The sequence below is a fragment of the Streptomyces sp. NPDC021020 genome, assembly GCF_044333285.1.
In the GTDB taxonomy this organism is placed as follows: domain Bacteria; phylum Actinomycetota; class Actinomycetes; order Streptomycetales; family Streptomycetaceae; genus Actinacidiphila.
Map to the genome: position 1 here is coordinate 170,567 of NZ_JBIRQQ010000007.1, position 226,553 is coordinate 397,119.

The window sequence follows — 226,553 nt, forward strand, 5'->3', positions numbered from 1 at the left end:
GCTGGACGGCCGCGGTGATCTGGGCGAGGCTGCCGATGTTGTCGCCGAAGAAGATCACGCCGGCCGCCTGGCCCGCGCCGATCTGCGCGAGCAGGCTCTGCGGGACGGTCGTCCCGGAGTAGGAGAAGACGACCCGCTGCCCGGCCTGCTGCTGCGGGGTCGGCGCGGCGGCCCCGGCGGGGCTGGGCCTGCCGCCGAGACCGGCGGTGGCGATTCCCGCACCGGCCGCCAGCACGCTGCGGCGGGAGAAGGGGCGACCGGGGAGGCCGGTTCCTGCCATGTCGTCCTCCGGGTGGGGAGTGTGCGGTGGCCGGGACGGGAGGTGCGGCTGGGGTGCGGCCGGGTGCGGCCCACGCCAAGAGTGAAGGAAATCTTCTTGACGCACAAGATGCTTGAAAGAAAGCGCCATTGCGCCCGCCGGACCGGCCGGTCAGGTCCTGCGCGAGATGACCATGATGTACGCGCAGGGAGCGTCCGTCCGGTTGGCGAAGCCGTGGTCCGCGTCGGCCTGGACGAACAGGGAATCGCCCGCGTCGAGGGTCTCGCTGATCCCGCCGACCGCGACGGTGAGGGTGCCCTCGAGCACCACGAGCTGCTTCTCCGTACCGTGCGGGTACGCGGGCAGCAGTCCGGTGGAGACCTGCGCGGGAAGGTGGTGAACGATCATCTCGGCCCGTCCCGCGCCAGGGGCCGCTGACACGATGTGCCGCTCGAAGCCGGTCTCCGGGTCACGGAAGACGGGGCGGTCGCCCCTGCGCATGACGACGGCGACACCGGACGGGGCGGCAGCCGGCGCACCGATCAGGTCCGAGAGCGACACGCCGAGCGCGTGGGCGATCCTGGACGCGACGCCGATCGTCGGGCTCTTCTCCCCGCGTTCGACCTTGGACAGCATCGCCCGGCTCACGGACGACCGCGCGGACATCTGCTCCAGCGTCAGACCCGCCTCCTCGCGGCGTCGCCGCACGTTGCCGCCGAACGCGCCGGCGAGGTCGTCACCGTGCTGCGGTTCGGCCGCGTTTCCCTCTTGCCCGACCACCGTGCTCCTTGATCGACGAATACCCCGCTGCCCTCACAGTGTAGGGTGTCTTCTAAAGAAGATATGGTCTTCTATTGAAGATGCGGGGCGGGGTTTGCACCCGCCGCGACGGAGGGGTTCCATGCGTGTGATCTCAAGTGGCCGGCACCACGCCACGTTCGAATTCGGCGACCTGCGGGTGGTCTCGTTGCGCGACGGGTACATCGACATGCCGCCGACCCGGCTGCGCGACGAGGACGGGTGCGCGCTCGACAGCCTCCCGGCCGTCGTCCCGCTGGCGGGCGACAACCTGCGGCTGTCGGTCAACGCCTTCTTCGTCACCGACGGCACGCGCTCGGTCCTCATCGACACCGGCGCGTCCAACGCCTGGCACGACCCCACCATGGGATTGATCTACGCCGCGCTCGACGAAGCGGGAATCGACCGCGCGGACATCACCGACGTGGCCATCACCCACCGGCACGAGGACCATGTGAACGGCCTGATAGCGCCCGACGGTTCCGAGGCGTTCGCCGCACTCGAGCGCGTGTGGATCGGCGCGGGCGACACCTCGGTGTTCACGGGGCGGCTGGAGCCGCTCCGCGACCGGGTCGTTCCCGTGTCGGAGAAGGTCGCGATCAACGGCTGGACCACCGCGATCCCGACGCCGGGCCACACCCCCGGTCACACCGTCTACGACGTCAGGAGCGGCGCCGGCCACCTTCTCGCCTGGGGCGACACCGTTCACGTTCCCACGCTCCAGTTCGACCGGCCGGACATCTCCTGGGAGTTCGACGGCGACCAGTCCCAGGCCCGCGCCGCACGCGCGGCCCTCCTCGAACAGCTGACACGTCCGGAGCACTTCGTGGCCGGCGCCCATCTCGACTCGCCCGGCATCGCCCGGGTAACCCCTTCCGGGAACGGCTACGCGCTGGAATACCTCGCACCACCGATCGGCTGACCGAGCCCGCCGGGCCACTTCGCGCGCGGCCGGGTCAGTGGGAGTGCGGAACGATCAGGTAGAGCCCGTAGGCCACGGCCGCGGCGCACACCGCGAAGCACGCTCCCGCCGCCACGGCGCGTGCGGGACCGCCCTGACCGGCCGTCCGGTCCGCCGCACGGCCGGTCAGGGCGCGTACCCCCAGCGCGAACACCAGCACCACGGCGACGGTGGCGCCGAAGCTCACCACCGCGACCTCGGCCAGCGATCCCCATCTCACGTCCATGCGGTGCCTCCTGCTGTGTGGTCGGCGCGGGTCCCGTTCACACCCCGGCCCGCGCGTCGGCCGAGCGGCGGACGGTGGAGCGCGGGGCGCTGTTGACGTTCGCGGCGTGCACCGGGTCCCGGCGCGAGAGCAGGACGATGACGGCGGCGACGACGGCCGTGGCCACCGCGATCAGGACCATGCCCAGCGTGCCGCCGTGCACTACCGCGCCCGCCGCGACCGCGCCGACCGCGGCTGCGGCAGGCAGCGTCACCAGCCAGGCCAGCGCCATCCGCCCCGCCGTGCTCCAGCGCACCTCGGCGAGCCGGCGGCCCGTACCGGCGCCCAGGATGGCGCCGGAGCAGACCTGCGTGGTGGACAGCGCGAACCCGAGGCCGGCGGAGGTGAGGATGACCGTGGCGGACGCCGACTCGGCCGCGAAGCCCTGCGGCGACTCGATCTCCACGAGCCCCCTGCCCATGGTGCGCATGATCCGCCAACCGCCCAGGTACGTACCGCTCGCGATGGCCAGCCCCGAGGTCAGGATCACCCACACCGGTGGGCCCGCGTCCTGGCCGAGCGCCCCGCAGGAGATCAGCGCCAGGGTGATGACGCCCATCGTCTTCTGCGCGTCGTTGGTGCCGTGCGCGAGCGAGACCAGCGAGGCGGAGGCGATCTGACCCGACCTGAAACCCCGTGAGACGCCCTCCTTCGGCGAGCGGGCGGTGACCCGGTACGCCAGGTAGGTGGCCGCGAGGGCGGCCAGGCCCGCCACCACCGGCGAGGCGACGGCGGGAACGACGATCTTCTCCAGCACCTTGTCGAAGTGCACCCCGTGCCGCCCCGCGCCGACCCACACCGCGCCGATCAGGCCGCCGAACAGCGCGTGCGAGGAACTGGACGGCAGCCCGAGCAGCCACGTCGTCAGATTCCACAGGATGGCGCCGACCAGTCCGGCGAAGATCATGCCCGGTGTGACCAGGGCGTCGTCCACGATCCCGCCCGAGATCGTCCTCGCCACCTCCGTGGACAGGAAGGCCCCCGCCAGGTTCAGCACACCGCTGATGCCGACGGCGACCTTGGGGCGCAGCGCACCGGTCGCGACGGACGTCGCCATCGCGTTGGCGGTGTCGTGGAAACCGTTCGTGAAGTCGAAGGCCAGGGCCGCGACGACGACCGTTCCCACGAGGAAGGTGATGTGGTCCATCCGCCCAGGTAAACAGGGCCCGGCGCCCAGCCCGGCGAAGGACACGGGAAGCCGGGCGCCGGAGCGGTGGTGCTCAGGGGCCGAGCAGCGAGGCCAGGTCGCCGGTGGTCAGCGCCTGCATCAGTACGTCGCCGCGGCCGTCGGCGGGGCGGCCCGTCAGGCGCACGACGTGCTGCGGGCCGCCCTCCACCGTGACCTTCGCACCCGTCAGCAGCCGCGACCACGGCTCGTCGGCGGCGCGCGAGCTGCCCGAGGCGAGCTGCGCACGCAGCCGCGCCGCGAGCGCGTCCGCGGCGGACGCGGAGGGGTTCGTCCGGCACAGCTCGTTCGTCAGGCTGGTGGCCGAGGCGCCGCGCGTGCCCACGCCGAGCACCGTGCCGTTCGCTGCCGCCTTGGGGTCGCCGGCGCCGTGGTCGGTCAGCTCGGCGGCCAGCGGGTGGTCGAGGCACGTCGCGACCGCGGTGAAGGCGGCGTCGCCGCCGAGGGTGCGGCCGCCGTCCGCGTCGACGCCGTCGAGCGCGGCCAGCGAGGACGCGTGGACGAGCGAGGAGCCGCCGGTCCGCACGAGGTTGAACTGCCCGACCGACGCGCCGGTGAAGGTGCTCGCGAGCGGGCCCGTCATGGAGATCTTGTGGTCCTCCTGGAGACGCCAGGTCCTGCCCGCCGGGCCGTCCTTCTCCGGCTTGCCGCCGAGCGCCTCGACCTTCGGCGCCACCGCGGACGGGTCGACACCGCCGTCGAGCCGGCCGCCGGTGTCGGGCGCGTTGCCGGCCTCGACGGCCACCTTCGCCTTCCGGCCGTCGAAACCGAAGCTCTCCTGGGTGAGCAGGGCGGAGGGCGCGATCTCGCCCCACCCGTGCTGACCCAGTTGCGAGGCCGCCGGGCCCGTGCCCGTGAGACCGGCCTTGCGCTGCGCGCCGAGGTCACCGAAGTCGACCCAGGCGCGGTGACCCGCCGTGTCCGTGATCCTGCCCAGCTCGACGCGCAGCGTGTCGCCCGCGGCGGCCCGGTCGGTGCTGCCACCGCCGCCGCACCCCGCGACCGCCACCGCGGTGAGCACCACGGCCCCCGCGGTCAACTTCGCCCGTATCGCCATCACGCGCCCCCATCCGTCCGCGTCCCCCTCGCGCCCCCGAAGGCGCGCCGGTCACCCTACTCGCCCTCCGCGCGGCCCCCTCAACGGACCCGGCAGGCCTCGGACGGCTCCCGGGCCCGTGGTCAGCGCAGGTGGACCAGGATCCGCCCGGGGTTGTCCGGGTCGACCTCGACCCGGGCGTAGAGCTTCCTCAGGTGCGCCTGCGCCAGCGTGTTCAGCACCCGCTGCCTGAGCGCGCCCGTCCCCTTCCCCGGGATGACCTGCAGCACGTCGACCCCGGTGGCGGCGGCCCTGAAGAGCGCCTGCCGCAGCGCGACGTCGAGATCGCGGTTGTTGCGGAAGATCGGGTGCAGATCGAGCGTGATCAGGGTGACCGCCTCCCACGGGTCGCGTGACGGTCGCAGCGTACGGCAGGCGCCGCGCACCGGAACCGGCCCCGGCGGGCGGGCGCTCCCGGGTGCTCGACCGGACCACGCCCCGGTCACCGGCCGCACGGGTGTGCGGGCACCCCGCCGTTCCGTTCCGCACCGTTGGCGGGACGCGCCCCTGACTCCCCCTCACCCGCCCGCCGTACCAGCGGTGGCGGCGGTCCCGGCCCCCGCCGAGACTGGGGGCGTGGCCACGCCCGATGAGCGGCACCCGGCGGGGAGCGACCTGCTGCGCGCGGCTGTCGCCTCGGTCGGCACGACCGCGGACGTCCTGCGCACCGCGGACGAGCTGGCCCGCGCGACCGTGCCCGGCCTCGCGGACTTCGCCGCCGTCGACCTGCTCGACGGGGTGGTGGACGGCGACGTGCCGCCTCCCGGCCCGGTCGACGGCGCGGCCGTACGACTGCGGCGCGCGGCCTCCTGCCGCGCGGGCGGCGGGGTGCCCGGCGAGGTGCCCGTGGGCGCGGACGTGGCGTACGCGCAGGGCAGCCCGTACGCGCACTCCCTGACCGGCGGGATGCCGCTGCTGGAGTCGGGCGCGGGGTCCGACACGCCGTGGCTCGTCCCGGACGCGCGGCCCGCGCACGCGCTCGCCGCCCTCCCCCTGACGGCGCACGGGACCGTACTCGGCCTGCTCCACCTCTACCGCGGCCCCGCTGCGCCCCCGTTCGCGCCCGGCGACCTGGAGCTGGCCGCGGCGGTCGCCGCGCACGGCGCGGTCTGCCTGGACAACGCCCGCCGGGAGGCGCGCTCGGCCCGCTCGCGGCAGACCCTTCGGCACGCGCTGCTGCGCGACGTCGTCCCGGCCCACCCGACCGTCGAGCACACCCGCCGCTACCTGCCCGGGCGGCGGTACAAGGGCAAGGGCGGCAGCTGGTGCGACGTCATCGCGCTGTCCAGCGCACGGGTCGCGCTCGTGGCGGGCGACGCCACCGGGCACGGTATCCAGGCGGTCGCGCGCGCCGGGCGGGCGCGTACCGCGGTCCGCGCGCTGCTGAGCATGGACCTGGCGCCCGACGAGCTGCTGACGCACCTGGAGCGCCTGGTGCGGCAGATCCTGGCCACGAACGAGGCGTCGGGCGAGGGCCCGGGGGTCACCACGACCTGCCTGCTGGTCTTCTACGACCCGGTGACCGGGCGCTGCCAGGCCGCGAGCGCCGGGCACCCGCCGCCGCTCGTGGTGCGGCCGGACCGGCCGCCGGAACCGGTCGACATGCCGGTGGGGCCGCCCTTCGGCGAGCACGGCACCTTCGAGTCGGTCGGCCTCGACCTGCCCGAGGACGGCGTCCTCGCCCTCTACACGCGCGGCGTGGTGGGCGGCCTCGACGGCGCCACCACGCCGGACGCGCTGGTGCGGGCCCTGGGACGCCCGGCGGACGACCTGGACACGATGGCCGCGCACGCGGTCGAGGCGGTCAGGCCGGTGCGGTCCGGGGAGGAGGACGGCGTGCTGCTGCTCGCCCGGCCGCGCCCGGTGTCCGGGCGCGACGTGGTGTCGTGGGAGGTGCCGCCGGAGCCCGCGTCGGTCTCGCGGGCCCGCGACCTGACCGCCGAGCAGCTGACGCTGTGGAACGCCGCCGGGGAGGCGCCGACGACCCAGCTCATCGTCAGCGAGCTGGTCACCAACGCGATCCGCTACGGCCGCCCGCCGCTGACGCTGCGGCTCATCCGCACCGACCGGCTGGTCTGCGAGGTCACCGACACCTCCAGCACCTCGCCGCACCTGCGGCACGCGGGCGGCATGGACGAGGGCGGCCGCGGGCTCTTCCTGGTGGCCCAGCTCGCCGACACCTGGGGCACCCGCTACACCACCCACGGCAAGACCATCTGGGCCGAGCAGCCGCTCTCCGGCTGACCGGCGGCGCGTCCGGCCCCGCCGGGACGGTCAGCCGCCGGGGCCGATGCCCGGGCCGGACCCGGGGGGCGGCCGGCCGGACCCGCGGTGCCGCCCGACGCGGTAGACCGCCCAGCTCGCGACGCCCACCAGCGCGCACACGCTCGCGGCGAGCAGCTGCGCCGCCGCCGACAGGGCGAGGGCCGCGAAGAGCAGCACCAGCGCCAGCACGCTCGCCCACGCGGTGACCCGGCCGGACCGCTCGGCACGCGGGGGCTCCACCGGCGCCGGTTCGACCTCCGGCGCGGGAGGTGCCGGCGGGTGCAGGGGCTCCGGGCGGGTGCGCCCGAAGTCCGCGAGGGTCTTGGAGAGCCTGGGATCGTCACGCGTGAGCAGCCGTTCCAGGTCGGCGATCACTCGTCGTTCGTGCAGGGAAAGGACCATCGTGCGCCTCCTCGCCCGAGGGGCCCGGCTACCGTCGCCGGCGTTCACTGACCGTAGCGGCGGCTTCGGCCGCTCATGTCCAGCGACTACCCGGCGACATACCCGGCCAATCGGGTGAATCCCTGCCTTTCACGATGTTTGAGGCAGGCGCGCCGCCGACGTGCCGGACGTGGCCGCCGTGCGGCGGTTCGACGGGGTCCTGCCGGGTACGCGCAGGGCCTACGCACCCGGCGGGAGGTGGGTCGCATGGCCGGCACCGACCGGCAGGACATCACGCACGCGCTCCTGGACGGCTACGGCCGCACGTACGCCGAGCAGGCGGGCATCCGCATGAGGGACACCCCACAGCCCCTCTACCGGCTGCTGGTGCTCGCGGATCTGCTGAGCGCCCGGATCAGGGCCGACATCGCGGTGGCGGCGGCGAAGGAGCTGTCCGCCGCCGGCATGCGCGACCCGCGCGCGATGGCGGACGCCACCTGGCAGCAGCGGGTCGACGCGCTGGGCCGCGGCGGCTACCGGCGCTACGACGAGAGCACCGCCACCCGGCTCGGGGAGGGCGCCGAACTGGCACGGCGGCGCTACGGCGGCGACCTGCGCCGGCTGCGCGACGACGCGGGCGGCGACGTGGCGGAGATCCGCGGGCGGCTGCGCGAATTCCCCGGCATCGGCCCGGCCGGTGTTGACATCTTCCTGCGCGAGGCGCAGGCGGTGTGGCCGCGGATCGCGCCGTACTTCGACGGCAAGGCCGGGCAGGGCGCCCGCGCGCTGGGCCTGCCCAGCGCGCCGGGGAAGCTCGCGGACCTCGCGGAGGGCGCGGACGCGGACCCGGCGGTGCTCGCGGCCGCGCTGGTGCGGGTCTCCCTGGACAAGAAGGCCCCCGCGGCGGTCCGCGAGGCCGCCCGCGGCTGAACCGCCGGGAGGGCGGGCGCCCGCTCCCCGGCGCGGGAGCCTGCGCCGGAGAGCGGGCCGCGCCTCAGTGGACCAGGAGGTAGACGTAACCGCCGGAGCCCTGGCAGAGGAAGTTCGGCCCCCAGAGGTTGTAGCCGGCGACTCCGGCGGCCTGGCACTGGTCGTAGGTGTAGTAGACGCCCTGGGTGCGCCATTCGCCCGCCGCGTGGGCGGAGGTCGCGGCGCCGAGGGGGACGAGGACCGCGGCCGCGGCGGCCGCGGTGACGGCCGTTGCGATACGTCGCTTCACGTGCCAACTCCTTTTGTGTCGAGACGTGCTGACATAACGTCATATCTCATGGGAGGTGGTGCGATGTCGCCTCGCATGCTAGCCGCAGCCGCGCCGAGAGGTCCAGACCAATGGGGGGTCTCGTTCACCCCCTCCCCCGCGTCCGTCCCGCCGTCCCCTCCGGCCCCACGGGCCTGCGCCGCAGCAGGCCGGGGAGGGTCACGAGCGCACCGAGCACCAGGACGGACCCGCCGACGACACGCAGGCCCGCGTCCGCCGCCGTGACGAAGGCGTCGACGACCGCGGCGCGGTGGCCGGGGCCCGCGGCGGCCAGGGCCTGGGCGACGGTGTGCGGGTCGCCGTGGGCGCGGACGCCTTCCGGCAGGGCCGCGGTGAAGCGGGAGGTGAGGACGGTGCCGATGACCGCGACACCCAGCGCGCTGCCGAACTCCCTGGTCGTCGCCTGGAGCCCGGCGCCCACGCCCGCCTGCTCCGGCGGCAGGGCGCCTGCGATGGCCCCGGAGAGCGTGGGCAGCGCGAGGGCCACGCCGACACCGGTGACGACGAGCCACCCGGCGTACACCGCGTACGGTGTGCCGGCGCCGCCGGTGGACAGGCCCAGCAGCCCGCCGCCGGTGCAGGCGAAGGCGAGCGCCATGGTCGCGTCCAGCCCGATCCGCCGGGCGAGGCCGCCGACATGGCGGGCGGCGACGATGATCGGCCCGGTCAGCGGGATGACGCCGAGCCCCGTGCGCAGCACCCCGAAGCCCTTGCCGTACTGGAGGAAGGAGGCGTTGACGTAGAAGAGGGCGAACATCCCGAAGAAGACGGCCGCCATGCCCAGGCACGCGGCGCGCAGCCGCGGCACGCGCAGCAGGCGCGGGTCGAGCAGCGGGTGGGCGACCCGCAGTTCCACCAGCGTCCAGGCGGTGAACAGCAGCGCGGCCCCCGCGAAGCCGCCGATCACGACCGGGCTCCCCCAGCCGGACTCCGGGCCCTGCACGATGCCGGCCAGCAGCGCCACCGACGCGGCGACCAGCAGCGCCGTGCCCAGCGGGTCCAGACGGCGGGCGTGCCGGGCGGAGACCGGGGCCAGGCGCGCGGTGAGCGCGGCCAGCAGCAGGGCGGCGGGCACGCTCGCGGCGAAGAGCCAGCGCCACGACCCGGCGCTCAGCACCGCGCCGCCGCCGACGTTGCCCGCGACCCCGCCGATGCCGGTCATGGCCGCCCAGGTCGCGACGGCGGCGCCCTTGCGCTCCTGCGGCACCGCGTGCAGCAGCACCGCGAGGGTGTTCGGCAGTACGGCCGCCGCCCCGACGCCGGTGACCGCGCGCCCGGCGAGCAGCAGCGGCAGCCCGGGGGCGAGGGCCGACAGCAGGGCGCCGAGCGCGAAGAGCACGAGCCCGGCGAGCAGCACGCCCTTGCGGCCGAACCGGTCCCCGGCCGCGCCGCCCGGGATGACCAGGCACGCGAAGACGACGACGTAGGTGTCGACGATCCACACCAGCGCGGACGCGGAAGGGTGCAGGCCGCTCGCCGCGAGCATCGGCACGGTCAGGTTGACGGCGGCGACCGCGCCGACGACGAGGACGACGCAGGCGCACATCAGGGCGAGCACCACGCCCTGGCGCCGCGCGGGCGGTGCGGCCGGCGCGGGCGCCGGCGGGATGTCGAGTCCGTTGATTCCCATGCCCGCGACGCTAGGAAAACCCGGCACTTTCCTGCCACGCAACTTTGGCAAGGCACGCTTGCTCACGACGCAACCTAGACTCTCCCGTATGACCGTTCCGCCCGCCGAACTCGACCTCAACCTGCTCCGGGTCTTCGACGCCCTGCTCGCCGAGGCCAGCGTGACGGCCGCCGCGGAGCGGCTGCACCTGTCCGTCCCGGCGGCCAGCCGCGCGCTGGCCCGGCTGCGGCGGGCGATGGGCGACCCGGTGCTGGTGCGGGCCGGGCGCGGCATGGCGCCGACGCCGTACGCGCTGCGCATCGCCCCGCGCGTGCGCTCGCTGCTGGAGGAGGCCGCGGCGCTGGTCAGCACGGACCGCGAGGTCAGACCCGCGGACCTGGAGCGTACGTTCACCGTCCGGATCAACGACGGGGTGGCCGCGACGCTCGCGGCGGCGGCCGTGGCGGCGACGTCGGCGGCCGCGCCCGGTGTGGTGCTGCGCTTCGTGGCCGAGGGCAGCGAGAGCCCGGAGGCGCTGCGGGACGGCACGGTCGACCTGGACATCGGCGTCGGCGAGGACGCGGCGCCCGACCTCCGGTCGGCCCGGCTCTACCGCGAGCAGGTCGTCGCGGTGGTGCGCGCGACGAGCCCGCTGGGCCGCGAGCAGCCGCCCACCCTGGCGCAGCTGTGCGGCCACCCGCATGTCTCGGCCTCCCGCCGGGGGCGCAGCCGGGGCCCGCTCGACGACGTCCTGGAGGCGGCGGGGCTGCGCCGCCGGGTCGCCGTCGTGGTGCCGACCTTCGCGGTGGCGGCGCTGCTGGTGGCGTCCAGCCCCTACGTGGCGCTGGTGCCGCGGCGGCTGGCCGAGTCGTACGCGGACGGGCTGGGGCTGCGCTGGTTCCCCGTCCCGGCGCCGCTGCCCGCCATCGACGTGCGCCAGCTGTGGCACGCCCGGCTCGACGCCGATCCCGCCCACCGCTGGCTGCGTACGACCCTGGCCGCCGCCCTGGACTGACGTGCGGTCAGCCCAGCGGGTCGGCCCCCCTTCCCACCGCCGCGCCCCTCACCAGGACGGCGAGGGTACTGCGGGCCGCACCGCGCAGGGCGGGACGGCGGGCGAAGGTCGCGGTGAAGGCGAGGACGGAGACGGTGACGCCGTAGAGCACGGCGGCACATGCGGAGAGCAGCCCGATCACCATCGGGCACGCACCCTTCTTCCCCCACTCGGCCCGCCCGGGAGGAGAGCCGGGGCGGGCGCCGATGCGTCCTGCCCAGGATACCCGCGCCGTCAACTCCTTTGCAGGGTGCGGGAGTAGCCCGCACCCCACGCCGTTTCCCGATGAGCCGCGCAGGCCGGCGCCCGCTATCCCTGGGCCTCCACCACGTCCGCGACCACGCAGCTGACGTTGTCGGGGCCGCCGCGGCCGTTGGCGAGGGCGACCAGTTCGCGGACGGCAGGCTCGGGCTCCGCCGCCGAGGCGAGCACCCGGTGGATCTCCTCGGTCGGCACGGCGGACGGCAGGCCGTCCGAGCACAGCAGGTAGCGGTCGCCGCGCCGGGCGTCCTGGAGCTTGAGGTCGGCGGTGGCGTCGGCGCCGCCGCCGAGCGCCCGTACCAGGAGCGAGCGCTGCGGGTGCGAGGCGGCCTCGTCGGGGCTCAGCCGGCCGTCGTCGACCATCGCCCGGACCACGGTGTGGTCGTGCGTGATGCGGAACAGCTCCCCGTCGCGCAGCAGGTAGACGCGGGAGTCGCCGATGTGGACGAGGGCGAGCTGCGACCCGGTCCAGAGCATCGCGGTGAGGGTGGTCCCGGACTCGGCGGCGTCGGCGGCCGCGGCGGCGCCGTGCACCGCGCGTCCGGCCCGCTCGACGGCGTCCTCCAGGGCGCCCAGCAGCTCACCCGCCGGGAGGGCGGCGGCGTCCAGCTGCTCGAACGCGCCCACGGCGGCGGCGCTCGCGGGGCCGCCCGCGCCGCCGTAGCCGTCGGCGACGGCCAGCAGGTGGGCGTCGGCGTAGGCGGTGTCCTGGTTGCGTTCGCGGACCAGGCCGCGGTCGGAGAGGGCGGCGTAGCGGATGGCGAGCGGTGCGGTGGTGACGGACATGGTCGGGTCCTTCCCCGAGAGGTGGTCGACGAGGAAGGCGGCCAGGTCCCGCCGTGCGGCGGTGTCGGCCTCGGCCCCGGCCCAGAAGGCGCGTACCTCCTGCGCGGCCTGCCCCGTGGGAAGGGCGCAGACGTGCCGGATACGGGCCAGCGGCATGCCCAGCCGCCGCAGCCACGCGACCAGCCGGGCCTGCTCCAGCTGCCCGGGCGCGTAGGAGCGGTAGCCGGTGGCCGGGTCGACGCGCGCGGGGGTCAGCAGACCCAGCTCGTCGTACAGGCGCAGGGCCTTGGGCGAGAGCCGGGAGGCCCGCGCGAACGCGCCGATGCTCAGCAGTTCCATGCCCGCCCTCCTCGTACCGGGCGCTGTCGCCCGGCCCCGCCGATGCTGGGTCCTCCCCCAGGGTGAAGGTCAACAGGCCCGGCGCGGAAGGTCAGCCGGCCGGGAGCGGGGCGGTGCGGAAGCGGTTGATGGCGTCGGCGTGCCGGGCGCGCAGCTCCTCGTCGCGCACCCCGAGGCCCTCGCGCGGCGCCAGGCACAGCACGCCGACCTTGCCGTGGTGCAGGTTGCGGTGCACGTCGTACGCGGCCTGGCCGGTCTGCGCCAGCGGGTAGACGCGGGAGAGGGTGGGGTGGATCCGGCCCTTCACGACGAGCCGGTTGGCCTCCCACGACTCACGGTAGTTGGCGAAGTGGGTGCCGACGATGCGCTTGAGGGACATCCACAGGTAGCGGTTGTCGTATTCGTGGGTGTAGCCGGAGGTGGAGGCGCAGGTGACGACGGTGCCGCCCTTGCGGGTGACGTAGACGCTGGCGCCGAAGGTCTCGCGTCCGGGGTGCTCGAAGACGATGTCGACGTCCTCGCCGCCGGTCAGTTCGCGGATGCGGCCGCCGAAGCGCTTCCACTCCTTCGGGTCCTGGGTGTGCTCGTCGCGCCAGAAGCGGTAGCCCTCGGCGCTGCGGTCGATCACGGCCTCGGCGCCCATCGCCCGGCAGATCGCCGCCTTGTGCGCGCTGGAGACGACGCAGATGGGGGTGCCGCCGCCCGCCAGGACGAGCTGGGTCGCGTAGGAGCCGAGTCCGCCGCTCGCGCCCCAGATCAGGACGTTGTCGCCCTGCTTCATCCCGGCGCCGTTGCGGGAGACCAGCTGCCGGTAGGCGGTGGAGTTGACCAGTCCGGGGGCCGCGGCCTCCTCCCACGTGAGGTGGCCGGGTTTGGGCATCAGCTGGTTGGACTTGACCAGCGCGATCTCCGCCAGGCCGCCGAAGTTCGTCTCGTAACCCCAGATGCGCTGCTCGGGGTCGAGCATGGTGTCGCCGTGCCCGTCGGCCGACTCCAGTTCGACGCTCAGGCAGTGCGCCACCACCTCGTCGCCCGGCTGCCACCTGGTCACGCCGGGGCCGGTGCGCAGGACGACGCCCGCGAGGTCGGAGCCGATGACGTGGTAGGGCAGGTCGTGCCGCTCGGCCAGGTCCCCGCGGCGGCCGTAGCGCTCCAGGAAGGCGAAGGTCGGCACGGGCTCGAAGATCGACGACCACACGGTGTTGTAGTTGACGGAGGAGGCCATGACCGCCACCAGGGCCTCGCCCGGGCCCAGTTCTGGCAGCGGCACCTCGTCCAGGTGGATCGACTTGCGGGGGTCCTTGTCCGCGGTGGCCATGCCCTCGAACATGCCGGCCTCGCTCTTGTGCAGCGTCGCGGCCCGGTAGCTGCCGGGCAGCTCCAGGGCGGCGATCTCCCGGGCGCCGGTGTGCCCGGAGACGACGGCGTCGACGATGTCCTTCACCGCGCGGCCCCCTGCGCGCGCAGGTACTCCGCGAGCGCGGGAACGGTGTCCAGCGCGGTCAGGTCGTCGTCGGTCCCCACCGCGACGCCGTAGCGCAGCTCGACGGCCTGGATCAACCGGACGAAGCCCAGCGAGGTCAGGCCGAGCAGCCCCAGCGACTCGGGCTCCTCCAGCGCCTCGGCCGCGGTGACCATGCCGTCGCTGGCCTCGGCGACAAGGCCGGCCAGCTCGTGGTGGAGTCCGGACTCCGGGGTGGCGGGGGCGGTCATGCGCTCTCCTCCTGCAGCAGTTCGTCGACGGTGGCGACGACCCCCTCGACGGTGGGGGTGTCGAAGAAGGCGTCGAAGGGCATCTCGACGCCGAGCCGGTCGCGGATCCGGGCGATGATCTGCATGATCGTCAGGGAGTGGCCGCCCAGGTCGAACAGCTCGGTGTCCGGGGCGATCGCCTCGACCCGCAGCACCTCGCGCCAGATGTCCGTCACGACCGCGGTCAGGTCCGCGTCGCCCGCGGGGGCCGCCTCGGCGGGCGCGCCGTCCGGTGCCCCGGGGGCGGGCAGGGCGGAACGGTCGAGCTTGCCGTTGAAGGTGAGCGGCAGCGCGTCCAGCGGCACGAGGTCGCGCGGGATCATGTAGCGCGGCAGCCGCTCGGCGGCGTGCGCCCGTACCGCGGTGGGGTCGGCGCCGCCGACGAGGTAGGCGGCCAGCTCCCCGCCGTGGACGGCGACCGCGGCCTGCGCGACACCGGGCGCGTCCCGCAGGACGCGCTCGATCTCGCCGAGTTCGATGCGGTGGCCGCGCAGCTTGATCTGGTCGTCCCAGCGGCCCAGGAACTCCGGCCGCCCGTCGGGCCCGAGCACGGCGCGGTCGCCCGTGCGGTACCAGCGCGCGCCGTCCGGTCCTGTGACGAAGCGCTCGGCGGTGAGGTCGGGCCGGCCGCGGTAGCCGCGGGCGAGCCCCGCGCCGCCGATGCACAACTCGCCGGGGACGCCGGGCGGTACGGGCCGCAGCCGGTCGTCCAGGACGCGCAGGGCGGTGTTGGCGAGCGGACGGCCGAGGGTGATCCGGCCGGGGTCGGCGGGGATGTCGTCGGCCGCGGACCAGACGGTGGTCTCGGTCGGGCCGTAGACGTTGAACAGGCGCGCGGTGAGCGGGCGCAGCCCGCGGGCCAGCGGCAGCGGCAGCGCCTCCCCGCCGCACAGGGCGGTGACCGGGGCGCCCGTCCAGCCGGCGTCCAGCAGCAGCTGCCAGCCGGACGGGGTCGCCTGCACATGGGTGATCCCGGCCTCGGCGATCAGCCGGGCGAGCGCGGCGCCCTCGCGTACGGCGGCGTCGGCGGCGGCCACGACCCGGCCGCCGGCGGTGAGCGGCGCGAACAGCTCCAGGGCGCTGATGTCGAAGGACAGGCTGGTCAGATGCAGCCAGCGGTCGGCCGGGCCGGCGCCGGTCAGCTCGCCGATGGCGGCGACGAGGTTGGCGAGCGCGGCGTGGCCGACCTCGACGCCCTTGGGGCTGCCGGTCGAGCCGGAGGTGTAGATGACGTACGCGAGCCCGTCCGGGTCGGTGGCGGCGGGCGCGGTCTCCGGCTCCCCGGCGAAGGCGGCCAGGCCGTCCAGCGGCAGCGGTTCCGCGGGGCCCGCGGCGACGCCGGGCAGGGCGTCGGCGTGGCCGAGGACGAGCTTGACGCCCGCGTCGGCGGCGATGAAGTCCAGCCGGGCCGGGGGCAGGGCCGGATCCAGCGGCAGGTAGGCGGCGCCCGCGGCGAGGACGCCGAGCAGCCCGGCGACCAGCTCGGTGCCGCGGTGCGCGCACAGCCCGACGACGTCGCCCGCGCCGATGCCGCGGCGGCGCAGCCCGTGGCCCACGCGGTGTGCGGCGGCGACGAGTTCGCGGTACGTCAGGGCGTCGCCGCCGCCGGTCACGGCGATCGCGTCGGGCGCGGCCGTGGCGGCGGCCCGGACCTGGTCCAGGACGGTGGTGGCGGGGCGTGGGCGGGCGGGGCCGTCGAGGCGGGCCAGCAGGGCGATTTCGGCGGGCAGCAGCAGGTCGAGGTCGCCGATCGGGCGGTCGGGGTCGGCGAGGGCCGCGGCGAGCAGGGTGCGGAAGTGGGCGACGGCGCGCTCGCCGTCGGCGGCGGGCAGCAGCCGGGTGGGGATGTGGACGCGCCCGGTGAGGCCGCCGGGGGTGTCGATGAAGTGCAGGTGCATCGCGGCGCGGACGGTCGCCGTGGCGAAGAGCCGGTCCACCGGGGCGGACGCCTGGCCTTCCGACTCCGCGCCGAGCCGGATGTAACTGGTCGACACGGGCGCCATCGCCAGCCGCGGCGGCAGGTGCGGCACCGCCCTGCCGAAGGGCACCTCGCGGTGGCCGTAGACGGCGCGGGCCTCGGCGCGCACCGCGCGGGCCAGCTCGGCGAAGGAGGCCCGCGGGTCGGCGGCGCGTGTGACGGGCAGCTCGCTGACCCACATGCCCAGCTCGCCCGCGGTCTGCGGGGTCCGGGTGGAGACGTCCACCGCGACCGACACCAGAGGGTTGCCGTAGCGGGCGAGCAGCGCGTGGATCCCGGCGAGCAGCACCTCGAAGCGGGTGACACCCAGCGCCTCCTTGCCCGCGGCGAGGGCGGCGTCCAGCTCCGGGGTCCAGCCCAGGTCGAGATGGGTCGCGGGCTCGGCGGCGGTGGGCGTGGCGGCGAGCCCGGGCAGGACGGTGTCGGCGGGCGGTACGGGCCGCCGCGCCCAGAAGTCCCGCGCGGCGGGCAGGGCGTCGGCGACGCGCCCGGTCTGCGCCTGCGCGAGGGCGGCGAAGGTGCCGAGGTCGCCCGCGCCCAGGTCGGTGCCGCCGACCGCGGCGCCGAGGTCGGCGACGAGGATGTCGCGGCCGAGCCCGTCCAGGACGAGGTGGTGGGCGACGGCCATGACGACGGTGCGCCCGTCGTCGACCCGCAGCACCGTGCAGCGGGCGAACGGCCCGGCGCTCCCGCCGGTGTCCGCGAAGTCGAAGCCGGCGGCGAGTTCGGCGGCCAGCTCGCCGGTGAGCCGGTCCGCGGTGACGGCGCGGTGCACGACCGGCGTCGGGGCGCCGGGGTGCAGCAGCGGTTCGCCGTCCGTCTCCGCGACGGTCGCGGCGAGCAGCGGATGCCGCAGGGCCAGCGCGGCCCAGGCCGCGTCCAAGGCGCCGGGCCCGGTACCGTCCGGCGCGGTCACGATCGCCGGGACCAGGTACGCCGCCGACGCCCCGATGGCCCGCTCGGCGAACCACAGCCCCTGCTGGGCGGGGGTCATGGGAATGCCGGTCGCTGCCTCAGCCATGTGTCGCCGCTCCCTCTCCTGTGCTGTTGCCGTCGCCGGCGCTGGTGTCTGTGGTGGCGCCCGCGCCGGGTTCCGCGCCGTTGCCGACGCCCGCGCCGAGGTTGGTGCCCACGCCCGCGCGGGGCTTCGCGCCCGTTCCGGCGCCTGCGCCGGTGTTCGCGCCCGCGCTCCCGCCGGGCCTCGCGCCGTTGGCGGCACCCTCGCCCGCGCCGAGGCCCGCGCCCGCGCCGACGCCGGGCTTCGTGCCCGTTCCGGCACCCGCGCCGGGCTTCGCGCCGTCACCGGCACCCGCACCCGCACCCGTGCCGGGGTTGGTGCCCGCACCCGCGCGGGCCTTCGTGCCCGTTCCGGCGCCTGCGCCGGTGTTCGCGCCCGCGCTCCCGCCGGGCCTCGCACCGTTGGCGGCACCCTCGCCCGCGCCGACGCCGGGCTTCGTGCCCGTTCCGGCACCCGCGCCGGGGTCCGCGCCCCCGCTCCCGCCGGGGTTCGCGCCCGTGCCCGCGCCGGGCGTCGTGTCCGCCCCCGCGACGGGCTCCGCGCTCGTGCGTGCCGCCGCCGGCGCTTGCTCGAAGAGCTCGCGCAGACGGTGCTTGACGACCTTGCCGCCCGCGTTGCGCGGCAGTTCGCCGACGTGGGCGATGCGGCTGGGCTGCTCGTGGGCGGCCAGGCGGGTGGCGAGGAAGCGGCGCACCTCGGCGAGCCGCAGCTCGCGGGTGGCGACGAGCACCGCGGCGGGGGCGCGCCCGAGGACGGGGTCGGGCAGGCCGAGGACGGCCGCCTCGACGATGTCCGGGTGCTCGTGCAGCGCCGCCTCGACGGCGATCGTCGACACCTTGTCCGCGCCGCTCTTGATGACGTCGCTCTCCCGGTCGACGAGGAAGAGGTAGCCGTCGGCGTCGAGGTAGCCGATGTCGCCCATCCGCGTCCAGCCGCCCCGGAAGACCTGCGCGGTGGCGCCGGGGTCGCCGAGGTAGGAGCGGGGCGCGCCGCCCGCGCTGCGCATCCACACCTCGCCGGTCACCCCGGCCGGGCACGCCCGCCCGTCCGCGTCGCACACCCGCAGCGCGCCGCCCGCGGCGGCGAGGCCGATGGCCGCGGGCCGCCGCGGGCTGAAGATCATGCTGGTCTGGGTGGGCGCGGCCTCGGTGGAGGTGTAGTAGTTGACGATCGTCGCGCCGGGCAGCGCTGCGGCGAGCCCGGTCGCGACGCTGGGCGGCAGCGCGGCGGCGGTGGAGCCGAACAGCGCGACGCCGGAGGTGTCGTACCGCTCCAGCGCGCCGGAGGCGAGCAGCTCGATCGCCATCGCCGGGACGACGAAGACGCTGCCCACCCGGTGCTGCTCGATCAGCCGCGCGAAGGGGTCGGGCGCGAAGCGCGCGGTGACCAGCATCCCCGGGTGCGCGGTGAGCGCGTTGAAGAGCATGGTCTGGGCGGCGTTGGTGCCGATGGGGAAGGCGTGCAGGAAGACCCGGGAGTGCGCGAGGGTCCGCAGCGGCGGGTCGAGCCGCATGCCGTACGTGAGGTTGGCGTGCGCCGCGAGCACGCCCTTGGGCCGCCCGGTGGTGCCCGAGGTGTAGAGGATCTGCGCCGGGTCGCCGGGCCGCGGCCCCTCGACCGGCCGGGCCTGCGGCAGTGCGGCGACGTCCTGCGGGCCCCAGCGCAGCCGTACGGGGGTGTCGAAGCGCTCGGCGCCGGGCCCGTGCAGCAGCGCGGTCGCGCCGCTGTGCTCCAGCATGTACGCGGCTTCCGCGGGCGCCGTGCGGGTGGAGATCGGTACGGCGACGGCTCGGGCGGCGAGCACGCCGGTGTAGGAGCAGGCGTACGCGATCCAGTCCCGGGCCCCGTACAGCAGCCCGACCCGCTCGCCCGGCCGTACCCCCGCGGCCCGCAGCCCGGCGGCGACCGCCTGCGTACGGGCCTGCCAGGCGCTCAGGGAGAGCGCGTCGGCGCCCTGCGTCACGGCGACGTGGCCGGGCTGGGCCGCGGCGCGGGCGGCGAGCAGTTGCGGCACGGTGAGGGCGGTACGGGCAGCGGCGGCGGCGCGGACGTCGGCGCCCGGTCGCGGGGTGCTCATCGCGCCTCCCGGGCGGTGGGTGCGGTGCCGGGCCCGGGGGCCGGGACGGTACGGGCGGCGCGGTCCGGCGGCGGGCTCGCGGCGGCGGGGGCCGCGTCGCGGCCCGCCCGGATCGGGGCCGGCCGCGGGCTTCCGGCGCTGCCGGAACGCGGTACGGCCCGTACCGCGGCCGCCGCCGTGGCCGGGGTCGGGCGGCGCCGCACGAGCCGGCGCCACCGGGCGCGGACGGCCCGTGCCGCGACCGCCGCGGGAGCCGGGCCCGCGACCGGCGCGGGAGCCGGGCCCACCGCCGGCAGGACGTACCGGGCGACGGGGGCGGTCACGGTGCCCCCGTTCCGCCGGCGAGCTCCCTCGCCGTCTCCTCGTCCGTCAGGCGCCCGATCTCCGCGACGAGTTCGGCCTCCACCGCCTGGGCGAACGCCTCGACCGTGGGCCGCTCGAACAGCAGGCGGACGGGCAGATCGAGGCCCACGGCGGCGCGCAGGCGGCCGATCGCCCGCACCGCCAGCAGGGAGTGGCCGCCGAGGGCGAAGAAGTCGTCCAGGGCGCCGACGCGTTCGGCCGCCAGCAGGTCCGCGAAGACCTCGGCGACCAGCCGCTCCGCGTCGGTGCGCGGCGGCCGGAAGGTGCCCGGGGCGGCGCCCGCGGCCGGGGCGGGCAGCGCGGCGAGGTCGACCTTGCCGTTGGCGGTGAGCGGCAGCGCGGGCAGGACGACGACGGCGCCGGGCACCAGCAGCGCGGGCAGCCGCCCGGCGGCGTGGGCGCGTACCTCCTCCGGGGTGGCGGAGCCGGTGACGTACGCGACGAGCAGCTGTCCGGCGGCGGTGACGACGACCTGGCCGACGGCCGGGTGGGCGGTCAGCACGGCCTCGACCTCACCGGGTTCGACGCGCACGCCGCGCACCTTGAGCTGGCGGTCGAGGCGGCCGAGGAATTCCAGCACGGGCTCGTCGGTGCGCCAGCGGACGCGGTCGCCGGTGCGGTACATCCGGCCGCCGCCGCGCGGGTCGGGGACGAAGCGCTCGGCGGTGAGGTCGGGGCGGCCGAGGTAGCCGTCGGCGAGCCCGCCGCCGGCCAGGTGCAGCTCGCCCGCCGTGCCGCGCGGCACCAGGCGTCCTGCGGCGTCCAGCACGTACGCGCGCACCCCGCCGAGGGGGCGGCCGATCGGCGGGCGGCGGAGGGTGTCGGCGGCCGTCAGGTCGGTCGCGGTGGCGATGACCGCGGCCTCGGTCGGGCCGTAGGTGTTGACGAGCCGGACGCGGTCGCCGTGCCGCTCGCGCCAGCGGGCGACCGCGGAGGCGTCCACCTGCTCGCCGCCGAGGATCACCAGCCGCAGCGCCTGCGGCCAGGCCGGGCCGAGGTCGAGCAGCGCCTGCCAGTACGCGGTGGGCAGGTCCAGCACGGTGACGTCCGCGTCGGCGGCGAGCACGTCGGGCAGGGTGCGTGTCCCGCCGGGCAGCAGCACCAGCGTGGCGCCGGTGGCCAGCGCGGGCCAGATCTCCTCCGCGTGGGTGTCGAAGCCGAGGTCGGCGAACTGCACGACGCGGTCGGCGGCGGTCAGCCCGTAGGCCCCGGCCATCCACGCGGCGCGTTCGCGCAGCGCGGCGCGCCCGACCAGGACGGGCTTGGGTGTGCCGGTGGAGCCGGAGGTGAACAGGACGTAGCCCGGGTCCGGCACCCGCACGGGGTTCTCCGCGCCGGGTCCGACACCGGCGGCGGTCACGACCGCGGCCACCGGGACCTGCGCGGTCATCGTGTCCCGGCGGATCCAGGGCAGCACGGGATCGAGGGGGAGGTACCCGGCCCCGGCGCGCCAGACCGCGAGCAACGCGGCGATCTGCCCGGGCCCGCGCGGCAGGCTCACCGCGACCAGGTGCCCGGGTTCCACGCCCGCCGCACGCAGGTCCTCGGCGAGCGCCCCGGCGCGTTCCCACAGCTCCCGGTAGCCGACCTCGTCGGCGCCGCTGCGGACGGCGACCGCGTCGGGCGCGGCGGCGACGGCCGCCGCGACGGCGTCGAGCAGTGGCGGGCCGCCGGGGACGGCCGGGCCGGTGCCGAGCGCGATCAGCTCGGCCTCGTCGTCGGCGCCGACCGGCGGCAGGTCGCGTACGGGGGTGTCCAGGCCGGTCAGGACGGCGCGCAGCACGGCGGCGAAGCGGTCGGCGAACCGCTCCGCGGTCTCCGGTGCGAAGACGTCGGCGCTCGCGGTGAGCAGCACGTCCATACGGTCCTGCCCGGCCCGGGCGTTGATCGCGGTCGGGGTGACGAAGACGTCCACGGCGATGTCGGTGAGGGTGTGCCGCGGCCCGTCGCCGTACCCCTCGGCCGTGACGCCGGGGAAGCCCTCGGCCCCGTCGAAGCCGGTCGCCGAGACGTCCATGGTGGAGTGCAGGGTGAAGACGGCCTGGAAGAAGGGGTTGCGGCCGGGGTCGCGGGCGAGCCCGAGGTCGGCGACCAGCTCCTCGAAGGGGACCTCCTGGTGGGTGAAGGCGCCCATGCAGGCGGTGCGGGTGCGGCGGACCAGGTCGCGTACGGCCACCTCCCCCGACAGGTCGGCGCGCAGCACCAGCATCCGTACGAAGTAGCCGAAGACCGACTCGGCGGCCACCTCGTCCCGCCCGGCGACCGGTGTGGCGACGCACAGGTCGTCCTGGCCGGTGAGCCGGCCGAGCATCAGCTGGTAGGCGGTCATCAGCACCATGAAGGGGGTGCAGCGCAGCTCGCGGGCGACGCGCTGCACCTCGTCCCAGGTGCCGTCGTCGAAGGAGCGCAGCACCGCGACGCCGGCCGAGGTGCGGCGGGCCGGGCGGGGGCGGTCCAGCGGGAGTTCCAGCGCGGGGGGCTGCTCCAGGGCCTTGCGCCAGAAGGCGAGCGAGGCCTCGTCCGCGGCCTTCTCGGCGCGGGCGTGGTCGAGGTAGCGCAGGGCCGGTGGCACGGGGGCGCTGCCGCGGTAGGCGTCGGCGGTCTGCCGGTAGAGCAGGTTGAGCGACCAGCCGTCGCCGACGATGTGGTGCGTGACGACGCACAGCACGTGGTCGGCGGGACCCGCCCGCAGCAGCCCGACCCGGACGAGGTGCCCCTCGGCGAGGTCGAACGGCCGCCGGATCAGCTCCTCCACGGCCCCGCGCAGCTCCTCCTCGCTGTGGACGTCGGCGCGGTGCACCGGTGTGGTGCGCGGCGCCAGCACCTCCTGCACGGGCTCGCCGTCGCGGTCGGTGAAGCGGGTGCGCAGGCTCTCGTGCCCGGCGACGACGCAGTCCAGCGCGCGGACGAGCCGGTCGGTGTCGAGGTCGCCGCGCAGCCGTACGGCGGCGGAGATGGTGTACGCGGCGTCGTCCGGGTCGAGTCGGTTCAGGAACCACAGCCGGCGCTGCGCGGCGGTGAGCGGCCCGCGGTCGGCGGCGGGGACCGCCCGGTCCGCGGCCGGGTCGCGGTCAGGCGCGGACATACGCGGCTCGCACGGTTGCGCTGCGGGTGTCGCCGCCGAGCAGGCGGTCGAGCAGGGACGTCAGGTCCGGTTCCGCCCACTCCCCGGCCACCGCCAGGGCTCCCAGCTCGTCGAAGCGCCGCAGGTAGTCGGGGTCGTGGACGGTGGGGACGGCCACGACGGGGCTGCCCGCCGCGCGGGCGGCGGCCGCTCCGGTGGCGGAGTCCTCGAAGACGAGCTGCCGCCCGGCGGGCACGCCCAGCAGCCGGGCGGTCGCCAGATAGACGTCCGGCGCGGGCTTGAGCCGCGGCACGTCCTGCGCGGCGACGACCCGGGCCTCGCCGAACAACTCCAGCAGCCCTGCGCGGCGCAGGACGGTCAGCGCGGTGTCCCGCCCGGTCGCGGTGCCGACGGCCAGCGGCACGCCCCGGTCGCGCAGCCCCTCCAGGACGGTGCGGACCCCGGCGCGCGGCACGATCTCCGGGACGCGGCCCACGAGTTCGTCGAAGGCGGGGTGCTTGGCGGCGAGGATGCCGGCGGCGGGGGCGCCGGACGGGGAGAGGGCCGCGATCTCGGCCGCGACCAGCGGGTCGGGACCGCCGATGAGGTGCGGCAGCCGGTGCTGCGCCTGCTCGCGGGTGAGGGTCACGCCCGCCTGCCGGGCGGCGGCGAGCCACGCGTCGTGGTGGAAGCGCTCCAGGTCGACGAGCGTGCCGTCGAGGTCGAAGGCGACGGCGGCCACCGCGCCCGGCGCCGGGGCGGTCATCGGGCGTCCTCCCGCGGTGCGAGGGCGAGGACGGCGATCTCGTCGTCCTCGTGGTGGATCCCGGCCTCGTAGCGGGGGCCGAGCATCGACACGAGGTAGCCGAGGTCGTCGATCATGCCGATGCCGTCGGCGGGGTCCCGGTGGACGTGCTTGGAGCGGACGAGCAGCGCGGTGCGCGCGATGCGCAAGCTGTCCATGACCAGCGCGGACAGGTCGATGGGGGTGAGCATGCGCCACAGGTCGAGGTGAACGGCGGCGTCGAAGGCGCCGTCCGGGTAGTGGGTGCGCACCCCGAACAGGTGCGGGTTGCCGGGCCCGAAGGGGGCGCCGTGGTCGACGGTGGTGACGCGGCCCGCGGCGGCCGCGGCGGCGAGGTCGAAGCCGATCCACAGGCTGCTCGCGCCGGCCGGCAGGCCGAGCGCCTTGGCGACCCGGTCGGCGGGGAGGCGGCCGGGGTGGTCGCGCAGGAACTCCCGGCAGTCCTCGTAGAAGGGCAGCGTGCGGGCGACCCGGCGGTGGTTGTCCGAGGGGTGGGTGAAGAACTCGATGTCGTAGTGCCGGTACTTGTCGACGAGGAAGGGCAGGACCGGCTTGGTCCGCTCCCATTCCGTCGTCCAGTCCCGGAAGTGCGGGGCGTGGTGGCACACGGCGGCGGGCTCGTAGCGGAAGCGGCTGCTGTCGCGGCCGAAGTGCCGGTAGATGCGGTACGTGAAGTCGGTGTCCTCGTAGCCCCACTGCACGAACGACTCGTCGAACCCGCCGACCGCCTCGTAGAGGTCGCGCGGCAGCGAGAGGTTGTGGGTGAAGCCGAACATCCAGCCCGTGCGCCGGTAGACGTCGAAGGCGGCCGGGTCGGTCTGCGGCAGGTCGCGGTGGTCGCCCTCCATCGGCAGCAGGGTGCCGTCGGCGGGCGGTGTGCCCTCGGCCAGCGCCGCGAAGGTGCCCCAGCTGGGCTCGGTCCGGCGGCCGTAGACCACCTCGGGGCCGGTGTCGCCGGGCCGGCGCAGGTGCCGCTCGACCAGGCCCGGGGAGGCTATGGAGTCGGCGTCCATGAGCAGCAGCCGGTCCCCGCGGGCCACCGCGGCGCCGGTGTTACGCGCCGCCGACCGGCCGCGGTTGACCTGGTGGCGGACGTAGCGCACGTCGAGGGCGGCCTCGTGGCGGCGGACCACCGCGCGGACGTCCTGGACGGAGGCGTCGTCGGCGACGACGACCTCGAAGGCGTCCCGGCCGGCCGTCTGGCGGGTCAGCGCCCCGAGGGTCAGCTCCAGGCAGTCGGCCTGGTTGTAGGTCGGGATGACGACGGTCAGCACGTTCGGGCCCCCGGGGATGCGTCGGTGGTTGGCGGCGGGCCCGCGGCCGCGGGCGGGTCGCCCGGACGGCCGCTGCCCTGGGAGACGACCGGCACGCGCTCCCACGCGGCGCGGGATTCCGGCCGGTCGGGGGCGTCGCGGCACAGCACGTAGTGGTGCGGCGCCATGGTCAGGGCGCCGTCGAGGCGGTCGAGCACGGCGGCGTGCACCTGCTCCGGTGTCGTGGGCCGCTCGGTCACGAGGTAGCCGGTCAGCCGCACGCCGCCGCCCTGCCCGTCCCCCTCCCCGCCCGCCGGTTCGGTGAAGACCCGGGCGGCGGACGTCCCCGGCAGCGCCGTGAGCAGGGCGCCCACCGCCGCCGGGGAGATCCGGCAGTGGTCGGCGGTGACCGCGTCCGCGGGCTGCCCGAGCGGGGTGACGCCGGTCAGCTCCGCGACCCGGTCCAGATCCAGGTCGCCGGTCTCGAACAGCTCGATGAGGACGGTCTCCAGACCGGCCAGCAGCGCCCGCGCGCCCGCCGCGTCCAGATACCGGCTGTCGGTGAACAGCTCGACGACCGCCCGCGAGCGCAGCGCCTTGACGTGGAAGTAGATCTTCAGCTGCTCCTCGTCGCGGCCTTCGAGGTCCACCACCGCGGTCTCCGCGGTCAGCGCGCGCAGCTCGGCGGCGGTACGGGCCGCGGGCGGCAGCGCCGGGCCCGCCTCGGGGGCGATGTTCACCGTGCTCAGCGTCCCGAGCGCGGCCCCGCGCCGGGTCCGCTCGGCGGCCGTGAGCCGCGCGACCTCGCGCGGATCGCTGTTGCCGCGCAGATAGGCCAGCGACGACGCCCGGTGCGCGGCCCGTACGGTGGCGGCCAGCGACCCCGCGTCCACCGGCAGTAGCACCGGCGCGACCTGGTAGTACGTACCCACCGAGGCGGCGTCCGCGGACGTGAGGCGGTTGCCCGTGGCGAGCGCGAGCGGTACGGCGCCGGTGCCCGTGCGAACGCCGAGGATCGCCGCCAGCGCGCCCAGCAGCGCCGCGGACGGGCTGACCCGCAGCTGCCCCGCGACGGCCTGCGCGGCGGCGGCCAGCGCGACCGATCGCAGACCGGTACCGGGGAAGAGCGGGCGCTCCCCCGGCTCGGGCCGGTTGGGGAAGACGGTCTGCGGCGCGGTCTCCAGCGCCCGCCGCCAGTAGGCGAGGGATGCCTCGCCCGCCCGGCGCCCGGGTTCCGAGGCCTCGTACGCGGCCCGGGCCCGGGACTGGACGCCGGGCGGCGGTGCCTGCGCCGCACCTCCGCCGCGCAGCAGCGCGAGGAATTCCGCGCGCAGCGCGGTCAGGCCCCACGCGTCGGCCGCGAGGTGCGACAGGACCAGCACCACCTGGCGCGGCCTGCCGCCCGCGGTGACCACGGCCGCCCGAAGTGGCCACTCCCGCTCGTGCCGGAAGGGCTCGTGCCACAGCCGGTCCTCGTCGCGCTCCGCGGTCCGCCGGACCAGGCCGGGCGTGGTCGCGGCGATCTCGACGGCCAGCGTGCCCTGCCCGTCGCACTCCTGCCGGGGCTCGCCGTCCGGGCCCGCGGGAAAGCGGGTGCGCAGCACCTCGTGGCGGCGGACGAGGGCGTGCAGGGCGCCGAGCACCCGCTCCAGGGTCGCGTCCGGCGGCAGGTGCACGCGCAGCCGCAGGCTGATGAAGTGGTTGTGCGGGGCGAGGGCCGTCAGGATGTCCCAGACGAACCGCTGGCCCCACGTCAGCTCGGCGCCCCCGCCGTCCAGCCCGGCGAATTCCAGCGCGACCCGCTCGCGTACGTCCGCCGCGGCCTCGGCGGCCGCCGTGCCGCCCGTCACGTCGCGTCCTGGGCCGGCGTCGCAGGCTCGCGCCGGAAGAGCATGAACCAGTCGCCGACGCCGACCAGTTCGCGTACGTCGGGGTCGGCGATCGTCTGCTCGCGGGCGGCGAGGACGTAGCCGTGGCGTTCGAGGACCGGGGTGAAGTCGGTGCGCAGGTAGTCGTTCTCCAGGCTGAGCAGCTTGTCGCCCTCGTTGGGCACGATCATCAGGGCGGGCACGTCCAGCCGGGCGAGCAGCCCGATCCACGCCTCGATCGCGGACAGCGGCATCTCGGAGAAGCTGTGGATGTTGACGGCCAGGTCCGGCCGCTCGCCCTCCAGCCGCTCCGCCATCTCGTCCAGCGGGATCACGGCCGCCCGGGACGCCTTGCGGAAGCGCAGGTACTGCTCGCTGAGGAAGGTCGACTCGGGGATCGCGTCGACGCACAGGTAGCGCGTGAGGCCGGGGACGCACTCCGACATCCGGTGCGCGAGGCGGCCGTAGCCCGCGCCGATGTCGAGGACGGTGAAGCCCTCGCGGGACAGCAGGTCCCAGTGCCGGTCGAGGAAGTACATCTCGTTGACGGAGTCGAGCAGGTCGCGGCTCGCGGTCGGCAGCCCCTGGAAGTCGAACGCCCAGCAGCCGAAGGCGCCGTCCTCGGCGGTGCGTTCCAGCAGCTTGTGGGTGTCCTGCCGGCTGATGTACTGGGCGAGCAGGAAGAACTTCAGCCGGGCGTTGTCGCCGACCTGGCGCAGCTGCCAGACGTAGGCGTTGTCGCCGCGGAAGAACGTCAGGTTCAGGTCGCGCAGCCGGCGGCTGCGGCGCCAGAAGCTTCCGGGGCGGTAGGGCGTGTCCAGTCGGCGGTAGCGCGCCCGCAGCTGCTGCAGCTGCGGGTTGCGGTCGTCCAGGACGGCCGCGAGTTCCGCCGGCGGCGGCGTGGAGCCGTCGTGCCGGCCGTGTCCTGCGTGGATGCGGAAGCTGGTCAGCTCGGTCGAGGTACGGGTCAGGGTCAGCCCGAGCAGGCCGACGAGGTAGCGGACGGTCAGGAAGACCCGTGAGGTGAACCGGCTCATCGCCCTCACCCCCCGCCCTCGGCGCCGGCGGCGGCCGGGACGCGGCAGGCCTCGCCGCCGCCCAGGACGCGGACGGCCATGTGGCCGAGGGAGACGTGCAGGTCCTCGGTGAGGCCGTAGTCCGCCTGGCCGAGGACGACGTGCCGGTCGGCGAGCGCCGCGACGTCGCCCGGGGCGCCGAGCGCGGCCAGCACCGTCATGCCCAGCTCGCGGCCGGTCGCGGCGGCCCGCACCAGGTTGGGCGAGCGGCCGCTGACGCTCAGCAGCAGCAGGACGTCGCCGGGGCGGGCCCAGGACGGGAGCTGCCGGGAGAAGATCTCGTCGTAGGAGTAGTCGTTGGCGATCGCGGTGACCCGGGCGATGTTCTCGGTCAGGGCCACGGCCTGCCGCTCCGGGCCGAACGGCTGGGAGGCCGCGGCCAGGTCGGCGGCGATGTGGAGCGCGGCGGTGCTGCTGCCGCCGTTGCCCGCGACCAGCACCCGGCGGCCCTCGCGCAGCGCGTCCACGAGGCAGTCCAGGACGTCGGCCACCGCCGCCACCTCGATCTGCGCGAGCGCCAGCGTGAGGTCGTCGACGTACTGCTTGACCGCCGCAGCGGCCCCCGCGGGAGCGGACGGCGCCCGGCCGTCCGCGCCGGTACCGATCTTCATGGGAGCGCTCCCATCGGCATGTGAAACCCCCGTCACCACATCTCGGACACCGAAGAATCGGGATCTTGTCAGGGGATGTGGCGGGCCGTCAACCTCCTTGACTCCTACGGTTTTCAGACATCCTCGACCACGCGCACGCTGCGTAGCACGCCGCCGCGGCGGCGCCCGCGCACCCGTGCCCCGCACCTTCCGCCGACGGGACGGCGGCCCCGCGCAGAGAGCCGCTTCGGCGGCGCCGAGCAGGGCTTCGCCGTACGCCGCGGTGGTCCGCCCGGGGGCCGGGGCGCCTCGGCGCACCGGGCGGTGGCGGCGAGCGGCCGCCCCGTGGCGCCCGCGTCGTACGCAGCCATCGCGACACCGGTAGCAGGGATTCCGGACAGGTGCCGAACGGCCGCTCCGACCGCCGCGCGGCGGGCCGCCGCGGGGGCCCGGCCAGGAGCGACCCGCGTCACAGGGTTGGGCGCCGTGCAGCGGGTACGCGTACCGGGTGCCGCCGGGCGGCGGCATCGCGGAGCGACGCGGAGGTGACGACGGGAGTGGGCATGGAGGACGCGCTGCGACCGGTTGTGGTGGTGGGTACGGCGGCGGCGGTGACGGTCGCCGTGGGCTACGCCGTCGACAGGGCGCTGCGCGCGGCCGACGCCCGGCACCCCGAGACGCCGCTGTGGCACCTGCTGCGCCGCTGCCGGCTGCCGCTCCAGGTGCTCATCTGCGCGGCGATCCTGCGGGGCGGCTACCGCGCCGCGCACGTGGTGCGCGGGCGGCACCTCACGGCCACCGGCGAGGTGCTCACCCTGACGCTGATCGCCGCCACGGCGTGGCTCACCGTCCGGGGCGTGACCGCCGTCACCGACTCTGCGTACGCGCGCTACGCGGCCGTCTCCCGGGACGTGGCGAAGATCAGCCGGCTGCGCACCCAGTCGACGCTCATCCAGCGGGTGTTCACCGCGGCGGTGGGCGTGATCGCGGCGGCCTCGATGCTGTTCACCTTCCCGGCGATGCGCACGCTGGGGGCCTCGATGCTGGCCTCCGCCGGGATCATCGGCATCGTCGCGGGTGTCGCCGCCCAGTCCACGCTGGGCAACCTCTTCGCGGGGCTGCAGATCGCCTTCGGCGACATGGTGCGGATCGGCGACAACGTCGTGGTGGACGGCGAGTGGGGGACGGTCGAGGAGATCACCTTGACCTACCTCGTCGTCCGGACCTGGGACGAGCGGCGCATCACGATGCCGGTGTCCTACTTCACGGGCCGGCCGTTCGAGAACTGGACGCGCGGCGACCCGCGCATGACCGGGACGGTCCTGCTGCACGTCGACCACGCGACGCCGGTCGACGCCATGCGCAAACGGCTGCACGAGATCCTGGAGCAGGCCCCCGAGTGGGACCACCGGGCGTGGAACCTCGTGGTGATCGACACCACCCCGACGACCCTCCAGCTGCGGGCGCTGCTCACCGCGAAGGACGCGGGCGACCTCTTCGACCTGCGCTGCGTGGTGCGCGAGGGGCTGGTCGCCTGGCTGCGCGACGAGCACCCGTACGCGCTGCCGCGGGTCAGCACCGCGGAGGCGCCGGGCGCGCCGATGACGGGCTGACGGGCGGTCACGCGCCGGGAGGTCTTTTCGGGGCCGGTCCTTCCGGGGACGGCGGGAACGGGGCGGCAGTACGCGGATCCGGGCCGGATTGGTCTAGTCCTTGTGTCGTCCCGCCTCTTGACGCGCCCCCGCGGCCGCCGCTACCCCTTGTCGCAGCCGCCGCGGCGTGGCGCACGGGTACGGGCACGGCCGCGGCCGTATCCCCCCACCGCCCCTGGAGGCACCCGTCATGCCCCTCCCCCCACGCCGCTCCGCCCGCGCCGCCCTGGCCGCGACCGCGGCCGCCCTCGCCACCGCGGCGGCGGCGCTCGCCCTCACGCCCGGCGCCGCGTCCGCGGACGACACCTCCGACCTGCTGGCCAACGGCGGCTTCGAGAGCGGCACCGCCGCCGGGTGGACGTGCTCGGGGCAGTCGGCCGTCACCGCGAGCGCCCCGCACTCGGGGACGTACGCGCTGCTGTCCACCCCGACCGGCTCCGACACCGCGGCCTGCTCGCAGACGGTCGCGGTCCGGCCCGGCGGGCAGTACGCGCTGAGCGTGTGGGTCAAGGGCCCGTACGCGCAGCTCGCCGTGTCCGGCGCCGGGGTCTCCCGCTCCACCTGGACCGCCGCCGCGGACTGGGCGCCGCTCTCGCTGGACGTCACCGCGGCCGCCTCGACCACCTCGCTCACCGTCACCGTCAGCGGCTGGTACGCCTCGGGCGCGGTCTCCGCCGACGACGCCGTGCTCAGCGGCCCGGCCGCCGGGGGCACCACCGCGCCCACGACCACCCCGCCGACGACCGCGACCGCGACCGCCACGGCCACCGCCACCGCGACCCCCACCGGCGCGCCCACCACCGCACCCCCGGCCGGGCAGCTCGTGCAGGTGACGGACAGCAAGTCGCTCAAGGCCGCGCTCACCGCGGCCCGGCCCGGCCAGACCATCTCCCTCGCGGACGGCACCTACACCGGCAACTTCAAGATCACCGCCGCCGGCACCGCGGCCGCGCCCATCGTCCTGACCGGCTCACGCAACGCCGTCCTGACCACCTCCGGCGGCGGCGGCAACGTCGTCCAGCTCACCTCCTCGCCGTACTGGACGATCCGCGGCATCACCCTGACCCATGCCCAGAAGGGCATCATGATCGACTCCTCCGACCACGTCACCGTGGACGGTGTACAGGTGTACGGCACCACGATGGAGGGCGTGCACTTCCGCACCTCCAGCAGCTACGGCGTGGTGCAGAACTCCTTCATCCACGACACCGGCACCTCGGGCAACGGCATGGGCGAGGGCGTCTACGTCGGGACCGCCAACACCCTGACCGACACCAGCGACCACGTGCGGATCAGCGACAACGTCATCGGCCCGAACATCGGCGGCGAGAACGTCGACATCAAGGAGGGCACCACCGGCGGCGTGATCTCCGGCAACACCTTCGACGGCAGCGGCCTGACCGGCGCCAACTACGACGACTCGTGGGTGGACGTCAAGGGCAACGGCTACACCGTCACCGGCAACCGCGGCAGCCGCACCACCAACGACGGCTTCCAGACGCACAGCCAGTTCGACGGCTGGGGCTGCGGCACCGTCTTCCGCGGCAACACCTCGGACCTGACCGGCGCGACCGGCCCGGACCGCTGGGCCATCCACGTCACGAACTACGACGCGGCCGCCTGCCCCGTCACCGTCGCCGCGGACAACACCGTGACCGGCGGCAACGGACTGGTCAACCCCGGCATCCCGATCGGCTGACCGGCGGGAGCGGCAGCTGCCCCCGCGCGCCTGCGGGGGCAGGTGCCGCAGATGTCGTCCGGGTCGACGACGTAGTAGAGGCAGCACCCGGCCCGGGTCCGGGTCAGCCCCTCCCCGTCCGGCAGCCTGCGGAAGTCCGCACCGCCGGGGAAGGGCGCCCGCGGGCCGGGGAGCACCAGGGTGGCGAGCGCGGCGCCGTGCTCCTCGTCCCCCAGGGCCGCGCCGAGATCCCACAGCCCCCCGATCAGGTCGTCGCCCGCCATCCCCCACAACGCCCGCTCCCCGCGCCGGAGATGGGGCCGCAGCGCGGCGAACAGCGGGGCGACGTGGTCGGCCACCGCACGGCGCAGCTCGGCGCGCAGCTCCCGCTCACCGTCCAGCACGGTCGCCTCGGGCCGTCCGGCGGCCGGATCGGCGGGCAGGCAGGCGAAGGGGGCGGGGACGACGTGCAGGGCGCCGCCGGGCCCCAACCGGACGTCCTCGGGCCGCAGCCGCGGCACCCGGCGCTGCAGATACCAGGGGCCGCTGATCAGCAGGCCGACCGACCAGAGGTAGCCGTGCAGCGCCCGGGAGGCCGCGACGTGCCCGGGCAGCCGCTTCCCGCACGCCGCCCCGATGCGGTCGGCCTCGTCGTCCAGCCATGCCCGCAGGGCGGCCGGATCGCGCGCCAGTCGGCCGCCGTCCACCCAGTCCGGCCCGTCCGCGGGGCCGGGCGCGCCGACCGTGAGGTCGAGTTCGCACGCCTCGGCGAGCTGCCGGTAGGCCTCGTCCAGGCTCATGCGTGCTCCCCCGTCACCGTCAAGTCAAGTGAGGCTAACCTAAGCGGGAGTGGCACGGCTCCGTCAACAGGGCGAGCGCGCGGCGGATCCGACCGCGCGACGGCGCCGCCTCCGCGGAGCGGCCGGGCTCCCGCAGCCGCACCACCCGCGAAGTTAAGATAGCCTGCCCTAAGTTTTCCGGGGCTGGAGTCCGGGAGCGCGGTCCGGATGCGGAGGGTGGCCGGTGGGAGCAGCGGAAGTGTCCGGGCGGGACGTCCTGGCGCGCTCGGTCAGGGGGCAGGCACGCGGCTGCGCGCTGGGCGCGGTCCTCGGCGCCGTGCACCAACTGGGGGAAGCCATGGTCCCGGTGCTCGTCGGGATCGTCGTCGACCAGGCGGTGGCCGGACGCGACGGCCGGCGGCTGGTGGTCTGGCTGGCCGTGCTCGCCGTGGTGTACGTGTGCCTGTCGTGGAGCTTCCGGCTGGGCGCGCGGGCCGGTGAGCGGGCGGCCGAGGAGAGCGCGCACACCCTCCGGCTGGCCGTGCTGCGCCGGGTGCTCGACGCCCGCGGCGGCGCCGAGGAGGGGCGGCTGCCCGGCGAGCTGGCCAATGTGGCCACCGAGGACGCCCGGCGCGTCGGCGCGGTCAACATGGCGCTGATGAGCGGCGCCTGGGCCGTCGCGGGCATCGCGGTGAGCGCGGTGGCCCTGCTGGTGATATCCGTGCCGCTGGGGCTGATCGTGCTGCTCGGCACCCCGGTGCTGCTGTGGCTGGGCCACCTGCTCGGCAAGCCCCTGGAGCGGCGCAGCGAGGCCGAGCAGGAGCGGGCCGCGCAGGCCGCGGGAGTGGCCGCCGACCTGGTGTCCGGGCTGCGGGTGCTGAAGGGACTGGGGGCCCAGCGGGCGGCCGTCGCGCGGTACCGCACGGCGAGCCGGACCTCGCTCACCGCCACCTTGCGGGCCGCCCGCGCGGAGGCCTGGCAGACCGGGCTGGTGCTCTCCCTGACCGGCGGCTTCATCGCGCTGATCGCGCTGGTCGGCGGGCGGCTGGCCCTCGACGGCTCGCTCAGCCTCGGGCAGCTGGTGTCGGCGGTGGGCCTCGCGCTCTTCCTGCTGGGGCCGCTGGAGACCTTCGCCTGGGTCAACGCGGAGCTGGCGCAGGGCCGTGCGTCGGCCGCGCGGATCGCCGCGGTGCTCGCCGCGGACCCCGCCGTCACCGGCGGCACGCAGGCCGTGCCGGAGCCGGTGCGCGGCGCGCTGCGGCTGCGCGGTGTGCGGCTCGGCCCGCTGGACGGCGTCGACCTCGACCTGCCGGCCGGGCTGCTGACCGGGGTCGCGGTGACCGACCCGGCGTGCGCCGAGGCGCTGCTGAGCTGCCTGGGCCGGGAACGCGACCCGGACGCGGGCGCCGTGGAGCTGGACGGTGTGCCGCTGACCCGGCTGGACCCGGCGGAGCTGCGGGGGGCGGTGCTGGTGGCCGCGCACGACGCGGCGCTGTTCGAGGGATCGCCGGCCGCCAACGTCGTACCGCCCACCGCGGCGCAGGACGGCGCGGACGCCGGGGAGGCCGGGGAGGCCGGGGACGGCGGGGTCGACGTGCTGACGGCGCGTGCCATGGCCGCCGCGCACGCCGACGAGGTCGCGCGGTCCCTGCCGCGGGGCGCCGGGGTCGGCGAGGGCGGCCGGCAGCTGTCCGGCGGCCAGCGCCAGCGCCTCCTGCTGGCGCGCGCCCTGCGGGCCGGGCCGCCCGTCCTGGTGGTGCACGATCCGACGACCGCCGTCGACGCGGTCACCGAGGCGCGTATCGCCGAGGGCCTGCGCGAGCTGCGGCAGGGGCGCACGACCCTCGTGGTGACCAACAGCCCCGCGCTGCTGGCCGTCACCGACCGGGTCGTCCTCCTCGACGGCGGCCGCGTCGGCGCCGAGGGCACCCACGCGGGCCTGGTCAGGACCGACGCGGCCTACCGGTCGGCGGTGCTCGCGTGACCGCGTACGACACCGCGAGCACGGCGGCCCCTGAGGACGAAGCCGCCTCCACCGCGGCCGCGGGCCGCACGCTGCTGCCCACGGCGTCCCCGGCCCGTACCCGCGCCGTGGTGCGCGCGCTGGTGCGCCCGCACCGGGGCCTGGCCGCCGCGGGGTTCGGCACGATGGTGCTCGCCACGTGTGTCGGGCTCCTCACCCAGCCGCTGCTCGGCCACATCGTGGACGTGGTCACCGAGAAGCGCTCCGCCGACGCCCTGACCGGCCCGGTGGTCGCGCTCGCCGCCGTCGCCGCCGTGCAGGGCCTCATGACCGCCGCGGGGCTGTCGCTGCTGTCCCGGCTCGGCGAGACCGTGCTCGCCCGGCTGCGCGAGGCCTTCGTGGAGCGCGCCCTGGCGCTGCCGCTGGAGCGGGTGGAGCGGGCGGGCTCGGGCGACCTGAGCGCGCGGGTGACGCGGGACGTCTCCCGGGTGGCCGAGGCGGTGCGCGGCGCGCTGCCCGAACTGACCCGGTCGGGGCTGTCGATCGTCCTGACGCTGGGCGCCCTGGCGCTGCTGGACTGGCGCTTCCTGCCCGCCGCGCTCGTCGCCGTCCCCGTGCAGGCGCACACCGCGCGCTGGTACGTCCGCAACGCCGTCCCGCTGTACGCGCGCGAGCGCGTCGCCACCGGTGAGCAGCAGCAGATGCTGCTGGACACCATCGGCGGCGCGCGCACCGTCCGCGCCTACCGGCTCCAGGACGGCCGCACCCGGCGGGTCGCCGAGAGCTCCCGCGCCGCGGTGGAGCTGACGATGCGCGGGGTGGGGCTGGTCCTGCGCTTCTACGCCCGGCTGCACATAGCCGAGTACGCGGGCCTGGCCTCCGTCCTGGTCACCGGCTTCCTGCTGGTGCGCTCCGGGGCCGCGTCGGTCGGCACCGCCACCGCCGCGGCCCTGTACTTCCTCGGCCTGTTCGGCCCGGTCAACACCGCGCTGGTGCTGCTCGACGACGCCCAGTCGGCCACCGCGGGGCTGGCCCGGCTGATCGGCGTGGTCGACGAGCCCGCGCCCCCCGCGGCCGGACCGGCCGCCACCGCGCAGGAGGCGTCCGTGACGCTGTCCGGCGTGTCCCACGCCTACCTCCCCGGGCACCCGGTCCTGCACGGCGTGGACCTGCACGTACGGCCCGGGGAGCGGGTCGCGCTGGTCGGCACGACCGGCGCGGGCAAGACGACGCTGGCCAAGCTCGTGGCCGGGCTGCACCGCCCGGTGGACGGCACGGTCGAGGTCGGCGGAGCCGCGCCCGAGGAGTCCGGGGGCACGGTCGGACTGGTCACCCAGGAGGTCCACGTCTTCGCCGGCCCGCTCGCCGACGACCTGCGGCTGGCCCGCCCGGGGGCGAGCGACGCCGAGCTGCGCGAGGCGCTGGCGGCGGTCGGGGCGCTCGGCTGGGCCGAGGCGCTGCCCGAAGGGCTGGAGACGGTCGTCGGCAACGGCGGACGCAGCCTGACGCCCGACCGCGCCCAGCAACTCGCCCTGGCCCGACTGCTGCTGGCCGACCCGCCCGTCGTCGTCCTCGACGAGGCCACCGCGGAGGCGGGCAGCTCGGGCGCCCGGCTGCTCGACGAGGCCGCGGAGCGCGCGCTGCGCGGCCGTACCGCACTGGTCGTCGCCCACCGGCTCAGCCAGGCCGCCGCCGCGGACCGCGTCGTCGTCCTGAGCGACGGCCGGATCGTGGAAGAGGGCACCCACGAGCAGCTCCTCGCCGCACGGGGCGCCTACGCCGCCCTGTGGGACGCCTGGTCGGGCAGCCGCACCGCGGACCCCGGCCACCGGACCTGACCCGCCCCCACTCCCCCGCACCCGCACCCGCCCACCGCACCCACAGAAAGATCACCCGATGTCCCGCACTCCCGGAGCCTCCCGCCGCCGCCTGTCGCGGCTGGCCGGCGCCCTCCTCTCGGTCCTCCTGCTCACCACGGCGGCCGCCTGCGGCTCCTCCGACGACGGCTCCGGCCCGTCCGCGGGCTCCGGCAAGGACGCGTCGGCGTCCTCCTCCGCGGCCCCCGAGGCGAAGGCCTTCCCCGTCACGATCGCCCACAAGTTCGGCAGCACGACGATCAAGTCCGCGCCGAAGCGGGTCGTGACGGTCGGCCTCACCGACCAGGACGCGGTGCTCGCGCTGGGCACCGTGCCCGTCGGCACCACGGAGTGGCTGGGCGGCTACAAGGGCGCGATCGGCCCGTGGGCGCAGGACAAGCTGGGCGGCGCGCCCGCGCCGACCGTCCTGAAGGACGACGGCACCGGCCCGCAGGTCGAGAAGATCGCGGCGCTGCGCCCCGACCTGATCCTCGCCGTCTACTCGGGCCTGACGAAGTCGCAGTACGACAACCTGTCGAAGTTCGCGCCGGTCGTGGCGCAGCCCAAGGAGTACAACGACTACGGCGTGCCGTGGGAGCAGCAGACCGAGGAGATCGGCAAGGCGCTCGGCAAGCCGGCCGAGGCCCAGCAGCTGGTGGACGGCGTGACGGCGAAGTTCGCCGCCGCCAAGCAGGCGCACCCGGAGTTCGCGAAGGCCACCGCGGTGATGGCGACGCCGTACGAGGGGACGTTCGTCTACGGCACCCAGGACCCGCGCTCGCGGCTGCTGTCGGACCTGGGCCTGTCGCTGCCGAAGGACCTCGACAAGGTGATCGGCGACCAGTTCGGCGCCAACATCAGCAAGGAGCGCATGGACCTGCTGGACCAGGGGGTCGCGGTGTGGATCGTGCCCGACCTCACCTCCGCGGTGACCAAGCTGCACGGTGACAAGATCTACGGGGATCTGAACGTGGTGAAGCAGGGCCGCGAGGTCTTCGTCAAGGAGAGCAGCGACTACGGCAACGCCGTGTCCCTGTCGACCGTGCTGAGCATCCCCTTCGTGCTGGACCGCCTGGTGCCGCAGCTCGCCGCGGCGGTGGACGGCGACCCGGCCACGAAGGTGGACGAGTCGGCGTCCTGACCGGTCGCCGGACGCACGGCGGAGGGGGCGGGCCCGCGGGCCCGCCCCCTCCGCCGTGTCCGGTGCGGCTCAGGCGTCCTCGGCCTCGACCAGGCTCCTGGGCCGCATGTCCTTCCAGTGGGCCTCGATGTGGTCCAGGCAGTCCTGCCGCCCGGCCGGTCCGTGGGCGACCGTCCAGCCGTCCGGTACGGCCGCGAAGTCGGGCCACAGGCTGTGCTGGCCCTCCGCGTTGACGAGTACGCGGTAGACGCCGTCGGGGTTCTCGAACGGGTTGCTCATGTCGGGTCCTTGCCTTCCGTGGTCCGGTGTGGGGTTCTCGGTCTCGTGTACGTCGGGGGTGCCGGCCGTCAGCCGGCGTCCTGCGGGGGCCGTACGGCGGCGGCCCGCCGTACCACCGCCTCCAGGGCGCGGAAGAAGCCGCCCGCCAGGTCCCGTACCTGCGCCTCGGTCAGGAGCCGGGTCGCGTAGGCCCAGTGGGCGGTGAGCTGCGGGCCCTCGGGGCGGTCCTGGGTGAGGGCGTTGAGGGTCAGGGCGTGGGACATCGGCATGCCGGGGTCGGCGTCGAGGTCGGCGGCGTCCTCCTCGGGGGCGTAGGACCAGTCGGCGCTCTCGCCGTGGCCGAAGCGGCCCATGTAGTTGAACTCGATCTGCGGCTCGCCGAGCGCGGCCAGCCGCGGCCCCGCCGCCGGGTTGAGGTGCCGCAGCAGGCCGTGCCCGAGGCCCGCCGCGGGCACGGCGGCGAGGTGGTCGCGGACGCGGGCCAGGGCCCCGTCGAGCGCGGGGCCGCCCGCGAGGGCGTCCGGCCCGGCCGCGCCGGGGTCGAGGCGCACGGGCACCACGCTGGTGAACCAGCCGACCGTACGGGAGAGGTCCGCGTCGCCCGCGACCTGCTCCTCGCGGCCGTGGCCTTCGAGGTCCACCAGGACCGGGCCGCCGGGCTCCCCCGCCCCCAGCGTCCTGGCCCGCCAGTCGGCGACGGCGAGCGCGAAGGCGGTGAGCAGCACGTCGTTGACGCCCGCCCCGAAGGCGGCCGGGGCCGCGCCGAGCAGCGGCCCGGTCACGTCGGCGGGCAGGGTGGCGGAGAGGTAGCCGGTGGTGGCGACCGTGTCGAGCGCGGGGTCGAGGGAGCCGGGCAGCGGCAGGGCGGCCCCCTCGGCGAGGGTCGCGGTCCACCAGGGCAGCTCGTCCTCGGTGGCCGGGTCGGTGGCACGGGCCCCGAGCAGGGCGCTCCAGCGGGCGAACGACATCTCCACGGGCGGCAGTTCGGGGGTGCGCCCGTCCCGTACGGCCGCCCAGGCGGCGGCCAGGTCGGGCAGCAGCACACGCCAGGAGACGCCGTCGACCACCAGGTGGTGGACGAGGATCAGCAGGCGTCCGGGCCGGTCCACTCCGGCGTCGAACCACACCGCGCGGACCATCGCCCCGCCGTCGGGGTCCAGCCCCTCCCGGGCGGTCGCGGCGTGCCGGGCGATCGCGGCCCGCAGCGCGGCGTCGTCGTCCGCGACCGCGGCGACGTCGACGCGCGCGAGCCGGTCCGCGGCGCCGGTGTCGCCCGCGGGCGGCACGTGCAGTGCGGCCTCGGGCTCGCGGACGAGCCGGGCCCGCAGCATGTCGTGCCGTGCGGCGAGCGCCGCCAGCACCGCCCTCGCCCCCGCTTCGGTCAGCCCGGCGGGGGTGCGGACCAGGGCGGCCTGGTGGTAGGCGGCCAGCGGGCCGCCGCGCTCCAGCAGCGCCCGCATGATCGGGGTGAGGGCGACGGTGCCGGTCCCGTCGTCGTGGACCGCCTGCCGTTCGGCCGCGCCGAGCGGCACGGCGACGGTGGCCAGCGCGGCGACCGAGCGGTGCTGGAAGACCTGGCGGGGTGTCACCTTCCAGCCGGTGGCGCGGGCCCGGGCGACGAGCTGCATGGCGACGATGCTGTCGCCGCCGAAGGCGAAGAAGTCGTCGTCCGTGCCCAGCGCCTCGGCGGGCAGGCCGAGCGCGTCGGCGAACAGGTCGCGCAGCGCGCGTTCGGTGGCGTCGGCCGGGGCCCGGCCGCCGCTCGCCGCGGTGAAGTCCGGGGCGGGCAGGGCGGCCCGGTCGAGCTTGCCGTTGGACAGCAGCGGCAGCGCGTCGAGCACGACCACGGCGGCCGGGACCATGTAGTCGGGCAGGACGGCGGCGGCGTGCGCGCGCAGGGCCGCAGGACCGGCCTCCTCGCGGTCGTGCGGGGCGACGACCGCGTAGGCGACGAGCTGCCGCACGCCCGGCCGGTGCTCGCGGGCGACGACCACGCTGCGCGCGACGGCCGGGTGGGTGTCGAGGGCGGCCTCGATCTCGGCGAGTTCGACCCGGTAGCCGCGGATCTTGACCTGGTCGTCGGTCCGCCCGGCGAATTCCAGCAGGCCCTCCTCGGTCCAGCGCGCCAGGTCGCCGGTGCGGTACATGCGCGTGCCCGGGGCGCCGTACGGGTCGGCGGTGAAGCGCTCGGCGGTCAGGGCGGGGCGGCCGAGGTAGCCGCGGGCCAGGCCCTCGCCGGCGAGGTACAGCTCCCCGGTGACGCCGGGCGGGACCGGGCGCAGGGCGGTGTCCAGCACGTACGCGCGCGAGCCGTGGACGGGGCGCCCGACGACCGGGCGGGCGCTGCCGCGCACCCGCCCGACGAGCGCGTCGACGGTCGCCTCGGTCGGGCCGTACAGGTTGAACGCCTCGGTGCGGGGCAGCGCGGCCAGCCGCGCCCACAGGGACTCCGGCACCGCCTCGCCGCCGAACCCCACCACCGCGAGCGGGCAGTCGCCGTCCGGCCCGATCAGGCCGGCGTCGGCCGTCCGGGCCAGCAGCGACGGGGTGAGCTCGACGAAGTCGATGCCGCGGTCCCGGACGAAGGCGGCCAGCAGGTCGGGGTCGCGGCGTGTCTCGTCGTCGGCGATGTGCAGGGCGTGCCCGTCCAGCAGCCACAGCTGGGGCTGCCAGGAGGCGTCGAAGGAGAACGACCAGGCGTGGCCGATCCGCAGGTGCCGCCGCCCGGTCAGCCGCCGGGCCGTCTCGTGCAGGTCGCGGCGGTGGCTGTGGAAGAGGTTGGCCAGGCCCCCCTGGGTGACGACGACGCCCTTGGGGCGGCCGGTGGAGCCCGAGGTGTAGATGACGTACGCCGGGTGCGCGGGGCCGGGGGCGACGGGGTCGGCCTCCGGGAGATCCTCGGCGGGCCGCGCGGGCTCGGCGTCGTCGTCGAGCAGCAGCACCGGGACGCCGGTGCCGGACGGCAGGGCGGCCGCCGTCTGCCGGGTGGCCAGGACGAGCACCGGGCGGGCGTCGGCGAGCATGCCGCGCAGCCGGGCCCGCGGCAGGTCGGGGTCGAGGGGCAGGTAGGCGGCGCCCGCCTTCATCACGGCGAGGATCGCGGCGATGTGGCCCGCGGTGCGGGGCAGCGCGAGGGCGACGATCCGCTCGGGCGCCGCGCCGTGCCCGGCCAGTACGCGGGCCAGCCGGTCGGTGTGCGCGCCGAGTTCGGCGAAGGTCCACGTCGTGCGGCCGTCGGTGACGGCGACCGCGCCGGGCGAGTCGGCCACCCGGTCGGCGAGCAGCGCGGGGACGGTGCGCGCGCCGCCCGGCACGGGCAGGGCGATGCCGTTCCAGGTCTCCAGGACCGTCCCGCGCTCCGCCGGGGCGAGCAGGTCGAGGCGGCCGACCGGGCGGTCGGGGTCGGCGGCCAGCGCGCCGGCCAGGTGCGCCAGGGCTGCGGCGATCCGCCGTACGGTGGCGGCCTCGAACAGGTCGGGGCGGAATTCCGCGGTCAGCCGCAGCTGCTCCCCGGGCTCGACGGCCCAGGCGAGCGGGTAGTGGGTGGAGTCCTGGTGCTCGCGGACGGTGGCGGCGGGGGCGCCGCCGGACGGCTGCCCGGCGTCCTCCGCGACCGGGTAGGACTCGAACACCACGAGGGTGTCGAAGAGTTCGCCGAGCCCGGCGGCCCGCTGGATGTCGGCCAGGCCCAGGTGCTGGTGGGCGATCAGCCGCGACTGCTCGTCCTGGAGCCGCGCCAGCAGGCCGCCCGCGCTCTCGGCGGGGTCGATCCGCACCCGCACCGGCACGGTGTTGATGAACAGGCCGATCATCGTCTCGGCCCCGGCGACCTCGGGCGAGCGGCCCGCCACGGTGGCCCCGAACACGACGTCGTCGCGCCCGGTGAGGCGGCCGAGCAGCACGCCCCAGGCGGCCTGCACGAGCGTGTTGAGGGTGACGCCGCGGCTGCGGGCGAAGGCGTCCAGCTCCGCCGTCGCCGCGGTGTCCAGCTCGACGGTGTGGGTGTGCGGGACCGCGGCGGCCCGGTCGGGGTCGGCGGGGGCGAGCCGCGAGGGCTCGGCGAGGCCCGCGAGGGCCGTCGCCCACGCGGCCGCGGACGCGTCCGGGTCCTGGGCGGCGAGCCACCGCAGGTGGGCGCGGTAGGGGGCGGGCGGCGCCGGGGTACGGCCCTCGTAGCGCGCCCACAGCTCGGCGGTGAGCAGCGGCAGCGACCAGCCGTCCAGCAGCAGGTGCTGGTGGGAGAGCACGAGGCGGTGCCGGTCCGGCCCGACCCGGGCGAGCAGCAGCCGCAGCAGCGGCGGGCGTTCGGGGTCGAAGCGGCGGCGCTCCTGGCGCAGCAGCCGTTCCCACTCCTGCCCCGTGTCGTCCCCCGTGCCGTCCCCGGTGAGGTCGAGGTGCCGCCAGGGCAGCACGGCGGTGCGGGGCACGACCGCGACCGGACGCCCCGAGGACAGGTGCCGGAAGCCGCTGCGCAGGTTCTCGTGGGCGTCCAGCAGCTCCTGCGCGGCGGCCCGCAGCCGCTCGGCGTCGAGCGGGCCCTCGAGGTCGTGGGAGACCTGGACGGTGTAGACGTCCGGCCCGTCGTCGCCGGAGTCCATGGCCGCGTGGAAGAGCAGCCCGGCCTGGAGCGGCGAGACGGGCAGCACCTCGGTGCCGGGCGGCAGCGCGGCGGTCTCGGCCCGCTCGGCGTCGGTGAGGGCGAGCGGGACGGTGTCCTGCGCGGGCCCGTCGCCGGGGACGTGCGCGGCGGCCGCGGTGGCGAGCCCCGCGGCCGACTTGTGCCGGAAGACGTCCCGCGGGCTGAGCGCCAGCCCCGCGGCGCGGGCGCGCGCGACGAGCTGCATCGCGACGATGCTGTCCCCGCCCAGCGCGAAGAAGTCGTCCTCGACGCCGACGCGTTCGAGTCCGAGGACGTCCGCGACGAGGGCGCAGAGGGTCTCCTCCAGCGGGGTGCGCGGCGCGGTGTCCGTGGCCTCGGCGGCGAAGTCGGGCGCGGGCAGGGCGCGCCGGTCCAGCTTGCCGTTGGGGGTGAGCGGGAAGGCCGGCAGGACGAGCACGGCGGCCGGGACCATGTGGCCGGGCAGCGTGGCGGCGCCGTGGGCGCGCAGCGCCGTGGGGTCGGCGGTGGCGCCGGGGGCCGGGACGGCGTACGCCACGAGCCGGTCGTCGCGGACGAGCACGGCCGTCTGCGCGACGGCGGGGTGGGCGGCGAGCACCGCCTCGACCTCGCCCGGCTCGATCCGCAGGCCCCGCAGTTTGACCTGGTCGTCGGTGCGCCCGAGGTACTCCAGCTCCCCGGTGCGCGTCCAGCGGGCCAGGTCGCCGGTGCGGTACATGCGCCCGCCGGGCTCCGGCGCGTACGGGTCGGCCACGAAGCGCTCGGCGGTCAGGGCCGGGCGGCCCAGGTAGCCGCGGGCCAGCTGCACGCCGGACAGGTACAGCTCGCCCGGCACACCGGGCGGGACGGGCCGCAGCGCCGCGTCGAGGACGTAGGCGCGGGTGTTCCACACCGGGCGGCCGATCGGCACGGCCGCCGGTTCGGCGGGCACCTCGTACGCGGTGACGTCGACGGACGCCTCGGTGGGGCCGTACAGGTTGTGCAGGCGGGTGCCGGGCAGGACGCGGTGGAAGCGGGCGGCCAGCGCCGCGGGCAGCGCCTCGCCGCTGCACATCACCTGGCGCAGGCCGCCGCACCCGGCGGCCGCGGGCTCGTCGAGGAAGGCGCGCAGCATCGAGGGAACGAAGTGCGCGGTGGTGATGCCCCGCTCCCGGACGAGCCGGGCCAGGTAGTCCGGGTCCTGGTGGCCGCCGGGGCGGGCGACGACCAGGGTCGCGCCGGTGACGAGCGGCCAGAAGAACTCCCACACCGACACGTCGAAGCCGGCCGGGGTCTTCTGCAGCACCCGGTCGCCCGCACCGAGCCGGTAGGTGTCCTGCATCCACCGCAGGCGGTTGGCGATGCCCTGGTGGGGCACGGTGACGCCCTTGGGCAGGCCGGTGGAGCCCGAGGTGTAGATGACGTACGCCGGGTGCCCGGGGGCGGGGGCGACGGGGGCGGCCTCCGGAAGGCTCTCCGCGGGCGCACCGCAGGCGTCCACGGCGAGCCGGGGCACGGCGGTGTCCGGGAGGGCGACGCCCTCGGTGGTGACCAGGCACACCGGGCGGGCGTCGCCGAGCATGTACGCGAGCCGCTCGGCCGGGTAGCCGGTGTCCAGCGGCAGGTAGGCGGCGCCCGCGCGGTGGACGGCGAGCAGCGCCACGACGAGGGCGAGGGAGCGCGGCAGGGCGACCGCGACGACCGCCTCGGGCCGTGCGCCGCGCGCGGCCAGGACGCGGGCCAGCTGCTCGACCCGCGCGTCGAGTTCCGCGTAGGTGAGCGAGGTGTCCTCGAACTCGACCGCGACCGCCCCGGGTGTGCGGGCGGCCCGGTCGCGGAACATCTCCGGGAGCGTGCCCGCGGGTACGGGGTGGTCGGTGTCGTTCCACCCGGTCAGGACGAGGCCGCGCTCGTCCGGGCGCAGGACGTCGAGGGCGCCGACGCGCCGCCCCGGGGCGGCGGCGACCTGCTCCAGCACGGATTCCGTGCGGCGGGCGAGGAGTTCGGCCGTCCCGGCGTCGAAGAGGTCGGCGCTGTACTCGATCCAGCCCTGGATGCCGCCGCCGTCGCCCTGCTCGACGAAGTCGAAGCTGAGGTCGAACTTGGCGGTGTCCTGGCCGAGGCTCTCGCGGTGGGCGGTGAGGCCGGGCAGCGCCGGGCCCTCGCTCCCGGCGGGGAGGTGGACGACCATCACCTGGAAGAGCGGGTGCCGGGCCGGTGACCGCTCGGGGTTGAGGGCCTCCACCAGCTGCTCGAAGGGCAGGTCCTGGTGCTCGTAGGCGGCCAGGTCGGTCTCCCGGACCCGGGCGAGCAGTTCGGCGAAGGTGGGGTCGCCGGACAGGTCGGTGCGCAGCACCAGGGAGTTGACGAAGAAGCCGACCAGGTCTTCCAGGGCCTCGTCGGTGCGGCCGGACACCGGGGCGCCGAGGGGGATGTCGTCGCCCGCTCCGAGGCGGTGCAGCAGCGCGGCCACGGCCGCCTGGGCGATCATGAACATGCTGACGCCGTGGTCGCGGGCCAGCGCCCGCAGGGCGGTCTCCACGTGCGGCGGGACGGTGAAGGCGACGGTCCCGCCACGGCCGCCGGACTCCGCCGGGCGCGGGCGGTCGACGGGCAGGGCGATCTCGGCGGGGAGCCCGGCGAGGGCGCCGGTCCAGTGGGCGAGCAGGTCCGGCCCGGTGGCGTCCAGCAGCTCGCGCTGCCAGAGCGTGTAGTCGGCGTAGCTCGCGGGCAGCGGTGCCCAGTCGGGGGCGTGGCCGGCGGTCCGGGCCGCGTAGGCGGCGCAGAGGTCGGCGAGGAGCGGCCGGTCCGACCACTCGTCGGTGGCGATGTGGTGCAGGAGCAGCAGCAGGTGGTGCTCCCCGGGCCCGGCGCCGTCCGACGCCAGGACGGCGCGCAGCGGCAGATCCCGGGCGAGGTCGAAGGGCCGGGCCGCCTCGGCGGCGAGCTGCCCGTACGGGAGCCTGGCCAGCCGGACGCGGGCCTGCCCCGCTTCCAGGACGTGCTGGTGGGGGACGCCGTCGACTGCGGGGAAGAGCGTCCGCAGCGGTGCGTGCCGGGCGGTGACGTCGTTCAGGGCGGCTTCCAGGGCGGCCGCGTCCAGCGTCCCGGTCAGCCGCCACAGCGACGGGACGGTGTACGCCGGGCCGGCCCCGTCCACCTGGTGCAGCAGCCACAGCCGCCGCTGGGCGGAGGACAGCGGCAGCCGCTCGGGGCGGGGTCGCGCGGCGGTGAGCGCGGGCCGGGCGGTGGCGGTGCCCGCGTCGAGGCGGGCGGCGAGCCGGGCGGGTGTCGGGGCGTCGAACACGTCGCGCACCGCCACGTCGGGGGCGGGTCCGGGGCTGCGCTCCAGCGCGGTGCGGATCCGGCTGACCAGCCGCATCGCGGCCAGCGAGTGGCCGCCGAGGGCGAAGAAGTCGTCGTCGGGCCCGACCTGCCCGGCCCCGAGCACCGCGGCGAACGCGCCGCACACCATCGCCTCCCGCACGGTCCGCGGCGCCCGCCCGGCGCCCGCGCCGGCCACCGGCTCGGGAGCGGGCAGGGCGGCGGTGTCGAGCTTGCCGTTGACGGTACGCGGCAGCGCGTCCAGCGCGACGAAGGCGGCGGGCACCATGTGCGCGGGCAGCGCGCCCGCGGTGTGCGCGCGCAGCACGGCCGCGAGCGCGGTGGCGGAGCCGGTGCCCCCTCCCACGTGACCGGTGCGGGCCTCGCCGCCCGCGGCCCGCTCGGCGGCGGCACCGTCCCCGGCGCCCGTGCGGCCCGTGGCGTCCGTAGCCTGCGCCCCGGCAGCGCCGGTGCCGCCTCCCACGTGACCGGTGCGGGCCACGCCGCCCGCGGCCCGCTCGGCGGCGGCACCGTCCCCGGCGCCCGTGCGGCCCGTGGCGTCCGTGGCCTCCGCCCCGGCAGCGCCGTCCGCGCGGCCGGCGCGATCCGGGCCCGCCGAACCGTCGGACCGTCCCCCGGCGCCCGTGCGGCGCGCCGGGTCGGTGCCGTCCGGGCCGGAGACGGGGGTACCCGCCCCCGCGGGAGCCGGGCGGGCCTCGCCGCCCGCGGCCCGCTCGGCGGCGGGGGGCGGGGTGCTTCCGGTCGCCGGGACGACGTAGGCGACCAGGCGGTCCTCGCGGACGACGACGGCCGCGGCGGAGACCGCCGGGTGGGCGGTGAGCGCCGCCTCGATCTCGCCCGGCTCGATGCGGAAGCCGCGCAGCTTGACCTGGCCGTCGGCGCGGCCGAGGAAGACCAGGGTGCCGTCGGGGCGGCGGCGCACCAGGTCGCCGGTGCGGTACATGCGCCCGCCGGGCTCCGGCGCGTACGGGTCGGCGGTGAAGCGCTCGGCGGTCAGGGCGGGGCGGCCGAGGTAGCCGCGGGCCAGGCCCTCACCCGCGAGGTACAGCTCGCCGGGGACGCCGACGGGGGCGGGGCGCAGCCGCGCGTCCAGGACGTGGGCGCGGATGTTGTCCAGCGGGGCCGCCCAGTCGGCCGCCCCGTCCGCGGCGACGTGGTGCCAGCCGTACGCGTCCACGGCGCATTCGGTGGGGCCGTACAGGTCGTGGACGGCCGTGCCGGGCAGGGCGGTCAGCCGCTGCCAGAGCGCCGGAGCCGTCGCCTCGCCGCCGACCGCGAGCACCGCGGGGACGTGGCTGCCGGGCGCGAGGAAGCCGTGGTGCAGCAGCTCGCGCAGGTAGGTGGGCGTGAGGTCGACGAAGTCGATGCGCGCGGCGGCGACGCGGCGCAGCAGCGCGGCCGGGTCCAGCATGACCTGCTCGTCGACGACGTGCAGTTCGTGCCCGGCCAGCAGCCACAGCAGCGGCTCCCAGGAGCCGTCGAAGCTGAAGGACGCAGCGTGCAGGGCGCGCAGCACCTCCCGGCCGGTGTCGCGGACGGCCGGTGCGACGAGGTCGCGCAGGTGGGAGCCGTAGAGGTTGCTCAGGCCGCGGTGGGTGCCGATGACGCCCTTGGGGCGGCCGGTGGAGCCGGAGGTGTAGATGGTGTACGCGGCCTGCGCCGGGTGCGGCGGCGCGGCGGCGGCCGGGTCCGGGGCGGCGGGCGGGCGGGGGCCGTCCAACAGCAGGTGGGGCACGCCCGGTACGGCGGGCAGGCGTCCGGCGAGCGCGGTGGTGGTGAGCAGGCACACGGGTGCGGCGTCGCCGAGCATGAACTCCAGCCGCCCGGGCGGCAGCGCGGGGTCCAGCGGCAGGTAGGCCGCGCCGGACTCCAGGACGCCGAGCAGCGCGGGGACCATCGCGTGCCGGGGCAGCGCGAGGCCGACGACGGCGCCGGGCCCGGCGCCGTGGGAGCGCAGCAGCGCCGCCAGCTCGCGGACCTCGGTGTGCAGTGCGGCGAAGGTGGTGCGGCGGGGGGCGTCGTCGGGGCCGGTGACCAGGGCGGTGCGGCCGGGGTGGCGGCGGGCGGTGGCGGCGAGGATCTCGGGGACGGAGCGGGTCTCGACGGGGTGCGCGGTGGCGTTCCAGGCGCCGGTCGCGCGCGCCCGCTCGTCCTCGGTCAGCAGGTCGAGGTCGGCGAGCGGGGCGTCGGGGGTGCGGGCGGCCCGGTCGAGCAGCAGGACCAGGCGCTCGGCGAGCAGCGCGGCGGTCTCCGGGTCGGCGAGGTCGGTGGCGTACTCCAGCAGGAGGGTGACGCCGCCGGTGGTGTCGGAGGCGTCGACGAAGGTGAAGTCGAGGTCGAACTTGGCGGTGCCGGTGTCCATGTCGTACCAGTCGGCGGGCAGGCCCAGCACGGTGCCGGGGTCGCCGCCGGGGCGGTGGTGGTAGCCGAGCATGACCTGGAAGAGCGGGTTGCGCCCGGCCGCGCGGGGCGGGTTGAGGGCTTCGACGACCCGCTCGAAGGGGATGTCCTGGTGCTCGAACGCGGCGAGCGAGAACTCCCGGACGCGGGCGAGCAGCCCGCGGAAGGTCAGTTCGGTCCCGTCGTCCGGGGCGGACAGGTCGGTGCGCAGCACCAGGGTGTTGACGAAGAAGCCGACCAGGTCGTCCAGACCGCTGTCGGTGCGCCCGGCGATGGGGGCGCCGAGCGGGATGTCGTCGCCCGCGCCGAGGCGGTGCAGCAGCGCGGCGGTGGCGGCCTGGAGCAGCATGAACATGCTGGTGCCGGTGGCGGCGGTCAGGTCGCGCAGGGCGCGGCCGGTGCCGGGCGGCACCTCGCGGCGCACGACCGCGCCGCGCCCGGTCGGCTCGGCCGGGCGGGGCCGGTCCAGGGGCAGGGCCAGCTCGTGCGGCGCGCCGCGCAGCGCCCGCGTCCAGTGGTCGAGCTGCCGGTCGCCGGCCTGGGCGAGCAGGGCCTCCTGCCACAGGGTGTAGTCGGCGTACTGCACCGGCAGGGCGGCGAACCGGGGCGCGTGCCCGGCGGCGCGGGCGGCGTAGGCGGTGTCCAGGTCGGCGAGGAAGGGGCGGTCGGACCACTCGTCGGTGGTGATGTGGTGCAGCACCAGGGCGAGGACGTGGTCGTCGGCGGCGACGCGGAAGACGTCGGCGCGCAGCGGCAGTTCAGCGGCGAGGTCGAAGGGCCTGCGCTGCGCGGACGCGACCAGGGCGGGCAGTTCCTGCGGGGTGCAGCCGGTGACCGTGACCGCGGGCCGCGCCCGGTCGGCGGGGAGGATCCGCTGGACGGGGCTGCCGTCGTGCTCGGCGACCAGGGTGCGCAGGGATTCGTGGCGTTCCGTCAGGTCGGCCAGCGCGGCGCGCAGGGCGTCGAGGTCGAGGGCGCCGCGCAGCCGGACGACGAGCGGGAAGTTGTACGCCGCTCCCCCGCCGCCGGGCGCCGCCGAGGATCCGGCGCCGAGGCTCTCCACGAGCCAGAGCCGCTGCTGCGCGGCCGACAGCGGGATCACCGCGGGGCGCTCAGCGGGGGCGAGCCGCGGCCGGGCGGGCGTGTCGCTCCCGGCGCGGAGCGCGAGCAGCGCCGGGGTGGGGGCCTCGAACAGGTCGCGGATGGCGAGTTCGGCGCCCAGGTCGGTGCGGGCGCGGCTGATGAGCCGGGTGGCCAGCAGCGAGTGGCCGCCCAGGTCGAAGAAGTTGTCCTCGGCGCCGGTCTCGGGCAGCCCCAGCACCTCGGCGAAGAGCCGGCACAGGACCTCCTCGCGCGGGGTGCGCGGGCCGCGGCCGCCGCCGAGCGCGACGGCGGGTTCGGCGTCCGGCAGGGCGCGCACGTCGAGCTTGCCGTTGGCGTTCATGGGCAGGCCGTCGACGGTGACGAAGGCGGCCGGGACCATGTAGTCGGGCAGCTCGCGGCCCAGGTCCGCGCGCAGCCGCCGGACCAGGGCGCTCGCCTCGCGGGCCGCGGTGGGGTCGTTGGTGTACGGCGGCGTGCCGCCGCCGGGGCGGAACAGGCCGCCGGTGAGCCGGGGTTCGCCGGATTCGCCGGTGAGGAACACGGCGTCGTACGTGCCGGTGCGGGCCGACCACGTCGTGAGCGTCCGGTAGCCGGCCCCTGCGGCGAGGTCGCGCAGGGCCTCCGGGTCGACGCCGCCCTCCTCCGTACGGCCGTCCGGGACGCCGGTCACGCGCAGCGGCGGCCGCCCGGGCGCGGCGAGCAGCCCCGCCAGGTCCTCCGCGGTGCTCCACGGGATCGACCGTGCTTCGTCCAGCCGCACCTCCGGGTCGCCGGCGTGCAGGACGACGTCGTAGCGGTGCCGGGTCAGCTCGTTGTGGTGGCGGCCGCGCTTGGTGCGCAGGTCCGCGCCGTAGCCGAGGGTGGTGAAGTAGTCGGGGTCGACGAGGAGTTCCTTCTCCAGCCGCAGCCCGCGCTCCACCGCCTGCGGCAGGTCGGCGGCGGCGGCGCCGCGGGCGCGCTGGATCTCGGTGTGGAAGGTCCGGGCGAGCCGCAGGTTGCGCACGTCGCCGACGAACAGCGCGCCGCCGGGCGCGAGCAGCTCCATGGCGCCGTGCAGCACCGCGGTCAGGTAGTCGGCGCTCGGGAAGTACTGGACGACGGAGTTGATCACGATCGTGTCGAAGTACCCGGCGGGCAGGCCGGACAGGTCGTCGGCGGGGCGGCAGCGCAGCTCGACCTTGGCGGCGAGCGCGGGGTCGCGGGCGACCTCCTGGCCGATCTTGCGGATGACGGGCGCGGCGAAGTCGGTGGCCCAGTAGGCCTCGGCGTCCGGGGCGAGGGCGGAGAGCAGCAGGCCGGAGCCGACGCCGATCTCCAGGATGCGGCGCGGGCGCAGCGCGCGGACGCGGGCGAGGGTGGCCTCGCGCCACTCGTGCATCTCGTCGAAGGGGATGGGGCGGCCGTCGTAGGAGCTGTCCCAGCCGTCGTAGCGCTCGGTGGAGACGGCGGTGCCGATCTCCTCGTACTCGTCGGAGTAGATCTCCTGCCACTCGCCCACCTGGGCGGCCTCGGCCGCGGCGCGCTCCGCGGAGCCGCCCGGGGCGGGGACGACGTAGCCGACCAGGCGGTCGTCGCGGACCACGACGGCGGCCTGGGTGACGAGCGGGTGGCGGCTGAGCGCCGTCTCGATCTCGCCGGGTTCGACGCGGTGGCCGCGGATCTTGACCTGGTCGTCGGTGCGGCCGAGGAAGTCGATGGTGCCGTCCGGGGTGCGCCGCACCAGGTCGCCGGTGCGGTAGGCGCGCTCGCCGGGCGCGCCGAAGGGGTCGGCGACGAAGCGTTCGGCGGTCAGGCCCGGCCGGTCCAGGTAGCCGCGGGCCAGGCCGATGCCCGCGATGTACAGCTCGCCGGGCACGCCGTCGGGGACGGGGCGCAGCCAGGGGTCGAGGATGTGCGCGCGGGTGCCGCGGATGGGGCGGCCGACGGTGGGGGTGTCGCTGTCGAGGGTGCCGCCGCCGAGGGTGTTGATGGTGTATTCGGTGGGCCCGTAGAGGTTGTAGCCGTACGTCCCCTCGGTGTCGCGCAGCGCGCTCCACACCGTTTCGGGCACCGCCTCGCCGCCGAGCAGCACCAGCGGCGGCACATGGCCCTCCAGCAGGCCCTGGTCGATCAGCAGCCGGGCGTAGGTGGGGGTGACGTTGACGACGTCGATGAGGTGGCGGTCGCAGTAGGCCACGAGCGCGTCGGCGTCGCGCCGCAGCTCCTCGTCGCACACGTGCACCTCGTGGCCCTCGACGAGCCACAGCAACTCCTCCCACGACATGTCGAAGGCGAAGGACACGGTGTGCGCGATCCGCAGCCGCCGGCCGCCCGCCGCCGCGACGGCGGGCCCGAAGACCTCCTGCCGGTGGTTGAGCTGCATGTTCGTCAGCCCCTTGTAGGGGGTGACGACGCCCTTGGGGCGGCCGGTGGAGCCGGAGGTGTAGATGATGTACGCGGGGTGGTCGAGGCTGAACCGGCGGTTCAGCGCGGTCGCGGGCAGCGCGGCCAGCTCCGCGCGGACGGCGGGGTCGTCGAGCAGCAGCCGGGGGGTTCCCGGCTCCAGGGTCGCGGAGACGGCCGTGGTGGTGAGCAGCAGCAGCGGGCGGGCGTCGGCGAGCATCAGGGACAGCCGCTCGGCCGGGTGGTCCAGCTCCAGCGGCAGGTACGCGGCTCCGGTGCGCAGCACGGCGAAGAGCGCGACGACCGTGTCGAGGGAGCGCGGCAGCCCGAGCGCGACGGTCCGCTCCGGCCCCGCCCCGCGGTCGGCCAGCAGCCGGGCCAGGCGGTCGACGGCCGCGTCGAGTTCGGCGTACGTCATGGTGCGCTCCCCGAAGACCAGCGCGCGCGCCCGCGGGGTGCGGGCTGCCTGGGCGGCCAGCAGGTCCGCGACGGTGTCCCGCGGGTCGGGCACCAGGCTCGATGCCGACCGCTCCCGCAGGGCCGCGTGTTCGGCGGGCAGCAGCGGGTCGAGGGAGCCGACGGGCGCGGTCAGGTCGGCGGTCAGCCGGTCCGCGAGCAGCGCGAAGCGGTCCAGGAGCGCCTGTGCGCGGTCGGCCGGGACGAGGTCGGGCCGGTGGGTGAGGGTGACGGTGATGCGCTCGCCGGGGGTGACGACGAGGTTGACCGGGTAGTGGGTGGCGTCGACGTTGGCGACGGGGGTCGCGCCGTACCGCTCGCCGAGGCGCGCGAGCCGCTCCTCGGTGTCGCTGTTGCGCAGCACGAACAGCGTGTCGAAGAGCCTGCGGTGGCCGCTCTCGGCCTGGAGCACACCGAGCCCGACGTGCTCGTACGGCATGAGGTCAAGCCGGGTGTCCTGGACGCGGCGCAGCAGGCCGAGGACGGGCTCGGCGGGGTCCAGGGCGATCCGGGTGGGCACGGTGTTGAGGAACAGTCCGATGATGTGCTCGACGTCCGGGACGTCGCTGGGCCGGCCGGCCACCGTGGTGCCGAAGACGACGTCGGTGCGCCCGGTGGCGGAGGCGAGGGTGAGGCCCCAGGCCGCGCCGAGCAGGGTGTTGAGGGTGAGGCCGTGGGCGCGGCAGGTCTCCCGCAGCCGGTCGCCGAGCCCGGCCGGGAGCCGGGTGTCGAGCTGGTCGGGGATGACGGGCTCCAGGCCGTCGGCGGTGCCCGGGGCGAGCAGCGTGGGCTCCTCCAGCCCGGCCAGGGCGGTGCGCCAGGCCCGCGTGGCGGCCGTGTCGTCCTGCCGGGCCAGCCAGGTCAGGTAGTCGCGGTAGCTGCCGGGGGCGCGCAGCGCGGACGGGTCGCCGCCCGAGGCGTGGAGCGCGAACAGCTCGTCGAGGAGCAGCCACGCCGACCAGCCGTCCCACAGGATCAGATGGCGGCCGATGATCAGCCGGTCGCCGCGCGCGGCACCGAGCCGCAGCAGGAGCAGCCGGAAGAGCGGGGGCGCGGACAGGTCGAAGCGGCGCTCGCGCTCGGCGCGGGTCAGCTCGCGGACCCGGGCGTCCTGCTCGGCGGCGGGCAGGTGCGCGAGGTCCACCTCCTCCAGCGGGATGCCGGGGTCGTCGACGACGAACTGCACGGGCCGGTCGAGCCCGTCGCTGGTGAAGCCCGCGCGCAGGCCCGGGTTGCGGGCCAGGAGGGTGCGGACGGCGGCGCGCAGCCGCGCCGGGTCCAGGCCCGCGGCGAAGTCGAAGGTCTCGTGGACGGTGTAGACGTCCAGGGCGCCCCGGTCGTAGGCCGAGTGGAAGAACAGGCCTTCCTGGAGCGGGGCCGGCGGCCACACCTCGGTGACCGCCGCGGGGGCGGCGAGCGCGCGGATCCGGGCGTACCCGGCCTCGCTCAGCTCGAAGCCCTCCCCGGTGGCGGGCCCGTCGTCCGGGAGCGGCGCCTCGCCTGCGGCGGCCGCCAGGGCGGCGGGGGTGCGGTGGGTGAAGACCGCGCGCGGGTCGAGGTCGAGCCCGGCCGCGCGGGCCCTTCCCGCGACGCCGATGGAGCTGATGCTGTCGCCGCCGAGCGCGAAGAAGTCGTCGTCGGGGCCCACGTCGCCGGTGCCGAGGACGGCCGCGAAGATCTCGGTGAGCAGCCGCTCCCGCGGGCCTTCCGGCTCCCGGCGCGGGGCGTGCGCGGTCTCGGGGGCGGGCAGCGCGGCGCGGTCCAGCTTGCCGTTGGGGGTGAGCGGGAGGGCGTCCAGGACGACGTACGCCTCGGGCACCAGCGGCGCGGGCAGCACCTCCGCGAGGGCGGCGCGCAGCATCGCCGGGGTGGGGGCGGCGCCGGGCGCCGAAACCGCGTAGCCGACCAGCCGGCCCTCGCGGACGACGACGGCGGCCTGTGCGACGGACGGCAGCCGGGTCAGCGCCGCCTCGGTCTCGCCGGGTTCGATGCGGTTGCCGCGCAGCTTGACCTGGCGGTCGGTGCGGCCGAGGTAGTCCAGGGTGCCGTCGGGGCGGCGGCGCACGAGGTCGCCGGTGCGGTACATCCGGGCGCCGGGCTCCGGCGCGTACGGGTCGGCGGTGAAGCGCTCGGCGGTGAGCGCGGGGCGCCCGTGGTAGCCGCGCGCCAGCTGGACGCCGGTCAGGTACAGCTCGCCGGGCACGCCGTCCGGCACCGGGCGCAGGCAGGCGTCCAGGACGCGCAGGCCGGTGTTCCACACGGGGCGGCCGATCGGGACGGCGGTGGCGCCGTCCCCGGCGTCGCGGGTGTCGTCGTAGGCGTGGAAGGTGACGTCGACGGCGGCCTCGGTGGGGCCGTACAGGTTGTGCAGGGGCACTCCGGTCAGCGCGGTCCAGCCGCGGGCGGCGGCGACGGGCAGCGCCTCGCCGCTGCTGAAGGCCCGGCGCAGGCCGCGGGCCCACGACGGGTCGGCGGTGACGTCGTCGGAGGCGAGGAAGGCCGCCAGCACGGAGGGCACGAAGTGCAGGGTGGTCACGCCCTCGGCCCCGATCAGCCGGGCGAGGTAGGCGGGGTCGCGGTGGCCGTCCGGCGCGGCCAGGACGACGGCCGCGCCCTCGCACAGCGCCCAGAAGAACTCCCACACGCTCACGTCGAATCCGGACGGCGTCTTCTGCAGCACCCGGTCGTCGGGCATGAGCCCGTAGGCGCCCTGCATCCAGGCCAGGCGGTTGACGACGGCGCGGTGGGTGACGACGACGCCCTTGGGGCGGCCGGTGGAGCCGGAGGTGTAGATGAGGTAGGCGGGGTCGTCGGGGCGGGCGGGCTCCCCCGGGTCGCCGGCCGGGACGGCGTCGCCCGTCGCCGGCGCGTCCGCCGTGACGATGTCGAGGCCGGGGACGGACGGCAGCCGCCCGGCGGCGCCGGTCGTGGTCACGACGGTCGTGGCGCCGGAGTCGGCGAGCATGTACGCGAGCCGGTCGGCGGGGTAGTCCAGCTCCAGCGGCAGGTAGCCGGCGCCGGTCCGCAGCACGGCCAGCAGCGCCACCATCAGCTCGGCCGACCGCGGTACGGCGACGGCGACGAAGCTCCCGCGCCGCGCCCCACGGGCCCGCAGGCGTACCGCCAGCTCCTCGGCGCGCGCGTCGAGTTCGGCGTACGTGAGGGTGGTGTCCCCGGCGATCACCGCGGTGGCGCCGGGGGTACGGGCGGCCTGCGCGGCGAGGGCGGCGGCCAGCGTGGGGTGCGGGAGCGGGCGGGACTCGCCCGCCTGGTGGGCGCGGGCCCGCTCGTCCGCGGTGAGCAGCTCCAGGTCGGCCACCCGGGCGCCGGGGCGCTCGGCCAGGGCCTCCAGGACGAGGGTGAGCCGGTCGGCGAGCGCCTGCACGGCCTCGGCGCCGATCCGCCGGGTGTGGTGCTTCAGCCGCAGGTCCAGCCGGCGGCCGGGCTTCACGATGAGCGCCAGCGGGTAGTGGACGGCGTCGTGGAAGGCGTGACCGGTGACGGCGACGGCGCCGGTGGGGTCGGTGACGTCCGTAGGGCCCGAGCCGCCGGGGTAGTTCTCGAACACCACGAGGGTGTCGAAGAGTTCGCCGCTCCCGGCGTGCCCGGCGGTGCGCTGGATCTCGGCGAGGCCGAGGTGCTGGTGGTCCAGCAGCTCGCTCTGCTCCTCCTGGAGCCGGTCCAGGACCGCGCCGAGGCGGTCGCCGGGTGCCCATTGCAGCCGGGTGGGCAGGGTGTTGATGAACAGGCCGATCATCGACTCGATGCCGTCGACGGCGGCGTCCCGCCCGGCGACGGTGGTGCCGAACAGCACGTCCTGGCTGCCCGTCAGCCGGCCGAGCAGCAGCCCCCAGGCGCCCTGCACGACGGTGCCGAGCGTCACCCCGCGCTCCCGGGCGCGGGCGGCGAGCAGCGCGGTCACCCGGGCGGACAGCTCGACGCGGATCTGGGCCGGTTCGACCGGGCCCGCCACCGCCGGGGCCGCCACCAGCCGGGTCGGCCCCTCGACCCCGGCGAGCGCGGTACGCCAGGCGGTGCGGGCGGCCTCCCGGTCGGCGGCGGCGATCCGGCGCAGGTAGGCGCGGTAGGGGGCGACGGGCGGCAGCGGCGCCGGGCTGTCGCCGTACAGGGCGAGCAGCTCGCGGTGCAGCACGGGCAGGGACCAGCCGTCCGCGACGATGTGGTGGAAGGTCAGCACGAGCCGGCTGCGGCCCTCGCCGAGCCGGACGAGCGCGCAGCGCAGCAGCGGCGGGCGGGCGAGGTCGAAGGGGCGGGCCCGCTCGTCGTCGGCGACGGCCCCGGCCAGGGCGCCGCGCACGGCGCCGTTCTGCGCGCTGAGGTCGACCTCCCGCCAGGGCACCTCGAGGCCGGACGCGATCAGCTGCACGGGCATGCCGCCGGGCGGCTGCCGGAAGCAGGCCCGCAGCGGGGCGTGCCGCTCCAGCAGGCGCTGCGCGGCCCGGCGCAGCAGCGTGCCGTCGATGGGCCCGGACAGCTCGACGACCTGCTGCACGACGTACGCGTCGCGCTCGGCCCCGCCGACCTGGGCGAGGAAGAAGAAGCCCTCCTGGAGCGGGCCGAGCGGGAGCACCTCCTCGACGGTGACGGCGGGCCCGGCGGCCGCCAGCGCGGCGGTCTCCTCCGGGGTGGGCGAGGGCCACGGCGTCCCGTCGGCGGCGTCCTCGCCGGCCGCGGTGCGGGCGACCTGCGCGAGTTCGGCGGCCGTGCGGTGCCGGAAGACGTCGCGGGTGGTGAGTTCCAGGCCCGCCCGGCGGGCGAGGACGAGGAAGCGGACGGCGAGGATGCTGTCGCCGCCGAGTGCGAAGAAGTCGTCGTCGGCGCCGGCCGAGGGCACGCCCAGCGCACGGGCGTACAGGTCGCACAGCAGCCGCTCGCGCGCGGTCGCCGGCGGGCGCCCGGTGCTCTGCGCGGCGCGGTCGGGGACGGGCAGCGCGGCGGCGTCCAGCTTGCCGCTGGGGGTGACGGGCAGCCGGTGCAGGGCGGTGAAGGCGGCCGGGACCATGTAGTCGGGCAGGTGGGCGGCGGCGTGCGCGCGCACCGACGCCAGCAGGGCGCCGACGTTGCGGAAGGGCACCGGGCGGTTGGCGGTCGGGCGTCCGCCGCCGGGGCGGTACGGCGCGGGGGCCGGGGCGTCCCCCGCGGGGGCGAACCAGGCGTCCAGGCTGCCGTCGTCGGCCTCGCCGTTCCAGGTGAGCACGGCCCGGCAGCCGTACCGGGCGGCAGCGGCGTGCAGGTCCTCGGGGTCCACCCCGTAGGGCCCGGCGGCGGTGGTGCTGCTGTCGTCGAGGGCGGCGAGCGCGGCCAGGTCCGCGGCGAGCCGGGCGTTGGGTATGCCGGTCACGCGCAGCGGACGCACCCCCGACGCGAGCAGCGCGCCCAGCGCGTCGAGGGAGCCGAGCGCGGCCCACGCCGTCGCGGCCGCGTCGCTCGCGCCGGGCGCCGGGGCGCCGGAGGGGTCGGCGGCGGACGCCCCCGCCCCCGACCGGTCGGCGCCCTCGCGGGGCGCAAGGGGCGTCGCCGCGGCGTCGGGGGCGGGAGCGGGCCGGGTCGGGCGCAGGACGACGTCGTAGCGGTAGCGGGTGAGCTCGTTGTGGTGGGTGCCGCGCTTGACGCGGATGTCGGCGGCGAGGCCGTCGAGGGTGGTGAAGTAGTCGGGGTCGACGAGCAGTTCGCCCTCCCAGGCGACGGCCCGGTCCACGGCGGCGCGCAGCGCGTCCTTGCCGGCCTCCTCCCCCGCGCGGTCCGCCCGGCCCCCTTCGACGGCGGCGGCGAGCGTGCGCAGCAGGCGCAGGTTGCGGACGTCGCCCACGAACAGGGCGCCGCCGGGCGCCAGCAGTGCGGCGGCGGCGCGCAGGACGCCGGTGAGGTAGTCCGCGCCGGGGAAGTACTGGACGACGGAGTTGACGACGACCGTGTCGAAGCGGCCCTCGGGCAGCCCGGCGAGGTCGTGCGCGGGCCGCGCGAGCAGCGTGACCCGGCCGGCGAGCGCGGGGGCGGCGGCGACCTGCGCGGACAGGGCGCGTACGGCCTCCTCCGAGAGGTCGGTGCCCACGTACGCCTCGCAGTCCGGCGCCAGGCGCGAGAGCAGCAGGCCGCTGCCGACGCCGATCTCCAGGACGCGGCGCGGCCGCAGCTCGCGGATGCGGTCGAGGGTGGCCTCGCGCCACTCGCGCATGTCGGCCAGCGGGATGGGCAGCCCGTCGTACATGCTGTTCCAGCCCGCGAGGTTCTCCTCGAAGTCCTCCGCGCCGGCCGCGGCGTACAGCTGGTCGTGCAGGTCCCGCCAGCCTTCGACCCCGGCGTCGGGGGCGGCGTCGCGCCCGCCGTCGAGCGCGGGCACGACGTAGGCGGCGAGCCGCCGCTCGCCGGGCCGGTCCTCGCGGACGGTCACCGCGGCCTGGTCGACGGCCGGGTGGGAGCGCAGCACGGACTCGATCTCGCCGGGCTCGATGCGGAAGCCGCGGATCTTGACCTGGCTGTCGGCCCGGCCGTGGAATTCCAGCCGCCCGTCGGCCTTCCGGCGTACGAGGTCGCCGGTGCGGTAGAGGCGCTCGCCGGGCGCGCCGAAGGGGTCGGCGACGAAGCGCTCGGCGGTGAGGGCGGGGCGGCCGAGGTAGCCGCGGGCCAGGCCCGCGCCGCCGAGGTACAGCTCGCCGACGACTCCCGCGGGCACGGGCCGCAGCCGGTCGTCGAGGACGTACGCGCGGGTGCCGGGGTCGGGCATCCCGATGGGCACGACGCTGCCGGCCGGGGTGTCCGGGTCGCACAGGCCCAGCGTGGAGTTGGTGGTGGCCTCGGTGGGCCCGTAGGCGTTGAACATCATCCGGCCGCGCGCGTACCGCCCCACCAGCTCGGGCGAGACGCGCTCGGTGCCGGCCAGCAGGGTCGCGGTGGGCGGCAGGTGCACGTCCTCGGGCATGGCGGCGAGCAGCGCGGGCGGCAGGATCATGAAGGTGACGCCGTGCGCGTTCGCGTAGTCGGCGAGCGGGGCGTCCGGCACCCGGCGGTCGGCGGGGACGACGACGAGCCGCCCGCCGGACAGCAGCCCGAGGCACAGGTCCCAGAAGGCCACGTCGAAGCTGGGCGACGCGAACTGCAGGATCCTGCTGTGCGGTCCGACGCCGAAGCGCTCGCGCTGGGTCGCGACGAGCCCGGCGACGCCCGCGTGCGAGAGCACCGTGCCCTTGGGGCGGCCGGTGGAGCCGGAGGTGTAGATGACGTACGCGGCGTGCGCGGTCGTGAGCGCGGCGGCGGACGCGGGGGCGTGGCCGGGCAGTGCGGCGATCTCGGCGGCGGTCGCGGGGTCGTCGAGGACCAGCGGGTCGGTCCCCGGGGGCAGGTCGGGGAGGGTTGCGGCGGTGGTGACGAGGCAGACCGGCGCGGCGTCGGCGAGCATGTACGCGATGCGGTCCGGCGGGTAGTCGGTGTCGACGGGCAGGTAGGCCGCGCCCGCCAGCAGGACGGCGACCTCCGCGACGATCATGTCGGCCGAGCGCGGTACGGCGAGCGCGACGACCGTCTCGGGACGGGCGCCCCGGGCGGCGAGGGCGTGGGCCAGCCGGCCGGCGCGCGCGGCGAGTTCGGCGTAGGTGAGCCGGACGTCCTCGTGGACGAGCGCGACCTCGTCGGGGCGGGCGGCGACCTGGTCGGCGAACATCTGCGGCCAGGTGAGCGCGGGGACGTCGTGCGCGGTGTCGTTCCAGCCCTCCAGGATCTGCCGGCGCTCCGCCTCCGCCAGCAGGGCCAGGTCCGCGACGGGCGCGGCGGGGCGGGCGAGGGCGTCGGCGAGCAGGGTGCGGTAGTGGCCGAGGATCCGGTCCGCGGTGCCGGAGGTGAGCAGGTCGGTGCGGTGGTCGGCGCTGACCCGGCCGTCCGCCGTGGACAGGGCGAGGTCGAGCGGGCCGCCGTCCCAGGGGGCGGGGCCGAAGCCGGTGGCGCACAGCAGCCCGCCGCCGCGGGTGGGCTGCGCGGTGAGCAGCCCGAGCAGCTCGGCGGCCGGCAGCCGGTGGGCGGCGGCCTGCTCGCGGGCCTCGGCGACGCGGGCGCGCAGCTCGGCGAACGGGGTCGCGCCGTCGACGGCGACGCGCAGCGGCAGCCCGTCGTGGGCCACCGTCACCTCGGGGGCGGCGCCGTGGCCCGCGTAGCGGTGCAGCAGGGCGACGAAGGCGGCCAGAAGGGTGTCCTCGTCGGCGTCCGCGCCGAGCGGGCCCGTACGGCGGTCGCGCGGCTCCGGGCCGCCGGGACGCGCCGGGTACGGGTGGTCGAGCGGCAGCGGTGTCTCCGGCACCGGTGAGGCGAACCGCCGCTGCCAGAAGTCCGCGGCTCTCGTCTCCGGGGTACCGGACGAGAGGGCCGAAGAGGGTGCAGTAGAACGCGAGTTGCCCGACACAGCTGCCCGTGCCTCCCATAGCGGTGTTGGACGGCTCTGCCGAGCCGCGGGACCGCTCGCATCCTAAAGTAAGGATAGCCTTACTTAACAGGCCCTCCGGATGGGCCGCCTCCGCGGGGACAGGAACTGAGGTTAAGCTCACCTAACCTGCCCCCTCAGGGTTGCGCCCGCAGCCCGCCGTCACAGCGCATGGAGAACGGCAAGTGACTCTCGTGGCTCAAGCAGCCCCCGGCAGAAGGCTCCGCACCACCGTGCTGGTGACGGTGATCGTCGCCCTGCTCCTCCTGCTGTCCCTCCTGTCCGTGGCGCTCGGCGCGCTCAGCATCCCGCTGGACCAGGTCGCGGGCACCCTGTTCGGCCATCCGCCCGGCCGGCTCGTGGACAACGTCATCTGGTCGGTGCGGGTGCCCCGCACGCTGACCGGCCTGTGCACGGGGGCCGCGCTCGGCCTGTCCGGCGCGCTGATGCAGGCACTGACCCGCAACCCCCTCGCCGACCCCGGCATCCTCGGGGTCAGCGCCGGCGCGTCCTTCGCGATCGTCCTGGCGGTCGCGGTGTTCGGGGTCGCCTCGCTGTACGGCTACGTGTGGTTCGCCTTCGGCGGCGCACTGGTCGCGAGCGTCGTGGTCTTCCTGCTCGGCCGGACGGGGCGGTCCGGGGCGACCCCGGTCAAGCTGGCGCTGGCCGGCGTGGGCGTCACCTCGCTGCTGTCGTCGTTCACCAGCGCCGTGGTGCTCACCGACCAGGACGCGCTGGACCGCTACCGCTTCTGGTCGGCCGGCACGCTGGCCGACGTGGACTCCGGCGACCTGCTGCGGATCGCGCCCTTCCTCGCCGTCGGCGCCGTCCTCGCGCTGTCCTGCGCGCCCATGCTCAACTCCCTGGCCCTCGGCGACGACGTGGCCACCTCGCTGGGGCGGCGGCTGGGCCTGATACGGCTGCAGGGCGTCACCGCGGTCATGCTGCTGACCGGCGCGTCGGTCGCGGTCATCGGGCCGGTGGTCTTCCTGGGCCTGGTGGTCCCGCACATCGCCCGGGTCCTCGCCCAGGCCGCCGGGATCGGCCCCGACCACCGCTGGCTGCTGCCGCTGTCGGCCGCTCTGGCGCCCGTCCTGCTGCTGTCCGCCGACATCCTGGGCCGGATGGTGGACCGCCCGACCGAGATCCAGGCGGGCGTCCTGGTCGCCTTCCTCGGCGGCCCGTTCTTCATCGTCCTGGTCCGCCGCCGCAAGCTCGCGGAGGTCTGACCGTGGCCCTGCACCCCTCCCCCGCCGCCCGCCGCGCGGTCCTGCGCGACCGGCCCTTCCGGCTGGCGGTGCCGCCGGTGTCCGGCGTGCTGCGCCCCCGCCTGGTGCTGACCGGCGCGGTCATGGCCGCCGCGGCGTTCCTGCTCTTCTGCTGGGGCCTGGCCGTCGGCGACTACCCGGTGTCCCTGCCGGACGTCGTCAAGGCGCTGTTCGGCGCCGGCGACCCCGGCACCCTGACCGTCGTCCGCGACCTGCGGCTGCCGCGCGCCCTGGTCGGGCTGCTGGTCGGCGTGGCGTTCGGGGTCTCCGGCGCGGTCTTCCAGACGATGACCCGCAACCCGCTGGCCAGCCCCGACATGATCGGCCTCACCGAGGGCGCCGGCACCGCCGTGGTGGCGGCGCTGGTCCTGGGCTGGACCGGGGGCCTCGGCCTGTCGACGCTGGGCCTGCTCGGCGCGCTCGCGACCGCGCTGCTGGTGTACGCGCTGGCGTGGCGCGGCGGGGCCACCGGCTACCGCATCATCCTGGTCGGCATCGGCGTGTCGTGGATCTGCACCAGCGCCACCGACTTCCTGGTGGCGCGCGGCAACCGCTTCGAGGCGCAGGAGGCGACCGGCTGGCTGGTCGGCAACCTCAACGGCCGCACCTGGGGCCAGGTGGACTCGCTGGCCGTCGCGCTCGCCGTGCTGCTGCCCGTCACCTTGGGCATGGGCCGCTGGATGCGCACGCTCCAGCTCGGCGACGACGTCGCCGCCGGGCTCGGCACACCCGTGCAGCGCGTCCGGCTCGCCCTGCTGCTGGCCGCGGTGGGGCTGGTCGCCTTCGGCACGGCGGCGGCGGGACCGGTGGCCTTCGTGGCGCTGGCCTGCCCGCAGATCGCCCAGCGGCTGGCCGGCACCTCGGCGCCGCCCCCGCTCGTCTCCGGTCTCACCGGCGCGTTCGCCGTCCTCGGCTCCGACCTCCTCGCACGCGAGGCGATCCGCGGGACGGAACTGCCAGTCGGGATCGTCACCGGCGCCCTGGGCGCGCCGGTCCTGCTGTGGCTGCTCATCCGCGCCAACCGCGCGGGCTCTGGAGGCTGATCCGATGTCGACCACCGACTCCCGCGTACCGCGCCCGTCCGCCGGTGCCGCCGCTCCCCCGACCGTCGCCGACCCGCCGCCCGGCCCGCGATTGCAGGCCAGGAAGCTGCATCTGGCCTACGACGGCCGCCCGGTGGTGGAGGACCTCGACCTCGACGTGCCCTCCGGGCGGATCACCGCGGTCGTCGGCGCCAACGCGTGCGGCAAGTCGACGCTGCTGCGGGCCCTGGCCCGGCTGCTCGCCCCGCGCGCGGGCGCGGTCGAGCTGGACGGCGCCGCGCTGCGCTCCCTGCCCACCCGCGAGCTGGCCCGCAAGCTCGGCATCCTGCCGCAGACACCCGTGGCCCCCGAGGGGCTGACCGTGGGCGACCTGGTGGGCCGGGGCCGCGCGCCGCACCAGACCTGGTGGCGGCAGTGGTCCGCGGCGGACGAGGAGGCGGTGAACGCGGCGCTCGCGGCGACCGACCTGGCGGACCTGGTGGACCGGCCGGTGGACGAGCTGTCGGGCGGCCAGCGGCAGCGCGCCTGGATGGCCATGGCCGTCGCCCAGGGCACCCCGGTACTGCTGCTGGACGAGCCGACGACGTATCTCGACCTGGCCCACCAGATCGACGTGCTGGACCTGATCACCGACCTCAACCGGCGCGAGGGCCGCACCGTCGTGATGGTGCTGCACGACCTCAACCAGGCCTGCCGCTACGCCGACCACGTGATCGCCATGAAGGCCGGCCGGATCGTCGCGGAGGGCGCGCCGGCCGAGGTGGTCACCGAGGCCACCGTCGAGGACGTCTTCGGGCTGCGCTGCCGCGTCGTCCCCGACCCGGTCAGCGGCACCCCGCTGGTCATCCCGATGGGCCGCCACCACGACGACACGAAGGCCCCCGTGCCGGCCGCCGAGGCGGGCTGACGGGCGGTACGGGCCCGGCCATCGGCCGGGCCCCCCGCCGGGGCCGCTACGGGCGGGACGTCAGATAGCCGCCCATGGTGCGGAAGTAGTCGGCCGCCGCGTGCTCCGTGCCGTCGTCGGTGCGCACCCTGCGCACCAGCAGCCCCCGCTCGCGTCCGCTGTACGCGTCGGCGCCCGCGACGACCACCACGCCGTCGCCCTCCCGGATGAAGATCCGGCCCGGGGTGCCGCCGTAGCGGCCCTCGGAGACGGCCGCGGAGACGATCCTCAGCCGCTCCCCGCGGTGGAAGGCGTACGCGTTGGGGTACGGGTCGGACTGGGCGCGCACCAGCCGCTCCAGGCGCTCGGCGGGCCACGTCCAGTCGATGCGGCTGTCCTCGGCGGCGCGCTTGTGGAAGAAGCTGGCGCGGGCGGGGTCCTGCGGCATCCACTGCCCGGCCGCCTGCCCGGAGGCGATCAGGCCGAGGGACTCCCGCACGATCGGGGCGATCAGGTCCACGGTCCGGTGGAAGAGGTCGGTCGCCGTATCGGCGGGCCCGACCGGCACCGAGCGCTGCACCAGGATGTCGCCCGCGTCGAGCCGCTCGGTCATCCGGTGCGCGGTCACCCCGACGCGGTCCTCGCCGTTGATCAGCGCCCAGATGAGGGGCGAGAAGCCGGCGTAGGCCGGCAGCAGCGAGTCGTGGATGTTGAGGGTGCCGTGCGGCGGCAGGTCGAACAGCTCCGGCGGCAGCCAGGTCCGCCAGTTGTTCGCGACGACGATGTCCGGCCGGGAGTCCCGTACGGCCGCGAGCAGTTCGGCGTCGTCGGGACGGTTGCGCAGCAGGACCGGGACACCGTGCTTGGCGGCGAGTTCCGCCACGTTGTCGTCCCAGATCTTCTCGTAGGCGTGCTCGCTCTTCGGATGGGTGATGACCAGGACCACCTCGTGCTCGGAGTCCAGCAGCGCCTGAAGCGTGCGGTGACCCCAGGTCTGGTAACCGAGCATGACGACCCGCATGACAGTTCTTCCCCTCCGAAGGCTCCATTGCTAGGTAAGGCTTACCTTATCTAGCATGGGCCTGCCTGAGGGAGGCGATACCGAAGTGAAGTCACCGCACATGGGTTCCGACGTCGTCCACGACATCATCGGCGTGGGTTTCGGCCCGTCAAATCTCGCTCTGTCCATCGCGGTCGAGGAGCACAACGCGGGGCTCACAGCAGCAGACCCCCGGCTCGAGGCGCTCTTCCTGGAGCGCCAGCCGCGCTTCGGCTGGCACCGCGGCATGCTCATCGACGACGCAACGATGCAGGTGTCCTTTCTCAAGGACCTCGTCACCCTGCGCAACCCGACCAGCGACTACAGCTTCCTGTGCTTCCTGCACGAGCGGGGCCGGCTGATCGACTTCCTGAACCAGAAGACGCTCTTCCCGCTGCGGGTGGAATTCCACGAGTACTTCGAGTGGGCCGCCGCCCGGGTCGCGCACCTGGTCGCGTACGGCAGCGAGGTGACCGGGGTGGTCCCGGTACGGGACGGCGACGGGCACGTGGCCTGCTTCGACGTCACCAGCCGCGACGCCGCCGGGACCGGACCGTCCGTCACCCGCCGGGCGCGCAACATCAGCGTCGCCGCGGGCCTGGAACCGCACGTGCCGCCGGGCCTGGAGCTGGGCGACCGCGTCTGGCACAACAGCCGGCTGATACCGCGGGCCGCCGAACTGGCCGCCGCGGGCGAGCCCGTCCGGCGCATCGTGGTGCTCGGCGCGGGCCAGAGCGCCGCCGAGGCGGTGGACTACCTGCACCGCACCTTCCCCGACGCCGAGGTGTGCTCGGTCTTCACCAAGTACGGCTACACCCCGGCCGACGACAGCCCGTTCGCCAACCGGATCTTCGACCCCGAAGCGGTCGACGTCTACTTCTCGGCGCCGTCCGAGGTCAAGCAGTCGCTGCTGGACTACCACCGCTCCACCAACTACTCGGTGGTGGACATGGAGCTGATCGAGTCGCTGTACGCCACCGCCTACCGGCAGAAGGTGGCCGGCCGCGAACGGCTGCGCTTCCTCAACATCTCCCGCATCCGCGATGTCGAGCCGGGCGCCGGCGGCCTCGACGTCACGGTGGAGTACCTGCCGACCGGTGAGCGGCAGGTGCTGGAGGCCGACGTGCTGGTGCTCGCCACCGGCTACCGCCCGCGCGACCTGACGGCGCTGCTCGGCGAGGCCGCCAAGCTCTGCCTGCGCACCGACGGGGACGCCGTCCGGGTCGGCAGGGACCACCGGGTCGAGACGGTGCCGGAGGTCAGCGCCGGCATCTACCTCCAGGGCGCCACCGAGCACAGCCACGGGCTGACCAGCACGCTGCTGTCGACCGTGGCGGTGCGGGCCGAGGAGATCCACCGCTCGGTGCTGGCCGGGCACGGGGCCGGCTGAGCCGCTCCGGCGCGCCCCGCGGGGTCGGGGCGCGCCGGGCCCCGCGGGGTGTCAGCCGGCCGCGTTCAGCAGGTCCAGGACGCTCTGCTGGCAGCCGTAGTCGCTGCTGCCCGCGCCGCCCGCCCAGTGCGGGCCGTACTGGTCGAGGGCGTTGCGGTCGTGGGCGTAGGCGGAGTCGGCCCAGGTGTTCAGCACGCCGCTGTAAGGGCGGCCGGACAGCGCCGTGTTCAGCTTGCCCAGGCCCCGTACGTAGGCGCCCTTGAAGCTGGGGCCGTCGCCGGTGCAGGAGTCGCCCTCGCCGGGCTCGCGCAGCACCCCGTTCTGCGCGAGCCGTACGGTGGAGGCGTCGGCGAGGGTGCGGGCCGTGGTCAGCAGCCCGGAGTCACCGGTGGCGCGGGAGAGTTCGGTGAGCGCGCCGAGGATCACGCCCTGGTTGTACGTCCACGCGGTCTGGCCGTTGTTGGCGCAGGCGCCGGTGAGGCCGTCGTTGACCATGTGGTCGCCGTTGACCATCCCGCTGCCCTGGAACCACGCCCATTCGGCCCGCGCCCGGCCGAGGTAGGCGGTGTCGCCCGCGATGCGGTTGTGCAGGGCCGCGGTGAGCTGGAGGTACAGCTCGTTGGTGACGGCGTTCTTGTACGACCGGGCCTGGCTCCACCACACGCCGCCGCCGCAGGTGCCGTCCCAGTAGGCGGTCATGTGGTCGGCGTCGGCGCGGGCGGTCGCCAGGTAGCGGCTGTCGCCCGTCAGGTCGTACGCGTCGACCCAGGCCAGTCCCCACCAGCCGGTGTCGTCCAGGTAGTCGTTGGTGAAGTTGCCCTGCTGGGCGCCGAGGTTGGCGTCGTAGGTCTCGGCGATCGCGTAGCGGTAGCTGGGCATGCCGGACACCCGGGCGTTGTCGATGACCGCGGTCAGCGCGTTGGCGCCGGTCCACCAGCCGTTGCCGCCGAAGAGCTTGGTGCCGCGGTCGAAGGACGCCATCAGCGCGGTCGCCGCGGCCGTCCGCCGGTCCCAGGCGTTCCAGGTGGTGCGCGCCCACGGGGTGCAGGCGATGTCGGGGCGGTCGCCCGCCTTGCCGCAGGCGCGCAGCGCGCCGACGCCCTCGGTGTTCCAGTCGTCGACGTTGTACATGAGGGTGCGCCAGCCGCGCTGCCCGGCCGGGGTGGTCGTGTCGCCGAGCTTGCTGCCCGAGCTCCAGGTGCGGCCGCCGTCGAAGGAGCGGTCGAGCCACACCTCGTCGCCGGGGTCGCCGTTGTCGATGGACGCCCAGCCCATCGCGTCGGCGTCGTCGAAGTGCAGGGTCAGGGTGCGGGAGAAGATGCCCGCGGTGACGGGCTGCCGGTCCTGGGTGCTCAGCGCCGGGTCGCGGGTGTCGCAGTAGGCGTTGCAGATCGCCGCCGCCGCGGCCGCGGTGCCGGTGGGGGCGGCCGCGGCGGCCGGGCTCGCCGCGTGGACGCCGGAGGCGCCGAGCAGCAGCGCCGCGAGCGCCGCCGTGAGGGCGGTCAGCGGGGACCGCAGGAGGTGCAGACGCATGATGACCTTTCAGGTCTGGTCGACACTGTTCGTCCGCCGCGGGGCTCCGGGGTCGGACAACGTTGTCAACGGGGAGGGAGGTCCTGAAAGCAACAGATGCCGCCGAAAGCGAACTGCGAACGCCGGGTGCTGTCAATGCACCGGGCCCGGAAGGTACGGACCAGCGGCCCGCCCGTCCGCCGGTTTCCCGTGGCGCGGGGCGCGGAATGCCCGTCGCGCGGGGGTGTTCGCCGTAAGGTGAGCGGCACCGGAGGGCCGGAGGCCGAGGGAGCCCAGGGATGACGCGGTATCTGATCTCGTTCGACGACGGCACGATGGTCATCCCGGCGGAGGATCTGCCTGAGGTGGCCGAGGCCGCCCACGCGGTGGTGCGGGAGGCCCAGGCGGCGGGCGTATGGGTCTTCGGCGGCGGGCTGGAGAGCCAGCGGGCGAGCGTGGTGGCCACCGACGGTACGGTCACGGACGGCCCCTACCCGGAGACGAAGGCCGTCCTCGGCGGCTTCTCGATCGTCGATGTGCCCTCACGCGAGGAGGCGCTGCGCTGGGCGGCCGACTTCGCCGCGGCGTGCCGCTGCGCGCAGGAGGTCCGGGAGATCATGACCGATCCGGACGTCTGACCGGAAGGCCGCGCCGCGTGGGGCTCGCACGCGGGGACTTCGGCCGCGGCGCGGCATGGCAGGATGCGGCGGCATGGCGGACGAGGGTGCTTTCCGGGCGGGGCAGACGGCGCTGGTCGTGCGGGTCCCGGAGGCGGAGCCGGTGGTGGGCGCGTGGCGCGGGCGGCTCGACCCGTCGGCCCGCGCGGGAGTGCCGGCGCATGTCACGGTGCTCGTGCCCTTTCTCGACGAGAGCCGCCTCGACCGCGGGACGCGGGACGACCTCGCGGCGCTCCTCGCCGCCCGCCCCGCCTTCGACGTGGCGTTCGCTCGGTGCGGGCGCTTCCCCGGTGTGCTGTACCTCGTCCCCGAGCCGGCCGGCCCGCTGGCCGCCCTGACCGCCGCGGTCGCCGCGCGCTGGCCGGAGGCGCCCCCGTACGGCGGGCGGTTCGCCGGGGTCGTCCCGCATCTGACGGTCGCCGACGGCCAGGACGAGGCCGTCCTCGCGGACGTCGAGGCCGGCCTCGCCGCCGGGCTCCCGATCACCTCGCGTGTGCGCGCGGTGGACCTGATGGCCTTCGACGGCGCGCGCTGGCAGCCGCGCGCGTCGTTCCCGCTCGGGCGGTGAGCCGGCGGGCCGTCAGCCCCGCGGTTCCAGCAGGCGTACGGCGTCGGCGGCGGGCGGGGAGAGGGACGGTTCGCGCAGCTCGGCCAGCGGGATCCAGGCCGCCGCGTCGGTGGTGCCGTCGGTCTCGGTCACGGCCGGGGGTGCTCCGCCGACCTCCACGGCATAGAAGAGCGCGGTCAGGTGCCAGTCCACGCCGAGCCTGCTCGCCGCGTAGGTGCGGGCGTCGAGGAGGCGGGCGGTGGTGAGGGCGAGGCCGGTCTCCTCGTGGAGTTCGCGGGTGAGGGCCTCGACCGGCTGCTCGCCGGGGTCGATGCCGCCGCCGGGGAGGTGCCACAGGCCCGGGGCGAAGACGGGTGAGGTGTCGGCGAGGCGGGACAGCAGCAGGCGGCCGTCGCGCGGCGCGACGGCGTAGGCGGAGACCCGGGTCCGCACGCTCATCCCGTGGTCCCCGGGAGGCGGCTCGCGGCGGTGTCGTTCGGTCGGCCGGTCATGGCGCACGAGCGTAACCGGCCGCGGGCGGCTCCGGCAGGACGACCGGTGTGAACTCCGGCATACTCGCCGGCGTCCGGCGCCGCCTGCCGGACGATCCGCACACGGCCCGGGTGGTCTTCGAGCACCGGCACCTGCGTGGTGCCGACCGCCCCGAGGCGGATCCCGCCGGGCAGGCGACGGAAATCCTGCGGGAGTTCGGCCCCGTGCGCGCGGGCACGCCCGCGGGGGATTTCGACGTCGTCGACCTCGTCGACGCCCCCGGCCGGGCGGTGACGGGCCATCACCAGGACGTCCTGACGTACGTGGCTCCGGAGGAGCCGGACGACCACCGCACCCTCGCCGTCGGCCTGTCCGGACGCTCCAGGCGGCACGACGACGGCACCGCCCTGCACGTCGTCCACGTCGAGGACCGGCGGGGCGACGGGGTGCCCGCGCGGTAGCTCCGGCCCGGGACCCCGCCCCGGAAGGGGCCGCGCTCAGGGCAACCGCACGGCGAGCAGGGCGATGTCGTCGTCCGCGCCGGCGCCGGTGCCGTGCAGCAGCCGCTCGACGAGCGCCCCCACCGGCTCGGCGGCGTGGGAGGACGCCTCGCGGCGCAGCCGGGTCATACCGCGGTCGAGCACCTCGCCGCGGCGCTCGACGAGGCCGTCGGTGTAGAGCAGCAGGGTGGATCCGGCGGGCAGCGGGGCCCGGTTCTCGACGCGGTCGATCTCGACGCTGACGCCGAGCGGCAGGCCGCCGGGCGCGTCGAGGTAGCGGCTGTCGCCGTCGGCGGTCACCAGCAGCGGCGGCGGGTGCCCGGCCCGCGACCACTCGACCGCCCACTGCCCGCCGGGTTCTTCCTTGAGCAGGGCGTACACGCAGGTGGCGGTGGTGCCCGGGTGCAGGGTGTGGCTCGCGTGGTCGAGCCGGGAGAGGATCTTGCCGGCCGGCTCCTGCCGGTCGCAGGCCACGCCGCGCAGCATGTTGCGCAGCTGGCTCATCATGACGGTGGCCTGGAGGTCGTGTCCGGTGACGTCGCCGATGATCAGCGCGATGTCGCCCTGCGGCAGAACGAAGCAGTCGTACCAGTCGCCGCCGACCTCGGCGGTCGTCTGCGAGGGCTGGTATCCCGCCGCGATCCCCAGCGGGGCGATGGCGGGCAGCGGCGGCAGCAGCGAGCGCTGGAGCCGTTCGGCGATGCGCTGGGTCTCGCGGTGCAGCCGGTAGTTGTCCAGGCTCAGCCCGATGCGGTGGGCGAGGTCCTGCACCAGCGGCAGGTGCTCGGCCCCGAACGGCTCCCGCTCGGGCCCCCGCCCGAGCATGAGCGCCCCCAGCACCTCCCTGCGCACCAGCAGCGGCGCGACCAGCAGCGTCCCTGTGTCGAAGCGGTCGTACGGGGCCGGTTCGCGCTCGTGCGCGCCGCCGGGCCCCTGGGGGGACGGGAATTCCGCGTGCGGCACCAGCAGCGGTCCCTCGCCCCGCAGCGCGCGGGCGAGCGGGCCGCGCCCGGCGGGCGTGGCGACGGGCAGCGCGTAGGAGGCGTCGCCCACGCCGGCGTCGGCGAGCCGGTCCGGGTCGCGGTGGACCACCGCGACCTCGCGGACGCTGCCGTCGGCGACCGCGTGCACGGCGCACCAGTCGCCCAGCTGCGGCACCAGCGTGCGGGCCAGCCGGCGCATCCCGGCGTCCGCGTCCAGCGTGCTGGCGAGTGCCGTGGTGGCCGCGGACAGCAGCGCCAGCCGGTCCAGCGCGTCCTGGAGGGCCTGTCCTGTGTCGTCGTCCATGTCCAGCACCTGCTCCCGTGCCGTCCTATGCCTGCCCCGGGCAGGCCGGTCGATGCGCCGCCGCTCCGTGCGGGGCGCGCTGCGGCCCCGGTCGTGCGGTCAGTGCGCGGCGGGCGGCGGGGTGCGCAGCCGCACGTGCAGCTCGCCGTCCCGGACCCGGGTGTCGAAGGCGGGCTGCGGGGCGGTGGCCGGGCCGGCGGCGTTCCAGCCGTCGGCCAGCCGGAAGGCGCTTCCGTGCCAGGGGCAGCGCAGGCAGCCGTCCTCGACGCGCCCCTCCGACAGCGGGCCACCGTCGTGGCTGCACAGGTCGGCGAGCGCGGCGCAGGAGCCGTCGGCGTCGCGCACCACGGCGAGCGCCACGTCGCCCAGTGTACGGCGGACGGGGCGCCCGTGCGGCAGGTCGCCGACCGGGCCGACGGAATGCCAGCCGGGCGGCACCCGGTGTGCCACGGCCTCGGCGTGGTTGGCGCCGGACGCCTGGCGGTAGGCCAGATGGCCGCCCGCGGCCGCGGCGAGGCCCACCGAGCACAGTCCGGCGAGCGCGTAGGCCCGCCCGCGCAGCCGGTGGCCGGACAGCCGCGCGACGAGCGAGGCCGCGTACCAGCCCACGGCCGCGCAGTTGAGCGTGGCGTGCAGCAGCCCGACTCGGGCCTGCTCGGGTTCCAGTTCCGCCCAGTCGACGAGCCCGGCGACGGCGGCGGGCGCCGCGCCGCACAGCCCCGCGGCCACGAGGAGCCCTGCGGCCCGGCGGCCGCCGGGCGTCCAGTCCAGCAGCGCCGCGGACGTCCACGCGCCCACCGGCACCTCGACCATGACGGGATGCAGCGGGTGCCCCAGCCAGCGGCCGTGCAGGGCGTCCCGGCCGCCGCCGAGCGGGACGGCCCGCACCGCGCGCCGCAGCAGCTCGGCGGGGCCGTCCAGCGCCTCGGCCCGCTCGACGCGGCCCATCAGCGCCAGGACGCGCCCGGGTCCTTCCCGGTCCGGCAGTGCGCGGCGCAGCAGCCCCGCCGCCGTCGTCGCTCTTCCACGTGTCATCGGCTTACGGCCCTTTCCGGTCGCCCGGTCCGACCGTCGCACACCGCCGCCCGTGCGGCCCGTCCACCGCCGCCGCCCGGCGGGTACGACGTCGCAGGCATCGACGGCGCGGGGCGGGGCAGACGGCACCGCGGAGGTGTTCGCGATGGCCGCATTGCTTCTCGTTCTGCTGCTGGCCGTAATTCTCTTCGGCCTCGGTTTCGCACTGAAGGTCCTGTGGTGGGTAGCCGCCGTGGTCCTGGTCGTCTGGCTGCTCGGTTTCGTCTTCCGGGCCGCCGAGGGCGGCGGGCGCCGACGCTGGTACCGATGGTGACCTGCCGGAAAAGGCCCCGCGGTCCCGTCACCGGATGGGATGCCGCGGGGCCTTCCCGCGCCCGCGGCGGGGGCGCGCGCCCGCGGGGTCCGCGGCGGCGGCTTCGCCGTGCCGCTCGCGGCGCCCGTCCGGGCGCGGACCGCCCTGGCCCGCGAGGTCGGGGGTGCCCACCCGCGGCGGGAGGTCGGGGGTCATGCGGGTGCCGTCGGAGCTGTCCACGGGTTCTCCTTCGTGGTCGTGTGGTGCGCGGTTGCGCGCGCCGGTGTCGCGCGGGGGCCGCGCGGGGTCGGGTCAGCCGCCCGCGAGGCCGCGCTGGGCGCGGCTGAGCAGGGCGTTCACCGGGGGGAGCGAGAGGGCCGCGCGGGCGGCGTTGGCGCCGGGGGCGCCGTGCACCGCGCCGCCGGGGTGGGCGGAGGCGGAGGCCAGGAAGAGGCCGCGCACGGGCGTCTCCGGGCGGCCGAGGCCGGGCACCGGGCGGAAGAGCAGTTGCTGGTGGAGTGCGGTGGTGCCGCTGTTGATCGCGCCGCCCTGGAGGGCCGCGTCCCTCGCCTGGAGCGTGGGGGGCGCGAGGATCCGCCGGGCGCGGACGAGGGCGCGGAAGCCCGGCGCGTAGCGCTCGACGTGGCGCTCGATCCGGTCGGCCATCGCGTTGCGCTCGCGGGCGTCCCAGGCGCCGGTGATGCCGTCGGCGCCCGCGTCTCCCGCCACGGTCTGCGGTACGTGGGTGTAGGCCCAGGCCGACTCGGTGCCGGCCGGGGAGCGGGTGGGGTCGGCGGTGGTCATCTGGCCGAAGAGCGCGAAGGGGCGGTCCGGTACGCGGCGGGTGGCCAGTTGCGCCGCGAAGCGCGTCAGGTCGTCCACGCCGTCGGCGAGGTGCAGCGTGCCCGCGCGGGTGGCGGGCCGCGCCGTCCAGGGCACCGGGCCGTCGAGCGCCCAGTCGACCTTGAAGGTCGAGAAGTCCCACTGGAAGTGCTCCAGCTGGCGCAGCAGCCCGTCCGGCAGGTCCGCCGGGCGCAGCATGCTCCCGTACAGCAGCGGCGCCGGGACCGCGGCCAGCACCGCGCGGCGGGCGGGCACCTCCTCGCCGCTCGCGGTGCGCACCGCGACCGCGCGCCCGGAGCGCACCACGACATCGGCGACGCGCTCGCCGCAGCGCACGGTGCCGCCGCGCCGCTCCAGCCGTCCGGCCAGCGCGGTGGTGAGCGCGCCCGCGCCGCCGACGGGCACGGGGAAGCCGACGGCCTGGCCGAGCATCGACATCAGCCAGCCGAAGGCGCCGCTGCCCGCGCTCTCCGGTGCGAGGTCGGCGTGCAGGGCGTTGCCCGCGAGCAGCACCCGGCCGCCCTCCCCCGCAAACTGCTCCTCGCCCAGCCTGCGGGCCGGCAGCAGCATCATCCGCGCGAAGCGCAGCCCGCCGGCCGCCCGCAGCCGCGCCGCCAGCCGGGCTCCGGCCCGCAGCGGCGGGAAGGGGGTGAAGAGGGAGTCCAGCAGGCTGCCGCCGAGGCGCTGCCAGAGGGCGTACCACTCGTGCCACGCCTCGCCGTCGCCGGCCGCGAAGGAGTCGGCGCTGCCCGCCGTGACGTCCGGGTCGCGGTCGAGCAGCGCGCAGCGGCCGTCGGGGAGCGGGTGGGCGAGGACGGTGGGCGCATGGCTCCAGCGCAGCCCCTCCTTCTCCAGCTCCAGCGCGTGCAGGGCGCGCGAGGCGGCGGCCATCGGGTAGAAGGCGCTGAAGACGTCGGTGACGAAGTCCGGGTCCACGCCCCGGTCGCTGCGGACGGCGCCGCCGGGTTCGTCCTGCGCCTCCAGGACCTCGACGCTCCATCCGGCGTCGGCCAGCACGTTCGCGGCGACCAGGCCGTTGGGCCCGGCGCCGACGACGACGGCGTCAGGCACCGGGACCACCGTCCCCTCCGCCCGGGGCGTTGCGCGCCCTGCCCTCCACGACCTCGGCGAGCCGCGCGAGCATACGGCGGTGCCGCCACTGCAGGACGGCGTCCACGGCCGCGTTGTGGATGCTGCCGGCGAAGCCCGTGAGCGGGTGCTCGTCCACGATGACCAGGCTGTCGTCGCCCCACGGGCGGACCTCGATGTCGACGCGCGCGGTGCCGAGCGCGCCGCTGTCGACCTCCAGCGCGAGCCGCGACGGGCGGTGCTGCTCGCGGACGACCGTGCTGCCCGACAGCGACCAGGGTCCGAGCTTGACGTCGTAGTCCAGGCTCGCGCCCTCCTGGGGCCAGTCGCCGCTGCCGCCGTGCGACTCGGACGTCCCGGCGACCCAGTCGGCGTAGGCGTCGCGGTCGGCGAGCACCTTCCACACGTCCTCGCGTGGGCGTCTGACGAGCTGGTGGCGTACGGCCATGTCGGGCCTCCTGGTCCGCGGAGTCACACAGGGGCGCATTTCCTCCGATACCGCCGCAAAACACCCTGGCGACCCGTTTCGCGGCGGACATCCGGGGCACCCGCACCTGTGGCCGCCCGAGTCCCGCCACGGGCCGGGCACGGCCGGACAGCCGGCACGCCGGAAGGGAAGGTGGAGACGTATGCGCGCCACCGTGTGGCACGGCAAGCGGGACGTACGGGTGGAGCACGTCCCCGATCCACGGATCGAGGAGGACACCGACGCCGTCATCCGCATCACCTCGTCCGGGCTGTGCGGTTCCGACCTGCACCTGTACGAGGTCCTGACGCCGTTCATGACACCGGGCGACATCCTCGGGCACGAGCCGATGGGCATCGTCGAGGAGACGGGCCCGGCGGTCGGCAACCTCAAGCCGGGCGACCGCGTCGTCGTCCCCTTCCAGATCGCCTGCGGCACCTGCTGGATGTGCTCGCGCGGCCTGTTCACGCAGTGCGAGACCACGCAGGTCACCGAGTTCGACATGGGCGCGCGGCTGTTCGGCTACACCAAGCTGTACGGGGCGGTGCCGGGCGCGCAGGCGGAGTACCTGCGCGTACCGCAGGCGCAGTTCGGCCCGGTCAAGGTGCCGCACGGCCCGGACGACGACCGCTTCGTCTACCTCTCCGACGTCCTGCCGACGGCGTGGCAGGCGGTGACGTACGCCGATGTGCCGAAGGACGGCAGCATCGCGGTGCTGGGCCTCGGTCCGATCGGCGCGATGTCCTGCCGGATCGCCAGGCACCTGGGGGCCGGCACGGTCATCGGTGTCGACCTGGTCCCGGAGCGGCTGGAGCGGGCCCGCGCGGACGGTGTGACCGTGCTCGACCTGCGCGCGTACGGCTCGAAGGAGGAGCTGGTCGGCGCCGTCAGGGACCTCACCGACGGGCGCGGCCCGGACGCGGTCGTGGACGCGGTCGGCACCGAGGCGCACGGCAGCCAGGCCGCCCGCCTCGCCCAGACCGCGGCCGGCATGCTGCCGTCCGCGTGGGCGGAAAAGCTCATGCAGGTCGCCGGGGTCGACCGGCTGGCCGCGCTGGACCTGGCCATCGCCCTCGTACGGCGCGGCGGCACGATATCGGTCAGCGGCGTCTACGGCGGCGCGGCCGACCCGCTGCCGCTGCTGACGATGTTCGACAAGCAGGTCCAGCTGCGCATGGGGCAGGCCAACGTCCGCCGCTGGACGGACGACATCCTGCCGCTGCTCACCGACGACGACCCGCTGGGCGTGGACGGCTTCGCCACGCACCACGTGCCGCTCGACGAGGCGCCGGACGCGTACGCCACCTTCCAGAAGAAGGAAGACGGCGCCATCAAGATGCTCTTCCGGCCGTGACCGGAAGCGGATCCGCCGTCCCGACGCGCGGACCGGACTTGCGAGGAGGCGGGAATCCCGTGATCACAGCGGTGCGGCAGACCACCGAGCTGGCGTCGTCGAGCGTCACCGCGTGGGCCGTGATCTTCGGCATCATCATCATCGGCGTGCTGATGCTCGCCTTCTGGTGGGGCGCCCGGGCGCTGCAGCGCCGCCGCGGCCCCGCGCGCGGGCCGCAGCCCCGCGCCGGCTCCTGGCACGAGCCGCAGGAGCGCGAGACCCACCACTCGGCGAGGGCCGCACGCGAGGAGGACGCAGGGGCCGAGTCGTGGCACGAGCCCCGGGAGGACGAGACCCGCCACTCGGCCCGGTCGCACGACCGCGACGGGCGGGGCTGACGGCACGGAGCGCGCAGGACCGGGTGACTCCGGGCCGTGCCGGCTCCGGCCGGTACGGCTGCCCGGAGAGGTCGCGTGCCCGCCCGGCGCCCCTTCCGCGGGGTGCGGATAGCGGCGGGTGGTGCGGGTACGCGCCGGGTGAGCGAGGTGGGAGGAGGCCGCCGCCATGGCCGCACGGGACAGACTGGCCGAATACCGCCACCGGCGGGATTTCGCGCGGACCCGCGAGCCCGAGGGACGTGCGGGCGCGGACGGCGGCGGCGAGCCGTCCTTCGTGGTGCAGATCCACGACGCGAGTTCCCTGCACTTCGACTTCCGGCTGGAGGCCGACGGCGTGCTGAAGTCGTGGGCGGTGCCCAAGGGGCCGTCCGACGACCCGCACACCAAACGGCTCGCGATGCCGACCGAGGACCACCCGCTGGACTACCGCGGCTTCGAGGGAGCCATCACGGCGGGCGAGTACGGCGCGGGCACGGTCATCGTGTGGGACGAGGGCACGTACGAGAACGCCACCGAGGACCGCCGCGGGCGCCCGGTGCCCCTCGCCGAGGGCGTGGAGCGCGGCCATGTGTCCTTCCGGCTCGCGGGCCACAAGCTGCACGGCGGCTGGTCGCTGACCCGCATCCGGGGTTCCGGCGAGGACGGCGGCCGGGAGGCGTGGCTGCTCGTCAAGCGCGCGGACGCGCAGGCCGGGCGGCACGCCACGCCCGACCCGCGGCGCGCCCGGTCCGCGCTCAGCGGCCGCACGCTGGGGCAGATGCGCGCGGCGGCGGAGGCGGGCGAGGCGGACACCTGGCACAGCGACAGGTCCGGCGACGGGCCGGATTCATGAGCCGGCCGCTGCTGGACCGCCTGAGCGAGCGGGAGCGCGGCATGCTGCGGCCCGCCGGACCCGACCCGGGCGACCCGATGCTGGCCCGGCTCAGCGATGTGCGCAGCTTCGGCGAGGGCTGGATCTTCGAGCGCAAGCTGGACGGCATCCGCATGCTGGCCTCGCGCGACCGGGACGGGCGGGTGGAGCTGTGGTCCCGCACCGGGCAGCGGCTGAACGCCACCTACCCGGAGGTCGCCGCGGCGCTCGCCGAGCAGGCCTGCCCGGACTTCGTGGTGGACGGCGAGATCGTCGCGCTGCACCGCGGCCGTACCGACTTCGCCCTGCTCCAGCAGCGCAGCGGCCTCACCGACCCGGCCGCGGTGCGGGCCGCCGGCGTCACCGTCACGTACTACCTCTTCGACCTGCTGCGGCTCGGCGGGGTCGACACCACCGGGCTGCCGCAGCGGGCCCGCAAGGCGCTGCTGCGCGACGCGCTGGACTTCCGGGCGCCGCTGCGCTTCACCCCGCACCGCAACCACGGCGGGCAGGAGCTCCTGGACCGGGCGTGCGGCTGGGGCTGGGAGGGGCTGATCGCCAAGCGGGCGGCGGCGCCGTACGCGCACCGCCGCTCGCCGAACTGGCTCAAGCTCAAATGCGCCGCCGGCCAGGAGCTGGTGGTCGGCGGCTTCACCGAGCCGGCCGGCAGCCGGCTCGGCTTCGGCGCCCTGCTGGTCGGCTACCACGAGGGCGGCCGGCTGCGGTACGCGGGCAAGGTCGGCACGGGCTACGACACGCGGACGCTGCGCGCGCTGCGGGAGCGGCTGGACGCGCTGGAGACCGGCCGCTCGCCCTTCGCCGACCCCGTCCGCGAGCGCACCGCGCACTGGGCGCGCCCGGAGCTGGTCGCGCAGGTGGCCTTCACCGAGTGGACCCGCGACGGCCGGCTGCGCCACCCGCGCTTCCTCGGCCTGCGCGAGGACAGGCGGCCCGCCGACGTGGTCCGCGAGCGGCCGCAGGGGAGGCGCTGACGATGCCGGGGAAGCCGTACACGACGGTACGGGCCGGCCGCCGCTCGGTGCGGATCAGCCGCCCGGACAAGGTGCTCTTCCCCGCGGACGGGCTGACCAAGGCGGACCTGGCCGCGTACTACAAGGCCGTCGCCCCGCGGATGCTGCCGCAGTTGCGCGGGCGCCCGCTCATGCTGGAGCGGTACCCGGGCGGCATCGACGACCACGGCTTCATGCAGAAGGACACGCCGGACCACGTGCCGGACTGGGTGCACCGCGCCGAACTGCCCAAGGAGGGCGGCACGGTCACCTACACCGTGTGCGACGACACCGCGACCCTGGCCTACCTCGCCGACCAGGCGTGCGTGACGCTGCACCGCTTCCTCTCCCGCGCCGGGCACGCCGACCGCCCCGACCGGCTGGTCTTCGACCTCGACCCGCCGGACTCGGACTTCGCCCCGGTGCGCGGGGCCGCGCGGCGGGTGCGCGGCCTGCTGGACGAGCTGGGGCTGCCGAGCACGGTGATGACGACCGGGTCGCGGGGGCTGCACGTGCTGGTCGCGCTGGACGCGGGATCCCCGGTGGACGAGGTGCGGGCCTTCGCGCGGGACGCGGCGGACCTGCTGGCCGCCCGCCATCCGGACAGCCTCACGGCCGAGCCCCGCAAGGCCGCCCGCCGCGGCCGCCTCTACCTCGATGTGCAGCGCAACGCGTACGGCCAGACGTCGGTGGCCCCCTACGCGGTCCGCGCACTCCCCGGCGCCCCGGTCGCGGCCCCTTTGACCTGGGACGACGTGGACGACCCGGAGACGACGGCCCGGCGCTGGACGCTGGCCGACGCCGACGCGCTGGCCGCGGCGAACCCCTGGCGGGACGCACCGCGCCCGCGGGCCCTCGGTCCGGCGCGCCGACGGCTGGACGCCCTGCGGTCGGACGGCTGAATCCGCCACCGGAGTGCACTCTCCTGCGCCACTGGAGTGCACCCTCGACCTCACCCTACAGTTGAGGTCGAGGGTCTGAGGGGCGGTCAGCCCTGCCCGCGGGCCCGCCCCGAGGGCAGCAGCTCGCCCAGGTCCGCCGAGAGGTCGGCGGCGACCTTGTCCATCAGCTCCGGGGACAGCGCCCCGTCCAGGACCTCCAGCACGGCGGCGCTGTCCCGTACGGCCGCGCCGTCCGGCACCCGGGCGCGGCCGGAGACGCGCCCGGCGAAGGCGGTCAGGTCGAAGCGCTCCCCCGCCCCGCGGCCGCGCCCGTCGTGCCCGGCGTCTCGGGCGGCGGCCCGCAGGTGCGCGCCCAGGTCCGGGGGCAGTTGCGCGGCCATGTGCTCGGCGAGCCCCGGGGCGACGCGCTCACCGAGGGTGCGCAGCACCGCGCCGGTGGCGCGTTCCGCCGAACCCCGGTCGGGCAGCCCGGCCAGTTCCTGGACCTTTCCGATCATCTCGTTGTGCTGCATGGCTCACTCCCCGCGCGCCCGTTCCGTCGTCAGCCGCGGGGCGCGGCTCAGGGCGGCGCACCGGAGCGGGTACCCGTTCGGGCCGGGATTACCGCCGCGCGGCGCGATCGGCGGAAGACGGGCGGTCCGGCGGGAGCTGCACGGGAGACGGGCGGGACGGGGTCGGCCTGATCCGGCGGGTGCCGGGTGAAAGACGATCACCTCTCGGGAAGGGCGGGCCCGTTCCACGGGGCTTCGCGGTGCCGAAAGCTGACGGGCCGACCCCGCCGTCCGCCATGTTGCTGCACATCATTCGTTGTTGCAAGTTCTTCGCAATAGAGGATTAGGGTGGGCTCCGGAAGATCACCCACACGGAACCCACCACGGAAAGGGGCCGTGCCTGATGGGCACCTACGCGCTGCCTGACCTGCCGTACGACTACTCCGCGCTCGCCCCGGCCATCACGCCGGAGATCCTGGAGCTGCACCACTCCAAGCACCACGCCGCCTACGTCAAGGGCGCCAACGACACCCTGGAGCAGCTCGCCGAGGCGCGCGCCCGGGACGCGATCACCCCGACGGGCCTGGTCGGGCTGGAGAAGACCTTCGCTTTCAACCTCTCGGGCCACGTCCTGCACACGCAGTTCTGGCAGAACCTCTCGCCGGACGGCGGCGACCGCCCCGACGGCGTGCTCGCCGACGCCGTCGACGAGCACTTCGGGAGCTTCGAGGCCTTCAAGAAGCAGCTCACCGTGGCCACCACCTCGGTGCAGGGCTCCGGCTGGGGCGTCCTGGCCTGGGAGCCGCTCGGCCGGCGGCTCATCGTGGAGCAGGTCTACGACCACCACGGCAACGTCGGCCAGGGCAGCACCCCGCTGCTCGTCTTCGACGCCTGGGAGCACGCGTACTACCTGCAGTACAAGAACGTCCGCCCGGACTACGTCACCAAGCTGTGGGACCTGGTCGACTGGGCCGACGTCGCCGCCCGGCACGCCGCCGCGTCGTCGGCGGTCTGAACCGGCCCCGCTGTGCGGGCCGGGAAGCCCTCCCGGCTCCCGGCCCGCACGGCGGCGGGGCGTCGGCTGCTCAGCGGGCGACCGCGTCCCGGACCCGGTCCATCATCGAGGCGAAGGGGCCGGTCAGGGCCAGCGCGGCCGGCTTCCCGGCGGCCGCGGGGTGCGGGTGCGTGGGCGCCAGCCGCTCGATCATGAGCAGCCGCTCGCCCATGGCCTTGCGGCGCTCCTCCGTGCAGTCGCGCACGAGCGCGGGGAATTCCTCGGACTCCTCGTGGTCGGCGTGGTCGCCGACGGCCTTCTCGAACTCCCCGAGCACCGCGAGGAATCCGGGGCTGTCGAGATCCATCCCCTCCAGCCGCTTGAGCACCTGCGCGGCCTCGGCCTCCTCATGGTCGCGGGCCGCGGCCTCGCGCTCGCCCGCGGAACGCTTGGCGACCGGCCGCACGACCACCTCCTCGGCGACCTCGTGGACGGCCAGCAGCGCCCGCAGTTCGTCGAACGCCTCCTTGCGCCGCTCGCCCCGGGCCTCGCGTACGGTCCCGAACAGGTCGCGGATCCGCGCGTGCTGGACCAGCAGCACCGCGACCACGTCACCGTCGGGCAGCCGCGCCGCCTGGGTGCGTTCGGCTGTGGCAGAACTCATCGTCCGCTCCTTCTGCGTCGTCTTCCTCGTCGGTTTCCCGGTCCCGTCGGACCTCCTAGGGCCGCCGCCGCGTACCGGGCGGCGTATTCAGGTCCGGTTATCCGCTGCCGCCGCCCGCAAACCGCGCTGCGCCGCAGGAGCATGCGCGTGCCCCGGGGCGCAACCGGTCCGGCGCCGCCGAGGCGTGTCCTTCCAGGGAGGTGGGAAACCGCGCGGCCGCTCAGCAGCGCAGCGCCGAGCGGCCGGAGCGCCACGCGGCGAGCAGGTGGGCGGAGAGGCGGTCCTCGACGAAGGTCGTGGCGTCCGCGCCGAAGGCGACGTCCGCGGCGAGGCCCGGCTCCGCGGCGAGCAGGCCGCCGACGACCCGGTGGCGCACCACCTGCTCGTGGACGGCGTCGGCCTCCACGTGCTCGTCGTAGAAGCGCTGGGCGGCGGGCCCGGCACCGGCCCGGCGCAGGCCCGCGGCGAGCCGCCGGGAGCCGGGCGGGGAGGTGACCTCGACCCAGGCGAAGTGGCCGACCAGCGCGCCGCGCAGCGCGCGGTGCAGGCCCAGCAGCGACATCAGGTTCACCACGGCGAGCATCTGCGCCGGGGCGCGGTCGAGGTAGCGGCCGTAGGAGGGGTCGAGGTCCAGGTCGGCCATGAGGTCGGCGAACAGCCGGGCGTGCACCTGGTCGCCCCGCCCCGCGCCGAACTCGTCGTACTCGATCGCGGCCATGGCCGCCTTCGCCTCGCCGTGCAGCCGCGGCAGCACCCAGGCGTGCGGATCGGCCTCCTTGAGGTGGTAGAGGGAGCGCAGGGCGGCGTACTGCCGGAAGACGTCCAGATCTCCGTGGTGCTGCACATGGTGGGCGACGGAGCCGGAGGTGTCGGCGGGCTCGACGAGCAGCTCGGCGAGGACGTCGGCGGGGTCGCGGGGCCCTGGCACGTCCCGGCGCAGGGCGCCGAGGAAGCGGCCTTCCAGCGCGCCGCGGACGGCCAGCAGGGCGGGGTCCCACTCGCGGTCGTCGGCGACCCCCGCGAAGCCGCGGTAGTGCAGCTCGTAGAGGACGTACAGGGCGAGCTGCAGGTCGTCGCCGTACGGCTCGGCGTCCGCGGTCGCCTCCCGCACCTCCGGGGCGGTGCCGTGGCGCAGCGCCCGGAGCACGGCGTGCGAGAGCGGGCCGCGGGAGGCGGGAAGAGCCGGCGCGGTCACGAGGCGCCTCCCTTGCGGCGGGGGCGTTCGTGCGCGCGGTGGCTGGTGTCGCACCAGGGGTAGGCGGCGCTGCGCCGGCAGGTGCAGATGGCGACGGCGAAGCGGTGGGACACCGCGACGGTGCCGTCCTCGGTGACGACCTCCACGGGTCCTTCGACGACCACCGGGCCGCCGCGTTCGACGGTCACCCGGCGCGGGGTCGCGGAAGCGGCGGCGCGCGGGGTGCGGCCCTCGGCTCCTCCCGGCGCGTCGGGTCCGCGGGCTCCGGACGGCGCGGCGCCGCGCTCATCGGCGTTCGGCACGGATCACCACCAGCTCCTCCTGCTCGTCGGTCGCCGCCAGCAGGCCCCCGGCTCGCAGCCAGGGCAGCCGGGAGCGCAGTACGGGGCCCAGCGGGACGCGGGCGCGGGTGCGGATCTCGGCGCTGAGGCCGAGGCCGGTGAGGCGGTCGACGGTGAGCTGCGGACCGCACAGCGCCGAATGCACCATCAGCAGCACCCCGCGCCGCCGCAGCAGCCCGGCGGAGGCGGTGCACAGCGCATCGACCACCTGCCGGCCGTCGGGCCCAGCGTCCCACGCGCGGGCCGCGCGGTGCGCGGTGGCGGGGCCGCCCGGCGGCGCGGGGACGTACGGCGGGTTGCTGAGCACCAGGTCGTACGCGCGCCCGCCCGCGCGGCTGGCGACGCGCAGGATGTCGCGGCGGTGCACCTCGATCCGGCGCCCGGCGCGCAGCGCGTTGACGCGGGCCGCCGCGAGCGCCCGCCAGGAGACGTCGACCGCCTCGACCCGGGCCCCGAGCCGCGAGGCGTAGAGCGCCAGCGCGCCGCTGCCGGTGCCGACGTCGAGGACGTCGCTGCCGGGCAGCGACTCGCCGTGGAGGGCGGCGGCGAGCAGCGCGGTGTCGGCCTGCGGGCGGTAGACGCCGGGGAGGCGCCACACCCGGTCCAGCACGGGCAGGGCGTCCGGTACGCGGACGGCGGCGGGGGCGGTGGCCTGGTTCGGCACGGCGGCTCCTGTCGGTCGGGGGTCCTGGGCGCCCGGGCCGGGCGGGCCGGGCGGGCCGGGAGCAGCAGCGCGCGGTCCGCGGTGGTGGTCCTGACGCTGCCGGGCGCCCCCTCCAGGTCCTGGCGGTCGGCGCCGTGCACGGCCTCGCCGACCCGGTGGTCCGACGGCGTTCGGCGCGAGCGAGGAGCCGACGCCGCCGGGGCCCTGGCAGAGGCCGGCGCTCACCTTTCGGTGGCCGTCCGCGCCGCGGACGAGGGCGACCGCGGCGGCTGTGCCGCGAGCGCGCATCCGGCCGGCGGCCGGGAGACGGAGCGCGCGGGGCCCGATTTCAGGGTGCACACCAGGCCAAAAGCCCGCAATTCGTCGTCCGTCATACCTCGCGGATACCCGGCGACCGGCCGGAAAACATCGAGGCGGTCTGGGTGAGCCGTCCTCGGCCGGCACGCGGACCGTACGCACCGAGCGGTCCGAGGCGTCCGGGACCGGCATCCCCCGCCCCGACGCCCGACCGCAGGAAGTCCGCCACGGCGGCGTTCAGCCGCTCCCCGGGCAGCACCGCGGGGATGCCGGGCGGAGACGACCTCCGCCGTGACGCGGCCGCCGTGGAGGTGGAAGACGGAGTCCTGCTCCGGGCCCGAGGCCGTCCTGTGGACGGAGCCCGGATCGGCAGATCGGCAGATCGGGCGGAAGGGCGGGTGGGCGCCCCACGCCTCGTCGACGACGCAGGGCAGGTCCGCGCGTGGCGGGCGGCGGTGACGCGCGTGAGGTCGGCGCGGATGCCGTACGGGCCGGCCGGCCATCGCGCCCGGCGACCGCGAGCACGTCGGCGGCGGCCACCGCACCGCCCAGCACCCCGCGCACCCGCCGGGCGCGTGCCCTGATCGCACGCGCGGGACGCGTACCTCCCCCCCCCCGGCGGCGACGCGCGCGAGGTCGGCGCGGGTGCCGTACGGGGTCGGGCCGGTGACGAGCACGCCCCACACGTCGGGGTGCTGGGCCGGCCGGCCGGTCGTCGCGCCCGGCGACCGCGAGCACGTCGGCGGCGGCCACCGCACCGCCCAGCACCCCGCGCACCCGCCGGGCGCGTGCCCTGATCGCACGCGCGGGACGCGTACCTCCCCCGGATGGCGGGCGCCCGGGCCGCATGCATGGCGGGGCGGACAGCGGGCAGCCGCAGGCCACACCGCTTTGCGGAAGGAGCGCCGCCATGAGCGACGAGACGATGGGCGACGAGGTCTACCAGCCGACCGGCGACGAGGAGGAGCAGGCCGATCCGCTGGACATGGAGGACGCGCTCGGCGAGGACGACTACGACGCCGAGCTGGACAAGGGCTACTCGCCACCCGAGCGGCCCTACGCCGTGGACGGCCCGGGCACCACCGCCGAGGAGCAGCGCGAGGGCGAGTCGCTCGACCAGCGGCTGGCCCAGGAGACGCCCGACGTTGCGCCGGGCCGCGGCGACGGCATCGGCGACGCCTCCGACACCGCGGGCGAGCCGGTGGACCCGGAGGCGGGCGACGCGCGCGCGGGGCGGCTCGTCGCGGCCGACCAGGGCATGGAGCGCGCGGCCCGCGATCCGGTGACGGCCGAGGACGTCGGCGTGGACGGCGCGGCCGCCGGCGCGGAGGAGGCTGCGGTGCACGTGACGGACGACCCGGAGAGCCGGGGCCGCGAGTGAGAAGAGGCGGCGAGGACGGTGGCCGTCACCGGTGCCGGTGGAGGCATCGGGAACGCGCCCGTACGGGAGTTCGCGCGGCGCGGCGCCCGGATCGGCCCGGTCGCGCGCGGCCGGGCGGGGCTGGAGGCGGCCGCGCGCGAGGTGCGCGAACCGGGCGGGGAGGCGCTGGTGGCGCCCGTGGACGTCGCCGACCCGGCGGCGGTCATGTCGGCGGCCGAGGCGGTGGAGCGCGCGTTCGGGCCGCTGGACGTGTGGGTGAACGGTGCCTTCGACGAGCAGGCGCACGACCACGCGCCCCAGGCCGGGGCCGCCCGGCACGCCGGGGTCGCGGTGGGCGTGGCGGTGGCGGGACGCCGCAGGCCGTGACGCGGTACGGGAGCGGGGCGCCGCGGAGGGGGCGCCCCGCTCGGCCACGCGATGCCTGCCTCGTCAGCGGGCCCGGGACGGCTCCTCGGCCGGTGCCGCATCGCCGTCTTCCGGGACGTCGGGCGCGATGAGGTCGAGCAGCCGCTCCGTGCCGCCCCGGGTGAGCGCGGCCCGCTGCCTGGCGGCCCCGGTGCCCGCGGTGACGAGCTGCTGCACGCCTGCCGTCACGCGGTCGGCGTCACCGAGCTCCCTGAGGGCGGGGGTGATGCGGTCGAGCAGGGCGCCGACCACGTCGGCCGCCGGGAGGGGTGTGCCGTTCCGCGGGTCGACCAGGTCGGCGGTCAACCCGCGGCGGGCGGCGTGCCAGCCGGCGGCTTGCAGGATGCTGGCCGGCGGGTCCAGCGGGCGGGCGCCGCGGCGTCCTTCGCGCAGGGCGGTCACGACGAGCCCGCGGGCGATGCCGGCGAGGGTGACGGCGCTGTCGACGTCCAGCTGTACGTCGGGCGCCCGGACCTCGAGTGTCGGATACGTGTCGGACAGGCGTGCGTGCCAGTAGAGCTGGTGCCGGTCGGCGATCACGCCGGTGCCGAGCAGGGCGGCCACCCGCTCCTCGTAGTGGGCGGCGCCGGAGAAGAACGGCGGAGCGCCGCTGACCGGCCAGCGGCCGAAGACCACGGTGCGCCAGCTGGCGAATCCGGTGTCGTGCCCTCCCCAGAAGGGCGAGTTGGCGCCCAGGGCCACCAGTACGGGCAGCCAGGGCCGCAGCCGGCCGAGAGCGGCGGCCCCGGCCTGGCGGTCGGGGACGGCGACATGGATGTGCATGCCGCAGATCAGCTGCTCGTCGGCCAGCTGGGCCGCGTCCGCGCGCAGTTCCCGGTACCGCTGCGTGCCCGTCACGGGCACGGTCGCGTCGGCCATCAGGGGCGCGCCGCCGGTCGCGGCCAGCCGGCAGCCCACGCGGCGGGCGGCGGCTCCCACCGAGCGCCGGAATCGCGCGAGGTGCGCGCCGACCTCCCCGAGGTCGGCGCAGACCGGGGTCGCGACCTCCACCAGCGCTTGCAGCAGCTCGCTGTCGACGTCCTCGCGTGCGAGCCCCGGCTCCTGCCGCGCCGCCGCCCGGAGCCGGCCGACCCGCGCAGCCGGCAGCGCGGTCCGGCGGTCGAGCAGCAGGTACTCCTCCTCCACCCCGAGCGTCACGCATGTCGCCATGTCCCCCGGCTACCCCCGATCCGCCTCGTCATGGCGGCCGGACGCCGGGGCGGTGCTCCCGGCCCGCGCCCGGAATTGCGCCGGCGGCCCGGCGCGGCCCCGACGCCCACGACCGCGGCGCCCCGCGCACCCCGCAACTGCTCGTTGCCGGTGGTGCGGGGGGGCAGGAGGAGGCCGCCGGTGAGCGGGCAGCCGGCACCGGGCGGGGCCGGGGCAGTCAGCCCCGGCCCCGGGAAGCCGCTCAGGCGGCCGGCTGGAGATGCCCGGCGGACGCGGGCACGGCGGGGTCGGCGGCCGGGGCGGCCTGGCGGCGGGCGGCCCAGCGGGCGGCGGGGCCCGTGGCGTAGGCGGCGCCCGCCATCAGGGCGCCGAGCAGCAGCCAGCCGGGGGTGCCCCAGTCCAGCAGCAGGGTGGTCAGGACCAGCGGGCCCAGCGTGCGGGCGACGGTCACGCCGGTGCCGAAGAAGCCCTGGTATTCGCCGATCCGGTCCGCCGGGGCCAGGTCGAAGGACAGCTGCCAGGAGCCCGCGGACTGCTGCATCTCGGCGATGACCTGCAGCACGGCCCCCGCGAGCAGGACGGCCGCCGCGGGCCCCGCGGAGCGCCCCGCCGACAGTGCGAAGACCGCGCAGCAGGCGAGCATCACCAGGCCGGAGCGCCGCACCGCCCGCAGGGCGCTGCCCAGTCCGGTGACGGCGCGCGCGGTCCGCACCTGGAAGAAGGTGACGGCGAGGGTGTTGAGGACGAACAGGCCGGACGCCAGCCACGCCGGGGCCCCGGTGCGCTCGGTGATCCACAGCGGCAGCGCCAGGCTGAGCAGCGGCAGCCGCAGCATCAGGACCGTGTTGAGCAGTGCCACCAGCGCGTACGGGCGGTCCCGCAGGATGCCCCGCTGCCGGGCCGCCGGTCCCGCGGCCGGCGGCGCACCGGCGGCCCGGACCGCGGGCAGGCGCAGCAGGAGCACCGCGCAGCCGAGGAAGCACAGCGCGTCCAGCCCGAGCGCCGCCCGGTAGGCTAGGGCCGTCCCCACGCCCAGCGCGAGCCCGCCGACGGCGGCGCCCACCGCGAGGCCGCCGTTGAGCGTCGCCTGGAGCCGGGCCAGCAGCCGGGTGCGCTCACCGGCGGGCACCAGGCGGGCCAGCAGCGCCTGCCGGGAGGCCGCCAGGCCGGACTGCGCGGCGGTGTACGCGCACGCGACGGCGAGGAAGGCGGCGAAGCCCTGCACCACCAGGAAGGAGCCCACCGCCGCCGAGGTGGCCAGCGCCAGCAGCACCGAGGTGCCGCGCGGCCCGCGCCGGTCGGCGAGCCGGCCGAGCGGTACGCCGACGAGCGAGCCGGCGGCCCAGGCGAGGGTCAGCCCGAGCCCGACGCGCCCGGCGGACAGCCCTGCGACGCGGGTGAAGTACAGCGCCGACGTCGTGTAGAAGGCGCCGTCGCCGACGGAGTTGGCGAGCTGGGCCAGCGCGAGTCCGCGCTGCGGGGATGTCGTCACGTCGACGACGTTACGGGGCGGGCGGACTGCCGGGCAGGCCCACTCCGGAGGCCTTTTCCTGGCCCACTTCTCCGGCCCGCGCCCTGGTGACGGCCGGTCAGAGCTGCGCCGCGAGCGCCACCATGAGGCCGGCCATGCCCACCATGAGCCAGGCCACGTAGTCGCCGATGTGCCCGGAGTGCAGGCGGCGCAGCGGTACGACCAGCCGCAGCTCGGCGGAGCGCGCCGCCGAGCGCAGCGGGCCGCCCGCGGGACGCAGCGCGAGCAGCGCGACGGCCGCCGCGGCCGCGGCGGAGAGCACGCCGAGCAGCACGCCGGGCAGGGTCCAGGCGGCGTCCGGGGCCGCGGGCGGCAGCGGTACGGTGGCGCCGCGGACCTGCGCGAGGTAGCCGGCGCGGTCGGTGAAGGCGGCGGCCCCGGTGGCGACCGCCCTCCCCACGGCGGGCCACAGGCCGAGCACGAGGGCGCCCAGCAGCAGCGCGGCCGGCACGGCGGTCATGGTGCGCGGCACCGCGCGCCGCGGGTCGCGCACCTCGGGCTCCTCGCCCGCACCGCTGGTCTCGACGTCGGAGTGGCTGGGCTCGGGCCGCGGCCCGGCGCCGCGGAAGATCCGCAGGCCCGCGCGCAGTACGGCGCCGCCGGTGAGCGCCGACACCAGGACGTAGAGCGCGGGCAGCCACGCCAGGTGCTCGCCTGCCGCGTGCTCGGCGAGGGCCTTCCCCAGCCCGGTGCCGAACGGCGGCAGCCCGGCGAGCGCGAGGGCCCCGGTGAGGAAGAGCGCGCCGGTGCGGGGCGAGCCGCGCTCCGTGCCGTACAGGCCGTGCTCGTCGACCGAGCCGTGCCGGTCCAGCAGCACGCCGGTCAGGCCGAAGAGCGCCGCCTTGACCCCGGCGTGCCCGGCGACGTAGAGCGCGGTGCCCGCGGTCGCGGCGCCGCCGTGCAGGCTCAGGGCCAGCAGCCACAGCCCGGAGTGCGCGACGGTGGAGAAGGCCAGCATCCGCTTGAGGTGCCGCTGCTGCCAGCACATCACGGCGCCGGTCAGGGCGGTCAGCGCGCCGAGCGTGCCGAGCGTGCGGGTGACGGCTTCCGGCGGGATGCCGCCGGGTCCCGCGAAGACCGTGAGCTGGACGCGCGCGGCACCGTACAGCCCCAGCTCGACCATCACACCGGACATCAGCATGCATACCGGTGTGGGCGCCACCGCGTGCGCGTCCGGCAGCCAGAAGTGGAAGGGCACGATCGCGGCCTTGACCAGCAGCCCGGCCATGACGAGCACGAAGGCGGTGACGGTCAGCGCGTCGGTGCGGTGGCCGGCGAGGGCGGCGCCGATCTGCGCCATGCCCAGCTCGCCGGTGCGGGCGTAGAGCAGCCCGATGCCGAGCAGCGAGCAGTACGCGGCCAGCGAGTTGACGACCCCGAAGGTGAGGGCGCCGTGCAGCGGGCGCGGGTCCTCGATGCGGAAGCCCGTGAGGGCGTACGCGACGACGCCCATCAGCTCGAAGAAGACGAACGCGTCGAAGAGGTCGCCGGTGAGCGCGAAGCCGCACATGCCCGCCTCGAAGAGCAGCAGCAGCGCGGGGAAGGTGCCGCGGTGCCGGGCGGGCGGCTCGTCGAAGTAGCGCCAGGAGTAGACGAGTACGGCCGTGACCAGCAGGGCGACCAGCAGCGCGAGCCCGGCGCCGAGCCGGTCGGCGACCAGGACGACGCCGACGCTGTGCCCGCCGTGCGGCGTCCACCCCCCGGCCCAGGACACCGCGCGCCCGCCGCCGTCCCCGATCCGCGCCCACAGCACGGCGATCTCGGCGGCGGTCCCGGCGGCGAACGCGGTGGCGAGCGCGTCCGTGGCCGTACGCGGCAGCACCCGCCCGGTCAGCACCAGCACCGCGGCGCCCAGCAGCGGGAGTGCGACGGCGAGCGGCAGCAGGTCGGCGGTCGCCGCTGGAGAGGACGGCACGCGGGCGCCCTCAGCCCTTGAGGTCGGCGAGCGCTTCGGGGTCCACCGACCCGGTGCGCTTGCGGATCTGGATGACCAGGCTCAGCAGCAGCGCGGTGACGGTCGCCCCGACGACGATGTCGGTCAGGACCAGGGCCTGCACCACGGGGTCGACGACGGGCGTGCCGACGGGCACGTCCGAGAAGACCGGCGCGGTGCCGCCGCGCCGGTAGCCGATGCCGAGCAGCAGCACGTACGTCGAGGACTGCGCCACCGCCAGGCAGCCGACGGCGTGCACCAGGTTGCGGCTGGTCACCATGCCGTATACGCCCACCAGGAAGATCCAGCCGGCCGCGAGGAAGGGCAGGATGCTCACCGGTCGTCATCTCCTTCGCTCCCGCCGCCGGGTCCGGCGGGCTCGTCGATCTCCACGGCCTGGTCCAGGAACTGCGCGACGAGCACGATCACCCCGGAGGCGACCTCCACCCCGACGGCGGCGTTCACCAGCGGCACCAGTCCCCCGGAGGCCAGCTCGTTGAAGGTGCCCAGCGGCAGCACGTTCTGCAGGAAGGCGCCGCCCGCGATCAGCCCGGCGAAGCCGAGCGCGGTGAAGGCCCCCGCGCCGACCGCGTCCAGCGCCGCGAAGACGGCGAGCGGGCGTACCCGGCGCAGCACCCGGTAGTCGGCCGCGACGTACGCCAGGTGCAGCCCCGTCGCGAGCAGCACCCCGCCCTGGAAGCCGCCGCCGGGGCTGAGCTGGCCGTGCGCGACGACGTACCCGCCCACCAGCACCGTCACCGGCAGCAGGCCCGCGCCGAGCAGCAGCGTGGAGGGCATGACGGGGCGCGGCGCGGGCTCGGCGCGGTCCTCGTCGCGCGCCCGGCGCAGCAGGACGACGGAGCCGAGGACGGCGCCGAAGAGGATGGACTCCTCGCCGAGGGTGTCGAGGGCGCGCTGGTCGAAGTTGACGGACGAGATCACGTTCGCGGTGTGCTGCCGCACCGCCGCCGCGACCGCCCTGGTGCCGTAGGGGTGGTCGGCGGTGCCGAAGTGCGGCAAGCCGGTGCAGGCGAGCGTGAAGAAGACCGCGAAGACGGCGGCGGCCGCCAGGAAGACGATGCCGCGGGCGCGCCGGTTCACCGCCCGCTCCCCCGCTCGTGCTCCGCGGCGCCGCCGTCACCTTCACCGTCGTCGTCGCCGGGGCGGCCGCGGGCGCCCCGGCGGACCTTGCGGACCGTCAGCAGGACCAGCAGCGGGGTGATCGCGCTGCCCACCGCGAGCTGGGACAGGGCCACGTCGGGCGCCTGCACCAGCAGGAACAGCAGGGACAGGCACACGCCGAGCGCCGAGAGCAGCACCGACTGGCGCACCGGGTCGCGGGTGAGGGCGGCGGCGGTCGCGGCGGCCACCACCAGGACGAGCGCGGCGCCGACGAGGAAGTCGGCCGCCGCCACGGGGGTGTTCACGTCGGGGACTCCTCGTCCGTCGCGGATTCCGCCCGCCCCGCGGGCGCGGGCGCCGCGCCGGTGCGGATCATCGTGCGGCCGATGACGATCGTGACGACGGGCCCGGACACGGCCGTGAGCGCGCCGATGACCAGCAGCTTCGCCGCCGCCCGCCCGGCGCCCGCGTCCACCGCGAGGCCCAGGCACACCAGCGGGACCCCGAGGCCGGTCGCGGGCGCGAGCGCGTGCAGCCTGCCGTACGCGGTGGGCAGCACCGCGAGCGCGGCGGCGGCCAGCAGCAGGGCGGCGGCGCCGCACCACAGCAGGACCAGCGCGAGGACGTGGGCCGCGCTCATCCCGCGTCCTCCGCCTCACCGGCGCCGGCGCCGCCGCCCGCGAGGCAGCGGGCGTACACCAGCGTGGACGTGGGCGCGAGGACGGCGGCCACGAGGGCGACGTCCACGTACGACGTGCGGTGCATGCCGCGCGCCACGAGCAGGAAGACCGCGACCGCGACGGTGCCCGCGAGCGAGGTCGCCGTGAGGCGCTGCGCGGGCGCGCCGCGGCAGGCCCGCCACACGCACGGGCCGACGCCCGCGGGCAGCAGCACGCAGGCGGCGAGCAGCCAGGCGTTCATGCCCGCCGCCGGACGCCGAGGGCCCGCTCGACCGGCGAGGCCGCCCGGGCGGGGCCGCCGAGCAGATGGACGGTCATTTCCGGGGCGCGGCCCGGGGCGATGTCGACGACGCAGGCGCCGGGCGTCGCGGACAGCAGCACCGCGGCGACGGCGGGGTCGCCGCCCGCGGGGAGGCGTACGGTGACCGGGCGGTCGGCGGCGGGCCCGCCGCCGCGGCGGAGCAGGGCGCGGGCGACGGCGCGGGCCAGCTCCGCCGTCTCGCGCAGCATCGCCGCGGGCAGGGCGGCGAGCGCCGCGGCGGTGCGGCGGTCCGCCCGGACCGCGGGCCGCTCCGCGCGGCGGACGGCGTCGGCCGCGCAGCCGCCCAGGAGGGCGAGGACGCCGCCGACGGCCCACTCCAGCGGGGTGACGGCCGAGATGAGGACGACGTAGAGGACGAGCAGGAGGGCCGTCCACGTGGCGACGGTGGCGACCGAGGCGAGCGCGTGGTTCGTGCTGCGCACTTCCGGGCCTCCTCCCGTCCCCGCGCCGTGCGGCCCGGCGGGCCACTCCTACGCATGGGCTACGCCATGGCCACCGTCTGTCCCGGCCGCCGCGCCGGAAACCCGCGGTGCGCCGCTCGCGCGGCGTAAGCGGCGGGGGGTGGCCCTCGCGCCGCCGGGTGCCGCTCGCAGCGCGGGGGCTGCTCCCGCTCCCGCGCGGGACGCGTCCGCGGCGAACGGTCACCTCCCGCGCCGCGGGGGCCGGCCCCGGAGTCCCCCGCGCCCCTTGGCGCCACGGGGTGCCACTCACGGTCGAGCCGCGCCTGTCCGACCCCCCCGGCTGGCCGCGCAGTTCCTCGCGCCCCTGGCGCCACGGGGTGCCACTCGCGGTCGAGCCGCGGCCGTCCGACCGTCGTGGCCGGTCGCGCAGTTCCCCGCGCCCCTGGCGCCACGGGATGCCACTCGCGGTCGAGCCGCGACCGTCCGACCGTCGTGGCCGGTCGCGCAGTTCCCCGCGCCCCTGGGGTGGTGCCCCGCGCGGCAGCCGTGCCCTCCGCGGGGGCGGTCGCTCCTGGGTGCGGCTGCGGCGCCGGGCACATCAGGGGCGCGGGGAACTGCGCGATCGGCCCACCACCCGCGGACGGTCCGGCAACCACGGCAACCACCCCCACTGGACGGCCACCGGCGCAGGGTCGGGCAACCACCCCCGCCGGACGGCCACAGGCGCAGGGTCGGGCAACCGCCCCCGCCGGACGGCCGCCGCGGAGCGGGGACGCGGGGTCATGCGGGGCGGTCGGAGTCGTCCTGCGCGGCCGCCGCGCGGTCGACCGCGCGGCGGCGGGCCGCGGCGCGGGCGCGGTCGGTGGTGTCGGCGTCGACGATGTCGAGGAAGACCTCGGTGAAGGCCGGGCAGCGGCGGCGGAGCTCGGACTTGATCCGCACGCTGACCTCCTCGACCTGCTCGCTGTCGATGCCCGCGCGCAGGTCGACGCGGGCCGCGAGCAGCGCGGTACCGACGCCGAGGCGCATCGTCTGGAGTGCGGTGACGGTGTCGATCTCGGGCTGCTCGGCGAGGACGCCGTACGCCTCCCGCTGCTGCCGCGGGTCGGCGGCCTGGCCGACGAGCAGGTCGCGGGAGGCGCGGCCGAGGCCGTACGCGACGAGGACCAGCAGGACGGCGATGGCCAGCGCGGACGCGGCCTCCCAGCGCTGCGAGCCGGTCAGCTGGTGGCCGAGCACGCCCCCGGCGGCGAGCAGCACGCCGAGGACGGCGGTCGCGTCCTCGGCGAAGACCGTGCGGACGGTCGGGTCGTCGCTCGTGGCGACCTCCCGGGAGAGGGTGCGGCCGTGGGCCCGCGCCCGGCCCCGCAGCTGGGCGACGGCGCGCAGCAGCGAGGTGCCCTCGGCGGCGAGGGCGACACCGAGGACGGCGTAGGTGGCCACGAAGCCGCCGGTGGACTGGTGCTCGGGCGTGAACCAGGCGTGCAGGCCCTGGTAGAAGGAGAAGCAGCCGCCGGTGACGAAGATGCCGACCGCCGCGAGCAGCGCCCAGAAGTAGCGCTCCTTGCCGTAGCCGAAGGGGTGCAGGGCGTCGGGGCGGCGCCTGCTGCGGCGGACCGAGGCGAGCAGGAAGATCTCGTTGAGGGTGTCCGCGACGGAGTGGGCGGCCTCCGCGAGCAGGGCCGGGGAGGCGGTGAGCGCTCCGGTGACGGCCTTGGCGAGGGTGATCACCACGTTGGCCAGCAGTGCGACGAGCACGGTGCCGGTCGTGCGGCCGTCGTCGTCCCCCCGCCCCTGCGGGTCCGGGCCGTCGCCGTCGCCGGTGGTCACGGGCGGCCGCCGGGTCGGGGGCGGGCGGGGTCGGCGCGGTTGCGCATGGGTACGGCTCCTCCCTGGGCACGGCCGTCCGGCATTCGTCCCGGCCTGGCGCGTACCCGCCCGGCGGACCGCGATGCATACCGGCCACCGGGTCGGGCACGCGTGGGAGGACGACACCCGGAAACAGCCCGGAAGGGAGCAGCCCATGGCCGGCAAGGATCTCCAGGGGCGCAAGGTGCTCACGGTGGTCACGAACTACGGGGTGGAGCAGGACGAGCTGGTCGTCCCCGTCGACCACCTGCGCGGCAACGGCGCCGAGGTCGACGTCGCCGCGGTGTCCGGCGAGCCCGTGCGGACGCTGGTGCACGACAAGGAGCCGGGCCGTACCGTCTCCCCGACGACGACGCTCGACGACGCCGATCCGGCGGGCTACGACCTGCTGCTGGTGCCGGGCGGCGCGCTCAACGCCGACCACCTGCGGATGGACCACCGGGCCGTCGAGACGGCGCGGGCCTTCGCCGCCTCGGGGCGGCCGGTCGCGGCGATCTGCCACGGGCCCTGGGCGCTGGTGGAGGCGGACGTGGTGCGCGGCAAGACGCTCACGTCGTACCCGTCGCTGCGTACCGACATCGGCAACGCGGGCGGCCGCTGGGTGGACCGCCCGGTCGTCGCCGACGGCACGGGCGGCTGGACGCTGGTCACCTCGCGCACCCCCGACGACCTGGACGACTTCCTCCGCGAGGTGGAGGCGGCGCTGGTCACGTCGCCCTGAGGAGCGCACCCCATGGCGACCAGGGCTCAGATCCCCGCGGCCCCCCGCGCCGCGGCCTCCGGCGGCGACGCGGGCAAGGGCGAGGTCCACCGCTGGTGGACACTGACGGCGGTGTGCGTCGGCACCTTCATGCTGCTGCTGGACATCACCATCGTGAACGTCGCGCTGCCGGACGTGCAGCGGGAGCTGCACAGCAGCTTCTCCGACCTCCAGTGGGTCGTCGACGCCTACGCCCTCACGCTCGCCGCGACGCTGCTGACCTGCGGCTCGCTGGCCGACCTCTTCGGGCGCAGACGCGCGTACCTGGCCGGGCTCACCGTCTTCACGATCGCCTCGCTGCTGTGCGGGCTGGCCTCCGGCACGCTTTTCCTGCAGCTGGCGCGCGGGCTGCAGGGCGTGGGCGGCGCGGCGATGTTCGCGGTGTCGCTGGCGATCCTCGCCGAGACCTTCCACGGCAAGGAGCGCGGGCTGGCCTTCGGTGTGTGGGGCGCGGTGACGGGCCTGGCCGTGGCGGTCGGACCGGTTGTCGGCGGGGCCCTGACCTCGGGGATCTCCTGGCGCTGGATCTTCTACGTCAATGTGCCGGTCGGGCTGCTGGCCCTCGTGGTGACGTGGACGCGGGTCCGCGAGTCGCGCGACCCGCGCCCGCGCCGCCCTGACTGGTGGGGCTTCGCGGCCTTCACCGGCTCGCTCGCCTTCCTGGTCTTCGCGCTGATCAAGTCCGGTGAGCGCGGTTTCACCGACACGCTGGTGCTGGAGTGCTTCGCGGCCGCGGCGGTCCTGCTCTGCGCCTTTCTCGCGATCGAGGTCGCCGGACGGCAGCCGATGTTCGACCTGTCGCTGCTGAGGAAGCCCACCTTCTCGGGCGGGCTGGTCGCCTCCTTCACCATGGCCTCGTCGATCTTCGCGATGCTGCTGTACCTGACGCTGTACATCCAGGACGTGCTGGGCTACTCCGCTTTCGGCACGGGCCTGCGGCTGCTGGTGGCCTCCGGGCCGATCTTCGTCGTGGCCGCGATCTCCGGGCGGCTGTCGTCGCGGGTGCCGGTGCGGCTGCTCATCGGGCCCGGCGGCATCGTCGTCGGTCTCGGCCTGCTGTGGATGCGCGGCCTGGGCGCGAGCTCCGACTGGACGCATCTGATCCCCGGCCTGCTGCTCGCGGGCGTCGGCATCGGCATGATCAACCCGCCACTCGCCTCGACGGCGGTGGGCGTCGTCCCGGCCCGGCAGGCGGGCATGGCCTCGGGCGTCAACTCCACCTTCCGGCAGGTCGGCGTCGCGACCGGTATCGCCCTGCTGGGCTCGCTGTTCGCCACCCGGGTGGCGTCCGTGGTGACGGAGCAGCTGAGCCGGGTCCCGGGCCTGTCCTCGCAGGCCCCGCAGTTCGCGTCGGCGCTCACCAACGGCGAGTCCTCCGCGGCGATCGCCCACCTGCCGCCGTCCCAGCGCCCGGCGGCTGCCGCCGCGGCCCGCGCCGCCTTCACGGCGGGTCTGGACCACATCCTGCTGGTGGCGGCGGTCATCGCGCTGGTGGGCGGCGTGCTGTCGCTGCTGCTGATCCGCAGCCGGGACTTCGTCTCCCCGACGGAGGAAGGCTGACCTCGCCGGTCCCGGACTCCTCAGCCGACCCGGCGGTCCAGGACCTGCCCCGGCCAGCTGCCGGACAGGAAGCTCTCGGCGCGGGTGAAGCCGCAGCGCTCGTAGAAGGCGACGAGGCCGCCCCCGCCGCCCGCCCAGCAGTCGACGCGCAGCAGCGACACGCCCGCCTGCCGGGTCTGCTCGGCCGCGTGCTCCAGCAGCGCCGCGCCGATGCCCTGCCCGGCGAGCCGCCGGTCGGAGACCAGCAGCCGGACGTAGCGCTCGGGTTCGGCGGCGGGCGCGATGGGCATCTGCGGGCTGGGGCCGGTGTCCAGTACGACCGCCCCGGCGGGCACGCCGTCCACCTCGGCGACGAAGGGCATGTTGTCGGTGGTGTAGCGCCGCACCCGCTCCACCCCGCCGGGCTTGCGCGAATACGGGGTGGTGCCCCACTGCTCGGTGTTGCCGCGGCTGTTCATCCACGCCACCGCGCCGTCGAGCATGTCGAGCACGGCGGGCGCGTCGGCGGGGCCGCCGGGCCGGATACGTATACGGGGCACGCTGTCGTCCATGGGCGTCAACCCTAGCGCCGCCCCGGGCGGATATCCGGTGGCGGCGGCGGTGCGGGGCGGGCAGGCTGGGGCGATGCTGATCAGGGAAGCCACCGACCAGGACTGGCCGGCCGTCTGGCCGTTCTTCCGGCGCATCATCACCGAGGGCGAGACGTTCACCTACCCGCCGGATCTGACGAGCGAGCAGGCCCGCGAGTGGTGGATGCTCGCGGAGCCCTTCCGCACCGTCGTCGCGGTCGACGACGAGGGCCGGGTGGTCGGTTCGGCGAAGATGAACAGGAACCACATGGGCAACGGCTCGCACATCGCGAGCGCCAGCTACATGGTCGACCCTGCCCACCAGGGCAAGGGCGTGGGGCGCGCGCTGTGCTCCTACTCGGTGGAGTGGGCGCGGGACGCGGGCTACCGGGCGATGCAGTTCAACGCCGTCGTGGCGTCCAACACCCCCGCGGTGGCGCTCTACCGGTCGCTCGGTTTCGAGGTCGTCGGGACACTCCCGGAGGGCTTCCGGCACCCGAAGCTCGGCTACGTCGGCCTGCACATCATGCACCGCCCGCTGTGACGGGCGCGCGCCGTACGGGGCGGGGAAGCGGCCCCGTACGGCGGCGCCGCGGGTCAGGCCGCGGGGGCGCCCCAGCGGTCGAGCGCGGCGAAGGCCGGCTGCCACTCGGCGGCGAGCTGCGCGCGCACGGGCCCGGGTACCGGCCGCAGCGTCGCCTCGGTGTCGGCGGCGTCCGCGCCCTCCAGCAGCCAGGGCAGCACCTGCGACACCTTCGGGCCGAAGCCCTTGCTGTGCGCCACGCCGAATTCCTGCAGGACCTCCGGCGTCACATGGGCGTCGACGACCGGCAGGCCCTCGTCCTCCTCGTGGGCGAGGTGGGCGGTCAGCCCCGCCGTGAGCAGCCCGACGGCGGCGGCGAGGGCGCCGTCATCCGCGCCTTCGGCGGTCAGGGCCGCGTCCACGGCCTCCAGTGCCGGGTCGATGCGGGCGTGCTCGGCCTCCATCGCGTCCAGGACGGCCAGCAGTTCGGGCTTGCCCTCGACGGCGTCGCGTATCCCCGGCCACAGCGCGACGTCCTCCGCGCTGTGGTGGACGAGCAGGACGTCCTTGAAGAGCTGCCAGCCGGGCGCGCCGCGGAAGACCTCGCGCGCATCGACGTCCGTACGGGCGGCGAGGGCGTTCATGTGGCCCAGCTCCCGGCGCAGGGCGTCGTGCATCACGTACATCAGGGTGAAGTCGGTCGAGAGCTCCGGATTGCGCATCGGGTCTTCCTCTCACAAGGACGCGCCCCGCGAACGAGCGCGGCGCGTGGACGGTCGTCCCTGTGACGAAACCGGCGCGGGAAGTGTGACGGGCCGCGCTCCCCGCGGGGGCGGGGGGCGCGGCCCGGTGGTCTGCGTACGGTGCGGTCAGCCGGCGGTGCGGCCGTAACGGCGGCGGAAGCGCTCGACGCGTCCCGCGGTGTCGAGCTCGCGGGCGCGGCCGGTGTAGAAGGGGTGGCTCGCCGAGGAGATCTCCACGTCGACGACGGGGTAGCTCTGCCCGTCCGTCCAGACGACGGTGCGGTCGGCGGTCGCCGTCGACCTGGTGAGGAAGGCGAGGTCGCCGGCCTTGTCGCGGAAGACCACGGGGCGGGACTCGGGGTGGATGCCGTGCTTCATGGGTTTCCTCTCGCGGTGGGGTCGGGACGGGGACGCGGGCCGCCGGGCGGTCAGCGCTCTTCGCGGAAGAGCACGTGCGCGCGGGCGACGGGGTCGTACTTGACCAGCGTCAGCCGGTCGGGGTCGTTGCGCCGGTTCTTGCGGGTCACATAGCTGTGCCCGGTCCCGGCGGTGGAGCGCAGGGTGACCACGGGGCGCTGTTCGCTGCGGGCCATGGGACCACTTCCTCTCCGACATGGTTGTCGTTTTCGCCTTGCGGTCGGGTCAACGCACCCGGCACCCCGGGCATTCCCGCCGGTGACCGCACGGCCGTACGCCCGCCCGCGTACCCTGGGGCGGATCGGAACGGCGACCCGGCGGAGGCTTCGGTGGCGGCCACGAAATCGGCGCGGACGGCACGCGGTGCGGCGGCCCCGCGCGCGGCGGGTGCGGCCCGGACCGCGCGCGGCGGCGTGGACGGCCGGGTCGCGCGCGGCAACGAGACCCGGCGGCTGGTGCTGGACCACGCGGCCGCCGTGGCGTCGGTCGAGGGCCTGGACGGGCTGACGGTCGGGCGGCTGGCGGGCGACCTGGGGCTCAGCAAGAGCGGGGTCTTCGCGCTCTTCGGCTCCAAGGAGGATCTGCAGCTCGCGACCGTACGCACCGCGATCCGCGTCTTCCTGGAGCACGTGGTGAATCCGGCGCACGAGCTGCCGCACGGCATCGACCGGCTGTGGCGGCTGTGCACGGGCTGGCTCGCGTACTCGCAGGGCCGCGTCTTCCCCGGCGGCTGCTTCTTCTACGCCGTCGGCGCCGAGTACGACGCCCGGCCGGGGCGGCTGCACGACACGATCGCGGCGGCGCGGCGGAACTGGTTCTCCTTCCTGGAGCAGACGCTGCGCGAGGCGCAGCAGGTGGGGCAGGCGCGGGCGGACGTGGACCGGGCGCAGCTCGTCTTCGAGATCTGCGCGCTGATGGAGCTGGCCAACGGGGAGTCGGTGCTGCACGGCGACGACGCGGGCTACCGGATGGCGGCGCGCGGCATCCTCGACCGGCTGCGGGACGCGGCCACCGACCCGGCGCTGCTGCCCGCGCAGGCCTGAGGCGAGGGCGCCGAGCGGGGGGCCGTCGGCCTAACTTTTAGCACGATCGTTCGTGTATATTCTGCGGCACACGGGCGGAAGGCGGGGGCATGGAGCAGTGGCAGGGGCAGGAGACGGGCGGGCGGGCCGCGGGCCCCAACCAGTGGGTCAAGGACCAGATCGACGCGATGATCGACGCGGCGCCGATGCCGCCCATCCCGCCGCAGGGCCCGATGGGGCGCGGCTGCCGGGCCCTGCGCTCGGCCCTGCGGCGCGGGCGCGCGGCCCGGGCCGCGGCGGCACCGCCGGCTGTGCGGTGACCGGAAAGGTTCACCGGTCACCGCGCCAGCGGAATCGAAGGGTGAGGATCTGGAAGGGGCGCAAGGTGATACCGAGTGCCGTTCCGTCCCCGTGGGACAAGGCCGCTTCGTCGGCGGCACGGGGGCGTTCCAGCAGGTCGACCGGCTTCGCGGTCGTCCAGGGCGGGTCGGTGGTCACCGTGGCGCGGGCGCGGACACCGCGTGCCTCGTACAGGCGGACGACCAGATCACCGGATCGGTCGTCCGCGAGTTTCACGGACTCCACGACCACTCCGGGGTTGTCGCACGCGACCAGCGGGGCGACCGGGGTGCTGCCGGGTACGTCCCGTCGCACGAGGTTGAGGTGGTAGCCCTCGCGGACGGCGTCGTCGAGGGTGGCGCCGATGACGAGGGCGTAGGTCAGGCGGTGGACGCCCTGGTCGGCCTCGGGGTCGGGGTACCGCGCGGCGCGCAGCAGTGTGAGCCGCGCGGTCGTGGTGGTGCCCGCGTCGTCCCGGACGTCGCGGGTGATGTCGTGGCCGTAGGTGGAGTCGTTGACCAGCGCGGCGCCCCGGCCCCGCTCGCCGATGTGCAGGAAGCGGTGGGCGCACACCTCGAACTTGGCGGCGTCCCAGCTGGTGTTGGTGTGGGTGGGGCGGCGTACGTGGCCGAAGGGGATCTCCGCGCTGGAGTACTCGGCGTGCAGGTCGAAGGGGAAGGCCGCCTTCAGGAGCTTCTCGCGCTCGTGCCAGTCGGCGGTGGTCTCGACGGTCAGGCGCGCGCTGCCCTCGTCGAGGCTGATCCGCTGCTCGACCCGGGAGGCCCCGAAGCGGCGGACGACGTGGACCGCCGTGCCGGTGGCGGTGACCTCCTCGGCCTCGGTGAGGTCGTGGACGGTGTTGCGGTAGTGGGCGTCGATGTCCCAGGCGTCCCACTGGCTGGGGAAGTCGTCGTGCACCTGGAGCAGGTTCGCCGCGTGCCCTGGGGCGACGGTCTCGCGCCCGGCTGCCTTGTCGTAGGCGGAGGTGATCAGGCCGCGGGCGTCGAGGACGACGCTGACGGCGGCGTTCTCCAGAAGGTGTCCGCCGTCGGGCAGCGGCCGGGGCCGCACCGGGCGGGGCCCGGGGGCGTCGTGCAGGAGCCGGGCGCCGAGTCCGGGGATGCCGCCTCGGGCGTGGGGGGCGGCGTTGAAGACCACGCGCGTGTCGCCGGCGGGCGGGCCGGCCAGGGCACGCTGAGCGGCGGCGACGATGCCGAGGAGTTCGGCGGCGGCGGCATCGTGCGCCTCCTCCGCCTCGCGGTGCACCCAGGCGATGGAGGTGCCCGGCAGGATGTCGTGGAACTGCAGGGTGAGAACGGTCTTCCACAGGCGGTCGAGTGCCTCGTACGGGTACGCGTGCCCCGTGCGGATCGCGGCGGTGGCGCACCACAGTTCGGCTTCCCGCAGCAGGTGCTCGCAGCGCCGGTTGCCCTGCTTGGTCCGCAACTGGCTGGTGAGGGTGCCCCGGTGGAGTTCCAGGTACAGCTCGCCCACCCACACCGGGGCGTCGGGGTAGTCCGCCTGCGCGCGTGTGAAGAACTCCCGCGGGCTCTCGACGGCGACCCGGGGCGCGCCTTCGAGGTCGGCCATGCGGTCGGCGCGGGAGAGCATCTCCCGGGTCGGCCCGCCGCCGCCGTCCCCGTAACCGAAGGGCGCCAGCGAGGAGTTGGCCGCGCCCTTCTCCCGGAAGGTGCGTTCGGCGTGGGCCACCTCGGCGACGGACAGCTCACAGTTGTAGGTGTCGACGGGCGGGAAGTGGCTGAAGATCCGGGTGCCGTCGACGCCCTCCCACCAGAAGGTGTGGTGCGGGAAGACGTTGGTGGTGTTCCAGGAGATCTTCTGCGTCAGGAACCAGCGCACCCCGGCGAGTTTCATCAGCTGCGGCAGCGCCGCGTTGTAGCCGAAGGTGTCCGGCAGCCACATCTCCTCGGTCTCGACGCCGAACTCCTCCAGGTAGAAGCGCTTGCCGTGGACGAACTGCCGCACCAGCGACTCGCCGCCGGTGATGTTGGTGTCCGGCTCCACCCACAGGCTGCCGACCGGCAAAAACTGCCCGGACTCCGCCTTCTCCACCGCCCTGGCGAAGACCTCGGGCCGCTGTTCCTTGAGCCAGGCGAGCTGCTGCGCCTGCGACATCACGAAGCGGAAGCCCGGGTGGTCGTCCATCAACTGGGTGACGTTGGAGACCGTACGGGCCACCTTGCGCACCGTCTCACGCAGCGGCCACAGCCACGCGGTGTCGATGTGCGCGTGGCCCACCGCCGAGATGCGGTGCGCGCTGGCGTGCGCCGGTGCGGCCAGCACCGGGGCCAGTGCCGCGCGGGCCGCGGCGGCCGTGCCGGGGACGTCGTGCAGGTCGAGGGCGTCGAGCGCCCGCTCGGCGGCGGCGAGCAGTTCCCAGCAGCGCGGCGAGTGCTCGGGCACCTCCTGGGCCAGCCGTCCGACCAGCTCCAGGTCCTGGGCCAGCTCGTACACCTGCTGGTCGAACACGGCGAGGTCCGCGCGGCGCAGCGTGTAGTACGGCTCGCCCGAGCCCGCGCCCGAGCCGGTGCCCGCGCCGAGCCATGCGGCGCGGTCCCCGGCCCGGGTCGGGGTGAAGGTCAGGTCCCGGTCGGGGCGGAAGACCTGCGGGTTGGCCGCGGCCTCCACGTAGACGCGGAAGTCCTGCCCCGCGGCGGCGTCCGTGACGGGCAGGTAGGCGTTGCTCGGATTGAGCGCCTTGACCGCGGTGCCGTCCGGCCGGTAGGCGAGGGCCTCGCAGGAGAAGCCGGGCATGGTGGTGTCGAAACCGAGGTCGATCAGGGCCTCGACGGTCCGGCCGGCCCAGGCGTCCGGCACACGGCCGCTGACCTCGAACCAGGTGGTCGTCCACGCCGGTCCCCAGCGGTGGCCCGCCGCCACCGGCCGGTAACCGGTGGCGGCCAGGGCTTCGGCGACGGGTACGGGTTCTCCCGGCAGGTCCCACGCCCGCACGGCGAGCGGCTGGACGCGGGGGTGGATCGCGGGGCGGACGCGTTCGGCGAGGACGCGGGCGAGCCGCTTCTCGGTCGCGGCGCGGTCGCTGTGCATGGCGTCCCTCCTCAGCGGGCCGTGGCGGGCGACGCGGCCAGGCCGAGGAGCGGCAGGGCGGCGACGCGTTCGGCGGTGGCGGACAGCGAGAGCTCCCAGTAGCCGCCGAGCCGGGTGTGCAGGGTGTCGTCGAAGGGGGCGGTCCAGCGGTCCTCCAGGTGGCCGGGGCCGAAGTGGACGCCGAGGATCGATCCGGCGGTCGCCCCGTAGCTGTCGGTGTCGTTGCCCTGGCTCACCTGCAGGCAGATGCCGTGGCCGACGTCGGTGGCGAAGCGGAGGGTGTTGATGAGGGTGCCCGACTCCTGGAAGATCCGGCAGTGCCCGTACTCGGCGTAGCGTCCGTGGATGCTCCGGTATCCGTCGAGCCAGTCGGAGGCGTTCGCCACCCGGTCGAGCGAGTCGGCGACGATGGCGTGGAAACGGCTGCGCTGCGGTACATGCCGGAGGGCGACCTCGAAGATCTCCACGGGGTCGGTGACGGTGTAGGCGGCGGCGATCGCGGCGGCGGCGAACATCGCGCCGTAGATGCCGTTGGCCCGGTGTGTCAGGGAGGCGTCCCGCCAGGCCAGTTCGGCGGCCAGGTCGGGGCGTCCGGGGCAGGCGTAGCCGTAGGCGTCGGCGCGGATCATCGCGCCGCACAGCTCCTCCCAGGGGTTGCGGGTGGCGGGCAGGGCCTCCAGGTCCATCGCGGGGTTGTCCTCGATGCCCATCGCGAGGCCCTGCTTGGTCAGGAAGGTGCGCTCCGGTCCCCAGGTGTAGCCCAGCGGCACGTTGTCCAGCCACAGCCGCCGCAGGTCGGCCTTGGTGAAGGCGATGCCGTGCTGCTCCAGCGCCATCATGCCGAGCAGGGTGTAGTTGATGTCGTCGTCGGCGGTGACCCAGCGGATGTTCTCCCGGACGCACTCGGGCCAGTCGCGGTGGAACTCGCGCAGGCCGCCCTCGGTCAGCAGGCGGGTGGGGATGTAGTCGTTCAGCGGCCACTCACCGATCTTCTCCAGCGCGGTGCGCAGCTCGTCGAGGGTCGGCATGATCTCGACGGGCTTGCCCAGGATGCAGCCGGCGACCGATCCCAGGAAGCCGGCCGCGGCGCGCGCCCCGGCGTCGGCGGGGGCGGTACCGGCCGGACCGGCCAGCGGATGCAGTGCGGCGCGTACGGAGGGCCAGTCGCTCGGCTCGTCATAGGGCCAGTCGGGGCGGATCGGCGTGGCGTCTATGCGGTCGGCCATGTCGGCGATCGCCTGGTAGTCGTCGGGCAGCGTGTCGAGCTGCTCGGCGAGGCCGCTGACGTCGTGGCCCTGCTCGGTCTTGTCCTGGAGCATGCCGCGCAGTTGCTGGTGCAGGACGTCGTACGGTGCGAACACGGGTGGCGGTTTCCCCTCGGGAGTGGTGCGGTCGGTGGTGCAGGGATCAGCGGTGGCCCTCGGTGAGGGGCGAGCGCCACGGCACGGGAGCGTCGGCCTCGATCACGGTCCGGCCGTCCGCGCCGGTGGTCGCGGTGTAGCCGACCGGGCCGAAGCGGGTGGGCAGGTCGCGGACGCCGAACCGGGCGCCGGGCACCTGCCAGGCGGCCGGGACGGCCGGTGCGAGGACGAGCCCGGGGCCGTCGTCACGGACGAAGGCGTCGCGCAGGGCGCCGATCAGCTCGGCCGCCGTCCAGACGTGCGGCATGTTCCCGGACGCCGTACGGGACGGGTCGAGCCAGCCGTCGCGTCCGGGCGGGGTGCCGAACGGCAGCGACTCGAAGCCCGCGGGCTCGCCCTCGCCGTAGGCGGCCAGCGGCCAGGGGCCGCCGTCCCGCAGCATCGGGGTGAGGGTGGCCCAGGCCTCCTCGACCATGTCCAGGCGCAGTGCGTTGTGCGCCTGGGCGGCCTCGAAGTAGGTCCACAGCCTCTCCCGCCGCCGCCCGCCGGACGCGGTGAGGCGGTGCCTGCGGTACCAGCGGGCGAAGTGGCCGCGCAGTGCTTCGCGGTGGCCCGCGAGGGCACCGGTCGGGTACGGGGCGACGGCGGGGTCGCGCTCGTTGCCGTAGTGCGGCAGCAGGTGCTCGGCGATGGCCGCGTCCAGTTCGTCGGCGGCGCGGGACCAGCGGGCGGCGTCGTCGCGGCGGCCGAGCAGAGTGGCGGCCTCGGCGGCGCGCCGGAAGCCGGCGTAGGCCCAGCAGTTGATGTAGAGGTCCGGCGCGTGCCAGTCCATGCGTCCGCGGACGAGGCCCTCGGCGGCCGGCAGGCACACCACGTTCAGCGCCGGACTGCCCAGGTAGCGGGGCATGCGGTTGTGCCCGACGGCGCGCAGCGGCTCGGCCGCCGTACGCATCCGCTCCAGCCACTCGGCCCGCTCGCGCACGGCGTCGTACCTGCGCTCCAGCCAGGCGGTGTCGCCGGTGCGGGCCGCGTGCTCGACCAGGACCCAGATGCCCTGGCCGGGCGCGTCGGACTCGGCGCCGAAGCCGCCGGAGAAGACGTGCGGCGCCAGGTGGTCGCAGGCGGCCCTGGCCAGGTCGTGCCGGCCGACGAGGTCGAGGGCGTGGACGGCCACGACGGTGTCGCGCATCCACAGCACGGGGTAGTCGACGGCGCCGATGCGCGGGATCCCGCACTCGCTCTGCGCCAGCAGGTGGTGGGCGCTCGCCTCCCAGGCGGCCGCGACGGCCGGGTCGGGGGCGAAGACCCGGGCGGGCAGCTCGGTCGCCCAGCCCGAGACGGCGGCCGCCAGCCCGTCGGCCACACCGGTGGCCGCGTGCGGGCGCTCCAGCGGCAGCAGGCCGCCGCCGGGGCGGTCGGTGAAGGCGTGCTCGACCACGGCGCCGCAGCTCCACGGGCCGGCTCCGGGCGCGGCCTCCCAGGTGATCACGGCGGCCGTCTCCCCGTCCGGGCGGGTGCGTACGGTCACCGCGGACGGGGCGGGTTCCGGTGTGACGCGGCGGTCGCCGTCGAGCGTCAGGTGCCCGTCGCCCGGCCACCGGGCGTCACGCAGCCGGCCGCCGGCCGGCCCGTGCCCGCGGACCAGCAGGTGCACGCGTACCGGACCGGCCCCGTCCGGGGCGCCGTCGGCGGCGAGCCGGACCCGCAGGAAGTCGGCGGCCTCGCTGCCGTGGCCGCCGAGCGTCGCCAGTTCGGTCGTCACCCGCAGCGGCCCGGCGTCCCAGCGCGAGACCAGCACGGGCGGGCCTGGCTGCCGGGCGGATCCGAACCGGCAGTCGATCTGCCCGGCGTCCAGCAGGTCGGGGGTGGCCAGCCGTCCGTTCTCCTCCACCCACACGGTGATCCCGCAGGTCCACACGCCGGGAGAGAAGGCGCCGCCCGGTTCGGCGACGGTCTTGTCGCACGCGTCCGACCAGGGGCTGCCCAGGAAGACATGGACGCTGCCGCGGTTGGCGGTGTGTCCGGCGGCGTCCATGACGCGCTCGGCCGCCTGCTGAAGGGTGGTCACGCGTGCCTCGGAGGGGTCGGAGGGCAGCGGTACGGGCGGCTCGGCCGAGGGCCGGGCCGTTCGGTGGTGTGCAAGGAGTTCTCCAGAGAAGGTGCCGGGGGCCGGCGGGAGGTCAGCCGCGGACGGCGCCGGCGGTGGTGCCGTTCATCAGCTTGTCCTGGAAGCGCAGGAAGACGGCCAGCAGCGGCAGGGTGATGACGAACGCTCCGGCGAGCAGCAGCTCGTAGCGGACGATGAACCCGTCCTGCGAGGTCGCCAGGTTCGGCAGCGCCACCATGATCGGCTGGTGGCTGGGGTCGCTGACCATGATCACCGGCCACAGGTAGTCGCACCACTTCGCGACGAAGGTCAGGACCGCGACGGCTCCCAGAGCCGGGCTCGCCATGGGCGCGGCGACCCTCCAGAAGGTCCGCCAGTGGCCGGCCCCGTCCACCCGCGCCGCGTCCAGCACCTCGCGGGGCATGCCGGCCATGAACTGGCGCACCATGAACATCCCCAGCACGCTGGCCGTGCCCGGCAGGATCTGCACCTGGTACGAGTCCAGCCAGCCGATCTTGGAGAAGAGCACGTACAGCGTGGGGATGTTGACCTCGGTGGGCACCAGCATCGACACCATCAGCAGGCCGAAGATGACATTGCGGCCGCGGAAGCGGTACTGCGCGAACGCGTAGCCGGCCATGGCGGAGAAGACCACGGTGAGCGCGGTGAAGCAGACCGTGACGAGCGCGCTGTTGAGCAGCGCGCGGCGGAGCAGGGAGCCCGAGTCGCCCGTGAACAGCGAGCTGAAGTTGGACCCCACCGGGTGGTGCGGCCAGCCTCCGGGGTTCGACGTCAGCTCCTGGGAGGACTTCAGGCCGCCGAAGAGCATGACCAGGAAGGGGTAGAGCGCCAGCAGCGCCATCCCGATCAGGAACAGGTTGACCAGGCCCCGTGTCCCGGCCAGGGTGAGCCGGCGGCGGGCACGGCCGGGCGGGGCGGCGGGGGCGCTCATGACTTCTCCTGGCGGAACAGGCGGAACTGGATGGCGGAGAACACCGCGATGGCCAGGAACATCAGCCAGCCGACGGCGGATGCCAGGCCGAACTGGCCGCCGCTGATGTTGGTGACGATCTGGTTCATCACCGGAGCGGCGCTCGGCGGCGCGCCCGCGGCCGAACCCGCCCCTCCCACGAGGAGGTTGGGCTCGGTGAACAGCTGCAGGGAGGCGATGGTGTCGATGACGAGGGCGAACAGGACGATCGGCTTCATCAGCGGCAGCACGACATGGCGGACCCGCTGCCAGGCGCCGGCGCCGTCGATCGCTGCGGCTTCCAGCAGTTCGTCGGGGATGCTGGTCAGCCCGGCCAGGAAGACCACGAAGTACCAGCCGAGGCCCCGCCAGACCAGCAGCATGGCCACGCCCCATTTCATGGCGTGGGGGTCCGTCAGCCATCCGACGTGCAGGCCGAGCGCCCGGTTGAACACACCGTCGTCGCTGAGGACGACCCGCCACACCAGGCCTGCGGCGACCGGGGCCATCACCTGGGGGACGAACAGCAGCGGCTTGTAGGCGGCCGGCCATCTGGCCATGCGGGAGCGGACCAGCAAGGCCAGGACGAAGGCGCCGCCGAGCATCGGCACGAGCGGCACCAGCCAGTAGAAGACGGTGTTGAGCACGCTCTGCCGGAAGTCCGGTGAATCGAACAGTGAGCGGTAGTTCTGCAGTCCGATCCACCGGACGGCTCCGTAGCCGCTGTAGCGGGCGAAGCTGAGGACGATGGAGACCACCGACGGCAGCGCGAAGAACAGGACGAACGAGATCAGGAACGGGGCGATGAAACCGTACGGTGCCAGCCGGTCGGCCCACCGGCGCGGCGGACGGCGCCGGAGGGGGACTGCCGGCGGACTGTCGGTCCTGGACAGCAAATCGGTCATGGGAGTGCGTCCTTCACGCGGCTGCTGAGGGGCCGTTCGGTCGGCGGGGCCGGGCGTGCGGGTCAGTGCTGGGTGTAGGGGCAGCCGACCTGCGCGCTGAGTTCCTTCTGCGCGCCCTGCAGGAAGGAGGCCGGTGAGGCGTCGTCCGAGGACAGGTACTTGCTCATCGCGTTGGACAGGCTGGTCTGCTCCTTGTTGGCGACCGGGTCGTACGGGAAGACCTTGTAGTCCGGTTCCGCCGCCTTGACGGCGTTCATCAGGTCCGTCCCGAAGTAGGGGTTGTTCGCGATGTCCGGGTCGTTCTGCAGGGACACGACGTTGGGGACGTAGCCGCCGCTGATCTTCCAGTAGGCCTTGGCGCCCTTGGCCTCCATCAGGGTGTGCGCCAGGAACGCCGCCGCCTGCTCCTTGTGCTTGGACGCCTTGGGGATGACGAAGACCGAGCCCGCCGACTCGCTGCCGCCGACCGCGCCGCCGATCTCCGGCCAGGTGGTGACCCCCCACTTGCCGGAGAGCTTGGGCGCGTACTGCTGGAGGAAGGACGGCAGCCAGCTGGCGTTCAGGGTGGAGGCGATGGTGCCGTCGGCCAGCCCGGACTGCCACTGCGGCGACCAGTCGTCGGTCTTGGTGTCCACCACTCCCGAGGCGCGCAGGTCCTTGACGGCCTTGAACGCCTGTGCGGTGCCCGGGTCGGTGCCGACGGTGAAGGCGCACGGGGACTTGGTGGAGTAGCGGGCCCCGTTGCCGGCGGTGATCATCTGCCAGTCGTACGTGGCCGGATTCGGTCCCAGGTTCCAGATGTAGCTCTTGGGGAACTTCTCGTGCAGCGCCTTGCCCGCCGCGACGAAGTCGGCCTGCGTCCTGATCTTCGTGACGTCGATGCCCGCGGCCTGGAAGAGGTCCTTGCGGTAGTACCAGATCTTGGTCTTGACCTCGTACGGGAAGGCCACGTACGTGCCGTCGTACTGCATCAGCTTCTGCGCGGCTGTGGTGACGTTCTTCAGATACGGGGCGGCGTAGGGCTGGACGTCGGCGAGCAGGCCCGCCTCGGCGAACTCCGGGACCTCCGCGTAGTTGAGCTGGAGGATGTCGGGTATCCCGCGGTGGGAGGACAGTTCGAGGCGGAACTTGTTCACCGAGTCGGTGTCGTTCTGCCCGGCGGAGAGCACCTTGAGGCTCTGGCCCTCGGCCTGGTCCGGGTACTGCTGCTGGTAGACCTTGAACTGGTCCTGGGCGTACTTCGCGTCGCCCCACACCTGCAGGGTCATCGCGCCGTCGGAACCGGAGCCGGAGCCCGAGCCGCAGGCGGTCAGCGCCCCGGCGGACAGCGCGACGCAGGTGGCGTAGGCGAACAGGCCGCGGGATCTGCGGCTCGACGTGAAACGGAGTGTCACGAGCGTCCTCTTTCAGATGTGCGTGTGCCGCTGCCCGCAGGTCCCCCTGAGATCGCCGGCGGTCAGGCTCGGAGGGTTCGCGCCTCGCGCCGCGGCGCCTGCCGTGTGCGGCGCACTCCCCCGTGCGCCCTCCCAGCCCTCAAGGGGCTCGGAGCTGGCAGTTCAAGGGCGCAAACCCTTTTGCATGGCAGAAACCTTGGGGCAACAATCCAGCCATGTCAACGGGGGGAACCAATCCGCTGATCACGTATCGGCAACGGGCAGTTGAGGCAAATGTCTGCTGTGAGACGGTCTGCCCGACCGCCCGACTCCGAATGCGGTCCACGGTCTTGACGCCGACGGGCCGTTGGGGCAACCATCGGGCCCAATCCCGACGCAAAACGATTTACGGAGATGGTGTGGCTACCGGAGACCAGGCGCGAGGCGCTGTGGACGAGCAGCCCGAGGACGGCCGGCGGCCGACGATCAGCGACGTCGCCGCGCACGCCGGCGTCAGCGTGACCACGGTCTCCCACGTGCTGAGCGGCCGCAGACCCGTGTCACCGTCCACCCAGGCAAAGGTGCGGCGGTCCATCGACGCACTGGCCTTCCGGCCCAACGAGATCGCCCGCTCGATGCGCAGCCAGCGCACCCACACGGTCGCCATCGTCATCCCGAACATCGCGCACGTGGTCTACCCCGTGGTGGCGCGCGGAGTGAACGACGAACTGCGGCCGCTGGGCTATCAGACCGCGATCTACGACACCGACGGGGACCCGCGGATCAAGGCGGAGGTGCTGCAGGCGGTCACCGCGCGCCGGGTCGACGGCGTCATCATGTTCGGCTTCGACATGACGTCCGCCGACGCGGCCGTACTGGAGGAAGCCGACGTGGCCTTCGTCAACGGCGGCCTCAACGCCGCGACGGACGGCCCCTGGGACTGCGTGCGCAGCAACCAGCCGGCCGGGATGCAGGACGCCACCCGGCACCTGGTCGGCAGGTTCGGCGGTCCCGTCGCCTTTCTCGGCGGCATGCCGGGGGACGGCCCGGCCGACATCCGCGAGTCGGGCTTCCGCAGCGGGATGGCCGCGGCCGGGCTGGAGGTGGACGAGCGGCTGGTGCGCCGCGTCCCGTACTCCTGGGAGGGCGGCCGGCACGCGGTCGCCGAACTCCTCGCCGGGCCGGTCGTCCCCCGCTCGGTCGTCTGTGCCAACGACCTGATCGCCATCGGGGGCATGGCCGCCGCCCGCGACCGCGGCCTGGACGTGCCGGGGGACATGGCGTTCACCGGATACGACAACATCGAGGCGGGCACCATGGTCGCCACCACCCTCACCAGCGTCGAGAGCTATCCCAACGAGCAGGGCCGGGCCTGCGCGCGGCTGCTGCTGGACCGGATAAGCCGCGGCTACTCGGGGCCGGCGCGGCATGTCGGCATCGACACCGACCTGATCGTCCGCCGCTCGTCGACGCCCCGGGACGACGTGTGACGGGCCTCGGCGCACGTGCCGGTTCGCCGGCCCTCTCCCGGGCCCCCCGCCGAGGGCCACCCCCCGAACGACGCCGTACGCCCCGCCCCCGCCGGCGGATCCCCGGCCGCCCCGGCCGCCGGGGCCACTCCGGACCGGGTACCGCGCACGACGTGACGGCCCGGGCCGTCGGAAGCGGCCCGAGCCGATGAGACCAGTCCGGAACCCGAGGAGGACGCCTCGTGAGAACCGCACCATCCCGCCTTCACCGTAGACGACGAGCCGTGGTCACGCTCACCGCACTCGCCACAGCCCTGCTGCCCGCGGCGCTGCTCGCTCCCGTACCGGCGCACGCCGCCGGAGAGGGCGTCCACGTACTGCTCACCACCCCCGACCACGCCAACGCCCTCACGCCCCAGCCGGACACCGCCTTCTCCGCGGGAGGCGCGCCCGACGGCACCGTCGTCACCGTCGACGAGAACACCACCTACCAGACCATCACCGGGATGGGCGCCTCGCTGACCGGCTCCAGCGTCTGGGAGATGGACAACAAGCTCGACCAGACCCGGCGCGACGACTTCATGCGCAGCCTCTTCGACCCGGACGACGGCATCGGCATCAGCCTGCTGCGCCAGCCCGTCGGCGGCTCCGACCAGAACGCGCCCGGCCAGTCCTGCTCCTACGACGACAACGGCGGCGCGGCCGACCCGTCGCTGTCGAACTTCTCCATCGCCCAGGACAGCAGCTCGGGAACCATCGGCCTGCTCCACCAGGCCCAGCAGCTCGCCCCGCAGCTGCGGGTGATGGCCTCCGTCTGGTGCCTCCCGCAGTGGATGCTCTCCGGCTCGGGCGACAGCCGCACCCTCGACACCGGCTCCTACCAGGCCTACAGCGACTACCTGGCCGCCTATCTGGAGGCGTACGCCGCCCAGGGCATCCCCGTCTGGGGCATCACCCCGCAGAACGAACCGCTGCAGAGCTACGCGAATTTCGGCGACAACCTGACCGCCGCCCAGGAAGCCGACCTGATCAAGAACAACCTCGGCCCTACTCTCGCCGCCCACGGCCTGGACACCGAGTTGCTGGTCTTCGACCACAACTGGGACCACCCCGAATACGCCCAGTCGATCCTCGACGACCCCGCCGCGGCGCAGTACGTCGCCGGCTCGGCGTGGCACAAGTACGCCGGGTGGGTGGGCGTCCAGTCCACCGTCCACGACCAGCACCCGGACAAGGGGATCTACTTCACCGAGGCCTCCCCCTCGACCGGCAACCAGGACTGGCCGAACTACTTCGGCACCATGGGCCAGTACATCGACATCCTCCGCAACTGGTCGCAGACCTTCCTGGAGTGGACCATCGCGTCCAACCCGTCCTACGGCCCCGGAAGCTGCAGCAACTGCGGCGCTCTGGCCTACATCGACGACTCCACCGGCGACATCACCTACAGCGCCGACTACTACCTGCTCGGACACCTGAGCAAGTACGTCCGCCCCGGGGCCCAGCGCATCTCGTCGACGGACTTCGGCGACGGCGACCTCAAGACGGTCGCCTTCCGCAACGCCGACGGCGGCAAGGTCCTGGTCGCCTACAACGGCACGTCGGGCACCAAGGACTTCGGCGTCAACTGGGGTGACCAGCACTTCTCCTACAGCCTCCCGGCCGGTGGCGTCGCCACCTTCGGCTGGGGCGGCACCCAGTCCGGCAGCGCGGCCGGGCCCCTGGACCGCTCCGGCTGGACGGCCACCGCCTCCGCCACGTACGGCGGGGACGCCCCGGGCAACGTCCTGGACGGCGACGTCACCACGCGCTGGAACAACGGCCGCCCGCAGGCCGCCGCCGACGGCGACGCCCTCCAGGTCGACATGGGCACCGCCCACACGATCGACCGTGTCAGCCTCGACGCCACCCACGACCCGGGCGACTACGCCCGCGGCTACGCCCTCTACCTGTCCGCCGACGGCACCGACTGGGGCTCCCCTGTCGCCCAGGGCTCCCCCGGCTCCGCCGCCTTCGACATCACCTTCCCCGCGGCCCGGGCCCGCTACCTCAAAGTCGTCCTGACCGCCGACAGTCCGTGGTGGTGGAGCGTCGACGAACTCGACGCCTACGGCAGCTGAGCACCCCCGGCGCCCGGGTGCGGCCGACCGCACCCGGGCGTCCGGCCGGGGCGTGGAGCGGCGGTCACTTGCGGTGGCGGTGTCTGGCGGGAGGGTCCGGGGCCGGGGCGGGGGTGTCCGCAGGGGGGCGGTCGGCGTTGACGACCAGGGCGGCCAGCAGCGTGGTGAGGGGGACGGAGGCGACCAGGCCGATGCTGCCGACGAGGGTGCGGACGATCTCCTCGGCGACGAGTTCGCTGCCGGCGACCTGGCCGACGCCGGCGCGGGCGATGGAGAACAGCAGCAGCAGCGGAAGGGCCGCTCCGGCGTACGCCATGACCAGGGTGTTCACGGCGGAGGCGATGTGGTCGCGGCCGATGCGCATCCCGGCGGCGTAGAGCGTGCGCCAGTTCGCGCCCGGGTCGGCGGCCTTCAGCTCCCACACGGCCGAGGTCTGGGTGACCGTGACGTCGTTGAGCACCCCGAGCGAGCCGATGACGATACCGGCCAGCAGGATCCCCTTGAGCTGGATGTGCGGGTAGAGCGTGTGGACGACGCCCGTCTCGTCGGAGGTGTTGCCGGTCAGGTGGGACCGGGAGATGAAGCCCGACCCCAGAGCGGCGATCAGGAAGAGCGAGCACAGGGTGCCGATGACGGCGACCGACGTGCGCGCGTTGAGCCCGTGGCACAGGTACAGCGAGGACAGCAGGATCGCGGAGCCGCCGATCACCGCGACCACCAGCGGATCGTGGCCGCGCAGGATCGCCGGGAGGATGAACAGGGTCAGCACGGCGAACGACACCACCAGGGCGACGAGCGCCATCACCCCGCGCAGCCGGCCGACGAGCACCACCACCGCGGCGAAAAGAAGCGCCAGGACGGTCATCGGGAAGCCGCGCTTCACGTCGCTGACCGAGTAGCGCAGGCCCTGCGGGGCGTTGGGCGCGTAGGCCAGGACGAGCCCCTGCCCCTTCGTGAAGCGGCGGGTCTCGTCCGGGTGGAGGATCTGGGTGAACGTGGTGCCCTTGTCCGGGCCCGAGGTGACCTCGATCGTCGCCTTCTGGCAGGCGTCGCTCACCTTGCCCCCGCCGGGCGGCTGGTCCGGCGCCGCATCGACGGCCTTGCAGGACACGTCGGCCAGTTGCGCGACCTTTCCGCCGCGGGTCTGCTGGTCGAAGCCGATTCCGGTCCGCGCGTGGCCGGGCGCGCCGCCCGGCCACAGCACGCACAGGCCGACGACCACCGCGGCGGCGAAGGGCACCAGGATCGCGGCGATCACCTTGCGCAGATGCCGCGACACCGGCGGTACGGGACCGTGCCCGTGCCCGTGGGTGTGCGCGGGACCGAGGGAGTGCCGGTCGGGCGGGGGGAGTTCCACGGTCCGATCCTCCCAGCTCCGGATCCGGCCTCCCCGCCCGGTGGCGCGGATTTGCCGGAACCTGCTCCCGCAGGGAAAACTGCCGATGCCCGCCACCTGCGCATGGCGGATGCGCCCGGACCTGCACCGGACGTCGGGCACCTTCTGCGGACCGAAGGCCCTAGTGCGACGGCTCCGGGTGCGACGAGCGCGCGAACACCGTGAACAGCCCGCCCTCCGGGTCGCGGATGTCGGCCCACGCCCCCTCGGCGCTCCCGCCGGCGTCCACGACGGCGGCACCGAGTTCGCGCGCGCTCTCGACGGTGGCCGGCACGTCGTCGACCGCGAAGGCCACCGACCAGTGCGGGCGGGCGAGCGGGTCCGGCGCGGCCTCGACGGCGCCGGAGGAGATCCGGGCGACGACGTTGCTGCCCGTCCGCACCACGACCTCGGCCTGGTCGAACTCGTAGCCGACCGTGCAGCAGTCGGCCTCGTCGTCGGCCCACTGGAGCACACCGCCGTAGAAGATCGCCGACTCGAAGGCGTCCCGGGTGTGCAGGCGTACGACGACGGGGCCGCGGTCGTGCCAGGACTGCCAGCCGCCGGGCAGCCGGCCGTCCCAGACGCCGAAGACCGCGCCGTCCCGGTCGGCGGCGAGCGCCGCGCGGCCGGAGGCGAAGGAGACCGGGCCGAGCGCGACGGTCGCGCTGCGCTCGCGGATCCTGGCCGTCGCCTCGTCGACCTGCGGGACCGCGAAGAAGGGCGTCCACACCACGGCGACCTGCATGTCCCCGGCGACGGCGCCGATCGTGGCGACCGGGCGGCCGTCGCTGAGGGCGACGGCGAACCGGGAGCCGAGCGTGGTGGCGCGGAATTCCCAGCCCAGCACGGTGCCGTAGAACTTCTCCGACGCCGCGAGATCCCGCGCGGTCAGGCTGACCCAGCAGGGGGCACCGCGCGCCACGTCCGTGCCGGGCTTGCCGGCGGGGTGTGCGTGGGTGTGCGACGGCTGTCGCCGGGTCATCGCACCGACTCCGTTCCATGGCTCAGGGATCCCTGGCGCGCAGGGATGATGATCTCCCGCATGCCCGCTTTCGCGGCGATCATTCATGCGATCTTTCGGCGGGCAGGATTCGGGGGATTCCGGTCGCGGGGCGGCGCACGGTCAGCCCCGTGCACTGCCATGCCAGCTCGTCCGTGCCGGCCTCGGGCGCCAGATGGCCGTACCGCCCGGCGGCGACGCTCATGCAGACCACGGGCCAGGCGCGCCAGTGCGGGCCGACCCCGCGGTTGTCGGCGTAGAGCAGCTGCTCGTCGGCGTACCACTCGACGCTGCGGGCGCCGAGGACGACGCGCAGCAAGAAGGGGACCCCGGGGGTGACGGCGCCCTCGGCGTAGTGCCCGGCGGAGCGGACGTGGTTGGTCAGCTCCAGCATCCGCGGGTGGTCGGGGTGGTACTCGAAGGCGTCGACCTCGCCGTGGCCGGGCTGCGGCCCGTGGCCGGCGTCGCGCCCCCACGTCCACAGTGCGGGCCAGGCGCCCTGGACGTCGTGGACGACGCAGGTGGCGGTCAGCTCGTCCTCCGGCAGCAGCTCGAAGCCGCCGGGGGCGTACTCGGTGGAGACCAGCGCGCAGTGCCAGCCGCCGTCCGGGGCGCGGCGGGCGGTGAAGACCCCGTCGGCGGTGGGCGCGTAGCCGGGCCCGATGCGGTCGAGCTTGTTGTCGCCGGGGTTGCGCCCGTCGGCGGGGTAGGCGGAGGTGCGGCCGGCCGCCCACGCCGTCCGGTCGGTGAAGGGCGCGTCGAAGACCACCGCGGGGGCGGTGCGGTCGGTGATCATGCGGGGCTCCCTCGCGCTGGCCGGAATTGCCCCCATTGAATCGGGTTCGACCGGGTGTCCGGCAGCGGCGTGCGGAAGCGCGCACCGGCGCGAACCGGACGGCGTACGCCCCCGGGCCCCCGCTCGGCCCGGGGCCGCTCCGTCCCGCACGAGGGCGGTGTTCTCGGCGGTGGTGCGCCCCCCCCCGGGGGCCGGGGGGCGCTCCGCACCGTACGAGGGCGGCGTTGCTCGGTGGTGCGCCCCCGAGCCCATGCGCGCGCCGGTGCTCCGCCGACCGGGCCTCCCGAGGCCCACGGCTACGCCCCGGCCGCCGCGCGCGCCGCCTCGACCGCCCGCCGGGTGTCGGCCTCGACGAGGTCGGCGTTGATCGCCGCGCCCGCGCGCACCCCGGCGGCAGCGGCGCCGATGACCTGCTCGACCGGGTTCGCGACGTTTCCGGCGACCCACACACCGGGCACGGCCGTGGCGCCCGTCGGGTCGGCGGGGATGCGGGTGCCGATGGCGAGCCCGCCCATCTGCATCTCCTCCGCCGCCAGGCCGAGGCCGTCCAGAACTGCCGAGTTGGCGGTGAGGCGGGTGGCGACGGCCAGCGCGTCGCAGCCGACCTGCCGGCTGCCGGCCAGTTCGGCGGCGGTGAGCCGCCCGTTTTCGGCGACCAGCCGGGTGACCTCGCCGTCGACGACCGCGATGCCGCGCGCGGCCAGCCGCTCGTACGCCTCGTCGCCGGGTTCGGGCGCGGTGTGCAGGAAGAGGGTCACGCGGTCGGTCCACTGCCGCCACAGCAGGGCCTGGTGCACGGCCAGGGCCGAGGTGCCGAGGACGCCCACGGCGCGGTCGCGCACCTCCCAGCCGTGGCAGTAGGGGCAGTGCAGTACGTCGCGCCCCCACAGTTCGGCCAGGCCCGGGATCGCGGGCAGCTCGTCGGTCAGGCCGGTGGTGACCAGCAGCCGGGCGGCGGTCAGCACGGTCCCGTCGTCGAGCGTGACCCGGAAGCCGCCGTCGCCGGTGCGCCCGGCGGCGGTGGCGGTGCCCTGCCGGATGTCCCCGCCGTATCCGCGGACCTCGGCGCGGCCGGCGGCGAGCAGTTCGGCGGGCGGGGTGCCCTCGCGGGCGAGATAGGTGTGGACGCCGGACGCGGGCGCGTTGCGCGGCCGGCCGGCGTCGACCACCAGGACGGAGCGGCGGGCGCGGGCGAGCGTCGCGGCCGCGGCAAGGCCCGCGGCGCCGCCGCCGATGACCAGGACCTCGTGGTCGTGGGCGGGGCGGTCGTACGGATGGCTGTTCGTCATGTCGGGTGCCTCCTCGCCGGTGATGGTCGGCGGAGGCGGGCCGATACGGCAAACGCCGGTGCCGTTCCGGCAACACGCGGGTCTGCCGGAAGGGCCGGGCGGGGACGGGGGCCCGCGAGGGGGCTTTGCCTCTGAGGCAAAGTTTTTGCCCCAGAGGTACGGGCTGCTGTTCCATGGATGCATGGCAGCCACCGACCACCAGCCCCCCGCACCGCCCGCGACCGCGGCGCCCGGCGACGACCTGGTGCTGGCCCCGCGGCTGCGGGACCTGCGGCTGGCAGCGGGCCTGACGCTGGAGAGCGCCGCCGCCCGCGCCGGACTGTCCGCCGCGCACCTGTCGCGGCTGGAGTCCGGGCTGCGTCAGCCGTCGCTCCCGGTGCTGCTCGGGCTCGCCCGGATGTACGGCACCACCGTCTCGGACCTGCTCGGCGAGACCGCGGGCGAACCCGACCCCATCGTACGCGGCGCGACCGCCGCCGCGGTGCCCGCCGGGGGCTGGACGTACTGGCGGGCCGGCGGCAACGGGCGGGCCATGCAGGCGCTGCGGCTGCACATCCCGGCCGAGGCGGGCGCGCAGCGCGCGCTGGTGCGCGTGCACCCCGGCGAGGAGTGGCTGTACGTCACCGGCGGCACGCTGGAGCTGACGCTCGGCGAGCGCGTCCACACGCTGGCGCCCGGCGACTCCGCGCACTTCGACTCGCTCGTGCCGCACCGGCTCGCGGCGACCGGCGGCACGGGCGCCGACGTGCTGTTCGTCCACACGCTCATGCAGAGCGAGACGTCCGCGCTGTGCGTGGGCGCCCCGCCCTCCCGTACCTCCGCGGCACACCGCGGACCCACCACCCACTGAGGCACATGACGCCGGGTCACCGCCCGGCACCTTGGAGGACAAGGACATGACCACCACCGGCGCCACCCCGCACGACGTCCGTCCGCCGACCCCCGCCGTCGTCCCCACCACCAACGGCACCGAGCGCCGCAAGCAGCGCGGCGTCGTCCTGCGCGTGCTGGTCTACGTCGTCCTCGCCCACGGTCTCGCCGCGTACCTCTACTTCCTCTTCACCATCGCCGGCAAGCACTGATCCTTCCTCCGGCCCCCTGACGTGGTCGAATGGTCGCCGGCAACGGCGCCGCCCGGCCGCGGGCGGCACACGGAAGGGGATCCGATGGCACTGCCCGACGACACCTGGCGGACCGACCTGCTGCCGGACCTCGAAGCGCTCTACGAGGACCTGCACCGCCACCCCGAACTGTCGGGCCAGGAGCGCCGCACCGCGGCGAAGGCCGCGCGGTCGCTGGCGGCGGCGGGCTACGCGGTGACGGAGGGGGTCGGCGGCACGGGCGTGGTCGGGGTGCTGCGCAACGGCCCGGGTCCGGTGGTGATGCTGCGGGCCGACATGGACGCGCTGCCGGTCCGCGAGAACACCGGACTCCCCTACGCCTCCGAGGTCTTCGCGACGGGGCCCGACGGCGAGAGCGTGCCCGTCGCGCACGCCTGCGGCCACGACATGCACGTCGCGGCGCTGGCCGGGGCGGCGGCCCTGCTGGCGCGGCTGCGGGAGCGGTGGTCGGGCACGGTCCTCGCGGTCTTCCAGCCCGCCGAGGAGCTGATGTCCGGGGCCCGGGCGATGGTCGAGGACGGGCTCTTCGAGCGCTTCCCCAAGCCGTCGATCGTGCTGGGCCAGCATGTCGGGCCGCTGCCCGCGGGCTTCCTCGGTCACCGGGAGGGCCCGGTCATGGCGGGCGCGGACGTCGCCGACGTGCGGCTCTTCGGGCGCGGCGGCCACGGCTCCCGCCCGGAGGCGACCGTCGACCCGGTGCTGATGGCCGCCTCGATCGTGGTGCGGCTCCAGGGCATCGTGGCGCGCGAGGTGCCGGCCGCCGAGACCGCGGTGGTCACGGTGGGCCGGCTCCAGGCGGGCACCAAGGAGAACATCATCCCGGACACCGCGCAGTTGGGCATCAGCGTGCGCTCGTACACCCCGCAGGTGCGGCGCCTGGTCGTCGACGCGGTCGAGCGGATCGTCCACGCCGAGGCCGCCGCGAGCGGCGCCCCCCGGCCGCCGGAGATCACCTGGGCCCCGGGCGCGCCGGTCCTCGTCAGCGAACCCGGCGCGACACGCGCGGTGGCCGCCGACCTGGCCGCGCACTTCGGCGCCGACCGGATGCTGCCGCTGCCCCCGATCGCCGCCAGCGAGGACGTCGGCCTGTTCGGTGCGGCCGCGGGTGTCCCGACGGTCCTCTGGTTCTGGGGCGGCACGGACGCCGCCGCTACGCTGGCCGCCTTCCAGGAGGGCCGGATGGACCAGATGCCCAGCAACCACTCCCCCGAGTTCGCGCCGGTGATCCAGCCGACGCTCACCACGGGCGTGGAGGCGCTGGCGGTGGCGGCCCTCGGCCGGCTGGGCGTCCGGGAGGCGTCCTGACGGCGGTTCAGCGGGGGTTGCCGGCACGGAGCCAGGCCAGGTAGTCGGCGAGCGCGCCCGCCGTGTCGTACGCGGGCGCGTAGCCGGTGTCCTCGCGCAGCCGCGTGACGTCCAGCCGGACGTCAGGGCCCGCCGCCGGATCGCGCCCCGGCGGCAGGCCGAGCCGCGCCTCGGGGGCGAGCCGGGCCAGCACGTCCAGGATCTCGGCGTAGGTGGTGATCCGGCCCGAAGCGACGTTGTACGTACGGTGGCCGAGCCGCGGCGCCCGCTGGAGCAGGGCGAGCGCGCGGCCGCAGTCGGCGGCGTGGATCAGGTCGGCGCCCTGGGCGGCGCGGGGCGGGGTGCGCAGCGCGGAGAGGTCGGGTGTGCCGCCCCGGGCGGCGGCGTGCACGAGCTGCGGCAGGGCGAAGAAGGGCGACGCCGCCCGCCCGAGCGGACCCCAGACGCCGGCGATCCGCGCGCTGACGACCTCGACGCCGGCGGCTTCGCCGAGGTGGCCGGCGAGCAGCTCGGCGATCTTCTTGAAGGTCGGTATGACGTGCCCGGCCCCCATCGCGAGCGGCTGGGACTCGCGGAGCGGCTCGGTGGTGCCGGTGGTGCTCGGTGCGCCGGTGGCGCCCGGGGATCCCGCGTAGACGCCGATCGTGCTCGCGACGACCACCCGGGAGACCTGCCGTTCGGCCGCCGTCTGGAGGACGTTGAGCAGGCCGGCGAGTGCGTCGCGGGCCGCCGCGACCGGTGCGGGGGCGCCGGGGGGCCAGGGCGCGGAGGGGGCGAGGTGGATGACGCCGGTGACGCGGTGGCGGGCGGCGACCCGGCCGAGCGCGTCGGCGTCGGCGAGGTCGGCCTGCTCGACGTGGACGCGGGCGGCGCCGCGGCCGTCCGCGAGAAAGGCCGGGGGCGGGGCGGGCGGGCGGCGCTGGACCAGCACGCAGGATTCGCCGAGGTCGAGCAGGGCGCGGGCGGTGTGCGAGCCGATGAAGCCGAGCCCGCCCGTGACGAGGATCATCCGTGGCGCTCCGTTCCGGAGAGGGGAGGTGGGAGAGAGGGAGGTGGCGGGGCACGGGGCACGTACGACGGGCAGCGTGCAGCACCTGCCGATCATCAGGGCTGGTGATCGTCAGCTCCACTGACGATCACGCTAACTGTAAGGTTCGGGGATGTCCACCACAGCGCCCGAGCTGCACGGCAGGCTCGGCCACCTCCTGAAGCACGCTCAGGCGCGGTTCGCCGCCCTCCACGCCGAGGCGCTCGCGCCCTTCGGCATCAGCGGCCGCGAGCTGGCCGTGCTGCTGGTGCTCAGCGGTGAGGAGACCCCCTCCTCCCAGCAGCGGGCCGCCGCCCGCCTCGGCGTCGACCGCACGACGATGGTCACCTTCCTCGACACCCTGGAGGGCAAGGGCCTGCTCGCCCGCCGCCCCGACCCGGCCGACCGGCGCCGCAACGTCGTCGTCCTGACCGAGCAGGGCACCGACACCCTGCGCCGCGCCACCGCCGCGAGCGACGAGGCCGAGCGCCGCTTCCTCGCCCCCCTCACCGGCGCGGACGCGGCCGGTTTCCGCACCGCGCTCAGGGACGTGGCCCTCTACGACGGCCCTGCCTGACCGTCCCCGCCGGTTCGCCCGCCCGGCGGGGACGGTGCCGCCGGCTCAACCCGCGCGTACCGCCCCGGCGTCCCCCCACAGCTCGGCGGTGCGGGCCCGGACCAGCGCGGCGATCCGGGCCACCGCGTCCCCGGCCGGGAGCGCGGCGGGGCGGCGGCCGTCGCGCAGCCGCAACGCCACGGTGCCCGCGGCGGCCTCCCGCGGACCCAGTACGGCCTGCCACGGCACGAGGCGGCCGGCGCGCACCCGGGCGGCGAGGGTCCCCCGGTCGGGGTGCGCGACCTCGGCGCGCAGACCCCGCGCGAGGCAGCGGTCCAGCAGCCGCTCGGCGTACGGCATTTCGGCTTCGCCCAGCGGCAGCAGCACCAGCTGGACGGGGGCGAGCCAGCCGGGGAAGGCGCCGCCGTGGCGCTCGACGAGATGGGCGACGGCGCGTTCGACGCTGCCGATCACGCTGCGGTGGACCATCACGGGACGGTGCCTGCGGCCGTCCGGGCCCACGTACTCCAGGCCGAAGCGCTCCGGCTGGTGGAAGTCGATCTGGACGGTGGACAGGGTGCTCTCCCGCCCCGCGGGGTCGGCGACCTGGACATCGATCTTGGGCCCGTAGAAGGCCGCCTCGCCCTCCGCCGCCTCGTACGCGAGCCCCGCGGCGTCGAGCGCGTCGGTGAGCAGCGCCTCGGCCCGCCGCCACATACCGGCGTCGCCGACGTAGCTGCCGCCGGGGCCGGCGAGCGAGAGCCGGTGGCGCACGGGCTCGATGCCCAGCACCCGGTAGGCGCGGGCGATCATCCGCAGGGCGTCGCGGGCCTCGGCGGCGGCCTGGTCGAGGGTGCAGAAGATGTGCGCGTCGTTGAGCTGGATGGCCCGTACCCGGGTCAGGCCGCCGAGGACGCCGGAGAGCTCCGCGCGGTACATGCCGCCGAGTTCGGCGATGCGCAGCGGGAGTTCGCGGTGGCTGCGGGCGCGGTGGCGGTAGATCAGCGCGTGGTGCGGGCACAGGCTGGGGCGCAGCACGAACTGCTCACCGCCGAGGTCCATGGGCGGGAACATGTCGTCGCTGTAGTGCGACCAGTGCCCGGACACCTCGTACAGCTCGCATTTGCCGAGCACGGGCGAGTGGACGTGCCGGTAGCCCGCGCGGCGCTCCTCCTCGCGGACGTAGGTCTCCAGTTCGTGCCGGACGGCGGCGCCGGCCGGCAGCCAGTACGGCAGTCCGGCGCCGACGAGCGGGTCGGTGTCGAACAGGTCGAGTTCGCGGCCGAGCTTGCGGTGGTCGTGCATCGCGGGTCTCCCTCGCGGAATGCGAGGCGGGTGACCGCACGGCGAAGCCCCGGGGCACCCGCCCCGGGGCTTCGCTTTCGGACATCGGTCAGCGCGCCGGGACGTACTCCGGCGTCGTCGTCAGACCGTGGCTTCTCATACGGGGGACGCTAGCGCGCGGGAACCGGCGGCCGCACCTGGTTTTCCGCCGCTCCGGGTCAGTCCTCCTCGGGGCTGTAGTAGTTCAGGGTCGCGTTGAACTGCACGATCCAGGCCTCCAGCTCGGCGGGTCTGCGGGTGGCGACCGCGCAGGAGAAGACGGTGCCGTCGCGCAGCGACACGCCCACCAGAAGGGTGTGGCCGCGCCCGGCGGCGCGCTCGCACCACGCGAAGTCGACGGCGTGCCAGGGCAGTTCGGTGACCTGCCCGTCCGTGCCGAGCGACACTCCGGCGCGGTCGAGGACGACGGCGTTCTTGCGGTCCATGGCCAGGAATTCGGGCATCCCCGGCTGCCCCGCGGCCGCCCCCGGCGGCGGTATCGGAGCCCCGGGCCCGTACGGCGACGGCGGCAGCGCGCCGGGGGTGTACTGCGGCCCGGCGGCGTACGGCGCCGGCGCGGCGGGCAGCGGCCCGGACCCGTACGCCGACGGCGGATACCCGGGCGGCGGGAACGCCGGCGGCGGCGGCACGGGCGGCAGCACCTGCGGCGACGCGCCCCCCGGCGGCGGCCCGGCGGCCGAAGCCCCCGGGGACGGAAGGCCCGGCGCGGACGGCACCGGTGTCCCGTGCTCCCCGGCCCCGGTCACCCGCGCCCCGGGCGTGTCGCCCTCCCCCGCGCCCGGCGGTACCGGCGTGTCGCGCTCCCGCGGCGGCGCGAGCGGGTACGAGGCCGGAGCGGACGGCACCGCGGGCGGGCCGTCCAGCGGGCTGAGCCGGTCCAGCAGCTCCTCCGTGGTGGGCCGCCACTGCGGCGACTTCGCCAGGCACGCGGCGACCAGCGCGCGCAGCGCGTCCGGCACCGCGGACAGGTCGGGGTCGCCGTGCACGGAGCGGTAGATCTGCGCGACCGGCGTGCCGCCGCCGAAGGCGATGCCGCCCGCGGCGGCAACGAGCACCGCGCCGAAGGCGAAGACGTCGGCGGCCGGGCCGACGTCGTGGCCCTCGGCCTGCTCGGGCGCGAGGAAGCCGGGCGTGCCGAAGGCGGTGCCGGTCGTGGTGAGCCGCGCGTCGTCCATGGCGCGGGCGATGCCGAAGTCCAGCACGCGGGGCCCGTCGCCGGCCATGACGATGTTTCCGGGCTTCAGGTCCCGGTGCACCAGCCCGCAGCGGTGGATCGCCTGGAGCGCCTCGGCGAGCGCGGCGCCCAGCTCGCGCAGCCGCGGCTCGTCCATCGGCCCTTCGGCGGCGAGGAGTTGACTCAGCGTCGGCCCGGGGACGTACGCGGTGGCGAGCCAGGGCTCGGCGGCGTCCGGGTCGGCGTCGACGACCGGCGCGGTGTGGAAGCCGCCGACGCTGCGGGCGGCGGCCACCTCGGCGCGGAAGCGGGCCCGGAAGCCGGGGTCGCCGGCCAGCTCGGGCCGGACGAGTTTCACCGCCACCAGCCGCCCGCCGCGCGACTTCGCCAGCCACACCGTGCCCATGCCGCCTTCGCCGAGCTTGCGCACGACCCCGTATGTGCCGATCCGTTCCACGCACCCCTCCCACGTCGGCCCCAGACTACGGGGCGGCGGGCGGGCGTACGGCGTTCGCACAGTGGTGCGCCCGCGCCCGGGGCGGGATCATGCGGTTCTGCCGTGCCGCGTCGTGCGCCGCGCGCCCGGCCGTGAGCGGGCGCGCGGCGCATACCGGGCCCGAACCGCGGCTACTTTCCGGGTAGTCCCGGGCAGTCACCGCCTCAGCCGAGGTGGAACGCCGACCAGAGAGGACCCAGTGTGAGTCAGCAAGGTCAACGAGTGGGCGTCGTGTCCGAAGCGCGCGACGGGGAGACACGGGTGGCGGCCACCGCGGTGACGGTCGCGCAACTGCGGGGCCTCGGCTACGAGGTGGTGGTGGAGTCCGGCGCGGGACTCGCCGCGAGCATCGGCGACGAGGCGTACCAGGAGGCCGGGGCCTCGATCGGGAGCCGTACGCACGTGTGGGGCGCCGATGTCGTCCTGGCGGTCGACGCGCCGTCGCGGGAGGAGATCGCGCTGCTCCGGGAGGGCGCGGTGCTCGTGTCGCTGCTGGCCCCCGCGCAGCACCCCGAGCTGCTGGAGGAGCTGGCGGGGGCCTCGGTGACGGCACTGGCGATGGACGCGGTGCCGCGGATCTCGCGCGCCCAGTCGATGGACGTGCTCAGCTCCATGGCCAACATCGCGGGTTACCGCGCGGTGGTCGAGGCCGCTCACGCCTTCGGGCGATTCTTCACCGGCCAGGTCACCGCCGCCGGCAAGGTGCCGCCCGCGAAGGTGCTGGTGGCCGGTGCGGGCGTGGCGGGGCTCGCGGCGATCGGCGCGGCGGGCAGCCTCGGCGCGGTGGTGCGGGCGACCGACCCGCGCCCGGAGGTCGCCGACCAGGTCAGGTCACTGGGCGGTGAGTACCTCGCGGTGGAGTCGGCGGAGGTCGAGGTCAGCGCGACCGGCTACGCCAAGGAGATGTCGGACGACTACAGCGCGCGGGCCGCCGCGCTCTACACGCAGACGCTGCCGGACACCGACATCCTCATCACCACCGCGCTCATCCCGGGCCGCCCGGCGCCGCGGCTGGTCACCGAGGAGATGGTGGCGGCCATGCGGCCCGGCAGCGTGATCGTCGACATGGCCGCGGCCCAGGGCGGGAACGTGGCCGGTTCGGTCGCCGGCGAGACGGTCGTCACCGCGAACCAGGTCACCGTCATCGGCTTCACCGACCTGGCGGCGCGGCTGCCCGCACAGGCCTCGCAGCTGTACGGCACCAACCTGGTCAACCTGCTGAAGCTGCTGACGCCCGGCAAGGACGGGCGGCTGGTGCTGGACTTCGACGACGTCGTGCAGCGCTCGGTCACGGTGACGCGCGACGGCGCGACGACCTGGCCGCCACCGCCCGTGCAGGTCTCCGCCGCACCGCAGCCCGCGGCGCCGCCGCCCCCCGCGCCGCCCGCCGCACCGGCGCGCAGCCGCGCGGCGACGGCCGCCCGCCGGTACGCCGTGGTGGGCCTGGGGGCGGCGCTGCTGTTCCTCGCGACGGCCTTCGCCCCGCAGCAGCTGATCGGCAACCTCACGGTCTTCGTGCTGGCCATCGTGATCGGCTACTACGTCATCGGGCATGTGCACCACGCGCTGCACACCCCGCTGATGTCGGTGACGAACGCGATCTCCGGGATCATCGTGGTGGGCGCGATGCTGCAGATCGGGCACGCGCACACCGCGGTCACCGTACTGGCCTTCGCCGCGGTCCTGCTGGCGTCGATCAACATCTTCGGCGGCTTCGCGGTGACGCGGCGCATGCTGTCGATGTTCGCGAAGGACTGATCCGCCGTGACCGCATCGACCGCCGCGCAGGCCGCCTACGTCGTCGCCGCGCTGCTCTTCATCCTCTCCCTCGCCGGGCTGTCCCGGCACGAGACGTCCCGCTCCGGCGTGGTCTACGGCATCGCCGGCATGGCCATCGCGCTGGCGGCGACCATCGGGCTGGCCTCACGCAGCATCGCCGCCACCGGCATGGGGCTGCTCGTCCTGGCGATGGTCGTCGGCGCGGGCATCGGCCTGTGGCGGGCCCGCCGGGTCGAGATGACCGGCATGCCGGAACTCATCGCGATACTGCACAGCTTCGTCGGCCTCGCCGCCGTGCTGGTGGGCTGGAACGGCTATCTGGACGTCGAGGCCAAGGGCGCCGGGCAGCACGAGATCGCCGCCGACCTGCTGCGCATCCACCACGCCGAGGTCTTCGTCGGCGTGTTCATCGGCGCGGTGACCTTCACCGGCTCGATCATCGCCTTCCTCAAGCTGTCGGCGCGCATCAGGTCCAGCCCGCTGATGCTGCCCGGCCGCAACCTGCTCAACCTGGGCGCGCTCGCCGCCTTCGCGGGCCTCACCGTGGCCTTCGTGGTCTCGCCGAACGTGGGCCTGCTGGTCGCGGTGACCGCGGTGGCGCTGGCGCTCGGACTGCACCTGGTGGCCTCGATCGGCGGCGGCGACATGCCGGTCGTCGTGTCGATGCTCAACAGCTACTCGGGCTGGGCGGCGGCCGCGTCCGGCTTCCTGCTCGACAACAACCTGCTGATCGTGACGGGCGCGCTGGTCGGCTCGTCGGGTGCGTATCTGTCGTACATCATGTGCACGGCGATGAACCGCTCGTTCCTCTCGGTCATCGCGGGCGGCTTCGGTGTCGAGACGGGCCCGGCCGACACCACCGACTACGGCGAGCACCGCGAGATCGACGCGTCCGGCACCGCGAAGCTGCTCAAAGACGCCCGGTCGGTCGTCATCACCCCCGGCTACGGCATGGCGGTGGCGCAGGCGCAGTACCCGGTGGCCGATCTGACGCGCAGGCTGCGGGAGCGGGGCGTCGACGTGCGGTTCGGCATCCACCCGGTCGCCGGCCGGCTGCCGGGGCACATGAACGTCCTGCTGGCCGAGGCGAAGGTGCCGTACGACATCGTGCTGGAGATGGACGAGATCAACGACGACCTGGCCGAGACCACGGTCGTCCTGGTCATCGGCGCCAACGACACCGTGAACCCGGCGGCGGTCGACGACCCCGGCAGCCCGATCGCCGGCATGCCCGTGCTGCGGGTGTGGGAGGCGGAGAACGTCGTCGTCTTCAAGCGGTCGATGAACCCCGGTTACGCGGGCGTGCAGAATCCGCTGTTCTTCCGGGACAACAGCCAGATGCTGTTCGGCGACGCGAAGGAGCGGGTCGAGGACATCCTGCGCGAGCTGTGAGCGTACGCAGGGGCGGGGGCGGCGGCCCGGTGCGGGCCGCCGTCCGCCGCGCGCCTACGGCATCGGGCCGAGGTCGCCCCGCAGGACCTCGTCGGTGATCCGCGGGCGGCCGAACAGCGCGAGCAGTTCGTTGTTCAGGGCGACCATCGCGGCGAGGTCGTGCCCGTGCGCGATGACGGCGGCCGCCGACAGGCCGGTCGGCACCGCGCCGGCGTCCAGCAGCACCCGCCAGTCGTCCGGCCCCAGCTCCAGGAACTCCAGGCCCTTCAGCCCGGATATCTCCAGCGGGTCGGCGAGCGTGCCCGGATACGCCGTGAGCGTGCGCAGCTTCGGCAGCCCGGTGACGGGGGCGAGGCTCACCGGCGGGCGGTCCAGCACACCGATGCCGAGCACTTCCAGGTCGGGGTGGACCGCGGCCTCGACGTCCGGCAGGCTCGCGCGGTTGACGCGGGCGATCGCCGGCGTCCGGTCCGCGTGCACGCGCGGATGCGGGTGGCTGCTCGGGCGGCGGTGCACGACGAGGTCGGTGAGCGAGTCGGCCTCCAGGTCGGCGCCGGTGTCCTCCTCGTGCCCGATGAGGACGATCTGCCCGGTGCGGCCGAGCGGCCCCGGGGTGAGGTCGACGGCGTAGTGGTCCCCGCCGCCGTTGCTGCCGAAGGCGATCCAGCCGGGCGAGCCGGGGAGCCCCTGCACCGCTGCCTCCGGCGGTGTCACGACCGCCCGGCTCGCGGCATGCGCCCAGTGCCAGTGCCGCGAGGCGGCGTCGGCGACGTACAGCTGCTCCGGCGGCAGCAGCTCGACGCCGACCGCCTCGTACACCCGCTCGGCGGCCTCGTAGTCGGGGAAGTCCGACCACCGGCCGCGGACCACCCGGTAGACGGCGCGCAGTTCGGCGGGCAGCGGGAGGCCGAGCCGCCGCTCGGCCTCGGCGATCTCCTCCTCGGTGGCGGGCACAGCGTCGGGCAGCCGCTCCCGCAGGGTGCGCTCCACCAGCCCGGCGTCCGCCGACCCGGCCGGGCGGGCGTCCGGCGCCGGCTCCGGCAACCGCCGCCACGGCTCGGGAACGGCCCCTTCCACGAGCACCAGCGCCGAGGGGGCGTGGGTCCCGATCCCCGCCGCGGCTGCCGGGCTGGGCGCGAACACCCGTACCGCGGCGGATCCGGCGAGCGACAGCTCCGCGGTGAAGGCGACGTGCTCCCAGCCCGCCTCGCGCAGCGCCTGCTGGATACCCTCCACCGCCGAGAACGCGTCCGCCATGTCCTCGACGAGCAGGGCCCGCCCGGGCGCCGAGGGTGCCATGCGCACCGGCACGCTCCAGGCCCCCAGGCCTATCTGACCGCTCACCACCCCTTCGGGCCCTTCCCACGTCGCGTGGCAGTCGGTCCGCAGGACGCGCAGCAGCGGCTCCCAGGTGGCGAATTCGTGCGGTGAGGGCATCCCCGGCCTCCGAGACGTGCGGGAACGGCGGCGGTTCGGCGCCGTTCGCGTGGTGCGGCCGGACACTGCGACCGGCTGAACTCCATTGTCACAGCAGCCACTGACACTCCCCCGCGGCTCCCTCCGCGGCCCGGCATAGGCTGGCCCGCATGACGGACCACCCGGAGCCCCGGCTCCTGCGCGAGCGACTGCTGTCGGCCGGATTCGACGTCGAGGCGGTGCGCGCCGCGGCGGGCGGGGCCGTGGCGCAGGCCGGGATCGCCACGCTCGCCGGCGGCGGCCAGGTCTTCGCGAAGACGGTGACCGAGGCGATACCCGACCTCTTCGCGATCGAGGCGGCGGGCCTCGGTGTGCTGCACGACGCGGGCCTGCGCACGCCCGACGTGCTGCTGGCGTCGTCCGAGCTGCTGGTGCTCGCGCCCTTCCCCGTCTTCCCGGACACCGGCGAGGCGTGGGAGGAGCTGGGCCGGGCGGTCGCGCGGCTGCACACCTCGACCGTCCACGACCGGTTCGGCTGGCACCGTGACGGGTGGCTCGGGCGGCTTCCGCAGGCCAACACCTGGACGGACGACGGCCATGCGTTCTTCGCCGAGCACCGCGTCCTGCACTGGCTCCCGTTCGTCGACGACCGGCTGGACGCGGACGACCGCCGGGCCCTGGAACGGCTCTGCGAGCGGCTGCCCGAGCTGGTGCCCGCGCAACCCGCCTGCCTCAACCACGGGGATCTGTGGTCGGGCAACATCCTGGGCGCGCCGGACGGCGGGGTCGCCGTGATCGACCCGGCCGTGTCGTACACCTGGGCCGAGTCCGAGCTGAGCATGCTGTGGTGCTCGCCGCGGCCGCCCGCCTCCGAGCGCTTCTTCACGGCGTACGCCGAGGTGGCGCCGCTCGCCGACGGATGGCGCGAGCGCCTGCCCGTCCTGCACCTGCGCGAGGTCCTGAGCGCGCTGGCGCACGGCGTCGACGACTGGGACGCGGTCGGCTACGTGCGCGGTGTCGTCGCGCCCTTCCGCGCCCGCCGGGCGGCCGGCGCCGGGTCGCCGTCCGCCGAGGAGCAGCAGGCGACCCGGGCCTGAGGGCCGCGCGGCGTCAGGCGGACGCCTCGGTCAGCGCGTCGATCTCCGCGTCGGTCAGCCGCAGCTCCGGGAAGGCCAGCAGCGGCGGCAGCTGGCCGGGAACGCGGGCGCTGGCGATGGGCGCGACGACGCCGGGCTGCGCGGCGAGCCAGGCGAGCGCCACGGAGGCCGGGTGCGCACCGTGCGCCGCGGCGGTGCGCTCCAGCGCGGCCAGCACGCGGTTGCCGCGCTCGCTGCCGACGTATTTCCCGACGCCGCCGGAGCGGGCGCTGTCCACGGCCTCGCCCGCCCGGTGCTTGCCCGTCAGGAAGCCCGCCGCCAGCGCGTAGTACGGCACGACGGCGAGGCCGTGGCGTACGGCGACGTCCTGGAGCGGGCCCTCGTAGGTGTCGCGGGACATCAGGTTGTAGTGCGGCTGGAGGGCCACGTAGCGCGCCTTGCCCTCGCGCTCGGCGAATTCCAGCGACTCCGCCAGCCGCTCGGGGCTGATGTTGGACGCGGCGACGGCCCGGACCTTGCCCTCGCGCACCAGGTCGTCCAGCGCCGTGACGATGTCCGCGACCGGCACCTCGGGGTCGTCGAAGTGCGTGTAGTACAGGTCGATGCGGTCGGTGCCGAGGCGGCGCAGCGAGGCCTCCGCTGCGGCCTTGATGTTGTCCGGGCGCAGGCCGGGGAATTCGGGGTGCCGGCTCACCTTGGTCGCGACGACGACGCTGTCGCGGTTGCCGCGGGCCGCCAGCCACTCCCCGATGATGTGTTCCGACTCGCCGCCCTTGTTGCCCGGGATCCAGGCGGAGTAGGCGTCCGCGGTGTCGACGAAGTTGCCGCCCGCCTCGGTGTAGGCGTCGAGGACGGCGAAGGAAGTGGCCTTGTCCGCGGACCAGCCGAAGACGTTCCCGCCGAGGCTGAGCGGGAAGACCTCGATGTCGGACGGCCCGAGCTTGTGGAGTGCAGTCATGACCGTGTGCAGCAACGTGGCGGGTGCAGGTTATTCCGCCTGCCCGTCCCCGGGGCCTTACCGGGGGCGCGCAGGCGGCGGGCCGGGTCAGCGGGTCGCGGCGCGCGCGGGGGTGAGGCGGACGAGGGTGTTGACGACGTGGTCGACGGCGTCGCGGGAGGGGTCGTCGGTGAGGTTGGTCAGCAGCCGGGCCATGCCGTCGACCAGGGCGGGCCGGTCGATGATGCGGGTGAGCAGCGGCTCGAAGCCGGAGCGGCTGAGCACGTACGTGGCCGCCGCGTTGCCGAGCCGGTAGTAGCGGCCCCAGCGGCGGTCGAGCACGGCGGGGTAGCTCTGCAGGACGCGCTCGCGGCCGGGGCCCGCCGGGCGGGTCAGCGCGAGGGCGGCGACCTCGGCCGCGGCCTCGCCGGACTCCATGGCCTGGCAGATGCCCTCGCCGTTCCACGGGCTGATCGTGCCCGCGCTGTCCCCGACGAGCATCAGCCCGCGGCCGTACTGCGGGCGGCGGTTGAGGCCCATCGGCAGGGCGGCGCTGCGCAGCGGTCCGTCGGCGCCCGCCTCGTCCAGGCCCCACTCCGGCGGGGTCCGCTCCAGCCACGCGGCCAGCGCCGCGCGCAGGTCGGGGGTGCGCCGGCCGCGGCGGCCCAGCACGCCCACCCCGACGTTCACCCGCCCGTCGCCCAGCGGGAAGATCCAGCCGTAGCCGGGCAGCCACGCGTCGCTCTGCGGCAGCCGCAGATCCGCCCACAGCTCCAGGTACTCCTCGCCGGAGCGGGTGGGGCTGCGGAAGTAGCGGCGTACGGCGGTGGCCATCGGCCGGGCCTTGTCGCGGTGCGCGCCCAGCGCGACGGCGAGCCGCGCCGAGGCCCCGTCGGCGGCGATGACCAGCGGGGCGCGGTGCTCGACCGGTTCGCCGTCGGGACCGGCCGCGGCGCGGACGCCGACGACCCGGCCGGTGCGGTCGGTGAGCGGCGCGGTGACCTTCACCCCGGTGTGCAGCCGGGCGCCGGCCGCCTGGGCGTGGCGGGCGAGGATCTCGTCGAAGTCGTGCCGGGTGCGGGTCAGTCCGAAGTCCGGGAAGCGCGCGAGGTTCGGCCAGTCGATGAGCACATGGCGCTCGCCGCAGACCCAGCGCATGCCGCGCGAGCGGTGCCAGCCCTCGCCGGTGACGTCGACGCCCATGCGCACGAGCTGGTGGACGCCGCGCGGGGTCAGCCCGTCCCCGCACACCTTCTCGCGCGGGAAGTCGTCCTTCTCCAGCACCAGGACGTCCACCCCGGCGCGCGCGAGGTGGAAGGCCGCGCTGGAGCCCGCCGGTCCCGCGCCGACCACGATGACCTGGGCGTCCTGCGCGGTGCGGGTGTCCTCGGCGGACGGCTCGGTCCGGGCGGCGCGGTGCGGGCCGGTCCGCGCGGGGCCGTGCGGGCCGCCGGGGTGCCGCGCGTCGTTGTCACGGTGCTCGTCGTTCACGTCACTCACGTTGCTCGCGTCGGGTTCGCTGATATCTCTGATATCGCCGTTATCGCTGGTATCGCCGTTCTCGTCCTTCACATCACGTATCGCTACCCGCCGACCGGCCGCTCGATGCCGGACGGGGTCGCCCGGGGGGCCGAACGGCGTATCCGGCGGGGCGCCGCCGCCCGTACCGCCGTACGGGTGACGGCGGGGGTGCGGCGGTGTGTCAACTCGCCTGTGCGGGGCGCCCGGTGGCCACGATGGCGTCATGATCATCAACAGTCTCTCCCCCGCGCGCCGGACCCGGCGGCTGGCGGGTGCCGGCCTCGGGGCGCTCGCCGTGGTGTGCACGCTGGCCGCGCCCGCGCCCGCGGCGCCGTCGGCCGCGCAATCCGGTTCGGCGTCGGGTGCGCCGTCGGCCGCCGCCCGGCCGGTGACGCCCGCCGAGGCGCGCACCGACGCGTACCTGCGCTCCGTGCGGGGCAACCCCGCGCGGCTGCGCGACTTCTTCGTGGCGATGCCCAAGGGCGGCGACCTGCACAACCACCTGTCCGGCGCGGTCTCGACGGAGTACCTGATCGAGCGGGCCGCCGAGGACGGGCTGTGCATCGAGACGCAGACCATGACCGCGGTCGAGCCGCCCTGCGGGCCCGGCACCCGGCCCGCGGCGGACGCGCGCACCGACGCGGCCTTCCACGACGCGATCGTGCGCGCCTGGTCCATGCAGGACTTCCCGCCGGACGGCAACGGGCACGACCACTTCTTCGACACCTTCGGGAAGTTCGGCGAGGTGACGTGGCGGCACCGCGGCGACATGCTCGCCGACGTCGCAGACACGGCGGTGAAACAGAACCAGTTCTACCTGGAGACGATGGTCACCCCCGCCTCCGACCAGGCCAAGCAGCTGGCCGCGCAGGTGGGCTGGGACCCCGACCTCGCCGCGCTGCACGCGAAGCTGACCGCGGGCGGCAAGCTGGACACGGTCGTCGCCGCGGCCCGCAAGGAGGCCGACGACGGCGACGCCGAATTCCGCGCCGCGGAGCGCTGCGGCAGCGCCGCCGCCCGGCCCGGGTGCGCGCTCACCGTGCGGTGGATCTCGCAGGTCTCCCGCGGCAGCGCGCCCGAACGCGTCTTCACGCAGATGGAAGTCGGCATGCGGCTGGCCGAGGCCGACCCGCGGTTCGTCGCCGTCAACCTGGTGCAGCCCGAGGACGGCGAGGTCGCGCTGCGCGACTACAGCCTCCAGATGCGCATGCTCCAGTACCTGCGCGGGATCTACCCCAAGTCCCATGTGACGCTGCACGCGGGCGAGTTGTGGCCCGGCCTGGTCAAGCCCGCCGATCTGGCCTTCCACATCCGGGAAGCCGTCCGGGTGGCGGGCGCCGAGCGCATCGGGCACGGCGTGGACCTGGTGCACGAGGACGACTGGCAGGCCACGGCCCGCACGATGGCGGCCCGCCAGGTCGCCGTCGAGGTGCCCTTCAGCAGCAACGCGCAGATCCTCGGCGTCAAGGGCGCCGAGCACCCCTTCGAGACCTACCGCGCCTACGGCGTGCCCGTCGTCCTCGCGACCGACGACCCGGGCGTCTCACGGGTCGACATCAGCCACGAGTACCAGTACGCCGCCGCGACCTACGGGCTGACGTATCCGGAGCTGAAGGACCTGGCCCGCGCCTCGCTCCAGTACGCCTTCCTGCCCGGCGCGTCCCTGTGGCAGGGCAACCCCACCGCGCTGGGCTACCGCCCGCAGCCGGCCTGCCGCGGGCAGCTGCCCGGCTCTGGCCGCCCGGCCTCGGCGGCCTGCCGCCGCCTGCTCGCCGCCAGCCCCAGGGCGGCCGTCGAATGGCGCCAGGAGGCGGCGTTCGCGGCCTTCGAGCACGGGATCCGCACCGGGCGCTGATGCCCCGCACCGCGCCGCCCGCCCCCTCCGGCGGAGGGGGCGGGCGGCGCGGTGCGCTGCGGGTCCCACGTCACTGCCCGCCCAGCACCGCCCGGATGACGTGGCGGGCGTTGCGGGCCATCACGGGGTTGGTCTCCCGGTAGTACGGGAGGGCGACGAGCGCCTGCGAGAGGGCGCGGCCGCGGCCGCGGGACCAGGTCGCGTCGTCGGTGCCGAGCGCGGCGCGGAAGGCGGCGCGGGCGTCCGGCGGCAGCAGGTTCCACGCTGGGAAGAGGTCGCAGGCCGGGTCGCCGACGCCGGTGCAGCCGAAGTCGATGACGGCGGCCAGGCGGCCGCCCCGGACGAGCAGGTTGCCCGGCATCAGGTCGGCGTGCAGCCACACCGGCGGCCCGTCCCATGCGGGCGCCCGCAGCGCCTCCTCCCATACGGCCAGGGCCGCGTCGCAGTCGACGCCTTCCTGCGGGATGCCCCGCAACTCCCCGATCGCCGCGCGCGTCCCGGCGTCGAGCCCGGCGAGCGGACCGCCGCGGTAGGCCGGCGGCGCGTCCGGCAGGGTGACGGCGCGCATCGCGCCGACGAAGGCCGCCAGGTCGGCGGCCAGCCCCGCGGGGTCGGCCAACTCCCCCGCCTCGGGCGGCGCGCCCGGCAGCCACCGCAGCACCGACCAGGCCCACGGATACCCCTCGCCGGGCTCCCCCGCACCCACGACCTCGGGTACGGGCACGGGCAGCAGGCCCGCGAGCGGCGGCAGCCAGCGCTGCTCCCGCCCGACGTCCGCCGCGCCACCGGGCGTCAGCGGCAGCCGTACGAGCAGGTCGTCGCCGAGCCGGAAGACGGCGTTCACCGTCCCGCCGGACGCCATCCGCCGTACCGGCAGCCCCGCCCACCGCGGGAAGCGCCCCGCGACCAGCTTCGCCACCAGGTCCCCGTCGACGGGGAATTCGTCGGGGTGCATCGGCGCTCCTCCACGGGCCTGGTCCGGCATCCGCGGAGGGTAACCGCGGGCCCGCCGGGGCGCCCACCGAATTTCGGGCCCGCTGTGCGGGCGCGCGGCGGCCGGGGGACAATGGCGGGCATGTCCTCACGCTGGTCGGTCGGTTCACACAACTCGCTGCTGTCCATCGGCTCCACCGAGTCGGTGCTGTCCATCGGGTCGGTGGGCTCGGCCCTGTCGATCGGGTCCGTGGGATCCTTCGCCTCCTTCGGATCGCTCGGCTCGGCGATGTCCGCACTGTCGATCGGGTCGTACCAGTCCCTCGGGTCGTGGCTCTCGGGCCAGTCGAACCACTCGGCGCTGAGCTGGCAGTCGCACGGCGCGGTGCGCGCCCGCCGCGCGTACGGCGACGCGGGCGCGGCCCGGCTGCCGCGCGCCGCGGTCACGCTCACGGCGACCGCGGTCGTGGGGCTGGCGTGGTGGCAGGTGCGCCGGCTGGGCAGGTGAGCCGTCCGGCGCGTTCCTGACGGCGTCACGCCGGCCGGGCCCGAGGGCGACCGCGCGCGAGGCGCGGGGCCTTCGAAGCCGCGCCGCCGCGCAGACCCGAACGACAGGCCCTAACCGCCCGCCGCCGGGCCTTCGATGCCGCGCCGCCAGATCCGGTCGTCGTCGGTGCGGTCGCCCAGGGTGAAGGTGCAGCGGCCGGCCTCCGCGAAGCCGTGCCGCCGGTAGAAGCGCTTGGCCCGCTCGTTGTGGTCGAAGACCGTCAGGTAGATCTCGGGGGCCCCGTCGGCGGCGGCCGTCGCCAGTGCCCAGTGCATGAGGCGGGCGGCGACACCGCGGCCGTGCCACTCGCCGAGGACGTAGATCTGCTGGAGTTCCAGCGCGCCGGGGGCCGGGGCGGGGGCGGGGGCCCGGAGCGGCGTCAGTTTGGCGTAGCCGACGGGGACGGCGTCCCGGAAGGCGACCAGCCAGCGGACCGCTGGGTCGGCCAGGTCACGCGCCATGGCGCCGCCGGGCCCGTAGGCGCCGTCGAGGAAGGCGCCGAACGGGCCGGGATCGTACAGGTGCCCGAAGGTCTCCGCGAACGAGCGGCGGGCCATCGCCCGCAGGGCGCGGTGCCCCCCGGCCTCCGGGGTCCCGTAGCTGATCCGGCTGTCTCCGTCATGACGCATGGGCACTCCCCGGCGCGCGCAGACGCCCTTCCCGAAAGGAGGGAGTCCGAGCGTGGCGGGCGCGTGCGGCCCGTTGCAGCGTCTCTCGGACTCGTCGGCGACGATACCCCCTGCGGCGCGGCGGGCGAGCGGGTTTTCCGCCCGAGAGGCGGCGGTCCGGGCCCACACGGGACGCTCCCGGACGGTGTGGGCCGCGCCCATGGTCCGCGGCGGCGGGGGTACCTATCCTGCACTGGCCGCGCGGGACGGCCGCGAGGGCGGAAGGGCGGGCGGCGGATGACCGGGCAGCGGGACCACAGCGGGCAGCGGGCACGGCGGGCGTACGAGGACAGCCGGGTGGAGGTCGACGGCGGCCGGCTGTCGGTACGGCGCTGGCCCGGGCGGCCGGGCGCCGGCACGGTGCTGGCCGTGCACGGCATCACCGGCAACGGGCTGGCGTGGTCGCGGATCGCCGAGGAGCTGGACGGCGTGCAGGTGCTCGCCCCCGACCTGCGCGGGCGCGGCCTGAGCCGGGACGTCGGCGGAAGGAGCACCATGGCCCGCCACGCCGACGACCTGCGGGCGGTGCTCGACCACTTCGGCGTGGCGCGGGCGGTGCTCACCGGCCATTCGATGGGCGGCTTCGCGGCGTGCGTCGCGGCCCGCCGCGATCCGCACCGGTACTCCGCGGTCGTGCTGGTCGACGGCGGGCTGGGCTTCCCCGTGCCGCAGGACGTGGACATCGACACGGTGCTGCACGCGGTGATCGGGCCCGCCATGCGCAAGCTGGAGATGACCTTCCCGGACCGCGCGGCCTACCACGCGTTCTGGGCGCGGCACCCGGCGTTCGCCGGTCTCGACGGGCCGGACGTCGCCGCCTACCTCGACCGCGACCTCGTCGGGACGGAGCCGGAGCTGCGGTCCGCCTGCCGGGGCGCGGCCGTCCGCGAGGACGCGGAGGACGAGCTGCGCAACCCCGAGGTCTTCGCCGCGATCCACGAACTGCCGCTGCCCGCGCGGCTGCTCTGGGCGGAGCGGGGCCTGCAGGACGAGCCGGTGGGGCTGTACGCGCCCGAGGTGGTTGCCGGCAGCGGCCTGGCGGAGGCGGGGGTCGCGACGGCCTTCCTCCCCGGCCTGAACCACTATTCGGTGGTGCTGGGCCGGGACGGCGCGCGTGTCGTGGCCGCCCACGTCCGGGAGGCGCTGGGCGGCTGACCGTACCGCGGCAGCGGGCCCGTGCCCGGGGGTGAGCCCCGGGCACGGGCCCGTCCTGCGTCCCGGACCGGGCGGTCCGCCGGATGCGTACGGCCCGGCGCGGGCGGGACGGGCCGGTGCCCGCCATGGTCCCCGCCGACACCGGCGGCCCGCACAGAACGTGTGCCGCCCACATGTCCGGTTCACCCGGCCGCTTCTACGGTTCACCCAACCATCCACCTCTCCGGGAGCCGGTCGCCATGCGTCGTACGCCCACGTCCACCACGCCGGGGCCCTCGGCCCCGCGCAGGAGCAGATCACTCACCGCGCTCGCCGTGCTGGCCGCGGGCGGGCTGCTGCTGGCCGGCTGCAGCAAGCCCGGACAGGCCGGCACCTCCCCGCAGGGCGGCGGCGACAGCGCGTCGGCGCCGGTGAAGGTGGGCCTGGTGTATTCGCGCAGCGGCCCGCTCGCCGCGTACGGCAAGCAGTACGTCGAGGGCTTCACCGCGGGTCTGGCGTACGCCACGCACGGCACCGGCAAGGCCGCCGGGCACCCGGTGGAGGTCACCGAGCAGGACGACGCGGGCGACCCGGCGAAGGCGGTCGCCGAGGCCAAGTCGCTGATCGGCAAGGGCACCCGGATTATCGCCGGCACCACCGACTCGGGCGTGGCGCTGCAACTGGCCCCGCTGGCCGCGCAGAACAAGGTTCTGTACGTCGCCGGTCCGGCCGCGACCGACGCGCTGACGGGCGTCAACGCCTACACCTTCCGCTCCGGCCGCCAGTCCTACCAGGACATCCTGACCGCGGGCTCGCTGCTCGGCGGGGCGAAGGGCAAGAAGGTCACCGTGCTCGCCCAGAACTCCGCCTTCGGGCAGGCGAACGTGGCGGCGGTCAAGCAGGTGCTCGGCGGTCAGGGGGCCACTGTGGACTCGGTGCTGGCGCCGCCGAGCGCGGGCGACCTGACGCCCTTCGCCCGGCAGGTGCGGTCGCACAAGCCGGACCTGGTGTTCGTGGCCTGGGCCGGGGCGAGCGCGCCCGCGCTGTGGACCGCGCTCGACCAGCAGGGCGTGGTGGGGTCGACCAGGGTCGTCACGGGCCTGGCGGGCGTCTCCTCGTACCCGCTGTTCGGGACGGCCGCCTCGAAGGTGTCCTTCCTGGCGCACTACTTCCCGGGCGCGGCCGGCACGCCCGTCGAGAAGGCGATGCTGGACGCCGTGAAGGCCGCGGGCGGCACCCCCGACCTGTTCACCCCGGACGGCTTCACCGCGGCGCAGATGATCGTGCACGCCGTCGAGGCGGGCAGCGCGACGGACCCGACGGCGATGGCGAAGGCCCTGGAGGGCTGGTCCTTCCCGGGGCCCAAGGGCGACGAGCAGGTCAGGGCGGCGGACCACGCCCTGCTCCAGCCGATGTTCACCGCGAAGCTCACCGGCACGGGCGCTGCGGCCGTACCGACGCTGCTGAGCCGGCTGCCGATGGCGTCGGTGGCACCGCCGTCCCACCCGATGGCGGGCTGACCGTGGCCCCGGTCCTGCGCCTGGCGGGCGTGTGCTGGTCGGTGGGCGGCGCGACCATCGTCGACGACGTGTCGTTCGAGGTGCGTGAGGGCGAGTTCCTGGCCTTCATCGGTCCCAACGGCGCCGGGAAGACGTCGCTGTTCAACCTGGTCAGCGGGCTGGTGCGGGCGGTCGCCGGGTCGATCGCGCTGGACGGCGCGGACGTGACGGCGCAAGGGGCGCCCGCCCGGGCCCGGCGGGGCCTCGGCCGGACCTTCCAGACGTCCAGCCTGTGGCCGTCGATGACGGTCGCGGACCATGTGCGGCTCGCGGCGCAGGCCGCCGGGGGCGGCTCGTACCGCGTGTGGCGGCGGGCCGCGGGCTACGGCGGCAAGGTGGCCGGGGTGCTGGAGCGCACCGGTCTCGCCCACCGCGCCGACGCGGTCGCCGGTGCGCTGTCGCACGGCGAGAAGCGCAAGCTCGAACTGGCCGTGCTCCTGGTCGGCGAGCCCCGGCTGATGCTGCTGGACGAGCCGATGGCGGGGGTGAGCGCCGAGGAGGTGCCGTCGCTCACCGCGCTGATCCGCTCGCTGCACCGCGACGAGGGCCGCACGGTGCTGATGGTCGAGCACCACATGGACGTGCTGCTGGGCCTTGCCGACCGGCTGGCGGTGATGCACCACGGCACACTGCTGGCCCTGGACACCCCGCGGGCCGTCATGGCGGACGCCACCGTGCAGTCCGCCTATCTCGGGGAGGCGCTGTGAGCGGCGCGGCGGAACCGCTGCTGGCGGTGCGGGACCTGCGGGTCGTGCTGGGCGGCCGGCACATCCTGCACGGTGTCGGCCTGGACGTGGCGCCGGCCGGTGTCACCGCGCTGCTCGGCCGCAACGGCGCGGGCAAGACCACCACGGTCCGCGCCGTGCTCGGGCTGGTGCCGCGCAGCGGCAGCGTCCGGTTCGCCGGCGCCGAGACGGTGCGGCTGGCCACGCACGAGCTGGTACGCCGCGGCATCGGCTACGCGCCGGAGGACCGCGGGGTCTTCGCGGGCCTGACCGTGGCGGAGAACCTGCGCCTGGCCGAGCGCCCCGGCGCGGGCTCCCCCGACTACCCGCTGGTGTACGAGCTGTTCCCCGAGCTGCGCGAGCGCGCGGCCCAGCCGGCGGGGACCCTGTCGGGCGGCCAGCAGCAGATGGTGGCGATCGCCCGCACCCTGCTCAACGGCAACCGGCTGGTCATCGCCGACGAGCCGACGAAGGGGCTGGCGCCGCGGGTCGTCACGGAGGTGGCCCGGGTGCTGGAGCGGGCGGCGCAGGCCGTGCCGGTGCTGCTCGTGGAGCAGAACCTGGCGCTGGTGCGGCGGCTGGCCGGCTCCTGCGTGGTGCTGGCCGACGGCCGTACCGCGCACACCGGTCCGGCCGCCGAGCTGCTGTCCGACGCCGATGCCACCCGCCGCCTGCTGGGCGTGGGTTCCCGCTCGCACAAGGAGGCGGACGCCTGATGTCCACCGTCGTTCTGCTCGCGGTCACCGGACTGGGCCTGGGCGCCCTGTACTTCCTGGTGGCCTCCGGTCTCTCGCTGATCTTCGGCCTGATGGACGTCCTCAACTTCGCGCACGGCGCGCTGCTGTCGATCGGCGCGTACGGCAGCTGGTGGGCCGCCTCCGGGCACGTGCCGGGCGCCGGATCCTCGGGCGCGGGCTTCGCACTCGCCGTCGCGTTCGGGACCGCGGTGGGCACCCTGGCCGCGGTCGTCCTCGAACTGGCGCTGATCCGGCCGCTGTACGAGCGGCCGCGGGAGCAGGTGCTCGCGACCGTCGGTGTGGGCCTGGCGGTGCCGGCGCTGCTGTCGGCGGTCTGGGGCTCCGACGCGCGTCCCTTCCCCGGGCCGCACGCCCTGTCCGGCACGTTCGGGCTGCTGGGCGCGCGGATCCCGGTCAACCGGCTGGTCCTGGTGGGCGCTGCGCTGCTGGTGCTCGGCGCGCTGCGGCTGTTCCTGGGCCGCACCCGGCACGGCCTGGTCGTACGCGCCGGGGTGGAGGACCGCGCCATGGTCACCGCGCTGGGCATCGACGTGCGGCGCGCGTTCACCGTGGTGTTCGCGATCGGCGGGGCCGCCGCCGCGCTCGGCGGGGCGCTCGGCGGGCTGTACTACGGCTCGGTCGACCCCGGCCAGGGCACCTCGCTGCTGATCTTCGCGTTCGTGGTCGTGGTGACGGGCGGCATGGGCTCGGTGTCCGGCGCGGCCCTGGCCGCGGCCGCCGTGGGGCTGGTCCAGCAGTTCGCCAACTACTACACGGCGTCCGGCCTCGGCGACCTCGCCGTGGTCGTCCTGCTCGCCGCCCTGCTGCTCGCGCGGCCGGGCGGCCTCACCGGGAGGCTCGCATGACCACCGCCGTTCCGGTCCGCACCGCGGGCCCCGACACGCCGCGGGCACGGGCGGGCGCCCGCGCCTGGACGCGCTGGTGGCCCGCGGCGGCGCTGGCGGTGCTCGTCGCCGTGCCGTACAGCGCGATGCCGCTGCCGGGGCTGCTCGACGGCCCGGTCGGCTCCGCGGGCAGCCTGCAACTGCTCGCGCTCTGCCTGGTGTTCGGGGCGCTGGCCACCGGCTACGACCTGCTGCTCGGCCGGACCGGGCTGCTGTCCTTCGGGCACGCCCTGTACTTCGCCGCGGGCAGCTACGCCACCGAGATCCTGATGGCCGGGGCGGGGCTGCCGTTCGTGCCGGCGGTGCTGCTCGGCCTGCTGTCCGGGACGGTGCTGGCGGCGCTGCTGGGATCGGTGTCGCTGCGGGTGTCCGGGATCGCGTTCTCGATGGTCACCCTGGCGTTCGCGCAGGCCGGTTCGCTGCTGGTGGAGCGCGACCCGGGCGGGGTGACCGGCGGCGAGGAGGGCCGCGCGGTCCCCGCGGACAAGCTGCCGTCGTTCCTGGCGGGCATCGACAACACGGCCAACCTGTACTGGATCGCGCTGGCCTACCTGGTGCTGACGGTGGCGGTGGTCCAGTGGGCGGTGCGGTCCCCCACCGGCCGGGTGTGGGAGGGGATCCGGGAGAACGAGCGCCGTGTGGAGGTGCTGGGCCTGCGCCCGTACGGCTTCAAGCTCGTCGCCTTCGTGCTCGCCGGGGCGCTCGCGGCCGGCGGGGGCGTGGTGCACCTGCTCCTCACCGGCGGCGCGACCCCGCGGACCACCACGTCGGACTTCACCTTGTCGCTGCTGGTGATGGTGGTCCTGGGCGGCTCCGGCTCCCGGTGGGGGCCGCTGATCGGGGGCGTCGCCTACACCTGGGCCGACCAGCGCCTCGGCGACCTCGCGGGCTCGGACACCGTGACCGGCCTGCCGCAGGTCCTGCGGGTGCCGCTGTCGCAGCCGCTGTTCCTGCTGGGCACGCTCTTCGTGGTCGCGGTGTACGTGCTGCCCGGCGGGGTGGCCCGGCTCCCGGAGCGGCTGCGCGCCGCGCGCGGGGGCAGGGCGCCGTAGCGGGCCTCAGGAGCCGGACAGCAGGTGCAGCCGGAGCGCGAGCTGGATCTCCAGCGCGCGCTCCGGGTCGTTCCAGCCCGCGCCGAGCAGCGCCTGGATCCGGTCCAGGCGCTGCACCACCGTGTTGACGTGCAGGTGCAGCTCGTCCTTGGTACGGGTGAGGGTGCCGCCGCAGGCGAAGTAGGCGCCGAGGGTGCGGACCAGCTCGGTGCCCCGGCGGGCGTCGTACTCCAGCAGCGGCCCGAGCGTCGCGGTGACGTACGACTCCACGTCGCGGTCGCTGCCCAGCAGCACGCCGAGGAAGCCGAGTTCGGCCGCGCCCGCGCCGTCGCCGGTCCGGCCGAGCGCCCGCAGCGCGCGCAGGCAGCGCAGCCCCTCGGCGTACGCGTCGGCGATCGCCCGCGGCCCGGCGGCGGGCCCGCCCGCGGCGACCGTGACGGGCGCGCCGACGAGCGGGGTCAGCCGGGCGACGGCCGCGCGGGCGGCCGCGCCGGGCTGCGTGCCGTCGTGCGGCAGCAGCAGGACGACGGTCCCGGACTGCTCGGCGCTGATGCCGTCGCTGCCGAACAGGCAGCGGCCCGCGGCCGCGGCCAGCTTGTCGTGGTGGGCGGGGGAGGTCTCGGCGACGAGCACCAGGCAGGGCTGCGCCAGGTCGATGCCGAGCCGCAGCCCGCGCACCACCAGGCCCGCCGGGTCGCGGTCGGGTGCGGTCAGCAGGTCGGCGACCAGCTCGCCGCGGACCCGGTTCTCGGTCTCGGCGACGGAGCGGCTGAGCAGCAGCAGGAGGGCGGTGACGACCCCCGCCCGCTCGAACAGCCGCCGGTCGGAGTCGTCGAGCCGGCCTCGCCCGTAGAGCACGAGGCTGCCCAGCAGCTCCTGCCCGGCGAGCACCGCGCACGTCCAGCGGCCGTCGCGGAAGACCGCGCGGGCCGCGGCGTGCGAGTCCGCGGCATGCCGCGCCAGGGACGCCGCCTCGGGCACCGGCCCGTCGAACGCCTCGCCGCGGCGGCCGACCGCGGCGAGGGTGCGGCCCTCGGGGTCGTGGAGAGTGATCGGTCCGCCGAGCAGCCCCGCGACGGCGGCGGCCACCTCCGGCAGGTCGCCGCCGCGCAGCACCAGGTCGGTGAGCCGGTCGTGCGCCTCCTCGGCGCGCTGCATCGCGGCCGCGTGCGCGCGGATGACGGCGCCGGCCTCGGCGAGTTCGGTCAGGGACCGCGCGGTGTCGATGGCGATGGCGGCGTGCGCGGCGAGGGAGCACAGCAGCGCGACCTCGTCCGGGGTGAAGGGGCGGGGCGTCCGGTCGGCGGCGAACAGCACGCCGATCACGTCGGTGCCGGACGCCCCGTCCGCCGCCGGGCCGCCGCCGCGAACGGCGCCGCCGCGCCCGCCGAGGACCAGCGGCACCCCGAGGATGCCGACCAGGCCCTCGTCCATGACGCCCTCGTCGATCGATCCGGTGTGGCGGAAGCGCCGGTCGGTGCGGTAGTCGGGCGTGGCGTAGGGCCGGGCGAGCTGCGCGACGAGACCGCCGAGGCCGTCGCCGTAGCTCAGCCGCAGCGTCTGGAACACCGGGGACACCGATCCGTCGGTGACCCGCATGTAGGTGTCGCCCGCCTCGTCGTCGCGCAGCGTCAGATAGGCGGTGTCGGTGCCCAGCAGCATCCGCGCCCTGCGGACGATGGAGCGCAGCACCGCGTCGAGGTCGCGCAGCGCCGCGAGGTCACTCGCGGTGTCGAAGAGCGCGGCCAGTTCGGTCTCCCGGCGGCGGTGCCGGCGCAGGACGCGGCGCACCCGCAGAGCGGCCTCGACGCCCTGCTCCAGCTCGGCGAGATCCGCCGGCCCCGCGCCCGCGGCCCGGGCCCGTACGGCGACCGCCCCGTACTCCTCGGCGGGGGCGTCCTCCGCGACGAGCTCCAGGAGCCGGCGCAGGAAGGGGGCGACGGGCGCCGGGGGCTCCCCGGTCGGCGCGGACGCGGAGGGTGCGGGAGCTTCTGGCATCGGGACCACCGGGCGGGTAGGAACGGCCCGCCGGGCGCCGCCGCTGCGGCCCCCGACGGTAGTGCGGGCGGATCGTCGCACCTCACGCATGCGAGGCCGGGGCCTCTGCGGGGCCCGAGACTACCGACGGGGCCCCGCACGCGTCACCAGCTAGTGGGCGGTCCAGCCGCCGTCGACCGGCAGGGAGCTGCCGGTGATGTAGCCGGTGTGCTGGGAGCACAGCCACAGGGCGGCCGCGGCGACCTCGGCGGGCTCGATGAGGCGCTTGATCGCGGTCCGTTCGAGCATCACGCGCTCGACCACCTCGGCCTCGGGGATGCCGTGCCGGGCGGCCTGCCCGGCGATCTGGTCCTCGACCAGCGGGGTGCGCACATAGCCGGGGTTGATGCAGTTGCTGGTCACGCCGTGCGCGGCGGCTTCCAGCGCGACGGTCTTGCTGAGCCCTTCGAGCGCGTGCTTGGCCACGACGTACGCGGCCTTGTACGGGCTGGCCCGCAGCCCGTGCACGGAGGAGATGTTGATCACCCGCCCCCAGCCGCGCGCGTACATGTGCGGCAGGGTGCGGCGCAGGATCCGGAAGGGCGCCTCGACCATGACCCGCTGGATGTGCGTGAAGCGCTCCGGCGGGAATTCGTGCACGGGGGCGATGTGCTGGAGCCCGGCGTTGTTGACGACGATGTCGGCGTCCGCGGGCAGGCCGTCCACGGCGCCGGGGTCGGACAGGTCGACGACCAGGCAGGTGCCGCCGATCGCGGCGGCCACCTCCTCGGCCGCGCGGGCCGCCCGGTCCACCACGTACACGGCCGCGCCGGCCTCGGCGAACGCCGTCGCGCAGGCCTTGCCGATACCGCTGGCGGCCCCGGTGACCAGGGCCTTGCGCCCGGCGAGGAAACCCCCGCCGCCGGGGCCGTGGCTGTGAGTGCTCTCCATGGCCGTCACGCTAGGAATGTTGCGGGGGCCCGCACACGTGGGCGGCGGCCATACTTCCCGCCGCGGTCATGGTGGCCGGGACCATGCCGGAGCCGGGCGGTGCTCGGCCCCCGCCGCGGAAAGGCGGGGGCGGGCCGCCTGCACGTACGCTGGAAACGGACGGTGAGGAGGCGGCCATGACCACCGGAACAGCGGTACGCGAGCTGGACGGGGCGACGCTGGAGAAGCTCGTCTCGGCGGCCGTGACAGCACCCTCGATCCACAACACGCAGCCGTGGCGCTTCCGCCTCGACCCCGGCACCACCACGGTCGAGGTGCACGCCGCGCCGGACCGGGCGCTCAACTCCATCGACGCCGACGGGCGGAGCCTGCACATCTCCGCGGGCGCGGCGGTGTTCAACCTGCGCGCCGCCGTGGCCCACTTCGGCTGGGAGCCGGTCGTCCGGCTGCTGCCCCGGCCCGCCGACCCCGGCCTGCTGGCAGCGGTGCGGCCGGCCGGGCCCCGCGGGCTCGGGGAGCGGCACCCGGAGGCGGAGCTGTACGGGGCCCTGTGGCACCGGCACAGCAGCCGGGTCCCCTTCACCGGACCCCCGGTGCCGTCCGAAATCCGCGCGGAGATCGCGGCGGCCGCCGCCGCTGAGGACACCCGCCTGGTGTTTCCCGGCGAGCGGGAGACGGCCCGCGTCCTGCACCTCACCGCCGAGGCCGAATGGCGCGACCTCGCCGATCCCGCGCGGGCGGCGGAGAGCCGGGAGTGGGTGCGCGACAGCGGCCCCAGCGGCGTCCCCACCGCGGCCTTCCCCTCCCGTGACACCACCGGGCGGATGCCGGTACGCGACTTCGCCGCGGGCCTCGGTGTCACCCCCCGGCTGCCGGAGGTCTACGAGCAGCGCCCCGCCGTGGCCGTCCTCGGCACGGTGGGCGACGAGCCGGCGGACTGGCTGCGGGCCGGTCAGGGCATGGAACGCGCCCTGCTGGTCGCCACCGCGCACGGTGTCCGCGCGTCGCTCTTCAGCCAGGCCGTGGAGTGGCCGGACCTGCGATGGGCGCTGCGGGACCCGCGCGGGAGCTACGTGCACGTGCAGATGGTGATGCGGTTCGGCTACGGGCCGGAGGGAGCGGCCACGCCGCGCCGTCCGGTCGGTGACGTGCTCGACGACCCCGGCGTCTGACCGGCCACCCGCGCTCAGGTCCAGGTGAGCGCGAGGAGCGCCGCGTCGTCGTGGGTGCAGCCGCCGGCGTAGGCGAGGGCGTCCTGCTGGAGCCAGCCGAGCAGGGAGTCGGGGGCGGTGCGTTCGGGGTGCGCGCGCAGCCGCTCGGCGAGCGGGTAGAAGGCGCCGGAGGTGTCCCGGGCCTCGGTGATCCCGTCGGTGTAGAGCAGGACGGTGTCGCCGCGTCGCAGCTGGACGGCGGCGGGCGCCGGGCCGGGTGCGGCGGCGGGCGGCAGACTGCCCAGGCCCAGCGGCAGTCCCGGTGCCACGGGCACGTCGACCGCGTCCTCCCCGCGCAGCAGGAGCGGCGGCGGATGCCCGCAGGACAGCGCGCGCATACGGCCGTCGGGGGCGATGTCGACCAGCAGCGCGGTGACGAAGCCCTCGGCGTCGGTGAGGTAGCGGCGCAGGCTGAGTTCCAGCCGCCCGGCGAGGCCCTCCAGGGTGGGGTGGTCGTAGGCGGTCTCGTGGAAGCAGCCCAGGACGACCGCGCCGGTGGCCACCGCTTCGAGCCCCTTGCCCCGGACGTCGCCGATGAGCACCCGCAGGCCGAAGCCGGTGTCGGCGACGGCGTAGACGTCGCCGCCGATGCGGGCGAACTGCGCGGCCGCCCGGTAGCTCGCGGCGATACGGATCGGGCCGACGGCGTCGGGCGGCGGGCGCAGCAGCGCGCGCTGCACCGTCTCGGCGACGGAGGTGACCTCCACCAGCCGCGCGGCCGCGCGCCGCCTGCGGCTCACCACGAAGCACGCCACGGCCGCGACGGCGAGCGCCGCCGCGCTGGTCCCCGCGGCGGCGCCGAAGCGTCCCGGCTCCACGGCCAGGAACGCCCAGCGGGTCGCGGCCACCACCACGGCCGAGCCGATGATCGCGGCCGGCCCGAAGGCCAGGGCGACGAGGGCGGGCACCGCCACCAGCACGGACGGTACGTGCGAGGGCGGGGAGGTGCCGAGCTCCAGGCCGAGCACGAGGACGTAGAGCAGGACACCCGCCGACAGGACCACGGCCCGCACGAACCACGGCGCGCCCGCCTCCTCCTGCCCGGTCCGTCCCGGCACCCGCCGCCCTCCTCGCGTCACCCGCCCGCTCCCAGGAGTGAACGGTCCGTGACCGATGGTGCCTCATGAGGCCGCGGGCGCGGGGCGGGACGCTCCGGCCGCGCCGACATCGGCCGGTGGGGGCCCGGTCTCAGCTCCGGGCCGCCAGGTCCTGCTCCAGCCGGTGCGCGGTGGTCTCCAGGGCCGCGACCAGGGTCCGGAGGCGGTGGGGGTCGTAGCGGGTGCCGGGCATCGAGACCGACAGGCCCGCCACCGCGGCGCCGTCCCGGTCGCGCACCGGGACACCGACGGCGACCAGTCCGCGTTCGGACAGCTCCTTGTTGACGGCGAAGCCGTTGCGCCGCAGCCGGGTCAGCTCCGTCCGCAGTGCGGCCAGGTCGGGGCGCTCGGCGGGGCGGTCGCGGTAGCGCTCGGGGGCGTACACCTCGGCGAGCTGCTCGTCGGACAGCTCGGCGAGCAGCAGCAGGCCCGCGGTGGTGCGGTGCGCGGGGAAGACCATGCCCTCGCGGGAGCCGACCCGCAGCGCCTGGCGGCTCTCGGCGCTGGCGATGAAGCGGGCGGTGTCGCCGGTGCGGACGGTGAGGTTGGCGGTCTCGTCGAGCAGGTCGACGACCCGGCGCAGGTGCGGCAGGGCGGCGGCGCGCAGCCGGGAGACCAGGGACTGCGAGTGCGCGGCGAGTTCCAGGACGGGCCCGGCGCGGTAGACGCGGTCGTCGCCCTGGACGGCGAAGTCGCGGTAGACGAGCATCGCGAGGATCCGGTGCGCGGTGGAGCGGGCCACGCCGAGGCGCTCGGCGATCTGCGAGACGGTCGCGCCGCCCTCCATCTGGAGCATCGTCGCGACGCGCAGCGCGTGGTCCACGCTCGCGACGGGGTAGGGCGGCGGCGTCTTGAGCGGTTTGTCCACGAGGGCTCTCTCCCGGTTCCGCGCTCGCGCGCTCGGTTCTGCGGCTGGGCTCTGCTGCCTGGTTCTGCTTGGTTCCGCTTGGTTCTGCTGTGCAGAATCTGGATGTTCTCCTGAAGGACAGGATGCACCCTGAGCCGTGTGACACAGTCCTCCACCGCACATGACACCGTCCGGGGCGTCCCGGCTCCCCCGGCCTCCCCGGTACGGCTCCGGGCCGTCGCCGCGGCCGGGCAGCCCGACGTCACCCCGGCGCTCGAAGACCTCTACCGCGGCTTCGAGGAGGAGCTGCTCGTCCCGCTGTGGACCGAGATCGGCGACCTGATGCCCGCGCACCCGCGCTCGCAGGCCGTACCGCACCTGTGGCGCTGGCAGCGGCTGCGCGAGCTGGCCGCGCGGGCCGGCGACCTCGTCCCGGTCGGCCGCGGCGGCGAGCGCCGGGCCATCGCGCTGGCCAACCCCGCGCTGGGCGGCCGGCCCTTCGCCACCCCGACGCTGTGGGCGGCCGTCCAGTACCTGATGCCCGGCGAGGACGCCCCCGAGCACCGGCACACCCAGCACGCCTTCCGCTTCGTCGTCGAGGGCGAGGGCGTGTGGACGGTCGTCGGGCGCGACCCGGTGGCCATGCGGCGCGGCGACTTCCTCCCGCAGGCCGGCTGGAACTGGCACGCCCACCACAACGCCACCGCCGAGCCGATGGCCTGGATCGACGGCCTGGACATCCCCTTCCAGTACATGTGCGACACGCAGTTCTTCGAGTTCGGCCGGGACGAGATCAGCGACGCCGAGCGCGTCACCCCGGCCCGCTCGCGCTCCGAGCGGCTGTGGGGCCACCCGGGTCTGCGCCCGCTGTCCGCGGGCCCCACCGGCCCGGGTTCGCCGCTGCTGGCCTACCGCTGGGAGCACACCGACCGCGCGCTCGCCGACCAGCTCGCCCTGGAGGCCGAGGGGTACGGCGGCACCGTGGAGCCCGGCCACGCGGCCGTGCGCTTCACCGACCCGGCGACCGGCGCCGACGTGCTGCCGACGCTGCGGGCCGAGATGCACCGCGTCGCGCGCGGCGCCGAGACCGCGCCGGTACGGGCCACCGGCTCGTCCGTCTACCAGGTCTTCGACGGCTCCGGCAGCGTCACGGTCGGCGACACCACCTGGTCGGTGACCCGCGGCGACCTGTTCGCCGTCCCGTCCTGGCAGCCCTTCTCGGCGCGCTCCGAGGCGGGCGCGACCGACTCCGACTCCGGCGCCCTGGACCTCTTCCGGTTCAGCGACGCGCCCGTCTTCGAAGCCCTGCGGCTCGACCGCACCCTCGTGGAAGGAAACCCCCGATGAAGCTCGCCACCCTGCGCACCGGCGGCGGCACCCGCGCCGTACGGCTCGACGGCGACGTCCTGGTCGACCTCGGCGTCCCCGACGTCGGCGCCCTGCTCGCGGCCGAGGGGTGGGCCGAGCGCGCGGCGGCGGTCTCCGCGGCGGACGCGGTGACCTACCCGGTGGCCGGCGCGGACCTCGCGCCCGTGGTGCCCGCGCCCTCGAAGGTGGTGTGCGTCGGCCTCAACTACCGCAACCACATCCAGGAGATGGGCCGCGACCTGCCCGACCACCCCACGCTGTTCGCGAAGTTCGCCGACTCCCTGATCGGCCCGGGTGACGACATCGTGCGGCCGGACGAGACGCGGGGCTTCGACTGGGAGGCCGAGCTCGCGGTCGTCGTCGGCGCCCCGGTGCGCCGGGCCCGCGGGGCGCAGGCCGAGCAGGCCGTCGCGGGCTTCACCGTGCTCAACGACATCACGTGCCGCGACTGGCAGTTCCGCACCCGCGAGTGGCTCCAGGGCAAGACGTGGGACTCCACCACGCCCCTCGGCCCCTACCTCGTCACCCCCGACGAGCTGCCCGGCGGGGTCCGCCCCGCGCTGGACGTGCGGCTGCTGGTGGACGGCGAGGTCATGCAGTCCGACACCACCGGCGACCTGCTCTTCGACCCGGTCGCCCTGGTCGAGTACATCTCCACGGTCGTCCGGCTGAACCCCGGCGACATCATCGCCACCGGCACCCCCGGCGGCGTCGGCCACGCCCGGCGGCCGGAGCGCTACCTGCTCGGCGGCGAGACCGTCGTGACCGAGATCGCCGGCATCGGGCGGCTGGAGAACCGCGTCGTCAAGGAGGCCCCCGCGCCGCAGGAGCGGGTGTCCTGATGCCCCGCACCTTCGCCGACGCCCGGCAGTGGACCGCGGCCGGCACCGAGCTGCTGCTCAAGGCCGCCCGCTGCCTCGACGCGGTCTCGCTCGCCGCGCCGAGCGCGCTGCCCGGCTGGAGCCGCGCGCACGTCGCGGCCCATGTCGCGGCCAACGCCGAGGCGCTCTCCAACCTGGTGCGCTGGGCCGCCACCGGTGTGCCCACCCCGATGTACGCCTCACCCGAGGAGCGCGCCGCGGGCATCGCGCGGGGCGTGGCCCTGCCCGCGGGCGAGCTGGTCGGGCGGCTGCACTCGACGGCCCGTGAGCTGGAGGCGGGCATGGCCGCGCTCGGCGAGCGGGAGTGGGCCGCCGAGGTCGTCACCGCGCAGGGCAGGACCGTGCCTGCCACCGAGGTGCCCTGGCTGCGCGCCCGCGAGGTGTGCGTGCACGCGGTGGACCTGGCCGGCGGCGTGACCTTCGCCGACCTGCCGGGCGGCTTCCTGGCCGCGCTGTGCGACGACATCGCCGCCAAGCGCGCCGCCGCCCCCGGCCCCGCCGTTCGCCTGCGCTCCCCCGGCACCGGCGGCACCTGGGAGCTGCCCGGCGACGGCGAGCCCGCGCTCGTCACGGGCGGGCTGCCCGCGCTGACGGCCTACCTGGCCGGGCGCGGCCCCGGCCCGCTCACCGCGGACGGCACCCCCGCGCCCGCGCTGGGCGCCTGGCTCTGACGGCCGGCCCGCCCCGGACCCCGCCGCCCCCGTACGGAACAGATCACGAGGTACCGAGCATGACATCCGCCCCCTCCCCCGCCGCGTGCCCCGACGCCATCGTCGTCGGCGGCGGCATCGGCGGCCTCGGCGCCGCCTTCGCCCTGGCCCGGCAAGGCCTGCGGGTGCGCGTCCTGGAGCGCGCCCCGGAGTTCGGCGAGGTCGGCGCGGGGCTCCAGATCGCGCCCAACTGCACCCGCATCCTCGCCGAGTACGGCCTGCTGGAGGAGGCCAGGAGCCTGGGTGTCGTCCCCGAGCACATGGTGATGCGCGACGCGCTGGACTCCCGCGAGCTGACCCGGCTGGACCTGCGCGACCTGGAACGCCGCTACGGCTTCCCGTACCTGGTCATCCACCGCAGCGACCTGCACGGCATACTGCTGCGGGCCTGCGGGCGCGCCGGGGTCGAGCTGCTGACCGACCGCACCGTCACCGGCTACGAGAACACCGCCGAGGGCGCGCTGGTGCGGCTCGCGGACGGCACCGCCCAGCAGGCGCCGCTGGTCGTCGCCGCCGACGGACTGCACTCGGTCGCCCGCGCCCAGCTGGTCGGCGACGACGTCGTCAGCTCCACGTACGTCGCCTACCGCGCGGCCGTGCCGATGGAGGCGGTGCGCGGCAACGACGTCGCGGAGCGCGACGTGACCGTGCACGTCGGCCCGCGCTGCCACTTCGTGCAGTACGCGCTGCGCGGCGGCGAGATGTTCAACCAGGTCGCCGTCTTCCAGTCGCCCAAGGCGCTCGCGGGCCGCGCCGACTGGGGCACCCCCGACGAGCTGGACGCCGCCTTCGCGGCCACCGGCGACACCGTGCGCAAGGGCATCCCGCTGATGTGGCGGGACCGCTGGTGGCAGATGCTCGACCGGGACCCGGTCGACACCTGGGTGCACGGCCGCGTCGTGCTGCTCGGCGACGCCGCGCACCCGCCGCTGCAGTACATGGCGCAGGGCGCGATCATGGCGATCGAGGACGGCTGGGTGCTGGCCGGCCACTACGCCCGGCAGGCGGGGGCGGCGGACGGCGCACGGCCCGACTGGGACGCCGCGCTCGCGGCCTACCAGGCGGTCCGCGTCGAGCACTGCCGCCGGGTGCAGACCACCGCCCGCGCGTGGGGCGAGCTGTGGCATCTCGACGGCGAGCGGCGCCTGCGGCGCAACGCGGTGCTGCGGGCACGCGACACGTACGACTACTCCTTCACCGACTGGGTGTACGGCCCGACCGCGCTCACCCCGCAGGAGGAGCCGCCGATGTTCACGCCGGTCCCGCTGTCGTCCGTGCCCGCGGAGCCCGACGTGCCGGCGGCCGCCGGCGGCGTCTGACGCGTATCCGCCGTTCCGTGCCACCCCGCCGCCCGTGCGGTGGGAGGATGACCGGGACGTACGGGGGGGGACGATGGTACGGGCTCGGCTGCACGCGGAATTCCGCTACATCCACGAGCCGTTGCCCGCGGGCGACACAGCGATCCCGACGCTGGGCCACGAGTCGCTGGTGACGACGCTCCAGGAACGGCTCACGTACTCGCACGGCGGAGCGTTCCTCGTCACGGGCTTCCGCGGTGTCGGCAAGTCGACACTCGTGCTGCGGGCGCTGGCGCAGACGGCGAGGTCCTGGGGGCGGGGCGACCACCTGCTGCTGGTCCACCTCAACGTGGCCCGCGCGATGACGGCCGACCAGCTGCTCTTCGCGATCGTGCGCCGGGTGTTCGAGGCGCTGGACGACGGCGGGCTGCTGGCGCGGCTGCCGCCCGACGTCCTGGACTCGCTGGTCATGGCCTACACCCGCACGTCGCTGTCGTTCAAGCAGACGCAGTCCGAGAGCAGCGAGCGCGGCAGCTCGGTGGGCCTGGCGCCCTCCGGCGGCGGGCTCGCGTCGCTGAACCTGACGGGGCGGCGGACGAGGGCGCAGGCGCTGGAGACGTCCTTCCTGGCGTACTCCGAGACCGATGTCGAGCACGACCTGGTCCGTATCGTCCGGCTGCTGGGCGGTGACGAGGGCGGCCCGCGCCCGGTCCGCCGCGGGCGGTGGCGCAGACGCGGCCGGGACGAGCCACGGCTGCGGGTGCACCCGGTGATCGTGCTGGACGAGGTCGACAAGCTCACCGACAACCGCGAGGAGGCGCTCGCCGACTTCGAGCAGTTGCTCGGGCGGCTGAAGAACGTGCTGACCGTCCGCGGCGCGCACTTCCTGGTGGTCGCCGGGCCCGACCTGCACGACCGCGCGCTGAGCGAGGGGGACCACGGCAACGGCGTGTACGAGAGCGTCTTCAGCTGGCGCGCGTACGTCCCGTGCCTGTGGCAGGCGCCCCGGCGGCTGGTCGGCGGACTTGTCGCGGGCACACCGCTGGAGACCGCCGAGGGCGAGCCGGAGCCCGGCCCGGAACTGCTGGACGACCTGGCGCGCTACCTCGCCTTCAAGGCCCGCGGGGTGCCGCGCCGGCTGCTGCACGAGTTCAACGCGCTGGTCGCGTGGGAGGACGGCGCCCCGTACATGACCGTCGGGGCGGGCGACCGGGAGCGGGTGCGCTTCTACCGCGAGCTGGAGGAGATACTGGCCGGGGTCGGCGAGGGCCGGCCGCCCGGCATCGCCTCGCTGCCGATCGACGAGGACCGCCGGCGGCTGGGCGACTACGCCGTGGCCGACTGGGCGCTGCGCAGCCAGGGGCGCCCGTTCACCTCGGCCGACGTGATGAGCACCGCCGGGGACCAGCGGCTCGACCCGCTGCTGCGGGTGGCGCCCAACCGCACCGAGCAGGTGCTGCGCCATCTGGCGCGGGCCGGGGTGCTCACCCGCGTGCACGAGCACACGGTGGTGACCCGCTTCGGCGAGTCCCGCGACGGGGCGCAGCTGCCCAGCTACCGGCTGTCGGACGGCTACCGGCGGGCGCTCGCCGGATTCGCCCGCGGCAACGAGCGCGAACGCGCCGACCAGGGCGTCGTCTGGGCCTCCGCGGTGTCGGAGGTCTCGCGCGCGGAGCTCGTCGGCGCGCGGCCCGCGGGCGGCACCGGCGAGGACGACGGGACGAATTCCCGCAGCATGCCGCTGGTCGGCGTCCTCGCCGACGGCCGGTACGAGATCCGCGAGCTGATCGGGCACGGCGGCATGGGCTCGGTCTACCTCGGCCGCGACCGGCTCACCGGCGAGGACGTGGCGATCAAGCTCATGCACCACCGCCTCACCGGCGAGGACGACATGGTGCAGCGCTTCCGGCGCGAGGCGTCGGCCGGGCAGTTGCTGCACCATCCGAACATCGTGCGGATCCGCGGCCTGGAGATGTCGGACGGCGGCGAACCGGCCCTGGTCATGGAATTCCTCGAAGGAATTTCCCTGGCCGCCTACACGGGCCTGCACGGCCCGCTCTCCCCGGCCGCGGCGGTCACGGTGGGCCGCCGTATCGGGTCGGCCCTGGGGGCGGTCGAGAGGGCGAGGCTGGCCCGTATCGACCTCAAGCCCACCAACATCATCCTCCACCCGGTGCGCGGGCCCGTCGTCATCGACCTGGGCCTGGCCCGGCTGGTGGCGGGCGAGGACTCCATCACCCGGACGGGCGTACTGGTCGGCACCGTGGGCTACATGACGCCCGAGCACCTGACCGGCGGGCCCTACGACATCCGCACCGACCTCTACACGCTCGGGCTGGTGATGATCTACTGCCTCACCGGCGAATCGGTGTGGCGGTCCGCCGGGTCCGACGTGGTGACGACGCTGCACCGGATCGCCACCGAGGACGTCCCCGTGGACGGGCTGCCGGTGTCGGAGCAGCTGCGGGCGCTGCTCGGCCGGACCACCGCCCGCAGTCCCGGGGACCGCCCGTCGGTCGAGGGGTTCCTCGACGCCCTGCGCGACACGCCCGAGGGCGAGGTGACCGACTTCCTGTTCCGGTGAGGCCGGCCGCGGTGCGGATCACGCCACGGGCACTCAGGTGTGCCGGTGGTAGGCCTTGTTGGCGATGCGCCAGCCGTCGTCGGTGCGCACCAGCAGGAAGACGTCGGTGAAGCGGTCCGGGCCGTGGACCAGGGTCATCCGGGCGGTGGCCGCGCTGCCGTGGACGTCGACGGAGTCGATCCGCCGGGTGCGTGACGCCTCGTCCGGCGCGGGGCGGCCGGGGAAGAGGGCGCAGTAGTCCTCCAGCGTCCAGGAGACGAACTTCCCGTCGCGCAGGCCCTCGACGTGGGCGGTGGGCAGGAAGGCGGTACGGAAGTGCTCCGGGTCGCCGGTCGCGTGGCCGCGGGCGTAGGCGCGCAAGGGGGCGAGGACGGCCTCGTCCGCTGCGGGGGCGGTGGCGGCGGCCGCGATGTCCGCGCCGGGGGCGGCGGGTGTCGCGGCGAGCGCGGAGGCCGCGGGCAGCGGCGCGGGCGACGCGGCGGCCAGCAGGTCCATGTCCTTGGCCAGCGCGGCGAGGGTGAAGTCGGCGGTGGCGGGCGCCGGTCGGCTGCCGAGGAAGGGCCGTTTGCGGGCGGTGAGGCCGCCGAGCTGCCCTCTTTCGAGGACGTCCAGCACCTCTTCGCGCGGCAGGCCGAGGGCGTCGCCCTGCCGCAGGCACTCGCCCAGGGCGAGCACCGCGCCCGCGAGCCCGGCGTTGGCGACGAGCTTGAGCGCGGCCGCGGTCCGGGCGTCGGCGGCGGGGTGCACGGTGCCGAGGGCGTCCAGGACCGGGCGGGCCCGCGGCAGGGCGTCCGGCTCGCCCGCGGCGAGGATCCGCAGGGTGCCCGAGGCGACGGCGGGGACCGAGCCCAGGACGGGCGCGTGCACATAGGCAGGGCCCGTGCGGCGGGCGAGGTCCGCGGCCTCGGCGGGCGCGACGGTGGCGGTGTTGAGCACGAGGGCGCCGGGGCGCAGCGCGCCGCTGACCGCGTCGAGCACCTGGTAGCAGGCCTGACCGTCGAAGAGGGCGAGCAGGACGGTGTCGGCGTCCGCGACCGCGGCGGCCGGGTCGGCCGCCGCGGTGATGCCGGGTACGGAGCGGCCGGAGCGCGTCCAGCCGGTGACGTCGTGGCCCTCGGCGGCGAGGCGGGCCGCCATGGCGCCGCCCATACGTCCCAGGCCGAGGACGGCGACGGTATGTGCTGTGGTCATGCCGTCCAGGCTCGTCGGCCGTGAGCCATGCGACAAGTGAGAGATTCGCAGGGCTGCCCTGCGTGCGGCGCATGGCTGCCCGGCATACTGGCGGGCATGGACCTGACCGTGTGGCGGACCTTCGTGACCGTGTGCCGGCTCGGCTCGCTGTCGGCGGCGGCCGCCGAGCTGCACCACACGCAGTCCGCCGTCTCCCGGCAGATCGCCGGCCTCGAACGGCAGTTCGGCGTGCCGTTGCTGGAGCGGCACGCCCGCGGGGTGCGCCCGACGGCCGCGGGCGAGGTCTTCCGGCGGCACGCCCTCGCCGCGCTGCACGAGGCCGACCGGGCCGTGCGCGCCGTGCGCGAGCTGCGCGAGGGCGAGGCGGTCCGGCCGCTCGCGGTCGGCGCGACCCCCTCGCTCGCCGCCGGGATCGTCCCGCAGGCGGTGCGCGAGATGCTGGAGGAGGCCGGGCCCGTGCGGTGGAGCCTGCTGCCCGCGCTCAGCGCGGAGCTGCACGGCCGGGTGGCCGCCGGGGAGCTGGACGTCGCCGTGGTCACCGACGCGCCGCCGGGGCTGCCGCACGACCCGCGGGTGGAACAGCACCCGCTGGGGGCCGACGAGATGGTGGTGGTGCTGCCCACCGGTCACCGGCTCGCGGGCGGCGGGCCGCTGCGCATGGCGGAACTGGCCGGCGAGACCTGGGCCGAGGACAACGACGGCTCGGCCGCGCTGCTGCACCGGCACGCCGCCCGCGCCGGGGTGACGGCCCGGATCGACCTCGCCGCCGCGGACCTGCCCGGCAAGCTCGCGCTGGTCGCGACCGGCCACGCGGTCGCGCTGGTGCCCGGTGTGCTGGCGCCCGCGCTGCGGGCCGACGTGACCGCCGTGCCGCTCGCCGACCCTCCCGCGCGCGGCATCCACGCCCTGACCCCGCGCCGCGACCCGCACCCGCGCGCCGCGCTGCTGCTCGACCGGCTCGCGGAAGGCGTCAGGCGCGCCCGCGCCGGTGGGCCGCGACCCGCTCCCGGGTCGCGCAGCGCCGCGAGCAGTAGCGGCGCTCCAGGCCCCGGCTCCGGCTGACGAAGACCTCGCGGCAGGCGGGCGAGGCGCACACCGCGCCGGGCGGTGCCTGCCGCTCCCAGAGCAGGACGGTCAGCGCCATGCAGGAGGAGGCGAGGAACCACTCGTCCCAGGGCGCCTCGTCGTCGCTGTCGAGATGCGGGTGCCAGGGCGACGCGCCGCCGTGCGCGGTCAGCCGCAGCGGCCCGGTGTGCTCGCGCAGCAGCCGGTTGAGGACGTCGGCGACCTTGTCCGTGCGGCCGGCGGCGAAGACCTCCCGGAGCAGCGCGGCGGCCGCGCGCATCCCCGCGACGTCGGCGGCGGTGAGCCCGTCCGCGGGCTCCCCGTACGCGGTGAGCACCGCGGCGACCTCGGCGGGCGCGGGGTCGCCGCCGTCGAGGACGTTGACGAGGGCGGCGGCGCGGTCGGCCATCTCCTGCACGGAATGCCGGGCGGATCTGTCGTCGGCGGGGGGCACCGGGACACTGTAACGCATATTGCCGTGTTGTGCGTTACCTCCGTAACGTCTTCGGGATGGGAAGGCGTTACGGGCTGGGCGCGTATCTCGCCGGGGCGGTCGCGGCGCGCGCGGGGGACGAGATGTCGGGGCCCGCGCTGATGCTCGCGGGGTTCGCGCTCACCGGCTCGGCCGCCTCGGCGTCGGCGCTGCTCGCGGGGCTCACCGTCGCCGCGGCGGCGGGCGGCCCGGTGCTCGGGGCGCTGCTGGACCGCAGGGAGCGGCCGGGTCGGCTGCTGGCCGCGGCGCTGGCGGCGTACGCGGCGGGGCTGACGGCCCTGCTGGCGGGCCTCGGCAGGCTGCCGTTCGCGCTGTGCGTGGCGCTCGCGGTGCTCACCGGTCTCGCGGGCCCGGCCCTTTCCGGCGGCTGGACGGCCCAGCTCCCGCGCGTGGCGGCGCCCGCGCGGCTGCCGCGGGCGAACGCCCTCGACGCGCTGACCTTCACCCTGGCGAGCCTCACCGGCCCGGCCGCCGCCGGAGCCCTCGCGGAGGCCGCGAACGCCCCCGCGGCGGTGGCCGCCTCCGCCGCCCTGATCGCCGCGGCGGTCCCGGCGGCCTGGACGCTCCCGGCGGCAGGTCCCGCCCGGGCGGCAACGCCACGGGGCGTACCGTCAGCCGCCCCGCCCCGCCGGGCGACCGGCCCCACCTCGAAGCCGCCGGCGCTCACCGCGACGGCGCCCCCGTCCCCGGCGGAAGCGCCCGCGGCCACCGCGGCCGAAGCTCCACCGCGCCCGGCCGCACCTGTGCCCGCCACCGCTGAAAAGCCCCCACCGCCGCCCACGAGCGGCGTGCCGGGTAGCTCCGTGTGGCGGGAGCTCGGGGAAGGGGTGCGGGTCATCGGGCGGCGGCCGGGGTTGCGGCGGGCCACGGTCACGTCGGTGGGGTGCTCCGTGGCGCAGGGGATGCTCGCCGCGTGCCTTCCGCTGCTGGGGACGCGGGAGTTCGGGAGTGCGGGGCGCGGCACGCTGCTGCTCTCGTGCGCGGCGCTCTCCTCGCTCGCGGCGGGCGGTGTGCTCGCCCGTTTCCCGCGCGCCGCCGCGCCGGACACGGTCGTGCGGGTGGGAGCGCTGGTGCAGGCAGCCGCGTTCGCGCTGGCCGCCGGCTCCCGCCCGGCGCTGCTGGTAGCGGCGCTGCTGCTGGCCGGGGCCGGAGAGGGCCCGCAGCTCACGGCACTCTTCGCGGTACGCCACCGGGAGGCCCCGGAGGCCCTGCGCGCGCGGGTGTTCACCACCGGGGCAAGCCTGAAGATCACCGGCTTCGCACTGGGCGCGGCGGCCGCAGGCCCGCTCGCGGCCCGCTCCGTCCCGGCCGCCCTCCTGGCGGCGTCGGCCGTGGCGGCACTCTCGGCGGCCTGGCCGGGAGAGCAGCGCGGACCGCGCCGGGCCGTCGGGGCAGCCCGGCGCGTCGGCGTACCGGCGGGCCGGTCACGGCCCGAGGCGGCGCGCGGGACGGGCCGCCCGCGCGTCCGGGCCCCGAGGCGATGAGCCTGGCAGGTCGGAGCCGCCCGATAGCATCGCCACGTGTCATGAGGCGGACACCGGAGAGGGCCGAACATGCAGCTCGCTGGGGTTGAGGTCCGGGTGAACCACCCGGTTCTGGCGCTGGGATCGACCGACTGGCTACCGGTGCTGGGGCTGAGGGACGAGGCCGCGGTCGGGTGCGACACCCATGTGGTGGTCCGGGTCCAGGCTCAGGCGCGACTGGTCAAGGTCCGGCTCTTCACCCAGCCGCTCGACGAGGGGACCGGGCCGGATCCCTCCTTCACCACCGTCTTCGAAGGGCCGCTCTCGTTGGCTGACGGGCGGCTGGTCATCGGTGATGTCATGGGTGTGACGCGCTTCGTGAGCCTCATCGGTGAAGCGGGCAGGCGACGGATCCGCGTCGCTGTCGACGAGCCCGGCCGGAACGCGGCCGCGGTCGACATCTCCGTGGGCCCGAAGCTCTAGGGCGTGTCCGCGAAGTCCCGTCCAGGGAACGGCCGGCGCCTACGCGCGTCGGGGGTGTCGGACGCCTGTGGCATTGTGCGGCTCATGAACGACGAGCCGATCGACACGCAGAACCCCCGGCGCCGCGTCACCAATCCGCAGGAGGCCCTCGCGCTGCTGGAAGGCGCGGTACCCGGGCTGACGGAGCTGCGCCGGCCCGCGCGGGCGGTCGTCGACTGGGAAGGGTTCGAGAAGGGCCTCGGCACCCGGCTCCCCGCCGACTTCACGTACCTCGGCGAGTGGTACCCGGCCTTCGACATCGGGGGCTTCCTCCTCGTCCGGCTCCCCGTGCCCGGCAGGGAGAACAGCACGCTGCGGGGCACCCTCGACACCCTCGACGTGCTGGCCGACGTGTGGCTGGAGCCCGGGCTCGGCCTGTCGGCCCACCCGGCTCCCGGGGGGCTGCTGCCCTGGGGCGAGTCGTGCGACGGTGACAAGTTCATGTGGAGCACCACGGGGGAATCCCCACAGGACTGGATCGTCACGGTGGCTTCCCGGGGCGGGGCCTGGTGGCACTACGGCGGCGGCGCGGTCCAGTTCCTCGCGGACTACTGCACCGGAGCGCTGGAGCCCTGGGGGCTGCCGCCCATCGATCTGGAGATCCCCCCGTCCTGAGTTGCCGCTGCGGGCGCGCCCGTCCGGAAGGGACCGGCACCCGGACGGCCCCGGGTGAACGGCGCCGACGGACGCCGGTCAGTGCTCCGGCGCGCCGATGTCCTGCTCGGTCCAGATGATCTTGCCGGTGCCGGTCTGCCGGGTGCCCCAGCGGTCGGTGAGCTGGGCGACCAGCAGCAGGCCGCGGCCGCCCTCGTCCCATACCCGGGCGCGGCGCAGGTGGGGGGCGGCGCTGCTGCCGTCGTAGACCTCGCAGAAGAGCGACGCGTCGTCCCGGATGAGCCGCAGGCGGACCGGCTGGCGGCCGTGCCGTATGGCGTTGGTGACCAGCTCGCTGATGACCAGCTCCATGGTGAAGACGGCCTCGTCCAGGCCCCACGCGTCGAGCTGTTCGACGGCGTTCTTGCGGACCGAGGCGACCTCGGCCGGGTCGTCGGAGACGTCCCAGGAGGCGACCCGGTCGGCGCTCAGCGCGCGGACGCGGACCAGCAGCAGGGCGACGTCGTCGGCCGGCGGGGAGGGCAGCAGGGTGCGCAGCAGCAGGTCGCAGGTCTCCTCCAGCGGGCGCCCCGCAGTGGTGAGCAGCGCGCGCATGGTCTCCATCGCCGAGTCCACGTCCACCCCGGGCGCCTTGACCAGCCCGTCGGTGTAGAAGGCCAGCAGGCTGCCCTCGGCGAGCCGCAGGTCCGCGGCCTCGAAGGGGAGCCCGCCGATGCCCAGCGGCGGTCCCACCGGGAGGTCGGCGAAGACCGCCTCGCCCCCGGGGCTGACGACCGCGGGCGGCGGGTGGCCGGCCGAGGCCATCACGCAGTCGCGCGACACGGGGTCGTAGACGGCGTAGAGGCAGGTGGCGCTCATCTCGCCGAGACCCTGCTGCTCGGGGTCGGTGCTGTCGGACACGGCGGCCTCGCGGCCGAGCCGGGTGATGACGTCGTCGAGCCGGGTGAGCACCTCGTCCGGCGGCAGGTCGATGTCGGCGAGCGTACGGACGGCCGCGCGCAGCCGCCCCATCGCCGCCGCGGCGCGCAGTCCGTGGCCGACCACGTCGCCGACGACGAGCGCGACCCGCGCGCCGGACAGCGGGATCACGTCGTACCAGTCGCCGCCCGCGCCGCTGCGCGAGCCCGCCGGGCGGTAGCGGGCGGCGGCCTCGACGGCGGTCGGCGCGGCCAGGGTGCCGGGCAGCAGGCTGCGCTGGAGCATGACGGCGGTGGCGCGCTCGCGGGTGTACCGGCGGGCGTTGTCGACGCAGACGGCGGCGCGCCGGGCCAGCTCCTCGGCCACCCCGAGGTCGTCGGCCTCGTACGGGGCGGCGGTGCGGTGCCGGCAGAACATGGCCAGGCCCAGCGTGACGCCCCGCGCCCGCAGCGGCACGACCAGCGCGCTGTGGATGCCGTACTCCTGGACGGCTTCCTGCCGTGCGGGCGAGGCGGACCACCAGGCCAGCGTGGAGTCGTTCACCTGCTGCAGGAAGCCGTGCCCGGTCGCGAGGGTGCGGCCGGCCGGCGAGTCGGTGGGGTAGGTGTGCTTGTCGCCGAGCGCGATGACGGCTTCCGGGCAGCCGTCGAGCACCGAGCGCTGGGCGGTGCGGCGCAGCATCACGCTGCCCGGAGGTGCGGGGTCGAGCACGTCCTCGTCGCCGCTGAGCAACTGCTCCAGGAGGTCGACGGTCACGTAGTCGGCGAATTCCTCGGTGCTCATCAGGGCCAGCTCGTCGGCGGTGTGGAAGACGTCGAGGGTGTTGCCGATCCGCAGCGAGGCCTCGTAGACCATCGCGAGGCGGCGGCGGCTGCCGTGGTCCTGGTCGGGCGGTACGTCGCGGGCGTCGGAGAGCTGCGCGGCGGCTTCCTGCGGGAGGACGCGGACGGCCCAGCAGCGGGCGTGCGGGCCGGCGGCGCCGGGGGCGGGGGCGGCCCGGTCGGGAGCGGCCTCGTCGGAAGTGCCCGGAAGCGCCTCCGATTCCGTACCTCCGCCGAGGTCCGCGCCGGGCCCGCACGCGCCCCCGCCCGTCCCGTCCGGCGGCACCTGCGCCGCCGTCGCGAGCGGCTCCGCGCACCACAGGGCGTCGAGCCGCTCGCCGGAGCGGTCGTGGACCGGCGCGAAGGCCGTCCAGGCGGTGTCCGCGCCCCACGGCAGCAGGTCGGCCCGCACGCCGAGCAGCTCCTGGACCGGGCGGCCGACCGCCTCGGCGGGGGCGAAGCCCAGCAGTTCCTGCGCGTCGCCGCCCCACGCGGTGATCCGGCCCCCGGCGTCAACCGTGCAGGAGGCCGAGCCGCCCGGCGGCGTGCCGGCCGCGCCCCCCGCGCCTTCACCCCGGGGGTCCCGGGGCGGACCGGCCGCGCCGCCCGCGCCCTCACCCCCGGGGTCCTGGGGCATGCCGGGTCGCGCCTCGGGATCCCGGGACCGGGCTCGTGAGGCGTGCGGACGCGGTCCGGCGGCCCGCCGCCCGCGGTCACTGCCCAGCGTCGATCTCCGGCGGCGTGTCGGTGCCGCGGGAGCCTCCCACGGCCGGGGGTTCCTCCACCGGATCGACCCGCGGGAGCGGGGCGTCCCGGTCCGGCGGGCGGCCGCTCTCCTCGGTGACGAACCGGCCGACGGCCCGCGCGCTGTCCAGGAGCTGCGCGGGGAAGACGACCGTGCTGTTCTTCTCGGCCGCGATCTCGGCGAGGACCTGGAGATTCCGCAGTTGCAGGGCCAGCGGGTGGTCGGCGATGACGTCGGCCGCCTCGGCGAGCCGGCCGGCGCTGAGCGCCTCGCCCTCGGCCGCGATGATCTTGGCGCGCTTCTCCCGCTCGGCCTCCGCCTGGCGGGCCATCGCGCGCTGCATGGTGACCGGCAGCTCGATGTCCTTGAGCTCGACGAGGAAGACCTGGACGCCCCACTGCTCGGTGATGCCGTCCAGGATCTCCCGGATGGCGAGGTTGAGCGTCTGGGTGTCGGTGAGGACCTGGTCCAGCATCGAGCGGCCGACGATGTTGCGGACCGTGGTCTGCGCGATCTGCCCGACGGCCTGGGCGACGTCCTCGATCTCCACGATCGCTTTCACCGCGTCCACCCGGCGGAAGTAGGCGACCGCCGCGACGCCGATCGAGACGTTGTCCTGCGTGATGACCTGCTGCGACGGCACGGGCATCGTGACCGTCCGCAGACTGACCTTCCACATGTGGTCGGAGAGCGGAATCATGAAGTGGAAGCCGGGCTTGCGCACTCCGCGCAACCGCCCGAGCCGGAAAACCACTCCCCGCTCGTACTGCCGCACGATGGCGATTCCGAGGTTCGGCATGGCGCAGCCTCCCGCTGTCGGCTCCCTTCCAGCATCCCTCGCATCGGGCCCGGCCGCTCCGCGAGGATCACGTGAACGTGTGAAAATCCCCCGCGCGGGCGCGGACTCAGGGGCCGGGCGGCGACTGTCCGGTTTCCGCCGCCTCCACCTGGACCACGAGGGCCGCGATGTCGTCGTCGAGGCCGTCGCCGAAGCTGATCAGCCGGTCGTGCAACTGGTCGAGCAGCCCGCGCGGCGGCGGTGCCGGGTCCAGGCTGCGCAGCCAGGCCAGCAGCGGGAAGAAGCGGCCCTCGCGGTCGCGGGTCTCGGTGACGCCGTCGGTGTAGAGCAGCAGCTGGTCGCCGGGGGCCAGCACGACGGTGTCGACGGCGTAGTCGGCGCCGAGCAGCCCCGCCATGTTCAGCGGCGGGGAGGCGGCGGCGGGCTCCAGGGCACGCACGTCCCGGCCGCGGATGAGGACCGGCGGGGGGTGGCCGCAGTTGAGCACCGTCGCGTCACCGCCGCGGTGCGGGATCTGGGCCAGCACCGCGGTCGCGAAGCGCTCGGCGGACTCGTCGGACGGGAAGGACTCGCCGTAGCGGACCAGGCTGGTGTCCAGCCGCCGGGCCAGCGCGGCGAGGTCCGGCTCGTCGTAGGCGGCCTCCCGGAAGGAGTTGACCACCGCCCCGGCCACCCCCACCGCCGACAGCCCCTTGCCGCGCACGTCGCCGATGAGCAGCCGTACGCCGTACGGGGTGTCGGCCACCTCGTAGAGGTCGCCGCCGATCCTGGCCTCGGCCGCGGCGGCCAGGTACAGCGTCTGGACGCGCACCCGGCCGATCCGCGGCGGCACCGGCCGCAGCACGACCGACTGCGCGGCCTCGGCGACCGACCGGACCTGGAGGAGGGCGCGCTCGCGCCCCAGCCGGACGTGGCACGCGTAGCCCGCGGCGGCGGTGACGGCGGCGATCGCGGCGCCGGTGAAGAAGACGGCGTGGTGGTGGTAGGTCAGATCGAGGATCAGCACCACGACCAGCGCCAGCACGCCGAGGCCGACGGTCGCGGCCACCGACCAGCTGGAGGCGGCGAGCGCAGGCGCCGCGGGCAGCATCCGGCTGACGGCGATGTCGCGCGGAGTGACGACGGCCGCCACGCCGATCGCCAGGGCCAGCAGGATCGGTGCCAGCAGGGCGAGGCCGGACCGGCCGTGCGCCGTGCGGCGAGGGCCGGACCGCCTGGTCGTCGTCACATCAGTGAGCCTAATGGGACGAACCGGATTTTCCGCGCTGCCCGGCGGTGGAGGAGGACCCGCGAGCGGCACCGTCCGACACAGGGTCAACTCCCGGCGCCGCCGTATCGTTCCCGCCCCGGCTGTGACTTTTCCCCCACCTGTCGGGCATTACGGGCGCGGCCCCGGGCGGGTCATACTCCGGGTCGCTCCGCGGGGACCTCCCCCGCGGGATACCCAGAGAAACGGGAGTTCATGACCTCTCCGACCTCACGTACGGTCACCGCCGACGCGGCGGGCAGCTGGCGGCTCGGCGATCTGACGGTACGCCGGATCGGGCTGGGCGCGATGCGCCTGACCGGCACCGCCGCCTTCCACAACGGGGTGCCGCGCGACCGCGGGCAGGCGCTCGCGGTGCTGCGCCGGGCGGTCGAGCTGGGCGTCGACCACATCGACACCGCGGCCTTCTACTTCTCCTCGCTGCGCTCGGCGAACGAGCTGATCAACCGGGCGCTCGCGCCGTACCCGGACGACCTGGTGATCGCCACCAAGGTCGGCCCCGGCCGGGACCCGGACGGCACCTGGCTGCCGGCCGCCCGGCCGGACCAGCTGCGCGGCCAGGTGGAGGAGAATCTGCGCCAGCTCGGCCGCGACCACCTGGACCTGGTCAATCTGCGCGTCATGCCGTCGATGCCGGACGGCAGCATGGCCGAGCGCATGGGCGCGCTGGAGGAGCTGCGCACCGCCGGGCTGATCCGCCATCTGGGGGTGTCCAACGTGACGTCCGCCCAGCTCGCCGAGGCCCGCGCCGTCGCTCCGGTGGTGTGCGTGCAGAACCTGTACGGGCTCGGCGACCGGCGCAGCGCCCCGCTGGTGCGCGAGTGCGGCGAGCTGGGCATCGCGTTCGTGCCGTTCTACTCGATCGCCGGCAAGGGCCGGGAGCTGGGCGCGGGCACGGCCCCCGGGGACACCGACGAGGCCGTGGCGGCCGTCGCGGCGGCGCACGGCGTGTCGGCGGCGCAGGTGCGGCTGGCCTGGACGCTGCGGCAGGGCCCGCACGTGCTGGCGATCCCGGGCACCGGCGACCCGGACCACCTGGCGGACAACCTCGCCGCGGGCACGCTGCGGCTCACGGACGAGGACATGGCGCTGCTAGACGCGGCCGGGCCGACGGAGCCCGCCGAGTGAACGCGCCCGGCGTGGCGGGGCCTGCCGACTGAACGCGGGCGGGATCCCCTCGTCCGACAAGTCCTGAATCAACTCATCCGATGTTTCGAGGTCATTGCACAGGACGCAATGACCTCAACGGCCCGCAGAATGCCGCTCTTTGCGGACAATTCGCCAATCCGGTCCGGGCCCTTGACGGGATGTTTGGTTCAGCAGTTGAATCCCTGCGTACCGCCAACCGCGGTTTCGGAACCACTCAGCGCGGTGCGCGTCACGGGACTGCGCGCACCTCCCCCCACCGCAGGTCAGCCCGAATCCAGCGGACTCCAGCACGGCCGTGGCCGGGTCAGGCCACGGCCGTGCCCGGGGCCTGAGTTCACCTGTTGAAGTTGAAACGGCAACAGCAGGTGATGCGCGCTCAGTCCACCGTCGCGCCCGGCCGAGGCCGCCGTGCGCCGCCGTTCGGAGAGATTCCATGGCAGTTTCGCGTCGTACGTTCATCGGAGCCGCGGCGGGCGGGACCGCCGCCGCGGCGCTCACCACGCTCGGCACCACCGCCACCGCGTCCGCGGCCCCCGCGGCGGCGGCCGCGAGCGGGCCCGGGGACGTGGTCGGCAAGATCACGGTCGGCTACCAGGGCTGGTTCGCCTGTGTCGGCGACGGTTCACCGATCAACAGCTGGTGGCACTGGAGTCAGAACGGCGGGCAGGCGCCGTCGCCGTCGAACACGACGATCGTGGCGTGGCCGGACGTGCGGGAGTACACGAGGACGTACCAGACCGGTTACGCGGCGCTGGGGAACGGGCAGCCCGCGACGCTGTTCTCGTCGTACGACCAGCAGACGGTCGACACGCAGTTCCTGTGGATGCAGCAGAACAGCATCGACACCGCCGCGCTCCAGCGCTTCAACCCCACCGGCGGCGAGGGTCCGAACCGGGACGCGATGGCGGGCAAGGTGCGCAGCGCCGCCGAGTCGCACGGCCGGAAGTTCTACATCATGTACGACGTCAGCGACTGGACGACCATGCAGTCGGACATCAAGGCCGACTGGACCAACAAGATGAAGGCGCACACCGCCTCCCCGGCCTACGCGAAGCAGAACGGCAAGCCGGTGGTGTGCATCTGGGGCTTCGGCTTCGCCGACAACCAGCGGCCGTTCACGGCGGCGGCCTGTCTCGACGTACTCAACTGGTTCAAGGCGCAGGGCTGCTACGTCATCGGCGGGGTGCCGACCTGGTGGCGTACCGGCGACCGGGACTCGCGGGCGGGCTTCTCGGACGTTTACCACGCCTTCGACATGCTCAGCCCGTGGCTGGTCGGCCGGATCGGCAACGTCGCGGACGCCGACAACTTCTACAACCAGGCGACCGTGCCGGACATGGCCGAGTGCGCGGCGCACGGCATCGACTACCAGCCGTGCGTGCTGCCCGGCTCGGTCACCGGACGGCAGCGCGCGCACGGCGACTTCATGTGGCGGCAGTTCTACAACATGTGCCGCGCCGGCGTGCAGGGCATCTACATCTCGATGTTCGACGAGTACAACGAGGGCAACCAGATCGCCAAGACCGCCGAGTCCCAGGCCTTCGTGCCCACCAACTCCGGCTTCCTCGCCCTCGACGAGGACGGCACCGCCTGCTCCTCCGACTACTACCTGCGCCTGACCGGCGACGGCGGCCGCATGCTCAAGGGCCAGATCGCCCTCACCGCCACCCGCCCCACCCAGCCCACGGTGGGCACCTCCCCCGGCGGCGGCACGGGCACGGTGGTGAGCCTGCGGGCACGCGCCAACGGGAATTACGTCACGGCCGAGAACGGCGGCGCGTCCCCGCTGATCGCCAACCGCACCTCGATCGGGCCGTGGGAGCAGTTCGACCTGCTCGACCAGGGCGGCGGCAACGTCGCGCTGCGGGCGCACGCCAACAGCCAGATCGTGTGCGCCGACAACGCGGGCGCCTCGCCGCTCATCGCCAACCGCACGTCGGCGGGGCTGTGGGAGACCTTCCAGCTCGTCCACAACTCCAACGGCACCGTCAGCCTCAAGGCCCAGGTCAACGGCCTGTACGTGACGGCGGAGAACGGCGGGGCGGCCGCCCTGGTCGCCAATCGCACGGCCATCGGCGGCTGGGAGCAGTTCGACCTCGTCACCGGCTGACGCGACGTCGCCAGCCACTGACCCCCGCGCGGGCACGCGGGGCTTCGGGAGGGCGGGCGGGTCACCCCGGACGGGCATCCGGGTGACCCGCCCGCCCGTCGAGTGGCGCACCGGACGCGGCCGGTCCACCGTGGTGGGATCCGCGTCCGCCCTGGTGGCGGGCGGTTCCGCGACCGGACGAGGAGCGCCATGGCCGACGCCGCAGGGAAGGGCGCGAGGCCGCGGAATCTGGTCCTGGCAGCGATGATCTTCGCGGTCGCGATGACCTTCATCGACCAGACCATCGTGTCGATCGCGGTGCCCGACATCCAGAACGAGCTGAAGCTCTCCAACACCGGCGTGCAATGGGCCGTCAACGCCTACCTGCTCGCGCTCGCCGCGCTCTTCGCGTACGGCGGCCGGCTCGCCGACACCGTCGGGCACCGCCGGGTCGTGGTGTGGGGCGTACTGGTCTTCGCGAGCGCGTCGCTGCTGTGCGGGCTGACGCCGACCGGGAGCGCCGCGCAGGCCTGGATCGTCTTCTTCCGGGCGGTGCAGGGCGCGGGCGGCGCCATCATGTTCCCCGCCGCGCTGGGCATCGTGGTGCAGACCTTCGCGCTGCGCGAGCGCGGGCGGGCGCTCGCGCTCTTCTTCGGCATCGCGGGCGGCCTCACCGCCGTCGGCCCGATCCTCGGCGGCTACCTCACCGAATGGACCTGGCGGGCCATCTTCTGGGTGAACATCCCGGTGGCCGTCGTCGCGCTGGTGCTGATCGCGCTGTCCAGGCCGGAGACCGAGCACCGCCCGGCGCCCATGGACTACCGCGGGCTGGCGCTGATCGCCGCGGGCGTGACGCTGAGCGTCTTCGGCTTCCAGCAGGCCGAGATCTGGGGCTGGGGCAACCCGGGCCATCGGCCTGTCGATCGCGGGCGGCGCGCTGCTGCTGGTCGTCTTCGTGGCCGTGGAGCTGCGGACGGCGGAGCCGCTGATGCAGGTGCGGATCTTCCGGGTGCGGGCCTTCCTGGTCGAGAACGCGGTGCTGGGCATCGCGATGCTCACCTTCATCCCGGTCTTCTTCTTCGCCAGCGAATACGCGCAGATCGCGCTCGGCAAGTCCGCGTCCGAGGCGGGGCTGTACCTGCTGTACTTCTTCCTCGGCTTCGTCGTCGCCTCGCAGATCGGCGGCCGGATGCTGGACACCCGGGGCGCCAAGCGCCCGGTCTCGCTGGGCTGCGCGCTGTCCGCACTGGGCTTTTTGCTGTGGGCGGGCAAGGTGACCGACCTCGACTTCTCCCACCAGATGTGGCAGGTGATCCTGGCCGGCGCCGGGATGGGCATGATGCTCAGCCCGGCCAGCACCGACGCGGTCAACCGCGCCTCACGGCTGTCGTACGGCGAGGCCACCGGCATCACCCAGACGGTGCGCAACTACGCGGCCTCGCTGGGCCTCGCGGTGCTGGGCACGGTCTCGGTCACCGAATTCCGCCGCCATCTGACGCATTCGCTCACCGCCCGCGGGCTGCCGCCGGATCAGGCCGCCGACCAGGCGCGGACCATCGCGCAGGCGCATACGACGGCGCAGGGCGGCAGCGGCACGATCCCGGCCTTCGTGCGGATGGACTTCGCCGAGTCGACGCGTACGGTGCTCTACTGCATGGCCGGTGTCATGGCGGTCGCCGCGGTCGTGGCGCACTTCGGCCTGCGCCCGGGCCTCCAGGAGGAGCACCCCGACGACCCGCCGCAGGTGACGCCCGACCGCTCCTGAGGCCCCCGGTCTGGGGGTGCCTTGTGGGTCTCCGTGGAGGAAGGAGCGGGGTCCGGTGCGTGCAGCTGCAAGGCGGAGGAGGGAGGCAACGCGGAGCGTTGTCGACCGACGACAACGCAGCAGATGTGCGTGCCGGGGCACGCGACGCCGCGGAGACCCACAAGGCACCCCCTAGACTCTTCTGGCACCGGCCTGTCCGAAACCGACCGGAGGCAGGCCGTCCATGCCCGATCCCGAGGGGTATTCGGCACTTTGATACAGATAGAGTCAGTTACCAAGCGATACCCCGACGGCACCACGGCGGTCGACGGCCTGTCGCTGGAGATCCCGGACGGCTCGATCACCGTCCTGGTGGGCCCGTCGGGATGCGGGAAGACCACCACCTTGCGGATGGTCAACCGGATGGTCGAGCCGACCTCCGGGCGGATCCTGCTGGACGGCGCGGACATACGCGAGCAGCCGGTCAACACGCTGCGCCGGTCCATGGGCTACGTCATCCAGAACGCCGGGCTCTTCCCGCACCGCACCATCGTCGACAACATCGCGACCGTCCCCCGCATGCTCGGCTGGGACCGCGGCCGGGCCCGGGAGCGGGCCCGCGAACTCATGGACCGCGTCGGCCTCGACGCGGGGCTCGCCAGGCGCTACCCGTACCAGCTCTCCGGCGGCCAGCAGCAGCGCGTCGGCGTGGCCCGCGCGCTCGCCGCCGACCCGCCCGTGCTGCTCATGGACGAGCCGTTCTCCGCGGTCGACCCGATCGTCCGCAAGAGCCTCCAGGGCGAACTGCTGCGGATCCAGGAGGAGCTGGGCAAGACCATCGTCTTCGTCACCCACGACATCGACGAGGCCATCCGGATCGGCGACATGATCGCGGTGCTGCGCACCGGCGGTGTGCTGGCCCAGTTCGCGCCGCCCCACGAGCTGCTCAGCTCGCCCGCCGACGCCTTCGTCGAGGACTTCCTCGGCACCGACCGCGGCATCCGGCGGCTGTCCTTCTTCTCCTCGCAGGGCCTGGAGCTGCTGACGGAGCCCGTGCTGCCGGTCGGTGCGGACGCCGAGCGCGCCGCGCGGGCCGCCGCGACCGGGGCCCCGTACGTCCTGCTCACCGACGCCGACGGCCGGCCACTGGGCTGGGCCCCGGCACAGGACGCCGCCGCGGCGGCGGGCAAGGGTGCGGAGGGGCTGCTGCCGCACGGCAGGCCCTTCGCGGCCGGGCGCGAGTCACTGCGGGACGCGCTGGACTGCGCGGTGCTCTCGCCGACCGGCTGGGCGGTCGCCGTGGACGGCGAGGGCGCGGTCGCCGGGGTGGTCTCGCAGGAGGCCATCGGCGCCGCGATCCGCAGCGCGCACGCCACCGGCCCGGACGGCGGCGGCGCCGGCCGGGACGTCGCCCCCAAGGCCGGGGCGGCCACATGAGCGGCACGGGCTTCTTCGACATCCCGAGCGACCTCCAGCACTCCTACCTCGGCCTGGTCGGGCTGCACGTCCAGGAGGCGATGATCCCGGTCGGGATCGGCCTGGCGGTCGCGCTGCCGCTGGGGCAGCTGTGCGTGCGCTTCCGCTGGATCTACCCGCCGCTGCTGTGGGTCACCACGGTGCTGTACGCGATCCCGTCGCTGGCCTTCTTCGTCTTCCTGATCGACTGGACCGGCGCGACCAGGACGACGGTGATGATCCCGCTGACGGTCTACACGCTGGTGATCCTGATCCCGGCGATCGTCGACGGCGTCAGATCGGTGCCCGAGGAGACGATGTCGGCGGCCACCGCGATGGGACTCGGACCCGTCCAGCGCTATCTCAGGGTGCAACTGCCGCTCGCCGTACCGGCGATCTTCGCCGGGCTTCGGGTCGCGACCGCGTCCAGCATCAGCCTGGTGAGCGTCGGCGCGATCATCGGCAACCAGGGCGCGCTGGGCAACCTGCTCCAGGACGCGATCCTCTACCACCGCTCCAACCTGGCGCTGAACTCGGTGCTGTCCATCGCGGTGCTGTCGGTGCTGATGGACATCGTGCTCGTCGTGCTGCGCACCGTGCTGACCCCGTGGCTGCCGCGCGGCACCCGGGCCGCGGACCGGGCGGCGCGCGCCGCCGCCGTCGAGAAGTCCGGGCCCGCACCGGCGGAGGCCGCGTCATGAGCCTCTTCCACTTCATCAGCGACTTCTTCCGGGACGGCGCCAACTGGCACGGCGCGTACGGCATCCCGCACCGGCTGCTGGAGCACCTCCAGTACACCTTCACCGCGCTCGGCATCGCCGCCGCCCTCGCACTGCCCGTGGGCCTGGTGACCGGCCACACCGGGCGCGGCGGCAACGCGCTGGCGCTCATCGCCACCGCGGCCCGGGCGCTGCCCAGTTACGGCCTGCTGGTGCTGATGTTCTTCTGGCTGGGCCTGGGCCTCACCCCGGTGATGATCCCGCTGGTGGCACTGGCCGTGCCGCCGATCCTGGTCACGACCTACGAGGCGATGCGCACCGTCGACCCCTCGCCGGTCGACGCGGCGCGCGGAATGGGCATGGGGCCGGTCGCGGTGCTGCTCCAGGTCGAACTGCCCATGGCGCTGCCGCTGGTGCTCAGCGGGCTGCGCTCGGCGGCGATCCAGGTGGTCTCGACCACCGCGATCGCGGCGACGGTCTCGCTCGGCGGCCTGGGGCGCTTCGTCGTCGACGGCCTCTACCAGTACAACTACCGGATCGTGGTGGGCGGGGCGACGCTCATCGCGGCCCTCGCGCTCGCCATGATCGGGCTGTTCTGGCTGGTCGGACGGGTGATCGTGTCCCCCGGCGTACGGCGCGGCCGGTGACCGGACCGTACGCCGAGGGCGTGCACCGATAGCACATCTGACGTCCCGTCGGGCGCGGACGGCGCGTTCCGCGCCCGGCGGGCATCGATGCCAATCGGTGACCCTGGCGGCCTTGACGCCCTTTGCGGCCGCTGGATTGGATCATTCGGTGTACGGAACCGACGTTTCGACGACAACTGAACGCCATCCGAACCCTCACCCCCGGAAGCGGGAATCGTGACTTCACCTTCGCAGAGCAGCAGCACAGGCCCTCGACACCTCCGAGTGACGGCGATCCTCATCGCCGCGACCACGGCCGCGGCGCTCCTCGCGGGCTGTAGCGACTCCTCCTCGTCCGACTCCGACCCGCTGAAGCCCGCGGCGCCGCCCGCGTCCGACACCGGCAAGGGCAAGGCTCCGCAGAGCGGCACCGTGGTGGTCGGGTCCAACAACTTCGCCGAGAGCGTCCTGCTGATGGACCTGTACGGCGAGGCGCTCAAGGCCAAGGGCGTCACCGTCCAGTACAAGCCCAACATCGGCACCCGCGAGATCACCTACGGGCTCGTCAAGAACGGCAGCGTGACCGTGCTGCCGGAGTTCAACGGCTCGCTGCTGTCCTACCTGGACAAGACCGCCACGCCCACCACCCCGGAGGCGGCGACCGCGGCGATCGAGGCCAAGCTCGACCCGGCGCTGACGATGCTCGACCCGGCGCCGGCCGAGGACAAGGACTCGCTGACGGTCAACAAGGAGACCGCCGCGAAATACCACCTGACGTCGCAGTCGACGATCGCCGACCTGGCCAAGTACGGCTCGGACATCGTGGTGGGCGGCTCGCCGGAGTTCCAGACCAGGGAGCAGGGCCTGGTGGGTCTGAAGTCGCAGTACGGGCTGAACCCGAAGTCCTTCAAGCCGCTGGACGCGGGCGGCCCGCTCACCGTGCAGGCGCTGAAGTCGAACAGCGTGCAGGCCGCCGACGTCTTCACCACGGACGCGTCGATCACCCGCGAGCACTTCGTGACGCTCCAGGACCCGAAGAAGCTCTTCGGGATCGCGAACGTCCAGCCCATGGTGTCCAAGACCGCCCTGTCGCCGGAGGCCGTCGCGGCGATCAACGCGGTGTCGGCCAAGCTCGACACGAAGTCGCTGCTCGACATGGACGCCCAGGTGCAGAACGACAAGAAGGACCCGCTCGACGTGGCCACGGCCTGGCTGAAGTCGGTCGGCCTGGGCTGAGCCCCGGTGCGTACGCGCCCGGACCGCCGTGTGCGGACCGGGCGCGTTCGCGCGTGGTGTCAGCCGCGGCGGCGCGGCTTGCCGCGGCGCGGCGGCAGGGACGTCCTGGCCCCCTTGCCCGCGGGCGTACGGGCGGCGCCCGGCTTCTTGCGTCCCGCGGCGGCCTTGCCGGCCGCGGCACCGTCCTTGGCCTTGGCGGGCGCCGTGTCCGCGGCGGCGCGCCGGCCGCGGCTGCTGTTGACCGTGCGGCCGCGGACGATGCCGATGAAGTCGTCGACCAGGTCGGTCGTCGCGTCCTCCCGCCAGGACAGCGCGACCTGCGACTGCGGCGCGTCGGCGACCGTGCGGTAGGTGAGGTCGCGGCGGTGGTGCAGCCGGGCCAGCGACTGCGGGACGACCAGCACGCCCACGCCTGCCGCGACCAGTTCGACGGCGTCCGCGGTGGTCGCCGGGCGCTCCAGGGCGGGGCGGCCGGGCGGGCGCTCCCAGCCGAGGGTGTCGTCGAGGGGGTGCAGCACCAGCTCGTCGGCGAGGTCGGCGAGCGCGATCTCCTCGGCGGCGGCCACGAAGTGGTCCTTGGGGACGACGACCACGGTCGCCTCGGTGTAGAGCGGGATCGCGCTGAGGTCGGTGCGGTCGACCGGCAGCCGCAGCAGCCCGGCGTCGGCCCCGCGGCCCCGCAGCAGCCCCGCGGCCTCCGCGGGGGGCACCGCGACCAGCTCCAGCGGGACGTCGGGCAGCCGCTCGCCCCAGATCCGCACCCACTTGGACGGGGTCACGCCGGGGACGTACGCGAGCCGGAAGACCGGCCCCCCGGCCACGGCGGGCGGCGCGGGGTCCTCGGGAGCCTCCGGGGTGTCGCGGGCGTCGGGGGTCGGGTGGGTCTCGTGCGTGCCGGTCACCCGGCAAGGCTATCGGCGATGGTCGGGGGCGGCACACGCGCTCGTTACCCTGGTGGGCATGACGTCGCAGAAATCCGCCCAGACGATGAAGCCCGCCACGGCGGCCAAGAAGCTGGGCGTGTACCTCCCGGCCACCCCCGCGCAGTTCCAGGAGGGTGTCGTCTCCCGGACGGAGCTGGACGCGCTCCAGGCCGAGCCGCCGCAGTGGCTGCGCGACCTGCGGCGTGACGGGCCGCACCCGCGCCCGGTCGTCGCGGCGAAGCTGGGTGTGTCCATCGCGGGCCTGGCGCGCGGCGGTGTCACCGAGGCGCTCACCACCGAGCAGGTCGAGGCGCTCAAGCAGGAGAGCCCGCAGTGGCTGGAGAAGGAGCGCGCCACGCAGGCCGAGGTGCGCAAGGAGGCGGTCCGCCTGAAGGAGAAGCGCGGCGCGGAGGACCGCGCCGCACGCTGACGGCGCCGCACGCAGCAGCCGAGGGCCCGCCTCCCGTCACGGGAGGCGGGCCCTTGCCCTGTCCGGCGGTCCGGTGCTCCCCCGTGACAGGGCACCGGCTCCGCGGGCAGGCGGGCGGGACGGGTCAGCCGAACTGGCCGGGCTGGTAGTCGCCCGCGGGCTGGCGGGTCAGGACGTTCAGCCGGTTGTAGACGTTGATCACGCCGATCAGGCACACCAGCGCCGTCAGCTGCTCCTCGTCGTAATGCCGGGCGGCCTCGGCCCACACGTCGTCGGGCACACCCGCGGAGTCGGCGATCCGGGTGCCGGCCTCGGTCAGCGCGAGGGCGGCGCGCTCGGCCTCGGTGAAGACCGTGGCCTCCCGCCACGCGCCGACCATGTGCAGACGCTGCTGGTCCTCCCCCGCGGCCGCGGCGTCCTTGGTGTGCATGTCCAGGCAGAAGCCGCAGCCGTTGATCTGGCTGGCGCGGATCTTGACCAGCTCCTGGGTGGCGGCGGGCAGCGACGAGTCGGCGACCGCCTTGCCCGCGGAGTTGACGAACTTCGTGACCTTGGCGCCGACGGGGTTGGTGTAGTAGCTCAGACGGGCGTCCATGACGGTCTCCTTGCGGTGGTGGCCCCTTGCGGTGGCTTGCACTGCACTGACTCCCGGGCCGGGCCGGATGTGACCGCCGCTGGAAGCCCCGCGGGGTGATCCGCGTCACCCGGCCGCCGAGGCGCGGGCGGCGGCGCGGGAGGTCCGCAGCCGCTGGGCGGCGAGCGCGAGGACGCCGAAGGCGATCACGGCGGAGCTGTAGACGACCGCGGTGCGGTGCAGCCCGACGTCGGTGGTGGCGAAGCCCGCGATGACCGCGGGGATGCTGAAGGCCAGGTAGGAGATGACGAAGGCGACCGCGAACAGCTCGCCGCGCTCGGCCGGTCCGGCGATCCGGGCCAGCGTGCCGAAGCTCGCCAGGCCCGCGGCCCCGAAGCCGACACCGGCGAGGGCGGTGCCGAGCGCCGCCGCGGTGACCGAGTCGGCCTCCACGCCTGCCAGGCCCACGCCCGTGCCCAGCGCCAGCAGCCCCGCGCCCAGGGCGAGGGTGCGCTCGGTCGGCCAGGGCCGCAGCGCGAAGGCCGTCACGGACGCGGGCGCGCACAGCAGCGTGACGACCAGGCCGCCGACGACATGGCTCGACAGGCCGAACAGCCCCGCGGCGACCGAGGGCCCGAGCGCGAGGTAGAGCCCGCCGAGCGCCCAGCTGGCGACCAGGATCGGCACCAGGGCGAGCAGGTCGGCCCGCAGCCGGGGCGCGACGCCGAGCCGCGGCTGGAGCGAGCGTACGGCGCCGGGGCGGCGCTGCGAGGTCTCCGGCAGCAGCGCGGCGACGAGCCCCGCGACGACCAGTCCGGCGAGCAGGGCCACGTAGACCAGCCGCGTCGGGTGCGGCCCGTACTGCACCAGGAAGCCGCAGCCCAGCGAGCCCACCGCGAGCCCGAAGGTGGGGGCGGCGCCGCTGATCACGCCCGCGCGGTGCGGCGCGTGCGGCGGGTTGAGGTCGACCAGGGCCGCGCCGAGCGTCGTCATGGCGGCGCCCGTGGCGACGCCCTGCACGAGGCGGGCGGTGAGCAGCACGGAGACGTTGCCCGCGGTGACGAAGAGCACCATGGCCACCGCTTCCAGGGCGATGGCCGACAGCAGGACGGGTCGGCGTCCGACGTGGTCGGAGAGGGCGCCGAGGACGAGCAGCGCGCCGATCATGCCCGCCACGTACACCGCGAACACGGTGGTCAGCATGGTCGCGGAGAAGCCCCAGGCGTGCTGGTAGACGACGTAGAGCGGGGAGGGCGCGCTGGAGGCGGCCATGAAGAGGACGAAGATCGCGGCGATGACGGCGAAGGCGGCGCCCCGGCCGAGGCCGCGCCGGGGTATGCCGGCACGCGGGACGGGAGGGGCGGGCGGTGCGGCGGGTCCGTGCTCCTGGGAGTGCGGCGCGACGGTCATGGATCTCTCCGGATGCAGTGATCATTGCGTTAGTGGCTCCTAGGCTAACGCAGTGACCAGTGCGATAATTTCCCCATGACCGAAGCAGCCCCGCGGCGCCCCGGCGGCCGGTCGGCCCGGGTGCGGGCCGCCGTCCACCGCGCCGTCGCCGAACTGGTCGCCGCCGAGCCGGCCGAGCCGCTGACCGTCCCGGTCGTCGCCGCCCGCGCGGGCGTCCACCCGACCACCGTCTACCGGCGCTGGGGCTCGGTGGCCCAGCTGCTGGCCGATGTCGCGACCAGCCGTTTCAGCGGTGACGTGGTGGTGCCCGACACCGGCTCGCTGGCGGGCGACCTGGAGCGCTGGATGGCCGATGTCGCGACGGACCTCGCCGACCCCGACGTCCTGGCCCTGATGCGCGCCACCATCGGCTCGGGGCCCGAGGGCGGCTGCGCGTGCGCCGCCGACCGGCACGAGCAGCTCACGGCGATCATCGGCCGCGCGCGCGCCCGCGGCGGGGCGGTCCCCGACGTGGAGCGGGCCGTCGACATGCTGCTCGGCCCGCTCTACTACCGCGCCGTCTTCAGCAACCGGCCCGCCTCCGGCGACTGGGCCCGCGGGCTGGTGGGCGCGCTGCTCGCGAGCTGCGCGACGGACCCGGCGCCCGCGGCCTGACGGGGCCCCGACCGCTCAGGCTGCGGTGCCCGGGCCGCTCAGGCTCCGGTGCCCGCGACCCGACGGGCCCCCGCCGCCGGGGGCACCGCTCAGGCTCCGGTGCCCGGCGCCCGGAAGTAGTGGCCCTCGTCCAGGTCGGCCAGCAGGCCGGGTCCGGTCGGGTGCCAGCCCAGCAGCTCCTGCGTGAGGTCGCTGGACGCCGGGGCGTCCAGGCCCGCGAAGCCGCTCATCCAGCCGAAGTACGCGCCCGCGTCCTCGGGCGCGACGGAGACGGCCGGCACCCCGAGGTGGCGGCCGATCGTCTCGGCGACCTCCCGGAAGGGCACGCCCTGCTCGGCGACGGCGTGCAGCACGGACCCGGCCGGGGCCTTGTCCACCGCGAGGGCGAACAGCCGGGCGGCGTCCGAGCGGTGGACGGCGGGCCAGCGGTTGGCGCCGTCGCCGATGTAGCCGGCCGAGCCCTTGTCGCGGGCGAAGGCGATGAGGCTCGCGACGAAACCGTGGTCGCCGTCGCCGTGGGCGGTGGGCGAGATCCGGACGACCGACGAGCGCACACCGCGCGAGGCGAGCGCGAGCACGGCCTCCGCGGTCGTCGCCCGCAGGGAGACCGGCGAGCCGTCGACCTGCGGCATGTCCCGCTCGGTCGCGAGCCGGCCCGGCTTGAGGCCCGCCACGCCGGAGGCGAGCACCAGCGGGCGGTCGCTGCCGGCAAGGGCCCCGCCGAGCGCGTCGACCGCGCGCCGGTCGGCCTCGGCGGCCTCCTGGAAGCCGCCGGAGAAGGCGATGTCGTGCTTGAAGGCGAGGTGGACGACCCCGTCGGACTCGGCGGCCGCGTCCCGCAGGACGTCGAGGTCGTCGATCGTGCCGCGGACGGCGTCCGCGCCCGCCGCGGTGACCGCGGCGGCGGAGGCGTCGGACCGGGCGAGGCCGCTGACCTGGTGGCCGGCCGCGATCAGCTCGGCCACGGTGGCGGAACCGATCCAGCCGGAAGCACCGGTGACGAAATAACGCATGGAGAGAACCCCAGACAATCGGTGTCAGGTGATGTCAGTTGCTGTCATCGACACTAACATCTGACGTCAGTCCCTGTCGTCAGAGTAAAATCCAGCCATGGGCAGATGGGAGCCGGACACACCCGGCCGGCTGGCGAAGGCCGCACTGGACCTCTACCGCGAGCGCGGCTACGAGCAGACGACCGTCGCGGAGATAGCCGGCCGCGCCGGACTGACGGAGCGGACGTTCTTCCGGCACTACGCCGACAAGCGCGAGGTGCTGTTCGCGGGCAGCGCCCTGCTCCAGGAGGCGTTCGTGGCGGCGGTCACCGGCGCCCCCGCCTCCGCCGGACCGATGCGGGCGGTGGCGGCGGGGCTGGACGCGGCGGCGAAGCTGTTCACCGGCCGCCGGGAATTCGCGCGCGAGCGGCACGCGGTGATCACGGCGAACTCCGACCTGCTGGAGCGCGAGCTGATCAAGCTCGCGACGCTGTCGGCCGCGGTCCTCGCCGCCCTGCGTGACCGCGGGGTGCCCGAGCCCGCAGCGACGGTGACCGCCGAGGCGGGCGTTGCCGTCTTCAAAGCCGGCTTCGAGCGCTGGGTCGCGGCCGAGGAGTCCCGCGACCTGCCCGAGCTGATACGGGACACGCTGGACACGCTGGGCGCCGTCGTCGCGGACGGGTCGTAGGACCCCGCCGTACGGTCCGGGCCGTAGGCCGTACGACCGTGGCGTCAGGCGTCGGCGGTGTCCGCGCCGCCCGCGAGGGCGAGCCGCAGCACCTGCGCGCCGCGATGGGTGTCGCCCAGCGAGCAGAGCAGCGGGCCGCCGCGGACGTGCAGTTCGAGCCGCCACACCTGCTGGACGGAGCCGCCCTGGCCCACGGTCGTGGTGTGGACCCGCTCGACGACGCGGACGTCGGACCACGGCAGGACGGCGAAGCCCTCCGGGCGGGACGGGTCGGACGGACGCGCGGGCGGGTAGCCGATGACGAGGCCGCCGTCGAAGAGGTGCAGCCGCGGGATACGGCTGTCGCGCCGCCGCTCGTAGCCGAAGGCCAGGACGGGTACGGCGACCCCCGCCATGACCAGGGTGGCGCCGACGGACGCCGCGACCGGCCCGAAGGGCCCGGCGAGCAGGCCGATCCCCGGGGGCAGCAGCGCCACCGCCAGCGCGACGGCCGCGCAGCCGGCGTCACCGCCGCCGAGGGCGACGCTCCCGTGCGCGGCACCGAACCCGTGGCGCTCGGCGAGCCGGACGACCTCGCGCCGGGCGAGCGGGCCGTTCGTACCGTCGAGTGCGTTCTCGTCCGTCGTGTCCGTCACCGTCCCGTCCCTCCGCCGATGCCCGGTCCGATGCGGGGTGTCCGATGCCGGGTGACCGCTGAGACGGCGCACGCCGCTCCCGCGGTTCCCGCCCTCCGGCGGTCTCCGTGAGCCGGGGCTCCGGCGGCGGGCTGCGGCACCGGACGGAGCGGCGCGGGCGGTTTCGCCGCGGGACAGTGGGGCGCGCGTGCAGTGGCGTGAAATGGCCACACCTGACCGCGGGATAGTCAACACTGTGACTAGTCACCTTCATGACTATCGAGAAGAGGCCCCCAGCCAGGGCTTCACAGGGGAGGTACGCCCGTGGCCACCGCAGAGCGCTTCCGCGCCGCCGTCGAGAACCGGGAACTGACCGTGCTCGACGACCTCTTCACCGACGACATCCGGCTCTACAGCCCCGTCAAATTCCGGCCGTTCGAGGGCAAGCGGCTGGTGATCGGGCTCTTCGGGGTGCTCTACCGCACCTTCGAGGACGTCCACTACGGCGGCCGGCTCGACGGCGCCGCGGACCGCGGGGCCGACGGGACGCGGGCCACCGCTACCGCGCTGCCCTTCCTGGCGACGGTCAAGGGCCGCCAGATCCACGGCATCGACCTGCTGCACTTCGACGGCGCACGGCGGATCACGGAGATCACGGTGCTGATCCGGCCGCAGTCCGCCGTGCAGATCGTCGCCATGGCGATCCACGCGGGGCTCCTCGCCGACGGGCTGCTGCCCGCCCCGGTCCCCGCGGAGCGCTGACGCCCGGGCCCGGACAGGCCTCCCCGGCCCGAGCGCCCCGCCGCGTCAGCGGACCGGCGGCTCGTGGGCGGCGGACTTCTCGTTGGCGGCGGCGTCCACCGTCGCCATCCGGAGCAGTTGCCTGCCCAGGTCCAGCAGCGCCCGCCCGGCCGCGTACTCGTCGCCGACCTCGGGAGCGGGCGGGTCGCCGGGATTCCGCTGCGCGGTGGCCTGCGTGCGCAGGGTGCTCTCGCCGGTGTCGAGGGCGGCCTCGACCGTGGTCGCGTCCGCGCTCTCCTCGGCGATCTCCAGGTTGAGGGTCCAGGACTTGGTGCGCGTCGTCGGCGCTGTCTGCTGCTGCATCACGAGACCGTCCCATCCGTGCCCGATTGTGTGCCGGACCCGGCCCCGCCTACCGCACGTCGTCCCACCGGTCGGTCGCCGCGCGTACCGCGTCCGGCCCCCTTGCGCTCCTCGCCTGCCCCGTCCGTCCGCCGGCAAACGCTCCTGGCCTCGCGGGACGTCGTCGCCCGCGGGACGTGGTTGACTGCGCGCGTGACCGAATACGACGTCCTTCGCGTCTTCTGCGGAGCCGACGGGCGGCACGGCAACGAGCTGGCCGTCGTCCGCGACGGCTCCGCCGTGCCCGATGCCCTCGACCGGCAGCGGCTCGCCGGGAAGCTGGGCTTCAGCGAGACCGTCTTCGTCGACGACCCCGAGCGCGGCGCCGTCGACATCTACACCCCCACCCTGCGGCTGCCCTTCGCCGGGCACCCGTGCGTCGGCACGGGCTGGCTGCTCGACCTGCCGGAGCTGGTGACGCCCGCGGGCGTGGTGGGCGTCCGGCTGGACGGCGAATTCTGCTGGATCGGGGCGCAGGCCGCCTGGGCGCCGCCGCGCACCCTGCTCCAGTACGGCTCGGCGGCGGAGGTGGACGCGCTGGAGGTGCCGCCACCTGGCGAGTGGATCTACGCCTGGGCCTGGCAGGACAAGGCCGCGGGCCGGGTCAGGGCGCGGGCCTTCCCGGGCCGGGACGACGGGATCGACGAGGACGAGGCGACCGGCGCCGCCGCGCTGCTGCTCACCGAGCGGCTGGGACGGGCGCTGAACATCGCGCAGGGCCGCGGCTCGCAGATCATGACCGCGCCGCACCCGGACGGCGTCGTCGAGGTCGGCGGGCGGGTGCTGCTGGACGGCCAGGAATCCCTGTGACCCGGTGGACGCGAGGGCCCCCGGCGGTGTGCCGGGGGCCCTCGCGGTGCCCCGCCTGGCGGCGGGGCGTGGTGGTCGGGGTCGGTCAGTCGACGATGCCGGACTCGGTGATGACGACCTTCGCGGACGGCGCGCCGCTGCGCGAGCCCTTGCCCTCGATCGTCTTGACGAGCTCCTGGCCCTCGACGACCTCGCCGAAGACGACGTGCTTGCCGTCCAGCCAGTCGGTCACGACGGTCGTGACGAAGAACTGCGAGCCGTTGGTGTTCTTCCCGGCGTTCGCCATCGAGAGCAGGAACGGGCGGTCGTGCTTGAGCTGGAAGTTCTCGTCCGCGAACTTCTCGCCGTAGATGCTCTTGCCGCCGCGGCCGTCACCGGAGGTGAAGTCGCCGCCCTGGAGCATGAACGCCGGGATGATCCGGTGGAAGGCGGAGCCCGCGTACCCGAAGCCGTGCACGCCGGTGGCCAGCTCGCGGAAGTTCGTGGCGGTCTTGGGCACCACGTCGTCGAAGAGCCGGAAGACGATGCGTCCGGCGGGCTTCCCGTCGATCGAGATGTCGAAGTACACATTGTTCATGGTCCCCATCCTCGCATCCCCGGCCGCGCCGCTCACGCGCCGGGGCCGCGGGCCGGTGCGGCGTTCTCCGTCGGGCAGGACCTCACCGCGCTCGGCCGCGGGGTGCGGGATGATGAGCGGATGACCGACTTCCTGGCCGTCGGCGAGAGCGTCGCCGACGTCGTCCGCACGCCCGGCGCTCCCGATGTGACGCACCCCGGCGGCAGTTCCGCCAACGTCGCCTACGGGCTGGCCCGGCTCGGGCGGAGCACGGCACTGCTCACCCAGCTCGGGGAGGATCCGGCCGGGAAGCTCGTCAGGAAGCACCTGGAGGGCGCCGGGGTGCGGGTGCTGACGGACGGCCAGCCGGGCCAGGCCACGCCCACCGCCGTCGTCACGCTGGACGCGCGCGGCGCGGCGACGTACGCCTTCGCGATCGGCTGGACGCTGCGGCCGGTGGACCTCCCGGCGGACGGCGTACGCCATGTGCACCTCGGGTCGATCGGCGCGGTGGTGGCGCCGGGCGCGACGGCGGCGCAGGAGGTGGCCGCGCGGCTGCGGGCGGCGGCGACGGTGAGCTACGACCCGAACGTGCGCCCCGCGCTGATGGGTGAGCGGGCGGCGGCCGCCGCAGCGGCCGAGCGGTGCGTGGCGCTCAGCGATGTCGTCAAGGCCAGCGACGAGGACCTGGCCTGGCTCTACCCGGGCGAGCAGCCGGGCGAGGTGGCCGCGCGCTGGCTGCGGCTCGGGCCCGCGGCGGTCTTCGTGACGCTCGGCGCGCAGGGCGCGCACGCCTTCACCGCGGCGGGCCGGGTGGCCGGGGCGCCCGTCCCCGCCGAGGTCGTCGACACCGTGGGAGCCGGGGACGCCTTCACGTCCGCGGCCCTCGACACCCTCCACACGCTGGGCCTCACCGGCGCCGCCGCCCGCACCCGGCTCCCCTCCGCCCTCGACGGCGCCGTACTCGCCCGCGTCCTGCACCGTGCGGGCGCCGCGGCGGCCCTGACCGTCTCCCGCGCCGGAGCCCGTCCGCCGGACACGGCGGAGCTGTCCGCCGCGCTCACGGCGGCGGCGCGCTGACGGGGCCTCGGCTGCGGCGGCGGAAACGCGGGTGCGGGTGGGTGGGGGCGTGGCTCACACTCGCGGGATGACGCCGAGGATCACCCGCATCAACCCCGACCGGCTCCACCCCACGCCCGGCTACCACCACGTCACCGTCGTGGAGGCCGGGCGCACCGCGCATCTGGCGGGTCAGTGCCCGCTGGACGGCGACGGCAACCTCGTCGGACCCGGCTCGCTGGACGCCCAGGTCGACCGGATCGTCGAGAACGCCCTGATCGCCCTGGCCGCGGTGGGCGCCGGGCCGCAGGACGTGATCCGCTCGGTGGTCTACGTCCGCAGCGACGACCGGGACGACCTCGGCGCCGTCTGGCAGCGCCTCACCTCCTCCGCGCTCGCCCCGGCGTTCACCACGGCGAGCACTCTGCTGGGCGTCGCCCAACTGGGCTTCTCCGGCCAGCTCGCCGAGGTCGACCTCACGGCGGCCCTGCCCGGCTGACGTCCGCCGGGCGCGGGGCCGACCGGGCAGGTCCCAGCGGCCGCGCGGGACTCCTGCCGGGCCGCGCGAGCGGGAAAGCGCAGGCCTCAAACGCCTGCGGGCCCGGGACGCCCGGCGCCGGGTCACTCCTCGCCGGAAACCGCGCATCCCGCGCACCCCGTGCGCCCCTCGGGCAGGGGCCCGCGGCACGTCGGGCAGGAGAAGACCGGCGGCCCGGCGGGCGGGACGGTGGGCGGCGGGCCCGTCGGCCACCCCTCGCGGGTCCGGGCAGCCGCCCGCGCGCGGAGGCCCTTCCGGGCGGACGGCAGCCCCGCGGCCGGGGCGGACGACAACAGCGTCGGGACGGCCGCCGCCACGAAGCACAGCCACAGCGGGAGGGCGCCGAGGGCCACTCCGGTGGCGGCCGTACCGGCGGTGTGACCGGCGTTGAACGCGCTGTTGACCCAGGTGCCGGCCCTGGTGCGGGCGTCGTCCGCGGCTTCCTCGTCCGCGAGGAGGTAGGCGGTGGAGAGGGCGGGGGCGACGAAGGCCCCCGTACAGCCGAGCACCGCCGCGAGCACGTACACGCCGTTCGCCAGCCCGGCGAGGGCGAGCGGCACGGGGAGGGCCGCCGCCAGCAGCGCCAGGCGGCGGCGCGCGGGCATCCGCCAGCTGCGGGCGCCGTACGCCATGCCGCCGAGCACGCTGCCCGCCGAGACCGCGGCCTGGACCCAGGCCACCGCCGCGAGGTCGTGCCGCCCGCGGGCGAACGCGACGACCAGCAACTCCTGCGCGCCCAGGGACACCCCGAGCGCGCCCGCCACGGCGGCGGGCACCAGCCACGCCGGGCGGCCCGTCCGGGGCAGGACCGGCTTCGCCGCCCGCTCGCGGGGCGGCGCGGCGTCCCGCATCGCGGGCGACGCGCACATCGCCAGCGTGCCCGCGACGACCAGCACGGCGCTCGCGCCCACACCGGCCGCGGGATTGCCGACCGCGATGACCACACCGGCCAGCAGCGGCCCGGCGACGTACAGCACTTCCTCGGCGACCGTGTCCAGCGAGAAGGCCCGCGAACGCAGTTCGGGGTCCGGCACGAGGTCGCTCCACAGCGTGCGCATCACCGGTCCGAGCGGCGGCGAGCACACACCCGCCGCGAGAGTGAGCCCCGCGAGCAGCGGCCGCGGCGTGCCGGGCGACCAGGTCGCGGCGGTCAGCGCCAGCAGCACCGCGCCGTACGCCAGGGCCAGGACCGGCAGGACGCGGCGCGGGCCCCGCCGGTCGATGAGGCGGGCGCGCAGCGGCGCCGGCACGGAGGTGCCGAGCCCGAAGCAGGCGACGGCGGCGCCCGCCCAGGCGTAGGAGCCGGTCGTGCGGGTGAGCGCGACGGCCAGCGGGACGAAGACCGTTCCGTAGGAGAGGCGGCCCAGCAGCGCCGGGCCGAAGGTCCGCAGGACGTGGGGCCTGCGGAGGACGGCGGAATACGCCGGTCGTGCGGGTGACGAAGGCATGGGTGTTCCTCGATGTCGCGGCGCCGGACGGGCCGCGTGCCGGTGGGTGGGCGCGAGGGGCCGCGGTGTCGCGGGGCGGCCGGCTCGGCCTACACACGGTGGAGGAACATGCCCCGCACGGTAGCAGCGCGCGCTGCGCCCGGGTGGGCGGACGGCGGAATCCGCCCGCCCGCCCAGGGGGCGCCGGGAGGGGCCCGAGGCCGCCCGCGGCAGGGTGCGCGATCCGCGCCGCACACCACGCACGCCCGCCGCCGGCGTCAGCCGGAATTGCCCGCGCGGTGCCTCGTGCCGTCAACGAGCGTCCCGGCGACGTCCGCCGGAGCCAGGACGGGCCTTCCGCGCACCCCGCCACGGACGTCCGCGGCGGCTCGCCCCCGCCCCGCGTCGCGCACCGGGATCGTGCCCCGGGCTCGGCGCCCGGCCCACCGTGGGCCGGGCGCCGGGCGGGTCAGGACGCCGGGACGGGCGCTGCGTGGCGCAGGTGGCGGGTGAAGAAGGCGACCGCGCTGTCCGCCTCGAAGCGCGGAATCTCCTTGTGACGCCCCGCGTTGGCGTGCAGCGTCTTCTCCTGCGAGCCGAGGGCGTCGAAGAGCGCGAGCCCGGCGGCGCGCGGGATGTGCTCGTCGTCCCACTGGAGGGCGTACTGCACGGGGACGGTGATCCGCGCGGCCAGCCCGGCGACCGTGTCGGGCCAGAACATACCGAGGACGGCCGCGGTGATCCGCGGCTCGGCCGCGATCAGCGGGATGCCGATCGCGGTGCCCATGTTGAGGCCGAAGTAGCCGACAGGCCCGTCCGGGCCGATCTCCGGAAGCTGCTGGAGGGCGTCCAGCGTGGCCCGCCACTCCGGTACGGCGCGCTCGGCGATACGGGCGTTGTGCCGTACGACGATCGGGCCGACGGGCTCGCCCGCCGCCATGGCCTGCCGCAGCGCGGCGACCTCCCGCTCGTCGTCGGCGCTGAGCGGGCGGCCGTTGTGCCCGGGGGCGTCGATGACGGCGACGTGGAAGCCGCCCGCCCGGACGAGGCGCTCGGCGCGACCGGTCATTCCCGGCCATTTCTTGTGGGTGCCGCCGCCGTGGCCCATGAGGACCAGGGGTGCGCGGCCGGTGGTGCCCGCGGGCGACCAGAGTACGCCGGGGACCCCGGCGACGGTGAAGTCGCGTTCGCGCAGGCCGTCCGCCGGGGTCGTCTCGGCGGTGAACTTTATGGGATTCATGAGGTGTTGCCTTTCGGGAGTGCCGTGGTGTGCGGGCGCTCCCGGGGGGACGTGTACTCAGTCCTCCGCAGCCGTGCGGCAGGACGGGAGCACCCATGTGCGTACTGCGTTCACGGGTCTCACCTCCTTCGGGCGATGCAGCGGCCGAGCAGAAAACTACACCGCTCCGCCTCCCGGCCGCTCCCCCTTTTTTTCCGCGCCGATGCGAAAGCACCCGCGCGGGCACGGCGGTGCCCCGCCGTAAGGGGGAGCAACGGCGGGGCACCTCGGGGGTGGGGCAAGCATGCGCCTCCGCACATGCCACGGCCATACGCCACTCGGCGTATTGCGCCGACGCGCCCGGCGGTCAGAGCGGGAGCACGGGCCGGGTGGAGCAGTCCTCCCAGCAGTCCTCGCCCTCGGGGCCGCGGACGAACTCGGCCATGCCCGGATTGCGGTTGGCGGTGGCCAGCGGCAGCCAGCCCAGCAGATTCCCGTAGCCGCCGCACACGGACTCCCCGCCGTCCCCGCCGTGGACGGCGCCGGGGTCGATGGAGAGCTCCGCGCGGTAGGTGTCGTAGGCGATGCGCAGCCCGAAGGCGTTCGGCCCGGTGTGCGGGCCGCCGCGCCCGCCGAGCGGGATCGTGTCGAGCGGGCACGTGTCGCCCCACCGGAAGAGCGTGCCGCGGCCCGCCCCGCACGCGTACTCCCACTCGTCGGGCCCCGGCATCCGGAGGCCCCGCTCGGCGAGGACGGCGGCGGTCCCGTCGGGCGACTCGTCCAGCTCCTCGTCCCGCACGGCCATCAGGAACGCGCCCAGCCGCACCCGGCGCAGGGGGCTGAGCACTTCGGCGAGATGGGCCCGCAGGTCGTCCCCGCAGCCGTACCCCTGCGCCACGCTCGCGGCGTAGTCGGCCGCCATCTCCGCACTCGGCGCCCACCCTTCCGCACCGAACCCCAGCGTGACCGTCCCCCCGGGTATCAGCGCGAACTCCCGCCCCCGCGCCTCGATCCCCACCCGCCACCGCACCCCGTCGGCCGCCGCCCCGACCTCCCCCGCCATCCCCCCGACCGCCCCGGCGGCCTCCCGCGCGAGGCGGCGTGCACCGGCCTGGTCGAGCGCGTTCCAGTCGGCGAGGGTGAGATCTGCGAGCTGCGGCATGCCCGGCAGTCTGGCACGCACCTCTGACAGGCCCGCCGGTCGCCGGTCGCACCGGGTGGGAAGTGACGCGCGGTCAGGGAGCGGTGAGTTTGGCCGGGTCGGGGGCGAAGACGGTCATCCAGTGGGGGTCGAGGCGGTAGTAGATGACGTCGCGGTCCCAGTCGAAGGCGTCGGCGCCGTAGAAGTCCTTGAAGTAGGCGAGCAGGCTGGGCCATTCGGGGGCGGGGGCGGCGTCCGGGGGGTTGAGGGGGACGGCGTCGCCGTGGGTGAAGACGCCGAGGTCCTCGCCGCGCATGTGGGCGGCGCTGGCGGCGGGGCGGGCGGCGAGGTGGCGGGCCTTGGCGGCGGTGCGGGCGGTGCCGAAATACCAGCGGCCGTGCAGGAAGTGGCCGTCCGCGCCGCTGATCCGGGGCTCGCCCTTGGCCGTGACGGTGGACAGCGCGAGCGTGCACATGCCGGTCAGGACGGCGGTGAGCTGCTCGGCGGTCATGGTGCGGCCGGTGAAGATGGAGCGCAGGTGGGAGGTGGAGTCCGACAGCGAGGCGTCGAGCAGGGCCTGGAGCGCCGCGGTCTCCTCGGGGGTTTCACGCATCGGCACACTCTAGCCACGGGCGGCCCGTACGGCGGGGAGCGGCGGTGAAGGAGCTGCTGTCCGTACCCCACTGGCAGCGGGACCGGACGCGGAGGCCCGCCGGCAGCCCGAAGGCGCCCTCTCCGTGCGGGAGGGGGCGCCCCCGGGGTGTGCCGTCGCGCCGTCAGGAGGTGTACGGCGGCGGCTCGTGCGGGCGGGACGGCTGCGGCGGCGGGCCGGACCGGTAGGGGCGGCGGCCGATCGGGCCGCGGGCCAGCCGGTGCCCGCCGAGCGCGGCGGCCACGGCGAGCAGCCCGCCGCCGGCCGTCCACAGCCAGCGCGGCGACCACCACGTGCCGGCCCAGCCACCGCCGGGCGAGACGTCGGGGGCGCTCGCGGAGACCACCGGCGCCACCGAGCCGTCGACCGCGTCGCGGCCCGCGGTGCCGTCCGAGGTCACCTCGACGGCCGCACGGAAGGGCTGGCCGAGGTCTGCCTCGGGGACGTCGAGGGCGGTCAGCCGCAGGTAGTACGCGCCGCGCAGCGGGTCGTTCGACCAGGTCTCGGCCCAGGCGCGCACGGTGCGCAGGTGGCAGACCAGCTCGACGCTCGCGGCGTCCGCCGCGGCGCTGCGGGTCTGCGCGCCGTAGCGGCAGGCCTGGCGGCGGCGCAGGCCGTCGTAGACGTCGATCTGCCAGGTGGAAGCGCTGTGCGCGGCGGCGGTCCCGGAACCGGAGCCGAACGTCACGGTGGCCTTCACGGTGACGTGCTGCCCGGCGTCGGCGGGCACCACCCAGTACAGGTAGTCGCCCGCCGACGCGCTCGCGGTGGCCTGCTCGCCCTGCTTGACGGCGACCGCCGTGCGGAAGTTGGTGCCGGCCTCGGTGGGCGGCCCGTCGTCGCCCGCGTCGCCCGAGCCGTCGGTCGCGGTCGCCGTGGCCGTGGCGCTCGGGGTGTCGTCGTCGGCCAGGGCGTGCCCCGCGGGCAGCGCGACCACGGCGGCGGTGAGGAGCAGCGCGGCGGCCACTCGTCGGAGGTTGCGCATCAGGAGGCCCTTCCGGTGTTCAGCCGCCAGCGGGAGACCCAGCCGGTCAGCAGGCCGGCGACACCGCCGGTGAGGGTCAGCAGGCCGAGCAGCCACCAGCCGCGGCCGAGGCCGTAGAAGGCGACGTCGGAGGGCTGGTCGGGGCTCGGCACCAGGTCGATGGCGAGCTCGACGGGCAGGCCCGGGGTGGTCTTGACGGCGGGCGGCGCGGAGAAGGAGTTGCCGACCTGGAGGCACACGGTCTCCGGCGGCGTGTCGTCGTTGGCCTTCGGCTTGGGGTAGCGAATGCCCGCGGAGACGGCGTCGGTGCGGCCCGTACCGCCCTCGTCGTCGCGGACGATCTCCCGGCCGTGCAGGGTGACGCCGCGCAGCAGCACGCCGTAGTTCGCGTTCACGGCGCGGTCGTCGCTGATCGTCGCGGACGCCCGCAGCTCCTTGCCCGGCGGCACCTCGACGCGGTACCAGCGGTTCTCGGAGAAGGTCTCGCGGTCGGAGTACAGGCCCGCCTTGAGCAGGGGCGCGTCCTTGCAGCTGTCGGCGCCCTGGGTGGAGACGGGTGTGACGACCGTGTCGGTGCTGCGCTTGACGAGCTGCTTGACCTTGCTGGTCAGCTGGTTCTTGTGCTGGACGGTGGTGTACGTGCCGCCGGTCGCCTCGGCGATGCAGCTGAGCTGGTTGCGGGTCTTGGAGTCGGGGATCAGGCCGAGCGTGTCGATGACCAGGTGGATGCCCTGGGAGGCGATGTCGCGGGCGACGTCGCAGGGGTCGGCGTTGCAGGTGTCCTCGCCGTCGGTGATGAGGACCATGCGGCGGGTGCCGTCGCCGCCCGCCTTGAGGTCGTCGGCGGCGGCGAGCAGCGCGGGCCCGATCGGCGTCCAGCCGGTGGGCGCGAGCGTCGCCACGGCGGTCTTGGCCTCGGTGCGGTCCAGCGGTCCGACCGGGTAGAGCTGCCGGGTGTCCTTGCAGCCGGTCTTGCGGTCGTTGCCGGGGTAGTCCGCACCGAGGACGCGTATGCCCAGCTGGACGTTCGGCGGCGTCGAGTCGAGGACGTCGTCGAAGGCCTGCTTCGCGGCGGACATCCGGCTCTGCCCGTCGATGTCCTTGGCGCGCATGGAGCCGCTGACGTCGAGGACGAGTTCGACCTTCGGTGCGGGCTGTGCCGCCGGTTCGCCGTCGTCGGCGGCGGCGCCGGCGGGCAGCAGCCCGCAGACGAGGGTGGCCAGTAGGCCACCGGCCATTCCCATGGCCAGCAGTCTTCTCGTGATCATCGGAGGATCGTAGTGAAGTTCTATGACAATCATGAAGTCGGCTGGTCAGCGCGGCGCCCTGACGGACCGCCGGTTCAGCTTCCGGCCAACTGCCCGGTCCTGCCCGCCGCGTGGGCGGTGGCCGCGCGGGCCAGCGCACGGACGAAGGCGTGCGGGCGGGTGCCGTCGCCGGACAGCTCGGGCTGGAAGAGGGCGGCCAGGAAGAAGGGGTGGCCGGGCAGTTCCGCGATGCGGACGTCGCCGGCGTCGTCGATGCCGCTGAAGCGCAGGCCGTGCGCGCGCAGGACGTCGAGGTGGCCGCGCGCCAGGCCGTACGAGCAGTGGTAGCGCTCGACCGACCGCTCGGCGCCGAGCACGCCGCGGGCGAGCGATCCGGCGGCCACCTCGACCGCGCCCTCGTGGCCGACGAGGGAGCAGGCGAGCGGGACGACGAGGAGGTCGGCCGCGTCCGCGCCGGGCGGTGCATCCTCGGCGTGGGAGGCGCCGGACAGACCGCACACGTGGCGGGCGAACTCCAGGACCGCGTACTGGAATCCGCCGCAGCTGCCCAGGAAGGGGATGCCCCGCTCGCGGGCGGTGCGCACGGCGGTGAGCGCGCCGCGCTCGCTGCGGTAGGGGCTGCCGGGGAGCAGCCAGACCGCATCGAAGGCGGCGAGGGCGGCGGCGTCCTCCGCGTCGGCGGAGGGGATCCAGTAGGCGTCGAGGACGAGGCCGTCGCGGGCGGCCAGCGCGTCCAGGATGCCGGGGACGCGGGCGTGGGCCCGGACGCCGGGCGAGCGGTCGCCGACCAGGGCGACACGGGGGGCGGGGGCGTGCGGTACGGCGGCTGCGGCCGTCTGGGGATCGGGCATGCCGCCATCCTGACCGGGCAACGGCGACAAGCGCCAACGATGATGTGTGACCTCTCCATCAGCGATACTTATGGGGCGGCGATACTGGTGGGCGTGGATCCGCACCTGCTCCGTACGTTCGTCGCCGTCGCGCGCCTCGGCTCCTTCTCGGCGGCCGCGCGCGAGCTGGGCTACACGCAGTCGGCGGTGTCGCAGCACATAGCGGCGCTGGAGAGCGACCTCGCGGCGGTGCTCCTCGGCCGGCGGCCGGTCGCGCCGACGCCCGCCGGGGCGCGGCTGCTGGAGCACGCGGAGCCGCTGCTGCTGCGGCTGGACGCGGCCCGCGCCGACATCGCCCGGCTGACCGCGGCGCCCGCGGCCCGGCTGGTCGTCGGGGCGGCCCCGACCGCCGTGACGGGCCCGCTCGCCGCGGCCCTCGCCGGGCTGCGCCGCGGCCGGCCGCAGCTGGACGTGACGGTACGGGTCCTGGACCGCGCGGCGGTGGTGGCCGGTGTCACCGCCGGGGATCTCGACGCGGGCCTCGTCGACGGGGCGGCCGCGCCCGGCGACCCGCTGGCCCTGGCCGACACCGCGCCGCTGGCGGCGCTCGCCGTCGCCGAGGAGCCGCTCGCCGTCGCGCTGCCCGCCGGGCACCCGCTGGCGGGCCGCGCGGGGGTGGACCTCGCCGACCTGTCCGAGGCCCGCTGGATCGACGCGCCCGGCACCGCGCTACCGCTCGCCCGCCTGCGGACGGTGAGCGGCACGGAGGGCTTCCGCGCGGCCCTGCGCTACGAGGGCGCGGACGTGCGGGGGCTGCTCGCGCTGTGCGCCGCGGGGCACGGCCTCGCCGTACTGCCCGCCGCGGCGCTCGCCGGGGCGCCGGGCGTGCACGCCGTGCCCGTCGCCGCCCCGCGGCTGGTGCACCGCACCGAGATCCTGCACGCGTCGTCCCCCGCGGAGCAGGTGGCGCTGCTCGCGGCCGCGCTGCGGGTCGCGCCGCCGGGCGGAGGGGACCCTCGGCCGCCGCAGGCCGGTGACGACACGCGGGCCGCCCCGCCTTTCTGAGAACGCCCGCCCTTCTGAGAACACCCGCCTTCCCCCGCCCAGTTCGCGCGACCCGCGGTGTCCACCTCGGTGGTTGCCGTCATCGGTGACCGGCAATCGGCCAACGGAGCAAGGGAGCCCGTCATGGGGAGAATCGTCGTGCACGAGAACGTCTCGGTCGACGGCGTGATGCAGGATCCGACCGGCGAGGAGGGGTACGCCAGCGGCGGGTGGTTCACGCGGATGCCGCAGGAGGTGTTCGCGGCGTGGGGCGAGGTCGAGTACCAGGAGGCGCGCGAGTGCGCCGCGTGGTTCATCGGGCGGGGGACCTACCAGTGGTTCGCCGAGCGGTGGGCGGCGCGTGAGGGCGCGTGGGGCGACCGGCTGCGCGAGGTGCCGAAGTACGTGCTGTCCGCGACGCTGGCGGACGCCCCGGAGTGGGCCAACTCCTTCGTGGTGAAGGGCGATCCGGTCGCGGAGGCGAAGCGGCTGCGCGACGAGGTCGACGGCGACGTCCTGGTCTACGGCAGCCGCCCGCTCGCGCAGGCGCTGCTGGCGCACGGCATGGTCGACGAGCTGCGGCTCATGACGCACCCGTACGTCCTCGGCGCCGGGGGGACGCGGCTCTTCCCCGAGCAGGGCGCGATGCGCGAGCTGCGGCTGACCGGCGTACGGGAGGTCGGCGGCCATCTCGCGCTGCTGACGTACCGCCCGCTCTGACCCGGCTCCGGGCCGACACAGGCCCCGGGAGCCGGACTTGACCAAGTCTTTACAACCCGGGGCCCGCCCGTGTCGTCTCTGCCCGCGAATCCCGGTACGGCCCGGGTCCGCGCGATGTGACGCGCGGCCGGCCGCCGGAGAAACGAGGGACGGGACATGCGCAGTACCTCACTCGCCGCCGGCACAGCGGCGGTCCTCGCGGTGGCGGTCGCGGGGGCCGTCCCCGCCGTCGCCTCGGCCCCGGTGGGCCGGGCGCCCGGCACCCCGATGTGCGCCACCTCGCAGCTGACCGCGTCGCTCGGCGGCGGGGACGGGGCAGCGGGCAGCGTCTACCGCTATCTCGTGCTCACCAACCACAGCGCGACCACCTGCCACCTCACCGGCTACCCGGGCGTGTCGGTGCTGGACGCGAGCGGCAAGCAGATCGGCGCCCCCGCCGACCGCCAGCCGAGCCGCTACTCGCCGGTGGTGCTCAAGCCCGGCGCGTCGGCGAGCGACACCATCCGCACGGTCAACCACATGGGAGGGTGCCTGCCGACGTCGGCGAAGGTGCGGATATACCCCCCGGGCAACACGGCGTCGCTGGTGATCCCCGGTGAACTGACCATCTGCGACAAGACCTTCACGATCACGCCGATGGTCGCGGGCAAGAACGGCAGCGACCCGGTGGGCACGCCCGCCCCGACGCACGGCTCCACGACCACGCCGACGAACCCCGGCCAGGTCACGCAGATCCCGAAGGGCGCGCCGGACACCGGTCTCGCCGCGACGGGCGGCGGCGGCAGCGGCGAGCTGACGGCCGGTCTGGCGGCGGGCGCGGCGGCGCTCGTGCTGGGCGGCCTGGGCGTCGCGGCCTCCCGCCGCCGCTCCCGGGGCTGAGCGTTGGCCGGCTCGCGTCACGTTCCGCGGCACGGGGAGGCAGCCCCTCGCCTCCCCGTGCCCCCGGCGCGTCCTCCCGCCGCCGCCCGGCCTTCCGGCGGCGGGAGGACGCGCATCCCCCGACGGGCCCGCGGTGTCCCCTGGGCCGCCGCGGTGCTCGCCGCGCTCGCCGTCGGCGTGTCGGCCTGCAACGGGACCGGCACGGGTCCCGCCCCCGCGGGTTCCGGCACGCCCGGCGGCGTGGCGCCGCCCGCCGCCTCGACGACGGCCTCGCGCACCACGGCGCCGGCCGTACCCGGCACGCCGATGGCGCGGTCGTCGCCGAGGCGGCTGAAGATCCCCTCCCTGGGCGTGGACACCCCGGTCATCGCGCTGGGTCTGGCGCCGGACGGTTCGGTGAAGGTGCCGCCGATCGAGGCGCACTCGCCCGCCGGGTGGTACGACGGCTCGCCGACACCGGGCCAGACCGGCCCCTCGGTGCTGCTCGGGCACGTCACGGTCGGCGCGTACGGCGACGGGGTCTTCCGTCACCTGGACCGGATGCGCCCGGGTGACCGGGTGCAGGTCGAGCGGGCCGACGGCAGCGTGGCGACGTTCACCGTCGAGCGGGTGCAGACGGTGCCCAAGGCGCACTTCCCCACGCAGGAGGTGTACGGGAACGTGGACCACCCCTCCCTGCGTCTCATCACGTGCGGGGGCACGAAGCTGACCGGCGGTGGCGGTTACCCGGACAACGTGATCGTCTACGCCTCGCTGGCCGCCGGCTCGTGAACGACTGGCCCGCCGCGGTCGGCGGCCCGGCGGCGGAGGTGAGGAGGGGCGTCATCCGGCAGTACGAAGAGCGCGCCGCCGCCGAGCTGTTCGAGGCCGTCTACCCGCGGCTGGCGGGCTGGTGCCGCCGGCTGGTGGACGACGACGGCACCGCCCACGAGGTGGCCGCCGAGGCCTTCACCCGGCTGTGGGCCCGCTGGACGCGGGTGGAGGAGCCGACCGGTTTCCTCTACGTGACCGCGGCCAACCTGGTCCGCGACCACTGGCGCAGAATGGAGCGCGAGCGGCGCGCGCTGCGCCGGGTGTCGGCCGAGCAGTCCCTGCACGCGCAAGGGGAGCCCGACGACCCGTCGGTGCGGATGCTGGTGCAGTCGCTGCCCGAGCGGCTGCGCAACCCGGTGCTGCTGTACTACTACGCGGACCTGCCGGTCCGTGAGGTGGCCGTGCTGCTGGGCCGCCGGGAGGGCACCGTCAAGGCCGATCTGCACGCCGCACGCGAACTGCTCCGCGCCCGACTCGAAGGACACCATGACCGGATTTCCTGACGACCTGGGGAGCGCCCCCGAGGGCGCGGGCCCGCAGGAGCCGCTGCTGCGGCAGCCGCCGGGGTATCTGGCGCCGCCGCCCGGCTCGTTCGGGCAGATCCGGCGGCGGGCCACGCGCCGGCGCCGGCTGCGTACGGCGGGCGGCGGGGTCGCGGCGGCTGCGGTGGTCGCCGGGTCGGTGTACCTGGTGGGCGCCCTCGCCCCGCGGGGCACCGACGACCGGGGGATCCCGCCCGCGACCGCCTCGCCGACCAGCCCGGCCCTGCGGACCACGCAGCCGCCGGCGCCGGTGACGACCGGGCCGCGGGCCACCCCCGGCACGCACAGCGCGCCCCCGCCGACCGCCCCGCCCGCGGCCACCTCCTCTCCCGCGCGAGACACCCCGACCCCGTCCGGCACCCCGACGTCCGGCAGCGGCTCCGCGACACCGATGTGCGCGGCCTCGCAGCTGACCGCGTCGCTCGGCGGCTCGGACGGCGCCGCGGGCAGCGTCTACCGCTACCTGCTGCTCACCAACCACAGCGCGACCACCTGCCACCTCACCGGCTACCCGGGCGTGTCGGTGCTGGACGCGAGCGGCAAGCAGATCGGCGCCCCCGCCGACCGCAGTCCGATGGACTACGCGGCGGTGGTGCTGCGGCCCGGCGAGGCGGCGAGCGACACCCTCCGCACCGCCAACCACCTGGGCACCTGCCGCCCGACCTCGGCGAAGGTACGGGTCTACCCGCCGGGCAGCCGCGCGTCGCTGGTGGTGGCCGGTGAGCTGACCATCTGCGACGACTTCACCATCACGCCGCTGACCGCGGGCCGCACCGGCAATCCGCCGGCCTGAGCCCTGCCGTCCGCACCGGGCAGGGGCGGACGGCAGGACTCTCGGGTGTCAGAGCCGGCCGGCTCCGGCGCCGCGGTCGACGATCCGCGGGACGTCCCGCGGGTTGTCGACGTGGGTGCGGGAGGAGGGTGTCCAGCCCGCGCCCCGGGCTATCGGGGTGGCGGGGTTGGCCGCGTCGAACGCGCCGAGCAGATCGGCCGGGCGCCCGTTGACGTAGTTGTGGTCCTCCGTCATCGCGGTGCCCTTCCAGTACGCGATGGTGCGGTCAGCGGTGACCCCGGCGGGCAGCGTGAAGGCGTTGTACTGCGCGACGAGCTGCGACTGCACGCCCACGCCGAGGCTGTAGACGTAACTCGCCGCGTCGGTGACGTCGTAGTGGTTGTTGTAGGCGTCGACCTGCCCGAAGCGGACGCGCGGCGCGCGCTCGCCGATGTCCTGGAAGAGGTTGTGGTGGAGGGTCACCCGCAGCTTGCCGGCGTCGGTGGCGGCGGCGCCGTCGCTGTTGCCGAACAGCAGCGTCTTGTCGTGGTCGAGGAAGGCGTTCCACGAGGCGGTGACGTGGTCGGCGCCCTTGACGACGTCCATCTCCCCGTCGTGCTGCTGGTAGATGCGGCCGAAGTAGTACGGCTGGTCGGCGTCGGGGCGGCGGCCGTCGGTGAAGGTGTTGTGGTCGACCCAGACATGGGTGGCGCCGGTGAGCACGAGGTTGTCGTACTCGGAGTTCCAGTTGCCGTCAGCAGTGTCGGTCGGGTCCCACTGCGGGAAGCAGTCGAAGGCGTCCTCGAAGGTGAGGTTGCGGACGATGACGTTGTCGACGCCTCCTACCTGGAGGTCGAGGCCGAGCAGCGTCGGCTTGTGCCCGATGCCGACGATGGTGGTGTTGGGCCCGACCTTGAGCTCGACCTGGAGGGCCTGCTTCGCGGCGGACGCGGCGCGCGCGTCCTCCAGCGGGCCGGACGGCACCTCGGTCCGGCCCCAGACGGCCGGGTCGTAGGCGGCGAGGTAGGCGTCCAGGCTGTAGCCGTCGGTGGCGTAGTCGTCGCAGGACAGCGGCTTCCCGGCGGCGTCGGCGTTGCCGTCGAGGGCGCCGGAGACCTGGATGATCTTCGGGACGGCGCTGCCGCCGTCCAGGGCGGCGGCCAGCTCCGCGCGGTTGGTGACGGTGTAGACGTGCGCGGCGTCGGCGGCCGCGCCGCCGGTGGTGCCGCCGTCCTGGGAGGCCCAGCCGTCGTGGGCGGGCAGCGCCTGCCGGGCGTAGGGCGGCAGCTTGGCGGTGTGGCCGCCGGGCGCGCAGTGCGCGGGGGCGGCGGCCAGCACCAGGGGGGCGGCGGAGATGAGCATGGCGATCAGCGGGACATGGCTCTTGCGCACGTGCGGCTCCCGGTGGGGGTGAAGGAGAAGGCGTGACAGCTGAGAGAAAGAGGGGAAGTGCGGGCGGGGCCGGGGCTCGTGGACCGGCCCTGCCGCGGGCTCACTTCTGCTTGTTGTGCGCGAGGAAGTCGGCCTGGGCGTCGTTGATCTTGCCGGCCAGCTCGTCGGCGAAGTCCTTCGCGGTCATCTTGCCGAGCAGCACCTTCTGGAAGTCCGGCTCGGTGTCGCCCTTGGTGATGTTGTTCCAGTCCGGCAGGTAGTACGGGAACTGGACGATCTTGGTGCCGGGGTCGTTGAGCGACTCCATCGCCGTCTTGGTCGGCTTGGCGTCGTTGATCCACGCGTCCTGCGCGGCACCGGTGTTGGCCGGGATGGCGCCCGCGGACTGGTTCCAGAGGCTGTTCATCTTCGCCGAGGCGGCGAACTCGATGAATTTCCATGCCGCGGACTTGTTCTTGCTGCTCTTGAACAGCCCCAGCCCGTCGACCGGGTTGGAGACGATGGTGCGCACCCCGCCGTCCTGCGCCGGCGGCAGCGTGACGCCCTCGATCTTGTCCTTGCCGAAGGCCTTCACATGGTCGTTGTACGAGCCGAGGTTGTGCTGCAGCATGCCGACGGTGCCGTGGTCGAACTCGGCGACCATGTTGACGAAGTCGTTGTTGAGGTCGGCCTCGGGGGTGTCCTTCTTGTACAGGCCGACGTACTTCTCCAGCGCCGCGATGTTCTTCGGGTCGTTGACGGTGGTCTTGTCACCGTCCCAGAAGTTGTCGATGCCCGACTGGGCGTACATCATCTCCAGCGCCTGGGCGATGGATCCGGCACCGCCGCGCAGCGTGAAGCCGAACTTGTTCTTCCCCGCGTCGGTGAGCTTGTCGGCGGCGGCGTAGAACGCCGACCAGGTGGCGGGCGGTTGCAGGCCCGCGGCGGCGAAGAGGTCCGGGCGGTACCACAGGGTGCCCATGTTGGCGGAGGTCGGGACCTCGTACATCTCCTTGCCCTGGCCGCCCGCCGCCTGGACGCTGGAGACCATGCCGGTGACCAGCTTGCCCTTGAGGGCGCTGTCGTCGATCCGGCCGCCGAGCGGTTCCAGGGCGTTCTGCGCGACCATGTTGGCGAGGTAGGCGGTGCCGACGCCGCCGACGTCCGGCAGACCACCGCCGGCGATCGCGGTGTCGTACTTCTTCTGCACGTCGGCGATCGGTATGCCGACGTACTCGACCTGGATGTCGGGGTTCTGCTTCTCGAACGCGGCGATGATCTGCTTCCAGACGTCGGTGCGCACACCGCCGTTGTTGTCCCAGAAGACGATCTTCCCCTTGCCGCTGCCCTCCCCGCCGGAGCTGCCGCTGCCGTCGTCACCGCAGGCGGTGACGGTCAGGGCGAGCGCTGCGGCGAGGGCGGTGCCGGCGGTCAGCCGGGCTCTGCGGTGTCTGTGCTGCGGGTGTGGCATGGCGGCTCTTTCGGTTGTCGGGACGGGTGTCGCGGCCGGCGTCCGGGTCGGGACGGCCGGCGGTGGGCGCTGCCGCCGGGACGGGACCGCCCGGTCAGCGGGTGGTGCGGGCGGCCAGCTCGGCGGCCTCGTCAGGGCCGAGCCGGCCGTCGGCCACGGCGGTGACGACCCGCCGGGCGACGCTGCCGCCGGCGGGTACGGTCAGCGGGCTGCGCCAGGCCAGGGCGGAGCCGACGCCGGGGTATTCGCGGGTGCGGACGAACCAGGGGTCGGCGCCGCGCAGCACGAGGGTCCAGTGCTCCCCGGCGAGCGCCAGCCAGTCGGCGGTGCTGCCGTGCACCGCGTCCTCGCCGACCGCGCCGGGGGTGAAGACCCGCGGGGGCGTGCCGGTGTGCGGGGCGCGCCAGAAGAAGCCGCCGTATCCCGCGCCGGGGCGGCCGTTGGTGGCGGGGCTGCCGATGCGCAGGGCGGCGCCGGTGGTGTTGGTCAGGGTGAAGGAGAAGTCCAGCTCCCAGGCCTGCAGGTTGAGTTGACGCACGGTCACCGTTCGCTCCTCGTGCAGGAGTTCGCTGCCCCCGGCGGTCCAGGACAGCTCCTCGGTGAAGCCGTCCGGGCGGCGGGCGGTCCAGCGCAGATGGCGCTGCTCGCCGTGGTTGTCCAGCTCGGTGGGCCCCCGGCCCGGGACGAAGGTGCGGCCGCCCCAGAAGTTGTGCCCGGCGACGTCCGGCACCGCGAGGCCCGCGCCCAGGTGGTGCGCGTGGTCGGCGGGCATCAGCTCGGTGACGGGGGCGCCGGCCAGCGTGGCCAGCGGGTGCAGGTAGGGCCGGGGGGACAGCCGCGCGGCCAGGCGCGGCGCGGTGACGTACGCCCCGACGGTCGTGGAGCCGCAGCGCAGCGGCAGGGCAGCGGTCACCGCCGGGCCGCCGGGCGCAGCGGGGCGGCCCAGGGCGCGCCGAGTTCGGCGAAGGTCGCGAGCTTCTCGGCGGCGGCGTCGACCAGCTCGTCGATGCCGTCCACCACCCGGCGGTGGGAGCGCTCCCCCGCCGCGGTACGCCAACGGGACGGCGGGACCGGCTGCGGGTCCTCCGCGGTGCGCACCGCTTCCACGACCCGCATGAACGCGCCGGTCGCGGCGGGCGGCACCAGCAGCGGCGTGCCGTCGGCGCGGTGCGCGAGCAGATTCTCCAGCAGGTCGGTGCGGCCGTACGCGCGCTCGTCGGGGCCGTGCCCGGCGCGCTGGAGCAGCACCCGGTCCTGCTTGTACCAGAAGGTGATCCGCCCTCTGCTGCCGTGCACCACGACGTACGGCTCGGCGGCGCGGGCCGCGCACAACGTGGCCGCGACGACGATCCGGGTGCCGCGGGCGGTGCGGATGTCGACGCACGAGGTGTCGTCGGACTCGATCTCGTGCGCCCGGTACAGCTCGGTGCGCACCTCCTCGACGTCCTCCTCGGCGGTGCTGCCGGCCAGGTGCAGCGCGGTGGCCACGGCGTGCGCGAGCGGGTTGGTCAGGACGCCGTCGACGACGTCGGTGCCGTCCAGCCGGCGCCGCCCGGACCAGGCGGCGCGGCGGAAGTAGTGCTCCTCGCGCACCCAGTTGCCGGCCGCGCCGATGCCGTGCACCTCGCCCACCGCGCCGTCCGCGACCAGTTCGCGCACCGCCCGCAGGGCGTGCGAGCCGAGCGACTGGAAGCCGATCTGGCAGGCCCGGCCGCGGCCGGCCAGCCCCCGGGTGAGCCGGCGGAATTCGCCGAGCGAGGGCGCGGGGGGCTTCTCCAGCAGGATGTCGGCGCCGTGCGCCGCGGCCGTCAGCGCGAGGGCGGTGTGGGTGTGGATGGGGGTGCACACGATCGCGGCGGTCGCGCCGGTGGCGTCGATCAGCGCGCCGAGGTCGGGCCCCTGCGCGGGCCTGCCGAGCCGGGTCAGCGCGGCGGGCTCCAGCGGGGTGACGTCGCAGACCCCGGCGAGCCTGACCAGGCCGCGGGCACTGAGCCGGCGCAGGTTGTCCAGGTGCCAGTGGCCGTGCCCGCGGCCGCCGGCCAGGACGACACGTGTCGCGCCCATGCCCCTCACCCCTTCACCGCGCCGGCGCTGAAGCCGGTGATCAGCCACTTCTGGATGAAGGCGAAGACGATCACCACGGGCACGGCGGCGATGACGCCGCCCGCGGCGAGCGCTCCCAGGTCGACGCTGTCGGCGCCGATGAGGGTGTTGAGGCCGACCGGGATCGTCTGCTTGTCCTGCTCGCTGAGGAACATCAGCGCGAAGAGGAAGTGGTTCCAGCTGTGCACGAAGGCGAACGAGCCGACCGCGACGAGCCCGGGGCGCAGCATCGGCAGCACCACCGCCCGGAAGGCCCGCATACGGGTGCAGCCGTCGACCCACGCGGCCTCCTCCAGCGCCTCGGGTATGCCCTTGATGAAGCCGCTGAGCAGGATCACCGACAGCGGCAGCTGGAAGACGGTCTCCGAGATGACCACGCTCCACAGCGAGTTGATCAGCTGGAGGTGCCGGAAGATCTGGAAGAGCGGGACGAGCATGAGCGCGCCCGGGATGAACTGCGAGCACAGCAGGGCGATCAGGAAGGCGGTGCGGCCCTTGAAGCGGAAGCGGGCCAGCGCGTAGCCGCCGCTGAGCGCGACCACGGTGGTGAAGACGAGGGTGCCGGCGCCGACCAGCATGCTGTTGACGAAGAAGGTGCCGAAGGAGCGGTCGTTCCAGACCTTGTCCAAGTGCGCTCCGGTGACCGGCCAGGGCACCAGCGAGGTGGAGCCGTCGGGGCGCAGCGCGAAGAGCAGCATCCAGTAGAAGGGCACGAGCGTGAACAGCAGGTACAGGCCCAGCGGCAGGTAGATCTGCCAGCGCGGCGGGCCGTCGGTGGGTCCGCGCCCGCGGCGCCTGCTCTTGCGGGTCTGCGGGAGGGCCGCGGGCGGCAGGGCCACGCCCTCGGCGAGTGCCGTGGTCATGCGCGTTCGCCTCCGAACTTGCTCAGGCGCAGGTAGACGAGGGAGAAGAAGAGCAGGATGACGAAGGCGACGGTGGTCAGCGCCGACGCGTAGCCGAAGTCGTGCCCGTCCAGGCCGGTGTTGGCGACGTACAGCGGCAGCGTGGTGGTCTGCCCCGCCGGGCCGCCGCCGGTCAGGGTGTAGAGCAGGTCGACGTTGTTGAACTCCCACACCGCGCGCAGCAGCGTGGACAGCACGATCGCGTCCTTCAGGTGCGGCAGCGTGATGTGGAAGAACTGCCGCAGCCGGTTCGCGCCGTCGACGGACGCGGCCTCGTACAGGTCCTGGGGGATCGACTGGAGGTCGGCGAGCAGCAGGATCGCGAAGAAGGGCACCCCGCGCCACAGTTCGGCGAGCACCGCGGCCCAGAAGACGGTGTGCGGGTCGGACAGCACCGAGTGGCCGTAGGAGCCGATTCCGGCGTCCGCGAGGTAACGGCTCATCCCCGTCGAGGGGTTGTAGAGCAGCATCCAGATGGTGGTGGTCAGCACCCCGGACACCGCCCAGGGCGAGAAGACCAGCGCGCGCGACAGCCCGCGGCCGGCGAAGGTCTGGTTGACCAGCAGCGCGAGCGCGAGCCCGATGACCAGCTGGAGGCCGATCTGCACCACGACCCAGCGCAGGCTGAAGCCGAGGCTCTGCCAGAACTGCGGGTCGTCGGTGAAAATGCGGTGGAAGTTGCCGAGGCCCGCGTAGCCGTTCCGCCAGGGTTTGGTGACGTTGTAGTCCTGGAGGCTGTAGTAGAGGACGCTGCCCATCGGGTAGGCGATGAAGCCCAGCATCAGCACGGCGGCCGGGGCGATCAGCAGGTACGGCAGGCGCCGGGTGCGCCGGCTGCGGTTCTTCACACGGTTCTTGAGGTGGTTCGTGACCGGGTTCTTCGCCACGGCGATGGCCATGACCTCAGGGCTCCTTCGCTATGACACGTGGGGTTCCGGGACGTCGCCGGGTGCGGCGAGGAAGCGGAAGTCGCAGCCCGTGTCGGCCTGGGTGATCTGGTCCTGGTAGAGGGCGCCGTAGCCGCGCCCGTAGCGGGCCGGCGGCGGCTTCAGCTCGGCGCGGCGGCGGTCGAGTTCGGCGTCGTCGACGTCCAGGTGCAGGGTGCGGCCCGGCACGTCGAGGGTGATCAGGTCGTGGTCGCGGACCAGCGCGAGCGGGCCGCCGACGTACGACTCGGGGGCGATGTGCAGCACGCAGGCGCCGTAACTGGTGCCGCTCATCCGGGCGTCGGAGATCCTGACCATGTCGCGGACGCCCTGCTTGAGCAGGTGGTCGGGGATCGGGAGCATCCCGTACTCGGGCATGCCGGGCCCGCCGAGCGGCCCGGAGTTGCGCAGCACCAGCACGCTGTCGGCGGTGATGCCGAGCGCGGGGTCGTTCACGGTCGCCTGGAGGGTGCGGTAGTCGTCGAAGACGACGGCCGGGCCGGTGTGGGTGAGCAGGTGCGGCTCGGCGGCGATGTGCTTGACGACCGCGCCGTCCGGGCAGAGGTTGCCGCGCAGCACCGCGATGCCGCCCTCGGCGGCGAGCGCGTTCGCCGGGTGGCGGATCACGTCGTCGTCGTGCACCAGCGCGCCGGCCAGCTGCTCGCGCAGGCTGTCGTGGGCGACGGTGGGGCGGTCCAGGTGCAGCAGCGGGGTGATCCGGGACAGCAGTCCGGGCAGGCCGCCGGCGAAGTGGAAGTCCTCCATCAGATACCGGCCGCCGGGCCGGACGTTGGCGAGCACGGGCACGTCGCGGGCGAGCCGGTCGAAGTCGTCCAGCGTGAGCGGTACCCGGGAGCGGCCGGCCATCGCGACGAGGTGGATCACCGCGTTGGTGGAGCCGCCGAGCGCGAGCACGGTCGTGACGGCGTCCTCGTACGCCTCGCGGGTCAGGATCGCCGAGGGGCGCAGGTCCCGGCGGACCAGCTCGACGATACGGGCGCCGCTCGCGGCGGCCATCCGCTCGTGCCCGGAGTCCACCGCCGGGATCGAGGACGCGCCGGGCATCGTCATGCCGAGCGCCTCGGCGGCGGCGGTCAGCGTGGAGGCGGTGCCCATCGTCATGCAGTGGCCGGGCGAGCGGGCGAGCCCGCTCTCCAGTTCGGCCATCTCGCAGTCGCCGATCAGGCCCGCGCGCTTGTCGTCCCAGTACTTCCACATGTCCGTGCCCGAGCCGAGCACGACGTTGCGCCAGTGGCCGGGGAGCATCGGCCCGGCCGGGACGAAGAGGGCGGGCAGGTCGGCGCTGGCCGCGCCCATCAGCAGCGCGGGCGTGGTCTTGTCGCAGCCGCCGAGCAGCACCGCGCCGTCGACCGGGTAGGAGCGCAGCAGCTCCTCGGTCTCCATCGCGAGCAGGTTGCGGTAGAGCATCGGGGTCGGCTTCTGGAAGGTCTCCGACAGCGTGGCGACGGGGAATTCCAGCGGGAAGCCGCCGGCCTGCCACACCCCGCGCTTGACGGCCTGGGCCCGCTCGCGCAGGTGGCTGTGGCAGGGGTTGATGTCCGACCAGGTGTTCAGCACGGCGATCACCGGCTTGCCCAGGTGCTCCTCGGGCAGGTAGCCGAGTTGCCGGGTCCTGGCCCGGTGGCTGAAGGCCCGCAGGCCCTCGCCGTCGTACCAGGCGCTGCTGCGCAGCGGCGGCCGGGTGCTCTCGGTGCCGGTCACAGCCCCCAGCCCTCCACCGCGGCGGCGACCTCGGCGCGCCGCTCCTGGGGCAGCGCGCTGCTGGGCGGGCGGACCTCGCGGCGGCACAGGCCGAGCGAGGCCAGCGCCTCCTTGACCACGGTGACGTTGTCGGCGGACTGCCGGGCGGCCCGCAGGTCCTCGAAGGCGCGGATCTGCTCCCACACCTTCATCGCGGCCGGGTAGTCGCCGCCGCGCAGCGCGGCGAGCATCTCCAGCGAGATCCGCGGCGCCACGTTGGCCAGGCCCGAGGTGAAGCCGGTGGCGCCGGCCGCGAAGTACGCGGGCGCGTACAGCTCGGCGAGGCCCGCGAGCCACACGTAGCGCTCCAGCCCGGCGTCCCGCGCGAAGGCGGCGAAGCGGGCGGCGTCCGGCACCGCGTACTTCACGCCGATCACGTTGGGGCAGCTCCCGCCCAGCTCGGCCAGCCACTCGCCGTCCAGCAGCGGGTTGCGGATGTACGGCACGACGCCCAGCTCCGGCACCGCCTCGGCGATGGCGCGGTGGTAGGCGACCCAGCCGTCCTGCGAGACGTACGGGTGCACGGGCTGGTGCACCATCACCATCGCGGCCCCGCAGTCCCTGGCGTGCTCGGCGGCGCCGATCGCGGTCGGCAGGTCGTGGCCGACGCCGACGATCACGGTGGCGGCGGGCCGGTCCGCGGTCTCGGCGAGCGTGTCGAGGACGACGGCCTGCCGCTCCTGCGGGGTCAGGGCGTAGAACTCGCCGGTGTTGCCGTTCGGCGTGACGGTGGAGATGCCGCCGTCGAGCAGCCGCCGCAGCAGCAGCCGGTAGGCGTCCCGGTCGATACCGCCGTCGGTGCCGAAGGGGATCACCGGGATCGCCACCACACCGGCGAGCGCGGCCGTGAGCGCGGAACGGTCCATCAGACACCCTCCTCGTCGTCGGGGAACGCACGGCGGAAGAAGACCGCGATGTGCGTGTGCAGCAGCCGCGTCGCCTCGTCCGCGTCACCGGCCAGGGCCAGCCGGAGGATCTCCTCGTGCTCGCTCGCCTCCCGCTCCCACGACGGGTCCGCGGCCCAGGCGACGGTGGACACCAGCGCGGCCTGGTCGCGCAGCTCGTCGAGCATCCTGGCCAGCAGCGGGTTGCCGCACGGCAGGTAGAGGGCGCGGTGGAAGTCGCGGTTGGCGAGGCTGCGGTCGGCCCGGTCCTCGGCGCCGGCCGCGCGCTCCAGCGCCTCCTGCGCCTCGGCGAGCGAGGCCTGGCGGGCGATGGTGCGGCGCAGCGCCTCGGGTTCGAGCAGCAGGCGTACGTCGTAGACCTCGCGGGCCATGTCGGCGTCCACGGTCCGCACGGTGACGCCCTTGTACTGGCTCATGACCACCAGGCCCGTGCCGGCGAGCGTCTTGAGCGCCTCGCGCACCGGGGTCTTGGACACCCCGAACTGCGCCGCCAGGTCCGCCTCGACCAGGGCCTGCCCAGGACTGAGCTGCCCGGTGAGGATGCGGTGCTTGATCGCTTCGAGGACGTACTGGGTCCGGGACGGGATCGGCGTGGGCGCGAAGGTCATGGGCTCTCAGATCTCACGTATCAGGTCTCATATATGACGTACGAAGTACGACGCGGATGACCGTAGGGCCACAGGGTGCGGGCGTCAATGCCCTGCGCACGAACGGGCGCGGGCTGTTTCCCGGCCGGCCGGGAGCCGCAGGAGCGGGCCCGGGCGTGCGAAAGCCCCCGCCGCCGCGCGGGGTGCGCGGGGACGGGGGCGGTGGGGTGCGGCCGCGGCGGGCCGCGGACCAGCAGGTCAGGGGCACACGGCCGGGTGGAGGCGGCGGGTCAGCGGCAGTCGGGGTGGCCCCAGCCGTCGGCGTTCTTGGCGATCAGCTCGCCGGGGGCGTATCCCCGCCCGCAGCGGCAGCGGCCGGGGTATTTGGCCTTGAGGGTACGGGCGGGGCCGCCGCCTCCCGACCCGCCGGACGCGCCGCCCGCGGCGCCGCCGGAGCGCGCCGGGCGCGGCGCCTTGCGCACCGCGTCGGGGGTGCGCGGGGGCGGCGGCGAGCCGAGGGCGCTGCCGGCCGGCTCCTGGACCACGGCGGCGTTGCTGGCGGCGCGGTCGGCGAAGTCGTTGAGCCGGTCGCCGTCGACCTGGTGCGCGGGCACGTAGCGGAATTCCACCGCGCGCCCGGCCAGCAGCGCGTCGATGCGCACCACCAGCTCCTGGTTGGCCACGGGCTTGCCCGCCGCGGTCTTCCAGCCCTTGCGCTTCCAGCCGGGCAGCCAGGTCGTGACGGCCTTCATGGCGTACTGGGAGTCCATCCGGACCTCCAGCGCGACGTCCGGTTCGACCGCCTCCAGCAGCCGTTCGAGCGCGGTCAGCTCGGCCACGTTGTTGGTCGTGCTGCCCAGCGGACCGGCCTCCCAGCGGAGCGGTTCACCCCGGTCGTCGGCGATGACCCAGGCCCAGGCCGCAGGTCCAGGATTGCCCTTCGATGCCCCGTCACACGCGGCGATGATGCGTTCACCCACGTGTCCGAGCATGCCAGCTCCCCCGGCGGGAAAGCACATCGCCCCCGGCGGGCGCGCTCGGCATGCGGGCGCCGCCGCCGTCGCCCAGCATGGGTACGGACAGGACCACCGCTGCGGCGAGAGGGCGCCGGGATGGGCAACGGAGCGGGCCGTCCGGCGCCGCGCGAGCCGTCGGAGGCCGACACGCAGGCCGGGACCGGCGGGCCCGCGGAGCCGGAGGGCGGGCCCGAGAGGGCCGGGGCGGCCGCGGAGCCCGACCTCGCGGGGCAGCAGCAGATCGACGCCATGAACCGCTTCACCGACCATCCGGGCGCCCCTCCCCCGGACGCCGGGCCGGATTCCGCTCCGGGTGCCCGCCGCGCGCCCGCCGAGGGCCGGCTGCGGGACGCCGCGCTGCTGGAGGCCGGCCACGACCTCGCCGAGGCCGACTCGCTGTCCGGCGCCCTCAAGACCGTGACCAGGCTCTTCGCCCCCGGCTTCACGCTGGACGGGCTGGTCGTCTTCGGCCTCACCGACAAGTACCTGAAGGTGCTGGGCCAGTACGGATTCCGCCGCCGGGAGGGCGAGGAGGCCTTCCGGATGCCGGCGGACTCGGCCTTCCCGGCCACCGAGGTGATCGGCACCGGCCGCCCGGTCTACCTGGCGTCGGCCGCCGAATACCGCGAGCGCTTCCCCGCCACCTGGCCGATCGCCTCCCGGCACGGGCGGAAGTCCTGGGCCTTCCTGCCGCTCGTCACGTCGGGCACCGTCAGCGCGGTGTGCCTGATGGCCTTCCGCGACCCGGTGGCCTTCACCGAGGACGAGCGGGCGCTGCTGGTGCTCGCCTCCCGGCTGGTCGCGCAGGCCCTGGAGCGCACCCGGACCGGCGCCGCGGAACTGGCCCTCTCCCGCGGGCTGCGGCGCAGCATGGGCGCGACGCCGCCCGCCGCCCCGGGGCTGACGCTCGCCACCCGCTACATCCCGACCGGCGGCGGGCTGGTGGTCGGCGGCGACTGGTACGACGTGATCAACCTGCCCGGCGGCCGGCTCGCCGTCGTCATCGGCGACGTCCAGGGCCACGACGTGCACGCCGCCGCCCTGATGGCGCAGCTGCGCACCGCCGTGCACGCCTACGCCGCCGAGGGCCACGGCCCGGACGCGGTCCTGGCCCGCGCCTCGCGCTTCCTGGCCGCCCTCGACGACGACCGCTTCGCGACCTGCCTGTACATCGAGGCGGAGCCCGCGTCGGGCCTGCTGCACATCGCCCGGGCCGGCCACCCGCACCCGGTGCTGCGGCTCGCGGACGGCACGTGCATGCTCAAGCACGTGGGCGGCGGGCTGCCGCTGGGCCTGATGCCCGGCACCGAGGACTTCCCGGTCACCGACATGGAGCTGCGGCCCGACGAGATCCTGATGCTGTGCACCGACGGCCTGATCGAGACCGGCGGGCACGACATGTACAGCGGCTGGGTGCGGGTCAGGGACGCCTTCTCGCCGGGGCCTGCCGAGGATCTGGAGGGCATCGCGGACACCCTCATCCGCGCGGTGCACGACCCGCTGGCCCAGTCGGCGCAGCGCGGCCCCGAGGGCAGCGACGAGCGCGCGGCGGCGGGCGCCCGGCACGACCTGGCGCCGCGCAACGAGGACGACATCGCGCTGGTGCTGCTGCGCCGCGACGCCGGGGTCGTCCAGCGGGCGGTGCCCGAGCGCAAGCTCGCGCTGACCATCGAGCAGGACCAGGCGCAGGGCCTGTCGGAGGCCCGTGCCGAGCTCCAGGCGCTGCTGCACGACTGGGCTCAGCAGGACCAGGTGGACACCGCGGTCCTGCTGACCTCGGAGCTGGTCGGGAACGTGCTCATGCACACCGACCAGTCCGCGTCGCTGACCGCCTCGCTGACCGGCGAGCCGGGCCGCCGGGTGCTGCGGGTGGAGGTGTCCGACAACGGCGACGAGCTGCCGCACCAGCGCAACCCGGGCGAGCTGGCGTCGTCGGGCCGCGGGCTGATGCTGCTGGACATCCTGTCCGGCCAGTGGAGCGTACGGCCGGAGTCGGAGGGCAAGACGGTGTGGTTCTCGCTGTGGGAGGACGAGGAGGCCGAGGAGGAGGACGGCGCCCAGGAGCTGGCCGAGGAGGACGCGGCGGCGGTGCTGGACCGGATGGACGACTCCGAGGACTTCTGACGACGCAGGCAGCGGCGGGAGGGGCGCCTGCCGCGCCCCTCCCGCCGCTCCCCCGTCAGGTCTGCGGCTGCATCCCGGCGATCTGCTCGCGCAGCTCCTCGGGCGACAGGTACGCGTCGGTGTACTCGAAGTCCCGCAGTGTGGCGGGCTTGCGCGACTGGAAGCCGGTGCGCACGAAATCGTCCCCGGCCGCCGCGTTGAGCAGCCAGTTGGTCATCACCCGGGCCTTGGCGACGTTGGTGCGCAGCGCCGACCAGTGGTAGCCGCGGGCGACGGCCTGCGCGGGCATGCCGCGCAGCTCGATGCCCAGCGGCTTGGACACCGCGTCGCGGCCGCCGAGGTCGACGACCAGGCCCATGTCCTTGTGCCGGTAGGCCTTGAGCGGCTGGTGCCGCACGGCCGCGATGACGTTGTCGGCGGCGCGTACGCCCTGCCGCATGGCGTGCTGCGCGGTGGGCGGGCAGACCGCGTCCTCCGCGTCCTTGGTGAGGTCGGGGACGGCCGCGGCGTCGCCGAGGGCGAAGACCCCGTCCCGGCCGGGCACCGTCATCTCGGGGGTGACGACGAGGCGGCCGCGTGCGGTCTCCGCGTCCAGCGTGCCGATCAGCGGGCTCGCCACCACGCCCGCGGTCCAGATGAGGGTGCGGCAGGGCACCACCCGGCCGTCGGTGAAGGTCACCTCGGTCGGCGAGGCCTTGGCGACCGAGGTGCCGAGCGAGATCTCGATGCCGCGGTCGCGCAGGATCTGCTGGGCGCTGCTGCCGAGCTTGTCGCCCAGCTCGGGCATGAGCTTGGGGGCGATGTCGATCAGGTGCCACTTGATGAGCTTCGGGTCGAGGCGCGGGTAGCGGTGCAGCGCGGCGGTCGTCAGCCGCTGCAGGCAGGCCGCGGTCTCGGTGCCCGCGTAGCCGCCGCCGACCACCACGAACTGCAGCCGCGACTCGCGCTCGGCGAGGTCGTGGGAGGCGTCGGCGAGGTCCAGCTGCGCGATGACGTGGTCGCGTACGTACGCGGCCTCGGCGAGCGTCTTCATCCCGCGGGCGTTGTCGAGCAGGCCGGGGATGTCGAAGGTGCGGGTGACGCTGCCGGGGGCGAGGACGAGGTAGTCGTAGGGCTCGTTGACCATCTCGTCCGTTATCGTCCGCACCACGCACACCTTGGCCGCGGTGTCCACGCCGACCGCGCCGCCGGGGATGATCCGGGTGCGGAAGCGCCTGCTGCGCCGCAGCGACACGGCGATCGACTGCGGGGTGAGGATGCCGGAGGCGACCTGCGGCAGCAGGGGCAGGTAGAGCTGGTAGGAGAACGGCGTCACGAGGGCGATGTCCGCCTCGTCCGGGCCGAGGTTGCGCTCCAGCCTGCGGACGCAGCCCACTCCGGCGAAGCCGGCTCCCACCACGAGGATCCTGGGTCGTGCCACGATGTCCGTCCCTTCTGGGGCTGCGTGCGGTCCGGTCGTACGCCTTCCCACCGCCGGCGGCTTCGCACCTGCTCCTGTCCTACCCCGGTGTCCGGGCCCCCGCCAGCCGGGGGACCCCGGGCGGAGGCCGTCCCGTACGGCCGGACGGAGCGCTTCCGGGCGGGGTCCGTCCGGGGCGGGGGCCACTACGATGCAGGTGCTCTCGCACGGTTCGCCCTCGTTGTTCCCCGGGGCCGCGGCCGGCCCCGGGTCCCCCACGTCCGGAGGTAGACATGCGCAGCACGAACCATCGGTTACGCAACGGCGGCATCGCCGCGGCCGTCGCCCTGCTGGGTGGCGCCGTCGGGATGTCGTCCGCGGCGGCGGCCCAGGTCGACCCGCTGCCGATCAAGGCACACCAGACCTTCGTCGGGCAGGTCAACGGCGCCACGATCGGCGCGGTGATCCAGGTCGGCTGCTTCGGCCCGGTGGGCGGCACCTCGACCGGCCACCCGCTGGCCGGCCAGACGGTCTCGGTCCAACTGGTCGCCGGGGCCGCCCCGGCCGCGGCCCGGGTCGGCTGGACCGGCGACTCCGCCGACCACGTCCTGGTCGCCTTCGGGAACCCGACCTCCGCGGCGCCGGCCACCGAGATCAAGGCGTACGGCGTGAAGGTGCCGATCCCGCAGTCCCTGGACCTGCCGTGCTCCGGCACCGGCACGGTGGGCTTCGTCCCGGCGCCGACGAGCGCGACGGCGCAGCCCGCCACCGTCGACGTCACGTACGTCAGCGTGGGCGCGACCCCCGCGGGCTGAGCTCGGCGGCGGCGCCCGCCGCGGCCGGGTCCGCGACGGCGGAACGGGCGACGACGCGGCCCGGGCGGCGGGCGCCGCCGCGCTCCAGCACCATCGACGCCACGGCCAGCAGCACCGCGCCGCCGGCCAGGCCGACCCCGACCCAGTTGGCGGCGGTGTAGCCGTGGCCGGCCGAGATGACCAGGCCGCCGAGCCAGGCGGCGAGCGCGTTGCCGAGGTTGAAGGCGCCGATGTTGGCGGCCGAGGCGAGTGTCGGCGCGCCCGCGGCCTGGTCGAGCACCCGCTTCTGCAGCGGCGGGGTGGTGGCGAAGCCGAGCGCGCCGACGGCGAAGACGGTGACGGCCGCGGCGGTCCGGTGGTGCGCGGTCACGGTGAAGGCGGCGAGCACCGCGGCCAGCCCGACGAGCGCGGTGAGCAGCGCGGGCATCAGCCGCCGGTCGGCGAGCCGGCCGCCGGCCAGGTTGCCGACGACCATGCCGAGGCCGAGCAGCACCAGCAGCCAGGTCACGCCGTCGTCGGAGAAGCCCGCGACGTCGGTCATCATCGGCGCCAGGTAGGTGATGGCGGCGAAGACCCCGCCGAAGCCGAAGACGGTCGTGCCGAGCGCGAGCAGCACCTGCGCGTTGCGGAGGACGGCGAGCTCGTGCCGCAGGCTCACGCCCGCCGGGCGCGGCAGGTCGGGCACCAGGCGGGCGACGCCGAGCAGGCCCGCCACGCCGAGGGCGGCGACCACCAGGAAGGTGACCCGCCAGCCCGCGCCCTGGCCGACGAGGGTGCCGAGCGGCACGCCGATCACGTTGGCGACGGTCAGCCCGGTGAACATCATCGCGATCGCGCCGGCCCGCCGGGCGGGCGCGACCAGCTCGGCCGCGACGACCGAGCCGATGCCGAAGAAGGCGCCGTGCGCGAGCGAGGTGATCACCCGCCCGGCCAGCAGCACGGCGAAGTCGGGGGCGGCGGCCGAGACCAGGTTGCCGACCGTGAACAGCCCCATGAGCAGCATCAGCATCCGCTTGCGGGTGACACGGGTGCCCAGCGCCGTCATCAGCGGCGCCCCGGCGACGACGCCGAGCGCGTACCCGGTGACGGCCAGGCCCGCGGTCGGGACCGGGACGCCGAAGGCGTCGGAGATCTGCGGCAGCAGCCCGATGGGGACGAATTCCGTGGTGCCGATCCCGAAGGCCCCGATGGCCAGGGCCAGCAGCGCGAGAGGCATGAGAGGCAACCCTTCCGGTAATCCCGCCGCACGGCTGGTCCCGCCGCAGGGCGCGGCGACACGTTGCCCGCGGGGGCACGTAACAAGCGTTGACAATAATTGCAGACGCGGATTAATTGCAAGCGCGTTAGAGTGGGGCGAGCGCGCACGGCAGCGGAGCCGGGCGCCGGACCGCCCGCACCGGGCCAGGAGGAGCGATGACCGCCACGGATCCGGCCATGACCGCACTCGCCGGCGGGTGGTGCGCGCTGTCCCTGCTGCACGGCCGGATCGAGGCGCACATCGAGCGCGCGCTCCAGACCGACCACGAGCTGAGCGTCCGGGAGTTCTCGCTGCTGGACGTGCTCAGCCGGCAGCACGACGGCGAGGGCGGCCATCTGCAGATGAAGCAGGTCGCCGACGCGGTGGTGCTCAGCCAGTCCGCGACGACCCGGCTGGTCACCCGGCTGGAGGAGCGCGGGCTGCTGTCGCGCTACCTGTGCCCGACCGACCGGCGCGGCATCTACACCGACGTCACCCCGGCCGGCGCCGAGCTGCTCGACGCCGCCCGCCCGACCAACAACGCGGCACTGCGCGAGGCCCTCGACCAGGCCGCCCAGGACCCGCAGCTCGCCCGGCTGGTCAGCGCCGTCGAACACCTCGCCGACCCGGTCGGCGCCTGACACCCCGCCCCGCCCGCGCCGTGCGCGGGTACGGTACGAGCGGGGCCGCGGCCCGGCGTGCCGCCCGCGTACCCCGCCGGCCGGCAGCGGCACCGGACACGACAGCAGCGGGAGGACGCCGTGCGGATCGCGGTCTTCGGCAGCAGCGGCGCGACCGGGCGCCAGGTGGTCGCCCAGGCGCTGGCCGCCGGCCACGAGGTGACCGCCTTCGTGCGCGACCCGGCCAAGGCGCCGCCCGCGCACTCCGGGCTGACGATCGCCGTCGGGCAGGTGACGTCCGACCAGGACGCGGTCACCGCCGCGGTCACCGGCGCCGACGCCGTGGTGGTCGCGCTGGGCACCGCCCGCACCTGGCAGGGCCTGCGCGCGCCCGCCGTCATGGCGCAGGCGGCGCCGCGGATCGTGGCGGCGATGCGCGCCGCGGAGGTCTCCCGGGTGGTGTGGCTGTCCGGCCTCGGCGTGGGCGACACGCTCGGGGAGGTCCCGCCGCTCCCCCGGCTCGGCTACCGGCTGCTGCTCGGCCGGGTCTACGCCGACAAGGCCGCGGGCGAGCGGGTGCTGCGCGGCAGCGGCCTGGACTGGACGCTGGTCTACCCGGTGATGCTCACCAACGGCGCCCACACCCGCCGCTACCGGCACGGCGAGAAGCTCGCGCTGCACGGGATGCCGACCGTCTCCCGGGCGGACGTCGCCGACTTCCTGCTGGGCCGGGCCGTCTCCGGCGACTACCTGCACAAGATCGCGGTGGTCGCGGACTGAGCGCGCGGGACGGGGCGGGAGGCGAACCGGGCCGCCCGCCGGGGCAGTTGCGCGGGGGCGTTACGATCGTCCCTCCGCGGGCGCCGCAGTCGCCCGGACAGCGGTGACGGCGGATTCGGGAAGGCGGCGGCGGCCCGCGATGAAGGTGGTTGTCTTCGGTGCCTCGGGCATGGTCGGGCACGGGGCGCTGCGCGCCGCGCTGCTGGACGACGGCGTGACCGAGGTGGTCGCGGTCGGGCGAGGCCCGCTGGGCGTCGGCCACCCCAAGCTGCGCGAGGTCGCGCACGCCGACTTCACCGACCTCGCCCCGATCGCGGACGAGCTGGCCGGCGCGGACGCCTGCTTCTACTGCCTGGGGGTCTCCACCACCGGCCACAGCGCCGAGGTCTACCGCCGGGTCAGCTACGACTTCCCGCTGGCCGCCGCACGCCTGCTGTCGGCCGGCAACCCCGACCTGACGTTCACCTACGTCTCGGGCGCCGGCACCGACAGCACCGAGCAGGGCCGGGTGGCCTGGGCCAGGGTCAAGGGCCGCACCGAGAACGCGCTGCTGGCCCTGGACATGCGCGCGTACATGTTCCGCCCCGGCTGGATCCGCCCGGTGGACGGCGCCGTCTCCCGCACCCCGCTCTACCGCACGATCTACCGGCTGACCTCGTGGCTCTACCCGGCGGCGCACCGGCTGGTGCCGGACCGCGTGACCACCACCGCGCTGCTGGGCCGGTCGATGCTGGCGGCCGTACGGCTGGAGGGCGCGGGCCCGCACATCCTCTCCACCCGGGACATCAACCGGCTCGGCGCCTGAGCGCCGCGCCCCCGCCCGGACGGCGGGCGGCCGTACGGCGAGTCGGGCGGTCTTCCGGAACGGCGGACATACCCTGCGCGGTCAGCGGGCACAAGCAGCGTCATGACCGAGATCGGCCTTCCCGACGGCATCCGTGCCTGCCTCTTCGACCTCGACGGTGTCCTCACCCCGACGGCGCTGGTGCACGCCGCCGCCTGGAAGGACACCTTCGACGCGGTCCTGCGCACCATCGAGGGACCGGACTTCCAGCCCTTCGACGCGACCGCGGACTACGACACCTACGTCGACGGCCGGCCGCGCGCCGACGGGGTGCGCAGCTTCCTGTCCTCGCGCGGCATCGAGCTGCCCGAGGGCGAGGAGGACGACCCGCCCGAGCTGAACACCGTGCACGGCGTCGGCAACCGCAAGAACGTGCTGGTGCTGGACAAGATCCGGGAGAAGGGCGTCCGGCCCTACCCCGGCTCGGTGCGCTACCTGGAGGCGGTGCGCGCCGCGGGCCTGCGCACCGCGGTGGTCTCCTCCTCCGCCAACTGCCGGGACGTGCTGGTGGCCGCCGGGATCGAGCAGCTGCTCGATGTGCGTATCGACGGCAACGTGGCCCGCGAGCGGGGCCTGCGCGGCAAGCCCAAGCCGGACACCTACCTGGAGGCGGCGAGCGACCTGGGCTGCGGCCCGGACGAGTCCGCCGTCTTCGAGGACGCGCTGGTCGGCATGGACGCCGGGCGCGCCGGGCGGTTCGGTCAGGTGGTGGGCGTGGACCGCACCGGGCAGGCCGAGGAGCTGCGCCGGCACGGCGCCGACACGGTCGTCACCGACCTCGCCGAGCTGCTGGAGCCCGCCAGGTGATCACCGACCCGGCCTACGAGGTCTCGCCGTGGAGCCTGCGCGAACTGGAGCTCAACCTCGATCTGCTGCCGCAGAGCGAATCGGTGTTCGCGCTGTCCAACGGCCACATCGGCTGGCGCGGCAACCTCGACGAGGGCGAGCCCAACGGCCTGCCCGGCACGTACCTCAACGGGCTGCACGAGCTGCACCCGCTGCCGTACGCCGAGGCCGGCTACGGCTACCCGGAGTCCGGGCAGACGGTCATCAACGTCACCAACGGCAAGCTGATCCGGCTGCTGGTCGACGACGAGCCGTTCGACCTGCGCTACGGCACGGTCCGCAGCCATGTGCGGGAGCTGGACCTGCGGGCCGGGGTGCTGCGCCGGGAGTGCGAGTGGGTCTCGCCCGCCGGGCGCGCGGTGCGGGTGCGCTCGACCCGGATGGTGTCCTTCCGGCAGCGCTCGGTCGCCGCCATCTCCTACGAGGTCGAGCCGCTGGACGGCGAGGTGCGGCTGGTGGTGCAGTCGGAGCTGGCGGCCAACGAGGAGGTGCCGCACTCCCCCGGCGACCCGCGGGTGTCGGCCGCGCTGTCCTCGCCGCTGCTGGGCGAGGAGCACTCCGCCACGGGCACCCGGCTGCGACTGGTGCACTCCACCACCCGCAGCAGGCTGCGGGTCGCGGTGGCGGCCGACCACCGGGTGGAGGGCCCGGCGGGCACCACGCAGGTGTCGGCGGACTCCGCCGACGACGTGAGCCGGCTGACCGTCACCTCGGTGGTGGGCGCCGGGCAGACGCTGCGGCTGGAGAAGTTCGTCGCCTACGGGTGGTCGGCGACCCGCTCGCTGCCGGCGCTGCGCGACCAGGCGGACGCCGCGCTGGTGGGCGCCAGGGACACCGGCTGGCAGGGGCTGCTGGACCAGCAGCGCGCGTACATGGACGACTTCTGGGAGCGCGCCGACGTCGAGGTGGACGGCGACACCGAGATCCAGCAGGCGGTGCGCTTCGCGCTCTTCCACGTGCTCCAGGTCGGCGCGCGGGCCGAGGAGCGGGCCATCCCCGCCAAGGGCCTGACCGGCTCCGGCTACGACGGCCACACCTTCTGGGACGCCGAGACCTTCGTGCTGCCGCTGCTGACCTACACCTCGCCGCGGGCCGCCGCCGAGGTGCTGCGCTGGCGGCGCAACACGCTGCCGGCCGCGAAGGAGCGGGCCCGCCAACTGGGCTTCGCGGGCGCGGCCTTCCCGTGGCGGACGATCAACGGCGAGGAGGCGTCCGGCTACTGGCCGGCCGGCACCGCCGCCTTCCACGTCAACGCCGACATCGCCGACGCGGTCGTACGCTACGTCTCCGTCACCGGCGACGAGGCCTTCGAGCGCGACACCGGGCTCGAACTCCTCGTCGAGACCGCCCGGTTGTGGCGCTCGCTGGGCCACCACGACCACGCGGGCGCCTTCCACATCGACGGCGTGACCGGGCCCGACGAATACAGCGCCATCAGCGACGACAACGCCTACACCAACCTCATGGCGCAGGCGAACCTGGAGGCCGCCGCGGACGCGGCCGAGCGGCACCCGCGGCACGCCGCCGAATTCGGCGTGACCGACGAGGAGACGGCGGCCTGGCGGGACGCCGCGGCGTCGATGGCGCTGCCCTTCGACGAGGACCTGGGGGTGCACGAGCAGTCGGTGGGCTACACCCGACACCAGGTCTGGGACTTCGGGGGCACACCCGAGGACAACTACCCGCTGATGCTGCATTACCCGTACTTCGACCTCTACCGCAAGCAGGTCGTCAAGCAGGCGGACCTGGTGCTGGCGATGTACCTGCGCGGGGACGCCTTCACGCTGGAGCAGAAGGCCCGCAACTTCGCCTACTACGAGCCGCTGACCGTACGCGACTCGTCGCTGTCGGCCTTCGGGCAGTCGGTGCTCGCCGCCGAGGTCGGGCATCTGCAGCTGGCGTACGACTACCTCGGCGAGTCGGCGATGATCGACCTGGAGGACCTGGAGAACAACGCCCGCGACGGGCTGCACATCGCGGCGCTGGCCGGCACCTGGACGGCGCTGGTGGCCGGGCTCGGCGGGATGCGCCTCTTCGACGGCGGCCGGCTGCGCTTCGCCCCGCGGCTGCCGGAGACCCTCAGCCGCATCTCCTTCCGGCTGCTCTTCCGCGGCCGCCGGCTGCGGGTGGAGGTCGGCCGCAGCACCGCGACGTACACCCTGGCCTCGGGCGAGCCGCTCCAACTGGTGCACTACGACGAGGAGTTCACCCTCACCACGGACAAGCCCGCCGAGCACGGGCTGCCCGTTCCCGAACACCGCCCGCCGCCCGCCCAGCCGCCGGGCCGCGCCCCGCTGCGCCGCCCGCAGCACCCGAAGTAGCCGCCGCACCGGGCCCCGCCCGTACCGAAGCCGTGACGGCCGCGCGGCCGGGCTGACAGACTGGCCGGGTGCGCGACTACGACATCCTGGTGATCGGTTCGGGCCCCGGCGGGCAGAAGGCGGCCATCGCGGCCGCGAAACTCGGCAGGCGGGCGGCCCTGGTGGACCGCACCGACCGGCTCGGCGGGGTGTCCCTGCACACCGGCACCATCCCGTCCAAGACGCTGCGCGAGGCGGTGCTCTACCTCACCGGCCTCAACCAGCGGGATCTGTACGGGCAGAGCTACCGGCTCAAGGAGGACATCACCGTCGCCGACCTGACGGCCAGGACGCAGCACGTCGTCGGCCGCGAGGTGGACGTGGTGCGCAGCCAGCTGTCCCGCAACCGCATCACGGTGCTGGACGGCACCGGGCGCTTCCTGGACGAGCACAGCGTGGCCGTGACCGGCGCGGGCGGCCAGGAGCAGGTGGTGACCGCCGACCGCATCGTCATCGCCACCGGCACCCGGCCGGCCCGCCCGGCGAGCGTCGAATTCGACGACCGCACGGTGATGGACTCCGACAGCGTGCTGCGCATGGAGCGGGTGCCGCGCTCCATGGTGATCGTCGGCGCCGGGGTGATCGGCATGGAGTACGCCTCGATGTTCGCCGCGCTGGGCAGCCGGATCACGGTCGTCGAGCAGCGCGAGGCGATGCTGGACTTCTGCGACGCCGAGATCGTCGAGGCGCTGCGCTACCACCTGCGCGACCTCGGGGTGACCTTCCGCTTCGGCGAGACCGTCGCGGCCGTGGAGCGGCACGAGAACGGCACCCTGACGGTGCTGGCGAGCGGCAAGAAGATCGCCGCCGACGCCGTCATGTACTCCGCGGGGCGGCAGGGCCTCACCGACGAACTGGCCCTGGACAAGGCGGGCCTGGCCGCGGACAAGCGCGGGCGGCTCGCGGTGGACGAGCACTACCGCACCGCGGTGCCGCACATCTACGCGGTCGGCGACGTCATAGGCTTCCCGGCCCTCGCCGCGACCTCGATGGAGCAGGGCCGCTGCGCGGCCTACCACGCCTTCGGCGAGCCGGCGCACGCGCTCGCCGACCTCCAGCCGATCGGCATCTACACGATCCCGGAGATCAGCTTCGTCGGCCGCACCGAGGACGAGCTGACCGACGCCTCCATCCCCTTCGAGGTGGGCGTCTCGCGCTACCGCGAGCTGGCCCGCGGCCAGATCATCGGCGACGCGCACGGCATGCTCAAGCTGCTGGTGTCGCCGCAGGACCGGCGGCTGCTCGGGGTGCACTGCTTCGGCACCGGCGCGACCGAGCTGATCCACATCGGGCACGCCGTGATGGGCTGCGGCGGGACGGTGGACTACCTGGTCGACGCGGTCTTCAACTACCCGACGCTGGCGGAGTCGTACAAGGTCGCGGCGCTCGACGTCACCAACCGCATGCGGCAGATCGACCGGCTCGGCGACTGACACCCCGCGTCCGCCCCCGGGCGCGGTCCGGGCCCGACTCCCGGTCCGCGCCCGGGCATTGACAACGGGGGTCGCCGTGCCAAATATGGGAGCGCTCCCACGCTCTGCACCGCACCGCACCGCGCACACCCCCACACGTCACGCCTCGCGAAGGTGAGAGACCGTTGCGTCCAGGCATTGCGAAAAGCTCGGCACATCCGCGCAGACGGCTCGCCGCCTGCGCCTCCGCGCTGGCGCTCGGCGCCGCGCTGCTGGCCGGCGGCGGCACCGCGCTGGCCGACGACCCAGGCGCCCCGGCCCCGCAGCCCGTCGGCGTCACGGTGAACGCCGCCGAGGGCCAGGGCACCATCCCGGACACCGCCTACGGCCTCAACAGCGCGGTGTGGGACTCCCAGATGAACGTCCCCGAGGTCCAGGACCTGCTGTCGGCCGCGAACATCGGCATGATGCGCTACCCCGGCGGCTCCTACGGCGACATCTACCACTGGGTCGACAACACCGCCCCCGGCGGCTACGTCGCGCCCGGCACCGACTTCGACGCCTTCATGGGCACCGTCAAGAAGATCGGCGCCCAGCCCATCCTGATCGCCAACTACGGCTCCGGCACCCCGCAGGAAGCCGCGGACTGGGTGCGCTACTCCAACGTCACCAAGGGCTACGGCGCGAAGTTCTGGGAGGTCGGCAACGAGCTCTACGGCAACAGCCACTACGGCGGCAACTGGGAGACCGACAACCACGCCGACACCTCGCCCACGGCCTACGCGCACAACGTCGCCGACTACGCCGCCGCGATGAAGGCCGTCGACCCCACGGTCAAGGTCGGCGCGGTCCTGACGCTGCCCGGCAACTGGCCGGACGGGGTGATGGCGGGCAGCGAGACGTCGGACTGGAACCACACGGTGATCCCGCTCATCGCCGGCAAGGCCGACTTCGTCATCGTCCACTGGTACCCGGGCGGCTCGGACGCGGCCGGGATGCTCAACACCCCCTCCCAGCTGTCGGGCGAGCTGGCCCAGCTGCACGACCAGCTGGCCGAGGGCGGCGCGGCGGACATGCCGGTCGCGCTGACCGAGCTGAACTCCAACGTCTTCGAGGACACCCAGCCCAACGCGCTGTTCGGCGCCGACGCGTACCTCACCGCGCTGCAGAGCGGCGTCTTCACCGTCGACTGGTGGGACACCCACAACGGGCCCGGCGCGATCAGCACCGCCCCGGACGGCGCGACGGACTTCAACGACTACGGCATCCTCTCCAGCGGCACCTGCGTCGGCGACGTGTGCGAGCCGCCGCTCAACACGCCCTTCGCGCCCTACCACGCCATCTCGATGCTCAGCCACCTCGGCACCCCCGGCGACCAGCTGATCGGGGCGGCCAGCGGCAGCCCGCTGGTGGCGGCGCACGCGGTGCACCGCAAGAACGGCGACCTGAGCGTCATGCTGATCAACAAGGACCCGGCCAAGGCGCAGACCGTGGCCCTGAGCTACCAGAACTTCCTGCCGGACGGCGGGGCGGCCACCGTCGACACCTTCCGCGACCAGGCCTCCTCGATCGACAGCGCCACCGCGCCGAACACCGGCAGCTGGACGCTCCCGCCGTACTCGATCACCACCGTGACCGTCCACCCGAAGGCCGGCAGCGGCTCGGCCCTGAGCGCGCCGGGCACCCCGAAGGTCACCGCCGCGGACGCCACGACCGCGACGGTGAGCTGGACGCCGTCGACCGGCGGCAAGGTCGACCGCTACGAGGTCTACCGGCAGATCGGCGCCAACAGCGAGCTGGTGGCGACCTCCACCGGCACCTCGGCGACCGTCCACAACCTGGTGCCCGGCAGCACCGGCACCTGGAACATCCTGGCCAGGGACTCCAGCGGCCACCTGTCACGGCCCTCGGACCCGCTCACCGTCCGCACCGGCACCCCGCAGGACTCCACCTGCAAGGTGTCGTACGCTCTGACGGCCGGCTGGGGCAACGGCTTCAACGCGAACGTGACGGTGACCAACACCGGGCCGGCGACCATCGACGGCTGGACGCTCGCCTTCACCTTCCCGAGCAGCGGCGAGTCGGTCAGCGGCTTCTGGAACGCCAACCTGAAGTCCGACGGCAGCCATGTGACGGCGACCCCGGTCGACTGGAACGCCACGCTCGCCCCGGACGGCGGCAACTCGGCGACCTTCGGCTTCACCGGCGCCAACAACGGCGCCTACCAGTCGCCGACGGTCTTCACCCTCAACGGGACGGTGTGCACCACGGTGTGACATCCTTCCCTTCCCGGGACTGCCTGCCGCACCCGGCGCCTGTCAGGGGCGCCGGGCGCGGCAGGCGCTTTTCCCGGCCCCTCACGGCAGGCGCCGGCCGCCGCTCCAGGCCAGCAACCGCTCCGCGCTCCAGGTGGTGACCACGCGCCCGGCCGGGATCCCGGCCTCCTCGGCGCGCGCACAGCCGTAGGCCTGCCAGCCGAGCTGACCGGGCGCGTGGGCGTCGCTGTCGATCGCGAAGAGCACGCCCGCGTCCCTGGCCAGGGCGAGCAGCCGGCGCGGCGGGTCGAGCCGCTGCGGGCTGCTGTTGATCTCCACCGCGGTACCGGCCGCGGCGCACGCGGCGAAGACCGCCTCGGCGTCGTACGCGGACTCCGGGCGGCTACGGCGCTCGCCGACCAGCCGGTTCGTGCAGTGGCCGAGGACGTCCACCAGCGGGTTGCCGACCGCGGCGAGCAGCCGGCGGGTGAAGGCGGGCGCGGCCATCCGCAGCTCGGAGTGCGCCGACGCGACGACGACGTCCAGCCGCCCGAGCAGCTCCTCGTCCTGGTCGAGCGAGCCGTCCGGGAGGATGTCGCACTCGATGCCGGTCAGCAGCCGGAAGGGCGCGAGCTGCTCGTTCAGCTCGGCGACCGTGTCCAGCTGGCGGCGCAGCCGGTCGGCGGTCAGTCCGTGGGCGACGCGCAGCCGCGGCGAGTGGTCGGTGAGCACCGCCCACTCGTGCCCTTCGGCGCGGGCGGCGTCCGCCATCACCGCGATCGGGCTGTTGCCGTCGGACCAGTCGGAGTGCAGGTGGCAGTCGCCGCGCAGCGCCGCCCGCAGGGCGGCGCCCCCGCCGGCGGGCGGGCCGCCGTGGTCGCGTTCGAGGTCGGCGAGGTAGCCGGGGGTGCGCCCCCGCGCGGCCTCGGCGAGCACCGTCCCGGTGGTGCTGCCGATGCCCCGCAGGTCGGTGAAGCGGCGGTCCGCCGTACGCCGCTCCAGCTCGCCGGGCGGCAGTCCGGCCAGCACGGCGGCGGCGTTGCGGAACGCGCGGATACGGTAGACGGGCGCGTCGGCGCGCTCCAGCAGGAAGGCGATCCGCTCCAGCGCCTCGATCGGCTCCATGGAGAGCAGCTTCCCGCCCCGGCCCGGCACGTAACGGCGCGGCCCGGCGGGTCACACGTTCGCGGCCGCCCCGACCGGGGTGCCGTCAGGCGCTGGGTACGTGCAGCGCGTCCCAGGTCTCCTTGCCGGGGGGCCATTTCAGGGCGGCGCCGGTCCAGCCCTTGTGGTGGTCGGTGTTGTACTTGCGCTGCCACGCCTCGTAGGAGGCGACGTCGCCGGAGCCGATGACGTCCTTGTTGGCGGTGCTGCGGTAGTGGTTGCAGCCGACCGCGACCAACCGGTCGTGCATGGCCGCCACGACGGGCGAGCGGCGCCCGGTGGTGAACCAGGCGGCGCCCGGGAAGGGCTCGTAGCGCGCCACCGGGGCGCTCTTGCCCGCCCAGGTGTGCAGGGCGGCGCGGTCGGCGAAGTGCCCGACGTTGCGGTCCAGGCCGCCGGCCTCGCTGTACTGGTGGAAGAGCCAGGGGTGTTCCACCCGGGGGTGGCCCTTGGGGGCCGAGGGGTCGGCGATCCACAGGCCGTCGGCGCAGTAGGACGTGCTGTCGCGGTTGAGCCAGAAGTCGCGGTTGCAGTAGAGGACGACCCGGTGCCCGGCGGCCTTGGCCTTGACGTGCTTGAGCCAGGCGTCCTTGTCGGCGCCGGACACCCCGGTGTCCTCCCAGTCGAAGGCCAGGAAGTCCCCGGCCTTCATCGCGGCGTGCGCGAGGAAGTAGTCGGCCTGCGCCGACATCGAGCCGGGCCGGGCGAAGTGGTAGTGGCCGACGACCAGGCCGCTTTCGCGGGCGGTGGCGACCTGCCCGGCGTGCTTGGGGTTGGTGTAGCTCGATCCCTCGGTGGCCTTGACGACGACGAAGTCCAGGCCGCTGGTGCTGTAGTCGCTGCTCTGGTAGGAGGCGACGTCGATGCCGTTGACCGTCACGGCGGTCCCTTTCCGTGCTCGTGCGCTGGTGGTGCGGTGGTGCGGGGTTCTCCGGGGGCGGGGGGTTGCCGGGGGTGGCGGGGTTCGGGGGCGGTCAGTGGACGGGGCCGACGTCGAAGGTGTCGCCGCAGACGACGGGGTTCTTCGTGGACAGCGTCATGGACTGGGTCGATCCCGGCGGGTAGACCATGATCAGGGTGGGCGTCCGCCAGCAGCCGCCGTCCCTGACGCCCTGGTTGAGGGTGTGCAGGTCGGCTTCGACGGTCTGGCCCGGGGCGATCCGCACCGCGCCCGCCTTCACCGTCTGGCGCGTCGCGGGCTTGCCGATGACGCTGCCGTCACCCCGCAGCAGGGACACGCCAGGGAAGCCGTTGAGGGTGCAGCTGTGCTGGGTGGTGTTGGTGAAGTCCAGCGGGTAGTAGATGTTGCCGGCGCCCGGGTCGCCGCGCCCCAGGGTCAT

Annotated in this window: 194 protein-coding genes and 2 pseudogenes (2 of these 196 running past the window's edge); 88 read left to right on the forward strand and 108 right to left on the reverse strand. The window is 75.3% G+C overall.

What is annotated here, in order from left to right:
* Positions 1-280: the beginning of a glycoside hydrolase family 3 N-terminal domain-containing protein gene (locus tag ACH4SL_RS22135; RefSeq protein WP_398448105.1), read on the reverse strand. 842 nt of this gene lie to the left of the window's left edge; 280 of the gene's 1,122 nt are visible here — the first part of the coding sequence; the start codon lies at positions 278-280; its stop codon lies off the left edge, out of view.
* Positions 281-430: 150 nt separating this feature from the next.
* Positions 431-1,039: a helix-turn-helix domain-containing protein gene (locus ACH4SL_RS22140; protein WP_398448107.1), complete on the reverse strand. Its 609-nt coding sequence runs from the start codon at positions 1,037-1,039 to the stop codon at positions 431-433.
* A 121-nt stretch (positions 1,040-1,160) separates the two neighbouring features.
* On the opposite strand from ACH4SL_RS22140, the gene ACH4SL_RS22145 reads away from it, so the two are divergent.
* Positions 1,161-1,979 carry an MBL fold metallo-hydrolase gene (locus tag ACH4SL_RS22145; protein ID WP_398448109.1) on the forward strand — a complete coding sequence of 273 codons (819 nt, stop codon included), beginning with the start codon at positions 1,161-1,163 and terminating at the stop codon, positions 1,977-1,979.
* Between the two features lie 34 nt (positions 1,980-2,013).
* On the opposite strand, the gene ACH4SL_RS22150 is transcribed toward ACH4SL_RS22145, so the two are convergent.
* From ACH4SL_RS22150 to ACH4SL_RS22165, 4 genes are all read right to left on the reverse strand, one after another.
* A complete protein-coding gene (locus ACH4SL_RS22150) occupies positions 2,014-2,244 on the reverse strand; it encodes a hypothetical protein (protein WP_398448111.1) in 231 nt (76 codons plus the stop codon).
* A gap of 37 nt (positions 2,245-2,281) precedes the next feature.
* Complete coding sequence (locus tag ACH4SL_RS22155) at positions 2,282-3,430, reverse strand: anion permease (RefSeq protein WP_398448113.1); 1,149 nt, start codon at positions 3,428-3,430, stop codon at positions 2,282-2,284.
* A gap of 73 nt (positions 3,431-3,503) precedes the next feature.
* Positions 3,504-4,526, reverse strand: a complete 1,023-nt coding sequence (locus tag ACH4SL_RS22160; protein WP_398448115.1) for a hypothetical protein — start codon at positions 4,524-4,526, stop codon at positions 3,504-3,506.
* Between the two features lie 122 nt (positions 4,527-4,648).
* A complete protein-coding gene (locus tag ACH4SL_RS22165; RefSeq protein ID WP_398448117.1) occupies positions 4,649-4,951 on the reverse strand; it encodes a Smr/MutS family protein in 303 nt (100 codons plus the stop codon).
* A 190-nt stretch (positions 4,952-5,141) separates the two neighbouring features.
* Between ACH4SL_RS22165 and ACH4SL_RS22170 the strand changes: the two genes are divergently transcribed.
* Positions 5,142-6,809 (forward strand): ATP-binding SpoIIE family protein phosphatase, encoded by a 1,668-nt coding sequence (locus ACH4SL_RS22170; protein ID WP_398448119.1) that lies wholly within the window; start codon positions 5,142-5,144, stop codon positions 6,807-6,809.
* A 30-nt stretch (positions 6,810-6,839) separates the two neighbouring features.
* On the opposite strand, the gene ACH4SL_RS22175 is transcribed toward ACH4SL_RS22170, so the two are convergent.
* A complete protein-coding gene (locus ACH4SL_RS22175; RefSeq protein WP_398448121.1) occupies positions 6,840-7,232 on the reverse strand; it encodes a DUF3040 domain-containing protein in 393 nt (130 codons plus the stop codon).
* A gap of 246 nt (positions 7,233-7,478) precedes the next feature.
* Here ACH4SL_RS22175 and ACH4SL_RS22180 point away from each other — a divergent pair, with 246 nt between their 5' ends.
* Positions 7,479-8,141 carry an endonuclease gene (locus ACH4SL_RS22180; RefSeq protein WP_398448123.1) on the forward strand — a complete coding sequence of 221 codons (663 nt, stop codon included), beginning with the start codon at positions 7,479-7,481 and terminating at the stop codon, positions 8,139-8,141.
* Between the two features lie 64 nt (positions 8,142-8,205).
* Here ACH4SL_RS22180 and ACH4SL_RS22185 read toward each other — a convergent pair whose 3' ends face one another.
* Complete coding sequence (locus ACH4SL_RS22185; RefSeq protein WP_398448125.1) at positions 8,206-8,430, reverse strand: hypothetical protein; 225 nt, start codon at positions 8,428-8,430, stop codon at positions 8,206-8,208.
* A 124-nt stretch (positions 8,431-8,554) separates the two neighbouring features.
* Positions 8,555-10,099 (reverse strand): MFS transporter, encoded by a 1,545-nt coding sequence (locus ACH4SL_RS22190; protein ID WP_398448127.1) that lies wholly within the window; start codon positions 10,097-10,099, stop codon positions 8,555-8,557.
* Positions 10,100-10,187: 88 nt separating this feature from the next.
* Between ACH4SL_RS22190 and ACH4SL_RS22195 the strand changes: the two genes are divergently transcribed.
* Positions 10,188-11,093 (forward strand): LysR family transcriptional regulator, encoded by a 906-nt coding sequence (locus tag ACH4SL_RS22195; RefSeq protein WP_398448129.1) that lies wholly within the window; start codon positions 10,188-10,190, stop codon positions 11,091-11,093.
* 7 nt (positions 11,094-11,100) lie between these two features.
* Here the strand turns inward: ACH4SL_RS22195 and ACH4SL_RS22200 are convergent, their stop codons facing one another.
* From ACH4SL_RS22200 to ACH4SL_RS22260, 13 genes are all read right to left on the reverse strand, one after another.
* A complete protein-coding gene (locus tag ACH4SL_RS22200) occupies positions 11,101-11,277 on the reverse strand; it encodes a hypothetical protein (protein WP_398448131.1) in 177 nt (58 codons plus the stop codon).
* A 164-nt stretch (positions 11,278-11,441) separates the two neighbouring features.
* On the reverse strand, positions 11,442-12,518 hold the full coding sequence (locus tag ACH4SL_RS22205) for a MerR family transcriptional regulator (RefSeq protein WP_398448133.1): 1,077 nt from the start codon (positions 12,516-12,518) through the stop codon (positions 11,442-11,444).
* 91 nt (positions 12,519-12,609) lie between these two features.
* Positions 12,610-13,962, reverse strand: a complete 1,353-nt coding sequence (ccrA, locus tag ACH4SL_RS22210; RefSeq protein WP_398448135.1) for a crotonyl-CoA carboxylase/reductase — start codon at positions 13,960-13,962, stop codon at positions 12,610-12,612.
* A complete protein-coding gene (locus tag ACH4SL_RS22215) occupies positions 13,959-14,231 on the reverse strand; it encodes a phosphopantetheine-binding protein (protein ID WP_398448137.1) in 273 nt (90 codons plus the stop codon). Before ACH4SL_RS22215 ends, ccrA begins: the two co-directional genes overlap by 4 nt.
* The gene (locus ACH4SL_RS22220; RefSeq protein ID WP_398448139.1) at positions 14,228-17,269 is read right to left on the reverse strand and encodes an amino acid adenylation domain-containing protein; all 3,042 of its coding nucleotides are present in this window, start codon (positions 17,267-17,269) and stop codon (positions 14,228-14,230) included. Before ACH4SL_RS22220 ends, ACH4SL_RS22215 begins: the two co-directional genes overlap by 4 nt.
* A complete protein-coding gene (locus ACH4SL_RS22225) occupies positions 17,262-19,343 on the reverse strand; it encodes a class I adenylate-forming enzyme family protein (protein WP_398448141.1) in 2,082 nt (693 codons plus the stop codon). Before ACH4SL_RS22225 ends, ACH4SL_RS22220 begins: the two co-directional genes overlap by 8 nt.
* Positions 19,340-19,666, reverse strand: coding sequence for a hypothetical protein (locus ACH4SL_RS22230; RefSeq protein ID WP_398448143.1), 327 nt, complete (start codon positions 19,664-19,666; stop codon positions 19,340-19,342). The genes ACH4SL_RS22225 and ACH4SL_RS22230 overlap by 4 nt, the downstream gene beginning before the upstream one ends.
* Entirely contained in the window at positions 19,663-22,791 is a 3,129-nt protein-coding gene (locus ACH4SL_RS22235; RefSeq protein ID WP_398448145.1) for a condensation domain-containing protein, read from the reverse strand. The genes ACH4SL_RS22230 and ACH4SL_RS22235 overlap by 4 nt, the downstream gene beginning before the upstream one ends.
* Positions 22,778-23,536 (reverse strand): HAD family hydrolase, encoded by a 759-nt coding sequence (locus ACH4SL_RS22240; protein ID WP_398448147.1) that lies wholly within the window; start codon positions 23,534-23,536, stop codon positions 22,778-22,780. The genes ACH4SL_RS22235 and ACH4SL_RS22240 overlap by 14 nt, the downstream gene beginning before the upstream one ends.
* Entirely contained in the window at positions 23,533-24,849 is a 1,317-nt protein-coding gene (locus ACH4SL_RS22245) for a glycosyltransferase family 2 protein (protein WP_398448149.1), read from the reverse strand. Before ACH4SL_RS22245 ends, ACH4SL_RS22240 begins: the two co-directional genes overlap by 4 nt.
* A complete protein-coding gene (locus ACH4SL_RS22250; RefSeq protein ID WP_398448151.1) occupies positions 24,843-26,678 on the reverse strand; it encodes a condensation domain-containing protein in 1,836 nt (611 codons plus the stop codon). Before ACH4SL_RS22250 ends, ACH4SL_RS22245 begins: the two co-directional genes overlap by 7 nt.
* The gene (locus ACH4SL_RS22255; protein WP_398448153.1) at positions 26,675-27,733 is read right to left on the reverse strand and encodes a putative sugar O-methyltransferase; all 1,059 of its coding nucleotides are present in this window, start codon (positions 27,731-27,733) and stop codon (positions 26,675-26,677) included. Before ACH4SL_RS22255 ends, ACH4SL_RS22250 begins: the two co-directional genes overlap by 4 nt.
* 5 nt (positions 27,734-27,738) lie before the next feature.
* The gene (locus ACH4SL_RS22260; protein ID WP_398448155.1) at positions 27,739-28,383 is read right to left on the reverse strand and encodes an SIS domain-containing protein; all 645 of its coding nucleotides are present in this window, start codon (positions 28,381-28,383) and stop codon (positions 27,739-27,741) included.
* Between the two features lie 542 nt (positions 28,384-28,925).
* Between ACH4SL_RS22260 and ACH4SL_RS22265 the strand changes: the two genes are divergently transcribed.
* From ACH4SL_RS22265 to ACH4SL_RS22275, 3 genes and pseudogenes are all read left to right on the forward strand, one after another.
* The gene (locus ACH4SL_RS22265) at positions 28,926-29,975 is read left to right on the forward strand and encodes a mechanosensitive ion channel family protein (RefSeq protein ID WP_398448749.1); all 1,050 of its coding nucleotides are present in this window, start codon (positions 28,926-28,928) and stop codon (positions 29,973-29,975) included.
* Between the two features lie 229 nt (positions 29,976-30,204).
* Positions 30,205-30,528 (forward strand): annotated as a pseudogene (locus ACH4SL_RS22270) (carbohydrate binding domain-containing protein); the annotation flags it as partial.
* Between the two features lie 171 nt (positions 30,529-30,699).
* Entirely contained in the window at positions 30,700-31,713 is a 1,014-nt protein-coding gene (locus tag ACH4SL_RS22275; RefSeq protein WP_398448751.1) for a right-handed parallel beta-helix repeat-containing protein, read from the forward strand.
* Here ACH4SL_RS22275 and ACH4SL_RS22280 read toward each other — a convergent pair.
* A complete protein-coding gene (locus tag ACH4SL_RS22280; RefSeq protein WP_398448157.1) occupies positions 31,620-32,492 on the reverse strand; it encodes a (2Fe-2S)-binding protein in 873 nt (290 codons plus the stop codon). The two genes, ACH4SL_RS22275 and ACH4SL_RS22280, sit on opposite strands and share 94 nt — an antisense overlap.
* 223 nt (positions 32,493-32,715) lie before the next feature.
* On the opposite strand from ACH4SL_RS22280, the gene ACH4SL_RS22285 reads away from it, so the two are divergent.
* The 3 genes from ACH4SL_RS22285 (at position 32,716) to ACH4SL_RS22295 (ending at position 37,431) form a co-directional block, all read left to right on the forward strand.
* Positions 32,716-34,455: an ABC transporter transmembrane domain-containing protein gene (locus ACH4SL_RS22285; protein ID WP_398448159.1), complete on the forward strand. Its 1,740-nt coding sequence runs from the start codon at positions 32,716-32,718 to the stop codon at positions 34,453-34,455.
* 71 nt (positions 34,456-34,526) lie between these two features.
* A complete protein-coding gene (locus ACH4SL_RS22290) occupies positions 34,527-36,272 on the forward strand; it encodes an ABC transporter ATP-binding protein (protein ID WP_398448753.1) in 1,746 nt (581 codons plus the stop codon).
* Positions 36,273-36,330: 58 nt separating this feature from the next.
* The gene (locus ACH4SL_RS22295; RefSeq protein WP_398448161.1) at positions 36,331-37,431 is read left to right on the forward strand and encodes an iron-siderophore ABC transporter substrate-binding protein; all 1,101 of its coding nucleotides are present in this window, start codon (positions 36,331-36,333) and stop codon (positions 37,429-37,431) included.
* Between the two features lie 69 nt (positions 37,432-37,500).
* Here the strand turns inward: ACH4SL_RS22295 and ACH4SL_RS22300 are convergent, their stop codons facing one another.
* The gene (locus ACH4SL_RS22300; protein ID WP_398448163.1) at positions 37,501-37,710 is read right to left on the reverse strand and encodes an MbtH family protein; all 210 of its coding nucleotides are present in this window, start codon (positions 37,708-37,710) and stop codon (positions 37,501-37,503) included.
* Between the two features lie 68 nt (positions 37,711-37,778).
* Positions 37,779-60,302, reverse strand: coding sequence for a non-ribosomal peptide synthase/polyketide synthase (locus ACH4SL_RS22305; protein WP_398448165.1), 22,524 nt, complete (start codon positions 60,300-60,302; stop codon positions 37,779-37,781).
* A 353-nt stretch (positions 60,303-60,655) separates the two neighbouring features.
* Between ACH4SL_RS22305 and ACH4SL_RS22310 the strand changes: the two genes are divergently transcribed.
* Genes ACH4SL_RS22310 through ACH4SL_RS22320 form a run of 3 tightly spaced genes read left to right on the forward strand, consistent with a single transcriptional unit; the run spans position 60,656 to position 63,640 of the window.
* Positions 60,656-61,651 carry a FecCD family ABC transporter permease gene (locus ACH4SL_RS22310; protein WP_398448756.1) on the forward strand — a complete coding sequence of 332 codons (996 nt, stop codon included), beginning with the start codon at positions 60,656-60,658 and terminating at the stop codon, positions 61,649-61,651.
* A 2-nt stretch (positions 61,652-61,653) separates the two neighbouring features.
* A complete protein-coding gene (locus ACH4SL_RS22315) occupies positions 61,654-62,733 on the forward strand; it encodes a FecCD family ABC transporter permease (RefSeq protein WP_398448167.1) in 1,080 nt (359 codons plus the stop codon).
* Positions 62,734-62,737: 4 nt separating this feature from the next.
* Positions 62,738-63,640 carry an ABC transporter ATP-binding protein gene (locus ACH4SL_RS22320; RefSeq protein ID WP_398448169.1) on the forward strand — a complete coding sequence of 301 codons (903 nt, stop codon included), beginning with the start codon at positions 62,738-62,740 and terminating at the stop codon, positions 63,638-63,640.
* Between the two features lie 46 nt (positions 63,641-63,686).
* On the opposite strand, the gene ACH4SL_RS22325 is transcribed toward ACH4SL_RS22320, so the two are convergent.
* Entirely contained in the window at positions 63,687-64,640 is a 954-nt protein-coding gene (locus ACH4SL_RS22325; protein ID WP_398448171.1) for a methionyl-tRNA formyltransferase, read from the reverse strand.
* Positions 64,641-64,740: 100 nt separating this feature from the next.
* On the opposite strand from ACH4SL_RS22325, the gene ACH4SL_RS22330 reads away from it, so the two are divergent.
* Positions 64,741-66,048, forward strand: coding sequence for a lysine N(6)-hydroxylase/L-ornithine N(5)-oxygenase family protein (locus ACH4SL_RS22330; protein ID WP_398448758.1), 1,308 nt, complete (start codon positions 64,741-64,743; stop codon positions 66,046-66,048).
* A gap of 51 nt (positions 66,049-66,099) precedes the next feature.
* Here the strand turns inward: ACH4SL_RS22330 and ACH4SL_RS22335 are convergent, their stop codons facing one another.
* Complete coding sequence (locus ACH4SL_RS22335; protein ID WP_398448173.1) at positions 66,100-67,581, reverse strand: glycoside hydrolase family 76 protein; 1,482 nt, start codon at positions 67,579-67,581, stop codon at positions 66,100-66,102.
* Positions 67,582-67,859: 278 nt separating this feature from the next.
* Here ACH4SL_RS22335 and ACH4SL_RS22340 point away from each other — a divergent pair, with 278 nt between their 5' ends.
* Positions 67,860-68,198 (forward strand): YciI family protein, encoded by a 339-nt coding sequence (locus ACH4SL_RS22340; RefSeq protein WP_398448175.1) that lies wholly within the window; start codon positions 67,860-67,862, stop codon positions 68,196-68,198.
* A 73-nt stretch (positions 68,199-68,271) separates the two neighbouring features.
* Positions 68,272-68,805: a 2'-5' RNA ligase family protein gene (locus tag ACH4SL_RS22345; protein WP_398448177.1), complete on the forward strand. Its 534-nt coding sequence runs from the start codon at positions 68,272-68,274 to the stop codon at positions 68,803-68,805.
* Between the two features lie 12 nt (positions 68,806-68,817).
* Here ACH4SL_RS22345 and ACH4SL_RS22350 read toward each other — a convergent pair whose 3' ends face one another.
* On the reverse strand, positions 68,818-69,243 hold the full coding sequence (locus ACH4SL_RS22350) for an NUDIX hydrolase (RefSeq protein WP_398448179.1): 426 nt from the start codon (positions 69,241-69,243) through the stop codon (positions 68,818-68,820).
* A gap of 101 nt (positions 69,244-69,344) precedes the next feature.
* On the opposite strand from ACH4SL_RS22350, the gene ACH4SL_RS22355 reads away from it, so the two are divergent.
* On the forward strand, positions 69,345-69,737 hold the full coding sequence (locus ACH4SL_RS22355) for a hypothetical protein (RefSeq protein WP_398448181.1): 393 nt from the start codon (positions 69,345-69,347) through the stop codon (positions 69,735-69,737).
* Positions 69,738-69,773: 36 nt separating this feature from the next.
* On the opposite strand, the gene ACH4SL_RS22360 is transcribed toward ACH4SL_RS22355, so the two are convergent.
* Positions 69,774-71,063, reverse strand: a complete 1,290-nt coding sequence (locus ACH4SL_RS22360; RefSeq protein WP_398448183.1) for a PP2C family protein-serine/threonine phosphatase — start codon at positions 71,061-71,063, stop codon at positions 69,774-69,776.
* Positions 71,064-71,162: 99 nt separating this feature from the next.
* Complete coding sequence (locus tag ACH4SL_RS22365; protein WP_398448185.1) at positions 71,163-72,098, reverse strand: Rieske 2Fe-2S domain-containing protein; 936 nt, start codon at positions 72,096-72,098, stop codon at positions 71,163-71,165.
* A 145-nt stretch (positions 72,099-72,243) separates the two neighbouring features.
* Between ACH4SL_RS22365 and ACH4SL_RS22370 the strand changes: the two genes are divergently transcribed.
* On the forward strand, positions 72,244-72,411 hold the full coding sequence (locus tag ACH4SL_RS22370; RefSeq protein WP_398448187.1) for a hydrophobic protein: 168 nt from the start codon (positions 72,244-72,246) through the stop codon (positions 72,409-72,411).
* Positions 72,412-72,438: 27 nt separating this feature from the next.
* Here ACH4SL_RS22370 and ACH4SL_RS22375 read toward each other — a convergent pair whose 3' ends face one another.
* The 3 genes from ACH4SL_RS22375 to ACH4SL_RS22385 all read right to left on the reverse strand — a co-directional run bounded on the left by ACH4SL_RS22375 (position 72,439) and on the right by ACH4SL_RS22385 (position 74,770).
* Positions 72,439-72,630, reverse strand: a complete 192-nt coding sequence (locus tag ACH4SL_RS22375) for a hypothetical protein (protein ID WP_398448189.1) — start codon at positions 72,628-72,630, stop codon at positions 72,439-72,441.
* A gap of 72 nt (positions 72,631-72,702) precedes the next feature.
* A complete protein-coding gene (locus ACH4SL_RS22380) occupies positions 72,703-74,304 on the reverse strand; it encodes a phytoene desaturase family protein (RefSeq protein ID WP_398448191.1) in 1,602 nt (533 codons plus the stop codon).
* Positions 74,297-74,770 (reverse strand): SRPBCC family protein, encoded by a 474-nt coding sequence (locus ACH4SL_RS22385; RefSeq protein ID WP_398448193.1) that lies wholly within the window; start codon positions 74,768-74,770, stop codon positions 74,297-74,299. The genes ACH4SL_RS22380 and ACH4SL_RS22385 overlap by 8 nt, the downstream gene beginning before the upstream one ends.
* A 181-nt stretch (positions 74,771-74,951) precedes the next feature.
* On the opposite strand from ACH4SL_RS22385, the gene ACH4SL_RS22390 reads away from it, so the two are divergent.
* From ACH4SL_RS22390 to ligD (ACH4SL_RS22410), 5 genes are all read left to right on the forward strand, one after another.
* Positions 74,952-76,142 carry an alcohol dehydrogenase catalytic domain-containing protein gene (locus ACH4SL_RS22390; protein WP_398448195.1) on the forward strand — a complete coding sequence of 397 codons (1,191 nt, stop codon included), beginning with the start codon at positions 74,952-74,954 and terminating at the stop codon, positions 76,140-76,142.
* A gap of 59 nt (positions 76,143-76,201) precedes the next feature.
* Positions 76,202-76,519 (forward strand): DUF6479 family protein, encoded by a 318-nt coding sequence (locus tag ACH4SL_RS22395; RefSeq protein WP_398448197.1) that lies wholly within the window; start codon positions 76,202-76,204, stop codon positions 76,517-76,519.
* A gap of 166 nt (positions 76,520-76,685) precedes the next feature.
* The gene (locus ACH4SL_RS22400; RefSeq protein ID WP_398448199.1) at positions 76,686-77,351 is read left to right on the forward strand and encodes a DNA polymerase ligase N-terminal domain-containing protein; all 666 of its coding nucleotides are present in this window, start codon (positions 76,686-76,688) and stop codon (positions 77,349-77,351) included.
* Entirely contained in the window at positions 77,348-78,361 is a 1,014-nt protein-coding gene (gene ligD / locus ACH4SL_RS22405; RefSeq protein WP_398448201.1) for a non-homologous end-joining DNA ligase, read from the forward strand. Before ACH4SL_RS22400 ends, ligD (ACH4SL_RS22405) begins: the two co-directional genes overlap by 4 nt.
* Before the next feature lie 2 nt (positions 78,362-78,363).
* Positions 78,364-79,281 carry a non-homologous end-joining DNA ligase gene (gene ligD, locus ACH4SL_RS22410; RefSeq protein ID WP_398448203.1) on the forward strand — a complete coding sequence of 306 codons (918 nt, stop codon included), beginning with the start codon at positions 78,364-78,366 and terminating at the stop codon, positions 79,279-79,281.
* Between the two features lie 86 nt (positions 79,282-79,367).
* Here the strand turns inward: ligD (ACH4SL_RS22410) and ACH4SL_RS22415 are convergent, their stop codons facing one another.
* The gene (locus tag ACH4SL_RS22415) at positions 79,368-79,793 is read right to left on the reverse strand and encodes a DUF2267 domain-containing protein (protein ID WP_398448205.1); all 426 of its coding nucleotides are present in this window, start codon (positions 79,791-79,793) and stop codon (positions 79,368-79,370) included.
* A gap of 382 nt (positions 79,794-80,175) precedes the next feature.
* Here ACH4SL_RS22415 and ACH4SL_RS22420 point away from each other — a divergent pair, with 382 nt between their 5' ends.
* The gene (locus ACH4SL_RS22420) at positions 80,176-80,787 is read left to right on the forward strand and encodes a superoxide dismutase (protein WP_398448207.1); all 612 of its coding nucleotides are present in this window, start codon (positions 80,176-80,178) and stop codon (positions 80,785-80,787) included.
* Between the two features lie 70 nt (positions 80,788-80,857).
* On the opposite strand, the gene ACH4SL_RS22425 is transcribed toward ACH4SL_RS22420, so the two are convergent.
* The 4 genes from ACH4SL_RS22425 to ACH4SL_RS22440 form a co-directional block, all read right to left on the reverse strand.
* Positions 80,858-81,430: a hemerythrin domain-containing protein gene (locus tag ACH4SL_RS22425; protein ID WP_398448209.1), complete on the reverse strand. Its 573-nt coding sequence runs from the start codon at positions 81,428-81,430 to the stop codon at positions 80,858-80,860.
* Positions 81,431-81,650: 220 nt separating this feature from the next.
* A complete protein-coding gene (locus ACH4SL_RS22430) occupies positions 81,651-82,625 on the reverse strand; it encodes an iron-containing redox enzyme family protein (protein WP_398448211.1) in 975 nt (324 codons plus the stop codon).
* Complete coding sequence (locus ACH4SL_RS22435) at positions 82,622-82,927, reverse strand: CDGSH iron-sulfur domain-containing protein (protein WP_398448213.1); 306 nt, start codon at positions 82,925-82,927, stop codon at positions 82,622-82,624. Before ACH4SL_RS22435 ends, ACH4SL_RS22430 begins: the two co-directional genes overlap by 4 nt.
* The gene (locus ACH4SL_RS22440) at positions 82,911-83,630 is read right to left on the reverse strand and encodes a HemK2/MTQ2 family protein methyltransferase (protein ID WP_398448215.1); all 720 of its coding nucleotides are present in this window, start codon (positions 83,628-83,630) and stop codon (positions 82,911-82,913) included. The genes ACH4SL_RS22435 and ACH4SL_RS22440 overlap by 17 nt, the downstream gene beginning before the upstream one ends.
* A 1,207-nt stretch (positions 83,631-84,837) precedes the next feature.
* On the opposite strand from ACH4SL_RS22440, the gene ACH4SL_RS22445 reads away from it, so the two are divergent.
* Both ACH4SL_RS22445 and ACH4SL_RS22450 read left to right on the forward strand, forming a co-directional pair.
* On the forward strand, positions 84,838-85,308 hold the full coding sequence (locus ACH4SL_RS22445; protein ID WP_398448217.1) for a DUF5709 domain-containing protein: 471 nt from the start codon (positions 84,838-84,840) through the stop codon (positions 85,306-85,308).
* 18 nt (positions 85,309-85,326) lie between these two features.
* On the forward strand, positions 85,327-85,674 hold the full coding sequence (locus ACH4SL_RS22450) for an SDR family NAD(P)-dependent oxidoreductase (RefSeq protein WP_398448219.1): 348 nt from the start codon (positions 85,327-85,329) through the stop codon (positions 85,672-85,674).
* Positions 85,675-85,737: 63 nt separating this feature from the next.
* Here ACH4SL_RS22450 and ACH4SL_RS22455 read toward each other — a convergent pair whose 3' ends face one another.
* The 10 genes from ACH4SL_RS22455 to ACH4SL_RS22500 form a co-directional block, all read right to left on the reverse strand.
* Positions 85,738-86,883, reverse strand: a complete 1,146-nt coding sequence (locus tag ACH4SL_RS22455) for a glutamate--cysteine ligase (protein WP_398448221.1) — start codon at positions 86,881-86,883, stop codon at positions 85,738-85,740.
* 241 nt (positions 86,884-87,124) lie between these two features.
* The gene (locus tag ACH4SL_RS22460; RefSeq protein WP_398448223.1) at positions 87,125-88,375 is read right to left on the reverse strand and encodes an MFS transporter; all 1,251 of its coding nucleotides are present in this window, start codon (positions 88,373-88,375) and stop codon (positions 87,125-87,127) included.
* Positions 88,376-88,472: 97 nt separating this feature from the next.
* Complete coding sequence (locus ACH4SL_RS22465; protein WP_398448225.1) at positions 88,473-90,329, reverse strand: complex I subunit 5 family protein; 1,857 nt, start codon at positions 90,327-90,329, stop codon at positions 88,473-88,475.
* A gap of 10 nt (positions 90,330-90,339) precedes the next feature.
* Positions 90,340-90,684: a sodium:proton antiporter gene (locus tag ACH4SL_RS22470; RefSeq protein ID WP_398448227.1), complete on the reverse strand. Its 345-nt coding sequence runs from the start codon at positions 90,682-90,684 to the stop codon at positions 90,340-90,342.
* Entirely contained in the window at positions 90,681-91,448 is a 768-nt protein-coding gene (locus ACH4SL_RS22475) for an MnhB domain-containing protein (RefSeq protein ID WP_398448229.1), read from the reverse strand. The genes ACH4SL_RS22470 and ACH4SL_RS22475 overlap by 4 nt, the downstream gene beginning before the upstream one ends.
* Positions 91,445-91,774 carry a Na(+)/H(+) antiporter subunit B gene (locus ACH4SL_RS22480; protein WP_398448231.1) on the reverse strand — a complete coding sequence of 110 codons (330 nt, stop codon included), beginning with the start codon at positions 91,772-91,774 and terminating at the stop codon, positions 91,445-91,447. Before ACH4SL_RS22480 ends, ACH4SL_RS22475 begins: the two co-directional genes overlap by 4 nt.
* A complete protein-coding gene (locus ACH4SL_RS22485) occupies positions 91,771-92,109 on the reverse strand; it encodes a cation:proton antiporter (RefSeq protein ID WP_398448233.1) in 339 nt (112 codons plus the stop codon). Before ACH4SL_RS22485 ends, ACH4SL_RS22480 begins: the two co-directional genes overlap by 4 nt.
* Positions 92,106-92,390 carry a monovalent cation/H+ antiporter complex subunit F gene (locus ACH4SL_RS22490; RefSeq protein ID WP_398448235.1) on the reverse strand — a complete coding sequence of 95 codons (285 nt, stop codon included), beginning with the start codon at positions 92,388-92,390 and terminating at the stop codon, positions 92,106-92,108. The genes ACH4SL_RS22485 and ACH4SL_RS22490 overlap by 4 nt, the downstream gene beginning before the upstream one ends.
* Positions 92,387-92,893 carry a Na+/H+ antiporter subunit E gene (locus ACH4SL_RS22495; RefSeq protein ID WP_398448237.1) on the reverse strand — a complete coding sequence of 169 codons (507 nt, stop codon included), beginning with the start codon at positions 92,891-92,893 and terminating at the stop codon, positions 92,387-92,389. Before ACH4SL_RS22495 ends, ACH4SL_RS22490 begins: the two co-directional genes overlap by 4 nt.
* Positions 92,894-93,652: 759 nt before the next feature.
* Positions 93,653-94,702, reverse strand: coding sequence for a cation diffusion facilitator family transporter (locus ACH4SL_RS22500; protein ID WP_398448239.1), 1,050 nt, complete (start codon positions 94,700-94,702; stop codon positions 93,653-93,655).
* Positions 94,703-94,895: 193 nt separating this feature from the next.
* Here ACH4SL_RS22500 and ACH4SL_RS22505 point away from each other — a divergent pair, with 193 nt between their 5' ends.
* Both ACH4SL_RS22505 and ACH4SL_RS22510 read left to right on the forward strand, forming a co-directional pair.
* Entirely contained in the window at positions 94,896-95,462 is a 567-nt protein-coding gene (locus ACH4SL_RS22505; RefSeq protein WP_398448241.1) for a DJ-1/PfpI/YhbO family deglycase/protease, read from the forward strand.
* Positions 95,463-95,474: 12 nt separating this feature from the next.
* Positions 95,475-97,061, forward strand: a complete 1,587-nt coding sequence (locus tag ACH4SL_RS22510; protein ID WP_398448243.1) for an MFS transporter — start codon at positions 95,475-95,477, stop codon at positions 97,059-97,061.
* A gap of 20 nt (positions 97,062-97,081) precedes the next feature.
* Here ACH4SL_RS22510 and ACH4SL_RS22515 read toward each other — a convergent pair whose 3' ends face one another.
* Positions 97,082-97,612 carry a GNAT family N-acetyltransferase gene (locus ACH4SL_RS22515; RefSeq protein WP_398448245.1) on the reverse strand — a complete coding sequence of 177 codons (531 nt, stop codon included), beginning with the start codon at positions 97,610-97,612 and terminating at the stop codon, positions 97,082-97,084.
* A gap of 73 nt (positions 97,613-97,685) precedes the next feature.
* Here ACH4SL_RS22515 and ACH4SL_RS22520 point away from each other — a divergent pair, with 73 nt between their 5' ends.
* A complete protein-coding gene (locus ACH4SL_RS22520; protein WP_398448760.1) occupies positions 97,686-98,174 on the forward strand; it encodes a GNAT family N-acetyltransferase in 489 nt (162 codons plus the stop codon).
* A 53-nt stretch (positions 98,175-98,227) separates the two neighbouring features.
* Here the strand turns inward: ACH4SL_RS22520 and ACH4SL_RS22525 are convergent, their stop codons facing one another.
* The 3 genes from ACH4SL_RS22525 to rpmG all read right to left on the reverse strand — a co-directional run bounded on the left by ACH4SL_RS22525 (position 98,228) and on the right by rpmG (position 99,489).
* A complete protein-coding gene (locus ACH4SL_RS22525) occupies positions 98,228-98,875 on the reverse strand; it encodes a hemerythrin domain-containing protein (RefSeq protein WP_398448247.1) in 648 nt (215 codons plus the stop codon).
* Positions 98,876-99,022: 147 nt separating this feature from the next.
* Positions 99,023-99,274 carry a type B 50S ribosomal protein L31 gene (locus ACH4SL_RS22530; protein ID WP_398184138.1) on the reverse strand — a complete coding sequence of 84 codons (252 nt, stop codon included), beginning with the start codon at positions 99,272-99,274 and terminating at the stop codon, positions 99,023-99,025.
* Positions 99,275-99,324: 50 nt separating this feature from the next.
* The gene (gene rpmG, locus ACH4SL_RS22535) at positions 99,325-99,489 is read right to left on the reverse strand and encodes a 50S ribosomal protein L33 (protein WP_052397501.1); all 165 of its coding nucleotides are present in this window, start codon (positions 99,487-99,489) and stop codon (positions 99,325-99,327) included.
* Positions 99,490-99,726: 237 nt separating this feature from the next.
* Between rpmG and ACH4SL_RS22540 the strand changes: the two genes are divergently transcribed.
* Together ACH4SL_RS22540 and ACH4SL_RS22545 are read left to right on the forward strand one after the other, a co-directional pair.
* A complete protein-coding gene (locus ACH4SL_RS22540) occupies positions 99,727-100,356 on the forward strand; it encodes a TetR/AcrR family transcriptional regulator (protein WP_398448762.1) in 630 nt (209 codons plus the stop codon).
* 89 nt (positions 100,357-100,445) lie between these two features.
* Positions 100,446-100,655: a hypothetical protein gene (locus ACH4SL_RS22545; RefSeq protein ID WP_398448249.1), complete on the forward strand. Its 210-nt coding sequence runs from the start codon at positions 100,446-100,448 to the stop codon at positions 100,653-100,655.
* Between the two features lie 10 nt (positions 100,656-100,665).
* Here ACH4SL_RS22545 and ACH4SL_RS22550 read toward each other — a convergent pair whose 3' ends face one another.
* From ACH4SL_RS22550 to ACH4SL_RS22575, 6 genes are all read right to left on the reverse strand, one after another.
* The gene (locus tag ACH4SL_RS22550; protein ID WP_398448251.1) at positions 100,666-103,743 is read right to left on the reverse strand and encodes an alpha-mannosidase; all 3,078 of its coding nucleotides are present in this window, start codon (positions 103,741-103,743) and stop codon (positions 100,666-100,668) included.
* 11 nt (positions 103,744-103,754) lie between these two features.
* Positions 103,755-105,104 carry an ADP-ribosylglycohydrolase family protein gene (locus ACH4SL_RS22555; RefSeq protein WP_398448253.1) on the reverse strand — a complete coding sequence of 450 codons (1,350 nt, stop codon included), beginning with the start codon at positions 105,102-105,104 and terminating at the stop codon, positions 103,755-103,757.
* A 46-nt stretch (positions 105,105-105,150) separates the two neighbouring features.
* Complete coding sequence (locus ACH4SL_RS22560) at positions 105,151-107,172, reverse strand: hypothetical protein (RefSeq protein WP_398448255.1); 2,022 nt, start codon at positions 107,170-107,172, stop codon at positions 105,151-105,153.
* 112 nt (positions 107,173-107,284) lie between these two features.
* Positions 107,285-108,163 carry a carbohydrate ABC transporter permease gene (locus tag ACH4SL_RS22565; RefSeq protein ID WP_398448257.1) on the reverse strand — a complete coding sequence of 293 codons (879 nt, stop codon included), beginning with the start codon at positions 108,161-108,163 and terminating at the stop codon, positions 107,285-107,287.
* The gene (locus ACH4SL_RS22570) at positions 108,160-109,086 is read right to left on the reverse strand and encodes a carbohydrate ABC transporter permease (RefSeq protein ID WP_398448259.1); all 927 of its coding nucleotides are present in this window, start codon (positions 109,084-109,086) and stop codon (positions 108,160-108,162) included. The genes ACH4SL_RS22565 and ACH4SL_RS22570 overlap by 4 nt, the downstream gene beginning before the upstream one ends.
* A gap of 62 nt (positions 109,087-109,148) precedes the next feature.
* Positions 109,149-110,480: an extracellular solute-binding protein gene (locus ACH4SL_RS22575; RefSeq protein WP_398448261.1), complete on the reverse strand. Its 1,332-nt coding sequence runs from the start codon at positions 110,478-110,480 to the stop codon at positions 109,149-109,151.
* A 398-nt stretch (positions 110,481-110,878) separates the two neighbouring features.
* Between ACH4SL_RS22575 and ACH4SL_RS22580 the strand changes: the two genes are divergently transcribed.
* Both ACH4SL_RS22580 and ACH4SL_RS22585 read left to right on the forward strand, forming a co-directional pair.
* Positions 110,879-111,949, forward strand: coding sequence for a LacI family DNA-binding transcriptional regulator (locus ACH4SL_RS22580; protein ID WP_398448263.1), 1,071 nt, complete (start codon positions 110,879-110,881; stop codon positions 111,947-111,949).
* 263 nt (positions 111,950-112,212) lie between these two features.
* Positions 112,213-114,048 (forward strand): discoidin domain-containing protein, encoded by a 1,836-nt coding sequence (locus ACH4SL_RS22585; protein ID WP_398448265.1) that lies wholly within the window; start codon positions 112,213-112,215, stop codon positions 114,046-114,048.
* 64 nt (positions 114,049-114,112) lie between these two features.
* Here ACH4SL_RS22585 and ACH4SL_RS22590 read toward each other — a convergent pair whose 3' ends face one another.
* The 4 genes from ACH4SL_RS22590 to ACH4SL_RS22605 form a co-directional block, all read right to left on the reverse strand.
* Positions 114,113-115,405 (reverse strand): YibE/F family protein, encoded by a 1,293-nt coding sequence (locus ACH4SL_RS22590; RefSeq protein ID WP_398448267.1) that lies wholly within the window; start codon positions 115,403-115,405, stop codon positions 114,113-114,115.
* 160 nt (positions 115,406-115,565) lie between these two features.
* Complete coding sequence (locus ACH4SL_RS22595; RefSeq protein ID WP_398448269.1) at positions 115,566-116,408, reverse strand: VOC family protein; 843 nt, start codon at positions 116,406-116,408, stop codon at positions 115,566-115,568.
* A gap of 79 nt (positions 116,409-116,487) precedes the next feature.
* Complete coding sequence (locus ACH4SL_RS22600) at positions 116,488-117,222, reverse strand: beta-glucanase (protein ID WP_398448271.1); 735 nt, start codon at positions 117,220-117,222, stop codon at positions 116,488-116,490.
* A 296-nt stretch (positions 117,223-117,518) separates the two neighbouring features.
* Positions 117,519-118,511, reverse strand: a complete 993-nt coding sequence (locus tag ACH4SL_RS22605; RefSeq protein WP_398448273.1) for an NAD(P)/FAD-dependent oxidoreductase — start codon at positions 118,509-118,511, stop codon at positions 117,519-117,521.
* Positions 118,512-118,692: 181 nt separating this feature from the next.
* Here ACH4SL_RS22605 and ACH4SL_RS22610 point away from each other — a divergent pair, with 181 nt between their 5' ends.
* The 3 genes from ACH4SL_RS22610 (at position 118,693) to ACH4SL_RS22620 (ending at position 120,937) form a co-directional block, all read left to right on the forward strand.
* The gene (locus ACH4SL_RS22610) at positions 118,693-119,361 is read left to right on the forward strand and encodes a helix-turn-helix domain-containing protein (RefSeq protein WP_398448275.1); all 669 of its coding nucleotides are present in this window, start codon (positions 118,693-118,695) and stop codon (positions 119,359-119,361) included.
* Positions 119,362-119,407: 46 nt separating this feature from the next.
* The gene (locus ACH4SL_RS22615; protein WP_398448277.1) at positions 119,408-119,593 is read left to right on the forward strand and encodes a DUF6126 family protein; all 186 of its coding nucleotides are present in this window, start codon (positions 119,408-119,410) and stop codon (positions 119,591-119,593) included.
* 84 nt (positions 119,594-119,677) lie between these two features.
* Entirely contained in the window at positions 119,678-120,937 is a 1,260-nt protein-coding gene (locus tag ACH4SL_RS22620) for an amidohydrolase (protein ID WP_398448279.1), read from the forward strand.
* Positions 120,938-120,944: 7 nt separating this feature from the next.
* On the opposite strand, the gene ACH4SL_RS22625 is transcribed toward ACH4SL_RS22620, so the two are convergent.
* Positions 120,945-121,946 carry an NAD-dependent epimerase/dehydratase family protein gene (locus ACH4SL_RS22625; RefSeq protein WP_398448281.1) on the reverse strand — a complete coding sequence of 334 codons (1,002 nt, stop codon included), beginning with the start codon at positions 121,944-121,946 and terminating at the stop codon, positions 120,945-120,947.
* A 151-nt stretch (positions 121,947-122,097) separates the two neighbouring features.
* Here ACH4SL_RS22625 and ACH4SL_RS22630 point away from each other — a divergent pair, with 151 nt between their 5' ends.
* On the forward strand, positions 122,098-122,541 hold the full coding sequence (locus tag ACH4SL_RS22630) for a MarR family winged helix-turn-helix transcriptional regulator (protein WP_398448283.1): 444 nt from the start codon (positions 122,098-122,100) through the stop codon (positions 122,539-122,541).
* Positions 122,542-122,586: 45 nt separating this feature from the next.
* On the opposite strand, the gene thrS is transcribed toward ACH4SL_RS22630, so the two are convergent.
* Positions 122,587-123,825, reverse strand: coding sequence for a threonine--tRNA ligase (gene thrS / locus ACH4SL_RS22635; RefSeq protein WP_398448285.1), 1,239 nt, complete (start codon positions 123,823-123,825; stop codon positions 122,587-122,589).
* 197 nt (positions 123,826-124,022) lie between these two features.
* The gene (locus ACH4SL_RS22640; RefSeq protein ID WP_398448288.1) at positions 124,023-125,495 is read right to left on the reverse strand and encodes a protein kinase; all 1,473 of its coding nucleotides are present in this window, start codon (positions 125,493-125,495) and stop codon (positions 124,023-124,025) included.
* Between the two features lie 270 nt (positions 125,496-125,765).
* Here ACH4SL_RS22640 and ACH4SL_RS22645 point away from each other — a divergent pair, with 270 nt between their 5' ends.
* Positions 125,766-127,292 (forward strand): Re/Si-specific NAD(P)(+) transhydrogenase subunit alpha, encoded by a 1,527-nt coding sequence (locus tag ACH4SL_RS22645; protein ID WP_398448290.1) that lies wholly within the window; start codon positions 125,766-125,768, stop codon positions 127,290-127,292.
* A 6-nt stretch (positions 127,293-127,298) separates the two neighbouring features.
* Positions 127,299-128,705: a Re/Si-specific NAD(P)(+) transhydrogenase subunit beta gene (gene pntB / locus ACH4SL_RS22650; protein WP_398448292.1), complete on the forward strand. Its 1,407-nt coding sequence runs from the start codon at positions 127,299-127,301 to the stop codon at positions 128,703-128,705.
* A 54-nt stretch (positions 128,706-128,759) separates the two neighbouring features.
* Here pntB and ACH4SL_RS22655 read toward each other — a convergent pair whose 3' ends face one another.
* Positions 128,760-130,142 carry an SMI1/KNR4 family protein gene (locus tag ACH4SL_RS22655; protein WP_398448294.1) on the reverse strand — a complete coding sequence of 461 codons (1,383 nt, stop codon included), beginning with the start codon at positions 130,140-130,142 and terminating at the stop codon, positions 128,760-128,762.
* Between the two features lie 149 nt (positions 130,143-130,291).
* Here ACH4SL_RS22655 and ACH4SL_RS22660 point away from each other — a divergent pair, with 149 nt between their 5' ends.
* Positions 130,292-131,218 carry a fructosamine kinase family protein gene (locus ACH4SL_RS22660; RefSeq protein ID WP_398448296.1) on the forward strand — a complete coding sequence of 309 codons (927 nt, stop codon included), beginning with the start codon at positions 130,292-130,294 and terminating at the stop codon, positions 131,216-131,218.
* Positions 131,219-131,231: 13 nt separating this feature from the next.
* On the opposite strand, the gene ACH4SL_RS22665 is transcribed toward ACH4SL_RS22660, so the two are convergent.
* Positions 131,232-132,176 carry an aldo/keto reductase gene (locus tag ACH4SL_RS22665; protein ID WP_398448298.1) on the reverse strand — a complete coding sequence of 315 codons (945 nt, stop codon included), beginning with the start codon at positions 132,174-132,176 and terminating at the stop codon, positions 131,232-131,234.
* A gap of 87 nt (positions 132,177-132,263) precedes the next feature.
* The gene (locus ACH4SL_RS22670) at positions 132,264-133,511 is read right to left on the reverse strand and encodes a geranylgeranyl reductase family protein (RefSeq protein WP_398448764.1); all 1,248 of its coding nucleotides are present in this window, start codon (positions 133,509-133,511) and stop codon (positions 132,264-132,266) included.
* Between the two features lie 388 nt (positions 133,512-133,899).
* Here ACH4SL_RS22670 and ACH4SL_RS22675 point away from each other — a divergent pair, with 388 nt between their 5' ends.
* A complete protein-coding gene (locus ACH4SL_RS22675; RefSeq protein ID WP_398448300.1) occupies positions 133,900-135,531 on the forward strand; it encodes an adenosine deaminase in 1,632 nt (543 codons plus the stop codon).
* Between the two features lie 70 nt (positions 135,532-135,601).
* Here ACH4SL_RS22675 and ACH4SL_RS22680 read toward each other — a convergent pair whose 3' ends face one another.
* A complete protein-coding gene (locus ACH4SL_RS22680; protein WP_398448766.1) occupies positions 135,602-136,486 on the reverse strand; it encodes an aminoglycoside phosphotransferase family protein in 885 nt (294 codons plus the stop codon).
* A 120-nt stretch (positions 136,487-136,606) separates the two neighbouring features.
* Between ACH4SL_RS22680 and ACH4SL_RS22685 the strand changes: the two genes are divergently transcribed.
* A complete protein-coding gene (locus tag ACH4SL_RS22685) occupies positions 136,607-136,972 on the forward strand; it encodes a hypothetical protein (RefSeq protein WP_398448302.1) in 366 nt (121 codons plus the stop codon).
* A gap of 110 nt (positions 136,973-137,082) precedes the next feature.
* Here the strand turns inward: ACH4SL_RS22685 and ACH4SL_RS22690 are convergent, their stop codons facing one another.
* The gene (locus ACH4SL_RS22690) at positions 137,083-137,640 is read right to left on the reverse strand and encodes a GNAT family N-acetyltransferase (protein WP_398448304.1); all 558 of its coding nucleotides are present in this window, start codon (positions 137,638-137,640) and stop codon (positions 137,083-137,085) included.
* Between the two features lie 276 nt (positions 137,641-137,916).
* Between ACH4SL_RS22690 and ACH4SL_RS22695 the strand changes: the two genes are divergently transcribed.
* The 6 genes from ACH4SL_RS22695 (at position 137,917) to ACH4SL_RS22720 (ending at position 143,791) form a co-directional block, all read left to right on the forward strand.
* Complete coding sequence (locus ACH4SL_RS22695) at positions 137,917-138,834, forward strand: alpha/beta fold hydrolase (RefSeq protein WP_398448306.1); 918 nt, start codon at positions 137,917-137,919, stop codon at positions 138,832-138,834.
* 239 nt (positions 138,835-139,073) lie between these two features.
* Positions 139,074-140,333, forward strand: a complete 1,260-nt coding sequence (locus ACH4SL_RS22700; protein WP_398448308.1) for a substrate-binding domain-containing protein — start codon at positions 139,074-139,076, stop codon at positions 140,331-140,333.
* Between the two features lie 2 nt (positions 140,334-140,335).
* Complete coding sequence (locus ACH4SL_RS22705) at positions 140,336-141,079, forward strand: ABC transporter ATP-binding protein (protein WP_398448310.1); 744 nt, start codon at positions 140,336-140,338, stop codon at positions 141,077-141,079.
* Positions 141,076-141,813 carry an ABC transporter ATP-binding protein gene (locus ACH4SL_RS22710; RefSeq protein WP_398448312.1) on the forward strand — a complete coding sequence of 246 codons (738 nt, stop codon included), beginning with the start codon at positions 141,076-141,078 and terminating at the stop codon, positions 141,811-141,813. Before ACH4SL_RS22705 ends, ACH4SL_RS22710 begins: the two co-directional genes overlap by 4 nt.
* The gene (locus tag ACH4SL_RS22715) at positions 141,813-142,700 is read left to right on the forward strand and encodes a branched-chain amino acid ABC transporter permease (RefSeq protein ID WP_398448314.1); all 888 of its coding nucleotides are present in this window, start codon (positions 141,813-141,815) and stop codon (positions 142,698-142,700) included. Before ACH4SL_RS22710 ends, ACH4SL_RS22715 begins: the two co-directional genes overlap by 1 nt.
* Positions 142,697-143,791 carry a branched-chain amino acid ABC transporter permease gene (locus ACH4SL_RS22720; protein ID WP_398448316.1) on the forward strand — a complete coding sequence of 365 codons (1,095 nt, stop codon included), beginning with the start codon at positions 142,697-142,699 and terminating at the stop codon, positions 143,789-143,791. The genes ACH4SL_RS22715 and ACH4SL_RS22720 overlap by 4 nt, the downstream gene beginning before the upstream one ends.
* Before the next feature lie 6 nt (positions 143,792-143,797).
* On the opposite strand, the gene ACH4SL_RS22725 is transcribed toward ACH4SL_RS22720, so the two are convergent.
* Positions 143,798-145,789, reverse strand: a complete 1,992-nt coding sequence (locus ACH4SL_RS22725) for a helix-turn-helix domain-containing protein (protein ID WP_398448318.1) — start codon at positions 145,787-145,789, stop codon at positions 143,798-143,800.
* A 150-nt stretch (positions 145,790-145,939) separates the two neighbouring features.
* On the reverse strand, positions 145,940-146,719 hold the full coding sequence (locus tag ACH4SL_RS22730; RefSeq protein ID WP_398448320.1) for a 3-hydroxybutyrate dehydrogenase: 780 nt from the start codon (positions 146,717-146,719) through the stop codon (positions 145,940-145,942).
* Between the two features lie 176 nt (positions 146,720-146,895).
* Here ACH4SL_RS22730 and ACH4SL_RS22735 point away from each other — a divergent pair, with 176 nt between their 5' ends.
* Positions 146,896-147,891, forward strand: coding sequence for an Acg family FMN-binding oxidoreductase (locus tag ACH4SL_RS22735; RefSeq protein WP_398448322.1), 996 nt, complete (start codon positions 146,896-146,898; stop codon positions 147,889-147,891).
* 14 nt (positions 147,892-147,905) lie between these two features.
* Here ACH4SL_RS22735 and ACH4SL_RS22740 read toward each other — a convergent pair whose 3' ends face one another.
* Positions 147,906-148,988, reverse strand: a complete 1,083-nt coding sequence (locus ACH4SL_RS22740) for a PP2C family protein-serine/threonine phosphatase (protein WP_398448324.1) — start codon at positions 148,986-148,988, stop codon at positions 147,906-147,908.
* Between the two features lie 130 nt (positions 148,989-149,118).
* On the reverse strand, positions 149,119-149,895 hold the full coding sequence (locus tag ACH4SL_RS22745) for an IclR family transcriptional regulator (RefSeq protein WP_398448326.1): 777 nt from the start codon (positions 149,893-149,895) through the stop codon (positions 149,119-149,121).
* Positions 149,896-150,033: 138 nt separating this feature from the next.
* Here ACH4SL_RS22745 and ACH4SL_RS22750 point away from each other — a divergent pair, with 138 nt between their 5' ends.
* The 5 genes from ACH4SL_RS22750 (at position 150,034) to ACH4SL_RS22770 (ending at position 156,715) form a co-directional block, all read left to right on the forward strand.
* Complete coding sequence (locus ACH4SL_RS22750; protein WP_398448328.1) at positions 150,034-151,221, forward strand: cupin domain-containing protein; 1,188 nt, start codon at positions 150,034-150,036, stop codon at positions 151,219-151,221.
* Positions 151,218-152,084: a fumarylacetoacetate hydrolase family protein gene (locus tag ACH4SL_RS22755; RefSeq protein ID WP_398448330.1), complete on the forward strand. Its 867-nt coding sequence runs from the start codon at positions 151,218-151,220 to the stop codon at positions 152,082-152,084. The genes ACH4SL_RS22750 and ACH4SL_RS22755 overlap by 4 nt, the downstream gene beginning before the upstream one ends.
* Positions 152,084-152,794 (forward strand): maleylpyruvate isomerase family mycothiol-dependent enzyme, encoded by a 711-nt coding sequence (locus tag ACH4SL_RS22760; RefSeq protein ID WP_398448332.1) that lies wholly within the window; start codon positions 152,084-152,086, stop codon positions 152,792-152,794. Before ACH4SL_RS22755 ends, ACH4SL_RS22760 begins: the two co-directional genes overlap by 1 nt.
* Positions 152,795-152,853: 59 nt before the next feature.
* Positions 152,854-154,152, forward strand: a complete 1,299-nt coding sequence (locus ACH4SL_RS22765; RefSeq protein ID WP_398448334.1) for an FAD-dependent oxidoreductase — start codon at positions 152,854-152,856, stop codon at positions 154,150-154,152.
* Between the two features lie 73 nt (positions 154,153-154,225).
* Positions 154,226-156,715, forward strand: a complete 2,490-nt coding sequence (locus ACH4SL_RS22770; protein WP_398448335.1) for a protein kinase — start codon at positions 154,226-154,228, stop codon at positions 156,713-156,715.
* A 33-nt stretch (positions 156,716-156,748) separates the two neighbouring features.
* Here the strand turns inward: ACH4SL_RS22770 and ACH4SL_RS22775 are convergent, their stop codons facing one another.
* Positions 156,749-157,906 (reverse strand): nuclear transport factor 2 family protein, encoded by a 1,158-nt coding sequence (locus ACH4SL_RS22775; protein ID WP_398448336.1) that lies wholly within the window; start codon positions 157,904-157,906, stop codon positions 156,749-156,751.
* A gap of 96 nt (positions 157,907-158,002) precedes the next feature.
* Between ACH4SL_RS22775 and ACH4SL_RS22780 the strand changes: the two genes are divergently transcribed.
* Positions 158,003-158,968, forward strand: a complete 966-nt coding sequence (locus tag ACH4SL_RS22780) for a LysR family transcriptional regulator (RefSeq protein ID WP_398448338.1) — start codon at positions 158,003-158,005, stop codon at positions 158,966-158,968.
* On the opposite strand, the gene ACH4SL_RS22785 is transcribed toward ACH4SL_RS22780, so the two are convergent.
* Positions 158,877-159,443, reverse strand: coding sequence for a CGNR zinc finger domain-containing protein (locus ACH4SL_RS22785; protein ID WP_398448340.1), 567 nt, complete (start codon positions 159,441-159,443; stop codon positions 158,877-158,879). The two genes, ACH4SL_RS22780 and ACH4SL_RS22785, sit on opposite strands and share 92 nt — an antisense overlap.
* A 38-nt stretch (positions 159,444-159,481) precedes the next feature.
* Between ACH4SL_RS22785 and ACH4SL_RS22790 the strand changes: the two genes are divergently transcribed.
* The 3 genes from ACH4SL_RS22790 (at position 159,482) to ACH4SL_RS22800 (ending at position 162,064) form a co-directional block, all read left to right on the forward strand.
* Complete coding sequence (locus ACH4SL_RS22790; RefSeq protein ID WP_398448342.1) at positions 159,482-160,948, forward strand: MFS transporter; 1,467 nt, start codon at positions 159,482-159,484, stop codon at positions 160,946-160,948.
* Positions 160,949-161,044: 96 nt separating this feature from the next.
* Entirely contained in the window at positions 161,045-161,410 is a 366-nt protein-coding gene (locus ACH4SL_RS22795; RefSeq protein WP_398448344.1) for a hypothetical protein, read from the forward strand.
* A gap of 84 nt (positions 161,411-161,494) precedes the next feature.
* Positions 161,495-162,064: an SMI1/KNR4 family protein gene (locus tag ACH4SL_RS22800; protein ID WP_398448346.1), complete on the forward strand. Its 570-nt coding sequence runs from the start codon at positions 161,495-161,497 to the stop codon at positions 162,062-162,064.
* A 78-nt stretch (positions 162,065-162,142) separates the two neighbouring features.
* Here the strand turns inward: ACH4SL_RS22800 and ACH4SL_RS22805 are convergent, their stop codons facing one another.
* From ACH4SL_RS22805 to ACH4SL_RS22815, 3 genes are all read right to left on the reverse strand, one after another.
* On the reverse strand, positions 162,143-164,440 hold the full coding sequence (locus ACH4SL_RS22805; protein WP_398448348.1) for a SpoIIE family protein phosphatase: 2,298 nt from the start codon (positions 164,438-164,440) through the stop codon (positions 162,143-162,145).
* 76 nt (positions 164,441-164,516) lie between these two features.
* The gene (locus tag ACH4SL_RS22810) at positions 164,517-165,347 is read right to left on the reverse strand and encodes a slipin family protein (protein ID WP_398448350.1); all 831 of its coding nucleotides are present in this window, start codon (positions 165,345-165,347) and stop codon (positions 164,517-164,519) included.
* A gap of 106 nt (positions 165,348-165,453) precedes the next feature.
* A complete protein-coding gene (locus ACH4SL_RS22815) occupies positions 165,454-166,575 on the reverse strand; it encodes a PP2C family protein-serine/threonine phosphatase (RefSeq protein WP_398448352.1) in 1,122 nt (373 codons plus the stop codon).
* Positions 166,576-166,809: 234 nt separating this feature from the next.
* On the opposite strand from ACH4SL_RS22815, the gene ACH4SL_RS22820 reads away from it, so the two are divergent.
* The 8 genes and pseudogenes from ACH4SL_RS22820 to ACH4SL_RS22855 all read left to right on the forward strand — a co-directional run bounded on the left by ACH4SL_RS22820 (position 166,810) and on the right by ACH4SL_RS22855 (position 175,632).
* Positions 166,810-167,742: an oxidoreductase gene (locus tag ACH4SL_RS22820; protein WP_398448354.1), complete on the forward strand. Its 933-nt coding sequence runs from the start codon at positions 166,810-166,812 to the stop codon at positions 167,740-167,742.
* A gap of 454 nt (positions 167,743-168,196) precedes the next feature.
* Entirely contained in the window at positions 168,197-169,873 is a 1,677-nt protein-coding gene (locus tag ACH4SL_RS22825; protein WP_398448356.1) for a xylosidase, read from the forward strand.
* Positions 169,874-170,134: 261 nt separating this feature from the next.
* Positions 170,135-170,599: pseudogene (locus ACH4SL_RS22830) on the forward strand (MFS transporter); the annotation flags it as partial.
* 208 nt (positions 170,600-170,807) lie between these two features.
* Complete coding sequence (locus ACH4SL_RS22835) at positions 170,808-171,617, forward strand: MFS transporter (RefSeq protein ID WP_398448358.1); 810 nt, start codon at positions 170,808-170,810, stop codon at positions 171,615-171,617.
* A 252-nt stretch (positions 171,618-171,869) separates the two neighbouring features.
* The gene (locus ACH4SL_RS22840) at positions 171,870-173,033 is read left to right on the forward strand and encodes an ABC transporter ATP-binding protein (RefSeq protein ID WP_398448360.1); all 1,164 of its coding nucleotides are present in this window, start codon (positions 171,870-171,872) and stop codon (positions 173,031-173,033) included.
* Positions 173,030-173,752 (forward strand): ABC transporter permease, encoded by a 723-nt coding sequence (locus ACH4SL_RS22845; RefSeq protein WP_398448769.1) that lies wholly within the window; start codon positions 173,030-173,032, stop codon positions 173,750-173,752. The genes ACH4SL_RS22840 and ACH4SL_RS22845 overlap by 4 nt, the downstream gene beginning before the upstream one ends.
* Positions 173,749-174,417, forward strand: coding sequence for an ABC transporter permease (locus ACH4SL_RS22850; RefSeq protein ID WP_398448362.1), 669 nt, complete (start codon positions 173,749-173,751; stop codon positions 174,415-174,417). The genes ACH4SL_RS22845 and ACH4SL_RS22850 overlap by 4 nt, the downstream gene beginning before the upstream one ends.
* A gap of 216 nt (positions 174,418-174,633) precedes the next feature.
* Positions 174,634-175,632 carry an ABC transporter substrate-binding protein gene (locus ACH4SL_RS22855; RefSeq protein ID WP_398448364.1) on the forward strand — a complete coding sequence of 333 codons (999 nt, stop codon included), beginning with the start codon at positions 174,634-174,636 and terminating at the stop codon, positions 175,630-175,632.
* A gap of 59 nt (positions 175,633-175,691) precedes the next feature.
* Here the strand turns inward: ACH4SL_RS22855 and ACH4SL_RS22860 are convergent, their stop codons facing one another.
* Positions 175,692-176,453 (reverse strand): LysR substrate-binding domain-containing protein, encoded by a 762-nt coding sequence (locus ACH4SL_RS22860; RefSeq protein WP_398448771.1) that lies wholly within the window; start codon positions 176,451-176,453, stop codon positions 175,692-175,694.
* 139 nt (positions 176,454-176,592) lie between these two features.
* Here ACH4SL_RS22860 and ACH4SL_RS22865 point away from each other — a divergent pair, with 139 nt between their 5' ends.
* Positions 176,593-176,985, forward strand: coding sequence for a DUF5997 family protein (locus ACH4SL_RS22865; protein WP_398448366.1), 393 nt, complete (start codon positions 176,593-176,595; stop codon positions 176,983-176,985).
* A 124-nt stretch (positions 176,986-177,109) separates the two neighbouring features.
* On the opposite strand, the gene ACH4SL_RS22870 is transcribed toward ACH4SL_RS22865, so the two are convergent.
* Together ACH4SL_RS22870 and ACH4SL_RS22875 are read right to left on the reverse strand one after the other, a co-directional pair.
* Complete coding sequence (locus ACH4SL_RS22870) at positions 177,110-177,580, reverse strand: carboxymuconolactone decarboxylase family protein (protein WP_398448368.1); 471 nt, start codon at positions 177,578-177,580, stop codon at positions 177,110-177,112.
* Between the two features lie 105 nt (positions 177,581-177,685).
* Positions 177,686-178,969, reverse strand: a complete 1,284-nt coding sequence (locus ACH4SL_RS22875; RefSeq protein ID WP_398448370.1) for an MFS transporter — start codon at positions 178,967-178,969, stop codon at positions 177,686-177,688.
* A 75-nt stretch (positions 178,970-179,044) separates the two neighbouring features.
* On the opposite strand from ACH4SL_RS22875, the gene ACH4SL_RS22880 reads away from it, so the two are divergent.
* Positions 179,045-179,623, forward strand: a complete 579-nt coding sequence (locus ACH4SL_RS22880) for a TetR-like C-terminal domain-containing protein (RefSeq protein ID WP_398448372.1) — start codon at positions 179,045-179,047, stop codon at positions 179,621-179,623.
* An 89-nt stretch (positions 179,624-179,712) separates the two neighbouring features.
* Here the strand turns inward: ACH4SL_RS22880 and ACH4SL_RS22885 are convergent, their stop codons facing one another.
* Positions 179,713-180,636 carry an SDR family oxidoreductase gene (locus ACH4SL_RS22885; protein ID WP_398448374.1) on the reverse strand — a complete coding sequence of 308 codons (924 nt, stop codon included), beginning with the start codon at positions 180,634-180,636 and terminating at the stop codon, positions 179,713-179,715.
* Positions 180,637-180,733: 97 nt separating this feature from the next.
* Between ACH4SL_RS22885 and ACH4SL_RS22890 the strand changes: the two genes are divergently transcribed.
* The gene (locus ACH4SL_RS22890) at positions 180,734-181,303 is read left to right on the forward strand and encodes a TetR/AcrR family transcriptional regulator (RefSeq protein ID WP_398448376.1); all 570 of its coding nucleotides are present in this window, start codon (positions 180,734-180,736) and stop codon (positions 181,301-181,303) included.
* Between the two features lie 44 nt (positions 181,304-181,347).
* On the opposite strand, the gene ACH4SL_RS22895 is transcribed toward ACH4SL_RS22890, so the two are convergent.
* Positions 181,348-181,938 carry a hypothetical protein gene (locus ACH4SL_RS22895; protein ID WP_398448378.1) on the reverse strand — a complete coding sequence of 197 codons (591 nt, stop codon included), beginning with the start codon at positions 181,936-181,938 and terminating at the stop codon, positions 181,348-181,350.
* Positions 181,939-182,241: 303 nt separating this feature from the next.
* Between ACH4SL_RS22895 and ACH4SL_RS22900 the strand changes: the two genes are divergently transcribed.
* Positions 182,242-182,679, forward strand: a complete 438-nt coding sequence (locus ACH4SL_RS22900) for a nuclear transport factor 2 family protein (protein WP_398448380.1) — start codon at positions 182,242-182,244, stop codon at positions 182,677-182,679.
* Between the two features lie 45 nt (positions 182,680-182,724).
* Here the strand turns inward: ACH4SL_RS22900 and ACH4SL_RS22905 are convergent, their stop codons facing one another.
* The gene (locus ACH4SL_RS22905; protein WP_398448382.1) at positions 182,725-183,021 is read right to left on the reverse strand and encodes a dsRBD fold-containing protein; all 297 of its coding nucleotides are present in this window, start codon (positions 183,019-183,021) and stop codon (positions 182,725-182,727) included.
* A 192-nt stretch (positions 183,022-183,213) separates the two neighbouring features.
* Between ACH4SL_RS22905 and ACH4SL_RS22910 the strand changes: the two genes are divergently transcribed.
* Positions 183,214-183,870 carry a PhzF family phenazine biosynthesis protein gene (locus ACH4SL_RS22910; RefSeq protein WP_398448384.1) on the forward strand — a complete coding sequence of 219 codons (657 nt, stop codon included), beginning with the start codon at positions 183,214-183,216 and terminating at the stop codon, positions 183,868-183,870.
* Positions 183,871-183,955: 85 nt separating this feature from the next.
* Here ACH4SL_RS22910 and ACH4SL_RS22915 read toward each other — a convergent pair whose 3' ends face one another.
* Entirely contained in the window at positions 183,956-184,447 is a 492-nt protein-coding gene (locus ACH4SL_RS22915) for a peptidylprolyl isomerase (RefSeq protein ID WP_398448386.1), read from the reverse strand.
* A gap of 120 nt (positions 184,448-184,567) precedes the next feature.
* Between ACH4SL_RS22915 and ACH4SL_RS22920 the strand changes: the two genes are divergently transcribed.
* Both ACH4SL_RS22920 and ACH4SL_RS22925 read left to right on the forward strand, forming a co-directional pair.
* A complete protein-coding gene (locus tag ACH4SL_RS22920) occupies positions 184,568-185,506 on the forward strand; it encodes a carbohydrate kinase (protein WP_398448388.1) in 939 nt (312 codons plus the stop codon).
* Between the two features lie 67 nt (positions 185,507-185,573).
* Positions 185,574-185,984, forward strand: a complete 411-nt coding sequence (locus ACH4SL_RS22925) for a RidA family protein (RefSeq protein ID WP_398448391.1) — start codon at positions 185,574-185,576, stop codon at positions 185,982-185,984.
* Between the two features lie 122 nt (positions 185,985-186,106).
* Here the strand turns inward: ACH4SL_RS22925 and ACH4SL_RS22930 are convergent, their stop codons facing one another.
* From ACH4SL_RS22930 to ACH4SL_RS22960, 7 genes are all read right to left on the reverse strand, one after another.
* Positions 186,107-187,471, reverse strand: a complete 1,365-nt coding sequence (locus ACH4SL_RS22930) for an MFS transporter (RefSeq protein ID WP_398448393.1) — start codon at positions 187,469-187,471, stop codon at positions 186,107-186,109.
* Positions 187,472-187,919: 448 nt separating this feature from the next.
* The gene (locus ACH4SL_RS22935) at positions 187,920-188,690 is read right to left on the reverse strand and encodes a dienelactone hydrolase family protein (RefSeq protein ID WP_398448395.1); all 771 of its coding nucleotides are present in this window, start codon (positions 188,688-188,690) and stop codon (positions 187,920-187,922) included.
* A gap of 346 nt (positions 188,691-189,036) precedes the next feature.
* The gene (locus ACH4SL_RS22940) at positions 189,037-189,831 is read right to left on the reverse strand and encodes a hypothetical protein (protein ID WP_398448397.1); all 795 of its coding nucleotides are present in this window, start codon (positions 189,829-189,831) and stop codon (positions 189,037-189,039) included.
* Between the two features lie 73 nt (positions 189,832-189,904).
* Positions 189,905-190,423: a pyridoxamine 5'-phosphate oxidase family protein gene (locus ACH4SL_RS22945; RefSeq protein ID WP_398448399.1), complete on the reverse strand. Its 519-nt coding sequence runs from the start codon at positions 190,421-190,423 to the stop codon at positions 189,905-189,907.
* Positions 190,424-190,586: 163 nt separating this feature from the next.
* Positions 190,587-191,447: a hypothetical protein gene (locus ACH4SL_RS22950; RefSeq protein WP_398448401.1), complete on the reverse strand. Its 861-nt coding sequence runs from the start codon at positions 191,445-191,447 to the stop codon at positions 190,587-190,589.
* Entirely contained in the window at positions 191,447-192,715 is a 1,269-nt protein-coding gene (locus ACH4SL_RS22955) for a VWA domain-containing protein (RefSeq protein ID WP_398448403.1), read from the reverse strand. Before ACH4SL_RS22955 ends, ACH4SL_RS22950 begins: the two co-directional genes overlap by 1 nt.
* 74 nt (positions 192,716-192,789) lie before the next feature.
* The gene (locus ACH4SL_RS22960; RefSeq protein ID WP_398448405.1) at positions 192,790-193,566 is read right to left on the reverse strand and encodes a hypothetical protein; all 777 of its coding nucleotides are present in this window, start codon (positions 193,564-193,566) and stop codon (positions 192,790-192,792) included.
* A 93-nt stretch (positions 193,567-193,659) separates the two neighbouring features.
* Between ACH4SL_RS22960 and ACH4SL_RS22965 the strand changes: the two genes are divergently transcribed.
* The 6 genes from ACH4SL_RS22965 to ACH4SL_RS22990 all read left to right on the forward strand — a co-directional run bounded on the left by ACH4SL_RS22965 (position 193,660) and on the right by ACH4SL_RS22990 (position 198,336).
* Positions 193,660-194,610 (forward strand): LysR family transcriptional regulator, encoded by a 951-nt coding sequence (locus tag ACH4SL_RS22965; RefSeq protein WP_398448407.1) that lies wholly within the window; start codon positions 193,660-193,662, stop codon positions 194,608-194,610.
* Between the two features lie 123 nt (positions 194,611-194,733).
* Positions 194,734-195,309 carry a dihydrofolate reductase family protein gene (locus ACH4SL_RS22970; RefSeq protein WP_398448409.1) on the forward strand — a complete coding sequence of 192 codons (576 nt, stop codon included), beginning with the start codon at positions 194,734-194,736 and terminating at the stop codon, positions 195,307-195,309.
* 156 nt (positions 195,310-195,465) lie between these two features.
* Positions 195,466-196,188 carry a DUF4232 domain-containing protein gene (locus ACH4SL_RS22975; protein WP_398448411.1) on the forward strand — a complete coding sequence of 241 codons (723 nt, stop codon included), beginning with the start codon at positions 195,466-195,468 and terminating at the stop codon, positions 196,186-196,188.
* A gap of 153 nt (positions 196,189-196,341) precedes the next feature.
* On the forward strand, positions 196,342-196,959 hold the full coding sequence (locus ACH4SL_RS22980) for a class F sortase (protein WP_398448413.1): 618 nt from the start codon (positions 196,342-196,344) through the stop codon (positions 196,957-196,959).
* A 53-nt stretch (positions 196,960-197,012) separates the two neighbouring features.
* Positions 197,013-197,504, forward strand: a complete 492-nt coding sequence (locus ACH4SL_RS22985; protein WP_398448773.1) for an RNA polymerase sigma factor — start codon at positions 197,013-197,015, stop codon at positions 197,502-197,504.
* Entirely contained in the window at positions 197,488-198,336 is an 849-nt protein-coding gene (locus ACH4SL_RS22990) for a DUF4232 domain-containing protein (RefSeq protein ID WP_398448415.1), read from the forward strand. Before ACH4SL_RS22985 ends, ACH4SL_RS22990 begins: the two co-directional genes overlap by 17 nt.
* Before the next feature lie 48 nt (positions 198,337-198,384).
* On the opposite strand, the gene ACH4SL_RS22995 is transcribed toward ACH4SL_RS22990, so the two are convergent.
* The 10 genes from ACH4SL_RS22995 to ACH4SL_RS23040 form a co-directional block, all read right to left on the reverse strand.
* The gene (locus ACH4SL_RS22995; RefSeq protein ID WP_398448775.1) at positions 198,385-199,677 is read right to left on the reverse strand and encodes a polysaccharide lyase family 1 protein; all 1,293 of its coding nucleotides are present in this window, start codon (positions 199,675-199,677) and stop codon (positions 198,385-198,387) included.
* A 130-nt stretch (positions 199,678-199,807) separates the two neighbouring features.
* Complete coding sequence (locus tag ACH4SL_RS23000) at positions 199,808-201,157, reverse strand: ABC transporter substrate-binding protein (protein WP_398448417.1); 1,350 nt, start codon at positions 201,155-201,157, stop codon at positions 199,808-199,810.
* Between the two features lie 94 nt (positions 201,158-201,251).
* The gene (locus ACH4SL_RS23005; protein ID WP_398448419.1) at positions 201,252-202,070 is read right to left on the reverse strand and encodes a PmoA family protein; all 819 of its coding nucleotides are present in this window, start codon (positions 202,068-202,070) and stop codon (positions 201,252-201,254) included.
* The gene (locus tag ACH4SL_RS23010; RefSeq protein ID WP_398448421.1) at positions 202,067-203,221 is read right to left on the reverse strand and encodes a Gfo/Idh/MocA family protein; all 1,155 of its coding nucleotides are present in this window, start codon (positions 203,219-203,221) and stop codon (positions 202,067-202,069) included. Before ACH4SL_RS23010 ends, ACH4SL_RS23005 begins: the two co-directional genes overlap by 4 nt.
* Positions 203,222-203,226: 5 nt before the next feature.
* Entirely contained in the window at positions 203,227-204,123 is an 897-nt protein-coding gene (locus ACH4SL_RS23015) for a carbohydrate ABC transporter permease (protein ID WP_398448423.1), read from the reverse strand.
* Positions 204,120-205,061, reverse strand: a complete 942-nt coding sequence (locus ACH4SL_RS23020; RefSeq protein ID WP_398448425.1) for a carbohydrate ABC transporter permease — start codon at positions 205,059-205,061, stop codon at positions 204,120-204,122. Before ACH4SL_RS23020 ends, ACH4SL_RS23015 begins: the two co-directional genes overlap by 4 nt.
* An 18-nt stretch (positions 205,062-205,079) precedes the next feature.
* Complete coding sequence (gene araD, locus ACH4SL_RS23025; RefSeq protein ID WP_398448427.1) at positions 205,080-206,810, reverse strand: L-arabinonate dehydratase; 1,731 nt, start codon at positions 206,808-206,810, stop codon at positions 205,080-205,082.
* Positions 206,807-207,715: a dihydrodipicolinate synthase family protein gene (locus tag ACH4SL_RS23030; RefSeq protein ID WP_398448429.1), complete on the reverse strand. Its 909-nt coding sequence runs from the start codon at positions 207,713-207,715 to the stop codon at positions 206,807-206,809. Before ACH4SL_RS23030 ends, araD begins: the two co-directional genes overlap by 4 nt.
* Complete coding sequence (locus ACH4SL_RS23035) at positions 207,715-208,362, reverse strand: GntR family transcriptional regulator (RefSeq protein ID WP_398448431.1); 648 nt, start codon at positions 208,360-208,362, stop codon at positions 207,715-207,717. Before ACH4SL_RS23035 ends, ACH4SL_RS23030 begins: the two co-directional genes overlap by 1 nt.
* Before the next feature lie 269 nt (positions 208,363-208,631).
* The gene (locus tag ACH4SL_RS23040) at positions 208,632-209,333 is read right to left on the reverse strand and encodes a ribonuclease H (protein ID WP_398448433.1); all 702 of its coding nucleotides are present in this window, start codon (positions 209,331-209,333) and stop codon (positions 208,632-208,634) included.
* Between the two features lie 120 nt (positions 209,334-209,453).
* On the opposite strand from ACH4SL_RS23040, the gene ACH4SL_RS23045 reads away from it, so the two are divergent.
* Entirely contained in the window at positions 209,454-211,481 is a 2,028-nt protein-coding gene (locus ACH4SL_RS23045; protein WP_398448436.1) for a SpoIIE family protein phosphatase, read from the forward strand.
* A gap of 55 nt (positions 211,482-211,536) precedes the next feature.
* On the opposite strand, the gene ACH4SL_RS23050 is transcribed toward ACH4SL_RS23045, so the two are convergent.
* A complete protein-coding gene (locus tag ACH4SL_RS23050; protein ID WP_398448438.1) occupies positions 211,537-212,901 on the reverse strand; it encodes an NAD(P)/FAD-dependent oxidoreductase in 1,365 nt (454 codons plus the stop codon).
* Positions 212,902-213,173: 272 nt separating this feature from the next.
* Here ACH4SL_RS23050 and ACH4SL_RS23055 point away from each other — a divergent pair, with 272 nt between their 5' ends.
* Positions 213,174-213,695 carry a hypothetical protein gene (locus ACH4SL_RS23055; RefSeq protein ID WP_398448440.1) on the forward strand — a complete coding sequence of 174 codons (522 nt, stop codon included), beginning with the start codon at positions 213,174-213,176 and terminating at the stop codon, positions 213,693-213,695.
* Here ACH4SL_RS23055 and ACH4SL_RS23060 read toward each other — a convergent pair.
* Positions 213,667-214,911, reverse strand: coding sequence for an MFS transporter (locus ACH4SL_RS23060; RefSeq protein WP_398448443.1), 1,245 nt, complete (start codon positions 214,909-214,911; stop codon positions 213,667-213,669). The two genes, ACH4SL_RS23055 and ACH4SL_RS23060, sit on opposite strands and share 29 nt — an antisense overlap.
* A 197-nt stretch (positions 214,912-215,108) precedes the next feature.
* Here ACH4SL_RS23060 and ACH4SL_RS23065 point away from each other — a divergent pair, with 197 nt between their 5' ends.
* The 7 genes from ACH4SL_RS23065 to ACH4SL_RS23095 all read left to right on the forward strand — a co-directional run bounded on the left by ACH4SL_RS23065 (position 215,109) and on the right by ACH4SL_RS23095 (position 224,070).
* Positions 215,109-215,573: a MarR family winged helix-turn-helix transcriptional regulator gene (locus tag ACH4SL_RS23065; RefSeq protein WP_398448445.1), complete on the forward strand. Its 465-nt coding sequence runs from the start codon at positions 215,109-215,111 to the stop codon at positions 215,571-215,573.
* Positions 215,574-215,693: 120 nt separating this feature from the next.
* Entirely contained in the window at positions 215,694-216,332 is a 639-nt protein-coding gene (locus tag ACH4SL_RS23070) for an NAD(P)-dependent oxidoreductase (protein WP_398448447.1), read from the forward strand.
* Positions 216,333-216,471: 139 nt separating this feature from the next.
* Complete coding sequence (locus tag ACH4SL_RS23075) at positions 216,472-217,137, forward strand: epimerase (RefSeq protein WP_398448449.1); 666 nt, start codon at positions 216,472-216,474, stop codon at positions 217,135-217,137.
* Positions 217,138-217,239: 102 nt separating this feature from the next.
* Complete coding sequence (locus ACH4SL_RS23080) at positions 217,240-217,983, forward strand: HAD family hydrolase (RefSeq protein ID WP_398448452.1); 744 nt, start codon at positions 217,240-217,242, stop codon at positions 217,981-217,983.
* A complete protein-coding gene (locus ACH4SL_RS23085) occupies positions 217,980-220,343 on the forward strand; it encodes a glycoside hydrolase family 65 protein (RefSeq protein ID WP_398448454.1) in 2,364 nt (787 codons plus the stop codon). Before ACH4SL_RS23080 ends, ACH4SL_RS23085 begins: the two co-directional genes overlap by 4 nt.
* 68 nt (positions 220,344-220,411) lie before the next feature.
* Positions 220,412-221,815, forward strand: a complete 1,404-nt coding sequence (gene sthA / locus ACH4SL_RS23090) for a Si-specific NAD(P)(+) transhydrogenase (protein WP_398448456.1) — start codon at positions 220,412-220,414, stop codon at positions 221,813-221,815.
* Positions 221,816-221,979: 164 nt separating this feature from the next.
* Positions 221,980-224,070 (forward strand): cellulose binding domain-containing protein, encoded by a 2,091-nt coding sequence (locus ACH4SL_RS23095; protein WP_398448458.1) that lies wholly within the window; start codon positions 221,980-221,982, stop codon positions 224,068-224,070.
* A gap of 81 nt (positions 224,071-224,151) precedes the next feature.
* On the opposite strand, the gene ACH4SL_RS23100 is transcribed toward ACH4SL_RS23095, so the two are convergent.
* The 3 genes from ACH4SL_RS23100 to ACH4SL_RS23110 all read right to left on the reverse strand — a co-directional run.
* Positions 224,152-225,174 carry a PHP domain-containing protein gene (locus ACH4SL_RS23100; RefSeq protein ID WP_398448460.1) on the reverse strand — a complete coding sequence of 341 codons (1,023 nt, stop codon included), beginning with the start codon at positions 225,172-225,174 and terminating at the stop codon, positions 224,152-224,154.
* Between the two features lie 85 nt (positions 225,175-225,259).
* Positions 225,260-226,093, reverse strand: coding sequence for a GH25 family lysozyme (locus ACH4SL_RS23105; RefSeq protein ID WP_398448462.1), 834 nt, complete (start codon positions 226,091-226,093; stop codon positions 225,260-225,262).
* Between the two features lie 94 nt (positions 226,094-226,187).
* Positions 226,188-226,553, reverse strand: the 3' portion of a protein-coding gene (locus ACH4SL_RS23110; protein WP_398448464.1) for a DUF4232 domain-containing protein. The gene runs 276 nt beyond the window's last position; the window shows 366 of its 642 coding nt (coding positions 277-642); the start codon falls outside the window, past its right edge; its stop codon occupies positions 226,188-226,190.

Bases quoted from the DNA above. Each gene is read 5' to 3' on its own strand.
- ACH4SL_RS22145 (WP_398448109.1), top strand. From the start codon at position 1,161: ATGCGTGTGATCTCAAGTGGCCGGCACCACGCCACGTTCGAATTCGGC.
- ACH4SL_RS22150 (WP_398448111.1), bottom strand. From the start codon at position 2,244: ATGGACGTGAGATGGGGATCGCTGGCCGAGGTCGCGGTGGTGAGCTTC.
- ACH4SL_RS22155 (WP_398448113.1), bottom strand. From the start codon at position 3,430: ATGGACCACATCACCTTCCTCGTGGGAACGGTCGTCGTCGCGGCCCTG.
- ACH4SL_RS22160 (WP_398448115.1), bottom strand. From the start codon at position 4,526: ATGGCGATACGGGCGAAGTTGACCGCGGGGGCCGTGGTGCTCACCGCG.
- ACH4SL_RS22175 (WP_398448121.1), bottom strand. From the start codon at position 7,232: ATGGTCCTTTCCCTGCACGAACGACGAGTGATCGCCGACCTGGAACGG.
- ACH4SL_RS22180 (WP_398448123.1), top strand. From the start codon at position 7,479: ATGGCCGGCACCGACCGGCAGGACATCACGCACGCGCTCCTGGACGGC.
- ACH4SL_RS22190 (WP_398448127.1), bottom strand. From the start codon at position 10,099: ATGGGAATCAACGGACTCGACATCCCGCCGGCGCCCGCGCCGGCCGCA.
- ACH4SL_RS22195 (WP_398448129.1), top strand. From the start codon at position 10,188: ATGACCGTTCCGCCCGCCGAACTCGACCTCAACCTGCTCCGGGTCTTC.
- ACH4SL_RS22200 (WP_398448131.1), bottom strand. From the start codon at position 11,277: ATGGTGATCGGGCTGCTCTCCGCATGTGCCGCCGTGCTCTACGGCGTC.
- ACH4SL_RS22205 (WP_398448133.1), bottom strand. From the start codon at position 12,518: ATGGAACTGCTGAGCATCGGCGCGTTCGCGCGGGCCTCCCGGCTCTCG.
- ACH4SL_RS22215 (WP_398448137.1), bottom strand. From the start codon at position 14,231: ATGACCGCCCCCGCCACCCCGGAGTCCGGACTCCACCACGAGCTGGCC.
- ACH4SL_RS22220 (WP_398448139.1), bottom strand. From the start codon at position 17,269: ATGGCTGAGGCAGCGACCGGCATTCCCATGACCCCCGCCCAGCAGGGG.
- ACH4SL_RS22225 (WP_398448141.1), bottom strand. From the start codon at position 19,343: ATGAGCACCCCGCGACCGGGCGCCGACGTCCGCGCCGCCGCCGCTGCC.
- ACH4SL_RS22235 (WP_398448145.1), bottom strand. From the start codon at position 22,791: ATGTCCGCGCCTGACCGCGACCCGGCCGCGGACCGGGCGGTCCCCGCC.
- ACH4SL_RS22240 (WP_398448147.1), bottom strand. From the start codon at position 23,536: ATGACCGCCCCGGCGCCGGGCGCGGTGGCCGCCGTCGCCTTCGACCTC.
- ACH4SL_RS22255 (WP_398448153.1), bottom strand. From the start codon at position 27,733: ATGAGCCGGTTCACCTCACGGGTCTTCCTGACCGTCCGCTACCTCGTC.
- ACH4SL_RS22260 (WP_398448155.1), bottom strand. From the start codon at position 28,383: ATGAAGATCGGTACCGGCGCGGACGGCCGGGCGCCGTCCGCTCCCGCG.
- ACH4SL_RS22265 (WP_398448749.1), top strand. From the start codon at position 28,926: ATGGAGGACGCGCTGCGACCGGTTGTGGTGGTGGGTACGGCGGCGGCG.
- ACH4SL_RS22280 (WP_398448157.1), bottom strand. From the start codon at position 32,492: ATGAGCCTGGACGAGGCCTACCGGCAGCTCGCCGAGGCGTGCGAACTC.
- ACH4SL_RS22295 (WP_398448161.1), top strand. From the start codon at position 36,331: ATGTCCCGCACTCCCGGAGCCTCCCGCCGCCGCCTGTCGCGGCTGGCC.
- ACH4SL_RS22300 (WP_398448163.1), bottom strand. From the start codon at position 37,710: ATGAGCAACCCGTTCGAGAACCCCGACGGCGTCTACCGCGTACTCGTC.
- ACH4SL_RS22320 (WP_398448169.1), top strand. From the start codon at position 62,738: ATGTCGACCACCGACTCCCGCGTACCGCGCCCGTCCGCCGGTGCCGCC.
- ACH4SL_RS22325 (WP_398448171.1), bottom strand. From the start codon at position 64,640: ATGCGGGTCGTCATGCTCGGTTACCAGACCTGGGGTCACCGCACGCTT.
- ACH4SL_RS22330 (WP_398448758.1), top strand. From the start codon at position 64,741: ATGGGTTCCGACGTCGTCCACGACATCATCGGCGTGGGTTTCGGCCCG.
- ACH4SL_RS22335 (WP_398448173.1), bottom strand. From the start codon at position 67,581: ATGCGTCTGCACCTCCTGCGGTCCCCGCTGACCGCCCTCACGGCGGCG.
- ACH4SL_RS22340 (WP_398448175.1), top strand. From the start codon at position 67,860: ATGACGCGGTATCTGATCTCGTTCGACGACGGCACGATGGTCATCCCG.
- ACH4SL_RS22345 (WP_398448177.1), top strand. From the start codon at position 68,272: ATGGCGGACGAGGGTGCTTTCCGGGCGGGGCAGACGGCGCTGGTCGTG.
- ACH4SL_RS22350 (WP_398448179.1), bottom strand. From the start codon at position 69,243: ATGAGCGTGCGGACCCGGGTCTCCGCCTACGCCGTCGCGCCGCGCGAC.
- ACH4SL_RS22360 (WP_398448183.1), bottom strand. From the start codon at position 71,063: ATGGACGACGACACAGGACAGGCCCTCCAGGACGCGCTGGACCGGCTG.
- ACH4SL_RS22365 (WP_398448185.1), bottom strand. From the start codon at position 72,098: ATGACACGTGGAAGAGCGACGACGGCGGCGGGGCTGCTGCGCCGCGCA.
- ACH4SL_RS22370 (WP_398448187.1), top strand. From the start codon at position 72,244: ATGGCCGCATTGCTTCTCGTTCTGCTGCTGGCCGTAATTCTCTTCGGC.
- ACH4SL_RS22385 (WP_398448193.1), bottom strand. From the start codon at position 74,770: ATGGCCGTACGCCACCAGCTCGTCAGACGCCCACGCGAGGACGTGTGG.
- ACH4SL_RS22390 (WP_398448195.1), top strand. From the start codon at position 74,952: ATGCGCGCCACCGTGTGGCACGGCAAGCGGGACGTACGGGTGGAGCAC.
- ACH4SL_RS22400 (WP_398448199.1), top strand. From the start codon at position 76,686: ATGGCCGCACGGGACAGACTGGCCGAATACCGCCACCGGCGGGATTTC.
- ligD (WP_398448201.1), top strand. From the start codon at position 77,348: ATGAGCCGGCCGCTGCTGGACCGCCTGAGCGAGCGGGAGCGCGGCATG.
- ligD (WP_398448203.1), top strand. From the start codon at position 78,364: ATGCCGGGGAAGCCGTACACGACGGTACGGGCCGGCCGCCGCTCGGTG.
- ACH4SL_RS22415 (WP_398448205.1), bottom strand. From the start codon at position 79,793: ATGCAGCACAACGAGATGATCGGAAAGGTCCAGGAACTGGCCGGGCTG.
- ACH4SL_RS22420 (WP_398448207.1), top strand. From the start codon at position 80,176: ATGGGCACCTACGCGCTGCCTGACCTGCCGTACGACTACTCCGCGCTC.
- ACH4SL_RS22425 (WP_398448209.1), bottom strand. From the start codon at position 81,430: ATGAGTTCTGCCACAGCCGAACGCACCCAGGCGGCGCGGCTGCCCGAC.
- ACH4SL_RS22445 (WP_398448217.1), top strand. From the start codon at position 84,838: ATGAGCGACGAGACGATGGGCGACGAGGTCTACCAGCCGACCGGCGAC.
- ACH4SL_RS22455 (WP_398448221.1), bottom strand. From the start codon at position 86,883: ATGGCGACATGCGTGACGCTCGGGGTGGAGGAGGAGTACCTGCTGCTC.
- ACH4SL_RS22485 (WP_398448233.1), bottom strand. From the start codon at position 92,109: ATGAGCGCGGCCCACGTCCTCGCGCTGGTCCTGCTGTGGTGCGGCGCC.
- ACH4SL_RS22490 (WP_398448235.1), bottom strand. From the start codon at position 92,390: ATGAACGCCTGGCTGCTCGCCGCCTGCGTGCTGCTGCCCGCGGGCGTC.
- ACH4SL_RS22505 (WP_398448241.1), top strand. From the start codon at position 94,896: ATGGCCGGCAAGGATCTCCAGGGGCGCAAGGTGCTCACGGTGGTCACG.
- ACH4SL_RS22510 (WP_398448243.1), top strand. From the start codon at position 95,475: ATGGCGACCAGGGCTCAGATCCCCGCGGCCCCCCGCGCCGCGGCCTCC.
- ACH4SL_RS22515 (WP_398448245.1), bottom strand. From the start codon at position 97,612: ATGGACGACAGCGTGCCCCGTATACGTATCCGGCCCGGCGGCCCCGCC.
- ACH4SL_RS22520 (WP_398448760.1), top strand. From the start codon at position 97,686: ATGCTGATCAGGGAAGCCACCGACCAGGACTGGCCGGCCGTCTGGCCG.
- ACH4SL_RS22525 (WP_398448247.1), bottom strand. From the start codon at position 98,875: ATGCGCAATCCGGAGCTCTCGACCGACTTCACCCTGATGTACGTGATG.
- ACH4SL_RS22530 (WP_398184138.1), bottom strand. From the start codon at position 99,274: ATGAAGCACGGCATCCACCCCGAGTCCCGCCCCGTGGTCTTCCGCGAC.
- rpmG (WP_052397501.1), bottom strand. From the start codon at position 99,489: ATGGCCCGCAGCGAACAGCGCCCCGTGGTCACCCTGCGCTCCACCGCC.
- ACH4SL_RS22545 (WP_398448249.1), top strand. From the start codon at position 100,446: ATGGAGCAGTGGCAGGGGCAGGAGACGGGCGGGCGGGCCGCGGGCCCC.
- ACH4SL_RS22550 (WP_398448251.1), bottom strand. From the start codon at position 103,743: ATGCACAGCGACCGCGCCGCGACCGAGAAGCGGCTCGCCCGCGTCCTC.
- ACH4SL_RS22565 (WP_398448257.1), bottom strand. From the start codon at position 108,163: ATGAGCGCCCCCGCCGCCCCGCCCGGCCGTGCCCGCCGCCGGCTCACC.
- ACH4SL_RS22570 (WP_398448259.1), bottom strand. From the start codon at position 109,086: ATGACCGATTTGCTGTCCAGGACCGACAGTCCGCCGGCAGTCCCCCTC.
- ACH4SL_RS22595 (WP_398448269.1), bottom strand. From the start codon at position 116,408: ATGACCCGGCGACAGCCGTCGCACACCCACGCACACCCCGCCGGCAAG.
- ACH4SL_RS22600 (WP_398448271.1), bottom strand. From the start codon at position 117,222: ATGATCACCGACCGCACCGCCCCCGCGGTGGTCTTCGACGCGCCCTTC.
- ACH4SL_RS22605 (WP_398448273.1), bottom strand. From the start codon at position 118,511: ATGACGAACAGCCATCCGTACGACCGCCCCGCCCACGACCACGAGGTC.
- ACH4SL_RS22610 (WP_398448275.1), top strand. From the start codon at position 118,693: ATGGCAGCCACCGACCACCAGCCCCCCGCACCGCCCGCGACCGCGGCG.
- ACH4SL_RS22615 (WP_398448277.1), top strand. From the start codon at position 119,408: ATGACCACCACCGGCGCCACCCCGCACGACGTCCGTCCGCCGACCCCC.
- ACH4SL_RS22620 (WP_398448279.1), top strand. From the start codon at position 119,678: ATGGCACTGCCCGACGACACCTGGCGGACCGACCTGCTGCCGGACCTC.
- ACH4SL_RS22625 (WP_398448281.1), bottom strand. From the start codon at position 121,946: ATGATCCTCGTCACGGGCGGGCTCGGCTTCATCGGCTCGCACACCGCC.
- ACH4SL_RS22630 (WP_398448283.1), top strand. From the start codon at position 122,098: ATGTCCACCACAGCGCCCGAGCTGCACGGCAGGCTCGGCCACCTCCTG.
- thrS (WP_398448285.1), bottom strand. From the start codon at position 123,825: ATGCACGACCACCGCAAGCTCGGCCGCGAACTCGACCTGTTCGACACC.
- ACH4SL_RS22655 (WP_398448294.1), bottom strand. From the start codon at position 130,142: ATGCCCTCACCGCACGAATTCGCCACCTGGGAGCCGCTGCTGCGCGTC.
- ACH4SL_RS22660 (WP_398448296.1), top strand. From the start codon at position 130,292: ATGACGGACCACCCGGAGCCCCGGCTCCTGCGCGAGCGACTGCTGTCG.
- ACH4SL_RS22665 (WP_398448298.1), bottom strand. From the start codon at position 132,176: ATGACTGCACTCCACAAGCTCGGGCCGTCCGACATCGAGGTCTTCCCG.
- ACH4SL_RS22675 (WP_398448300.1), top strand. From the start codon at position 133,900: ATGATCATCAACAGTCTCTCCCCCGCGCGCCGGACCCGGCGGCTGGCG.
- ACH4SL_RS22680 (WP_398448766.1), bottom strand. From the start codon at position 136,486: ATGCACCCCGACGAATTCCCCGTCGACGGGGACCTGGTGGCGAAGCTG.
- ACH4SL_RS22685 (WP_398448302.1), top strand. From the start codon at position 136,607: ATGTCCTCACGCTGGTCGGTCGGTTCACACAACTCGCTGCTGTCCATC.
- ACH4SL_RS22690 (WP_398448304.1), bottom strand. From the start codon at position 137,640: ATGCGTCATGACGGAGACAGCCGGATCAGCTACGGGACCCCGGAGGCC.
- ACH4SL_RS22695 (WP_398448306.1), top strand. From the start codon at position 137,917: ATGACCGGGCAGCGGGACCACAGCGGGCAGCGGGCACGGCGGGCGTAC.
- ACH4SL_RS22700 (WP_398448308.1), top strand. From the start codon at position 139,074: ATGCGTCGTACGCCCACGTCCACCACGCCGGGGCCCTCGGCCCCGCGC.
- ACH4SL_RS22715 (WP_398448314.1), top strand. From the start codon at position 141,813: ATGTCCACCGTCGTTCTGCTCGCGGTCACCGGACTGGGCCTGGGCGCC.
- ACH4SL_RS22720 (WP_398448316.1), top strand. From the start codon at position 142,697: ATGACCACCGCCGTTCCGGTCCGCACCGCGGGCCCCGACACGCCGCGG.
- ACH4SL_RS22725 (WP_398448318.1), bottom strand. From the start codon at position 145,789: ATGCCAGAAGCTCCCGCACCCTCCGCGTCCGCGCCGACCGGGGAGCCC.
- ACH4SL_RS22730 (WP_398448320.1), bottom strand. From the start codon at position 146,719: ATGGAGAGCACTCACAGCCACGGCCCCGGCGGCGGGGGTTTCCTCGCC.
- ACH4SL_RS22735 (WP_398448322.1), top strand. From the start codon at position 146,896: ATGACCACCGGAACAGCGGTACGCGAGCTGGACGGGGCGACGCTGGAG.
- ACH4SL_RS22755 (WP_398448330.1), top strand. From the start codon at position 151,218: ATGAAGCTCGCCACCCTGCGCACCGGCGGCGGCACCCGCGCCGTACGG.
- ACH4SL_RS22760 (WP_398448332.1), top strand. From the start codon at position 152,084: ATGCCCCGCACCTTCGCCGACGCCCGGCAGTGGACCGCGGCCGGCACC.
- ACH4SL_RS22765 (WP_398448334.1), top strand. From the start codon at position 152,854: ATGACATCCGCCCCCTCCCCCGCCGCGTGCCCCGACGCCATCGTCGTC.
- ACH4SL_RS22770 (WP_398448335.1), top strand. From the start codon at position 154,226: ATGGTACGGGCTCGGCTGCACGCGGAATTCCGCTACATCCACGAGCCG.
- ACH4SL_RS22775 (WP_398448336.1), bottom strand. From the start codon at position 157,906: ATGACCACAGCACATACCGTCGCCGTCCTCGGCCTGGGACGTATGGGC.
- ACH4SL_RS22780 (WP_398448338.1), top strand. From the start codon at position 158,003: ATGGACCTGACCGTGTGGCGGACCTTCGTGACCGTGTGCCGGCTCGGC.
- ACH4SL_RS22785 (WP_398448340.1), bottom strand. From the start codon at position 159,443: ATGCGTTACAGTGTCCCGGTGCCCCCCGCCGACGACAGATCCGCCCGG.
- ACH4SL_RS22790 (WP_398448342.1), top strand. From the start codon at position 159,482: ATGGGAAGGCGTTACGGGCTGGGCGCGTATCTCGCCGGGGCGGTCGCG.
- ACH4SL_RS22800 (WP_398448346.1), top strand. From the start codon at position 161,495: ATGAACGACGAGCCGATCGACACGCAGAACCCCCGGCGCCGCGTCACC.
- ACH4SL_RS22805 (WP_398448348.1), bottom strand. From the start codon at position 164,440: ATGCCCCAGGACCCCGGGGGTGAGGGCGCGGGCGGCGCGGCCGGTCCG.
- ACH4SL_RS22810 (WP_398448350.1), bottom strand. From the start codon at position 165,347: ATGCCGAACCTCGGAATCGCCATCGTGCGGCAGTACGAGCGGGGAGTG.
- ACH4SL_RS22820 (WP_398448354.1), top strand. From the start codon at position 166,810: ATGACCTCTCCGACCTCACGTACGGTCACCGCCGACGCGGCGGGCAGC.
- ACH4SL_RS22825 (WP_398448356.1), top strand. From the start codon at position 168,197: ATGGCAGTTTCGCGTCGTACGTTCATCGGAGCCGCGGCGGGCGGGACC.
- ACH4SL_RS22845 (WP_398448769.1), top strand. From the start codon at position 173,030: ATGAGCGGCACGGGCTTCTTCGACATCCCGAGCGACCTCCAGCACTCC.
- ACH4SL_RS22850 (WP_398448362.1), top strand. From the start codon at position 173,749: ATGAGCCTCTTCCACTTCATCAGCGACTTCTTCCGGGACGGCGCCAAC.
- ACH4SL_RS22865 (WP_398448366.1), top strand. From the start codon at position 176,593: ATGACGTCGCAGAAATCCGCCCAGACGATGAAGCCCGCCACGGCGGCC.
- ACH4SL_RS22870 (WP_398448368.1), bottom strand. From the start codon at position 177,580: ATGGACGCCCGTCTGAGCTACTACACCAACCCCGTCGGCGCCAAGGTC.
- ACH4SL_RS22875 (WP_398448370.1), bottom strand. From the start codon at position 178,969: ATGACCGTCGCGCCGCACTCCCAGGAGCACGGACCCGCCGCACCGCCC.
- ACH4SL_RS22880 (WP_398448372.1), top strand. From the start codon at position 179,045: ATGACCGAAGCAGCCCCGCGGCGCCCCGGCGGCCGGTCGGCCCGGGTG.
- ACH4SL_RS22885 (WP_398448374.1), bottom strand. From the start codon at position 180,636: ATGCGTTATTTCGTCACCGGTGCTTCCGGCTGGATCGGTTCCGCCACC.
- ACH4SL_RS22890 (WP_398448376.1), top strand. From the start codon at position 180,734: ATGGGCAGATGGGAGCCGGACACACCCGGCCGGCTGGCGAAGGCCGCA.
- ACH4SL_RS22905 (WP_398448382.1), bottom strand. From the start codon at position 183,021: ATGCAGCAGCAGACAGCGCCGACGACGCGCACCAAGTCCTGGACCCTC.
- ACH4SL_RS22915 (WP_398448386.1), bottom strand. From the start codon at position 184,447: ATGAACAATGTGTACTTCGACATCTCGATCGACGGGAAGCCCGCCGGA.
- ACH4SL_RS22920 (WP_398448388.1), top strand. From the start codon at position 184,568: ATGACCGACTTCCTGGCCGTCGGCGAGAGCGTCGCCGACGTCGTCCGC.
- ACH4SL_RS22925 (WP_398448391.1), top strand. From the start codon at position 185,574: ATGACGCCGAGGATCACCCGCATCAACCCCGACCGGCTCCACCCCACG.
- ACH4SL_RS22930 (WP_398448393.1), bottom strand. From the start codon at position 187,471: ATGCCTTCGTCACCCGCACGACCGGCGTATTCCGCCGTCCTCCGCAGG.
- ACH4SL_RS22935 (WP_398448395.1), bottom strand. From the start codon at position 188,690: ATGAATCCCATAAAGTTCACCGCCGAGACGACCCCGGCGGACGGCCTG.
- ACH4SL_RS22940 (WP_398448397.1), bottom strand. From the start codon at position 189,831: ATGCCGCAGCTCGCAGATCTCACCCTCGCCGACTGGAACGCGCTCGAC.
- ACH4SL_RS22945 (WP_398448399.1), bottom strand. From the start codon at position 190,423: ATGCGTGAAACCCCCGAGGAGACCGCGGCGCTCCAGGCCCTGCTCGAC.
- ACH4SL_RS22950 (WP_398448401.1), bottom strand. From the start codon at position 191,447: ATGCGCAACCTCCGACGAGTGGCCGCCGCGCTGCTCCTCACCGCCGCC.
- ACH4SL_RS22955 (WP_398448403.1), bottom strand. From the start codon at position 192,715: ATGATCACGAGAAGACTGCTGGCCATGGGAATGGCCGGTGGCCTACTG.
- ACH4SL_RS22960 (WP_398448405.1), bottom strand. From the start codon at position 193,566: ATGCCCGATCCCCAGACGGCCGCAGCCGCCGTACCGCACGCCCCCGCC.
- ACH4SL_RS22970 (WP_398448409.1), top strand. From the start codon at position 194,734: ATGGGGAGAATCGTCGTGCACGAGAACGTCTCGGTCGACGGCGTGATG.
- ACH4SL_RS22975 (WP_398448411.1), top strand. From the start codon at position 195,466: ATGCGCAGTACCTCACTCGCCGCCGGCACAGCGGCGGTCCTCGCGGTG.
- ACH4SL_RS22990 (WP_398448415.1), top strand. From the start codon at position 197,488: ATGACCGGATTTCCTGACGACCTGGGGAGCGCCCCCGAGGGCGCGGGC.
- ACH4SL_RS22995 (WP_398448775.1), bottom strand. From the start codon at position 199,677: ATGCTCATCTCCGCCGCCCCCCTGGTGCTGGCCGCCGCCCCCGCGCAC.
- ACH4SL_RS23000 (WP_398448417.1), bottom strand. From the start codon at position 201,157: ATGCCACACCCGCAGCACAGACACCGCAGAGCCCGGCTGACCGCCGGC.
- ACH4SL_RS23010 (WP_398448421.1), bottom strand. From the start codon at position 203,221: ATGGGCGCGACACGTGTCGTCCTGGCCGGCGGCCGCGGGCACGGCCAC.
- ACH4SL_RS23015 (WP_398448423.1), bottom strand. From the start codon at position 204,123: ATGACCACGGCACTCGCCGAGGGCGTGGCCCTGCCGCCCGCGGCCCTC.
- ACH4SL_RS23020 (WP_398448425.1), bottom strand. From the start codon at position 205,061: ATGGCCATCGCCGTGGCGAAGAACCCGGTCACGAACCACCTCAAGAAC.
- ACH4SL_RS23030 (WP_398448429.1), bottom strand. From the start codon at position 207,715: ATGGACCGTTCCGCGCTCACGGCCGCGCTCGCCGGTGTGGTGGCGATC.
- ACH4SL_RS23035 (WP_398448431.1), bottom strand. From the start codon at position 208,362: ATGACCTTCGCGCCCACGCCGATCCCGTCCCGGACCCAGTACGTCCTC.
- ACH4SL_RS23040 (WP_398448433.1), bottom strand. From the start codon at position 209,333: ATGCTCGGACACGTGGGTGAACGCATCATCGCCGCGTGTGACGGGGCA.
- ACH4SL_RS23045 (WP_398448436.1), top strand. From the start codon at position 209,454: ATGGGCAACGGAGCGGGCCGTCCGGCGCCGCGCGAGCCGTCGGAGGCC.
- ACH4SL_RS23055 (WP_398448440.1), top strand. From the start codon at position 213,174: ATGCGCAGCACGAACCATCGGTTACGCAACGGCGGCATCGCCGCGGCC.
- ACH4SL_RS23060 (WP_398448443.1), bottom strand. From the start codon at position 214,911: ATGCCTCTCGCGCTGCTGGCCCTGGCCATCGGGGCCTTCGGGATCGGC.
- ACH4SL_RS23065 (WP_398448445.1), top strand. From the start codon at position 215,109: ATGACCGCCACGGATCCGGCCATGACCGCACTCGCCGGCGGGTGGTGC.
- ACH4SL_RS23075 (WP_398448449.1), top strand. From the start codon at position 216,472: ATGAAGGTGGTTGTCTTCGGTGCCTCGGGCATGGTCGGGCACGGGGCG.
- ACH4SL_RS23080 (WP_398448452.1), top strand. From the start codon at position 217,240: ATGACCGAGATCGGCCTTCCCGACGGCATCCGTGCCTGCCTCTTCGAC.
- ACH4SL_RS23100 (WP_398448460.1), bottom strand. From the start codon at position 225,174: ATGGAGCCGATCGAGGCGCTGGAGCGGATCGCCTTCCTGCTGGAGCGC.